Source organism: Sinomonas atrocyanea, from assembly GCF_030812675.1.
GTDB lineage: Bacteria > Actinomycetota > Actinomycetes > Actinomycetales > Micrococcaceae > Sinomonas > Sinomonas atrocyanea_B.
This window is the reverse complement of sequence record NZ_JAUSTE010000001.1, coordinates 511,196-734,953: the sequence shown is the minus strand read 5'-3', so window position 1 is coordinate 734,953 and position 223,758 is coordinate 511,196. Positions and strand designations below refer to the sequence as shown.

Genomic DNA, 223,758 nt, shown 5'->3' with positions numbered 1-223,758 from the left:
TTCACCTTCATCACCAAGACCCCGCCGGCCGCTGAGCTGATCAAGAAGGCCGCGGGCGTGCAGAAGGGCTCCGCGACCCCGCACACCGTGAAGGTCGCCAAGCTCTCCGACGCCCAGGTCGAGGAGATCGCCAAGACCAAGCTCGAGGACCTCAACGCCAACGACGTCGAGGCCGCGAAGAAGATCATCGCCGGCACCGCCCGCTCCATGGGCATCACCGTCGAGGGCTAGTACCTCACCCCCCCATTCATCAACGACGCACGGCGAGTCCCGCCGTCGTCCGTGGCAGGGCCGAGCGCGGCCCACAATGACCACACCTGCACAAGGAGATCGAGAGCAGCATGGCAAAGCGCAGCAAGGCATACAAGGCAGCGGCCGAGAAGATCGAGGCCGGCAAGGTCTACGCCCCGGCCGAGGGCGTGGCCCTGGCCAAGGAGATCAACCCGTCGAAGACGGACGCGACGGTTGAGGTCGCGTTCCGCCTCGGCGTCGACCCGCGCAAGGCGGACCAGATGGTCCGCGGCACGGTCATCCTCCCGCACGGCACGGGCAAGACCGCCCGCGTCGTCGTCTTCGCGACCGGCGACAAGGCGGCAGCCGCCGAGGCCGCCGGCGCCGACGTGGTGGGCTCGGACGACCTGATCGAGCGCATCCAGGGCGGCTGGACGGACTTTGACGCCGCCGTGGCGACCCCGGAGCTCATGGGCAAGGTCGGCCGCCTCGGCAAGATCCTCGGCCCGCGCAACCTCATGCCGAACCCGAAGACCGGCACGGTGACCCCGGACGTGGCGAAGGCCGTGAACGAGATCAAGGGCGGCAAGATCGACTTCCGCGTCGACAAGCACTCGAACCTGCACTTCATCATCGGCAAGACCTCGTTCGACGCGCGCCAGCTCGCCGAGAACTACGCGGCCGCGCTCGACGAGGTGCTCCGCCTCAAGCCGTCCGCCTCGAAGGGCCGCTACATCCAGAAGGCCACCGTCGCCACGACGTTCGGCCCCGGCGTCCAGGTCGACCCGAACGCCACCAAGGTGATCCTCGAGGGCTGATCCACCTCACTCGCACCGCTGGCGAGGGCCTCCTTCCACCTGTGGAAGGGGGCCCTCGTGCGTTCCGGCGGTGCCCGGAGGGGCGCGGCTAGACTGGCGCACATGAGCGCTGACTACCGCATCGAGCGGCTGCGCCTGCCCCCGAGCCTCGCGGGGCCGGGGGCCGAGGAGTTCCTGGAGTTCTCGCGCCTCACGGATGCCGTGCAGCGGCAGATCTGGGGCCACGAGGACCGCTGCTCGCCGCCGGAGTACCGCCTGCGGGTGTGGCGGGACTCGCCGTACGACGAGACGGTGCTGTTCTTCGCCCGCGCGGGCGGGAGGATGGCCGGCCGTGCCTGGTGCCGGGTGTCCCTCAAGGAGGACCTGGACCGCGCCACGGTGCGCGCCGAGGTCCTGGATGAGTTCTCGCGGCGGGGGCTGGGGCGTGCCCTGCTGGAGGCCGCCCTCGAGGAGGCACGACGCCGGGGCCGCACCGTGGTGGACGCGTTCACCGAGCACCCCGTCCGCGCCTCTGACCCGGACGGCTCCGGCGCGCCGACGGCAGGTGCCGAGGCCGTGGTGCCCTCGACCGGCACCGGGGTTCTCCCGGCGGGGGAGCGGCCGGTGCGGTTCGCCCGTGCGGCCGGGTTCTCGTTGAACCAGGTGGTGCGCTTCAGCGAGCTGGACCTCGCAGAGCACGACGGCGGGTGGCCGGCCCTCGCGGCGGCGGCCTCCTCGAAGGCCTGGGCGGAGTACGAGCTCATGATCTGGGAGGGCGTCCCGCCCGAGCACCGGGCAGGGATGGCCGAGCTGTTCGCCCGCATGTCGGTGGACGCGCCCCAGGGCGAGTCGCGCACGGATGCGGCGGTCTGGGACGCAGAGCGCGTCGCTGCGCTGGAGCGCATGCTCGCCGAGGCCGGGACGGTGCCGCTGTACGCGGCGGCGCGCCACCGGGCCACGGGCCGGTTCGCGGCCTACACCTCGCTGTGGGTCCGGCGGGGCAAGGAGGCCGTCGCCGACCAGGACGACACCCTCGTGGCCAGCGGCCACCGCGGCCGGTCGCTCGGGATGTGGGTCAAGCTCGCGAACCTGGCCCAGTACCGCTCCAAGTACCCGGCCGCGCGGAAGGTCGTGACCTTCAACGCCGAGGAGAACGCGCACATGCTCGCCATCAACGAGGCGATCGGCTTCCGGCCCGCGGGGCACGACGGCGAGTGGTACCGGAGCCTGCCGTGAGCCGCCGCGACGCCGAGCCGGCGCACAGCCCGTCGCGCGAACGGCCCTCGCCCGAGCCCACCGCGACCGCCGTGGAGGCGCGGGCCCTCGCCACCGGCCTCGTCGCCGCGCTGGCCGGCCTCGTGCTGGCGCTCGGCGCCTTCGTCGGGCGCCGGCCGGCCCTCTCGGGGGACCACGGGGTGGGGGACGTCGCCGCCCTCGTGGCCGGGGTCGCGGCCCTCGTCGCGTTCCCGGTCGCCTACCGGCGCTCGTATGGCGACCCGGACCGTCGCTGGCTTGCCGACCGGCCCCTGTGGCGGAGGCTGCTGGGCACCGTGGCGCTCGCGTTCGCGCACGCGGCGATCGCCTTCATGGTGGCGTGGGCCAGCTTCCAGATCTTCCAGCGCGCCTTCACCGGGCTGACGCTGGACGCCTTCGCGGCGTCCCTCCTGACCGCGGTGTCGGCGGCCCTCGCGGCCTACACCGCCTACCAGTCGGGCTCGCGCATGGACAGCTACGCGCTCTCGAACCTGCTCGCGACCTTCCTGGGCGCGGGCATCCTGACCTCGATGGTGACCACCACGCGCCCCAACTGGTGGCAGGTGAACTTCAGTGTGCTCGGCGCCGCGGACTACGGGGTGGCCCTGGCCTTCAACGCGACCCTCGTGACGGCCGGGGTCGTCATCGCGCTCCTGGCGGAGTACATGACGCGCGACCTGCGCGCCCTCGACGCCCATCGGAGCCGCGCCGGCCTGACTGCGGCCCGCACGCGCGAGCGGCCGCTGCTCACCTGCCTCGTGCTGATGGGCGCCCTGCTCGCGTGCACCGGCCTCGTCCCGGTGGACGTGTTCATCCCCGCCCACAACACCCTCGCGACGTCCATGGCGGCCACGTACACCCTGCTCCTCGTGCGCGCCCCCGCGTGGGTCCCCGGGCTGAGCCGGACCTTCTACGCCGCCGGCTACGCGATGCTCGGCGCCGCCGTGATCTCCGTGATGCTCTGGTGGCCGCTCGGCTACTACAACATGACCGCGATGGAACTCGTCGTCGCCGGCGTCGTGCTGGCCTGGCTCGTCCTCTTCACCCGCAACGTCGCGGCCGCGGTCGAGGACGTGCGGCGCCACGAGGACGCCGCCTGAATCACGCCTCGAATTAGCGCATATTTCCCTTCGCCAGCAGACAATCCCTTCACGGGCCGCTCCCGGCCTCCCTAGAGTGTGGCCCATGGCAGCCGGACCGATCCGACCAGGGCTCGATGGCAGCGCCTCCGACGCGATGCTCGCGATGGGGCGCTTCTTCACACGGTGGGAGGAGACGGACGACGCCCGGGCGGTGTTCCGCGACGGCGGCCGCGCGGGCGATGTCTTCTACCGCGACAGATGGAGCCACGACAAGGTGGTCCGCTCCACCCACGGCGTCAACTGCACCGGCTCCTGCTCGTGGAAGGTGTACGTCAAGGACGGCATCATCACGTGGGAGTCGCAGCAGACCGACTATCCCTCTGTAGGCCCCGACCGGCCCGAGTACGAGCCGAGGGGCTGCCCGCGCGGGGCCGCGTTCTCCTGGTACACCTACTCGCCGACCCGGGTCCGCTACCCCTATGTGCGCGGGCCCCTGCTCGAGATGTACCGCGAGGCCAAGCAGCGCCTGGGTGACCCGGTGGCCGCGTGGGCGGACATCGTCTCGGACCCCGAGCGGCGCCGCCGCTACCAGCAGGCCCGCGGCAAGGGCGGGCTCGTGCGGGCGAGCTGGTCCGAGGCCGTCGAGATCGCGGCCGCCGCCCACGTCCACACGATCAAGGCGTACGGGCCGGACCGCTGCTCCGGCTTCTCGCCCATCCCGGCGATGTCGATCGTGAGCCACTGCGTGGGCACGCGCTTCATCCAGCTCATCGGTGGGGTCATGACGAGCTTCTACGACTGGTACGCGGACCTGCCGGTGGCGAGCCCGCAGGTCTTCGGCGACCAGACGGACGTCCCCGAGTCCGGCGACTGGTGGGACGCGACGTACCTGATGATGTGGGGCTCCAATGTGCCGGTGACGCGCACCCCGGACGCGCACTGGATGGCCGAGGTCCGCTACCGGGGCACCAAGGTGGTCACGGTGAGCCCCGACTACGCCGACAACACGAAGTTCGCCGACGAGTGGATGGCCCCCCAGGCGGGCACGGATGCGGCCCTCGCGATGGCCATGGGCCATGTGATCCTCAAGGAGTTCTACGCGGACCGCGAGGTGCCGTTCTTCACGGACTTCGCCAAGCGCTACACCGACCTGCCGTTCCTCATCACGCTCGTCCCGTCGCCGGACGGGACCGGGCTCGTGCCCGGGAAGTTCCTCACCGCGGCCGACGTCCCGGGCCACGAGGGCGAGGCCGACGCCGCGTGGAAGACCGTCCTGCTGGACGCGGCCACGGGTGCGCCCGTGGTCCCGAACGGCTCGATCGGGTTCCGCTACAACACGGCCGACGAGGGCCGCTGGAACCTCGACCTCGGCGACGTGGACCCGCTGCTGAGCCTCCACCCCGGCGAGGGGGCCGACGGCGGCGGCCCCGCCTCGCCGTCGTCAGCCCCGGACGCGGCGGAGGTGATGCTGCCGTGCTTCGAGGCGGCCGACGGCGCCGGGTCGGTGCTGCGGCGCGGCGTCCCCGTGCGCACGGTCGCCGGGAAGACCGTCACCACGGTGTTCGACCTCATGCTCGCCCAGTACGGCGTGGGCCGGGCCGGGCTGCCGGGGGAGTGGCCCCATGGGTACGACGACGCGTCGGTGCCCTACACCCCGGCGTGGCAGGAGGGCATCACCAACGTCCCGATGGCGCAGTGCGAGCGGATCGCCCGCGAGTTCGCCCGCAACGCCGAGCAGTCGGGCGGCCGGTCCATGGTGATCATGGGCGCCGGCATCTGCCAGTGGTTCCACGGGGACGTGACCTACCGCGCCGTCCTCTCCCTCCTCCTCCTGACCGGCTCGATGGGGCGCAACGGCGGCGGCTGGGCGCACTACGTGGGCCAGGAGAAGACGAGGCCGCTCACGGGCTGGGTCTCCCTCGCGAACGCGCTCGACTGGTCACGGCCCCCGCGGACCATGACCGGCACGTCCTACTGGTACATGCACACCGGCCAGTGGCGCAACGACGGCTACTCGGCCGCCTCCCTCGCCTCCTCGCTCGCGGAGGGCAACCTCGAGGGCATGCACACCGCGGACGCCATCGCGCAGTCCGCGCGGCTCGGCTGGATGCCGTTCTACCCGCAGTTCGACCGCAACCCCCTCGACGTCGCGGACGAGGCGAGGGAGGCGGTCGTGGCCGGCGTCGCTGAGTCCGAGGCCTCCTACGTGGCGGCGCAGCTCAAGGGCGGCACGCTCCGGGCGGCGATCGAGGACGTCGACGCGCCCGAGAACTGGCCGCGCACCCTCGTGCTGTGGCGGTCCAACCTGCTGGGGTCCTCGGCGAAGGGCAACGAGTACTTCCTGAAGAACCTGCTCGGCACCCACCACAACGTCATGGGCACCCAGCTCGAGCCGGGCATGCCCCGCCCCCGCGACGTCGCGTGGCGCGAGACCACCCCGGAGGGCAAGCTCGACCTGCTGATGTCCGCGGACTTCCGCATGACCTCGACGACGCTCCTCTCCGACGTCGTCTTCCCGGCCGCGACCTGGTACGAGAAGCACGACCTCTCCTCGACGGACATGCACCCGTACGTGCACGCCTTCAGTCCCGCGATCGACCCCCCGTGGGAGACGAAGACCGACTTCGAGATGTTCCACCTCCTCGCCCAGGAGTTCTCCCGGCTGGCACGCACCCATCTGGGGGTGCGCCGCGACCTGGTCACGGTCCCCCTCCAGCACGACACCCCGGGCCAGCTCGCCCAGCCCGGCGGCGTGGTGCGCGACTGGCGGGATCCGGACGTCCCGGCGGTGCCCGGCGCCACGATGCCGCAGGTGAGCGTCGTGGAGCGCGACTACACCGCGATCGGGGAGAAGATTGCCGCGATCGGCCCGCTCGCGGCCGAGAAGGGGTTCACGGTCAAGGGCGTCACGTTCGAGCTCGACCACGCGCTCAACCGGCTGGCCCACGCCAACGGCGTCATGTCCCACGGCGCCGCGGCAGGGCTGCCGGCGATCGACACCGATGCGAAGCTCGCCGAGGCGATCCTCACCTTCTCCGGCACCACGAACGGCGAGCTCGCGGTCCAGGGGTTCAAGGAGCTCGAGCGGCGCACCGGGCGGCGGCTCGCGGACCTGGCCGAGGGGTCGGAGGAGAAGGCCATCCGCTTCGCCGACACCCAGGCCGCCCCGGTCCCCGTCATCACCTCGCCCGAGTGGTCGGGCTCGGAGACGGGAGGGCGCAGGTACGCCCCGTTCACGATCAACGTCGAGCGGCTCAAGCCCTGGCACACCCTCACGGGGCGCATGCACTTCTTCCTCGACCACGACTGGATACGAGACCTCGGGGAGGCGCTGCCGATCTACCGCCCCCCCGCTGGACATGCACCGGCTCTTCGGCGAGCCCCGGCTGGGCCAGGACGGCATGGAGGTCACCGTCCGGTTCCTCACCCCGCACAGCAAGTTGTCCATCCACTCGGAGTACCAGGACAACCTGTTCATGCTCTCGCTCTCCCGCGGCGGCCCCACCTGCTGGATGAGCGCAGAGGACGCCGCCGCGCTCGAGATCTCGGACAACGACTGGATCGAGTGCGTCAACGCGAACGGGGTGTTCGTGGGCCGGGCGATCGTGAGCCACCGCATGCCGGCCGGCGTCGTCTACGTCTACCACGCCCAGGAGCGCACCATCGACGTGCCGAAGTCGGAGGCGACGGGCCGCCGCGGCGGCATCCACAACTCGGCGACGCGGCTGCTCGTCAAGCCGACGCACCTCGTGGGCGGCTACGCCCACCTCGCCTACGCGTTCAACTACCTCGGCCCGACGGGCAACCAGCGCGACATGGTCAGCACGATCCGCAAGCGTTCGCAGGAGGTCACGTACTGATGGGAACTCCGATCCGGAAGGCGGCACCATGAGGGTCATGGCCCAGGTGGGCATGGTGATGAACCTGGACAAGTGCATCGGGTGCCACACCTGCTCGGTCACGTGCAAGCAGGCGTGGACCAACCGGGCCGGCACCGAGTACGTGTGGTTCAACAACGTCGAGACCCGCCCCGGGCAGGGCTACCCGCGCCAGTACGAGGACCAGGAGCGCTGGCGCGGCGGCTGGGAGCTCAACCGGCGCGGCCGGCTCCGCCTCAAGGGCGGCGGCCGCGTCAAGAAGCTCCTCGGGATCTTCGCGAGCCCGGTCCAGCCGGAACTCAAGGACTACTACGAGCCGTGGACCTACGACTACAAGACCCTCATCGAGGCCCCGCTCGGCGACGACTTCCCCGTGGCCCGGCCCAAGTCCCTCATCACCGGCGAGGACACCAAGGTCACGTGGAGCGCGAACTGGGACGACGACCTCGGCGGCGCCCCGCAGAAGGGCGAGCTCGACCCGATCGTGGCCAAGCTGCGCCGCAGCGCCGAACTGCGCGACGAGGCCAGCGAGAAGATCAAGTTCGAGTTCGAGAAGACGTTCATGTTCTACCTGCCGCGGATCTGCGAGCACTGCCTGAACCCCTCGTGCATGGCCTCGTGCCCCTCGGGCGCGATCTACAAGCGGGCCGAGGACGGGATCGTGCTCGTGGACCAGGACCGCTGCCGCGGCTGGCGCCAGTGCATCACCGGCTGCCCCTACAAGAAGATGTACTTCAACCACAAGAGCGGCAAGGCCGAGAAGTGCACCTTCTGCTATCCCCGCGTCGAGATCGGCCTCCCGACCGTGTGCTCGGAAACCTGCGTGGGGCGGCTGCGGTACCTCGGCATCTTCCTGTACGACGTCGACGCGGTCACCGCGGCGGCGTCGACCCCCGATCCGCAGGACCTCTACCGCGCCCAGCTCGACCTGCTCCTGGACCCCTCCGACCCCGAGGTCATCGCCGCCGCCCGGCGGGACGGGATCCCGGAGGACTGGCTGGACGCGGCCCGGCGCTCGCCGATCTACAAGCTCGCCAAGGTCTACCAGGTCGCCCTCCCGCTGCACCCCGAGTACCGCACCATGCCGATGGTCTGGTACGTCCCGCCGCTCTCGCCGATCGTGGACCTGCTCTCGAGCCAGGGCCACGACGCCGAGGACGCCGGCACCCTCTTCGGCGCCATCGGCGCCCTCCGGATCCCCTCCGAGTACCTCGCCGAGCTGTTCACCGCGGGGGACACCTCGATCATCGACGGCGTGCTCCGGCGGCTCGCCGCCATGCGCGCCTACATGCGGGGCATCTCCCTGGGCACGGGCGCGGACGAGTCCATCGCCGAGAGCGTCGGCATGGACGGCCGGACGGTCCAGGAGATGTACCGGCTCATGGCGATCGCCAAGTACGCCGAGCGCTACGTCATCCCGAACGCCCACGTCGAGCAGGCCCACAACCTCGAGGAGATGGGCTGCTCCCTCGACTTCGAGGACGGCCCGGGGATGTACCCCTCCGACTCCTTCGGCGAGGGCAGCGGCAAGCCGGTCCCCGTCGCCGTCGAGACGTTCTACGCCCTCAAGCAGCGCCAGACCACCGACGGGGAGGCCCAGCCCGGGGCCCTCCGGGGCCGGGTGAACCTGCTCAACTGGGACGGCCGGGGCGTCCCGGAGGGCATCTTCCCGCCGAAGGGGGATGGCCGTGCGGACCACTGAGGCGCGCGTCCTCTACGCCGCCGCCGCCGTGCTGCTGGACTACCCGGACGCCCGCGTCCGCGACGCGCTCCCCACCCTGAGGGCGGCGCTCGCAGAGCAGCCCGGCCCGCTGCCGCGCCTCCTCGAGGCCACCGCGGGCCGGCTCGCGGACGACGCCGAGCCGGTCGCCTGCAGCCGCTACGTGGACACCTTCGACCTCTCCCGCCGCCACGCCCTGCACCTGACGTACTGGACCGACGGGGACACGAGGCGCCGCGGCGAGACGCTGGGCCGCTTCAAGCAGACGTACCGGGACAGCGGCTGGCTCGTGGACCTCGACGGCGAGCTGCCCGACTTCCTGCCGCTAGTCCTCGAGTTCACCGCCCGGGTCGACTACGCCGTGGGCCGGTCCCTCCTGGCCGAGTACCGGGCCAGCCTCGAGCTCCTGCGGCTCGAGCTCGCCGCCGACGCGCCGGTGTACGCGCCCGTGCTCGAGGCTGTGTGCGCGACCCTGCCCGGCCCGTCGCCGGCGACCCGGGCCGAGGCGATGGCGCTCGCGGGGCCGCCGCCGGCCGAGCAGGTGGGCCTCGAGCCCTTCGACCCCCGGCTCCTGCCGCTCGCGCAGGGTACTGCGGGGACCCGACCCGCCGCCGCGGAAGGAGCCCGCTGATGGACGTCCTGCTCTGGGGAGTCGCCCCGTACCTCATGGTGCTGATCCTGGTCGGCGGCAGCATCTGGCGGTACCGGTACGACCAGTTCGGGTGGACCACCCGCTCGTCCCAGCTGTACGAGTCCAGGCTGCTGAGGATCGGCTCGCCGCTCTTCCACTACGGGCTCGTGTTCGTCATCGCGGGGCACTTCGTGGGCCTCGTGATCCCCAAGTCGTGGACCGAGGCGGTCGGCATGTCCGAGGCCCTCTACCACGGCATCGCCCTGTCCGTGGGCCTCATCGCGGGAGTCTCCACGCTGCTCGGCATCGTGCTGCTGATCGTGCGGCGGCGCCGGACCGGCCCGGTGTTCATGGCCACCACCCGCAACGACAAGGCCATGTACATCTTCCTCGTCGGGGCGATCGCGCTGGGGGTGTGGACCACCCTTGTGTCCGCCGCGCAGCCGGGCTCGGCCTCATTCGACTACCGCGAGACGGTGAGCCCCTGGTTCCGCTCGCTGTTCGTGTTCCAGCCGGATGTGGCGTCGATGGCCGCGGCGCCGGCGGAGTTCAAGTGGCACACGCTGGTGGGGATGGCCCTGTTCGCGCTGTGGCCGTTCACCCGGCTCGTCCATGCGCTCACGGCGCCGTTCCACTACCTCTTCCGCCCCTACATCGTCTACCGCACCCGCGACGAGGGCGCGGCGCCCGGGGCCCGCGGGACCCGGCGGGGCTGGGAGACCACCGGCACCCGCGACCGCGACCGCTGAGCCGACCACCAGGAGGAGCCGTGAGCACCGCACCCGACCCGTCCCGCCACCGCACCGCCGGCGCCGCGGCTCCTGATGCTCCCCGGACCGGAGCCGCCCGCAACCTGACCCTGGCCACCTTCGCCTCCGTGGTGGGGTTCTGGGGCTGGACCGTCATTGCTCCCCTCGGCACCCGCTACGCGCATGATCTGGGGCTCAACGCCGCCCAGACCGGCGCGCTCGTCGCGATGCCTGTGCTCGTCGGCGCGATCGGCCGCGTGCCGGTCGGCGTCCTGACCGACAAGTTCGGCGGCCGGCGCCTGCTGATCCTCATCCTCCTGCTGACCGCCCCTCTCGTCCTGCTCGTAGCGCTCGCCGGCAGCCTGAAGTCGTACGGGCTCCTGCTCGGCGTCGGGTTCTTCCTGGGCGTCGCGGGGACCGTGTTCACCGCCGGGATCCCGTTCTCGGCGGCCTGGTACCCGAAGAGCCGGCAGGGGTTCGCCACCGGCATCTTCGGGATGGGGATGGGGGGCACCGCCCTCTCGGCCTTCCTGACTCCGAGACTGGTCACGGCCTTCGGCTACTGGCCCACGCACGTCATCATCGCCGTCCTCCTCGTGGCCACGGCGGCGATCGTCTTCTTCTTCATGCGCGAGTCCCCGACGTGGGCCCCGGTCATGCACGGCAGCTTCGGCAAGCTGCTAGCCGCCGCCAGGATGCCCGTCACCTGGCAGCTCTGCTTCCTCTATGCGGTGGTCTTCGGCGGCTTCGTCTCGTTCAGCACGTACCTGCCCACGTACCTGAGGGACATCTACAGCTTCGACCTCACGGCGGCGGGGACCCGCACGGCAGGCTTCGCGCTCGCAGCGGTCATCGCGCGGCCGATCGGCGGCATCATCGCCGACCGCGTCGGGCCGAGGCCGGTGGTGCTCGTCTCGCTCGCCGGGGTCGCGGTCCTGGCCTTCGTCGTGAACATGCAGCCTCCCCCGGAAGTGCCCACGGGACTGACCTTCCTGGCCATGGCCGCGGCGCTCGGCTTCGGCACGGGCGGCGTCTTCGCATGGGTCGGCAGGCGGGCTCCTGCAGGGACCGTCGGCGCGGTCACGGGGGTCGTGAGTGCGGCGGGGGGCCTCGGCGGCTACTTCCCCCCGCTCGTCATGGGCGCCACGTACAACGCGCAGCAGCACTCGTACGCGATCGGGCTGCTGCTCCTCGTCGCCACGGCGCTCGTGGCCCTCGTGCTCGCGGCCTTGATGGGCCGCAGCCGCGCAGCCCAGCCCCGTTGAGGGGTCATGTCCCAGCGTTGAGGGGTCATGTCCCAGCGTTGAGGGGTCATGTCCCTGTGCCCCCAGTGCGAGACTGGGCCCATGCTGCTCGCCGAGCTCGTCTCCACCGCCGACGCGGTCGCTTCCACCCGCTCCCGGAACGCCAAGGTCGAGGCGCTCGCAGGACTCCTGCGCCGCCTCGGCACGGAGTCCCCGGACGAGCTCGCCATCGCGGTCGGCATGCTCGTCGCGAAGCCCCGCCAGGGGCGGGTCGGCGTCGGCTGGCGGGGGCTCGCCCGCACGCGGGGCGCGGTGCCGGCCTCCGAGGAGCCGTCGATCACGGTCGGAGAGTTCGATGCGCTACTCGAGGGCCTTGCCGCCACGTCCGGAACCGGCTCGCAGGCGGCGCGCACCGAGCTGCTGTCGGCCGCACTGCGGCGCGCCACGGAACGCGAGCAGCGGTTCATCGTCGGGGTGCTGCTCGGCGAGCTGCGCACTGGTGCGCTGGAAGGCGTGCTGGTTGACGCGCTCGCCGCTGCCGGCGGCCGGCCCGTGGCCCTCGTCCGGCGGGCAGCGATGCTCTCGGGGGATCTGGGCGAGACGGCCCGGATCGCCGTCACGGGAACGGAGGACGAGCTGTCCGGCGTGGGCCTCCTTGTCGGCAGGCCCGTGCTGCCCATGCTCGCGGCCTCCTCGGCGACGCCCACCGCGGCGCTGGCCACGACAGGGGAGGCCTCGGTCGAGTTCAAGCTCGACGGCGCACGGATCCAGGTGCACCGCACCGGCGAGGACGTCCGGGTCTTCACCCGGAGCCTGGCCGACGTCACCCATCGCGTGCCCGAGGTGGTCGAGGCGGTGCGGACGCTGCCCGTGCGGGACATCATCCTCGACGGCGAGACGCTCACCCTCGACGAGGGCGGGGCGCCCCGGCCCTTCCAGGAGACGATGTCCCGCTTCGGCGCCGAGCGGGCGCGGGAGGCCGTCCTGCGGCCCTGGTTCTTCGACGTGCTGCACGTCGACGGGCGGGACCTCCTCGACGAGCCCCTGGCCGTGCGCCGCGCGGAGCTGGCGAGGCTCGCGCCGGGGCTCCTCGTCCCGGGGGAGGTGACCGGCGACCCGGAGGCGGCCGAACGGATCTCCCGCGAGGCGCTCGCCGCCGGCCACGAGGGCGTGGTCGTGAAGGCCATCGGCTCCCCGTACGCCGCCGGGCGCCGCGGATCGAGCTGGATCAAGGTCAAGCCGGTGGCGACGTACGACCTCGTGGTGCTCGCCGCCGAGTGGGGCAGCGGCCGCCGCCAAGGGTGGCTGTCCAACCTGCATCTGGGCGCCTACGACCCGGACGGCGAGTTCGGCGATCCCGGCGGCCTGGTGATGGTCGGGAAGACCTTCAAGGGCCTCACCGACGAGCTCCTGCGCTGGCAGACCGAGCGGTTCCTCGACATCGAGGCGCGCCGGGACGGGCACACCGTCTTCGTCGAGCCCGTCACGGTCGTCGAGATCGCGATCGACGGCGTGCAGCGGTCGAGCCGCTACCCGGGCGGGGTGGCGCTGCGCTTCGCTCGGGTGAAGGGGTACCGGGACGACAAGGCGTCGGCAGCCGCCGACACCATCCAGACGCTGCGGGCCCTGCTGCGGTAGGGCTGCGGCAGGCGCGCCAGCAGCGCAGGCCGCCAGCGCGGCGTCGTCCGTCCCCGATTTGGCCCGGCCGAGCATCGTCCCGTACAGTTGAAGCACCAAAGACCGCCGGTCGTTGGATCGTGTGTGCCGAGAAGCGGCCCGCACCTCCACCGAAGGTCCCCGATTTCGTGGGGCGGCCTGCGCAGGTGAACTGAGCGAATGCTCGCGGCCCACGGCCGCGCAGACCACGCCCCGTGCACTTGCGCGGGGCGTTTGACGTTTCACGGGCCCGCCCCCACCGGCTTCTGTTCCCCGGAAGGAGGGTTATGGCAACGCCTACCAAGGTGGCAGCTGTCGAGGAGATCACCAAGGATTTCCAGGAGTCGACCGCTGCAGTCCTGACCGAATACCGTGGGCTCTCCGTCGCCCAGCTCAAGCAGCTGCGTCGTTCGCTCGGCACCGACAACAAGTTCTCGGTCGTCAAGAACTCCCTGACCGCCATCGCTGCCAAGGAAGCGGGTGTCGACGCGTTCGACGGCCAGCTCGCCGGCCCCACCGCGATCGCGTTCATCAAGGGTGACGCCGTTGCGGCCGCCAAGAGCCTGACCGACTTTGCCAAGGACAACAAGCAGCTGGTCATCAAGACCGGCTTCTTCGAGGGCAAGGCGCTCGACGCGAGCGAGGTCGCCGCACTGGCGGCCCTGGAGTCCCGCGAGCTGCAGCTCGCACGGGTTGCGGGTGTCCTCAAGGCGCCCATGGCCGCGGCTGCGCGCATCATCGATGCCCTGCGTCTCAAGCTCGAGGAGGAGAGCGGCGCTCCGGCTGCCGCCGAGGCTCCCGCTGCTGAGGTCGAGGCCCCCGCTGCTGAGGAGGCTGCGGCTGACGCCGAGGCCGCCCCGGCCGCTGCCGAAGAGAACTGATTCTCTTCCCCCACCCCCATACTCTCGGCGCCCCGCCCGCTGCGGGCGGACGCCACCCAAGTGAAAGGACGCCAACCATGGCGAAGCTCACCCAGGACGAGCTGATCGAGGCCTTCAAGGAGCTCTCCATCATCGAGCTCTCCGAGTTCGTGAAGAAGTTCGAGGAGGTCTTCGAGGTCACCGCTGCTGCGGTCGCCGTCGCGGGCCCCGCCGGCGGTGCCGAGGCTGCTGCCGAGGAGGAGAAGACCTCCTTCGACGTCATCCTCGAGGCTGCTGGCGACAAGAAGATCGCGGTCATCAAGGAGGTGCGCGCCCTGACCTCCCTCGGCCTGAAGGAGGCCAAGGACCTCGTCGACTCGGCCCCCAAGGCCGTCCTCGAGGGCGCCACCAAGGAGGCTGCCGACAAGGCCAAGGAGACCCTCGAGGCCGCCGGCGCCACGGTCACCCTCAAGTAGGTTCTCCCCGCTTGACCCGGAGCCCCGGCTCCGGGAGAAGGGCCCCGCAGTCCGTCACGGACTGCGGGGCCCTTCCGCGTCCTGGCCCCTCGCCCCCCCCCCGGGGGGAGCGGGGTCGCCCCGTCGGGCGTGGAGCGTGGGTCAGGCAGGTTCGCTGATGTCCGCCACGGTCGCGCCGAGCGCGGCGAACAGCTCCGCGGCGTCCACGAAAGCGCTCAGCCCGTGCGCCCCGGCCCCGAGGGAGACGCGGCCCGAGATCGACGCGTCGGCCCAGACCGGCCATGCGGTCGAGGACCCGAGGGGCGTGATCGTCCCGCGTTCGTAGCCGGTCGCCGCGAGGGCCACGTCGGCGGGCGGCATCGACCCCGAGGAGCCCCCGCAGCTTGGGCCAGGAGATCTGCCGGTCGCCCGGGATGAGCGCGAACAGGAACGACCCGTCGGGGTGCTTCACCACCAGCGACTTCACGATCGCCCGCGGCTCGATCCCGAGGTTCGCTGCGGCCTCCTCGAGGCTGCGGCGCGGCCCCGCTGGGCCACCTCGACCTCCAGCCCGTGGGCTGCGGCGCCGGCGAGGAACCGCGCATGCCCGTCCCCGGCCGCGGCCGACGCCGGCCCCTCGCCTGCCGCGGGGGGCGACTCCGCGCCGTCGTGCGTCACTGCAGCCCCCTCAGTCGCGGTAGAGGAGGAGGGCCTCGCCCTGGCCGCCGCCGCCGCACAGCGCCACGGCGGCCCTGCCGGAGCCGCGCCGGGCGAGCTCGAGGGCGGCGTGGCCGGCGAGCCGCGCGCCCGAGGCTCCGATCGGGTGGCCGAGGGCGATCGCGCCGCCGTGGATGTTGCACTTCTCGAGGGGGTAGTCGAGGTCCTTGAGCGACTGGACGGCGACCGAGCCGAAGGCCTCGTTGATCTCGATGAAGTCGAGGTCGGCGGTGGTCCACTGCGCGCGGGAGAGGGCCTGCGAGATCGCGTGCGAGGGCTGCGAGTGGAGCGAGTTGTCGGGGCCGGCCACCTGCCCGGGCCTGCCGACCACGGCGAGCCAGTCCAGCCCGTGCTCCTCGGCGTAGGCGCGGCTGGTCAGGACCAGGGCGGCCGCGCCGTCGGAGAGGGGCGAGGAGTTGCCGGCGGTGATCGTGCCGTCAGTGGCGAAGGCGGCGCGCAGCGGGGCGAGGGTCTCGCGGGAGGTGTTGGGCCGGACGCCCTCGTCGGCGGACAGGAGGATCGGGTCGCCCCTGCGCTGCTTGACCTCGATCGGGGCGATCTCGTCGTCGAACACGCCCTCCTTCTGCGCGACCGCGGCGCGCACGTGCGAGGCGGCCGCCACCTCGTCCTGGGCCTCGCGGCTGATCCCGAGGGTCAGGTTCCGCGTCTCGGTCGACAGGCCCATCGACTGCCCGTCGAAGGCGTCCGTCAGGCCGTCGTGCGCGGCGACGTCGAGGGCGCCGACCGTGCCGTAGGTCCAGCCCTGCCGCGATCCGGGGAGCACATGCGGGGCCCGGGACATCGACTCCTGGCCGCCGGCCACGACCACGGTGGCGTCCCCGGCGCGGATCATCCGGGCCGCGTCGATCACGGCCGTGAGGCCGGAGAGGCAGACCTTGTTGATGGTCACGCACGGCACGTCCCAGCCGACGCCGGCGGCGATCGCGCTCTGCCGCGCGGGGTTCTGCCCGGCGCCCGCCTGGAGCACCTGGCCCATGATCACCGCGTCCACGGCGTCGGCGCCGACGCCGGCGCGCCCGATCGCCGCCGCGATGGCGTGGGTGCCCAGCTCCACCGCGGTGAACGAGACGAGCTGGCCGTTGAGGCGGCCCAGCGGCGTGCGCGCGGCGGACAGGATCACAACGTCGTCGTTGCTCATGGCTTCGCTCCCGAATCTGACGTGCCTGCAGTGCCCGAGGCGGGCATCAGGTCCCTGTGGTGTCCATCAGGCTACCGCCACCTGCCCCCGGCAGCGCCAGAGGCCGCCCCGGGGACGCCGGGTGTACAGTGTGGTTCGCGACCTGTTCGTACGGCGGCCGGATCGACGGCGATTCCGGCCTACGCCACGGGGACACTTGACCCGACGCGCGGTGTGCGGTAGACACGTGCGCCCATCTGGGGTATGGTAAATCTTTGCGTTCTCCCTTTTAACAGCTGTTAACCGGTGGTGCCTTCATATAGCGGTGGGCTCTCGGGACGGTCATGCGGTCAACCATCAGGTTCTGCGGGCCAAGGCCCCGTCGGGGGAGGGTGCGGACAATCCTGAAGGTCTGTGGAAGGATCCCTCTTGGTCGCCTCGAGCACCTCTGAAACCCAAACCGCTACCACCGACGGTGCAAACCGCCGGCTCTCATTCGCCAAGATTCACGAACCGCTGGATGTTCCGAATCTCCTCGCCCTCCAGACCGAGAGCTTTGACTGGCTCGTCGGCAACGAGCGCTGGCAGGCCCGCGTGGCCGAGGCCCAGGCGAAGGGCGACGACAGTGTGGCGACGACGTCCGGCCTGTCGGACATCTTCGAGGAGATCTCCCCGATCGAGGACTTCCAGGGCACCATGTCCCTGAGCTTCTCGGATCCGGAGTTCGCCGATCCGAAGTTCACCATGGCGGAGTGCAAGGACCGCGATGCCACCTACTCGGCCCCGCTGTACGTCAAGGCCGAGTTCATGAACAACAACACGGGCGAGATCAAGCAGCAGACCGTGTTCATGGGCGACTTCCCGCTCATGACGGACAAGGGCACGTTCGTGGTCAACGGCACCGAGCGTGTCGTCGTCTCGCAGCTCGTCCGCTCCCCGGGCGCGTACTTCGAGCGCACCGCGGACAAGACGAGCGACAAGGACATCTTCACCGCGAAGATCATCCCGTCGCGCGGCGCCTGGTTCGAGCTCGAGATCGACAAGCGCGACCAGGTCGGCGTGCGCCTCGACCGCAAGCGCAAGCAGTCTGTGACTGTGCTGCTCAAGGCGCTCGGCTGGACCGAGGGCCAGATCCTCGAGGAGTTCGGCGAGTACGACTCGATCCGCGCGACCCTCGAGAAGGACACCACGGAGACCCGCGAGGACGCCCTCCTCGACATCTACCGCAAGCTGCGTCCGGGCGAGCCGCCGACGGTCGACGCCGCGCAGTCCCTCCTGGACAACCTGTACTTCAACGTCAAGCGCTACGACCTCGCGAAGGTCGGCCGCTACAAGATCAACCGCAAGCTCGGCATCGACCGCCCGCTCTCGGACCCGACGGCGTCCATCCTCCACATCGAGGACATCGTCGCCATGATCAAGTTCCTCGTGGCGCTCCACGCCGGCGAGAAGTCGATCAAGGGCACCCGCGACGGCGAGGAGATCGACGTCCGCGTCGAGGTCGACGACATCGACCACTTCGGCAACCGCCGCATCCGCGCGGTCGGCGAGCTCATCGAGAACCAGGTCCGCACCGGCCTGTCCCGTATGGAGCGCGTGGTCCGCGAGCGCATGACCACGCAGGACGTCGAGGCGATCACGCCGCAGACCCTGATCAACATCCGCCCGGTCGTGGCTGCGATCAAGGAGTTCTTCGGGACCTCCCAGCTCTCGCAGTTCATGGACCAGAACAACCCGCTCTCGGGCCTGACCCACAAGCGCCGCCTCTCGGCCCTCGGCCCGGGCGGCCTGTCCCGCGACCGCGCGGGCATGGAGGTGCGCGACGTGCACCCGTCGCACTACGGCCGCATGTGCCCCATCGAGACCCCTGAAGGCCCGAACATCGGCCTCATCGGCTCGCTGGCCTCCTACGGGCGCATCAACCCGTTCGGCTTCATCGAGACCCCGTACCGCAAGGTGTCCAACGGGATCGTGTCCGACCAGGTCGACTACCTCACGGCTGACGACGAGGCCGAGGTGCAGATCGCCCAGGCGAACTCGCCGCTGAACGAGGACGGCTCCTTCGCCGAGGAGATGGTCCTGGTCCGCCAGCGCGGCGGCGGCGGCGAGCCCACGCTCGTCCCGGCCGACGAGGTCGAGTACATGGACGTCTCCCCGCGCCAGATGGTGTCGGTCGCGACGGCCCTCATCCCGTTCCTCGAGCACGACGACGCCAACCGCGCCCTCATGGGTGCGAACATGCAGCGCCAGGCCGTGCCGCTCGTCCGCTCCGAGGCGCCGTTCGTCGGCACCGGCATGGAGCGCTCGGCCGCGGTGGACGCGGGCGACGTGGTCGTGGCCAAGAAGGCGGGCGTCGTCACCGAGGTCTCCGCGGACCTCGTGGTGATGCTGAACGACGACGGCACGGAGACGAACTACCGCATCGGCAAGTTCTCCCGCTCCAACCAGGGCAACTGCTACAACCACCGCGTGCTCGTCAACGAGGGCGACCGCCTCGAGCTCGGCGGCATCATCGCCGACGGGCCGGCCACCGACCAGGGCGAGCTCGCCCTCGGCCGGAACCTCCTCGTCGCGTTCATGTCGTGGGAGGGCCACAACTTCGAGGACGCGATCATCCTCAGCCAGCGGATCGTGGCCGAGGACGTCCTGTCCTCGATCCACATCGAGGAGCACGAGATCGACGCCCGCGACACCAAGCTGGGTGCCGAGGAGATCACGCGCGACATCCCCAACGTGTCCGAGGAGGTGCTTGCCCAGCTCGACGAGCGCGGCATCATCCACATCGGCGCCGAGGTCGAGGCCGGCGACATCCTGGTCGGCAAGGTCACCCCGAAGGGCGAGACCGAGCTGACCCCGGAGGAGCGCCTGCTGCGCGCGATCTTCGGCGAGAAGTCCCGCGAGGTGCGCGACACGTCCCTGAAGGTCCCGCACGGCGAGTCCGGCACCGTCATCGGCGTGCGCGTGTTCGACCGCGACAACGACGACGAGCTGCCCCCGGGCGTGAACCAGCTCGTGCGCGTCTACGTGGCCGCCAAGCGCAAGATCACGGACGGCGACAAGCTCGCCGGCCGCCATGGCAACAAGGGCGTCATCTCCAAGATCCTGCCGGTGGAGGACATGCCGTTCCTCGCCGACGGGACCCCGGTCGACGTCGTCCTGAACCCGCTCGGCGTGCCGGGCCGCATGAACGTCGGCCAGGTCCTCGAACTGCACCTGGGCTGGATCGCCAAGACCGGCTGGAAGGTCGAGGGCGAGCCGGAGTGGATCAAGAACCTGCCGAACATGCCGCGTGAGACGGGCCCCAACCAGAACCTGGCCACGCCGGTGTTCGACGGTGCCCGCGAGGAGGAGATCTCGGGCCTGCTCGACTCCACCAACGTCACCCGCGACGGCGAGCGGCTCATCGGTGCCTCCGGCAAGGCCCAGCTGTTCGACGGCCGCTCGGGCGAGCCGTTCCCGGACCCGGTCTCGGTCGGCTACATGTACATCCTGAAGCTGCACCACCTCGTGGACGACAAGATCCACGCCCGCTCCACTGGCCCGTACTCGATGATCACCCAGCAGCCGCTCGGTGGTAAGGCGCAGTTCGGCGGCCAGCGCTTCGGCGAGATGGAGGTGTGGGCCCTCGAGGCCTACGGTGCGGCGTACACGCTCCAGGAGCTCCTGACGATCAAGTCGGATGACATCCACGGCCGTGTGAAGGTCTACGAGGCGATCGTCAAGGGCGAGAACATCCCCGAGCCGGGCGTCCCCGAGTCCTTCAAGGTCCTCATCAAGGAAATGCAGTCGCTGTGCCTGAACGTGGAGGTCCTCTCCGCCGACGGCCAGACGATCGAGATGCGCGACGCCGATGATGCAGTCTTCACTGCTGCGGAGGAACTGGGCATCGACCTCTCCCGCGACGAGCCCAGCTCCGTCGAAGAGGTCTGACCCTCTCCACCGTCACCGGCAGCAGCAAGACTTTCCAGACACGAGAGATAAGGGACCACATTGTCCAACGAATCCTCCTTCGGCCTCATGCAGATCGGCCTGGCGACCGCGGATGACATCCGTACCTGGTCGCACGGCGAAGTGAAGAAGCCGGAAACCATCAACTACCGCACGCTCAAGCCCGAGAAGGACGGCCTCTTCTGCGAGAAGATCTTCGGCCCGTCGCGGGACTGGGAGTGCTACTGCGGCAAGTACAAGCGCGTCCGCTTCAAGGGCATCATCTGCGAGCGCTGCGGCGTCGAGGTCACCCGCGCCAAGGTCCGCCGCGAGCGCATGGGCCACATCGAGCTCGCTGCGCCCGTGACGCACATCTGGTACTTCAAGGGCGTCCCCTCGCGCCTCGGCTACCTGCTCGACCTGGCCCCGAAGGACCTTGAGAAGGTCATCTACTTCGCGGCCTACATGATCACCCGGGTCGACGAGGAGCGCCGCCACGAGCAGCTGCCCAACCTCCAGGCTGAGCACGACCTCGAGCGCAAGCGCCTCGTCGACAACCGCGACTCCGACATCGCCGCGGTCGCCCGCGACCTCGAGGAGGAGCTCGGCAAGCTCGAGTCCGAGGGCGCCAAGGCCGCGGACAAGAAGAAGGCCCGCGACCTCGCCGACAAGACGATGGCGACGATCCGCAAGCGCGCGGACGCCGACATCGAGCGCCTCGAGGCCGTGTGGGACCGCTTCAAGAACCTCAAGGTCGCCGACCTCGAGGGCGACGAGGCTCTCTACCGCGAGCTCCGCGACCGGTACGGGATGTACTTCGAGGGCTCGATGGGCGCCGAGGCGATCCAGAAGCGCCTGCAGTCCTTCGACCTGGAGGCCGAGGCCGACTCGCTCCGCGACATCATCCAGAACGGCAAGGGCCAGCGGAAGACCCGTGCGCTCAAGCGCCTCAAGGTCGTCAACGCGTTCCTCACCACGGAGAACAAGCCGACCGGCATGGTCCTGGACGCCGTTCCGGTGATCCCGCCGGAGCTGCGCCCGATGGTCCAGCTCGACGGCGGCCGCTTCGCGACCTCCGACCTGAATGACCTCTACCGCCGCGTGATCAACCGCAACAACCGCCTCAAGCGCCTGCTTGACCTCGGTGCGCCGGAGATCATCGTCAACAACGAGAAGCGCATGCTGCAGGAGGCTGTGGACTCGCTGTTCGACAACGGCCGCCGCGGCCGTCCGGTGACGGGTCCGGGCAACCGCCCGCTCAAGTCGCTCTCCGACATGCTCAAGGGCAAGCAGGGCCGGTTCCGCCAGAACCTGCTCGGCAAGCGCGTCGACTACTCGGGCCGTTCGGTCATCGTCGTCGGCCCGCAGCTGAAGCTGCACCAGTGCGGCCTGCCGAAGCAGATGGCGCTCGAGCTGTTCAAGCCGTTCGTCATGAAGCGGCTCGTGGACCTCAACCATGCGCAGAACATCAAGAGTGCCAAGCGCATGGTGGAGCGCTACCGCCCGCAGGTCTGGGACGTGCTCGAGGAGATCATCACCGAGCACCCGGTGCTGCTCAACCGCGCACCTACCCTGCACCGCCTCGGCATTCAGGCGTTCGAGCCGCAGCTCGTGGAGGGCAAGGCCATCCAGCTGCACCCGCTCGTCTGCGCGGCGTTCAACGCCGACTTCGACGGCGACCAGATGGCTGTGCACCTGCCGCTGAGCCCCGAGGCCCAGGCCGAGGCGCGCATCCTGATGCTCTCCTCGAACAACATCCTCAAGCCGTCGGACGGCCGTCCGGTCACCCTGCCCTCGCAGGACATGATCATCGGCCTGTACCACCTCACCACCAAGCGTGAGGGTGCCGTCGGCGAGGGCCGCGTGTTCTCCTCGGTCGCCGAGGCGATCATGGCGCACGACGCCCGTGAGCTGCACCTCAACGCGCAGGTGAAGATCCGGCTCGAGGGCTTCGTGCCCTCGAAGGACCGCCCCGCGCCCGAGGGCTGGGAGCCCGGCACGCCGGCGCTCGTGGACACGTCGCTGGGTCAGGTCGTGTTCAACCAGACCCTGCCCGAGGACTACCCGTGGGTCGAGTCCGTGGCGGACAAGGGCCAGCTCTCGAAGATCGTCAACGATCTCGCGGAGCGCTACCCGAAGGTCGTCGTGGCCCAGACCCTCGACAACCTGAAGGACGCCGGCTTCCACTGGGCCACGCGTTCGGGCGTCACGGTCGCGATCTCCGACATTGCCGTCCCCGAGGCCAAGCCGGAGATCCTGGCCGGCTACGAGGACCGCGCGGCGAAGATCCAGAGCCAGTACGACCGTGGTCTCATCGACGACGAGGAGCGCCGCTCCGAGCTCATCGAGATCTGGGACAAGGCGACCACCGAGATCGCGTCGGTCATGCGCGAGTCCATGCCCAAGATGAACACCATCAACCGCATGGTCTCCTCCGGCGCCCGAGGCAACTGGATGCAGGTCCGCCAGATCGCCGGTATCCGCGGCCTCGTGGCGAACCCGAAGGGCGAGATCATCCCGCGCCCGATCAAGTCCTCGTACCGCGAGGGCCTGTCGGTGCTCGAGTACTTCATCGCCACGCACGGCGCCCGCAAGGGTCTGGCGGACACGGCCCTCCGTACCGCCAACTCGGGCTACCTCACGCGTCGTCTCGTCGACGTCTCGCAGGACGTGATCGTGCGCGAGGAGGACTGCGGCACCGAGCGCGGCCTCATGGTCACGATCGCGGTCGCGGACCACAACGGCGAGCTCATGCGCGAGGAGAACGTCGAGAACACGGCGTACACCCGGACGCTCGCGGTGGACGTCACGGACTCCGAGGGCACTGTCCTCGCCGAGGCCGGGGCCGATCTGGGCGATGTGCTGATCAACCAGCTCATCAACGCGGGCATTACCGAGATCCGGGTCCGCTCGGTCCTCACGTGCGAGTCCGCGGTGGGCACCTGTGCGAAGTGCTACGGCCGCTCGCTGGCCTCCGGCAAGCTCGTGGACATCGGCGAGGCCGTCGGCATCATCGCCGCGCAGTCCATCGGCGAGCCCGGCACGCAGCTCACCATGCGTACGTTCCACACCGGTGGCGCCGTGTCGGCGGGCGGCGGCGAGGACATCACGCAGGGTCTGCCCCGTATCCAGGAGCTCTTCGAGGCCCGCACCCCGAAGGGCGTGGCCCCGATCTCCGAGGCCGCCGGCCGCGTGGCGATCGAGGACACCGAGAAGCAGCTGCGGATCGTCCTCACCCCGGACGACGGCACCGAGGAGATCGCCTACCCGGTCTCCCGCCGTGCGCGTCTCCTGGTCGAGGACGGCGACCGTGTCACCGTCGGGCAGAAGCTCGTCAACGGCCCGGTCGACCCGAAGCAGGTCCTGCGTATCCAGGGCCCGCGCGAGGCGCAGAAGTTCCTCGTCGACGAGGTCCAGGGCGTGTACCGCAGCCAGGGCATCGGCATCCACGACAAGCACGTGGAGGTCATCGTCCGCCAGATGCTGCGCCGCGTCACGGTCATCGAGTCCGGTGACACGGACCTGCTGCCCGGCGAGCTCGCGGAGGGCCGCCGCTACCGCGACGAGAACCGCCGCGTGGTGTCCGAGGGCAAGCGTCCGGCGTCTGGCCGGCCGGAGCTCATGGGCATCACCAAGGCGTCGCTCGCCACGGAGTCCTGGCTCTCGGCCGCGTCCTTCCAGGAGACCACCCGCGTCCTCACGCAGGCGGCCATGGAGGGCAGGAGCGACCCGCTGCTCGGCCTCAAGGAGAACGTCATCATCGGCAAGCTCATCCCGGCCGGTACGGGTCTTCCCCGCTACACGGACATCACGGTCGAGCCCACCGAGGAGGCCAAGGCGACGCTCTTCACCGGTCCGAGCGCGTTCAGCGACTTCGCCTACGATCCGCTGAACGGTGACGGGGTCCAGGAGTTCCACGCGATCCCGCTGGACGACTACGACCTCGGCGGCGACTACCGCTGATCCGCAGTACGCCAGAGACCGGACGGCCGGCACCCCTCGGGGTGCCGGCCGTCCGGCGTCCCGCCCGCCCCTCCTCCGCCGAGTGGCCGGGCGGGCGGGGGAGGGCAATTCGGTCCAGCAGCCGGCCCGTGATAGGCTTTCTTCGATTGTTTCTGTGTGGCAGTGGATGAAGGCCGTCGGGAAAGTCCCCCGGGACTCAGCGGCGACGGGGCCTGTTTCCGGGTTGCGGGGTTGGTGCGCAACGGATGCCACACTTTTGCACGCCTACGGTCGGTTGCCGCGGAAGTGCGAAGCAACCGACAGCGTCCACCGAATCCCTCCATCACGGGGCGACGTGGGCGGAAGTTCAACGACGTACGCAAGTACAAAGACGGAGCGATAGTGCCTACTATTCAGCAGCTGGTGCGGAAGGGCCGCACGCCGAAGGTCTCCAAGACCAAGGCCCCTGCCCTCAAGGGCAGCCCCATGCGTCGTGGCGTGTGCACCCGTGTGTACACCACGACCCCGAAGAAGCCGAACTCCGCGCTCCGCAAGGTTGCGCGCGTCCGCCTCAATGGCGGCGTCGAGGTCACGGCGTACATCCCCGGCGTCGGCCACAACCTCCAGGAGCACTCGATCGTGCTCGTGCGCGGCGGCCGCGTGAAGGACCTTCCCGGTGTCCGCTACAAGATCGTCCGCGGTGCCCTCGACACCCAGGGTGTCAAGAACCGCCAGCAGGCCCGCAGCCGCTACGGCGCCAAGAAGGAGAAGAAGTAATGCCTCGTAAGGGCCCTGCCCCGAAGCGTCCTCTCGTCGTCGACCCGGTCTACGGTTCGCCGCTCGTGACGCAGCTCATCAACAAGGTCCTCGTGGACGGCAAGAAGTCCACCGCCGAGCGCATCGTCTACGGTGCCCTCGAGGGCGCGCGCCAGAAGACGGGCAACGATCCCGTCGCGGCGCTCAAGAAGGCCATGGACAACGTCCGCCCGACCCTCGAGGTCCGCTCCCGCCGCGTCGGCGGCGCGACCTACCAGGTCCCGGTCGAGGTCAAGCCCGGCCGCGCCACCGCGCTGGCCCTCCGCTGGCTCGTCGGCTACTCGAAGGCCCGCCGCGAGAAGACGATGACCGAGCGTCTCCAGAACGAGATCCTCGATGCCTCGAACGGCCTCGGTGCCGCAGTGAAGCGCCGCGAGGACACGCACAAGATGGCCGAGTCCAACAAGGCCTTCGCCCACTACCGCTGGTAATGCCAGGGTTCGCCGCCGGCCCCACGAGGGCCGGCGGCGGACGTGCAGCCATTTAGGACAAACAGGGAGACACCGTGGCACTCGACGTGCTTACCGACCTCAGCAGGGTCCGCAACATCGGCATCATGGCGCACATCGATGCCGGCAAGACCACCACGACCGAGCGCATTCTCTTCTACACGGGCATGACGCACAAGATCGGCGAGACGCACGACGGCGCCTCGACGACCGACTGGATGGAGCAGGAGAAGGAGCGCGGCATCACCATCACGTCTGCCGCCGTGTCCTGCTTCTGGAACAACAACCAGATCAACATCATCGATACGCCCGGCCACGTGGACTTCACGGTCGAGGTCGAGCGCTCCCTGCGCGTGCTCGATGGCGCCGTCGCCGTCTTCGACGGCAAGGAAGGCGTCGAGCCGCAGTCCGAGACGGTGTGGCGCCAGGCCGACAAGTACGACGTGCCCCGCATCTGCTTCGTCAACAAGATGGACAAGCTCGGCGCCGACTTCTACTTCACCGTCGACACCATCGTGAAGCGCCTCGGTGCCAAGCCGCTCGTCATGCAGCTGCCCATCGGCTCCGAGAGCGACTTCATCGGCGTCGTCGACCTGCTCACCATGAAGGCCCTCGTGTGGCCTGGCGACGCCAAGGGCGACGTGACCATGGGTGCCTCCTACGAGACCCGCGAGATCCCCGCGGACCTGCAGGAGAAGGCCGAGCAGTACCGCCACGAGCTCGTCGAGGCCGTCGCCGAGGCGTCCGAGGAGCTCACGGAGAAGTACCTCGAGGGCGAGGAGCTCACCCTCGAGGAGCTCAAGGCCGGCATCCGCAAGCTCACGGTCAACTCGGAGATCTACCCCGTGTTCTGTGGCTCCGCGTTCAAGAACCGCGGTGTCCAGCCGATGCTCGACGCGGTCATCGACTACCTCCCGTCCCCGCTCGACGTGCCCGCCATGATCGGCCACGACCCGAAGGACGAGACGGTCGAGATGACCCGCAAGCCGAGCGAGGACGAGCCGTTCTCCGCTCTGGCGTTCAAGATTGCCGCGCACCCGTTCTTCGGCCAGCTCAACTTCATCCGCGTGTACTCGGGCAAGGCGACCTCGGGCATGCAGGTGCTGAACTCGACCAAGGGCAAGAAGGAGCGCCTCGGCAAGCTCTTCCAGATGCACGCCAACAAGGAGAACCCCGTCGAGGAGCTCCACGCTGGCCACATCTACGCGGTGATCGGCCTCAAGGACACCACGACCGGTGACACGCTGTGCGACATGGCGAACCCGATCGTCCTCGAGTCGATGACCTTCCCCGAGCCCGTGATCTTCGTGGCCATCGAGCCGAAGACCAAGGGCGACCAGGAGAAGCTCTCCACCGCCATCCAGAAGCTCTCCGCTGAGGACCCGACGTTCACCGTCTCCCTCAACGAGGAGACCGGCCAGACCGAGATCGGCGGCATGGGCGAGCTCCACCTGGACATCCTGGTGGACCGCATGCGCCGCGAGTTCAAGGTCGAGGCCAACGTGGGCAAGCCGCAGGTGGCCTACCGCGAGACCATCAAGAAGAAGGTCGAGAAGGTCGACTACACGCACAAGAAGCAGACTGGCGGTTCCGGCCAGTTCGCGAAGGTGCAGGTCACGTTCGAGCCGCTCGACACGGCCGAGGGCACGTTCTACGAGTTCGTGAACGCCGTCACCGGCGGTCGCGTCCCGCGCGAGTACATCCCGAGCGTGGACGCGGGCATCCAGGACGCCATGCAGTTCGGCATCCTGGCCGGCTACCCGATGGTGGGCGTGAAGGCGTCCCTCACGGATGGCGCCTACCACGACGTCGACTCCTCGGAGATGGCGTTCAAGATCGCTGGTTCGCAGGTGTTCAAGGAGGGTGCACGTCGCGCCAACCCTGTGCTCCTCGAGCCGCTCATGGCCGTCGAGGTGCGCACGCCCGAGGAGTACATGGGCGACGTCATCGGCGACCTGAACTCCCGCCGTGGCCAGATCCAGGCCATGGAGGACGCTGTCGGCGTCAAGGTCATCCGCGCCCTCGTGCCGCTGTCCGAGATGTTCGGCTACATCGGCGACCTTCGCTCGAAGACCCAGGGACGTGCTGTCTACTCGATGCAGTTCGACAGCTACTCCGAGGTCCCGAAGGCCGTCGCCGACGAGATCATCCAGAAGTCGCGCGGCGAGTAGTCCAGCGATCGCGGCCCGCCGCCGCCGGCACCGGTCCGAAGGGACCGGGACGCACGACGGCGGCGGGTCGCCCTCCGCGCGGGAGCCGGCTTCCGCGTGATTTCACGAAAAAAGACAGCCCACAGTAGACTTGCACAAGTTTCAGTTGCGAAAGGCGCGGCTGGAAGCAGTCTTCTGAATCCAGTTCTAGGAGGAACAAGTGGCGAAGGCAAAGTTCGAGCGGACTAAGCCGCACGTCAACATCGGCACCATCGGCCACGTTGACCACGGCAAGACGACGCTGACTGCTGCCATCTCGAAGGTGCTTGCTGACAAGTACCCCGACCTCAACGAGAAGCGCGACTTCGCGCAGATCGACTCCGCTCCTGAGGAGCGCCAGCGCGGCATCACCATCAACATCTCCCACATCGAGTACCAGACGGAGAAGCGTCACTACGCTCACGTCGATGCTCCGGGTCACGCTGACTACATCAAGAACATGATCACGGGTGCGGCGCAGATGGACGGCGCCATTCTCGTGGTCGCGGCGACTGATGGTCCGATGGCTCAGACCCGCGAGCACGTTCTGCTCGCCCGCCAGGTCGGCGTGCCGTACCTGCTGGTCGCGCTGAACAAGGCAGACATGGTCGACGACGAGGAGCTCCTCGATCTCGTCGAGATGGAGGTCCGTGAGCTCCTGTCTTCGCAGGGCTTCGACGGCGACAACGCTCCTGTCATCCGCGTCTCGGGCCTCAAGGCCCTTGAGGGTGACCCGAAGTGGGTCAAGTCGGTTGAGGACCTCATGGAGGCCGTCGACGAGAACATCCCGGACCCGGTCCGTGACCGCGACAAGCCGTTCCTCATGCCGATCGAGGACGTCTTCACCATCACCGGCCGCGGCACCGTCGTGACCGGCCGCGCCGAGCGTGGCACCCTCGCCCTCAACTCCGAGGTCGAGATCGTCGGCATCCGTCCGGTCCAGAAGACCACGGTCACCGGTATCGAGATGTTCCACAAGCAGCTCGACGAGGCTTGGGCCGGCGAGAACTGTGGCCTCCTGCTCCGCGGCATCAAGCGCGAGGACGTCGAGCGTGGCCAGGTCGTCGTGAAGCCGGGTTCGATCACCCCGCACACCGACTTCGAGGCGAACGTCTACATCCTCTCGAAGGACGAGGGCGGCCGTCACAACCCGTTCTACTCGAACTACCGCCCGCAGTTCTACTTCCGTACCACGGACGTGACCGGCGTCATCACCCTCCCCGAGGGCACCGAGATGGTCATGCCCGGCGACAACACTGAGATGACCGTCCAGCTCATCCAGCCCATCGCCATGGAAGAGGGCCTCGGCTTCGCCATCCGTGAGGGTGGCCGCACCGTTGGCTCGGGCCGCGTGACCAAGATCATCAAGTAGTTCCTCGCGGAACTGCTGGCCTGAGGGCCGGATCTGGAAGGACCCCGTCGCACCCAGTGCGGCGGGGTCCTTCCGTCTGTCAGGCGCTCACGGCGGGCCTGTGCCGGGCGCGTGCGAGCCGGCGCAGCCAGTAGTAGGACGCCTTGGGGGTCCGCTCGAGGGTGGCGAAGTCCGTGTGCACGAGGCCGAACCGCTGTGTGTAGCCGGCTGCCCACTCGAAGTTGTCCATGAGCGTCCACACGTACCAGCCCCGCAGGTCGACCCCCTCGGCAGGGCCGCCCGGCTCCACGGCGGCGAGCGCCGCCTCGAGGTGCGAGGCGAGGTAGGCGATCCGCTCGTCGTCGTACACCATGCCGTCCGCCTGGGCGGGCTCCGGGAAGCTCGCCCCGCTCTCCGTGATGTAGATCGGCGGCAGCGCGTCGCCATAGCGCTTCTTGAGCTCGGACAGGACCACCCCGCAGTACTTCGGGGAGATGGGCCACCCGAAGCCGGTGCTCGCATACTCGGGGAAGTCCGCAAGGTGGAACGGCACCTTGGTCATGGCCTTGGTCGGCTTCACGCCCTCGGGGGTGGGCCCGGGCCCGGAGCGGATGCGCGCGGGGTAGTAGTAGTTCACCCCGTAGAAGTCGAGCGGCTGGTGGATCGTGGCGAGGTCCTCCGGGCGCGGGTCGCGCAGCGCGTGGAAGAACCGCCGCGCGAGGAAGGGCGGCTTGGGGTACCGGCCCAGGAGGATCGGGTCTGCGTAGAGGCGGTTGACCATGAGGTCGACGACGCGGGCGTGGATCCAGTCCAGCGGATTGGCCCCTGCCGGGTGCACGGGGGCGTGCATGTTCGTGACCCCGATCGTGCCCTGGGCGCCCGAGGCGCGGAGGGCCTGGACGGACATGCCGTGGGCGAGGAGCTGGTGGTGTACCGCGGGCATGGCGTCGAACAGGAGCTGCTTGCCCGGTGCGTGGATGCCGACTGCGTAGCCGTTCAGGGTCACGGACACCGGCTCGTTGAGCGTCACCCACCGGTCCACGCGGTCGCCGAAGCGGCGCCCGGCCTCTGCGGCGAAGGCCCCGCACCGTTCGGCGGTCTCGCGGCTCAGCCACCCGCCGTCGTGCTCGAGGGGGAGGGGTGTGTCCCAGTGGTAGAGGGTGGCCATCGGGGACAGGCCGGCGGCGAGCATGTCGTCGATGAGGCGGTCGTAGAAGTCCCAGCCCTTCTCGTTCCAGGCCCCGCGCCCGTCCGGCTGCACGCGGGGCCACGCGATCGAGAAGCGGTAGGAGTCCACGCCGAGGTCGGTCAGGAGCTCGAGGTCCTCGTGGCTGCGGTGGTAGTGGTCGCACGCGACGGCGGGGGAGTCCCCGTGGGCGATCATGCCCGGCCGGGCCGCGAACTCGTCCCAGCCGGACGGGCCGCGGCCGTCCTCGTCGAGCGCGCCCTCGATCTGGAACGCCGCCGTGGCCACTCCGAGGGTGAAGCCGTCCGGGATGCGCCCGGCCAGGGCCTCGACGGCCGAGGCGGCAGGGCCGAGCGCAGCTGTGGGACCATGGTCGGGGCCGGGTGCCGGGGACTGGTCCGCTGGGAGCATGGGACTATGATCCTCAGCACAGTCCCCGAGGGCAATGGGGTGCCGCCCGCCGGGCGCGTGCGCTCGATTGGCGCATGGCGCAGATCTCTGGCAGACTAGATGAGTTGTTCAAGCGCTCCTTCGTGTCCCGATCCGGATAATGCCGGGTGCAGGGTCCAGGCTGGAGACCAAATATGACCCACCTTCGCGAAAGAGGCTAGGGGACCGTGCGCGCCAGTGGCGCGACACGCCCGACCGCGGGGGTCGGAGAGGCCGGCTGTCTGAGGAACCCGGGTCACCGGATTCAGGCAGTGCTGCCGGTGGTGGTCGTGACCTTGAATGCTTCGGCAGCCACAGCCAACAGAACAGTGCAGTGCTAAGACGACGAAAGCGAGTCAGGCGATATGGCGGGACAGAAGATCCGCATCCGGCTGAAGTCGTATGACCACGAGGTCATCGATACTTCGGCTCGGAAGATCGTTGAGACGGTCACGCGCGCAGGCGCAACGGTGGTGGGCCCCGTCCCGCTCCCCACGGAGAAGAACGTGTACTGCGTCATCCGCTCTCCGCACAAGTACAAGGACAGCCGCGAGCACTTTGAGATGCGCACGCACAAGCGGCTGATCGACATCATCGACCCGACGCCCAAGGCTGTCGACTCGCTCATGCGTCTCGACCTGCCGGCAGACGTCAACATCGAAATCAAGCTCTAAGAGGGAGGTGCTGAGAGAACTATGACCGCAACCCGCAATGTGAAGGGCCTGCTGGGCACGAAGCTCGGCATGACCCAGGTCTGGGACGAGAACAACAAGCTCATCCCCGTCACTGTCGTTAAGGCCGACGCCAACGTCGTCACCCAGCTCCGCAACGCCGAGACCGATGGCTACACCGCCGTCCAGATCGGCTACGGCCAGATTGACCCGCGCAAGGTCAACAAGCCGCTCACCGGCCACTTCGAGAAGGCCGGCGTGACCCCGCGCCGCCACCTCGTCGAGGTCCGCACCGCCGACGCCGAGTCCTACGAGCTGGGCCAGGAGCTCTCCGTGGAGACCTTCGAGGCCGGCCAGAAGATCGACATCGTCGGCACCACCAAGGGCAAGGGCTTCGCCGGTGTCATGAAGCGTCACGGCTTCTCCGGCGTCGGTGCCTCCCACGGTGCCCACAAGAACCACCGCAAGCCCGGTTCCATCGGTGCCTGCGCCACCCCGGGCCGCGTCTTCAAGGGCCTCCGCATGGCCGGTCGCATGGGCAACGTTCGCCAGACGACCATGAACCTCACCGTCCACGCCGTGGATGCCGAGAACTCGCTGCTCCTCATCAAGGGCGCCCTCCCCGGCGCCCGCGGCTCGGTCGTCCTCGTCCGCACCGCCGTGAAGGGAGCCTGAACTCATGGCTAACGCAACTGTCAAGGTCGATCTCCCCGCCGAGATCTTCGACGTCCAGACGAACGTCCCGCTGCTGCACCAGGTCGTCGTCGCCCAGCTGGCCGCTGCACGCCAGGGCACGCACAAGGTGAAGAGCCGCGGTGAGGTCTCCGGCGCCGGGCGCAAGCCGTTCAAGCAGAAGGGCACCGGCCGCGCCCGCCAGGGCTCGATCCGCGCCCCGCACATGACCGGCGGCGGTGTCGTCCACGGTCCCGTGCCGCGTGACTACAGCCAGCGCACCCCCAAGAAGATGAAGGCTGCTGCCCTCCGCGGCGCCCTCTCGGACCGGGCCCGCAACGGCCGCATCCACGTCGTCGAGTCCCTCGTCTCCGGTGAGAAGCCGAGCACGAAGGGCGCCATGGAGACCCTGCGCGCCCTCTCCGAGCGGAAGAACCTGCTCGTCGTCCTCGACCGCGCCGACGAGCTGGGGGCCCTCTCGGTCCGCAACCTCACCGAGGTGCACGCGATCTACGCCGACCAGCTGAACACGTACGACGTTCTCGTCTCCGACGACGTGGTCTTCACGAAGCCTGCGTTCGACGCGTTCGTGGCGTCCAAGTCCAAGAATGAGGAGGGCTCCAAGTGAGCGCATCCAGCTACAAGGACCCGCGCGACGTCATCTTCGCGCCGGTCGTCTCCGAGAAGAGCTACGGGCTGATCGACGAGGGCAAGTACACCTTCCTGGTGGACCCGCGCTCGAACAAGACCGAGATCAAGATCGCGATCGAGCGCATCTTCTCGGTCAAGGTCGACTCGATCAACACGCTCAACCGCCCGGGCAAGCGCAAGCGCACCAAGTTCGGCTGGGGCGAGCGCAAGAGCACCAAGCGTGCCATCGTCACTCTCAAGGACGGCAGCACGATCGACATCTTCGGCGGTCCGCTCGCCTGAGCGGAGACCACTTTAACGAGGAACAGGTAAATGGCAATCCGTAACTACAAGCCGACCACCCCGGGCCGTCGCGGCTCGAGCGTGGCCGACTTCGCAGAGATCACGCGCTCGACGCCGGAGAAGTCCCTGGTTCGTCCCCTCCCCAAGAAGGGCGGCCGCAACAACTCCGGCAAGATCACCACGCGCCACAAGGGTGGTGGGCACAAGCGCCAGTACCGTCTGATCGACTTCCGTCGTCACGACAAGGACGGCGTCAACGCCAAGGTCGCGCACATCGAGTACGACCCGAACCGCACCGCGCGCATCGCGCTGCTGCACTTCGTGGACGGCACCAAGCGCTACATCATCGCGCCGAACAAGCTCTCCCAGGGCGACATCGTCGAGTCCGGTCCGGACGCCGACATCAAGCCCGGCAACAACCTGCCGCTGCGGAACATCCCGGTGGGTACGGTCATCCACGCCGTCGAGCTCCGCCCCGGTGGCGGCGCGAAGATGGCCCGCTCGGCCGGTGCCTCCGTCCAGCTGGTGGCGAAGGAGGGCAAGTACGCCCAGCTCCGCCTCCCCTCGGGCGAGGTCCGCAACGTCGACGTCCGCTGCCGCGCGACGGTCGGCGAGGTCGGCAACGCCGAGCAGTCCAACATCAACTGGGGCAAGGCCGGCCGCATGCGCTGGAAGGGCGTCCGCCCGACCGTCCGCGGTGTCGCCATGAACCCGGTCGACCACCCGCACGGTGGTGGTGAGGGCAAGACCTCCGGTGGCCGTCACCCCGTCAACCCGAACGGCAAGCCCGAGGGCCGCACCCGCCGCCCCAACAAGGCGAGCGACAAGCTCATCGTCCGTCGTCGTCGTACTGGCAAGAACAAGCGATAGGAGCCTGGACACATGCCACGCAGCCTGAAGAAGGGTCCTTTCGTTGACCAGCACCTCTTTGTGAAGGTCGCCAGGGAAAACGAGAAGGGCACCAAGAACGTCATCAAGACCTGGTCCCGCCGCTCGATGATCGTCCCCGACATGCTCGGGCACACGATCGCCGTGCACGACGGACGCAAGCACATCCCGGTCTTCGTCACCGAGTCGATGGTCGGGCACAAGCTCGGCGAATTCGCCCCGACGCGGACTTTCCGCGGCCACGTGAAGGACGACAAGAAGGGCAAGCGCCGCTGATACCTGCCGCAAGGCAGCAGCAGCGCTGAGCTCTGAGAAAGAGAAGGAAAGCAATGGAAGCCAAGGCAATTGCGCGTCACATCCGCGTAACGCCGATGAAGGCCCGGCGCGTCGTCAACCTTGTTCGTGGCAAGCAGGCGAATGAGGCTCTGGCGATCCTGAAGTTCGCCCAGCAGGCGGCTTCGGAGCCGGTGTACAAGGTCCTCGCGTCCGCGGTGGCCAACGCCCGTGTCCTCGCCGACCGCGACGGCGTCGCGTTCGACGAGAGCGACCTCTACATCTCTGAGGCGTTCGTCGACGAGGGTCCGACCATGAAGCGGTTCCAGCCGCGTGCCCAGGGCCGCGCGTACCGCATCAAGAAGCGCACCAGCCACATCACCGTGGTCGTCGCGACGCCCGAGAACGAGGAGGTCCGGTAAATGGGACAGAAGGTCAACCCCCACGGGTTCCGACTCGGCATCACCACCGACCACGTCTCGCACTGGTTTGCCGACAGCAACAAGCCCGGTCAGCGCTACAAGGACTTCGTCCGTGAGGACGTCAAGATCCGCCAGCTCATGACCAACGGAATGGAGCGCGCCGGCATCGCCAAGGTCGAGATCGAGCGCACCCGTGACCGCGTCCGCGTGGACATCCACACGGCGCGTCCGGGCATCGTGATCGGCCGCCGCGGCGCCGAGGCCGACCGCATCCGCGGCGAGCTCGAGAAGCTCACCGGCAAGCAGGTCCAGCTGAACATCCTCGAGGTGAAGAACCCCGAGGTCGAGGCGCAGCTGGTGGCCCAGGGTGTCGCGGAGCAGCTCTCGAGCCGTGTCGCGTTCCGCCGTGCCATGAAGAAGGCCATGCAGTCGGCGCAGCGCGCCGGTGCCAAGGGCATCCGCATCGCCTGCTCGGGCCGTCTCGGCGGCGCCGAGATGTCCCGCTCGGAGTTCTACCGCGAGGGCCGTGTGCCGCTGCACACGCTCCGCGCGAACATCGACTACGGCTTCTACGAGGCCAAGACCACCTTCGGCCGCATCGGCGTGAAGGTCTGGATCTACAAGGGCGATGTGACCTCCAAGGAGCTGGCTGCCCAGGCTGCCGCCGCTCCGTCCCGTGGTCGTGGTGACCGCGGCGACCGTGCGGGCCGCCCCGGTGGCGAGCGCCGCCGTCGTCCGTCTGGCGACCGCCAGCCGCAGGCCGCCCCCGCGGCCGCCGAGGCACCTGCTGCCCCTGCAGCAGAAGCAGTCGCTGCTCCGGCAGCAGAAGGAGGAGAGGCTTAAATGCTTATCCCGCGTCGTGTGAAGCACCGCAAGCAGCACCACCCGGGTCGCTCGGGCGCTGCCACCGGTGGCACCAAGGTCACCTTCGGCGAGTACGGCATCCAGGCCCTCACGCCGGCGTACGTGACCAACCGTCAGATCGAGTCCGCTCGTATCGCCATGACCCGTCACATCAAGCGTGGCGGCAAGGTCTGGATCAACATCTACCCGGACCGCCCGCTGACCAAGAAGCCTGCCGAGACCCGCATGGGTTCCGGTAAGGGTTCGCCGGAGTGGTGGATCGCCAACGTCAAGCCCGGCCGCGTGCTCTTCGAGCTCTCCGGTGTCTCTGACGAGGTGGCGCGCGAGGCCCTGCGCCTCGCCATCCACAAGCTCCCGTTGAAGGCGCGCATCGTGCGCCGCGAAGGTGGTGAATGAGAATGGCAGTCGGTTCGAAGGACATGACGGCTGAGAAGCTCGACCAGCTGGACAACGAGCGCCTCTTCGAGGAGCTCAAGAAGGCCAAGGAAGAGCTGTTCAACCTGCGCTTCCAGTCGGCCACCGGCCAGCTCGAGAACCACGGCCGCCTCCGCGCGGTCAAGAAGGACATCGCCCGCATCTACACGATCCTGCGCGAGCGCGAGCTCGGCATCCGTGCCGAGGCCGCCCCCGTGGTCGCGGAGACGAAGGACACGAAGAAGGCGGCTAAGAAGGCTGCCAAGGCCGAGCCGGCCGAGGCTGCCGAGGAGGACGCCAAGTGAGCGAAGAGAAGAACCTGACGGAGAACACCGTCGAGCAGCGCGGCCACCGCAAGACGGCGCGCGGCTACGTCGTGTCCGACAAGATGGACAAGACGATCGTGGTCGAGGTCGAGGACCGCGTGAAGCACTCGCTGTACGGCAAGGTCATCCGCCGCACCGAGAAGCGCAAGGCCCACGACGAGAACAACACCGCCGGCATCGGCGACCTCGTTCTCATCGCGGAGACCCGTCCGCTGTCCGCCACCAAGCGGTGGCGCCTCGTCGAGATCCTCGAGAAGGCCAAGTAACCACCTGGTCCCTCGCGGTTCCCGCACCCGCACTGACGGCCCGTCCCCTTCCGAGGGGGCGGGCCGCCGCCGTTGGCGGGTTGGGCGGGACGCACGACGGCGGCCGGTCGCCGCGCGCTGCCAGGCCGCCGTTCGCGGCGGACGGGTCCGGCCCCAAGTGCCCCTTCGCACGGGGGTCCCCGACAGTTCCCCTCTCGCCGTACAGTCCTCCTTGCTCGGACTTGGAGGCGGGAAGCGCACTTCTCGCCGTGGTCATGGGCTGAGCGTGCACTTCCCGAGGGCGGAGCCTGCGCATCATGAGGACTTCACGGAGACCACTGGACTTCGGGAGCACGCGCTGGGTTCCCCACACGCGCCCAGCCCTCGTCCTCCACGGGGGGTAGGCACGGCGTGTCGCCCACATGGGCAGGGCCAGGCGCCGATAGGCCCAGGGCAGCAACCAGCATGGGTCCATGAGCGCACCCGGACAGGCCTCGGACACGGCCATCCTCGATCTGCTGGCCCGGGACTCGGATCCTCGGAGGGCCTTCGCCGTCGGTGATCTCGTGAGGGTTCGCCGGGGCTGCTACTACCCGACGGATGCCTGGCTGGCCCTGACCGATGGCGAACGCTTCCAGCTCGCCGTGGCAGCCCACGCCTGGACCCATCCAGACACGGTGTTCTGCGGCGAGACGGCGCTCTTCCTCAGGGGCCTCCCGGTCGTCAAGGTGCCTCCGACCATCGACGTCGCGACCCCGTCGACCACGCGCCTGGGGGTCAGGCCGCCGTCGTTCGCGGTCCGGGGGACGGCGGAACGCTCGGTTCGCGCCCTCGGATCGGCGCCTCCGCCTCTCCGGCGCCACTTCCACGCGACGGTCACACCGCAGGAGGTCCGCGGCTGCCTCGCGGTGCCCCTCGCGGAGGCACTCGTCGAGACGATGGTGCACGCCAAGTTCGCCCGCGCGCTCACGGTGGCCGACGGCGTGCTGCGCCTTGACGCTGCGGCGCCCCTGCTCGACCGCGAGCCTGTCCTCGAGGCCATCGCTGCACTGCGGTATGCCACCCATCGGCGGCGCTGCGAGGCCATTGCGTCGCTCGCGCGGGCTGGAGCCGAGTCGCCCGGCGAGTCGGTGAGCCGGGCGCTCATGCTGCGGTTCGGCTTTCCCGAGCCGGTGCTGCAGTGCGAGTACGCGGACGGCCAGGGGCGCCTCGGCAGGACGGACTTCACCTGGCGGTCCGGGCCGCAGGCCACCCCGACGCCCTCCGGCAAGGAGCGGGTAGGGGAGTTCGACGGCTGGGGCAAGTACTTCGACTCCGGGCTCACCGGTGGCGAAGACCCGGTCGCGGTGGTCAAGAGGGAGAAGAGGCGCGAGAACAGGCTCCTCGCGCTGGGCCATCCGGTGCTGCGCTGGACGTGGGCGGAGCTTGAGCAGCCGGCTAGGTTCCGCTCGATGCTCCTCAGCGCCGGGCTGCAGGCCTCCCGGAGTGCGGCTTTCGCGCTGTAGTCCACGCGACGCTGGCTCCGCAGCCCTCGAAGTTCCGATTCAGCCCCCGCCCAAGGCGAGAAGTGCACTTCTCGCCGTGAAGTCCGCGCAAGGTGGACTTCACGGCGAAACGTGGACTGCGGGACTGTGGGGACGGCCCGGGCCCGCGCCCACCCGGGGGATTCGGGCTGGACACCGGCGCCGTGCTACGATATTGAGCTTGTACGGCTGGCTTCGCCATGCCGTCAAGAACCTCGTGAACCACCGTGCCACCGCATAATGCCCTTCTGCCGAAGGGGAGCGCCCCGGCGCTGCCCTCGGGCGGGAAGGGGACACATGCGCGCGGCACGGCGATTCAGGCCCGTTCTGGCCACATCCAGGCGGGTCGAGAGACGCCCCATCAACCGTTCCGCAAGGCTCGTCCTGCAGCAGGACCGCAGGTGCGAGAACCAGCGAGACGTTAGGAGTAGAAGTGATTCAGCAGGAGTCGCGGCTCAAGGTCGCCGACAACACGGGTGCGAAGGAAATCCTCACCATCCGCGTTCTCGGTGGATCGGGTCGCCGCTACGCAGGCATCGGCGACGTCATCGTCGCCACCGTCAAGGACGCGATCCCTGGCGGCAACGTTAAGAAGGGCGACGTGGTCAAGGCCGTCATCGTCCGCACCAAGAAGGAGCGCCGCCGCGCGGACGGCTCCTACATCAAGTTCGATGAGAACGCGGCAGTCATCCTCAAGAACGACGGGGATCCCCGTGGCACCCGTATCTTCGGCCCGGTCGGCCGCGAGCTGCGCGACAAGAAGTTCATGAAGATCGTCTCGCTGGCTCCGGAGGTGCTCTGACTCATGGCCGCAAAGATCAAGAAGGGCGACCTCGTCCAGGTCATCACCGGCACCAAGCAGGACAAGGGCGGTGACAAGGGGAAGCAGGGCAAGGTCCTGAAGGTCTTCCGCGAGGACAACCGCGTCCTGGTTGAGGGCATCAACCGCGTGACCAAGCACACGAAGGTGGGCCAGTCCCAGCGCGGTACCAAGACCGGCGGCATCGAGCAGGTCGAGGCCCCGATCCACATCTCGAACGTGGCCCTCGTGGACCCCGAGACCAAGAAGCCCACCAGGGTCGGCTTCCGCCTCGAGACCGTGGAGAAGGACGGCGTGCAGAAGACCGTCCGCATCCGCTACTCCAAGGCCACCGGGAAGGACATCTGATGACTGAGACTGTCGAGACTCCGGTCAAGGTCGTTCCTCGCCTCAAGGCGAAGTACGCGGAGACCATCAAGCAGGCCCTCCTCGAGGAGTTCAAGTACGAGAACGTGAACCAGGTCCCGCGCCTGGTCAAGGTTGTCGTCAACATGGGCGTCGGCGACGCCGCGAAGGACTCCAAGCTCATCGAGGGCGCTGTGCGCGACCTGACCCTCATCACGGGCCAGAAGCCGCAGGTCACCAAGGCCCGCAAGTCGATCGCCCAGTTCAAGCTGCGTGAGGGCATGCCCATCGGCGCCTTCACGACGCTCCGCGGCGACCGCATGTGGGAATTCGTGGACCGCCTCGTCTCCCTCGCGCTGCCCCGTATCCGCGACTTCCGCGGCCTCTCGGGCAAGCAGTTCGACGGCAACGGCAACTACACGTTCGGCCTCACCGAGCAGGTCATGTTCCACGAGATCGATCAGGACAAGATCGACCGCCTCCGTGGCATGGACATCACGGTTGTCACCACCGCGAAGACCGATGACGAGGGCCGTGCGCTTCTGAAGCACCTCGGCTTCCCGTTCAAGACCGAAGACTGAATCGCTACGTGACAGGTCCGCATCGGGCGCAGCCCGGCACGGAAACCGGCACGAGGAAGGGCATGAGCCCACAATGACTATGACTGATCCCGTCGCAGACATGCTTACGCGTCTGCGCAACGCCAACGCGGCCTACCACGACGACGTCACGATGCCGTCGTCGAAGCTGAAGGTTCGCGTGGCCGACATCCTGAAGGCCGAGGGCTACATCGCCGGCTGGAAGGAAGAGGACGCCGAGGTCGGCAAGAAGCTGACCCTCACGCTCAAGTTCGGTCCGAACCGCGAGCGCTCCATCGCGGGTGTCCGCCGCATCTCCAAGCCGGGCCTCCGCGTGTACGCGAAGTCCACGAACCTCCCGCACGTCCTGGGCGGCCTCGGCATCGCCATCCTGTCTACCTCTTCTGGGCTCCTGACCGACCGTCAGGCCTCCAAGAAGGGCGTGGGCGGCGAAGTCCTCGCATACGTCTGGTAAGGGAAGGAAGAAGAAGATATGTCCCGCATTGGACGTCTCCCCATCACCGTCCCGTCCGGCGTTGAGGTCAAGATCGACGGACCCGTCGTGACCGTGAAGGGCGCCAAGGGCGAGCTGGTTCACACTGTGGCCAGCCCGATCGAGGTCGCTCTCGACGACACCACCCTCTCGGTGACCCGTCCGAACGACGAGCGCCTCTCGCGCTCGCTCCACGGCCTGACCCGCACGCTCCTGTTCAACATGATCGAGGGCGTGACCAAGGGCTACGAGAAGAAGCTCGAAATCGTCGGCACCGGCTACCGCGTGCAGGCCAAGGGCTCGGACCTCGAGTTCGCGCTCGGCTTCTCCCACCCGGTGAACATCACTGCCCCCGAGGGCATCACGTTCGCCGTCGAGGGGCCGACCAAGTTCTCGGTCTCCGGCATCGACAAGCAGCAGGTCGGTGAGGTGGCAGCCAACATCCGCAAGCTGCGCAAGCCCGACCCGTACAAGGGCAAGGGCATCCGCTACGCCGGCGAGGTTGTCCGCCGCAAGGTCGGAAAGGCTGGTAAGTAACCATGGCTCTGGGCATCAACAAGAAGCGCGCCGCCAAGTCCAAGCAGCAGGCTCGGTCCCGTCGCCACTTCCGCCTCCGCAAGAAGGTCGTCGGCTCTGCCGAGCGTCCCCGTCTGGTCGTGAACCGCTCCTCGCGGCACGTGTTCGTCCAGGTTGTCGACGACAGCAAGGGCGTCACCCTGGTCTCCGCCTCCACGCTCGAGGCCGACCTCCGCTCGTTCGAGGGTGACAAGACCGCCAAGGCCAAGCGCGTCGGCGAGCTCATCGCCGAGCGTGCGAAGGCTGCGGGCATCGAGGCCGTCGTGTTCGACCGTGGTGGCAACAAGTACCACGGCCGCGTGGCTGCGATCGCGGACGGCGCACGTGAAGGTGGGCTGGCCCTGTGACCGCTGAGAACAACGAGAAGGTTAACGTGACCGAGCAGAATGCAACCGAGGCTGCCGGCTCCGCTCCCGCCACCGAGGACCGCCGCGGCGGTCGTCGTGGCGAGGGCCGCGGCCAGGGTCGTGGCGATCGCGGTGGCCGTGGCGGCCGCGACAGCCGCGACGCCGAGAAGAGCCAGTTCATCGAGCGCGTGGTGACCATCAACCGCGTCGCCAAGGTCGTCAAGGGCGGCCGTCGCTTCAGCTTCACCGCCCTCGTGGTGGTGGGTGACGGCAACGGCATGGTCGGCGTCGGCTACGGCAAGGCCAAGGAGGTCCCCGCGGCCATCGCCAAGGGTGTGGAGGAGGCCAAGAAGTCCTTCTTCCGCGTCCCGCGCGTCGGCACCACCGTCCCGCACCTCGTGCAGGGCGAGGCCGCCGCTGGTGTGGTCATGCTCCGTCCGGCTGCCCCGGGTACCGGTGTGATCGCCGGTGGTCCGGTGCGCGCCGTGCTCGAGTGCGTCGGCATCCACGACGTGCTGTCGAAGTCCCTCGGGTCCTCGAACGCCATCAACATCGTCCACGCGACGGTGGAGGCGCTCAAGAGCCTCGAGGAGCCGCAGTCCGTGGCTGCCCGCCGTGGCCTGCCCCTGGACGAGGTTGCTCCGGCTGCACTCGTGCGGAACCTCCAGAACACGAAGGCAGGTGCATGAGTCATGGCGAAGAACCTGGCTCCCTCCGACGCCACGTTGGAGATCACTCAGATCAAGGGCGTCATCGGCGCCAAGCAGAACCACCGCGAGACGCTGCGTTCGCTCGGCCTCAAGCGGATCGGCCACACGGTCACCCGCAAGGCCGACGCCGTGACCGTGGGCATGATCAACACGGTTCCGCACCTCGTGAAGGTTGAGGAGGCGAAGTAATGGCAGAGAAGGCCACGGAGCAGAGCTCCGAGAAGAACACGGCCCTCAAGGTCCACCACCTGCGTCCGGCCATCGGCGCCAAGACCGCGAAGACCCGTGTGGGTCGCGGTGAGGGCTCCAAGGGCAAGACCGCCGGCCGTGGCACCAAGGGCACGAAGGCCCGCTACCAGGTCAAGGCCGGCTTCGCGGGCGGGCAGCTTCCGCTGCACATGCGCCTGCCGAAGCTCCGCGGCTTCAAGAACCCGTTCCGCGTCGAGTTCCAGGTCGTGAACCTGGACCGCATCTCGGAGCTGTTCCCCGAGGGCGGCAGCATCGCGGTCGAGGATCTGGTGGCCAAGGGCGCCGTTCGCAAGAACGAGCCGGTCAAGGTCCTCGGTTCCGGCGACATCACCGTCAAGGTCGATGTCACGGCGCACGCCTTCTCGGCTTCGGCCGAGGAGAAGATCGCCGCAGCCGGCGGCTCCACGACCGTTCTCTGAGACGTGACGGAGCGCGGCTGACGCCGTGAAGCGCAAGGCCCCGGCCGGCGTCGTGATTAACGCACGACGCCGGCCGGGGCCCCTCGCGTTAAGGCGCGGCGAGCGTGCGGGGGGACACGCGCGCCGGCCGGGGCCCCTCGCGTTAAGGCGCGGCCCACGTGCGGGGAGCCCGCACGACGCCGCCCGCACCCCGCGCGCCCACCGCACCGACGGTGCCGCTCGGCGCAGGGGAGCGCGGCCAATTATCGGCTCGGCGGCGGCTGCCGCTAGAATCAAGAGCTGGACCTCAGACTCCGGAGCACTGACCCGTGTCTCGGAGCGTCGACTCTACATTCCTCGACACGGGGGAGGAGAAGCGTGCTTTCTGCGATCGGCCGGGCCTTCCGGACGCCCGACCTGCGGCGCAAGCTGCTGTTCACGCTGGGCATCATCGCTATTTTCCGGCTCGGGGCGTTCATTCCGTCTCCGGGCGTGAACTACCAGAACGTCAAGGCCTGCCTCTCTCCGGGTGTGAGCGGCCAGCAGACGGGCATCTACCAGATGCTGAACCTGTTCAGCGGCGGTGCGCTGCTGCAGGTCTCGATCTTCGCCCTCGGCATCATGCCCTACATCACGGCGAGCATCATCGTGCAGCTGCTGCGCGTGGTCATCCCGCGGTTCCAGGAGCTCTACGACGAGGGCCAGGCCGGCCAGACCAAGCTCACCCAGTACACGCGGTACCTGACGATCGCGCTGGGCCTGCTGAACGCGACCACGCTCGTCTCGCTCGTGCGCTCCGGCCAGCTGTTCCCGAACTGCCAGCTGCAGATCATCCCGGACACGTCCATCATCGCGACGATCCTCGTGGTCATCACCCTGACCGCCGGCACCGGCCTCATCATGTGGCTCGGCGAGCTCGTGACCGAGAAGGGGATCGGCAACGGCATGTCGCTGCTGATCTTCACGTCCATCGCGGCGCAGTTCCCGGCCTCGCTGGGCGCGATCTGGACCTCGAAGGGCCCGGGCACATTCTTCATTGTCCTGGTGGTCGGCCTGATCACCATGGCGCTGGTCATCTTCGTCGAGCAGTCCCAGCGCCGGATCCCGGTCCAGTACGCCAAGCGCATGATCGGCCGCCGCACGGTGGGCGGCACGAGCACCTACATCCCGATCAAGGTCAACATGGCGGGCGTCATCCCGGTCATCTTCGCCTCGTCGATGCTGTACCTCCCCGCGCTCATCGCGCAGTTCAACACCCCGCACGACGGCTCGGCTCCGGCCGGCTGGGTCGAGTGGATCAACAACAACCTCACCCGCGGGGACCATCCGGTCTACATGGTCATCTACTTTGTGATGATCGTGTTCTTCACCTACTTCTACGTCGCGATCACCTTCAACCCTGAAGAGGTCTCCGACAACATGAAGAAGTACGGCGGGTTCATCCCCGGCATCCGTGCCGGACGGCCCACTGCGGACTACCTGCAGTACGTACTCTCGCGCATCACGCTGCCGGGCGCCCTGTACCTCGGCATCGTGGCTCTGATCCCGCTCATCGCCCTCGTGCTCGTCAATGCCAACCAGAACTTCCCGTTCGGTGGCACCTCGATCCTGATCGTGGTGGGCGTGGGCCTGGAGACGGTCAAGCAGATCGATGCGCAGCTCCAACAGCGACACTACGAAGGACTATTGCGATGACGAGAATGCTCCTTATTGGCCCTCCCGGTTCCGGCAAGGGTACCCAGGCGGAACGAATCTCGGACCGCCTCGGTATCGTCGCGATCTCCACGGGCGACATCTTCCGCTACAACGTCAAGGAGCAGACCCCGCTCGGCGTCGAGGCGAAGAAGTACATGGACGCCGGCGACTTCGTCCCCGACTCGGTGACGAACAAGATGGTCCGCGAGCGCCTCACCGAGGACGACGCGGCGAACGGATTCCTCCTGGACGGGTACCCGCGCACCGTCGCGCAGGTCGAGTACCTCGACGGCATCCTGGCGGAGAAGGGCCAGTCGCTCGACGTCGTGCTCCAGCTCACCGCGGACGACGACGAGCTGGTCGCCCGCCTCCTGAACCGCGCCAAGGAGACGGGCCGCAGCGACGACACCGAGGACGTGATCCGTCACCGCCTCGAGCTCTACCACACGCAGACCGAGGCCGTCGTGTCCCAGTACGCTGACCGCGGCACGTTGACCAAGGTCGACGGCATCGGGGCCATCGACGAGGTCACCGAGCGGGTCCTGGCGGCGATCGAGTCCGTCAAGTCCGCCTCGTAGGCGATTTCAGCAGTACGACGCGCGGCGCCGTCCGGTGGGCATCCTCCGGGCGGCGCCGCACGCACTTTGTGAGGAAGGGGCCCAGCGTGGGCAGCCAGCGGAAGATCGAGTACAAGAACAACGGGCAGCTGCGGGTGATGGCGGAGGCCGGGGTGCTGCTGAGCCGCGCGCTCGACGCCGCCGTGGCCGCCGTGGCGCCCGGAATGACGACTGACGAGCTCGACGCCGCGTTCGCCGAGGTGGTCGACGCGGCGGGCGCCCAGTACAACTTCCTCGGCTACTACGGCTATCCCAAGCACATCTGCGTCTCCGTCAACGACGAGGTGGTGCACGGGATCCCGGGACCGCGCCGGCTGGCGGAGGGGGACGTCCTCTCAATCGACGGCGGCTGCATTGTGCGCGGCTGGAACGCCGACTCGGCGCGCACGGTGATCGTGGGGGAGGGCGACCCCGAGGACGTGCGCCTGTCCGAGGTGACGCGGGCGGCCATGTGGGCGGGCATCGCGGCCTTCGCCCGGGCCTCCTACGTGGGCGAGATCGGCGACGCGATCGACGACTTCGTCTCCGCCCAGGAGGGCGCCCCGCTGGGCATCCTCGAGGACTACGTGGGCCACGGCATCGGCTCCGCGATGCACATGGCCCCGGACGTGCTCAACTACCGCACGGGCCACCGTGGGGCGAAGATCAAGGCGGGGATGGCCCTCGCCATCGAGCCCATGCTCGTGCGCGGCTCGATCGACACCAAGACGCTGGACGACGAGTGGACGGTCGTCACGACCGACGGCTCGCGCGCGTCGCAGTGGGAGCACTCCGTGGCCCGCCACAGTGCGGGCATCTGGGTGCTCACCGCCCCCGACGGCGGGGCCTCCGAGCTCGCTCCCCTCGGCGTCACGCCGGTGCCGATCCCGGCCTGACGCCCTCTGGCCCCCGGCGAGGACCCCGCTGGGCTCTGCTCCGGGACCGCGGCGCGAGGGAATACCGGCCGGTAGCCCCGCGTTGGCGCCGGGTATGAAGGCCATCGCATACGACCGTTTCGGATCCTCTGACGTCCTCGCGCTCCAAGAGCTCCCCGACCCGCACCCGGGCTCGGACTCCGTGCTCGTGCAGGTGAAGGCCGCGAGCCTGAACCCCGTGGACTACAAGGCCCGCGAGGGCTACCTGCAGGGAGTGATCGACACCGTCTTCCCGGCGGTCCCCGGCTGGGACGTGGCGGGCGTGATCGTCAAGGCCGGCCTCGACACCCCCGAGTTCGAGGTCGGGGACGAGATCCTCGCCTATGCCCGCAAGGACGTCATCTCGGGTGGCACCGTCGCGGAGCTCGTCGAGGTCCCCGTGCGGACCGCCGCGCGCAAGCCCGAGGGCCTCAGCTTCGAGGACGCGGCCGCGCTCCCGCTCGCGGGCCTCACCGCCCTGCAGACCGTGCGCCGGGCCGGGGTCTCCGCCGGCTCGACCGTGCTCATCCACGCGGCCGCCGGCGGCGTGGGGTCCTACGCGACCCAGCTGGCCGTCCTCGCCGGCGCCCGCGTGGTGGGGACCGCGTCGGAGGGCAACCACGAGTACCTGCGCTCGCTCGGCGCCGAGCCCGTCGCGTACGGCGACAGCCTGGTCGAGGCGGCGCGCGGCCTCGCCCCGGAGGGCTTCGACCACATCCTCGACTTCGTGGGGAACGGCGCCCTGGACACCGTCCCGCAGCTGCTGCGCGCGGGCGGGACCGTCGCCTCCATCACCGACCCCGCGGCCCGCGACGAGTACGGCGGCCACTACATCTGGGTCCGCCCGAACCCGGAGGACCTCGCCGAGCTGGCCCAGCTCGCCGCGGACGGCAGGCTCAAGGTCGAGGTCGCGGACGTCGTGGAGCTCGCCCAGGCTGCCGACGCCTACCGGACGCTCGAGGGCGGCCACGTGCGGGGCAAGCTCGTGGTCCGCCCCTGACGCAGCGCTGCCTGCCCGACGCACGGCGGCGCCGCTCACCGTGGAAGGCGAGCGGCGCCGTCGTGCGTCCTCCGGTGGCGTGGAGAGGCTTCGGAGCCGCTCCACGACTGCCCGGGTCAGGACTTGAGCTTGGGCTTCACGTCCTTGTCGTAGATGCCCTGCAGCGTCTTCTTGAGGTCGCCCATGGTGGACTTCACGTCGGCCTGCTGGGTGACGATCTTCGCGACCGCCTTGGCCATCTCCTGGTCCGCGCCCGGCAGGAACACGCGCGCGTTGTCCTGGACCTTGGTCACGGCGAGCTGGTCGATCGCGGTCTGGATCTGGGGCGTCTTGGCCAGCACGGCGGTCATGTCCGCCGACTTGTTGACCGGCATGTAGCCGGTGGCCCCGGAGAAGGCCGCGGCGTTCTCGGGCTGGCCCACGAACTTGATGAACATGGCCGCGGCGAGCTGCTGCTCCTTGGAGATCCCGGAGGGGATGCCCAGGCCAGCGCCGCCCGTGGGGCACACCGGCTTGGTCGCCTTCGGGCCGCCGGGGAGGAAGCCGACGCCCACGTTGAACTTGGCCGTCTTGAGCACGCCCACGAGGGAGCCCGTCGAGGAGATGGTGGCGGACGCGATGCCTCCGCCGAAGTCCGCCGAGGAGTCCTTCGAGGACACGCCCGCCCACTTGTCCTTGTACACCGAGTCCTGCACCCACTGCATCGCGGCGACGGCATCGTCCGAGTCGCAGGTGATGTCCCAGCCCTTGGACCAGCCCGAGCCCCAGCCCCAGAGGTTGTTCTGCAGGGTCCAGCCCGCGTAGTCGGCCAGCGCCGGGTACATGTACGCGTACTGGGCGCCCGAGGCCGCCTTGATCTTCGAGGCCCAGTCGCCGAACTCGGACCACGTGGCCGGGGCGCGGTCGGGCAGGCCGGCGGCCTTGAAGTGGTCCTTGTTGTAGTAGAACAGGGGGGTGGAGCGGGCGTACGGCATGGCCCACTGCTTGTTCGCGTACTGGTAGTCCTGCACGAGCGAGTCGCGGTAGTCGCTGAGCTTGATGTCCAGCTGCTTGATCGCGGAGTCCATGGGGATGATGTTGCCGTTGATGTAATAGCGGAACCACCACACGTCCGAGAGCAGCACGACGCCCGGCAGGCCCGAGTTGGCGGCCTGCGCGGTCTGGAACTTCTGGGCGATCTCCTCGTAGTTCGCCCCGGCCGTGACGAGGTTGACCTTGATGCCCGGGTTCGCTGCCTCGAACTTCGCCACGAGCTGCTTCTCGATGTCCTCGGACTTGCCCGGGTGGCTGGACCAGAAGTCGATCGAGGCCGCCGGCTTGACGTCCTTGAAGTCGATGTCCGCGACCGCGGAGGTCGCGCTGCTGCCGGAGGTGTCGGGGCCGCCGCACGCGGCGAGGGCCGCCACGGACGCGCTCGCGCCGGCGAGGCCGAGGAAGTGCCGACGGTCGAGTCGGAGTGCCATTGCTGTGCCTTTCGTAGGTGCTTGAGAGTGGTGGAGCTTCTGGCTAGCCGGTGACGGAGCCCTGGGTGAGGCCGGCCACGATGTAGCGCTGGAGCATGGCGAAGACGATCAGGACGGGCACGATCACGAGCACCGCGCCGGCCATGAGGATGCCCCACGACCCGGTGCCGCTCTCCGAGTTCTGCAGGAGCGTCAGGCCCACCGGCAGCGTCATGACCTCGGGCTTGTCCGTGATGATGAGCGGCCAGATGTAGTCGTTCCACTCCGAGACGATGGTCACGAGGGCCACCGTGGCGATCGAGGGGACCGAGACCGGCACCACGATGCTCCAGAGCCGCTTCCAGTGGCCCGCGCCGTCGATCTCGGCGGCCTCGAGGATCGAGGCGGGCAGGGTCATGAAGTGCTGGCGCAGGAGGAAGGTGCCGAACGCCGTGCCGAGGCCCGGCAGGATGATGCCCCAGAGGGTGTTCTTCCCGCCGATGCTCGCGATGAGCACGTAGTTGGGCAGGATCGAGACCTGCGAGGGCACCATGAGCGCCACCAGGATGAGGATGAACACGATGTTCTTGAACGGGAAGCGCACGAACACGAGCGCGTACGCCGTCATGATCGCCAGGGTCACCTTCACGACCGCGCCGACCGCCGTGACGATCGTGGAGTTGAGGAAGAACCGCGCGAACGGGACCGTGGTCATGGCCGTGTTGTAGTTGTCGAGGTTGATGGACTGGGGGAGGACCTTCAGGTCCGTCGTGACGATCTCGCCGGGGCTCTTGAACGAGCTCACGACCATCCACAGCAGGGGCAGCGCCACGATGAGCGTGGCGATGACCAGCGGAACGTAGCCGCCGGCGATCGTCCGGATGAGGTTCTGGGACGAGAACGGGCGCGGGCGCTCGGGCTGGCCGGCGGTCTCCGTGACGGTGACGGGTGCGGGGGCGGTCATGCGTAGTGCACCTTCCTCTCGACGAAGCGGATCTGCACGACCGTGATGACGAGCAGGATCACGAAGAGGATCACCGAGATCGCCGCCGAGTACCCGGCCCGGTTGTAGGAGCCGAACGCCTGCATGTAGGCCTCGTAGATGAGCGTGCTCGTGCCGTTGCCGAGCGGGGTCATGATGCGGATGAGGTCGAACGCCTGCAGGCTCGACAGGATCGTGGTGATGAGCAGGAAGAACGTGGTGGGGGAGAGCAGGGGCAGGCTGATGCTCAGGAAGCGGCGGGTGGCCCCGGCGCCGTCGATCGCGGCGGCCTCCATGACGTCGGCCGGGAGGGACTGCAGGCCCGCGAGGTACACGACCGCGCAGTAGCCGAGGTTCTTCCAGATGTACACGATGATCACCATGGTCAGCGCGAGCTGGGGGTCGTTGAACCACTGCGGGCTCGCGACGCCGAAGGTGCGGAGGAACCACGCGAGGGCGCCGTAGCCGGGATCGAAGATGAACATCCACACGAGGCCTACGCCCACGCCCGAGAGGACGTAGGGGGCGAAGACGGCCGAGCGGGCGAACGTGGTGCCGCGGACCTTCGCGTTCAGCGCGAGCGCCACGAGGAGGCCCAGCACCATGGACAGGCCCACGGTGAGGACGGTGAAGATCGCGGTGGTGCCGAGCACGCGCGGGGCGTCGTCGCTGCCGAAGAACGTCGCGTAGTTCTCGAAGCCGATGTTCCTCGCCGTCTTGGACCCGAGGGTCCAGTCGAGGAACGAGTACTGAAGGTTCGCGAACAGGGGCCGGTAGGTGAACACGGCGATGAGGATCAGGTTCGGCAGCGCGAACGCGAGGAAGACGAAGAAATCGCGGCGGCTGCGGCCGGAGAAGCGCGAGCGCTTGCGCTCGGGCCGGGAAGTGGAGGAGGCGCCCTGGTGACGCTCCAAGGTCGACTCGCTCATGGATGAATCCTGCAAGCGGGATGGGACATTGACAAGCATTCCTTCAAGATCTGGGGTATGGGCGTGAAACCCCCGCGTAGTAGTGGACCACGGGCCGGCGGCGGCTCCGGCCGGAATCCGCCCCGCCCCCGGGCGAATTCCGTCCCGCGTATCCAAGAGTTCACACTGCGTTAGCGTAATGAGTGGGACACACCACACCCAAGGGCCGCGCCGGGAGTGTGGCCCGCGCTGTTGAGCCGGGGCAGGGGCCAGCGTTGAATGGGGCCTATGGGTTCCCTTCTCGATGTTCCCGGCCTCCGGGTCGGCCATGCCCAGCGCTCGGAGGACGGGTGGCTGAGCGGAGTGACCGCCGTCGTGCTCCCTCCCGGCAGTGCCGGCGGGGTCGATGTCCGCGGCGGCGGCCCGGGCACGATCGAGACCGACGCCCTCGACCCGTCCACCCTCGTGCAGACCGTGGACGGGATCGCCCTGTGCGGCGGAAGCGCGTACGGCCTCGCCGCAGCGGGCGGCGTGCAGCTGTGGCTCGAGCAGCAGGGACAGGGGCACCCCGTGGTGGGCGGGGTGGTGCCGATCGTGGCCGGTGCGGTGATCTTCGACCTCGGCCGCGGCGGGGACTTCGGCGCCCGGCCGGACGCGGCGATGGGCTTCGAGGCGGCGGCCGCGTGCGTGGGCCTCGAGGACGCGCCCGACGGCGGGCTCCGCGGCTGCGTCGGCGCCGGGACCGGGGCGGCGGTGGGCCGCGCCATGTACAAGGGCGGGGTGGGGATGGCGTCGGTGAAGGTGCCCGGCGGGGCCGTGCCCGGGCCGCCCGGCGGCGCCCCGGTGGTCCTGCCCGAGGGGATCGTGGTCGGTGCGCTCGCCGTGGTCAACGCAGCCGGGGTGCCGGTCTTCCCAGGAGCCGCAGGGGCCGGCGAGCTCGGGGACACCGAGGGCGAGGCGGAGATAGCCCAGGAGGCGGCCGCGGCCGGAGAGGGCGGTGGCGCGCGGGGATCCGTCGCTCCGGACGCGCTCAACACGACCCTCGTGGTGGTGGCGACGAACGCGTCCCTCACTCCGGCCGAGTGCAAGCGCCTGGCCACCGCGGCGCACGCCGGGCTGGCCCGCGCCCTGGACCCGAGCCACACGCTCGTGGACGGGGACACCGTCTTCGGGCTGTCGACTCGGGCGGTCGAGTTCGACCGCTCCTCGGAGGCGGGGCGCGTCGTCGGCCTCATGTCGGTGCAGGTGGCGGCGGCCAACGCGGTCCGGGAGGCCATCCTCGACGGGGTCCGCTCGGCGACGCCGGTGACCACGCCGGCGGGGACGTGGGAGCGCTTCCCCGTGCCGTGAGGTGCACCTCTGGGCCGGCCGCGCCCCCGCCCGATTGACTGGGAGCAGGGATCCGGGCCGGGAGAGGGGATGGAAGCGATGGTCGAGAACCTCGTGAAGACGATGGAGATCAACGCGCCGGTGGACACGGTCTTCACCTTCCTCAGCGACCCGACGCGGTGGATGCTCGCGTTCCCCGGCGACAGCGAGGTCACGGACGTCCTTATCACCCCGGACGGAGTCGGCACGTCGGCGAAATGGGCGGCGAAGATCTTCGGCGTCCACATGTCCGTCACCCACGAGTACCGGGAGGTGGTCCACAACCAGCGGATCGTCTCGAAGGCCACGGCCGGCCCGGTCCTCACCTTCTCCCTCGCGCCCCAGGGCGCCGGAACCGTGCTGAGTGTCGAGCAGGGCTTGGACATCGAGACCCCGCTTGTACGGGTCCCGCTCCAGGCGCTCTTCACCCGGTGGGCCGAGGACGACATCGAGGGCCTCGTCGCCAACATCAAGAGCCTCGTGGAGACCGGCCAGAAGACGGTCCTCGAACCCGAGAAGAGGCTCGCCCACACGCTGACCTGGTCCGGCGCCGTCAGCATCCACGCCCCGGTGGAGCGCGTGTTCGACCTCGTCAAGGACCCGGCCGTGTGGCTGGGGCCGGATGTGCGGATCTCTGACCTCCGCGTCGCGCCGGAGGGCGTCGGAACAACCTTCGAGGCGTCGTGGCGTGTCCTGGGCATCCCGCTCCGGACCACCCACGAGTACACCGAGTTCGTCCCGCATGACCACTTCACCTCGAAGGCCGCGCTGGGTCCGGTCTTCGTGGTCGCCGTCGCTCCGGAGGACGGCGGCACCCGCCTGAGCATGCGCTCGGACGTGGTGCCCGCGAACTGGGCGGACGCCGCGGTCGACTCACTGGTCATCAAGATGTCGGAGGGCAGCCAGGAGGAGCTGCTGGCCGGCATCAAGGCCAAGGCAGAGGCCGGGGCCGGGCTGTAGGCGGCGCGTCAGTAGACGGGAAGGTTGCCCTGGGCCAAGCGGGCGGCGACGACCGCCCCGACGCGGGCCACCATCTGCTCCGTCCGATGGACCACCTCGCCGTAGCTCACCCGGAGTGTCGCGAAGCCGCGGGCCTGGGCGGCCCCGTCGCGCAGGTAGTCGCTGTACCGGCTCTCCGGCTGCTGGTGGGTCTTGCCGTCGACCTCGAGATCGAGGCAGCGCTCGACGATGTGGTCCATCGACCCCACGCCGTCCACCGCGACCTGCGGCTCGACCAGGAATCCAGCCCTCCGCAGGTGCTCCCGGGCCAGGGTCTCCGCGAGTGAGTCGGCGCCGCGGTCCACCATGGCCAGGACCGCGCGGGCCGGCCCGTTGCGCGGCCCGGTGAGCAGGCTCTCGAGCAGCTCGCGTGACAGCCCCTTCTGCAGGGCAGATTCGACAATGACCAGCGACTCCATCTCCGGCAGGCAGTGCAACGCGTGCATTGCGGTGTCGAGGATCGAGGTGGTCCGGCTCCGCGGGCTCGCAGGCGCCCACGAACCCCGGTGTACCACGGCCCGGTCTGAGGCCAGCCTGCCGTCCGGCCTCAGAAGGTGGACCTCTCTGTGGTCCTCGAGCACCCAGAGCCCCTGCCGCCGCGCCGCCGAGACGCACGTGAGCAGCGAGTTGGTGGCCAGGCAGCGGACCAGTAGCGGATCGGCGTCGTGCAGCGCGACGATGCCCCGCGCCGGGCGGAGCACGCTCCCGTCGCGGAACGCCGAGGCCAGGGCGCCACGGCTCACGCCCGCCGCGAGCAGCTCGGAGCGGCGCGCCACTCCCTCGTGGGCGCGGAGGGCATCGACGACTCGGTCCATGCTCGATCGTCGCCGGGCGGCCAAGGAAAGTGGCCCGGGCTCGGGCGGTATGTGGAAACAATGGCCCTCTGGCCGGCCCGAGCGTCTGAAGTCCTTCCCACCTTTGCTGCAGCCGTCCCCGGCTTTGGGGCTTGTGCCGGGCGGATCCGGCAGGAGAAGGCCGGTCTCTGCGGGCCTTCCCACCGTCGGTGCCGGCCAGCACGGCCAAAGCAGGGGAGGAGCGCTACCGAGGGTGGGGAGGAGTGCGCAGAAGGGCGGGGAGGGGGGCGGACAGCCGGACCAAGGGCAGGAAACGCGGACCCGTCCGGGGGCGGGGTGGGCACGGCGTGTACTATGGGCGGATTTAACTTCCGCGGCCACGTGGCGTACAGTTGTGTGTTGGCTGTCGGCCCTCCCATGCCCATTTGGAGCGTGCGGGCCCGCCAGTCGTCAAACCATACACGTCCGCCGGGGGCCCATTGCGCCCGGCGGCAGAGAAAGTTAGCGGAGGCTATGGCCAAGAAGGACGGTGTCATCGAGATCGAGGGCGTCGTGACTGAAGCGCTGCCCAACGCGATGTTCCGCGTTGAGCTGACGAACAAGCACGTCGTTCTCGCTCACATCTCTGGCAAGATGCGCCAGCACTACATCCGCATCCTCCCGGAGGATCGCGTCGTGGTGGAGCTCAGCCCGTACGACCTGACCCGCGGCCGGATCGTCTACCGCTACAAGTAAGCAGCCGCGCCCGGGGGCACCCGGGCGTCAATGCTGACCACCTGCAGAACACGCAAAGGACACAGCCATGAAGGTCAAGCCGAGCGTCAAGCAGATCTGCGACAAGTGCAAGGTGATCCGCCGCAATGGGCGGGTCATGGTGATCTGCGAGAACCCGCGCCACAAGCAGCGCCAGGGCTGATCCCCTCCCGCGAGGGAGAGGATCAGGCCGGGCAACGCCCACGCAATAACTAGAGAAGGCAGCACAAGCTGCGCTGGGACGAATGGGCCCGGACAGCTGACCCCCGGCCCGGAGGCTGGGGCCGCTCGAGAACGGAGCGGGTGTCCTGCCTACGACCTCCGGATAGCACAAGGAGAACCGCCGATATGGCTCGTCTCGCTGGCGTTGACATTCCCCGCGAAAAGCGGCTGGAAATCGCGCTCACTTACATCTACGGCGTGGGTCGCACCCGTGCGAAGGAAACGCTCGCTGCCACGGGCATCAGCGCGGATGTCCGGGTCAAGGACCTGACGGACGCTGAGCTGGTCCAGCTGCGTGACTACATCGAGGGCAACTACAAGGTTGAGGGTGACCTCCGCCGCGAGGTGGCCGCCGACATCCGCCGCAAGGTCGAGATCGGCAGCTACGAGGGTCTGCGCCACCGCCGGGGCCTGCCGGTCCGCGGCCAGCGCACCAAGACCAACGCTCGTACCCGCAAGGGCCCGAAGCGCACCGTCGCAGGCAAGAAGAAGGCCGGCCGCTGATAGCGGTCACCCAAAACTTTAGGTAGGAGAAGCTACATGCCCCCAAAGACTCGTGCGACGTCGGTCCGCAAGCCGCGCCGCAAGGACAAGAAGAACATCGCGCTCGGTCAGGCGCACATCAAGAGCACCTTCAACAACACCATCGTGTCCATCACGGACCCGTCCGGTGCTGTGATCTCCTGGGCTTCCGCCGGTGAGGTCGGCTTCAAGGGCTCGCGCAAGTCCACCCCGTACGCCGCGCAGCAGGCCGCCGAGTCCGCCGCGAAGCGTGCCCAGGAGCACGGCCTCCGCAAGGTCGACGTGTTCGTGAAGGGCCCGGGCTCGGGCCGCGAGACCGCCATCCGCGCGCTGCAGGCCGCTGGCCTCGAGGTCGGGTCCATCCAGGACGTGACCCCGAGCGCGCACAACGGCTGCCGCCCGCCGAAGCGCCGCCGCGTCTAACAGGTTGCCGGGGCCGGCGGGGCCGGTCCGCCCGAGGCGAGCCCACGGCGTCGTGCGTCACAGACAACGCACGACGGCGCGGCTCGCCTCCCGCGGCCTGCCCCGCCCGGCTTCATTACTTAGTTCAGACCTTTCCATCCATCTGTGTTGCGTCATATAGCGGATGCTTCCTGAAAGGAAAACCCAGTGCTCATTGCACAGCGCCCCACCCTGTCTGAAGAAGTAGTATCCGAGAACCGCTCCCGCTTCGTCATCGAGCCGCTGGAGCCGGGCTTCGGCTACACCCTCGGCAACTCGCTGCGCCGCACCCTGCTGTCCTCGATCCCGGGGGCTGCCGTCACCAGCATCCGGATTGACGGCGTGCTGCACGAATTCACCACGGTTGAGGGGGTCAAGGAGGATGTCACCGAGATCATCCTGAACCTCAAGAGCCTCTCGATCTCCTCCGACCAGGACGAGCCCGTCGTCGCGTACCTGCGCAAGCAGGGCCCCGGCGTCGTGACGGCCGCGGACATCGCCCCGCCGGCCGGCGTGGAGATCCACAACCCGGATCTGCACATCGCCACCCTGAACTCCAAGGGCAAGTTCGAGCTCGAGCTGACCATCGAGCGTGGCCGCGGGTACGTCTCCGCGGCGCAGAACAAGTCCGCGGACGCGGAGATCGGCCGGATCCCGGTCGACTCGATCTACTCCCCGGTGCTGAAGGTGACCTTCCGCGTCGAGGCGACCCGTGTCGAGCAGCGCACCGACTTCGACAAGCTCATCGTCGACGTGGAGACGAAGCCGGCCATCAAGCCGCGCGACGCCGTCGCGTCGGCCGGCACCACGCTCGTGGAGCTGTTCGGCCTCGCCCGCGAGCTGAACACCGCCGCCGAGGGCATCGAGATCGGCCCGTCCCCGACGGACGCCGCGCTCGCTGCGGACATGGCCCTGCCGATCGAGGACCTGGACCTCACCGTCCGTTCGTACAACTGCCTCAAGCGCGAGGGCATCCACACGGTGGGTGAGCTCGTGGCCCGTTCCGAGGCGGACCTGATGGACATCCGCAACTTCGGTGCCAAGTCGATCGACGAGGTCAAGGCCAAGCTCCTCGAGCTGGGCCTCTCGCTCAAGGATTCGCCGGTCGGGTTCGATCCCCTCGCTGCGCGCGCTGCCGCGGGCGACGAGGACGATGCCGCGTACAGCGACGACGAGCTCTAAGAAGAATTTGCCCGCCGCCGGTGAGAGCCGGCAGCGGTCCACAACAGGAGAAACGACATGCCTGCACCCACCAAGGGTCCGCGTCTGGGCGGTGGCCCGGCGCACGAGCGCCTCATGCTCAACAACCTCGCCGCTGCGCTCTTCGAGCACAAGCGCATCACCACGACCGTGACGAAGGCCAAGCGCCTCCGCCCGGTCGCCGAGCGTCTCATCACGTTCGCGAAGCGCGGCGACCTCGCCTCGCGCCGCCGTGTCCAGGCGGCCATCTCGGCTCGCACGAACACCAACAAGGGCATCATCCACGAGCTCTTCACCGAGATCGCCCCCCAGCTGTCGGAGCGCAACGGTGGCTACACCCGCATCACCAAGATCGGCAACCGCAAGGGCGACAACGCCCCCATGGCTGTCATCGAGCTCGTGCTCGAGCCGGTCTCGGCGAAGCAGGCTGTGGTGAAGGAGGCCGAGAAGGCCGCCGAGAAGAGCGCGCCGAAGGCCGACGCCACCGTCGAGGCCCCGGCCGAGGAGACCGCCGCCGAGGAGACCGCTGCTGAGGCTCCCGCCGAGGCAGAGGTCACCGAGGCTCCGGCCGAGGACGCCGCCGAGGCTCCCGCTGAGGAGAAGGCCGACGACGCCAAGTAGTCGCCTTCCAGCCGTCCCGCACCGCCGGGGCGTCTGATCCGCTCAGGGCCCCCGTTCCCCCTCCAGGGAACGGGGGCCCTGCTGCGTCCCGGGCCGGACGGCTGGGATGGTGAGGCGGGGACGGCGAGGCTGGGGAGGGGCCTAGCTGGGCCCGGCCATGGGGAGGACGAGCGAGAAGACGCTGCCGGAGCCGGGCTCGCTCTGGACCTCGAGCCGGCCGCCGTGGCGCTCGGCGACCATCCGTGTGAAGGACAGCCCGAGGCCCACCCCCGGGATGTCGAGGTCCCGGGCGGCGTCGGTGCGGAAGAACCGGTCGAAGATATGCGGGCGGTCGTCGGCGGAGATGCCGATGCCGGTGTCGGCGACCTCGACCGTGGCCCAGCCGCAGGCCGCGGCCGCGCGGAGGGTGACCACGCCGCCGTCGGGGGAGTATTTGACGGCGTTGGAGAGCAGGTTGTCGGCGGCCTGCCCGATGCGCAGCGGGTCCGCCTGCACCCACAGGTTCGGGGGGAGGTCGACGACGAGGCGCACCCGCGCGTCGTCGGCCGCCGTCTGCACGGCCTCGGCGCGGGCGGCGAGCACCGCGGAGAGATCGATCCGAGTGGGCCTGATCGGGAGGGTGACCTCGGAGGAGGCCATGAGGTCGCGGGCGAGCTCGATGAGACGCTCGGCGTTGCCCTGCGCAATCTCCAGCCGGCCCCGCGCCGCGGCGGGGAGCTCGGCCTCGAGCGCGAGGTCGAGGTTGCCGAGCACGGAGGTGAGGGGGGTGCGGAACTCGTGGGCCACCGTGCGCACGAGCTCGGCCTTGTCCTCGGCCGTCTGGGCCAGTTGGGTGACGTCGGTGTAGGAGACGACCGCGCCCCCACGGTCGCCGTCGACCGGCCGCGCGACGACTTGGAGGGCCCGGGCGCGGGGCCCCCAGCCGAGCCACACCATCTCGCCGTCGATCGCCTCGCCGCGGGCGGCGCGGTGGAGGACCCGGCGGTCGGGGTCGACGCGCGCGCGGCGGTCCTTCGTGAACACGGGGAAGGCGCGGTCGGCGATGTCGAAGTCGGCAGGGGACTCCCAGCCCACCCCTTCGAGCAGGGATCGGAAGGCTTCGTTCCAGCGCACCGGCCGTCCGCCGGCGTCCACGGCGACGATCCCCACGCTCGCGGCGTCGAGGATCGTGCCCAGGAGGGCCTCCTTCTCCATGGCGTCCTCGAGCAGCTGCTTGAGCTTGGCCTGGTGCGCGCGCAGCTGCCGCTCCTGCAGGCGCAGGCCCGCTCCGGCGGCGCGGATCGCAACCGCGACCGTGAGCATGAGGAGCGGCAGCAGGAGGGCATCGGTGAAGGCGGCGTGGCCGGCCGCGCCGGGCGCCAGCAGCGTGGGCAGCGTGATGAGGAGCGGGCCGAGGAGGGCCGTGGACAGGGCGATGCGCGCCGAGAGCGCCGAGCCGGCGATCCAGATCACCGGGAACACGGCGAGGGCGCCGGTGCCGGTGAGCGCCCCGTGCGGGCCGCCGTTGCGCAGCAGCCACACGGAGACGAGGTCGAGGGCCGGGATCCAGAGGGCCGCGCCGGCGCCCAGCTGCTCCCATGGCAGAACCAGGCACAGGACTGCCGCCACCATCTGCGCGAGGATGCCGGCGGCGAACAGCGGGGCGGCGGCGGCGTCGGCCCAGGCGCTGGGCGCGGCGAGGGCGATGACGGCCACGGCCACGGTGAGCGGCAGCTGGCACAGCAGCACGCGCGTGCGCGCCCCGATCCGGTCCACATAGCGGAGGACCTTGCTGGCAGTGGCCAGCTCCTTGACAGACACGATCCCTCCCGGATACGTGAGACGTCCCCCTTCACTTATTTATCACGCATGACGGATACTGTGACATCGGAGCATCGTGTCGATGACACTTTTGTCGCTTCCCGGTCGTATGGAGGGTCACTGTGAACGGTCTGGGTATTGCGCTGGTGGTGGAGGATGACGAGGATGTGCGCGGCCTCCTCGAGGATGTGCTGGGTCACGCGGGGTTCGACGTGCGGACGGCCTCGACGGGACGGGAGGGCGCCGAATTGGCCCGTACCGAGCACCCCACCGTGGTCACGCTCGACGTGGGGCTGCCGGACATCGACGGCTTCGAGGTCCTCCGGCGGATCCGCGGGGCGAGCGACGCCTACGTGGTGATGGTCTCCGGCCGCGACGAGGAGCCCGACGCCCTCTTCGCGCTCCAGTCCGGGGCGGACGACTACCTCACCAAGCCGTTCCGTCCGCGCGAGCTGCGCGCCCGCATCGGTGCGATGCTGCGCCGCCCCCGGGCGGGGCACTCAGGGCACGTTGCCGCGCCGTTCACGGACCCGCGGTCAGCCCAGACGGCCCACGCCCATGGGTGGGTGCCCCGGCCCGAGGCTGCGCCGAGGCAGCAGGACCCCGTCCGGCCCTACCCCGCGCCGACGCCGCCCCAGCCCGGCGACCGCCTGCTGCGCAACGGCGCCCTGGCCTTGGACCCGAACACCCGCACGGCCTCCGTGGCGGGGACGGAGCTCGAGCTCACGCGCAGCGAGTTCGACCTGCTGCACGTACTCTTGCGCGCCGGCGGCCGGGTGCTGACCCGGGCGGAGCTCGTCCGGGTGGCCCGCGGAGACAGGTTCCGCGACGACGCCTACGTCAGCGAGGCGGACGAGCGCGCGGTCGAGGTCCACATCGGGAACCTGCGCCGCAAGCTCGGCGACGACCCCCGAGCGCCGCGCTGGCTCCTGACCGTCCGGGGCGTGGGCTACCGGCTGCGGCCGGCCGGCTGAGTGCGCTGACCGCGCGCGGCGGCTGCGGCGGCCGGCTCGGTGGGGAGCCCGCGGGCCAGGACCACGGCGGTAACGTCCCCGCACGCAAGGGCCTGCGGCAGCAGTGGCCTCGCGGCCCGGGTACCGTCCGCCCGCACACGCCCCACGATGCGGTCCGCGGCGTCGGCGAGGCGCACCGCCCCGGCCATGGACGCCGCGGTGCGCAGGCTCAGGGCGGCGTCGACCGCGGCGGCGGTGTCCCCGAGGGTGAGGGCCGCGGCGAGCCGCGCGCGGCGCTGCGGCCACAGACGCACGACGCCGCGTGCGAACCTCGCGGCGGCGGGCTCGCCGATCTCGGCGGCGAGTCGCCGGAGGACAGTGGGGTCGATGAGAGGAAGGCTCAATGTGACCCCTGGAAGGTGGCGATGGCATTGATGACCGCGGGCCCGAGGATCGCGATGAACAGCACGGGGAAGATAAAGAACAGCAGGGGGAAGAGGACCTTCACGGGCAGCTTCATGGCCTGCTGCTCGGCGCGCTGGCGGCGCTTGACGCGCATGGCCTTGGCCTGGACCCGGAGCACCTGGGAGATGGCGATCCCGTAGGCGTCGGCCTGCACCACGGCCTGGACGAAACTGCGGACCTCGGGGACGGTGCTCCGCTCGGCGAGCCCGAGATACGCGGCGCGGCGGGTGCGGCCCACCTGCATGTCCTGCAGCGTGCGGGAGAGCTCCTGCGCGAACGGCCCACGGCCTGTGGCGGCGGCGCGGGACACGGCGGCCTCGAAGCCGAGGCCGGCCTCGACCGAGATGAGGAGCTGGTCGAGCGTATTCGGCAGCTCGCGCTGGATCGCCGTCTGCCTCTCGAGCCCGCGGCTGTAGAGAAGAAGGTCGGGGACTGCGTAGCCGAAGACGGGCAGGAACACCGCGACGAGCCGGATCATCGGCTGCGGGCTGCCGGAGAGCATGAGGACCGACACCGCGAGGCCCGCACCGGCCAGCGCAGGCTTCGCGGCGAGCAGCCGGCCCAGCGGGAGTGAAGAGGGGCGCCCGGCCCGTGCGAGCAGGGAGTCGAGCCGGCGGATGTAGGAGGCGGGGGTGATTCGGCGGCCGAGGGCCTCGAGTGCCCCCGAGAGCCCCGCCTTCTGTGCCGCCGCGGGGTCGGCGGCCAAGCCGCGGGAGAGGTTGGCCTGCACGGCGCGCATCTCGCCCCTGTCGGTGGAGAGCACGCTCCATAGCAGGGCAGCGACGGGGAGGGCCACGAGCGCCGCGGCCAGGAGCGGGACGGTCACAGGTCCTCCTAGAACTTGATATCGATGATCTTGCGTAGCCAGAGGCCGCCGATGGCCATGAGCACGACGGAGGCCCCGACCATGACCCAGCCGAGCACACTCGTGAACAGGGGCGTCATGTAACTCGGGTTGACGACCATGAGCATCGCCACGATGCCCACGGGCAGCGCCATGAGGATGTAGGCGGAGAACTTGCCCTCGGCGGCGAGCGCCGCGATGTGTCCCTTGATCTCCCCGCGCTCGCGGATGGTCTCGTTGACCTGGTCGAGGACCTCCGCGAGGTTCCCGCCGACCTCGCGGTTGATCTGGATCGCCTGGGCCACCCACACGAAGTCCTCGCTCGCCATCCGCACCGAGGTCTCCTCGAGCGAGGCGAGGAGATCCCGGCCCAGGGCGGTGTCCCGCACCACACGGCGCATCTCGTGCGCGGTGGGCTCGGGGCTCTCCGCCGCGGCGGCGTCGATCGCGCGCAGGATACTGTGCCCGGCGCGGAGACCGCCCGAGAGCAGATGGAGGGTGTCGCCGAGCTGGCCGTCGAACCGCTTCCGGCGCGCGGCGATCTTCGAGCGCACAACGACGCGCGGCAGCACGGGCGCGACGAGCGCCGCGAGGATGCCCAGCGGCAGCACTCCCGCGACGGCGCCGATCAGGAGTGCGGCCAGCATCGCGCCTCCGACAATGAGCACGAGGTCCGCCTGGCGGACGTTGAGGCCCGCCAGCTCGAGCTGCTCAGGGGAGACGAGGCGCACGCGGTGGCCGGTCAGCCACCCCTGGAGCGCATCGGCAGCCCCACGGCGGGCGCGGCCGAGCAGGGAGCCGCGCGACGCCGCCGTGGGCCGGCGGCGGCTGGCGGGCAGCGCGGGGCTGCCGGGCTGGAGGGCGATGATCGCGGCGGCGCCGCCCGCGCCGAGGATCAGGCCGCAACCGAGCATCAGCTCCACGGACCCTCCTTCGCGCCCGCTCCGGCGCCTGGTCCCATGACTTGGCCGAAGATGCCCGGCCGCACGTGCAGCCCGAGGTCCTCGAAGCGCTCGAGGAAGCGCGGCCGCACCCCGGTGGCGATGGGCCTTCCGAGGAACCGGCCGGAGGCGTCGACGCCGGCGGCGTAGTCGAACACGAAGGCGTCCTGGAGCGTCACGACGTCCCCCTCCATGCCCTGCACCTCGGTAACGTGAGTGATGCGGCGGGTGCCGTCGCGCAGACGGGAGATCTGCACGATGAGGTTGACCGCGGACGCGATCTGCTCCCGGATGGCGCGCAGGGGCAGGTCCATGCCGGCCATGAGCACGAGCGTCTCGAGTCGGGCAATTGCGTCCCGGGGCGAGTTGGAGTGCACGGTCGAGAGAGAGCCGTCGTGGCCGGTGTTCATGGCCTGGAGCATGTCCAGCGACTCGCCGCCGCGGACCTCGCCCACCACGATACGGTCGGGCCGCATACGCAGGGAGTTCCGGACGAGGTCGCGGATGGTCACCTCACCCTTGCCCTCGGTGTTGGGCGGCCGGCTCTCGAGCCGGACCACGTGCTCCTGCTGGATCTGCAGCTCCACGGCGTCCTCGATGGTCACGATCCGCTCCCCCTGGGGGATGAAGCCGGAGAGGACGTTGAGGAGCGTGGTTTTGCCGGTGCCGGTGCCGCCGGAAACGATCACGTTGAGCTTGGCCTCGACGCATGCTTGCAGCAGCTCAGCCATGTCCGGGGTGAGGGTGCCGAAGCCGATGAGGTCGCGCACAGTCAGCGGGGTCTTGCCGAACTTTCGGATGGTGAGCGAAGAGCCGCCCACCGCGAGCGGCGGGATGACGGCGTTCACGCGTGAGCCGTCGGCGAGACGAGCGTCCACGAGCGGCGAGGACTCGTCGATGCGCCGGCCCACGCGGGAGACGATCCGCTCGATCACCGCACGCAGCTGCTCCTCCGAGGTGAAGCGCAACTCGGAGAGGGTGAGGTGGCCCTTGCGCTCGATGTAGATCTGGTCGTGGCGGTTGACCATGATCTCGGTGACGGCGTCGTCGTCGAGGAGGCGCTGGAGCGGCCCGTAGCCCAGCACGTCATCCTCGACCTCGCGCAGGAGCCGCACACGCTCGGGGGCGCTGAGGGGCACAGGCTCCTCGTCGATGATGCGGGTGAGCTCCTCGCGGGCCGCGCTGCGGAGGTCGTCCTCGGTGGCCTCGGCGTCCCCGAAGCGCTGGCCCATGCGCTCGAACAAGGCCGTGGCGGCGCGCTGCTTGAGGCCGGTCAAGGCGTCCTGGGCCACGGTCGGGGCCGGGGCGGGGGCCGGGGAGCCTGAGGCCGCGGACGACGGCGCGGCGGCGGCGCGCGCGGACAGGCTCGCCCACGCGGACCCCGCCGCGACAGGGGCGGGCGGGGACGCGGCTACGGCAGTCTCCGTCGCGTCGGCGGGCGCCGAGTCCGCCGCGGGGATCTGGGCAAGGGCGAGGCCGGCGCCGTCGGCGAGGCTGATCCGCTCCGAGAGCTTCACGCGACCACCACCCGGCGGTGGGCCCGGCGGCGCGCGGCGGGCTTGGCCTTGGCAGAGGGGGAAATCCGCTCCACGACCTTTCCCAGCGCGGCGGTGGCGCCGTCCTTGCGGGTCGCCTGGAGCACGGGGATGCCGCGGTTGGTCGAGTAGGCCACGAGCTTGGAGCGCGGCACGCTCACGTCTACGGGCACGCCGACGGTGGCCTCGACGTCGCGGACGGTGAGCCCGGACTTCGCATCCGCCATGTTCAGCACGAGGTGGCGGACCTCCGGCAGGAGACCGAGGTGGCCGAGCACATCGAGGCTCGAGCGCAGCCCGCGCACGCCGGGGACGTCCATGCCGGTGACCCAGACGCCGTCGGTGCAGTGCTCAAGCGCGGAGAGGGTGCACTCGCCGAGGCCTGGGGCCGTGTCCACGATGACGTAGTCGAACTGGGCGGCGAGCTGACGCAGCAGGTGGCCGACCTTCTCCGGAGTGATCGCGTCCGCCTCGACCGGGCTCTTGGGCGCGCACAGCGCGTACAGCCCAGCGGGGTGGAGCGTGAGGAAGGCCTTGAGGACGAGTGCATCGCGGGCAGCGGCCGGGGAGACCGCGTCAGTGACGGTGTGCTCGGGGTCGAGGTCGAGGCCCGAGGCGACGTCGCCGAACTGCAGGTCGAGGTCCACGATCGCGACCCCCATCGGGGCGGCCTTGGCCAGGCCCACAGCGATGTTGGTCGCGAGGGTGGTCTTGCCCACCCCGCCCTTGGGGGAGAAGACGCCGATCACCCGGCCGCGCGGGCCGTCCCCGGGGTCGGGGGCACCGTCCGGGCCTGCGGGAGATACGGCGCGGCGGCGGCCCTCGGTGGCCTGGACCGAGCGCTGCAGCACGACGCGCAGCTGCTCGGGCCCGACCTCGGGGGAGACCACGTCGCGGATCCCGGCGCGCATCGCCTGGAGCATGAGCTCGGCGTCGGCGTCGGCGGCAAGGAGGACGGCAACTGCGGGGTAGCGGACATCGAACACGGTGGCGAGGCGCAGCGCGCCGTCGAGCGGGACGCCGGGGCCGAGCACGAGCGCGTCCGGCTGCGCGCCGCCGAGGCGCGCGAAGACCTGCTCCGGCTGCTCGGGGAGTTCCGCGGTAGCGACGGCGTGCACGGAGCCGGGGAGGGCGCCGTCGACCGCGGCACGCATCCGCTCGGCGAACTCGGGGCTCGGGGAGATCAGGACGAAGCCGCTCACTGGTAGACCTTTCCGCCGTCGATGGGCCCGGGCCCGGCTTGGGTGGCACCGGCGGGCTGCTTGCTGAGCCAGATCTTGCCGAACTCGCCCGCGAACACGATCCGCGATGCCTGGGCGGCGTTCGCGGCGACAGTGACGATGAGCGGAGTGGTCGGTGCGGACGTCGGCGACGCCGAGGAGTCCGAGGTCTTCCCCGCTTGCTGGACAGAGGTCACGAGCATCCCGGTCATCGACAGGTCCGTGCTCTGGGCTCCGGCGGACGTGCCGATCTTGTCGAAGGAGAGGAAGAGCCCCACGGTGTCCCCTGCGGCCAGGAGGCCGCCGACGGCGCGCTGCGGGTCAAGCTGGAAGGAGACCTCCTGGAGCCCGGCGGGGACGCGGACGGTTCCAGGCTTGACGAGGGACTGAGGGTCAGCGAGCCGCTCGGCAAGGAGCTGCTCGCCAGTCTGGAGGTCGGCCGTGGTGACCTTGCCCGCCGTCCCGTCGAGCGTGTGCAGCGCAGAGGGCGCGATCGCCTCGGCCGGGAGGGTGCGCGCCTGGATGAAGTCGGCGAGCTTGTCCGCTGCGGTGCCCGCCGGGACGGGCTTGACGACCACGAGCACCTGCGCCGGCTGCATACCCGCCATCGCGCGGGCATCGGCGCCCTGGGCGTAGGAGAGGACGAGGGCGATGCCGATGATGGCCGCGACGAGCGCGGCGGCGCCGGCGATGAGTCGTGACTTCATGCGGGGAGGGCTCCTGGGTTCTACTGTGCGAGGCGGACGATGGTGGCGCCGAAGGCGGTGGACGGGCCGACCTGGTAGGCGCTGTCGAGGTCGACGAAGGTGATGAACTGGCCGATGATGCCCTTGCAGTTGTTGCTGCAGCTGAGCGAGGCGTCGACGGCGGGAGGAGTGTTGTTGTAGTAGGACTGTCCGCCGAAGTTCCAGCCCTTGACGCTGAAGGCTGCGAATCCGGCGATCGTGTAGATCGCGTTCTTGCCGGTGCCGGTGACTGTCGTGAACACGGGCAGCAGGACGATGGCGCGTTGTCCGGCCTGCAGCGCGGAGATCCAGCTGGAATAGATCGCGTCGCAGTAGCTGGGACCGCTTGAGCCAGGCTGGCTCCCGCCGATGGAGGAGGCCACGTTGATGGACGCCCCGCACTGGTTCGAGTTCTGCTGGAGCCAGCCGAAGCCGCCCGGGACCACCTGACTCGGCTGGCCAGGGGTGCCGTAGGTGCAGCTGGGGTTCACCCCCGACCCGAAGGACTGGATGAGCTGGGTGGCGCCGTCGATGGCCGTGCCCTGGAGCTGGCACACGGAGAACGCGAGCGGGAAGGCCGCGATGCCGGTGCTGGGGCTGCCCCAGGCCGCCTGAGCCCTGGCGCCGACCGTTGCGCTCGTGATGCCGAGCGCGCGGGCGAAGAACAGCGACACAGAGCCCGGCTGGGAGCCCGGCTGGAGGGGCTGGGTCGTGGCCGTGACGGTGCGGGAGGTGGTGCTGATCGCGAGCGAGGCGATCCCCGCCTGGCTCGCCTGCGCGTTGGACTGCGCGAGCCCGCTGGCCAGAGTGGAGGTCGTCGAGCACTGCGGATCGGTGAGCGAAGCCGCGCACCGCTGTGCCACCGCGAGGACGGCAGCGTCGGCGCCGTTCTGCAGCTCGGCGCGCTTCGCGTAGAGCATCCCGCCATCGACTGCAAGCGCCGCGAAGCCGAGCAGGACGACCATGAGGATGGCGGTGAGGACGGCGACCGCCCCGCGCTCGCGGGGCGCTCTGCCGTCGAGCGCCTGTGCGGCGCGCGGCGGGAGGATTAGCCGCCGCACAGCATGACTCCCTTCCCCTGGAGGGCGAAGCTGCCGAAGAAACCGGTGCCCGCGAACGTGTAGTTCGCGGTGAAGGTGATGCTCGGCGGTACGGTGCCGGCCGGCGTCTGGCCAGGTGCCGGGCAGGCCGAGGGGGAGATGGTGAAGGCAGAGGCAGGGAGAGTGCCGAGAGTTGAGGCCCCGTTCTGGGCGGCCGTGATCGCCGCCGAGGTGCTGTTCTGCAGCACCATGGCGCGGGCTCCGGCGCGGGCCGCGAAGGTGAGGGTCTGCTGGGCGTTGAACACGCGGCCGAAGTCGACGATCCCGAGCACGATCAGGATGAGCACGGGCAGCACGAGCGCGAACTCGACGGCTGCCGCGCCGCGTTCGCTGTCGCTGGTGCGCATGGTGGCTCCTTGAGCGGTTGGCGGCACGATGACTGCACGGGCAGTCTCGGGCAGCAACCCAGCGGCTGCCCGAGACCATCCCGAGGTCACGCGGCCGGGACGAGCGAGTTCTTGACGTCGGTGAAGATGGTGTTGAGCTGGCCGCCGAGGAGCCCGACGACCGTGATGATGGCGACCGCGATGAGCGCGACCATGATGCCGTACTCGACGGCGGTGGCGCCCTTCTCGCCCGAGAGTGCGCGCTCCTTGAGCTTGAGGCCGAGGGTGTGGAGGGTTGCGACGATGGAAAGCATGGTTGCTCCTGGATCTTCGAGGGGTGACGGCCGGCCGTTTGCCTGCCTCACCATCGAAGGTACGGATCCGTCGGTGGCGCGGGTACGCATCTGGGGCGAAGCTCGCGGAAGCCTCGAGCTCGGGGTGATTCCTGCGTTTCCGCGGTGGTGTTGCTGCGCGAATCCTTAGACTGGCAGGCATGACTTCCGAGCCCTCCACGGTGCGTGTGCGCCTCGATCTGGCCTACGACGGCGGCCCGTTCAGCGGGTGGGCGGTGCAGCCCGGGCTCCGCACGGCGCAAGGGGCCCTCGAGGAGGCGCTCGCGCTGATCCTGCGCCGGCCGATCCGGGTGGTCGTGGCCGGCCGCACCGACGCCGGCGTGCACGCCCGCGGGCAGGTGGTGCACCTGGACCTCGCGCCCGCGGAGTGGGTCGGGCTCGCGCGGCGCTCTTCCGACGCCCCCGAGGAGGTCCTCGTCCGGCGGCTGCGCGGGGCGCTGAGCCGGGTGCTCGGCGAGGAGACGGGCGCGCTCGAGGTGCGCAGCGCCGTCGTGCCTCCCGCCGGGTTCGACGCGCGGTTCTCGGCGCTGTGGCGGCGCTACTCGTACCGGATCGCGGACCGGCCTGAGGACCGGGATCCGGTGCTGCGCGGGATCACGCTGTGGCACCGCACGGGGGTGGACGTGGGGCGGATGAACGCCGCGGCAGACCAGCTGCTCGGGCTTGGCGACTTCCTGGCGTTCTGCAAGCCGCGCGAGGGGTCCACCACCGTGCGCACGCTGCAGGAGTTCGCGTTCGAGCGGACGGACAGCGGCGTGGTTGTGGCCCGGGTGCGGGCCGATGCCTTCTGCCACAACATGGTGCGTGCCCTGATCGGCTCGGCGCTGCGCGTGGGGGAGGGGCTCGAGCCCGCGGGGTGGCTGCACGAGCGGATGCTCGCCCGGGTACGGGACGCGAAGACGCGGCTGGCGCCGGCCCACCCGCTCGTCCTCGAGGAGGTCGGGTACCCGGAGTCGGGGGCGGACATGGCAAAGCGGGCGGAGCTGACGCGGGCGCTGCGGGAGGAGATCCCCGGATCCGGTGGTTGAGCGGAGTCGAAACCCTACGCGATGAGGATCTGCATCCCGACGTTCAGGCCGAGGAACACCCAGCCCATCATCGCGAAGTGCTTCAGCCGCGGGGCGGGCCATTTCGCGGCCAGCCAGAGTCCGAGGAGCAGGCCGTTGATCGCCGTGCCGTAGGCGATGAGCGCGGTGATGACGGCCCTCATGGCAGCCGCCCCGTCATTGCGCCAGCAGAGGTCTGGGTGTCGCGGCCCATGTCTTCTCCATCCAGAAGAACGCGGCCTCGGGGTAGCCTGCCCAGATGTCCCAGAGGTGACCCCCAGCGTAAGCGCTGGCTCGGCCGGCGGGCAATGGCCGCGACCGCAGTGAGGAGTTCCCTCCCGACTCTGGGCATCGGGAGGGAACTCCGGCTTGGGGGACCTCGCCGGTCCGGCGGCCTACACGAGCAGCTCTTGGAGCGCCTCCTGCAGGCCGGGCATTCGCGCAGTACCGGCGAAGCCGTACGCGCACGTGTTGCCGATGCGCTCGAGGGCCGCGGAGGCCGTGAGCAGGTGGACGCCGTTCGGTGAGAGGCTTGTGCTCCCGCGAGCCACTCTGGCGCCGTGGACCAGGACGATGGGGATGACCTCGATCTCCGGCCCGAGGAGGCAGCGGAGCTCGTCGGCAGCCTCGTGCAGGGACTGGGGCCTCGGCTTGCTCCCGCGGAATGTGGGAATGGCAATGTCACGGGTGCCCGCCGCCCATTCCCACATTCCGCCCCCAAAATTGGCCGAGTCGACGAGGAACACGGCGTTACCGCACGCCACGGCGTGGTCGGCTGTACTGCCGCCAGGCGTGCCTATCCGGTGGAAGACTGACGGGCCGGGGACCGCGAGGAGCAGATCCAGGAGCGCCGCGGTGGTCCGGGCGGCCCGCAATGCTGGGATCGGGAAGCCTTGGCGGGAGCCCTGCGCGGCGGCCACGTACGGGATGCCGAAGATCCGGTCCGCCCGGGCGGCCCTGACGGCGGCTGCCACATTGCGGCGCCGCGCCGTCACGGCCCGGCGAGTCACGTCACGGGTGTAGAGCGCCATGCCGGCGGCACCGCAGAGGGCGATGAGGAGCACCGGGCGCCAGGAGATGTCCCCGCGGGCCCACAGCAGACCCGACCCGAGTGCGATCCCGCCGACGGCGGCGGCGAGCGCGCCGGCCTTGGCCAGCGCCCGGCGGGTGATCCGCCGGTTCCGGAGCCGGACGGCGGGAGGCACAGCGGCCATGCCGCCGAACTCGCGGTACCACGCCCAGTCGACTGGATGAACCTCGGGAATCTGGACGCCGATGTCGCTGCTCATGGGAACCTCCTGACACTTCGTTGAGGGTCCCCTCCCGATTCTGGGCATCGGGAGGGGACCCGGTTTGGGTGCCCCCGCGGGCCAGCTGCATGGCCCGCGGGGGCACGATCAGGAGAACATCTTGACGATGTTCATGACGGCAGGACCCATCACAACGATGAACAGTGCCGGAAGGATGGTGAGCATGAGCGGGAAGATAATCTTGACCGGAATCTTCATGGCTTGCTCTTCAGCGCGCTGACGCCTCTTGGTGCGCATCTCCTTGGCCTGAGCGCGGAGGACCTTCGCGATTGCGATGCCGTACTGGTCGGCCTGGACGACGGCCCTGATGAATGAGCCTAGGTCCGGGGATGACGCGCGCTCGCCGAGCGCAAGGTAGGCCTCACGTCTCGCTCGTCCAACTTGGATGTCCTGCAGGGTGCGGATGAACTCCTCGGCCAGCGGACCGGTGCTGTTCTCAGCTGCACGGGCCATAGCGGCCTCAAAACCGACCCCGGCCTCGACCGAGATGAGCATCTGGTCGAGCATATTGGGCATTGACCGCTGCATGCTCTCGCGGCGCTTCTGGCCGGCGCTCTGGAGCAGGAGGTCCGGAAGGAAGTAGCACAGGACGCAGGCCGCGATGGTGAAGAGCACGAGGAGCGGTGAGAAGCTGCTCTTGAGGATGAAGAGCCCGAATCCGAGCCCGACCAGAGCGAGAATGGGCTTGAGGACGAGGACCCGGTCGAGGGGCCATGACCCCGGGCGCCCGGCTGCCGCCAGGCGCTTGTCGAGGAATGCGGCGTAGCCCTTGGGCGTGATCCTTCGGGCGAGCTCCTGCAGCCGCTCGGGAATCGTCCACGTCGTTTGCTTGGATCCGGCCTGCGCCAGGCCGAGGTTGATCTCGATGGCCTTGCGGGTGGTCCGGTCCGTGGCGATCACGGACCAGACCAGATAGGCGGCTGGCAGCACGATGGCAAGGACCGCGGCCATGGCGATGGGTGACATGTGATCCTCCTCAGTACTTCGGCTTGATCATCCGGAAGAGCCACAGCGAGCCGACGCCGAGCAGGATGGCGCAGACGGCGAGCATGCCCCACCCGGGCAAGGTGGTGTAGAACACCGTGGCGTAGAGCGGATTGATGAATGACAGGATGATGAGGAAGGCGATCGGGAGCCCGATCAGGATGTAGGCGGAGAGCTTCCCCTCGGCGCTCAGGGCGGACACCTGCCGTGCCAGCTGGGCGCGGTCCCTGATGGTGTCGTTCACGTTCTCGAGGATCTCGGCCAAGTTGCCGCCGACTTCCCGTTGGGTCTCGATGGCCTGGGTCGTCCACAGGAAGTCTTGGCTCTTCATTCGACCGGCGAGGTCAACGAGGGACTCGGTGAGGTCACGGCCGATACGAGCCTCATTGAGCGCCCGGCTCAGCTCGGCCCCCATGGGCTCTTCGCATTCGTGGCTGGCTCCGTCGAGGGCCCGGAGGAGGCTGTGACCGGCCCGCATGCTGCCAGCGAGCATCTGCAGAGTGTCGGGGAGCTGGGTCGCGAACTTCGCCTGACGACGTGAGGCCTTGATGTTCAGCCACGCGAGCATGCCGGCCGGGACGAGCACGAGCAGCAGGATGCCCAACCCCGGCCCCGCGAGGACAAACCCCAGGATTGCGGCGAGAAGGGAGCCTCCGCCGCAGGTGAAGAGGAAGTCTCCTCGGCTCAGCTTGAGCCCGGCCTGCTGGAGCTTGTCGCTGCGGACGAGCCGGAGTTCGCGCCCGTGGAGGGAACGGTTGATTGCACCGACGGCTGCGTCGGTGAACCGGGCGAGCGCGGCGTTTGACTGATCCTTCCCTCCTGGGCGCCGCCGTTCGGGAGACACCGTGCGTCGGGGCTTGGTGAGCAGGACGATTAGCGCCGTCAGTCCTGCATAGACGGCACCCAGGCCGAGGGCGAGGACGATCGGAGAGTCCACAGCCGTCACGCCCTTCCAAATCGGGGGCCGAACAGGGACGGACTGACGTGGATGCCAAGGTCTGCGAACTTCTCCATGAATCGTGGCCGGACCCCGGTGGGGATCGGCTTCCCGAGGAATCTGCCGTTGACGTCGACGCCGGCGCTGAAATCGAAGATGAAGGCATCCTGGAGCGTGACCACGTCTCCCTCCATGCCTTGAACCTCGGTCACGTGGGTCACCCGGCGTGTGCCGTCACGGAGTCGGCTGAGGTGCACGATCAGATTCACCGCCGAGGACACTTGTTCTCGGATAGCGCGCAGAGGCAGGTCCATGCCGGCCATGAGCACGAGGGTCTCGAGACGGGCGATCGCATCCCGGGGGGAGTTCGCGTGCACGGTGGACAGCGAACCGTCGTGACCGGTGTTCATGGCCTGGAGCATGTCCAGCGTCTCACCGCCGCGGACCTCGCCGACCACGATGCGGTCAGGCCGCATGCGAAGTGAGTTGCGAACGAGGTCGCGGATGGTGATGGCGCCCTGTCCTTCGATGTTTGGAGGGCGGCTCTCGAGGCGGACCACGTGGTCCTGTTGAAGCTGGAGCTCCACGGCATCTTCGATGGTGATGATGCGCTCATCGCGGGGGATGAACGAGGACAGGACATTGAGCAGAGTTGTCTTGCCGGTGCCCGTGCCGCCCGAGACGATGACATTGAGCCGCGCTTGGACGCAGGCGTGCAGGAGCTCGGCCATCTCGGGGTTCATGGTCCCCAGCTCGATCAACCGTGCGACGCTGAGAGCCTCCCGGGAGAACTTGCGGATCGTCAGCGAGGAACCGCTCACGGCAAGAGGGGGGATGATCGCGTTGACGCGCGATCCGTCCAGCAGCCTCGCATCGACCAGCGGCGACGATTCGTCAATCCGGCGCCCGACCCTCGACACGATGCGCTCGATGACCCTGCGCAGCTGCTCCTCAGACTCGAAGGTCGTTTCGGTGAGGAAGAGCTGGCCGTTGCGCTCGACGTACACCTGGTCTGCACTGTTGACCATCACCTCGGTGACAGACGGATCGTCGATGTACCGCTGGATCGGCCCCAAACCGAGGACATCGTCGATGACCTCGTCAATGAGCCGGTCCCGTTCGCTCGATGTGAGGGGTACGGACTGTTCGGCGACGACTGACCGGAGCTCGTCACGCACGTAACGCTGAAGGTCCTCCTCGCTGAGGGTGGGATCGGAAATCCGCGTTCCCACCCGCTCATACAGGTCAGCGGTGACCTTGGACTTCAATTCGCGGATGGCGAGGCTTGCGCGGACATCCGTCGTAGTGACGATATCCCGACCGGAGTGCCGCGCCTCGGCATCGGCTGCCGCCTTTGCGAGAACGCGCGTGTTGAGCGTCGAGGATTCCCTCTGACCAGTCTGGTCCGGGTGTCTCTCGTCAAACCCTTCGGTGGGAAGCGTCGGGTCGCCGGCGCCCTCGTCGCGTCGGGCGTCCTCAAGCCGCTTGAAGAGGTTCACTGGAACACCGCCCGTCGATGGAGCTGCTTGCGTTCGCGCTCTTCCCACTGCGGCTTCAACCGTTCCACAAGCTGATTCAGGCCCTTCACAGCAGGATCGCGAAGGCGGTCCTGGAGCGCCGGAATGCCCCGGTTCGTCGCGAGAGGGAGGGCGCGGGACCTCGGCAGGACGACGTCGACAGGAACCCCAATCGTTGCCTCGATGTCCTGGACGGTGATGCCGGACTTGCGGTCCGCCATATTCAGGACGAGGGTGCGGCGCTCGGGCAGCATGCGCAGCTCCTGGAGGATGTCGAGTCCTGCTTTAAGGCCGCGGACGCTGGGAATGTCCATTCCGCAGACCCAGACGACGTCGGTAGCCTGGTCTAGGGTCGCGAGAACGTGCTCTCCGAGACCGGGCGACGTGTCGATGACGACGTACTGGAACTCAGCGGCAAGCTTCTCGATGATCTCCGAGATCTTGCTGGCCGAGATCCTGTCGGCATCGGCGGGATTGCGGGGTGCGCAGAGCGCATAGATGTTGGTGCTGTGGGCGGTCAGATAGGTCTTGAGGGACAACGCGTCGATCGGTCCCTCCGCCGCGTCGAGCACCGTGCGGTCGGGGGTCATCATGAGCCCACTGGCCACGTCGCCGAACTGGAGGTCGAGGTCGACGATGACCACGGACATCGGCGCGGCCTTGCCAAGCCCGACTGCGATGTTGGTGGCGATGGTCGTCTTCCCCACGCCTCCCTTGGGTGACATCACCGCAATGACTCGACCGCTCCGGTTGCCGACGGCAGCTTGGTCGGCCGACAGCGGAGGCATGGCCGCGAGGCGCGATCCCGCTGCAGTGGCTGCCTGATCGAGGTGGCCCCTCAACGTCTCGATGTCGGTCTCAGGGCCGATGAGGTCCCTCACACCGGCCCGCATCGCACGGAGAGCCACTTCAGGCGCTGCGGGGGCAGCGTACACGACGCTCACCTGGGGGTGGCAGACGTCAACCGCGGCAGAGAACGCGAACACCTCTTCGGCAGGGAGGTCCGGACCGAGGACGAGGACCTCAAGCGGCTCCCCCTCCAGTTGCCCGAAGACGTCGTCGATGTTCTTCGGCAGGAACCCCGCGTGGAAGGCCTGCAGGGCACCTGGCAGCATCACGGCGGCCAGACGGACCCGATCTTCAAAGCCGGCGTCCTCGGTGATAACTGCGAACCTGCTCACTGGAACACCTTCGTCCGGTCAAGGATGCCGCCGTCGCCATTCTGCGAGGCCGACGACTGCTTGGTCAGGTAGACCTTGCCGAATTCGGCCGCGTAGACGATGCGCACTGCATCGGCGGCGGGACGGGCCAAGGTGACGAGGTATTCGCCGTTGCTGGCGTTCTGGCTGGCCGAGCCAACACCACCACCGCCGTTCTGGGCAGGTGCTGTGGCGTTGTTCTGGGCCGTAGCGCCGGACGAGACCTGCAATCCGGTGACGAGGACCTTGTTGTAACTGAGCCGGGTCTGGGCAGGAGTTGCGTCTTCCTTGGGGAAGGACAGAGCGACGCCGACCAGGTCGCCTGCGGAGAGGGCGCCGCCGACAACCCGTTCGATGGGGAGACGGACAGTGACTTCCTGCATCCCGGCCGGCACATCCACGCGGCCGGGAGCGTGGAGTGTTGACGGGTCTGCGAAGCGTCCGGCAATCAGCTGCTCGCCCACCTCCAGATTGACCGAGGTGACCTTCCCCGAGAGGCTCGAGAGGTCGGCCACGGCATCGGAGGGAACCATGCCCTTCGGCATGGGCTTCTTCGCCACGCTGTCAGAGATGGCGGTTCCGGCAGTTCCGGCGGGAATCGGCTTCTGCACCACGTAGACCTCCTGGGTCTCCGTGCCGGCGTAGGCGCGCTGATCGGCGCTGTTGACGTAGGTGATGAGGAGCACGGCGCCGATGATTGCAACAATCAGAGCAGCCACGCCTCCCAGTAGGCGGGTCCTCATGGGAATCCCCTTTCCTGCTTTGCTTATTTGATGAGCTTCACGGAGGTAGATCCGTAGTCGGTTCCGCCGCTGCCGCCGATGTTGGGGTCGGTGATGTCGAACCTGATGAATCGGCCGATCACGCAGCGGTCAACGCCACCGCTGCAAGCGAGGTTCGTGCTCAGGCCCTGGGCCGCGAGGTCGCTGGCCTGATTGCGGAAGGCTCCGGGCGCACTGTTGTTTCCTTGCTGAAGCTTCCAGCCGTAGATCTGGAGCGTCGCGTAGCCGGAGATGGCGTAGGTCATGTTGTTGCCCGAACCGGTCGTCGAGGTGAAGACCGGGAACGTAACGTCTTGTTCGTTGCCGGCGGTAATCGTGTTGACCCAGCTCGTGAGGACCGGTGAGCAATATGTGGCGTTCGGAAAGTTGTTCCCTGGATCGGAGGCTCCCGTGACCACAGTGCCTGCGGTGGTGGTCGTCTGGCAGGTTCCGCTGTCTGGCACTAGCCATCCCCAGCCGCCGGGACCGCTTGAGCCTGAAGGGCTCGTACATGTCTGACCGGGCTTGTACTCGAAGGTCTGAACGACGCCCACCTTGGTTGTCGGGGTCAGGTCCCAGCAGTTTGCGGAGAGTGCGAGCGGGAAGCTCTTGCCGTAGCCGGGAGCGCCCCACCTCGCGGTGGCGCTGGCCGTGACTTGGACCGAAGGAGTGCCGAAGATCCCGCCGAGGATCAGTTTCAGTCCCGCGGGCGGGGTCGTCGTCGTCACGGCCACCTGGCCCGCTGACGGCCAGGTGATTCCTTGAACCTGAGCGGACCCGTCCAAGGAGCTGTCCTTTGTGTACAGGGGCGCCAAGGTCGCGTCGTAGGCAGTGCTGCAGCTCGTCGGAGCGTTCACGGAGCAGTACTGGGCGAGGGCAAGCGCCGAGGCGTCCGCTCCGTTTTGGAGCTGGGCCTTCGTCGAGACCATCAGGCCTGTGTCGACCGCGAAGGATGCCATGCCCACGAGGACGAACGCTAGGACGACGACCAGTATGGCTGCGGCCCCACGTTCGTCGTGGCCACGTTGCGAGCGCCGTATCAGCCGTTGCATCGCATGGCTCCTGTCCCGTTCACGTTGACCGGATTGGGCAGCCCGAACCATGTGCCGGATACTGTCTGGACATTGGTGGTGACTGTCGCTTGGACCTCGGTTCCCGGGGTACAGCTCGTCGGCACGGTCACGGAGATGGTGTAGCCGGGAGCGACGCTCTGGGCGTTGGTGATCGCCTGACTCTGGCTGTTCCCGATAGCCACCGTTCGGGCGGCTTCTCGGGCCGCGTTGGTCGCGAGGACCTGGGCGTTGTAGATGCGCCCAAACTCCACGATGCCTAGAACGAGGCCGAGGAGCAGGGGCAGGACGAGGGCGAACTCGACGGCCACGGCGCCTCGTTCACGGCGGTGAGAAGTCTCTTTCATCGTTCACAACCCGCTCACCACGGTCTGGAAGCCAGGAACGAGCGCTGGGCCGATCAGGGCCACGGCGCCGAAGATCGCCGAGGCGATTAGGAAGACCAGGAGGCTGTACTCGACTGACGTTGCGCCTCGCTGTCGGCTCTCGGCCATCGCTCCTCCTTGGGAAGGGTCGTGCGTCTTGGATTTCCCGGTTCGTGGACGCCGTGTCCGGCGTCCACGAACCGGGGAGGGCAACACCGATGGTGCTGAGTGCCGTCAGAGCTGACTGCTGATGGTGGTGAACGCCGAGTTGATCTGGCCCCCCAGAGTGACGACAGTCCCGATGATGACTGCGGCGATGAGCGCGACCAGGAGGCCGTACTCGACCGCGGTCGCACCCTTCTCTCGACCGTCTCGGGTCAGGTCGTTCCAGAGGACGAGCAGAGAAGTCACGAGCTGGTTCACGATGATCCGTGTCCTTTCGAGCGTCCGGCGCCGGCAGCGTCAGAGCTTGGTGGAGATGGTCTGGAAGGCGCTGTTGATCTGGCCGCCGAGCGTCACGACCGTGCCGATGATGACCGCGGCGATGAGAGCGACCAGAAGTCCGTATTCAACGGCCGTCGCTCCCTTTTCCTTCTCGTCGTTCACAATGCCGTTCCAGAAGGCGAGAACGGAGATGAAGACCTTTTCCATGGCGATGTCCTTTTCATGAGATGGAGCATTTTGTAAAAAGGGGTCTTTGTGTCGGGCCACCCCCGGTATTCCTGCCCGTGCCACAAATCTCCCACCTCCAGGAGGCCGGCACCATAAGGGTTGATACGTAAATACGAGTGTTTTGACAACGTCTGAATACCCCTGCTCCGCTCGGCGATGTACCTGCCGCCCACCCGCCGCACCCCGTGGGGAGTACTCAGTGGCGAACCTCCGGGCTACTTGCGCGATGGACACGTCCACTTCGGCGGGTGAGTACACCTCGGAAGGGCCCCTCCGGAGGCACCAGATGGCCCGCTTTGACCCGGCACGCCGCGCCGGGATAGTCTTGATAGTCGTTGTGCGTGTCCTGACTCGATGGAACGCGCCTCGGGAGTGTCCAGTTGCAGGACGCCAGCTTCCGGGCGCATTCGAGATGCAAGGGATAACTGGTCTGGGAGCCCTCACCTCTGGTCCGGTAGCGCACCGAAGCACGGGGTGTATCTCACCGGCATCCCACCAGACCAAGAAACGAAGGCAATAACTGTGCGTACGTACACTCCGAAGCCCGGCGACGCCGACCGTCAGTGGCACGTCATCGACGCCACCGACGTCGTTCTGGGTCGTCTTGCCAGCCAGACCGCAACGCTGCTGCGCGGGAAGCACAAGCCGACCTTTGCGTCCCACATGGACATGGGCGATTTCGTCATCATCATCAACGCGGACAAGGTGGCCCTCACCGGCGCCAAGCTCCAGCAGAAGCGCGCCTACCGCCACTCGGGCTTCCCGGGCGGCCTCACGAGCGTGACCTACGCCGAGCTGCTCGAGAAGAACCCGGTCCGCGCCGTGGAGAAGGCCGTCAAGGGCATGCTCCCGAAGAACAAGCTGGCCGCCCAGCAGCTGTCCAAGCTCAAGGTCTACGCGGGCCCGAACCACCCGCACGCTGCCCAGCAGCCCAAGACCTTCGAGATCAACCAGGTTGCCCAGTAGTCCTGGCCACTACTCAAGAATTCATCAAGGAGAACACTGTGGCTCAGAACGAAGAGCTGAACACCGCGGCTGAGGAGAACCTCACCAGCTACACCTCCGAGAGCGCCCCGGCCGCGGCCGAGACCGCCCAGCGCGAGCGCCCGGCCCTCACTGTCGCCGGTGCGGCCGTCGGCCGCCGCAAGGAGGCCGTGGCCCGCGTCCGCGTCGTCCCCGGCTCCGGCCAGTGGACCATCAACGGCCGCACGCTCGAGAACTACTTCCCGAACAAGCTGCACCAGCAGGAGGTGAACGACCCGTTCAAGCTCCTCGACCTCGAGGGTGCCTACGACGTGATCGTCCGCATCCACGGTGGTGGCCCCTCCGGCCAGGCCGGCGCTGTCCGCCTCGGTGTCTCGCGCGCGCTCAACGAGATCGACGTCGAGAACAACCGTCCGGCCCTGAAGAAGGCCGGCTTCCTGACCCGCGATGCCCGCGTGGTCGAGCGCAAGAAGGCCGGTCTCAAGAAGGCCCGCCGCGCTCCGCAGTACTCGAAGCGCTGATCCCAGCCCTTCCGGCGGCCCGTCCCACTACAGTGGGGCGGGCCTCGTCGTTTTGTTTGTGGGGAGGCTGGAGGTGGTAGACGCAGGCATGCCCTGCGGGTTCGCAACGGTACGCTGTCTTCACCCAGGCGAGGATCTTCGCGGACTCGCCTTGGCCGAGGCTCGCAGCCGGTGGAACGTTGCCAACGATGAGCAGGCCGACCTGACCAGCTTCCACTTTGCTCTGAAAGTCGCGGAGGGTCGGGAACGGGTCGGTTCCGTCAAACCCACCGATTGCGAGGACGCTTCGCTGGGTTGCGAGTTGATACCGGGCCGCACTAGCAGATCCGATGGTGGCGCCCGGCCATCTCTTACCTTCGGGCACGAGCCTGAGATCGCGCACTGCATCCGGCTCGACCCCGTCCCCAAAGATGGTTGCGGCGAACACTGGTGTGGTGTTTCCATGCATCAGGGGATCGGCAGGATCGTCGGTCCTATAGCCGTTGAGCGGCGGGCCGCCCGCAAGCGCCGCACCTTCGTGCGCACTGGCAACCGTGCTCGCGGACCACAGGAGCGGGCCCAAGAGGACCAGGCAGAGGCACATCGTCACACCCGCGGGAGCAAAGGCACGGATGGGCGGAAGGACGGCCCAAGCGATCGCAAGCGAGCCCACTAGCAGTGTGGCTATCGAGTACCACGGGAACGTCTCGGATGCGCGGAGAGCATTGGCATCGTCGAAGATCAGAGTGGCCGCCAACGAGACTCCAAGCAGGACGCGGAAGAGCCCGCGCCTCCGTAGCTCAATCAGGTGTTTCAAGGCAGTCGCCCCCAAACACGCCGCCGATGGGACGACGCTTAGGGCGTAGTAAGGGTGCATGATGCCGGACATGGACGCGAGTACAGCGCTTGAGCAGATGAACCACAGCACGTTGATGATGAGGAAGTTCCGCTCGCGCAGGCTCGCCCTCCTCCATAGCATGACTGCCATGACCACACCCGCGACTGCCAGCGGGAGCACCCAGAGGACCTGTGCAGCCAGCTGAGGGTAGATAAATCGAATGGGCCCAGCAGGAAGTGCCTCCCCTGAACCAGAAAAGCTGCCCAGCTGTGTGCGCTCCGCGTCAAGGCCTGTGAGACGGTCCATGCCGTTGTAGCCCAGCGTGAGCTCCCAGAAGCTGTTGTTCCGGGTCCCCCCGATGAACGGACGCGAGCTCGGGGGCGTCAGGGTAGCGACGGCGAGCCAGCTGCCCGCCGTCGCTACCGCGGCGCCGAGAGCTATGAAGACCCCGCGCAGCCTGATACGAAGAGACCAAGGCCCTAGCCACAGTACGGCCGTGAGCAAAGCCGGTGCCACAAGTGCCACTTGGAGCTGCTTAGTGAGAAACCCCGCGCCGATCATCACGCCAGCAAGGCCAAGGAGCCTCTGACGCTGAGTTCTGATAGCTGCCAGGGTGGCAGCGGCAGCCGAGGTCATGAGCAGCGTCAGCAATGCGTCCGGGTTGTTGTAGCGGAACACGGCGGTGGAGACAGGCATGAGTGCCATCAGCGCGCCAGCGAGAAGACCCCAGCGGTGCCCGAGGTGCTGAGCGGCCATCCTGTAGACGAGCCAGACGGTAGCGACTCCCATGAGGGCCTGAGGCACGAGAATGCTCCACGGGTTCAATCCGAAGATCTTCACGCTCAGGCTCATGACCCAGAGGGCGAGCGGCGGCTTGTCGACCGAAATCCCGTTGGAGGGGTCAGAGGAGCCGAAGAAGAATGCAGTGAGATTGTCCGCGCCCGCGAAGGCGGCAGCCGAGTAGAACGCGTTGGCCCATCCGTTGATGCTGAGGTTCCACAGGTACAGCACCGCAGTTCCACCAAGGAGCGCGGCGGTCTCCCACCTACTGCGCACTACGGCTCGCGGCGCCTTGAGGCTGGCTGCCAGCGTGCTCAGCGCACTCACACTGAATCCAGTGCGCGAGCTCCGAGGACATGCTTGCGAATGGGACTCCGCACGGTCTTGTGAGCGCGGAAGACCCAGTACTTCAGCAGCGCGAAGCGCAGAAGGGTGGCCAACGCGTTCGCCGACGTGAGGGTTGCGAGCTCAGCGGTCGGGCCGGGTGCCGTCGCGAAGCCGTGGAGGATCAGCAGCGACGACGATGTCAGGCCCCATGCGAGACCGAACACGATCAGGCCTTGGACCTGGTGGAGCGTGTAGTCCTTATGGCCCCGGATGCCGAACGTGAAGCGGCGGTTGGCGGCGGTGTTGAGCACAGCGGTGAGGAGGAGCGCGCCGAAGTTGGCTAATTGGGCACCGAAAGCAGGCTGCAGCATGAGGTACAGCATGGCGTAGGCGATCGTCGAAACGATACCCACGGCGGCGAACCTGAGAGCGTGTCCGAAGAACGACCGGGCACGCGGCGGCTGGAGAGGGCGGCGGCCCAGCTCTGCGTAGACCGCGGCAAGTGGAAGCCGGTGAAAAGCAAGCGACGTGGCGACCCGGATGATCCCACGCACGTCATCCACTGCCGTCTGCAAGATGTTGACGGTGCTGGACGCGTCATCGGTCCAGTCTACGGGGACCTCATAGATCCGGAGGCCAGCACGCTCAGCTAGGACCAGGAGCTCTGTGTCGAAGAACCACCCTGTATCTTCGACGTGCGGCAGGAGCGCTCGGGCGGCGTCCCTGCGCATGGCCTTGAATCCGCACTGGGCGTCCGAGAATTGGACGCCCAGGCTACTGCGGAGCATCGTGTTGTAGGTGCGGGAGATGAACTCGCGCTTGGGGCCACGCACCACGCGGGAGGTCCGGTCGAGTCGGGTGCCGATCGAAACGTCGGAGTGGCCCGAGAGGAGCGGGGCGATGAGCGGTGGTAGCGCTGCGAGGTCCGTGGAGAGGTCGACGTCGAGGTACACCACGACGTCCGCGTCCGACGCCAGCCATGCTTGCTTGAGCGCGCGGCCGCGGCCCTTCTGCTCGAGCCTCATGTAGGTGACGTCTTCGAGCTCCGCAGCCAGGGACTCTCCAATGAGCCGGGTTCCATCGGTGCTCGCGTTGTCGGCGATCGTGATCTGCCACGTGGCACGCACCTCCGCTGTCAGGTAGGCCGCAAGTTTCCTAACTGAGGAGGCAAGAGAAATTTCTTCATTGTACACCGGAATGACAACGTCGATTTCCGGTCCCCCGTGAGCGAATTCCATGCGAAGCAGATTAAGTCTGCTCCAGTGGTCGTCTCTACCCAGACCGATGAATTCACGTAGCCGTTTTCTTGACTACGTAGTTTCCAAGTACCGCACCGAGGCCACATTGAGTACTCGACCCCGAAAGACAAGTGGTGCCGAGGTCGCACTTCCTCGATAGCGTCGTCATGGGGGCAAGGATGCCCCTGACATCACGATGAAGGGGGTAATCATCGTGCGCCATCGCACCATGAACCGACCAACCACGTCTCGCCTGCGCGCCCTCTCGGCCGCCGTCCTCGTCCCGGGCATCACCTGCGCCCTCGTGGCCGTGGGCCTGCCGGCCGAGGCCGCGCCGCCGGCTGAAACGCCGGGGATCTGCAACGGCGTCGTCAATCAGCTCGCGCACCGCGGCACCGTCCAGGAGAACCTCCTCAAGGCGGCCACCAAGCGCAACGCGGACGCCATCGCGGCGCTCCAAACGCAGAAGGCGACGCTGCAGAGCCAGGCGGACGCGCTCACCACCGAGATGGCCGGCCTGAACGCGACCATCAAGCAGGCTGACGACGAGCTCGCAGCGCTCGACGGCCAGATCCAGACCGCCCAGGCGAACCTCGACTCGCTCACGGCCCAGCAGAGCAGCACGCAGCAGCAGATCGACAAGGCCACCTCTGCCCTCGCGGCGCTCCAGTCCCAGCAGGCCGACGTGACGGCCCAGCTGGCACCCCTGCAGGAGCAGCTCACCACGGCCCAGGCGGCAGCCGCCGACCTGAAGACCCAGGCCAGCACCACGCAGTCCGCGCTCGACGCCAAGAACGCCGAGATCACCGTCGCGAACACCGAGCTCGCGGCCCTGCAGAAGACCGCCGACGACGCCGCCTCAGCCCTCGCCGCGAAGCAGACCCAGATCGATACCGCGACGGGCGAGCTCGCGGACCTGGAGGCGGCGGCGCAGACCGCAGCCTCGAACGTGACGGCCGCCCAACAGGCCGTCGCGGCCGCCCAGGCCGAACTGACGCGGCTCCAGGGCGTCGCGGACACGGCCCAGGCGACGCTCGACGCGCAGCTCCAGGCCGTCTCAGACGCCAAGGCGGACCTCGCGGCGAAGCAGAAGGCCGCCGCCGACGCAGCGGCCGCCGTGGACGCCAAGAAGGCCGAGATCGCCCAGGCCCAGACGGACCTGACCTCGCTGCAGGCCACCGCGCAGCAGGCCGCGGACGCACTCGCCGGCAAGAAGTCCCAGATCGCGCAGGCCCAGACGGACCTCGCCGCGCTGCAGGCCGCCGCGCAGCGGGCTGCGGACGCCGTCGCCGCCAACACCAAGGCCATCGCCGATGCGCAGGCATCGATCGCGAACCTCCAGACCCAGCTCGCGGCCGCCCAGCAGGCGGTGACCGCCAAGCAGGCCGAGCTCAGCGCGGCCCAGGCCACCCTCGCCTCCCTGCAGCAGCAGAAGACCCAGCTGCAGAGCGACATCGCCGCCCAGCAGGCCATCATCGACTCCTACCCGTCGACCTCCAATGCCAAGAAGAAGCTGGACGCGCAGGCACAGCTCGCCAAGGATCAGACCCAGCTGGCCAGCCTGAACAACCAGATCACCACCACCAGCGGCCAGATCGCGGTGCTCCAGGGGGACCTCGCCACCCTGCAGGCGAACGTCTCCACGCTCAACTCCCAGCTGCTCACGGCCCAGCAGAACAGCAGCGCCCTCCAGCAGCAGGCCGCTCCGCTCCAGGCAGCCCTCGATTCCGCGAACACCGCGGTGGCCTCCAAGCAGGCCGATCTCGCCACCCTCCAGGGCCAGCTCCCCGCCCTGCAGTCCTCCCTCGACTCCGCGAACGCGGCCGTGGCGTCGAAGCAGACCGAGCTCGCGGGCCTCGAGACGGACCTGGGGACGCTTCAGGACGCCGCGGCCGCCGCGCAGGCCGCGGTGGACGCGCAAGCCACGGTGGTCGCGAACCTGGAGGCGGCGCTGCCGGGCCTGATCGAGAACCGGGACGCGGCCCTGACGGACCTCGCGGCGCAGCAGGGCGTGCTCACGCAGAAGCAGTCCGACCTGGCCGCCGCCAACCACGCCCTGGCAGCGGCACAGCAGGCCGTGACTGACAAGCAGGCCGAGCTCGCCACGCTGCAGGGCCAGCTTCCGGCGCTCCAGGCTGCGGTGGACCAAGCCAACGCGGCCGTGGCCTCGAAGCAGAGCGAGCTCGCCCAGCTCAACGCGGCCAGCGACGCGCTCGTGGCCCAGCTCAAGGACCTGAACGCGCGGATCGCCACCGCCGAGCAGGGCGTGCTGACCCTGCAGAGCCAGGTGGCCCCGCTCCTGACCCAGCTGGACGGGCTGAACCAGCAGATCTCGGACACGGAGCAGCAGATCGCATCCCTCCAGCAGCAGTCCGTCAGCCTGGACTCCCAGGTCACGGCGGCGCAGGCGACCCTGCGGGACCTCCAATCCCAGAAGGGCAGCAAGGCCGGCGCGATCGCCCTCCAGAAGACCGTGGTGGCCGGCCTCCAGTCGCAGCTCGCGGCCGTCCAGTCCCAGATCGCCTCGATCGACGGGACCATCGCCAACGGCGGCTGCCTCGCCTGACGCTGGGCCCGGCGGGGCGTGACGCACGACGGCGGGAGGGCGCCTCAGGCCCCTCCCGCCGCCGCATGCCGGGGCTACGTCGCGTCCACAGCCGGCGGCGCGGCCGGCGCGTGGAGCACGTGGCGCAGCTTCCCGCCCTTGGGATTCAGGCGGATCGGCTCGGGATCGAGCGCCACGCCGACGCCCGGGAGTCCCTGGTCATCGAGGTGGGAGCGCAGTCGCGCAAGCACCTCCGCCTCCACCGAGTGCTGCTCGTGCCCGGGCAGGACCTCGACGCGGACGGCCAGGGCGTCCGGACCCGTCTGCAGCACCTGGAACCGGTGCACGCCGGGGGTCTCCTCCACGACCGTGCCCAGGGCCATGGGCAGCAGGGCCACGGTGCCCGCGGGTCCCTCGAACCGGAGGACCTCGTCGGTGCGGCCCTCGATGCGGACGGTGGGCAGGGGGCTCCCGCAGCGGCACTGCTGCGCACCGAGGCGCACGGAGTCGCCGAGCTCGTAGCGGATGATCGGCTGGACGAAGTTGGCCAGGTTGGTCAGCAGCACCGAGTGCGAGAGCGCCCCCCCCGGGCACGGGCCTGCCGGCGCTGTCGATCGGCTCGAGGATGAACCAGTCCGCGTTCACGTGCTGCTCGCCGTAGCGGCAGGGGAGGGCGAGAGGGCTCGCCTCCGAGGCGCTGTACAGCTCGAGCAGCGGGCAGCCGAACACCTCCTCGATCCGACGGCGCACGGCCGGCAGCAGCTGCTCTCCGCCGCAGGCCACGAGGGCCGGGGCGACGCGCAGCCGCCCCGCGGCCTGCTCCTCGGCCAGCACCTCCAGCCCGCTCGCGTACGACTCGAGCATCGCCGGCCGGTAGGCGTTCAGCTCCTCGACCAGCTGCGCGACCGGCTCCAGCACGGAGAAGAAGCGCACGTACCGGCGCCGGAGCGGCACCGAGCGAATCCGGCGCGTGTACATGACGGCGGTGAGGAAGTGGCCGCCGGAGGCGAAGACCGCGGCCCCGCGGATCCCCTTGGCCAGCATGCGGAGCAGCACCTGCCGGCTGATGTACGGCGGCCGGCCGTAGGCCAGTCCATTCATGACGGCCAGGGCGCGGGCATCCTGCACGAGGAGCGTCGGCTCGCCGGTCGAGCCCGAGGTGGTGAAGACGACGTAGCGGCCCAGGAAGTCGGTCCCGATCGTGTCCTGCCGCGCGGTGAAGCGCAGGAGCGCGTCCTTGGTGACCTCGGGATCGGTCACCCACGCGTCGAAGTGGCCCATCAGCTGGGCCTTGGTCACCGGCGGCAGCGACCCCAGATCGGGGTGCTGCGGGAGCCCGGCGTACAGCTCCGCGTAGAAGGCCGAGTGGGCGCGGGCGTGCTGCAGCAGGGCCGCGAGGCGCTCCCGCTGCCGCGCCTCGACGGCGGCGCGCCCGCCCCGAAGCGCCCGCCGCGCGTCCCGCAGGACCCCGAACGCGGTCAGGCGGGCAGATCTGCGCATGAGGCCATTGTGGGCGGGGCACATGGCGCGCGATAGGGCCGGTTGGAGTGAGGGTTCCGGCTCCGCCCGACCATCGGGTTTCCCGCGCCCAGTAAACTAGGGCGGGTGACTAGGCTCTTCGGTACTGACGGCGTGCGCGGGCTGGCCAATGGCCTCCTCGACGCCGAGCTCGCCCTCAAGCTCTCCCAGGCGGCCGCCGTCGTCCTCGGCCACCAGCAGGTGCCGGACGGCACCCGGCCGCGCGCCGTCGTCGCCCGCGATCCCCGAGCCTCCGGCGAGTTCCTCGGTGCGGCCGTCGAGGCCGGCCTCGCGAGCGCGGGCGTGGACGTGTACGACGCCGGCGTCCTCCCGACCCCCGCCGCCGCCTACCTCGTGGCGGACCTCGGCGCCGACTTCGGCGTGATGATCTCCGCGAGCCACAACCCGGCCCCGGACAACGGCATCAAGTTCTTCGCCCGCGGCGGCCAGAAGCTCCCCGACGAGGTCGAGGACCAGATCGAGGCGCTCCTCGCCAGCGAGCCGCACCGCCCCACCGGCCCCGGCGTGGGCCGCATCCAGCGCTTCTCCGACGCGGAGGACCGCTACATCGTCCACCTGCTCACCACCCTCCCCCACCGCCTCGACGGGCTCACCGTGGTGCTCGACTGCGCCAACGGCGCCGCATCCGGCTGCTCGCCGCAGGTGTTCAAGGACGCCGGCGCCGAGGTCGTGGTGATCGGCGCCGACCCGGACGGGCTCAACATCAACGAGGGCGTGGGCTCCACCCACCTCGAGAAGCTCCAGGCCGCGGTCGTGGAGCACGGCGCCGACCTGGGCGTGGCCCACGACGGCGACGCCGACCGCTGCCTCGCCGTGGACCACGAGGGCACCGTGGTGGACGGCGACCAGATCATGGCCATCCTCGGCCTCGCCCTCAAGGACGCCGGCAAGCTCCGCGACGACGTGCTCGTTGCCACCGTGATGAGCAACCTCGGCCTCAAGATCGCCCTGCGCGAGGCGGGCATCACCATCCGCGAGACCGCCGTGGGGGACCGCTACGTGCTCGAGGAGATGCGCGCCGGCGGCTACTCGCTCGGCGGCGAGCAGTCCGGGCACGTGATCTTCTCCGACTTCGCGACCACCGGCGACGGCGTGCTCACGGGCCTGCAGATCGCGGCCCAGGTGGCGCGGACGGGCAAGACGCTCAAGGAGCTCTCGGCCGTGATGACCCGCCTCCCGCAGGTCCTCATCAACGTCAAGGGCGTGGACAAGGCCCGCGTCTCCGCGGACCCGGGCGTGGCGGCCGCCGTGGCCGACGCCGAGGCCCAGCTCGGGGAGACCGGCCGCGTGCTCCTGCGCCCCTCGGGCACCGAGCCCGTGGTCCGGGTCATGGTCGAGGCCGCCGACGAGGAGACCGCCCAGGCCATCGCCGCGCGCCTCGCCGCCGTGGTACAAAGTCAGTTGGCCCTCGCCTAGCGATGAAAGCGAGGCGTGGCCTCGAGATGGATGGGGGATCTCATGGCCTTTACTGCGCCCGACCGGGGGCACCGATTCGGCCCGTTCAGTGAGTACGCTGCGCAGTACCCGGTCATCGGACGTATGGCCGGGTTCCTCATCTGGCCCATGGGCTTGGCAACCCTCTTCCCGGTCTATCGTTTCCTAGTCGAGGAGCGGCAGCCGGTGGGAACGGATTCCCACGCATACTGGCTAGCACTGCAGGGGCCGCTGAGCTACACGAGGGTTCCGGGCGAGATCGACGCGTATCTCTACTCACCCGCCTTCCTCTCCGCCATCAGGCCGCTTGGAGTGCTTCCGTGGCCGGTCTTCGAGGTTCTCTGGATCCTGCTGGAGTCCGCTGTGCTCTTCTGGCTCCTCCGCCCCCTCAGGCCAACGTGGGCAATACCGCTGTTTGTCGCAGCCATCCCGGAGCTGATCGGAAGCAATATCTTCCTCTTCTTGGCCGCTGCTGCCGTAGTAGCGGCGCGGGCGCCCGGAGTGTGGGCATTCGGGGCGCTCACCAAGGTCGCCACGGGGGTTGGGCTGCTGTGGCCGCTGGCTCGGGGCGACTGGAAGTCCTTTGGCGTTGGGGCGGGTACGACCGTGGCGATCTTCGTTGCGGGTTACGCTATCGATCCCGGGGCGTGGAACGCCTGGTTCGAGTTTCTCCTCTCGCACCGTAGTGGAACCCCGGACAGCACAACGAACTACGTCATTCGCACCCTCCTCGCTGTGGGGCTCGTGGTCCTGGGAGCGCGGCTCAACTGGTCGTTCCTACTCGCCCCCGCGATGTTCTTGGCCACGCCGGTCCTCGCAGGGATGGGGCCGCTCGCGCTCTTCCTGATGATTCCAAGACTGCTGATGGCTGATGGCGCTGCCGCTCCACTGGCACCGCACGTGGCCGAATCAACGCAGGAGCCGACGCCGCAGCCGAACTTGGTCTAGCTCGAGCTCCGGCATCTACTGGTTTGGGGAAACATATGGGTAATGGTGGTGTCCGGCTCAGCCAACGATAGGGCGCCTTCAGCGATTTCGCGGATCACCAGGCACTCGCGGATGGCGCCGCGACCATCCTGATCTGGCCTCTGAGCCTGTCACTCCTTTACGGGTTCGGTTACTTCCTAACGGGGCGCCTGCCGGTGGGCATTGACTCGCACGCATACTGGCTGGCCGCTCAAGGGCCGCTCGACTACAGCAGGATGCCCGGCGAAGCGGATGCCTACCTCTACTCACCGGCCTTCGTCGCCTTGGTCAAGCCTCTCGGGCTGCTACCGTGGCCGGCCTTCCGTCTTCTGTGGATGCTCTTCCAAGCCATTGCGCTGTTCTGGCTCCTGTGGCCTCTCCCCGTCAAGTGGTCCGCGCCGTAGTCCCTCTTTGCGTTGCACGAGATGCTTGTCGGCAACATCTATCTCTTCCTCGCCGTCGTTCTGGTCCTCCCCGCGCGAATGCCTGCCCTGTGGTCTTTTGCAGCTCTGGTCAAGGTGGCCAGCGGGGTGGGGCTCCTCTGGCCTTTCGCGAGGAGTGACTATGCAGCTTGATTCAGGACCGGTGTGACGGCTTGATTCAGGACCACCTGCCTGCGGACCGGCGTGTTGTGACGGTTTGATTCAGGACCACCTTTGACGGTGGGATGCCCGAGGGGTTTGCCTACGTGAGGTGGTTCGGATGGGAAGTCGTGTGGAGCTGTTCGCCCGGATCCGGCGGGATGTCCGGGTCGAGGGCCTCGGTATCCGGGCCCTGGCCCGTCGGCACGGGGTGGGCCGGGACACGGTCCGCACGGCCCTCTCGCGCGCGGAGCCACCGCCGCGGAAGACCCCGGTGCGGGCTTCGTCCACGCTTGGCCCGTTCAAGGACGCGATCGACGCGATGCTCCGCGAGGACCTCGAGGCGCCGAGGAAGCAGCGGCATACCGCCACGAGGATCCTGGCCCGGCTCGCCGACGAGTACGGGGCCAGGGACCTGTCGTATTCGACGGTGCGGGACTACGTCCGCCTCCGCCGGGCGCAGATCGATCTCGCCGCGGGGAGGAGGGTGGAGGTGTTCGTCCCGCAGGAGCACGCCCTGGGGGCGGAGGCCGAGGTGGACTTCGGCGAGCTCTGGGTGGTGCTGGGCGGGGTGAAGACGAAGTGTCACATGTTCGTCATGCGCCTAAGCCACAGCGGTCGCGCCGTGCACCGGATCTGCCTCTCGCAGGCACAGGAGGCCTTCCTCGAGGGCCATCGGGGCGTTCGAGGAGTTCGGCGGCGTCCCGGCCCGGAACATCCGCCACGACTCGCCACCTGATCCGTCGCGATCGACCCGTCCGCGGCGCTCCGCGAGGCCGTGAGTCGCTCAGCCAGCGGCCCGACGCTCGGTCCAGCAGAGAAAATTCCGCAGAAATGTAGAGAGCTTCTCGAACGCGAGTTCGAGAATCAACGGCGGACGAACAATTCTGCTGTCGTTTCGGAGGACTTGAGATCCCAATCGGGACTTGTGTGTAGCCAGCGGGCCAGGCCTGTCGTCGGAGGAACCAAGACGCAGTCTGCACCGGCCAGCCCTTTGTTCAGATCGCCTTGAGCGTCAACTGTACGCAAGGATTGTGCAACCCGATCTGCGCCATACAGGTCGTTTCGCGAATCAATGGATACCAGCACATCGGGCCTCTCCAAGATCACCAGTCCGCCAAGCTGATAATCATTGAACAGCTTGCATCCAGCGGGAATGACCCTAATGGATGAGCTAGGGAAATGCGTCGGATCCGGGCGACCAAAGAAAGGAAGATTGAAAACTGCCAGCCCCCCTGCGACCACGAAGATGCCGGCGGCAGCTTGGGCAAACATGCGACGACGACTAGCAAGGTAGCGCAGAACCACCTCGTGGGATGCAAGAGCCGCCAAGACCGGCAACGCGAGCAAGACGAGGACGGGAAGGATGCGCATTGCAGCCACAGATCCGCCAGCTGCGACCCCTATGGCGGCCGTGAAGACCGGATCCCCGCGTCGTGCCGCTGTGCCGAGGCCAAGAAGACCGAGGGTGAACATGATGAGCTGTAGGGGGTCGGCCGGGTTGAATGGCTGCCATTCGGCTATGACGGCCGATTCACGCCTAACTTGGAGCGTCTGGGTGAGCAGCCCCGTGCCGTAAGGATTCAGAAGTGAGCAGACCGCTGTTATCAATAGTGCAGCCAGAAGCCAGCCGGCACGCCCACGCGTGCCTCGCCTCAAGAAGACCAAAAGGCCACTGGCAGCTACTATGGCCACACCTAGCAAAGCTCCTGCGTGCAAGTTGACCCACAGCACAGTAATGATGGCGATAGCGAGCAGCCGCGGAGTCCGCTGACGCGCCTCTACAAGTCGCCGTAGGACCACCACGAGTGCCAGAACAGCGATGTAGTCAACAAGCTGGGGCCGCGCCGACAGGAATAGTGTCAATAAGGGCGCCCCGATCACGAGCATCCACCCGGACGCCACCGGGGATGCTCCGAGCTGCCGGGCGAGAACCAGCACCAGTGCGCCGATTCCGGCGATAAGACATGCGCATACAAGAGCAACGCCGACCAAGCCGGCTGCATCGTAGAACAAGCCCAGGATGACGTCGAACGCCCAAGAGTTTAGGGTCCATGGTTTTCCACTGACGGTCCACGAGAACGGATCGACAGAGGGAATTCGGCCTTGGGAGACCGTAAAGAGCCCTGTGCGAACCTCCCAGAACGTATCGGATTCGGCTAGATTCTCGGACCGAATCAAGACGAAGGGTAGGAATGCCAACCATGTCAGAATCCAGAACTTTTTCCGCGCCTTCGTCCTTGGGTGAAAGGCAGCGTGGCTGCCTTGTCCAACAAGTTCCCTCCCTTCATCCCCCATGAGCTAGCTATACCACAGCGGACACTCCGGCCGCTTGGATTGACGGCTCTTCGCCTTTCGTCGGGACCCGCGTGTCGGTCGCGGGGATAAGTGGCACGTCTTGCGTAGCACTAGATGGTCGGATTCAACCTTCTGCGACCAGCCCGAAGCCTTCACTATCGGCGGCCGACCAACGCGCCCTGCCGCACGCCCCACTGTTCGTGACAGGCTCGGGCGGATCGGAGGAGCGTTTGCCCGGCGCGATGAGATGCACGGTGAGCGCACGACGAGCGCAACATCCCAGTCACCGGCACAGCACCCCGGACTGGTCCCGAATCAAGCCGTCACCCTGGTCCTCGTTCGGGTTGACATAGCCAGAGGAGGGACTGGCGTGCCCGGCTCCTCGGTATCGGAGCCACCCTCCTCGTTGTGCTGGTGGGTTATGCGACTGACCCCGGCGCATGGAACGCTCGGTTCGCATGCCTGGTCACTAGTCGTGGCCGAGCCACTGACGGCCCGATCAGCTATGCGGTGCGGGCCGTCCTCGCGGCGGTCCTCGTGGTCTTCGGAGCACGGACCAACGCTTCATGGCTGCTTGCTCCGGCTCTGTTGCTGGCGTCCCCGGTGTTCGGCGGAGTCTCGCCATTAGCGGCCCTTCTCGCCATACCGCGTCTATCGCTCGACGACGGTGCCGCTTCACCGCTCGCACGTTGTGATCCGGGGTTCGCCCCCAGCAGGAATCACGACGTCGTCCTCGTCTAGGGGCTACGAGCCAAAGGTGGGCAGCAAGGTACGCTCGCCTCATGCGCACGCCCCCGCCTGCCGCCGTCCGGGCCGTCCAGCGCCTCAGCAGGGCCCTCACCCGGGCCGGCGCCGCCCTCCAGCCACCGCAGGCGCGCTTCCTCGAGGTCTCCGGGGGAGTCGCGGCCATCGCGCTCATGCGGGCGGCCGTCCGCACCCGGCTCGTCGAGCCCCTCGCCGCGGGACGCCGCACCGCCGCGCAGGTGGCCCACGAGCTCGGCCTGCACGCCGACACCGCCCACCGGATCCTCCGCGGCCTCGCCGTCTACGGCCTCGTCACCCTGGATCGCCGCGGCGCGTTCGCCCTCACCGCCACCGGCAGGCTCCTGCTCGAGGAGCACCCGCGGTCGATGGCCGGCTGGGTGCGGTACGCGACCTCGGACGCCGTGCTGGCCGGCTGGCTCCGCCTGCCCGAGACCCTGGCCGACGGGAGGCCGGCCTTCAATGCCGCCGCGGGCAAGAGCCTCTGGGACCACCTCGCCGAGCACCCGGACGAGGAGGCCGGCTTCGCCCGCACCATGCACGAGCTCACCCTCCTCGCGGCCCCGCTGATCGTCGCCGCCTACCCGTGGCCAGAGCGGGGGACGGTGTGCGACGTGGGCGGAGGCGTGGGCGCCATGCTCGCCTCGGTCCTCGCCGCCCGTCCCGCGCTCGACGGCGTGCTGGTGGACCTGGCGGGTCCCCTCGCCGCGTCGCGGGAGTACCTCGCCGGCCGGGGCGTGGGCGGCCGGGTGCGCACGGTCGAGGGGGACATCTTCGCCGGCTTCGTGGCGGCCGCGGACGTGTACCTGCTCAAGGACGTGCTCCACGACTGGGACGACGCCCAGTGCGAGCAGATCCTGCGCACCGTCCGGGCGGCCGCCGGCCCCGGCGCCCGGGTGCTGGTCCTCGAGTGGCTCCAGGAGCCCAACACCGCCGAGTTCCCCGTCTCGATCTCGGACGTCATGATGCTCGCCCAGACCGAGGGCCGCCAGCGTTCCGCGGCCGAGCACCTCGCGCTCGGGGACGCGGCGGGCTTCCGGCCGGGGCGGGTCCTGGACACGGGCGCCTACGGGATCGTCGAGCTCGTGGTCCCCTGAGGCGAGGACGACGCCGGCCCCCCACCTCCGCGAGGTGAGGGGCCGGCGTCGCGCGCGGGGAGAACCGGGTCAGAGCTCGCGCTCGGGCGACTTGAGGGCGTCTCGGATCTCCGTGAGGAGGGCGATCTGCGGGTCGACCGGCGTCTCCGCCGACTTCTCCTTGATGCCGAGCTTGCGGTTGCGGTGCTCGATCATCTTGTTCATCGGGACGATGATCACGAAGTAGATCGACGCCGCGATGAGCAGGAAGTTCACGATCGCTGTCAGCAGGACCCCGAACTTCACCGGGCCGACCACGAGGAAGTTGTTGAAGTCGTGCTGGCCGATCAGCACCGAGATGGCGGGCATGAGGACGCTCTTGACGAGGGCATCCACCACCCCGCCGAACGCGGCGCCCATGATCACGGCGACGGCAAGGTCAATGACGTTGCCCTTCATGATGAAGGTTCTGAATCCACTGAGCATGGGGACCACCTTAGACGGGTCTACGGGTGGAGCAGCACCTTGGTGTAGCCGTCCTCGCGCGCGTCGAACTTGGCGTAGGCGTCCACCGCGTCGTCGAGGGCCACCTCGTGGGAGACGATCCAGGACGGCGCCGCGCGGTCGGCGGTGATGAGGTCGCGCAGTTCGCGGTTGTACCTCTTCACCGGGCACTGGCCGCCCGCCAGGCTGATGCCCTTGGTGAAGGCCTGCCCGTACTCGAAGGGGAGCCGGCCCTGCTTCGCGAGGCCGTACGCCGCGCCGGGATCCTCGGGGACGTAGACGCCCACCACCCCGATGTGGCCGGTGGCCCGGACCACCTCGATGAGGTTGTCCAGCACCATCTCGGGATGCTCCTCGCCGGCCGGATCGTGGGCCTGGTAGCCCACGGCCTCCACGCCGCAGTCCACCCCGAAGCCGTCCGTGGCGTCCATGATGGCCAGGCCCGGGTCCACGTCGGCGAAGTTGACGGCGGTCGCGCCGATGCGCGTGGCGAGGTCGAGGCGGTCCGGCTCCTTGTCCACCACGAAGACCCGCGCGGCGCCCTTGAGCAGGGAGCTGTAGGCGGCCATGAGGCCTACGGGGCCGGCACCGAACACGGCGACGGTCTTCCCGGGGGAGACCTGGGCCATCGTGGCGCCGTGGTAGCCGGTGGGGAAGATGTCCGAGAGCATCGTGTAGTCGTTCTCGTGCTCGTTGCCCGCCGGGAGCCTGAGCAGGTTGAAGTCCGCCCACGGGACCCTCAGGAGCTCCGCCTGGCCGCCCCAGTAGGGCCCCATCTTCGGGTAGCCGTAGCCGGCGCCCGGGTCCCCCGAGGGGTTGGCCCGCAGGCACGCCGACGTCCAGCCGTCGTTGCAGTTGCGGCACGTGCCGCAGGCGAGGTTGAACGGGACGGACACGCGGTCGCCGACCTTGATCCGGTTGACCCCGGGCCCCACCTCCTCGACGATGCCCATGTTCTCGTGGCCGAGGACCATCCCTGAATCGAGCTGGGCGCGCCCCTCGTAGGGGTGCAGGTCCGAGCCGCAGATGTTCGCGGTGGTGATCCGGATGACCGCGTCGAGCGGCTCCTCGATCCTCGGATCATCGACCTGCTCCACGGCCAGTTCCCGCGGTCCCTTGTACACGACTGCCTTCATGAGGACTCCTCCTGCCTGTCGGTGCGGTTGTCCTCAGGGCACCATCCCCGGCGTGGGCCGGGCCAAACATGGCCGGCGGGTCAGCCGTTGCCGTTCCCGTTCCCGTTTCCGTTGCCGTTTCCGTTTCCGGGTCCGGTGGTGCCGGTGTCGGTGCCGTTGGCCGGGCTGGGGGTGCCGGAGCCGCCGTCGGTCGTTCCGGTGCTGGGCTGGGTGCCGGTGCCGCCGTCGGCGGTCCCGGCATCGCCGGTGATCAGGCTCTGCGGCGGGGTGTCGAAGTCGCCGTGGTCGTAGTACTGGGCCACCTGCTGCATGTAGGTGGCCCACTGCGGACCGGCGATGTACGCGCCGTCGACCACCGGGTAGAACTTCCCGTTGACGGTGACGTCGCGGCCCATCCGGGCGCTCGGGCCGTTGAGGGCCTCGCCGAAGTACGACGCCGTCGCGAGCCCCCGCGTGTAGCCCACCACCCAGGTCTGGCTGTTCTCGTTGTTGGTGCCGGTCTTCATGGCGTCCGGGACATCCAGCTTCTGGGGGATGAGCAGGCCCGAGCCCTTGGTCGCCACGTCCTGGAGGACGTTCGTGGCCGCGGCCGCCACGTCCTTGCTCAGGGCACCCGGCTGGCACTGGCTAGTCTGGCCGCCGATCTTCTGGCCCTTGACGTCGTCCACCTCCGTGATGGACATCGGGGCGCAGTAGGTGCCGCCGCTGGCGAAGGTCGCGAACGCGTTGGCCATGGTCATCGGGGCGACGTTGGTGCCGCCGAGGAGGTTGCCGAGGGTGGAGAGGTCGAGCTTCTTGCCCGACCCCGCGCCGTCGTGCATCCCCATGGCGTCCGCGGCGCGCTGGATGTCGCAGAAGTCGTTCAGGTCCGCGGCCGAGGCGAAGGTGGCCGTGTTGATCGAGTTGTAGATGCCGGCCCGGACGGTCATGGGGCGGTAGTAGCCCTCGGAGTCGTTCTGCAGGTCGGTGGAGCCGGGGACGGTGCTGTCGAAGACGCCGTGGACCGGGCCGCACGTGGACTTCCACGGGAAGTCGGCGCCGTAGCGCCGCTGCGAGGCATCCACGACCTGGTTGGTGGGCTTGCCCTCGTTCAGCCAGGCCGCGAGCGTCACCGGCTTCATCGTTGAACCTGGCTGGTAGCCGCCGGCGCCGCCGAGGTCGCTGCCACCCGGGTCCGTCGAGTCGACGTTGAAGTTGTAGGAAGTGACGAACCCGGAGCCCTGGCCGTCCACCATGCGGCTGTTCTGCGCCATCGCCAGGACCTGCCCGGTGCCCGGCTGGACGGTGACGAGCGAGGCGCCCCACTGGTCCGGGTTGGAGCCCGCCGTGGCGTCCACCTGCGCCTGGGCGGGGCCCTGGAGGCGGGGGTCGAGGGTCGTCTTGATGGTCAGTCCGCCGAGCATGACCTTCTGCAGCCGGGCGGTGGTGTCCTTGCCGTAGGCGGGGTCGTTGAGGATCTGGTGCAGGACGTAGTCGCAGAAGTACGGGGCCGTGGAGTAGGGGCAGCCCTGCCTGGGCGGGTTCAGCTTGAGCTGGATCGGGGACTTGACCGCGTCGTCGTGCTGGCTCTTGGTGATGTAGCCGTGCTGGAGCATGGCGTCGAGCACGAGGTTGCGCCGGTCCTTGGCCCGGTCCGGGTGCTGGGAGGGGTCGAAGTACGCGGGCCCGTTGACGAGGCCGGCGAGGAGCGCGCCCTGGGGCAGGGTGAGGTCCTTCGCGTCCTCGGAGAAGAAGTACTGGCTCGCGGCCTGGATCCCGTAGGCGTTGGCGTTGAACGGGACGATGTTGAGGTAGCCGGCCAGGATCTGGTCCTTCGAGAACTTCTGCTCGAGGCCGATCGAGAGCTCCATCTCGCGCAGCTTGTCGCTGACGCTCTTCTGCCCGTTGAGCACGATGTCCGCGCTCTGCCCCTGGGCGATGAGCTGCTCGTTGAGGGCGTTGGTGACGTACTGCTGGGTGAGCGTGGAGGCGCCCTGCCGCCCGCCGCCGGCGTCGGTGACGAGGGCGCGGAGGATGCCCAGCGGGTCCACGCCGCCGTGCTGGTAGAAGCGGTAGTCCTCGATGGCGACGATCGCGTTCTTGATGTTCGGCGACATCTTGTCCAGTGGCACGTCGGTGCGGTTCTCGCTGAAGAGCGTGGCGATCACTGACCCGTCCGCCGCGACGATCTTCGACGCCTGGCCTGGCTGCGCCTCGGTCAGGTTCGACGGCACCGCGGTGCTCAACGTCTCCGTGGCCCCGCTCGCCGCGTTCCCCGTGAGGGCGACGGCGGGGGTCATGAGCCCGGCCACGAGGACGCCGCACAGCCCGCTCACGGCGAGGAACGCGAGGATCCTGCCGAGGGTTGTGGTCGTGTCGAAGTACTTCTTGCTGCCAGAGGACATGCGGTGTAGCGTATGCGGCCCGCCTAAATGCAAGCTGTGAGGGCCGGGCTCACACCTTGCGCAGCAGCATCCTCCGGATGGAGTGGTCCGCGTCCTTGGTCAGCACGAGCTGGGCGCGGCCGCGGGTGGGCAGGACGTTCTGGATGAGGTTCGGCTCGTTGATGCGCTTCCAGATGCTCCGCGCCGTGGTGACTGCCTCGTCGTCGGACAGCGAGGCGTAGCGGTGGAAGTAGCTCTCCGGCTGCGCGAACGCGCCCGAGCGCAGCTTGAGGAACCGCTCCACGTACCAGTGCTCGATGTAGCTCGTCTTCGCGTCGACATAGAGCGAGAAGTCGAAGAAGTCGCTCAGCGCCAGCCCGGTGGTCCCGTCTCCGCGGGGCCTTGCGGGCGCCAGGACGTTCAGGCCCTCCACGATCAGCACGTCGGGCCGGCGGACCACGACCTCACGGCCGGGCACGATGTCGTACGTCAGGTGCGAGTACCAGGGCGCCCGCACCTCCTCGGCGCCGGACTTGATCTCGGCGACGAAGCGGAGGAGCGCGCGCCGGTCGTAGGACTCCGGGAAGCCCTTGCGTTCGAGGATGCCCCGCCGGGTCAGCTCGGCGAGGGGGTACAGGAAGCCGTCGGTGGTGACGAGCTGCACGTTCGGGGTGGACGGCCAGCGCTGGAGCATCTCCCGCAGCACACGGGCAATGGTGGACTTGCCCACGGCCACGGACCCGGCCACGCCGATCACGAACGGGGTGCGCTGCGTCGACTCGCCGAGGAACGTCTGGGTGGCCGTGTGCAGCTCGCCCGAGGCCTCGACGTAGAGGGAGAGGAGCCTGCTCAGCGGCAGGTAGACGTCTCGGATCTCCCGCAGGTCGAGGGGATCGCCGAGCCCGCGGATGCGGTCGATGTCGTCCTGGTTGAGGGGCTGCTCCATGCGGTCCGCGAGGCGGGCCCACGTGGCGCGGTCGAGCTCGACGAACGGGGACGCGCCATCGCCGGCGGACTCGCTTCTCTGCAGACTCACCCGTGCATTCTGCCAACTGAGGCGGCACTGCGCGAACTGCAGGGGTGGGTGGGCGCGCCGGTAGGATGTGACGCATGTGTGGAATCGTCGGCTATGTCGGTACCGCCCGCGCGCTCGCAGCCGCGGACGGGAACAGCAGTCACAGTGCCCTTGACGTCGTGATCGAGGGCCTGCGGCGCCTCGAGTACCGCGGCTATGACTCCGCGGGCGTGGCCGTCGTCGCGGACGGGGCCATCGAGTCCCGGAAGAAGGCCGGGAAGCTGAAGAACCTCGAGAAGGAGCTCGCCGAGCGTCCCCTCCCGGAGAGCGTCACCGGGATCGGGCACACCCGCTGGGCCACCCACGGCGGTCCCACCGATGCGAACGCGCACCCGCACCTCGCGGACGGCGGCCGCCTGGCCGTCATCCACAACGGCATCATCGAGAACTACGCCTCCCTCAAGGCCGAGCTGACGGCCAAGGGCGTCCCGTTCCTGTCCGAGACGGACACCGAGGTCGCCGCCGCCCTGATCGGCGACTACTACCGCGGCGAGGCCGACGGCGACATCACCCGCGCGATGCAGCTCGCCTGCCAGCGGCTCGAGGGGGCCTTCACCCTGCTGGCCGTGCACGCGGAGCAGCCCGGCGTCGTGGTGGCGGCCCGGCGGAACTCGCCGCTCGTCGTCGGCCTCGGCGACGGGGAGAACTTCCTCGGGTCCGACGTCTCCGGCTTCATCGACTACACCCGCCGCGCCGTGGAGCTCGGCCAGGACCAGATCGTCACGATCACCCCGGACTCCTTCGAGGTGACCGACTTCTTCGGCGCCCCGGCGTCCGGCAAGGAGTTCGAGGTCTCGTGGGACGCCGCCTCGGCCGAGAAGGGCGGGTTCAACTCCTTCATGGAGAAGGAGATCAACGACCAGCCCGCCGCCGTGCACGACACGCTCCTGGGCCGCTCCGACGCCTCCGGCCGCCTCGTCCTCGACGAGCTGCGCATCGACCCGGAGGAGCTCAAGCAGGTCAACAAGATCATCGTCCTCGCGTGCGGCACCGCCGCCTACGCGGGCCTCGTGGCCAAGTACGCGATCGAGAAGTGGTGCCGGATCCCCACCGAGGTCGAGCTCGCGCACGAGTTCCGCTACCGCGAGCCGATCGTGGACGCCCACACCCTGGTCGTCTCCATCAGCCAGTCCGGCGAGACCATGGACACCCTGATGGCCGTGCGCTACGCCCGCGAGCAGGGCGCCAAGACGGTCTCGATCTGCAACACGAACGGCTCCACGATCCCGCGCGAGTCCGACGCCGTCCTGTACACGCACGCCGGCCCCGAGATCGCCGTCGCCTCCACCAAGGCGTTCCTGGCCCAGATCACCGCCGCGTACCTGCTGGGCCTGTACCTCGCCCAGCTGCGCGGGAACATCTTCTCCGGCCAGATCCGGGACGTCCTCGCGGACCTGAACAAGATCCCCGAGAAGATCCAGACCGTGCTCGACGCCGCCGGGCCGCTCCGCGAGCTCGCCCGCAGCATGAAGGACGAGAAGTCCGTGCTGTTCCTCGGCCGCCACGTGGGCTACCCGGTGGCGCTCGAGGGCGCGCTCAAGCTCAAGGAGATCGCGTACATCCACGCCGAGGGCTTCGCGGCCGGCGAGCTCAAGCACGGCCCGATCGCCCTGATCGACGAGGGCCAGCCCGTTTTCGTGGTGGTCCCGTCCCCGCAGGGCCGCGACTCGCTGCACGCCAAGGTGGTCTCCAACATCCAGGAGGTCCGCGCCCGCGGCGCCCGCACGCTCGTGATCGCGGAGGAGGGCGACGAGGCCGTGCGCGCCTACGCCGAGTACGTCTTCTACGTCCCGCAGACCCCGCCGCTGCTCATGCCGCTGCTGACCACGGTCCCGCTGCAGATCTTCGCCGCCGAGCTCGCATCCGCCAAGGGCTACGACGTGGACCAGCCGCGCAACCTCGCCAAGTCCGTCACGGTCGAGTAGCCACCTCCATCTCGGGTACGCATCTCGTCGCCCTTTCGGGCTTCCGGGTACGCAGGCCCCGAAGTACGACGACGGCCGGTCACCTCCCGCTGGGAGGCGGCCGGCCGTCGTCGTCCGCAGGGCGGCCGCCCGAGGTGCGCCGGCGCGGTCAGATCAGGGCGTCGAGGGTGACGAAGGTGAAGCCCTCCGTGCGCATCTGGTCGATGATGCCCGGGAGGGCGGCGGCGTCGAGGGTCGAGCCGTCGTCGGGGTTGGAGCCGACGTGCATGAGCACGATCTCGCCGGGCTGGATCGCGTTCATGACCCGCTGGATCACCGACGGCGCCCCCCGCGTGCCGCCCACCGTGCCCTGCCAGCCCAGGGAGTCGACGGTCCAGCGGATCGCCGCGTACCCGCTCGCGTTGACCGCGGCGATGGTGCGGGCGTTGCGGGCGCCGGAGGGGAAGCGGAAGAACGGGCGCGGGTCCACACCGTCGGCCCGGATGGCCGCCTGGGCCGCGGACAGCTCGGCCGCGATCTGCGCGTCGGTCAGGGTGGTCATGTCCGGGTGGGTCATCGAGTGGTTGCCGACCCGGTGGCCGCCCGCCGCGATCTTCGCGACGTCGGCCGGATGCGCCTTCGCCCACGCGCCCGTGAGGAAGAAGGTCGCGGGCACGTGCTCGGCCGCGAGGGTCGAGAGGATGGACGCGAGCCCGGCGTCGTTGGCGCCCGCGTCGAAGGTCAGGGCCACCACCTTCTCCTGGGTGGGGATCCGCTCGATGTCCTGCCCGCGCAGGTTCGGCGGCAGCGCCAGCGGGGGCAGGGGCGGCCCCGCAGTGGCGGTGGGCTTGGACGGCGGCCTCGAGGGGGTGCCGGCTGTGGACGGCCCGCTGCCGGTGGGGGTGGGAGTCGGCGGGGCGGACCCCGTGGCGGTGGGGGACGCGGTGGGCGAGCCGGAGGCGGTGGGCGGCGCGGCCGGCGTCGGCTGCGAGGTGGAGCGGGTCAGGGTGATCACGAGCGCGGTGGCGGCGAGGACGAGCACGACCGCGGCCACGATGATGACCGTGAGCCGTCGCCTGCCGAGTGCCGCCATGTGCAACCCCCTCGGTCACGACGGTACGCCCGCGGCGGCGGGGGCGCGAGGGACTTTGGTCGGCTCAGCCGAGGACCAGGCCGCGGACGTAGGCGGCCTGGCCCACGTGCTGGGTCGCGTCGTTGAGCAGGCTCACGAGGCGGACCGCCGCGGTGACCGGCGGGGACCAGCGCTCGTCGACGATGCGTCCGAGGTCCTCGGGGGCCAGGCCCTTGACGACCTCCGTGACGCGGGCGTGGACCGCGTCGTGGTAGCCGCGCAGAACCTCGGCGTCCACGGCGGGGAAGGCCCCGACCTCGTCGCTGGACTGCCCGTAGCCGGTGGCCCAGTCGCCGTAGGGCAGGGCGAACCGCTCGCGCCACTGGGGCCAGAGCTGGCCGGGCGGAACCTCGCGGGCGCGGGTCTTGGGCGGGTCATTGCGCTCGAGGACGTGGGCGAGGGCGGCGATGTGGTCGTCCTCGACGCGGGTGAGATGCCACACGAGCCAGGCGACGTGGTTGGCGTGGGGGCCGGGGCGCTGCAGCAGCTGCTCGGGGGAGAGGCCCAGGAGCGCGTGCTCCACCGACTCCTGTACCCTGCCGAAGCCGTCCAGCAGGAGGTCCGTGGCCCAGTTCTGGTCTGCACTCATGCTGCCCACACTATTCCCCGGCGCCCGTGGGCCGGGAGGGGCGCGGGCGCATGGGGGCTGTGTTTTCCTGCCCACTTTGGCGCGCTGGCGGTCTTGCTGGGGCGGCGCGCCGCGGTCGCCACGCCGGAGGTCCACGGCCAAAGTGGGCAGGAGCGGACGGCCGGCCGACCTAAGGGCGGAAAGGGAGACGACCCCAGCTCCTGAGCAGTTCCTCCACATCGCGCAGGAGCCGATCGGGGTCGCGCCAGACAACCTCCGGGGGATACCGCAGCGTCGGGTAGCCCTGCCGCAGGGCCTCGTTCTGCCGGCGCCGGTCCTCGACGAAGGCTGCTCGGTCCGCATGGAAGGCGTGCCCGTCGATCTCCACGATCACCAGACCCTCGATGAGGAGGTCGACTCTGCCGACGCCCGGGATGCGTGCCTGCGCTTCAACCCGCCAGCCCCTGGCCACGAACAGCAGCCTCGCTTCCACTTCGGGCTGCGACTCGGCAGCGGCCGTGACGAGGGAGAGGGCATGGCGTGCCCGTGCGCTGCGGGGCGCGTGGACCATGTCCTCGAGCAGGGCTCGATGGACCTTTCCAGCCCTGATGGCCGACTCTGCCATGGACACGGCCTCGGACAGGGGGAGGCAGTTCAGCGCGTGGAGAACGGTGTCCTCGATCGAGGCGATGGGCAGGACATCGTGGGTGGGGAACCTGAGGATGCGGTGCGCCGTGAACGCGGTGACGCGCGAGTGGGCCACCGCCAGATGCCTGCGGGGAGGGGCTTCCCTGATCCAGAGCCCGTGCGATGTGGCGGCCGACCCGCAGGTGAGCACCCCGTTGTGGACGAGTGCGAAGAGGTAGTCCGGGTTGCAGCCCGGAAGGGCGACGATTCCCCGGGCCGGCCTGGTGCCCAGCCCGGCGAGCGCTGCGACCTCGCGTTTTGTCGCTCCGGCCCGGAGGAGGGTGGCTGTACGGGCAACACCGCCCAGCGATCTGAGGTAGTTGAGAGCATCCATGGTGCTATGCCAGCCGTGCGGGGCCGATCCGGGCAGTGAGTCCCGCTCCCATGTGGACGACTCGCCGAGGGCGGCGCCTGTTGGGGGCGAATGGCCCCGTTCCTTCCTGCCCACTTTCACCGGACCCCGCCCGCGCGTCGGCCGCGACACGCTGGCTCCTCGCGAGCCTGCGGGCGCAAAGTGGGCAGGAGCGGACGGGGGAGAGATCGCCCCGGATTTTTACTTGAAGTATCAACTAAACGGTCTTACGCTGGATGCATGACCGCAGCCCAGCCCCCCGTCCTGTTCCTCAGCCACGGCGCGCCGCCGCTCGCCGACGACGCCACATGGACCCGCCAGCTCCACGAGTGGTCCGGCACGTTCGCCAAGCCCAAGGACATCCTCATGGTCTCGGCGCACTGGGAGAACGCGCCGGTGACCCTGAGCGCCACCGAGCGCCCGCAGGAGCTCGTCTACGACTTCTGGGGCTTCCCGCAGAAGTACTACGACGTGCGCTACGAGGCCCCCCTCGCCCCCGAGCTCGCGAACGAGGTGGCCCGGCTGACCTCCCAGCACGGCCACCATGTGGAACGCGATGAGACCCGCGGCCTCGACCACGGCGCGTACGTCCCGCTCAAGGAGCTCTTCCCGGGAGCGGACGTCCCCGTGGTGCAGATGTCGATGCCGACCCTGGACCCGCGGGGCCTGTTCGAGCTGGGCCGGACCCTGGCACCCCTGCGCGACCGCGGGACGCTGATCGTGGGCTCGGGCTTCACCACCCACAACCTGCGCTGGTTCAACCCGCACGCCGGTGCCGACGCCGCCCCGCCCGCGGCGTCCTCCGAGTTCGACCACTGGGCAGAAGAAGCCATGTCCCGCGGGGACGTGGACTCCATCCTCGACTTCATCCACAAGGCCCCGGCCGCCCGCGAGGCGCACCCGCGCTCGGAGCACTGGGCCCCGCTGTACGTGGCCCTCGGCGCGGCCTCGGCGTCGGGCGGGATCGACGCGAAGACCGCGATCGAGGGCTTCTGGTTCGGGCTGTCCAAGAGGTCCTGGACCCTCACCTAGGTCAGCCCAGAAGGAGCGCCGCAACCCGCGACCCGCCCACCGCGCTCCGGAGCAGCCGCACCCTAGACGCGGCCGTCGGGGTAGATGCTGCGGGTCTCGGCGCGCTGGTACCGGCGCCGCCAGGGCAGGCGGGGTCGGGGGAGCACCCGGGCCACCGCGAGCGCCGCGTACATGAGGGTGTTGAGGGCCACGAACGTCGCGAGCACGTTGATGAACGGACTCTGCAGGATCGATTCGTCGAACAGGAGGCCGAGCGGCACACGCACGGGACTCACCGCGCCGCCTCCTCGGCAGCGGCAGCAGGGGCAGCGGCGGCAGGGGCAGCAGCCACACCAGGGCCGCCGGGAGCGGCCCTCACGCTGGCAGCGCCAGAAGCGGCCTCGACCCCCGGCGGCCGCACGAGGTGCTTCCACGCGGCCTTGCGCCCCGCGGTGATGTCCGCGATCCCCTTGAGGTAGACCACGTTCAGGAACATGTCGAAGACGAGCTCGGGGAACAGGCAGGCGGCAAGGAGCCGGGCGCGCCAGCCCCCGCCCCAGGCGGTGACGAGCCGCTCGAGGGTGAACCAGAACCCCAGCCCGAGCCAGAACGGGAACCAGATCCACGTATCCATGGACAGGGCCATCAGGGCGATGAGGGACAGGTAGGTCCCGAGCGCGATCACGCTGTAGCCGATCCCGAGCTGCTGGAACCAGTACCGCGCGGTCTGCGGCGTGACGCCGTAGGCGCCGAGGTTCTCGAGCGCCCCGCGCTGCCAGCGAAGCCGCTGCGCCCAGAGCATCCGCCACGTGGGCATGAGCTCGGTCTCCACGGTGCACTCGGGCGGCGACACCATGAGCGCCCCGAGGGACTTGAGCGCAATCGTCAGCTCGTTGTCCTCGGTGAGCGCGGCCGTGTCGTACACGTCGCCGCGCCGGCCGGGAAGCTGGGTGCCTCGGGCGTCGGCGACGGCCCGCAGGGCCACCGGCCGGAACACGGATGCGGTCCCTGTCAGGACGAACACGCGCCCGCGCCGCCGGCGGATCTCGCGCGAGTAGCGGATGTACTCGTTGCGCTGGAACTGGCCGATGAGCCCGTGCCCCTCCTCGCCGTAGAAGAGGCCGCCCACGGCCACGAGCGCACGGTCGTCGGTGAACCGCCGCACCGCCTCGGCGAGGTACTGGCCGCCGAGCTTGGTGTCCGCGTCCATCACCATGACCACGTCGTTGTCGGCGAGCCCGGGCAGCAGGGTGCGCAGCGCCTGGTTGAGCGCGCCGCCCTTCTTGTCCGTGTTGCCCTCGGTGGCGAACACCTCGGCGCCGGCGGCCCGCGCGATCTCGGCGGTGCGATCGGTGCAGTTGTCCGCGACCACGATCACCCGGTCCGGACGGAGGGCCTGCGCGTCGAGCGAGGCCAGCGTCGCGGGCAGCGATGCCTCTTCGTTGTGCGCGGGGATGAGCACGGTGACGGTCACCGGCCCGGCGAAGACGCCGCGGGTGGCGGCCATGATGGTCTTCGGCGCCAGCGGCTTCGCCTGCACGTGCGCCGAGGCCCGGCGCGAGCGGGTGGCAATGGCCCGGTCGAGGAGTGCAACGCCTGCCCCGAGCAGGATCGCGGCGGCCACGGAGACGAGGACGACGCGCCAGTGCGGCGCGTGGGCGTCGTAGAAGACGCTCCACACACCGCCGATCGAGACCTTGGCGGGCTGCCAGAGCGGCGGCGGCTGGCTCGCGGCCACCCCCCACCACAGCAGCAGCGCGGCGCCGGTCACGGCCGCGACGATCAGGAGGCCCACGAGCCTCTGGAACCATCTCCCCATGGGGGCATGCTACCGGGCGGAGGCGACTGTCCAGTACGCCGGGACGCGGAGGTGGCTGCCGTCCGCGGGCAGCGCGAGCGCCAGCGCCGTGGACCCGTCCGCCTCGAGCCGCCACTGGTCCTCGGGGAAGGCCCGCGCCCGCTCGGCGGGGCCGAAGTGGCCCGGCTGCGGCAGCGTGCGGATCGCCTGCGCGAGCGGGGCGGGGATGGACTCCCCGCTCGCCCCGAGTGCGCGCAGGTAGCCGAGTCCGCCGCCGGGCACGTTGGTCTCGACGAGGTACACCCGTCCCCGCGTCCCCACGAGCGTGCGGAGCCCCGCGGCGAGGGCGCGCTGCTTGGCCGGGGTGAGGACGTGGAGCACCCCGCGCACGACGGCGTTCGCGTCCCCGAGCTCCCCGTGGAGCCGCTCGCTGGTCTCGGGATCAGTCGCGTCGGCGGCCAGGAAGTCGACGCGCCCCGGCTCCCCGTGGTGCTGCGCGGCGAGGTCGACGGCGGCGGCGGAGGCGTCGAGGCCGAGCACGCGGGGGAACGCCCGGGCGAGGGCGGCGGAGAGCCACCCGGACCCGCAGCCCACGTCGACCACGGGCAGGGAGGGATCGAGATGGTCGATCCCGCGGGTCACATGCTCGCCGGCCTCGGAGTGCGGGTCACCTTCCCAGAGCACGTCCTCCGGGAGCGTGCCCTCGGCGATGCCCGCCCAGAACCGCTCCCACGCCGCGGAGGGGCTGCGGGGGACCCGTCCGGAGAGGATCGCCACGCGGGAGGCGAGCCGGATGCTGTCACCGAGCGGCATGCTGGTCTCCTTCCTGCACGGCCCGCAGGAGCCGGCCCAGCTCGGCGGCCGGCATGGGCCGGGCGAACAGGTAGCCCTGGCCGTACTCGCAGCCCAGCTCGCGCAGGAGCCCGGCCTGGGCCTCGTCCTCGATGCCCTCGGCCACCACGGTCAGCCCGGCGGCGTGGATGAGCCGCACGATGGCGTCGACGAACGCGACCTGGGTCGGGTCGCTGGCGATGGTGTCGACGAGCGACTTGTCGATCTTGGCCCGGACCGCGGGGAGGGTCCGGAGGTAGCTGATGGAGGAGTAGCCGGTGCCGAAGTCGTCGATCTCGATGGGGACCCCGAGTTCCCCGAGGGAGCGGAGGGTCTGCCGGCTGTCGGGGCCGCCGGTCATGATGGCCGACTCGGTGATCTCCACGGTCAGGCGCGGCCCGGGCAGCCCGGCGTCGTCCAGCAGCCTGCGGATGTGGGCGGTGAGGTCGCCGTGGGCGAGCTCGGCGGGGGAGATGTTCACGTGCAGGCTGAAGTGCTCGGGCAGGCCGGGGTCGTGGGCCCACTCGCCGGCCGTCTCGACCACCTGGGTCAGGACGCACCGGCCGAGCTCGACCATGAGCCCGGCGTCCTCGGCGATGTCGAGGAACGTGGACGGGGGCAGCAGGCCCCGGACGGGGTGGCGCCAGCGCACGAGCGCCTCGGCGCCGGCAAGCGTGGCGTCGGCGAGCCCGATGATCGGCTGGTAGAAGACCTCGATCTCGCCCTTGGGGAACGCAGCCCGCAGCTCTGACGCGACGCGGACGCGCTGGGCGACGACCTCGTGCATGGCGGGGTTGAACACGCTGATGCTGCCGTGGCCCTTGGCCTTGCTGGCCTCGAGCGCGGCGTCGGCGTCGCGGAGCATCTCCTCGACCGCCAGCTGCCGCTCGGCGTACCGGATGCCGACGTTGCCGCGCAGGCTGATCTGGATGCCGTTGACCACGACCCGCTGCCTGAGCGTGTCCAGGACGGTCCGCGCGGTCCAGAGCACGCCTTCGGGGTCCTGCCCGGTCACGAGCACCGCGAACTCGTCGCCGCCGAGCCGGCCCACGAGGTGGCCGCCGCTCCCGGCATCGCCCATCGCGGCCCGGAGCCGCTGAGCCACTTCGACGAGCACGGCGTCGCCCGCCGAGTGGCCGAAGGTGTCGTTGATGAGGCGGAACCCGCGCAGGGCGAGGATCACGACGGCGGCCAGCCCGCCGTCGTCGGCCGTCTGCAGGCCGGCGTCGATCCGCTCGCGCACGAGCCGGCGGCTCGCGAGGCCCGTCAGCTCGTCGGTGTCGACGAGGCGGCGCAGCTCGTTCTGGGCGCGCTCGAGCAGCTCGGTGCGGTGGGCGATGCGCGCCTCGAGCTGGTCGTAGAGGGTCTCGAGCTCCTCGGCGAGGAGGTTGATGCCCGTCGTGACGGCGTCGATCGAGTCGCGCGCGGGGGAGGTCTCCATCCGCTGGGAGAGGTCTCCGGCCGAGAGCCGCACGATCAGGTCGATGAGCTTCTCGAGCCTGTCATCCGTCGGCTCAGCTGCCATCGGCGGCCTCCGCGAGCCAGGCGACGGCGCGGGCCTCGTCGGTGAAGAACTTGGTGGGGCAGGGCGCCTTGTAGACGCCGAGGAAGAAGTTGGCGAGCACGCGGTCCACGGCGGAGGCGCCGAGGAGGGCGATCGCGGCCGCTGCGCAGGGGCGTGCGAACACGGCCCGGGCCGAGCGGCTCACGGAGGAGGTGGTGGCCATGTCGATCAGGAGCGGGACGCGGTCCTGGCCGGCGGCGGCGTTGACGTGGGCCATGGCGGCCTCGGCCTGGGGCGCGTCGATGTCCACGCCGCGCTCCCACACGAGGCGGAGCACGCCGGCGTCATCGAAGGAGAGCGAGCTGATGCCCGAGTCGGTCCCCTGGGGGCTCTGCTGGGGATCCACGCCGCTCCTCTCTGCCGCACTGGCGCCACGGCGGCGCCACGTTGGGAGCATACCCCGGGGCCTGCCCGGCGGCCGGTACGCTGGGCCCACGGGAGGTGCCCGCTGACGGGCCCGGGGAGGAACACTGTGGGGGGCGCTCTGGACCTGGGCACGCTCACCGTCGTGATGGCGGTCGTCTCGCTGTGCGTGCTCGTGCTGTTCTACTTCGACGCCTACCGCGCGAATCCCACGGGTCCCGCCCGCTGGTGGTGCCTCGCGCTCGCGACGCTGTGCGCCGCCGGCATCCTCAATGACGGGGGCGTGGCGATCGTCAGCCTCGTCGGCCAGGGCCTCATGGTGGTGGGCGTGGCCTCGATGTGGGCCGGCGTGCGTCGGCTCCGTGACCCGGACACCCCCGCCGTGTACCTCGTTCTCGGAGTGCTCGCCGCCGGGTTCGTGGGATTCGCTGCCCGCTTCATCGATCCCTATCAGTGGGGAGCCGTGGTGCTCCTGCTGCTCTCCGGCGGGTTCTGCGCAGCGATCTTCGTCGAGCTGCGGCGCCAGCGCACGGTGCCGTGGCGGACGGCGCGGAACTTTGCGGTGATCGCCGTGATCACGGGGGTGTACGACCTGGTGCGCGCCCTCGCCCTCGCGGCCCTGGGCGGCAACAGCCCCGCCTTCCGGGCGGTGTTCGGCCAGGGCTTCTCGCTGCTCGCGGCGATCGTGCTCATCGTGGCGGCCGCGACGAGCCTGGCCGCGCTCACGAGCGCTACCCGCACGGCGCACTTCCAGCAGCTCGCCACGAAGGATGCCCTCACCGGCCTGCTGAACCGCACCGAGTTCATGCGCCGGGCGGGCGAGATGCTCAGCAGGGCGCACGAGCAGGGCACCGTGGTCACCGTGATCATGGCGGACCTGGACAAGTTCAAGTCGATCAACGACGACTTCGGCCATCTCACCGGGGACGAGGTGATCCGCGCCTTCGGCGTGGCCTGCCGGCAGTCGGTGCGCTCGCGGGACCTCGTGGGCCGGTTCGGGGGCGAGGAGTTCATCATGGCGCTCGCCGACTCCTCCGCTGCCGACGGCGTGGCGGTCGCCGAGCGCATCCAGTTCGTCCTCTCGGCCCAGCGCATCCTCCTCGACGGGCACACCGTGCCCACCGCGAGCTTCGGGGTGGCGGACAGCCTGGTACACGGGGACGACCTCGGCGCGCTCATCGCGAGCGCGGACACGGCCCTGTACGGCGCGAAGTCGGCCGGGCGGAACTGCGTCATGGTCAGCGGCGCGGCCCCGTTAGAGTAGCCGCATGGCTATCATCGGCATCGGCGTGGACGTTGTGGACATCGCACGGTTCGAGCGTCAGCTCGAGCGGACCCCGGGCCTGCGGGACCGGCTGTTCGTCCCCGCAGAGCGCGAGCTGCACGTGCGCTCCCTGGCCGCGCGGTTCGCCGCGAAGGAGGCGGTGGCCAAGGTCCTCGGCGCCCCGGCGGGCATGAACTGGCAGGACTGCTGGATCGGCCTGGGCCCGGCCGGCCCCGAGATCCAGGTCAAGGGCACCGTGCTGGCCGTCGCCGAGGAGCGCGGGGTGCGGTCCTGGCACCTGAGCATGAGCCACGACGGCGGGATCGCCACCGCGATGGTCGTCGCCGAGCGCTGACCTCGCGGCCCGGAGGGAAGCCTCAGGCCGAGGCCGGCTGGGCGACGACGCCCGAGTGGCCCGCCGAGGTCGGGAAGCCGCCGGCGAGGCGGCTGCCGGGGGCGGGTGCTGGCTGCGTGGGAGCCGAAGGGGCTGCGTCCGAGACCGCCTCGGCGAGCACCTGCTCCGCGGCGGCGACGGCCTGCGCCGAGGCGTCGACGGCGACGGCCGCGGTGGGGGCGACTGCGGGGGTGGCGGCGCGTGCCCGAGAGGACCGCCTGACGGACCACACCACGGAGAATCCGTAGACGAGGCCGAGGACCCCGCTGGCAGCCCAGACGACGATGCCGGTCTCCTCGGACAGGGCTGCTGCCACTGCCGAGGCCAGGATGACGGCCGCCGCGACGACTGCAGAGACCCGAGCCCTGCGGTCCAGAAATTCCCCCATCAATGCCCCCCATTGATTTGCCCCGCGTGAACAGGGCGTGTCGTGACTTGCGTTACTAGAGTGAAAGCAGTAACACCTCGTCAATTCTACATTCACATGAGTGGACCGCCACTCCCACTTTGTCTCATTACAATCGCCCCATGACCGAGGCCTTCACCGGAACCCAGGTCCGCGCGGCGGAGACGCCGCTCCTCAAGGCTGGCCGCGGCCCCGAGCTCATGGCGCGGGCCGCGCACGGGCTCGCGCTCGCCGTCGTCCGCCTGATCCAGCGGGAGGGCGGCAGGGTGGCAGGAGCCCGGGTGGCGGCGCTCGTGGGGAAGGGCAACAACGGCGGCGACGCGCTGTTCGCCCTCGCCGAGCTGGCACGCCGCGGGGCGCGGACCACCGCGGTGCTCACAGGCGGTCGGGCGCACCCGGCCGGGCTCGAAGCGTTCGCCCGCGCCGGCGGCCGCACCACGGAACGGCTCGAGGCCGCGGACCTCGTGGTCGACGCGGTGCTCGGCACCGGCTTCTCGGGCGAGTACGCGCCCCCGTTCCCGCGCCCGGACGCGCTCGTGGTGGCCTGCGACCTCCCCTCCGGCCTCGACGCGGACACCGGCGCGGCCGGCCCCGGCGTGTGGCGGGCCGACCTCACCGTGACCTTCGGGGCGCTCAAGGCCGGACTCCTCGCGGGCCGCGGCAGGGCGCTGGCCGGGCGGGTGGAGGTCGTGGACATCGGCCTCGGGCCGCACCTGCCGGACCCGGACGTGCGCTCCCTCGACGTCGCGGCGGCGGCCTCGCTGCTCCCGGCGCCGCGCGACGACTGGCACAAGTACTCCCGCGGCGTGCTGGGCCTCGTGGCGGGCTCGGAGCCGTACCCGGGCGCCGCGGTGCTCGCCACGGCTGGTGCGCTCGCCACGGGCGTCGGCATGGTCCGGATCGTTGCGCCCGACGCCGTGCGCCGGCTCGTGCTCTCGGCCCACCCGGAGGTGGTGGGCTCCTCGGAGCCGTCGGGGCGGGTGCAGGCCTGGGCGGCCGGCCCCGGCATCGCGGACGACGCCGCGCAGCGCCGCGCGCTCGCCGTGGCCCTCGAGTCCGGGCTGCCCACGGTGGTGGACGCCTCCGCCCTCGACGTGCTGCCGGAGCTTCTGGGCCGGGTGGCCGGAGAGCATGTGGTGGTCACCCCGCACGCGGGGGAGCTCGAGCGGCTCCTCGGTGGTCCGTCGCGAGAGGCGATCGAGGCGCAGCCGGTGCGGTGGGCCCGCGAGGCTGCGGGCCGGCTGGCCGTGACGGTGCTGCTGAAGGGCCCGGCCACCGTCTGCGCGGCGCCCGACGGCGCCGCGTTGGTGCAGGGGGAGGGCCACCCCTACCTCGCCACCGCCGGCAGCGGGGACACGCTCACCGGGATCCTCGGAGCGCTGCTGGCAACCGCCCAAGGGCTGCGGCCGGTGGAGGCGGCGGCGCTTGCGGCGTTCGTCCACGGGATGGCCGGCCGCGTCGCGGCCGAGTCGGGCCCGTTCGGCGCCGGTGCGCTCGCCCCTGCGGTGCGGGAGGCGGTCGCGCGGCTGCGGCCCGCGGCGGCTCCGGCCGTCCCGTGGCCGGCCCCGAAACGCTGAGGGCAGGGGTCGTTGAGGGTCCGGGGCGTCCGGGGGACAGGGGCCCCGAGGAGTGAGGCGCCCGGGCCGTCAGAGTCCCGGCGGGTCCGGGCTGCTGGCCGCAAGTTCGCCGTCGGGCGAGGGCTGCAGCACCGCAGCCGCGAGGTCCTTGGCGCGGGCCGCGGCATGCTGGTCGCCCTCCGCGGCCGCCACGAAGGTGCCGCAGATCAGGGTCTGCAGGGTGCGCGCCACCGAACCGGGGTCCTCGACCCCGGCCTCCGCCGCGAACTCCTCGAGGTGGGCCAGGCTCGGGTCGAGCTGCTCCGCGGCCGCCAGGCTGAGGGGGTGCTCGGCACCCATCTCCACGATCACCCGCTCGAGGGGGCCCGGCGGATCCCCGCGGAGGATCAGGTCGTCGAGGTCGTCGAACACTCCGAGCAGGCCCTCCCGCCCGCTGCCGTGGCTGTCCCTGGCTGTCCGCACCAGCCCCGCGCGCGCGCGGCCCCAGGCCTCGAGGCAGGCCATGATCAGCTTGTCCTTGCTCCGGAACTGCCGGTAGAACGTGGACTTCGCCACCCCTGACCGGGCGATCAGCTCGTCCACCCCGACAGCCCGGATGCCCCGGGTCGCGAAGAGGCCCTGGGCGGCCGAGAGGATGCGCGCCCTCGAGGACTGCCGGGGGCGCCGCGGGGCGGCGAGCCCCAGACCCATTGCCGCGACTGCGACCGGTAGATGCATGCCCGCCCCCTCCCACTGCCAACTTCCTGACATCGTGGACAGTAGGTTTCCCGGCGCCGTGGCAACCGAAACTGCGCCCAGGCCGGGGGCCTGGGCGCAGGGGGTCGGGTGCAGGACAGAGAGCCGGGGAACGGCAGGGCCGGCCCGGGGCGGAGCCTAGTTCTGGTTCGCCTTCTCGCGACGGCGGAGCTCGATCTGGCGCTTGTCGTCCTCACGGGCCTGTGCACGACGGCCGGGGGCGGCCGGCCGGTGCAGGTCGATGAGGGCCCGTGCCAGTTTGCGGGCGCGGGCCGCGGCCCGCTGGTCCCCTTCGATGGAGGCGACCATCGCGCCCTTGGTGAGGATGTGGAAGGACCAGGCGAAGCCCACCGGATCCTCGAGCCCCGCCGCCTCTGCGAGGGCGCACAGGCGCTCGCGGATGTCGGTAAGGTGCCTCATCGCCGCCCGGCCGACAAGGTGGCCCGGCCCGAACTCGATCACCACGTGGAGGAACGTGTTGACCTCGGCCGCGCCTCGGCTGAACCAGTCGTCCAGCACCGTGAACGCCGCCAGGATCGCGTCGTCGGGATTGTGCGCGTGGGCGATGGCCTCCTCGATCGCGTCTTCGCGCACTTGGTACCAGCGGTCCATGTAGGCGAGCACGAGGGCTTCCTTCGAGGGGAAGTGCCGGTAGAACGTCGCCTTGGCGACCCCGGAATGGGCGATGATCTCGTCGACGCCGACGTCTCGTATGCCGCGTCTGGCGAAGAGCCCGTAGGCGGTCTCAAGGATCCGTTCTCGGGCAGGTTTGCGTGCCGCGGCCTCGGGGGCCCGGCCGTCAGTAGGACCGACCATGATCAGGATCGTAGCACGGTAGACAGACTGGTCTGTCTCATATATATACGTCTCAGACGGAACAGACAGGTCTGTCTCGTAAGGACTTCGAGGTAGCCAGCATCATCATCGGGAGCCGCCGTGGGGCGGTGAGAGAGGGTAGGTCGCTGTGGGCGAGTCAGCTGTGATGGAGCGGGAGAGCCGGTTGGCGGTCGTCGCCGGGGAGCCTGGTGTGGAGGCCGACGGCGGTGCTGCCGCCGGCGCTTCTGCTGGCGGTGCCGGTTCTGCTGCGGGTGCCGCCGTGGATGCCAGGGCGGGGGCTCTGGTGGTGGAGCATCTGGGGCTGGCGGATGCTTTGGCGCGTCGGTTCCGGGTGCCGGGGCATGATTTCGAGGATCTGCGGCAGGTGGCGCGGCTGGGGCTGGTGATGGCGGCGCAGCGGTACCGGGAGGGTGCCGGGCACGGGTTCGTGCAGTTCGCGGTGCCGACGATCTCGGGGACGATCAAGCGGTACCTGCGGGACCAGTCGTGGGTGGTGCGTCCGCCGCGGTCGCTGCAGGAGCTGCGGCTGGGGGTGAAGGAGGCCCGGGGGCGGCTGGTGCAGGAGCTGGGCCGGGAGCCGTCGCTGGGAGAGCTGGCCGAGGCGACCGGCGCCACGGCCGAGCAGGTCGCGGAGGCGCGGTCGGTGGAGTCGGCGATGACGGCGGTGGCGATCGAGCCGCTGGATGCGTCCTCGGATGCGGAGGGGGAGCGGACGGCGCATCTGGTGCCGGTGGTCGATGCGGGGTTCGAGCAGGTGGAGCTGCGGCAGATGGTCGCGTGCGCGCTGGAGGGGGCGAGCGAGCAGGAGCGGCGGCTGGTGCGGCTCCGGTTCGTGGAGGAGATGAGCCAGTCGGAGATCGCCGCGGAGCTGGGGGTGTCCCAGATGCAGGTCTCGCGCCTGCTGCGCCGGCTCCTGGACCGCATGCGCCGCAAGATGGCCGCCTGACACCCCAACAGCCATCACCCGCGGCCGACAGGCACCCGAGGACCCGACCGGGAGCGCTGGACCCCACACAGCGGGGCAGCCCGCCCGACCACGGCACCCCGCCACGGCCGGGAAGACACACAGCGTTGCTCCCATGAGACGCCGCTAGCATGGCGCCCATGGCTTCTGGCAGGAAAGTGCTCCGCTCCACCTCGATCGGCGTGGGGAGGATCCTGTCCTTCCTGGCGGTGAGCCTCCTCTGCGGAGTCCTGACTGCCGGCCTGATGTCGCCCGCCGTGGCTCTCGCAGGCGGGGCGGCGGAGGGATCGGTTCAGTTCTTCGACAGCCTTCCGAGCGAACTCGAGGTCACACCGCCGGCGCAGGTGACGAGGATCCTTGCCGCGGACGGCTCCCTGATCGGCAACGTCTTCAGCGAGAACCGCACCAGTGTGCCCCTCGACCAGGTCTCGCAGAGCATGCGCGACGCGATCGTCGCCATCGAGGACTACCGGTTCTACCAGCACGGCGGGATCGACCCGATGGGGATCCTGCGCGCGTTGGCGAGCGACGTCGGGGGAGGCCATCAGGGAGCGTCGACGCTCACACAGCAGTACGTCACGAACGTGCTCAACGAAGACCTCGTGGCGCAGGGCCAGGGTTCCGACGTCGTCCTGAACGGCCAGAAGGGCGTGGGCGACAAGCTGCGCGAGATGAAGCTCGCCATCTCGCTGGAGAAGAAGGAATCGAAGGACAAAATCCTCCAGGGCTACCTGAACATCGTCTCCTTCAGCAGCAGCGCCTACGGCGTCCAGGCTGCCAGCCGGTACTTCTTCTCCGAGGACGCCAAGGACCTCACCCTGCCCCAGTCGGCCCTTCTCGCCGGGCTGGTGAACGGTCCCGGGTACTACGACCCGGTGGCCTACCCGGACCGGGCCGCGGGCAGGCGGAACCTCGTCCTCGACGCGATGCTCCAGCATGGGTACATAGACAAGGCCCAGCACGACTCCGCAGTCAAGGCGCCCTTGAAGCTCAAGCTGAGCCCGCCGCAGCAGGGTTGTGCCTACGCGGCGCAGGCCCCCTACTTCTGCGACTACGTGCTCCATCAGGTCCTCAATGACCCCGCCTACGGCGCCACCGCCGAGGACCGCAGGCAGAAGGTCGAGCGCGGGGGCCTCACGATCCGGACCACCCTCGATCCCCGCCTGCAGGGGCCGGCGCAGGCCCAGGCTGATGCGACCGCGGGGGCGAACCCGGACAAGTGGGGGGCCTCCCTCGTCACCGTGCAGCCGGGCACCGGCAAGGTCTTGGCCATGGCGCAGAATTCGCGGGTGCTCGCCGGCCAGGGCACCGGATTCGTCACGGCCTACAACTTCAACGTGGACCGCACGGACCCCTCCGGCGGCCCGCTCGGGGGCGTGGGCGGGATGCAGCCGGGCTCGACCATGAAGCCCGCCACGCTCGCGGCATGGCTCGACGAGGGCAAGCCCACGGACCAGATCGTCAATGCGGCCCAGCGCCGGTACCCGCCAGGGTACCCGTGGAAGACCACCTGCGGGCACGTGAGCGGATCCTTCGATTCCGCGGTGCCCGGGTCGGTCGACCTCCAGAACGACGAGCCCGGCTGGTACCGCCCCATGACCGTCCGCGAGGGCATCTACCAGTCGATCAACACCGCCACCTTCGCCTCCGCCGCGGCGCTTGACGACTTCTGCGACATCCAGCGCGCGGCGGACGCCATGGGCCTGCACGACGGTGCGGGCGGCGGGAAGAAGCTGGACCTGTCCACGCTCGGCAACATCCTGGGGGCCTCCAATGTCGCGCCCCTGACGATGGCGGACGCGTTCGCGACCTTCGCTGCGGACGGCACCTACTGCGCGCCGCTGTCCGTCACCGAGGTCGACGACGCCAAGGGCACCAGGATCGGCGGCCGGGACCCGTCCTGCCAGCCCGGCGCGCTGAAGCCCGACGCCGCGAAGGCGGCCACCAACGTGCTCCAGGACGTCATCAAGAAGGGCTCAGGGCTACTGATCCCCCAGAAGCTCGGCGTCCCGGACGCGGCGAAGACCGGTACCAACCAGTACAACAACCAGACCTGGGTTGTCGGCTACACCAAGGGCCTCGCGACGGCGTCGTTCTTCGGCGACCCCTTCAACGGAAGCGCCGCCCGCCTCGGGCGGAACGTGACGGTCAACGGCAAGTACTACCCCGTCGTCGACGGGGCGTACATCGCCGGCCCCCAGTGGGCGGTCTACATGAAGAAGGTCCTCGGGTTCTACGACCACGGCGACTTCGATGCTCCACCGCAGAGCCTGATCAAGCCGGGCTCGCACTGACCGCTGTCCGAGAGGTTGGTCAGGATACCCCACTGGGTATTATCCTGTGAAAGGCGCCGGGCTGTCCGGCGCCGCACGGGAAGGGGAACCACCATGAAGGGCGTCTCGGTCGACGGGCCTGCTGCGCAGGATCTGCCCCAGTCCGTCGAGCTGCATCGGCTCGCTAACCGGCTCAAGCGTGCCCATGGGCAGCTCCGGGCCGTCATCGACGCGGTCGAGTCGGGGGCGAACTGCCGGGCCGTCGTCACGCAGCTCGCCGCGGTGCGCGGCGCCCTGGACAAGGCCGGCTTCGAGCTGATCTCCGGGGCGATGCGCGAGTGCGCGAGGACCCCGGGTAGCCCGGACGGCACCGCCCTGAGCATGGAGGAGCTGCGCCGGCTGTTCCTCACCCTTGCCTGAGCTGCACCAGTCATCGGCGCCCGGCTGGGCAGCAGGATCACCTCACTCCACCCGCGTGCCGTTTGACTTCGAAATACCCCCCTAGGTATTTTGGGTATAGGCCGGAAACGGCCCCACGGACTTCAGGGAGGAACGAACCATGGACGTCATCGTCATCGACACCCCGCAGCTCGGCGACCGCAGCTACCTCGTGCACGACGGCAAGAGCGCCCTCGTGATCGACGCCCAGCGGGACATCGACCGCGTCGAGGCCGCCGCCGCCGAGGCCGGCGTCGAGGTCACGCACGTTGCCGAGACCCACATGCACAACGACTACCTCACGGGCGGACTGGTCTACGCGCGCAAGCACGGCGTCGCCTACCTGGTGAACGCCGCCGACGAGGTCTCCTTCGAGCGCACCCCCATCGCGGATGGCGAGACGGTCGCGGTCGGCGAGCTGACGGTCAAGGCCGTGGCGACCCCGGGCCACACCCACAACCACCTCTCCTTCGTCGTCTCGCACGGCGACCAGCAGGCCGTCTTCTCGGGCGGCAGCGTCCTCTACGGCTCGGTGGGCCGGACGGACCTCCTGGGCCGCGAGCACATGGTGGGGCTGACGCACGACCAGTACGCGTCCGCCCGGCGCCTGGCCGACGAGGCGGATGCCAAGGCTGAGCTGTACCCGACGCATGGCTTCGGCTCGTTCTGCTCCTCCGGTCCGGCGACCGGGGCCGGCGGTTCGACCCTCGGCGAGCAGTTCCAGACCAACCACGTCTACACGGACTCCGACGAGGAGCACTTCGTCAGCGACCTCATTGCCAATCTGACCGCCTACCCCAGCTACTACGTGCACATGGGCCCCGGCAACTCCGCCGGGCCGGGCGAGCCGGACCTGAGCGTGCCCGAGTCCCTCGATCCCGAGGAACTGCGCGCGCGGCTGGAGGCCGGCGAGTGGGTGGTCGACCTGCGCAACCGGGTCGCCTACGCCTCCGAGCACCTCAAGGGCACCATCAGCTTCGAGTACGGCACGGGCGGCAGCTTCAGCACCTACCTCGGCTGGCTCTTCCCCTACGACAGGAAGCTCACCCTCGTGGGCTCCCGCGAGGACGTGGAGAACGCCATCCGCGACCTGTCCAGGATCGGCATCGACTCCCCGGACGCGGCCCTCGGCGAGGACCCGCGGGCCCTCGCCCCGGACGCGGCGGTGTCCTCGTACCCCCGCGTGGACTGGGAGGGCATGCTGGCCGAGCGCCAGCCGGACGAGGTGATCCTCGACGTACGCCGCGCCGACGAGCACAAGGCTTCCCGCATCGAGGGCGCCGTCAACATCCCGCTGCACGAGCTCCTCACCCGCCTCGACGAGGTCCCGTCCGGGCGCCTCTGGGTCCACTGCGGCTCGGGCTACCGCTCCGGCGTGGCGGCCAGCCTGCTCGAGCGCGCCGGCCACGATGTCGTCCAGATCGACGACGCCTTCGACCGAGCGGCCGCCGCGGGCCTCCCCGTCGCGGCCTAGCCCCCTGACCGCGAGGACGAGAACCGAGAGGAAGACCATGCCGACTCCTGCACAGCGCACGAGCGGGCACCGGGCGCCTCTGGCCCGGATGGGCCTGGCAGTCCTCGCCCTGCACGTGGCCGGGTGGGGGCTCCTCGCCGCGATCGCGCTGCCCGCCCTCCGGAGCGGGGGCGGCAGCGCGGCCCTCGTTGCAGGGCTCGGGGCGGGCGCCTACGCGCTCGGGATCCGGCACGCGTTCGACGCCGACCACATCGCCGCGATCGACAACGCCACCCGGCGTCTGGTCGCTTCGGGACGGGCTCCCGTCTCGGCCGGCTTCTGGTTCGCGCTGGGCCATTCGACGGTCGTCGTCGGCGTCGTGGCGCTCGTCCTGGCCGGGGTCGGTGCCTTCTCCGACGGGCTCTCCGACGAGGGGTCCCCGCTGCGCCAGGGCGCCTCGCTGTGGGGCGCGGCCGTCTCCGGGGGATTCCTGCTCCTGGCAGGCGCGCTCAACATCCCCGCCCTCCGGGGTCTGGGTGCACTCCTGCGCAGGGCGCGCCGCGGGGCGGTGGACGCCGCCGAGCTGGAGCGCCAGCTCGACTCCCGCGGCGTCGTCTTCCGCGTCCTGGGCCCGCTGGCCCGCCTTGTGGACGCCCCGTGGAAGATGTACCCGACCGGGCTGCTGTTCGGCCTCGGACTGGACACCGCGGCCTCGGTGGGGCTGCTCGCGGCGGGCTCCCTCGGCCCCGGCGTGCCGCCGGCTGCGGCCCTGGCCCTGCCGCTGCTCTTCACCGCCGGCATGACGCTCTTCGACAGCGCCGACGGCATCGCCATGAGCCGGATCTACCGCTGGGCGGCGGGGGACGCGGTCCGCAAGGCCGCCTACAACCTGGCCGTGACGGCAGTGTCCGTCGCAGTCGCCTTCGTGGTCGGCGCCGCCGGCATCGCCTCGGTCGCCGCGCAGCTGCTCGAGGTCCACAGCGGGCCGCTGGCCGTGCTGGCCGGCCTGGACACCGGGCTCGTCGGCGTGGGGCTCGTCGCGGTCTTCGCGGCGTTCGGCCTCTACGCACTGACCCTCCGCGCCCCGCGCGCGGCCTCCCAACCCTGCCGCTGACACACACCTTCCCCTTCGAGAGGACAGACCCATGGACATCACCCCCCAGCAGACCGCCGAGAAGCTCGACGGCGACACCCAGATCCTCGACGTGCGCGAGGCAGCAGAGCTCGCCGACGGCATGATCCCGGGCGCCCGGCACATCCCGCTCGGCGACCTGGGCGCGCGCCTGGACGAGCTCGACCGCTCCCGGCCCGTGATCGCCGTCTGCCGCAGCGGCCGGCGCAGCGCCGCCGCGGCCGACCAGCTCACAGCAGCCGGCTACTCCGCGCAGACGATGGTCGGCGGCATGCTCGCCTGGCAGTCGGCCGGCCTGCCCACCACCTGATCCACCCCCCCGGCACACCGCCTCGAGCCGAGGCGCCCAGCACACCAGAACGAAAGTAGACATGACCGACAGCACCACCGCCATGCCCGCCACCGTCGCACCCGCCACCCTGAAGGAGTGGGCCGCCCGCCATGACGACCTCATGGTCGTGGACGTCCGCAGCGGCGCCGAGTTCGACTCGCTCCACATCCGGGGCTCCTACCACGTGCCGCTGCCCCTCCTGAGCGAGCACACCGAGGAGTTCGCCAGCCGGATGGGCACGCGCGTCGTCCTGGTCTGCCAGTCCGGGGCACGGGCCGAGCAGGCCCGCAAGCGGCTCGCCGCCGTCGGCCTCTCCGGAGCCAGCGTCCTCGAGGGCGGTGTCCCGGCCTTCGCCGCGGCCGGAGGCGACGTCGTCCGCGGAACCCAGACGTGGGCGCTCGAGCGGCAGGTGCGGATGACCGCCGGCTCGCTCGTGCTGGCCAGCATCCTCGGCGGCCGGTTCGTCTCGCCCAAGCTCCGGCTCGTGGCCGGCGGCATCGGCGCCGGCCTCACCTTCTCCGCGGCAACCAACAGCTGCGCGATGGGCGCGATGCTCTCGAAGATGCCGTGGAACCGCTCCGCGAGCGAGCCCACGGCACACCAGGCGCTCCAGCGGCTCGGAGACAGCCGGTGATCCTGACCGCGCTCGCGTTCGGCGCCGTCGTCGGCGGGCTCCTCGGGCTCGTCGGCGGCGGCGGGTCGATCCTCGCCGTGCCCGCCCTCGTGTACGGGGTCGGCGTGCCGCTCGCGGCCGCGATCCCCGGCTCCCTCGTGGTGGTCGGCGCGTCCTCCGCCGTAGCCGTCCTGCCGAGGGTCCGCCGCGGCGTCAACTGGCGGCTGGCCCTGATCATCGGGGCAGCCGGCACCGCCACCGCCTACCTCGGCGCGGCCGTGAACCGGATCATGGACCAGAAGGTCCTCCTGCTCGCGTTCTCCGTGATCATGATCGTGGCGGGCCTGAGGATGCTCCGCAAGACCGAGGCCGTGGGCGGATCCTGCGCACTTCCCACGGGCGGGGTGAACTGGCGGTCCTGCCTGCCCAAGGCGATCGCGACCGGCGCCGTGGTGGGGTTCCTCACGGGGCTCCTCGGGGTGGGCGGCGGCTTCCTCATCGTCCCCGCCCTGGCCCTCGTGCTCGGGCTCCCCATGGCGATGACCGTGGGCACCTCGCTCGTCATCATCGTCATCAACTCGCTCGCGGGCCTCGCCGCCCACCTCGGCGAGATGCACTTCGACTGGGCGGTGATCGGCGCCTTCGCCGTCGCCGCCATGGCCGCCTCGCTCGTGGCCGGCCGCTTCGGCCGGAGGCTGCCGGAGCACGTCCTCAAGCGCGGCTTCGCGGGCCTGGTCCTGCTCGTGGCCGTCTATGTCGCCATCCAGGCCATCACCAAGTAGTCCCCCTGCTACGGCAGGAACCCTAGAGAAGGAGAACACCCCATGTGCCGTCAGGTCACCTGCAGGAAATGCGGAAAAGTCACCTGGGCCGGCTGCGGCCAGCACGTCCAGCAGGTGATGCGCGGAGTCCCGAACTCCCAGCGCTGCCAGGGCCACGAGAACGAGCCCAGCGCCGTCTCGGCGTTCTTCTCCCGCATCTTCGGACGCTGAGCCCCGAAGCACCCTGACCACGGCCGCGGGCCGACGGCGCCACCCGCCGTCGGCCCGCGGCCGTGCTGCGTCCGCACCACGCGCTCAGGACCGGGCCCCGCGCCCGCCCTCCTTCTCCCGAACCACGAGCACCGGACACGGAGCGTGGTGGACGAGCTGCGCCGACACCGAGCCCAGCAGCAGCCCGGCGAAGCCGCCGTGGCCGCGTGACCCGACGACCAGCAGGTCCGCCTCCCGCGCCGCGTCGAGGAGGACCGTGACCGCGCTGCCCTCGATCACCTCCCCGCGGAGCCCGCTGCCCTCGCCGCCTGCCGCCGAGAGCAGCGCGGCCTGGTCATCCGCCGCGCTCTGCCGGAACACCTCTGCGTCAGGGGCGGCGCCGGCGGCGTCGCCGAGGACCGGATAGTGCCATGCCGTGATGACGCGAAGGCTTCCCCCGCGGAGCCGGGCCTCCTCGATCGCCCACTCGAGTGCCTTCCCCGAGGCGGGGGAACCGTCCACCCCGACCACGATCCTGTACTCGCTCATGGAACTGTTCCTTCCGCCGGGATCCTTGACGTGCCGCGCTGCGTCCTCGCGGCCCTGCCCGCGGGCAGCAGGTCCGGTCGCTGGGGCGAGCACGAGGACGATGCCGCCGAGGCTAGGCCGGTCCGGGACCTTCCGCTAGGGGCTTCCGGCATCGCGCGCCGCACGGGTGGCCCACGCGCTCGTGTCCCCTGAGCGGATGCGGGTAGCTACTGCGAGGGGCGCCCCGCGTGGGACTGCCCGTCGCCAGAAGGAGGACGACGATGTGGAGCCAGGGTCTCGAGCTACGGTCTGGCCAGTGCGGTCGCCGCCGGGTCCGTGGTGGGGCGTGCTGCCCTCGGCTACACTCCCGACCTGGCAGGGGGGCGCCCTGGCCCTCGTGACGCGTTCCTCATGCACGCGCTCGTATCGCGGACCCGGCCGACGTCGCCTGCGTGGTCCTCGAGCCCACCGGGGAGATCAGCGTCCTGAGGAAGGGCGCCCGCTTCGATCGCAGGGCCTTCGAAGACGTACGTGGAGCGGAGCACCTCGATTCCCTCTTCGGTGCGGCAGGGTAGCCCGGGGCGGGCCACCCTCCGGGCCGGCCCCGCCGTTTCTGTTCGGTAGCGCCGCGGATGGGTAGGGAAACCAGCAAGGGACGTGGTCCATATCAACTGGCTGACACGAGGGGGAGCCCATGGCCGATCTGCCGAGGAGGTACGCGCGGTACCTGGACGGGAAGGATCCTGCGGTCGTCGAGGCCGTTCGGCCGGTGATGGAGCAGTCCGCGGCGGAAGGGCGCCACGGGGTGCGGATCCGGTCCATCCCGGACGGCGTCCAGGCCGTCATCGACGAGGCGACGGCGTACGGGCGGATCAGCGAAGGATCGGACTGACCGACCAGGAGACACTCGGCGCGCGATGGGACTAGACGGACATGGCTTGGCTCACGGATGTGGACTGGAAGGACCTCCTCGTCCCGCACACCGCACTGCTGGAGATCTTCCTCCGTGGCAGTCTGGTCTACCTCTGCCTCTACATCCTCCTGCGGCTGGTGCTCCGGCGTCAGAGGGGCGGGGTAGGGGTCACCGACCTGCTGGTGATCGTCCTCATCGCGGACGCGGCCCAGAACGCGATGGCCGGGCAGTACACCTCGCTCCCAGATGGGCTGCTCCTCGTCGCGGTCATCGTCGGCTGGGCGGCGTTCCTCGACTGGCTCGGCTACCGGTTCCCGCTGGTACAGAGGTTCCTCTCTCCGCCGCCCCTGATGCTCTACAGCAAGGGGAAGCTGAACCGACGGGCCATGCGCTCCGAGAACATCACCTTCGAGGAGATCATGCAGGAGGTCCGCCTCCAGGGGATGACGAGCCTGGAGGAAGTGGAGCTCGTGGCGCTCGAAGGCGATGGGCAGATGAGCATCATCCTGAAGGACCAGCGGGCGCGCCGTCAGGGCAAAGACCTGGCCTGAGCGGCGCACATCCCACCAACGAGGAGGAGCGTGGATGGACTTCAAGGCAGCGATCGAGGCCGCGGGCCAATGGGTGGACCTGGCCGGGGTGGCAACGGTGGTCATCGGGGCGCTGATCTCCATTCCCCTGGCCCTGCGCCGCCGTGGGGACGGCAGCGCGACCCTCTACCGGTCCTACCGGCAGCTCCTGGGCCGCTCGATCCTCCTCGGGCTCGAGCTCCTCGTCGCCGCGGACATCATCCGGACCGTTGCGGTCACGCCCACGCTGCAGAGCGTCGCCGTGCTGGCGGTCATCGTGGTGATCCGGACCTTCCTCAGCTTCTCCCTGGAACTGGAGATCACGGGCCGGTGGCCGTGGCAGAAGGAGCGCCAGCAGACCCCGACGGCGGGCTGAGGGTGCAGCTGGAATGTCAGCGGCCCGCGGACTGGGCCCAGATGGCCATGGCCCCGGCGACTGCCATGATCACGGCCGTGGCCCAGCCGACGGTGTTGGAGAGGGCGCGGTTGGCCCGTTCGCCCATGATGGTCCGGTTCCCGGCAATCAGGAGCACGACGATCAGGAACGGCGCGGCAGCGATGGCGTTGATCATGGCAGAGAGCACCAGGAGGGCGATCGCGTCCGTGAACAGTGCCGACAGGAGGGTCCCGACGACGAGCCCTAGGACGAGCAGTCCGTAGAAGAGGGGTGCCCTGCGGGGGCTGCGGTCGAAGCCCCAGTTCTTGCCCGTCAGGCCGCTGAAACCGATGCACGCTGCCGAGGCCAGGACGGGGACGCCCAGCAGCCCCGTGCCGATGAACCCGAGCGCGAACACCGCCCCGGCGAGGGGCCCGGCGAGTGGCTTGAGGGCCTGGGCCGCATCGGCGGCCGAATTGATGTCCGTGGGGTGCCGGCCGATGGTGGCGCCGGTGCCCACGATGATCGCGAACATCACCACCACCGAGACCGTCATTCCGGTCACCACGTCGATGCGCTGCTGGCGGCGGCGCCGGATGGCCTTGTAGTCGGGGATGTCCGTGTCGGCGGCCGGGCGGCCGCCCTTCTCCGGGCGGTCCCGCATCTCCTCGATGCGCTGGCCGCTCTCCCAGAAGAAGAGGTAGGGGGAGATCGAGGTGCCGAAGACCGCGGCGACGAGGCCCCAGAACTGCAGGCTGAGGTCGAGGCGTTGGAAGGTGAGCCCGGCGAGGACCTCGCCCCACTGGACTCCGGCGAGGAACAGGACGAAGACGTAGGCGAACAGGGCGAGGCAGAGCCAGATGAAGATCTTGGAGACGAGCTTGTAGGAGCCGGTCATCAGCAGCACTCCCAGGCCTAGTCCTGCGATGGGGGCCCAGACCTGGGACGGGCCGGCCCCGAGCAGTTCCATGCCCTTTCCCACGGCCATGAGGTCGGCGCCCACATTGACGATGTTCGCCACGAGCAGGCACAGCAGCAGGAGCCCGACCACGATCGTCCCCGCCCTGCCGAACCGGCGCCGGGCGAGCTTCCCGAGCGTGTCACCGGTGGCGGTGGCGGTGCGGTCGCACATCTCCTGGACCGCGATCATCATCGGCAGCACGACCGGGGCAGTCCATACCGCCGCGTAGCCGTACTGGGCGCCGGCCTGGGCATAGGTCGCGACGCCGGAGGGGTCGTCGTCGGCCGAACCGGTCACCAGGCCCGGCCCGAGGGCCTTGAGCCAGCCCCGCCACCCGAGCCGCGTCGGCATCTTCCGGGCCCGCTCCCGCGCGTTTGCCACGAACGGCCTCCTGCCTCCTCTTGTACGCAGCTGTCAGAGCGCACAGCTGTCGGATCTGTCGAAGTGGTACCCCGGATGCCACTTTTCAAAAGGAGCACTCCATCCACGCCCGGGAGGCGAGCGCCAGCACGCCCCCCGGAACGCGCGGATTAGGGCCGCTCGGCTCTGGCGCCGGAGGCACCGATTCAGCGACTCTGGTCCCCAAAGGTCGGCGTTGAGACAGCAGCGCAGTGGCGAGGCAGCGGACTGTTGCGGGCAGGAGGCGTCGAATGAACCCTCCGATGACGGGGCCAGGAACCGGGTGCGATGCCGCCCGGGTGTTCCTCCTCAGTGGCCATGCGCTCATCAGGCAGGCGCTGTCGGAGTTGCTGAGCGACGAGGGCTTCGACGTCGTGGGGGAGGCGGACCGGATCGCGTCCGCGCTCGGGAGGGTGTCTGAGCTCGCTCCGGACGTGGCGCTCGTGGAGAACCGCTTGCCCGATGGGACGGCAATCGAGGCCTGCCGGGCGCTGCGCGGGACAGCCCCGCGGACCCGGTGCGTCATCCTGACGACCTACGAGGAGCACAAGGCCCTGCGCAGCCTGGTCCTGTCCGGTGCCGCGGGGTTCGTGCTGCACAGCGCCCGCGCCGCCGGGCTGCCTGAGGCCATCAGGCGAGCGGCCACGGGTGCCGAGCTGCACTCATCGGATGCGGCACGCGCAGCCCGGTCTGCCCTGGCCGCCGAGGCCGTCCTGGGCGCCACTGCCCTCGAGAACACGATCCTGGCCCTGATTCTGCACGGCAGGACCAACGTGCAGATCTGCCAGGAGCTGGGCCTGCAGCAGGGCGCCCTCGCCGGTCACCTCTCCTCCCTGCTGGCCAAGCTCGGGTACCGGCCCACGCCCACGGCAACCGGGGCAGCGGCGCCGGCGCTCACTCGACCACCACGCGGATGGTCTTGAACGCCGGGTCGGCGGGATCGGGGAGGTTCATTCCGGCTTCCACGCCGCTGCGGAGGTATTCGAGGATGGCGGCGGTGACCCGTTCCCCGGGGAGCAGGGCGGGAATCCCCGGCGGATAGGGCGTGACCTGCTCGGCGGCGATCCGCCCCACGGCGTCCGCGATGGGGACGGAGTCAACGGGGCCGAAGAAGGCATCGCGCGGCTGCAGGGCCATTTCGGGCTGGAAGTCGCTCCCCCGCGGGAGGCTGAGCGGCGGCGGAGTGGGGAAGTCCTCGGCTGCGCGGCCCAGCGCTTCGAGGGCCCGGAGCAGCCGCTGCGCGGTCCCGTCGTCGTCCGCAGTGCTCAGCGTCGCCTCGACCCGCCGGTGGTCCACCAGCCCCATGTCGATGCGCTGCTCCGCGCGGAGCCAGTCGGAGGCCTGGTAGCCGCTGATCCCCAGCCCCGAGACGTCGATGAGGACGTGCAGCGGGTCGAGGTCGTGGGAGGCCTCCGCGCCGAGCAGCTCGTCGCGGGGGACATGGAAGCCGGGGAGAGCACCGATGTCGGCGCGGACCCGGTCCGCGAGCTTCAGGGCCGCATCGAGCAGCTCGTGGCCCTGGGCGGCCATCTGCCGGCGCCAGCCGTCGATGCCGGCGTACAGGATCACGTTCGAGCTCGTGCTGGCGAGCAAGTCGGCGCACTGCTGGAGCCGCACGGGATCCACCAAGGGGCCCCGCAGGTGGTAGACCGAACCCTGCTCGAAGCCGAGGCCCATCTTGTGGATGCTCACCACGCAGATGTCCGCCCCGGCGTCCATCGCCCAGGTGGGCAGGCCGTCGTGGAAGGGCAGGTGCGCGCCCCACGCCTCGTCGACGATGAGGGGCTTGCCGCGGCTGTGGCAGATCTGCGCGATGGACTCGAGGTCTGCGCAGGTCCCGTAGGGGGTTGGGCTGACGACGACGGCGGCCATCGCGTCGGGGTGCCGCTGCCACATCTCCTCCACACTCTCCGGCGACGGCGGATGCGCGATGTGCAGGTCCTCGTCGTAGCGGACAGGGATCCAGCACGGCTGCAGCCCGGAGAACAGCAGGCCGGCCGTGACGGACTTGTGGGCGTCCCGAGAAATGAGGATCTCGCCCCGGCCCCGGGTGACCGCCAGGATGGCCGCCTTGACGGAGAGCGAGCTCCCGCACGTGGAGAAGAAGGCCTTGTCCGCCCCGACGGCCTGGGCCATGAGGTCTTCGGCACGGCTGAGGACGCCGCCACGGGAGAGCCTGTCGTCCAGCCCCGCCGTGGCGAGGAGGTCGGACCGGAACGTGTCGAGGCCCAGGGCGTCGAGGGTCCGGCGGTCCACCCCGCGGCCCTGACGGTGTCCGGGCGGGGTGAAGCCGTAGCGGTCGAGCCGGTGGTACTCCTCGATGGCCTCGAGTATCGGGGCACTGCTCTGGTCGGACTTCTTGTGCTCCATGGGCGGTTTCCCTTCCCTAGTGCTGCGTCATCCCGTCAGCCCGGAAGTTGGCCGCCGTTGCAGAGCGGAGGATTTCGGAGAGGGTGCTGATCTGGTGCAGTGCGCGGTCGTGCAGCTGCTCCAGGCGTGCCGCGTCGACGCCCAGCCCCTCGTCCGCGAGGAGGAGCAGCGCCTTCCACAGGAGGGACTTCCCGGCCACGGCGGTGAGGAGCGACTCGAGTTCGAGCTGGGCCGCCCGTCCAGGCGCAGCGTGCGCCGGATTGAGGGGATCGAGCTTCGCGGTCTGCTCCGCGGCCCACGCCATGGCCTTCCGGTGGGCAGGGGGCTCCAGCCCGAGGGCCTGGACGATTCGCTCGAGCTCGTCGGCGTCCTCGCCGACTTCTCGTGCGAGCCTGCTCAGGGCAGAGGCGTAGAAGGTTCCCTCCCAGGCCTTCGCCGCCTCCTCGAAGAGCCTCTTGCCCGAGTTCCCGGCGATCAGGTGACTGTGCAGGTACTTCGCGAGCGCGTCGTCGTCGAGCCGCGGCGTCCGCGGGGTGTCGGTCATGGGTCCTCCTGACGGGATGGGATGGCGACCCACCCTTACCCGCGCAGGCAGGGCCCAAGCAGTGACGGCCTGTGTTCAGCCGCTCCAGATGTCTCCGGCCAGGAGCCGGTCCGCCTCGGCCTGGGCCTCGGCGTCCCCGAGGCCGACCTGCCTCAGTTCCCGCAGCAGGCGCGGGCGCTGGTCGTGCGGGGCCGGAGCGAAGCGCGCCGGGGGTTCTGGGAGGTCGTGCTCGTGTTCGGGCCACGCCGTGGCGTTGCTGATGTGGAGGGTGGTGCGGGACTGTCTGCTTCGGGGAAGCATGGTCGTCTTCCTTGGTCCGCGGGCGTTGCCCAGGGTGTCTGCTCACTGCGCGGGGAGGTCCCGGATGCTCGAGGCCATTGCGCTCATCCCATTCTCCCTCCGAACCACGCCTTTGGCATAGGAGTTTTCGGGCGGCGGTGGAGGGGACGTTTGGCTCTGACTGGTATCCGGCGACGGGGGCAGGCTGTGGTGTGGGGGTCGGGGCACGCGCTTCTGCAGAGTGAGACGGAGAGCCGTATGGGCCCGCAACATGATCGGCCAGAGGGGGCCCGGCTGAAGGTTTTCATCGTCGAGGACCACGCCCTGACACGGGACACCCTCAGGGACGTGCTCGAGGACGCCGGCTTCGAGGTGGTCGGCCGGTGCCCGGCTGCGGCGGCGACGGTGCGGACCGTCGCCGCCGCGGCCCCGGATGTGTGCCTGCTCTCCTTGGGCCTTGTGGGGGAGAGCATGATCGACATCTGCAGGGCGGTCACCGAGGCCGCGCCCATGATCGCGTGCGTCATGCTCTCGCTTCGCGACCGCCCTGGTGAGATCACGGCCTCCTTCCGGGCCGGGGCGTCCGGCTATGTCCTGGCCAGCATCACGGGCGACCGCCTTGCGAGGGCGCTGAGGGACGCCGTCCGGTGGCGGCGCAGCTCGAGGATGTCGGAGCTCTCCTGAGCCGCGCCGCCCGCCGGCTCAGCCGCCGGCGTTCACCCTCCCGGTGGAGGCGCTCCACGTCAGGCTTCCGCTCTCGAAGTCCTCGGCCCGGCCCACGGGGACGGAGTACTCGTCGGAGGTCGGGTAGCCGAGCCAGCCGCGCTCCCAGCCCATCGAGGCCCACGTGGCCCGGATCGCGCCGAGCACCGAATGCGCGCCCGTCCACGGAGTCCAGTAGATCGACGCACCCTTGGAGAAGTGGTTGTACCGGCCCGAGCCGTCCGGCGTGCCCATCTCGTCCGTGGTCGGGTAGCCCAGGGGCCCCTTCTCCCACCCGGACGCGGCCCACTTGACCCGGATCGCGCCGCGGATCGAGTGCGCGCCCGTCGACGGGGACCAGAAGATCGAGGCGCCGCTGGAGCCGGAGAAGTGGTTGTAGCGGCCCACGCCGTCGGCCGTCTTGCTCTCGTCCGTGGTCGGGTAGCCCAGCGGGCCCCGCTCCCAGCCCTTCTGGGCCCACTTGGCCCGGATCGCGCCCTGGATCGAGTGGGCGCCGGTCTTCGGCGACGAGTAGATCGAGGCGCCGCCGGAGCCGTTGAAGTGGTTGTAGCGGCCGACGCCGTCCGGGGTGCCCAGCTCGTCCGTGGTCGGGTAGCCCAGGGGTCCCTTCTCCCAGCCCGATGCCGCCCACCGGGCGCGGATCGAGCCGTGCACCTCGTGCGCGCCGAGCGTCGAGGTCCAGTAGATCGAACCCCCTCCGGAGCCGGAGAAGTGGTTGTAGGCGCCGATGCCGTCCGGGGTCTTGGTCTCGTCCGTGGTCGGGAACCCGAGGAAGCCCCTGGGGCCGCCGGCCGCCGCGTAGCGCGAATAGATGGACCCGTGGACTTCGTGCACCCCGGTGGTCGGGGACCAGCAGATGATGCCGGAGGTGTAGTCCTGGCATTTGCCGGTGCCCACCGTGTACTGGGTCGACAGGGACTGCCCCAGCGGGGAGGCCCACCGGCCCGCGCCGATCTTCGCCGCATATGCCGCGATCGGATCGTCGATGCCGTTGCCGGTGAGCATGACCTGCTGGGCGCCGGAGCCGTCGTCGGCCGTGATCAGGTAGTACGTGTCCGCGGTGCCGGCCTGCCCGAACGCCGTGGGCGTGAACGTCACGCTCTGGAACACGGAGTCACCCGGTGGGACGGTCAGCCCTTCGGACACCGGGGTCGTGGTGGTGAACACGCCCTGGGGGGCCTTCGCCTTGGTGATCGTCATCGGGATGTTGCCGGTGTTCTGGATCTGGAACGAGCGGGTCGAGGAGGTCCCGACCGCCACGTCGCCGAAGTCGAGCGTCTTGGGCATCTGCAGGTGGGATGCGCCCGAGATGGCTGTCGCTGTCACCGGGACGGTCACGCCGCCGAGGTTGCTCGTCACCGTGATCGAGTCCGTGATCGAGGAGGCCACGGTCGGCTTGAAGGCGATCGAGACCGGGACCGAGGCCAGCGGCTGGATGGTGGTTCCCAGCGCCGGCACGGTGGTCGGATCGGTGACGAGGCTCGGGTCGGCGGGCAGCGTCACCGCGGTGACCGTGACCGCCGTCGTGCCGGTGTTGACGATGTTCACCGTCTGCTGGCTGACCGTCCCGGTCGGGACGTTGGCGAAGGCGAGCGACGTCGGGGTGGCGCCGAGGCCGTCCTTCGTGCCGACGCCGTGGACGCCCAGCAGGACGGTCTCACCGTCGGAGGTCTTCACGGTCAATGTGCCGTCCGACTCGCCGGCCTCCGTGGGGGCGAAGGTGACGGGGACGCCGAGGCTCGCGCCGGAGGCCAGGGCCTTGGGGAGGGCCATTGAGCCGATCCCGAACGGGGCGCTCGTGGTGATCGAGCTGATCGTCACCGCGCGGGTGGCCTTGATGGTCACGGTCGTGGTGGAGCTCGTGCCGACCGCCGTCTGGCCCAGGTCACCGCTGGTCGAGCCCACCGCGGCCGTCGTCGGGATGCCGAAGCCGAGGATGTGTCCGTCCCGGGTGCCCACGTACACCTTGCCGCCGTTGGTCGCCGGCGAGGTGAACTTCGAGGCGGTGCCGATCGGGGCGCTGAAGACCTGGGCGAGCTTGCCCGTGCTGTCCGGGATGGCGCGGTAAGCGCGCAGCTGCCCGTTGGCGCCGGTGTTGTTGTCGGTGTAGATGACCCAGACCAGAGCGGAGGAGGCGTCGGTGCCGGAGGAGGTGACCACCGGAGACCCGGACGTGTAGCCGAAGGTGCCGGGGGAGGTGCCCACGGAGGCGAGCTTGACCCCGCCCGAGCTGTTGGGGACGAGCTTGGATGCCCTCAGATAGCCCTTGTTCTCGACCTGGTAGACGTACCCGCCCTGGGTGGTGCCGAGGAACGCGGAGCGCCCCCAGACCCCGTTGTAGGGGCCGGCAGTGTCGACCACGGCGTCCGTGCCGCCGGCGCCCTGCGCCATGCCGCCCAGGGCATCGCGGTCGAGGAGGTAGATGTGGCCGTCCTTGCCGGTCTGCACCATCAGGTGCGGATGCGCCGAGGTGCCGTACCCGTCGGGGATGGCGATCGGTGCGCCGGAGCCGAGGTCGGCGTCGTCCTGGTTCATCTTGACGTTGGCGGCCGGGCTGAAGAAGTCCTTCGCCGTCAGGCTGCCGTCCGAACCGACCTGCAGCCGGACCACGGACTCGGCCAGGGTCGTCGGCGGGGAGGTGCCGGGGGACTTCTGCGGGGCGATGCCGTTGCCGGTGGCGAAGAGGATGCGGCCGGGGCCGTCGGAGACGAGGCCGCCGCCGGACTGCCAGATGCCGCCCTCTGCGTTGCTGACCCCGGTCTCGGTGGCCCACATGGTGGTCTGCTTCCCGGCGGTCGAGACGCCGACGACGTAGCCCACGAAGGGGCTGTGGTCGCAGTGGCTCGCGAACCCGGCGTAGACGACACCGCCCATGAGCAGCAGTCCCGGCCGTTGCATCGCCGTGAACGCGTTGAAGGGCCTCGTCGGGTCGTTGGTCGGGGCCCCGTCGATCAGCACCGGGAACCCGGCGCGCTCGGCGCCGGTCGCGACGTCGATCGAGTGCATGTACCAATGCGGCACCTGCGTGTTCCCGCCGTCGTTCTTCTTCGCAGTGAGGAAGACGCTGTTCGTCGCTGCGTCATAGACCGGGGTGGAGGTGATGCCGATGTTGGGGACGAGGTCCCCGCACCCGATGGCGGACGCCGGCCACGCCGGGCCCACGGAGCGGCTCCACTTCACCGCGCCGGTCGTCGCGTCCAGGCCGTAGACCGCGTTGTTCTCCGTGGCCGCGATGACGGTCTGGCCCACCACGAGCGGCTGCGCGTACACCTGCCCGTCGACTGCGGTGGAGAACAGCTTGCCGAAGCTGGGTGAGGCCACCCCGGCCGGGGAGAGGGCGCTCTCGTTGCTGTCCCACCCGGTCCGCAGGGTGTCGTGGGCGATGGTCCCGACGTCGGCCGTGGCGGTCGGTCCGGCGAGCAGTGCCGCGCCGGCGAGGGCTCCTGCCAGGACCACGGCCAGCGCCCGGGGCGGCCTCCGGAGCACGTCACGCAGGGCGCCGCGCGCACCGCGAATACTCGGTCTTCCACTGGGCTCCATGAGCAGGTCCCCCCTACCCTCGCCGCCGCTGGCCGGGTGCCGGCAGCGTGGTAGTAGGAGCGTAAAAATTGGGGCCCATGAGGCGCCCGAGTAATCCATACCCGTCTTTTCAGGAGCTTCTCAGGCTCTCTTACCGGAAATCCCAGAAGGGGTACTCAGAGCGTCGACGGGGCGACACTGGCGGTGTACGCAGGCCGGGCGGGCGGCGGGGGCTGTGGCGCGTCTCTCAATCCTGGGCGGTCGGCCGGCCCCCCGATTGCTCACCGGCCATGGCCGCAGGGGCGCCAGAAGGCTTAGAATCAAAGAAGCGATCGGCAATCTTGCCCCTGGCTTTCCGCTTTCTGGTAGCGCCTTCACGGGCGCCAGCAGCCGATCGAACGGTTTCCCATCACCGTAGCCCCCAGCCTCCGCATCGCGCCGACAGCCGGCCGGCCATGATCTGGTCGGGCGAGCCGGTGGCACAGGCACGTCCGGTTCGCGTCCCCGAGGGCGTTTTCGTCCTCGATGACCACGAGCTGGTCCGTACCGGGTTGCAGGGCCTCCTGCGTTCGGCGGGCATCGACGTCGCAGGGTCATCTGGTTCAGCGCGGGAGGCAGCCCGGCGGATTCCCGCGCTGATGCCGGCGCTCGCTGTGCTCGACGATCAGCTGCCCGACGGAACAGGCGCCGAGGTGTGCCGGGCGGTGCTGGCCGTCGACCCGCGGATACGGTGCGTGATCATCACGGACGAGCATGACGAGGGCGCCCTGATCGGGGCTGTCATGTCGGGGGCCTGGGGATGCCTGTCCAAGCAGGACGACGGGATCGAGACCGTCCGACTGGTGCGCCGCGTGCTGGGGGGGCAGACCGCCTACAGCCAATCGTTCCGGGCCATGCTGCTTGAGCCGCCGCAGGCGCCCTTTCTGGAGCAGGAGCTTCCGGGGCTGGCGCCCCAGGAGCTCAAGGTGCTGCTGCTGATCGGGCGCGGGCTCGCCGGCCGCGAGATCGCCGCCACGACCGGCCTTGCGGAGAAGACCATCAAGAACATGACATCGGTCCTGCTGCAGAAGCTCGGTGTCAGCAATCGGACCCAGGCCGCCCTGCTGGTCACCAGGGAGCTCGACCGGTCTGCCGAGATCCATCGCCGACTCCGGCCTGGCCAACCGGAGGGCTCCACCGAGGCGGTGACCATGGTCCTGCTGGACTGCGTGGACGAAACCGACGGCCCTCTCTCGGAGGGCAGCGAGGGCGCAGAGCTCACGCGGAGACTGGGCCGCGCCCTGGATGACGCCCGCACTGTGCCTCACACCAGCATCAGCCAGCACGCCTCAGGAGGGCCTCAAACATGAACACCAACTACGTCCGCGGCGCTTCGATCACTGCTGCGGAATCCCAGTCGGAGATCCAGCAGATGCTCATGGCCTCCGGAGCCACCGGCTTGAGGTGGAGCCGGGAGGACGGCAGGGCGGCGATCTCCTTCAGAGCGGGACCGCGCCGGTTCCGGATCATCCTAGCCCTGCCGCATACGGCGGCGGGTCTGCCTCCCCGCAGCACGCCGTACGCGTTCCCCAAGAGCCCTCAGGACCTAGCCCGCCAGCGTTGGCGGCAGCTCTCGCTTCTGATTCGCGCAAAGCTGGACGCCGTGGACTCGGGCATCACCACGTTCGACCAGGAATTCCTGGGCTACATGCTCGGTCCGGAGGACGGCGCCTATCATCTGGTGCCGTCGACGTCCTGGACGCGCCCATGAACGAGCTCGAAGCGTCGCTGATCATCCGGGCGGGCGCCCAACTGCTCATGGGCGCATCCTCGGACCCGCGGTCGGACCAGGGCTACGCCGCGGTCAAGGAGAACCTCGCGGCCGCCCTGAATGCCCTCGCGGCTGCCCTCGTCAACTTCGAGGCCGGGTCGGCCGAGCCCAACCGTTCGCTCGGCTGGGCGCAGGACCTGCGTAGAGTGGCCGACTCTCTCGACGAGGACTAGGGGTGTCCCCCAACCTTGTTGGGCCGGATGATGCGTCTGGGGACGGCTGCTGCGCGCGAAGACACCGCTGCAGGCAACGCGGCAGCACGCCTGAGCGGGACTCTTGTCCCTAGCCGAGGGTTGCCAGTGTCTGGCGCCGGGATTCGACGAGCACGGGTGTGCCGGTTCCGACTGTCATGACCTCGCCGTCGATCTGGAGCGGGATCGGGTCGGTGCTGGTGAACCTGTAGCTCGGCACGCTGGCCTGGACCCCGAGTCCGACGGTGACGGCCTGCAGGGCCATGAGTGCGATGCGCCACTTGGCTCCGTGGGGCAGGATGACGACTTCGAGCATCCCGTCGTCCGGGAAGCCTGCCGCGCTGATGCGGCCGTACTTGGCGATCCGGGTGATGTTGGCCAGGATCAGGCTGTCCAGCACGGCCCGCGCGCCGTCCGCGCGGGTGATCTCCAGGGGTGTGAGGCCGCGCAGGGCGCGGGCCACGGAGAGCAGTTCGGTGAAGCGTCCCTTGACGCCTGCTTCGATGCCGATGGCCATCAGGGGCGTGAGCCCGAACCCGACGTAGGAATGGGCGTAGCGGGACCACTGACCGGGCCCTTCCCCGACGGTGAGTCGGAGGAGGTCGATGCGGCGGACGTCGCCGCGGACGATCGCGTCGATGATGGGCAGGGTGCGGGTGCTTCGCCGGTGGTCGTTGGCGTTGCCGGCGCCCATGACAGCGCAGACGGCTTGGCCGCCGGCGTCCATGGCGCCATTGACGACGTCGTTGTACCCGCCGTCGCCGCTGATGGAGACCAGCAGCGGGCGTCCGCCCTCGGCAGCCGCCAGGGCGCGTCCATGGCCGGGGAAGGCTGTGGGGCGCAGGCTCAGCGGCGTGCCGGGCAGGCGGGCGCCCAGCTCGGCCCGCAGCTCCTCGGCCAGGAGGGCCGGGGCCGGGCCGGACGGGTTGTAGATCAGGAGGATCCTGTCGAAGGGTGCCCCGTCACCCCGAGCCCTCATCGCGCTCCGAGGTGGCCGCCGTCGTCGTCCCAGACCTCGTTCTCGGCTTCTTCCTCGGCCTCCGCGTGGGGGACCCGAGCGGGCGGCGGGTCGTGGCGGGTCCTGTAGATGTCACTCACGGTGGCCTCCTCACGGGCCGAAGTCGATGGCGGCCGCTGTCTCGGCGACGCGCAGGAAGCGTTCGTGCTCTGCCTCGTCCAGGTCGGCGCGGGCCTGGCGCGCGAGGTCCTTCTGCGCCAGCGCCTTCAGGGTGGCAGTGCGCACGATGGCTCCCACGACCTGCGCGAGGCCGTCCCTCAGCTCCTGGAGGCTGGTGTCGCTGATCAGGAGCCGCCGGTCCGCGATCTGCAGGCCCGCGTGGCCGAAGCCGGCCTCCTCCAGTTTCCTGCGGGTGGATTCCGCGTGGACGGCTTCGATCTCGAGCGGGTCCGGGCGCCGCGAGAGGGATGCTGTGACGGTGTACCGCTGCGGCCCCTCGGAGGTGAGGGTGTCGGCGGGCAGCGAGCTGAGGACGATCCCGGTCACCCGGAGGGGATCCTCCGGCCCGGTGAGGTCACCTGCCTTGGCGGAGAGGTCCTCGGTGCGTTGTGGAGTGCTGTTCATGGTCTCTCCTCGGGCGTGGTTCCGGTTGCGGCAGGATCACGCCCTGGCGCCGGCCTTGCGGGTCCTGCGGGCATTGGATCGGAGCTGGACGATGCGCGCAGCGCCCGCCGCGGCGACGAGGATGCCGCCGCCGACTGCCGCCATGAGAAGCGCCATGCCCAGGGTGACGGTGCCTTCCAGCCCGAGGAACAGTACCTTGGCAGGCTGCTGGTTCTGCAGGATGAAGATGATCAGCAGCACCAGGGCCAGCAGTGCGACGACGACGGCGGCCCACACCATGCCGGCCCTGGTGGTCCTGGGCTTCTTGGCGGTCGAGGAGGGGCTCTGGAGAGCCCCGGGAACTGTGCGGTCCTCTGGGGGTGGGCCTTCTCGTCCTGCGGGGCTCTGGGGGTTGACCGGTAGAGAGGTCATGGCATTCAGCCCTTCTGAGGGGCCGGGACCCGGGCCGGTCTGCGGCTCCTGGGGTCCCGATCCGCTGTCTTTCAGGCTACGCCGGCAGCGCGGCCGCCGGCAGGGTAGAAAGGACCTGGTCCGTCAGGGCTGCGCGGGGCCGTGACACGGGTGCTGGGCCGCCGTACCCTGAAAGGAGGGCAGGCGTCCGGTGCAGGAGTCTCGATCGGGGCGGTGCCCCCAGCGGATCCGAGGAACCATGGCCCAGAACAGCGATCCAGACGCCCGGGCCATTCGCCCGAACCGCGTGGTCAACAGCTATGCGGCCCTCCAGAGGCAAGTGCGGGACGCTGGCCTGCTCAACCGGCGACGCCGGTACTACATTGCGCTCTTCACGATCCTGGCGACCGCCTGGGCCGGCGGCTGGACCGGATTCGCGCTCATCGGAGCCTCGTGGTACCAGCTGCTGATCGCGGCTGGACTCGGGATCCTGATGACCCAGTTCGGATTCCTCGCCCACGAGGCCGCGCACAGCCAGGTCTTCGCCTCCTGGGCGGCCAACGAATGGTCCGCCCGCCTCATCGGCAACGGGCTCACGGGAATCAGCTATGCCATGTGGCAGCAGAAGCACTCGCGGCACCACTCCAACCCGAACGTGATCGGCAAGGATCCGGACATCAAGCCCGGGACGATCGCCTTCCACGACGCGGCTGCCGCCGCGCGGCCCCGCTGGCTCGGATTCATCACCCGGCACCAGGGCTACCTGCTCTTCCCGATCCTGCCGTTCCTCGGCTTCGCCCTGCAGGTCGACTCGTTCAGGTTCCTGCTCCGACGGGCCCCCGTGCAGCGCAGGGCGGTCGAGCTGGCGATCCTCACCGGCCGGGTGCTGGCGGTGCCTGCCCTGGCATTCTGGCTCCTCCCCCCGGGCATCGCCGCGGCGTTCGTCGGAGTGCAGCAGGGCGTCTTCGGCTTCTACATGGGCGCCACCTTCGCCCCCAACCACAAGGGCATGAAGATCTTCTCGGCGTCGGCACGGGCGGACTTCCTCACCCGGCAGGTCATGTCCTCGCGCAACATCCGGGGCGGGCGCATCATGGACGTCCTCATGGGCGGCCTCAACCACCAGATCGAGCACCACCTCTTCCCGACCATGCCCCGCCCGGCCCTGGCCCACGCCGAGAGCCTGATCCGGGCCCAGTGCGCCCAGCAGGGCATCCCCTACACCGCGACGAGCCTCGTGGCCTCCTACGGGATCATCATCAGATACCTCAACGCCGTCGGCTACGGCCTCGGCACCGTCTTCGAATGCCCCCTCGCCACCCAGCACCGCCCCAACTGACCGCCCTGTGCCTCCGGTTCCGCGCCGGGGAGGGGGAGAGGGCTGCGACGGATGCCGGGGTCCTCTCCAGGGGTCTGTTGGGGCGGTCCGCAGGCTCTCCGCAGAGGGCGCCCAGTTTCAGCAGGTGAATCGGACCTCTGCGGCGAGGGCCTCCACGGCCTCCCTGCGGTCCCGTTCGAGCAGTACCAGGGCTTCGAGCTCGGCGCGCCGCTGGCCGTGCTGTGCCAGGGCTGCGATCGAGACGTCCCGGAACAGGCGGGCAAGCTCGCCCGCCAGGCCTGACCTGAGCTGTTCGAGGTTGGTGTGCTCCACGAGCAGGCGCCGGCCAGCGATGGCGACGCTGACGCCTTCGTAGCCGGCGTCGCGCAGCCGCCGCACGCTGGAGGGATCCTGGATCAGGTCGATCTCGTACGGCTCGGCCCGCCTGCTCAATGCGACCATGACGGTGTACTTCGAAGGGCCGCGGGCGGTGCCCAGATTCCAGGGCAGGGCACTGGCGACGATCGCGTTCAGGCCAATGGCCTGCTCGGGCAGGCGGGGGGCACGCTCGGTGATGGATTCCCTGGTGGTGTCCATGATTGTTCAATGTCCTTCAGTCGTTCTCGGGATGCCCGCACGGGAGCGCGGGGCGGTCGCTCGCGGCAGGGGTGCCGGAGGATTCACGGCTGGAGGTTTCGCTGGAGACGTGTCGTCGGGCGCCTGCCGGCGCCCCCGGAAGAGGTGGAGGCAGAAGGACGGCGGGCTCCCGTATCCCAGTCTACGCGCTTTCCGCATCACGGAAGGGCAGGATCGGAGGCCCGCTTCAGGCAGCAGCGGTCAGGCCCGGGGAGGGTGCGCCGCGGGTCCGGCAGTACGCTGGGGGCATGGACTACACCGGTTCGCCCCGGGCGCCCAGGGGCGGGGGCCGGGCGCTTCCCCTCACCGCGCTGGGCGATGTGTTCGGGGAGGATTTCTACAGCCACCCCGAGGAGTACGGATTCGGGGAGTGCGACGAGGAGACCATGGAGCAGCTGCGCCGCGTGCGCCAGGATCCGCAGGCCAAGGTGCGCATCTACCGGGCCCTGCCGCCCGGGCTCGGCCAGATCAACCGCGGGGACTGGGTAACCCTCTCCAAGGACTACGCCCGCCAGCACGCAATGCGAGATGACGTCGCCGCCCGGGACTGGCCCATCGTCCAGGCTGAGGTCAGCGCCCGCACCGTCTTCACCGACGGAAAGGACCTGGACCAGTACGGCTACGACGGGCCTTCCCTCACCGGCCTCCTTGACCAGGGCCCCCAAGCGGACCCAGGCCCCCAGCGCCCGCAAGGGCGGGAGGAAGACTGGCCCGACGGGCGCTAGCGGCCCGCGGTCCGGCGACCCTCGGCTGCGGCCTCCTGGGCCTGCAGGCCCTAAGGAGAGGGCAGCGCGGTGGGCGCATCCGGACGCCTGTGGATCGTGCCGCCCTTCATGACGAAGTCCACCGATTCCGTCGCGGCGATGTCAGCCAGGGGGTCCCCGGGCATGGCGACGATGTCCGCGGCCCTGTCGGGTTCGAGGACCCCGAGGTCGTCTCGCCCCAGGAGTTCGGCCGCCACCGACGTGGCTGCCCGCAGGGCGCGGGCGGGGGCCAGCCCGGCGGCGACGAGCGCCTGGAACTCCAGGACTCCGTGCTCGAACGGGAACATCCCGCAGTCCGTGCCGAAGGCGACCTTCGCCTCGCTTTCGGCGATGAGCCGCTGGGAGGACAGGATCCGCCCGCTGTCGCGGCGGAACTTCCAGACCGCCTGGTCGGGCAGGGCACCGGCCTCGAGCGCGGCGAGGTCCTCCTGGGTCATCTGCATGGTCGGGACGATGAAGGCGCCCCGCTCCACCGCCATTGCGATGCCCTCCTCGTCGATTAGGTAGGCGTGCTCGAGGCTGCGGGCGCCGGCCCTCAGGGCCTGTCGGCAGGCGTCGGCGGCGCCCGTGTGCACGGCGACGGGCATCCCCAGCAGGGCCGCGGCGGAGGTGAGGGCTTCGAACTCTTCGTCGAACCAGGTGCACCGGGCCGGATCGTCCCCGGGGCTGAAGTAGCCGCCCGCGTTCGTTGCCTTGATCCAGTCCGACCCGTAGGCGTGCTCCCGGCGCACGAGCTGGCGGATCTCTCCCACGCTGTCCGCCGCCGCGGCCAGCGGCAGGTCCCAGCGCGGGGCGTAGAAAGGGCGGATGTCGGCATGGCCTCCGGTGGAGCTGATCAGGTGCGCGGCGACCACGAGACGCGGGCCCTCGACCAGGCCGGCGTCGATCGCGTTGCGCAGGTCCACCGTGGGGAAGTCGGGGTCCATCGTCCCCAGGTCCCGCAGCGTCGTGAAACCCCGGAGCAGGTACTGCCGCGCGGTGCTCAGGGCTGTGAGCGCCTTGGCGGCGGAGGACGTCAGGGTCTGGGTCGGAAGGGCCGAGGCATCCATGGTCAGGTGCACGTGGCAGTCGATGAAGCCGGGGGAGACCGCCCGATCGGACAGGTCGACGACTTCCGCACCGTCCGGCCTGTGGACCTTCCGCGTCATCTCGGTGATCTTCCCGTCCTCGACGAGGATCTCGCAGGGTCCGCCCAGCTCTTCCCCCACGCCGTCGAACACGGACCCGCAGACCAGCACCGTTGCGCCCACCACGGGGCCCAGCGTAGACCCCGGTGCCCCGCAGCGGAACGGCCGGCGGGGCATCCCGCCGGCCGCAGCGCCTGCACCCCTCGCGCCTACTCCTCGCGGCCGGGCCTGAGCGCCCGGCGGACCAAGAACGCCCCCAGCGCGACCACGAGGAGGACGGCCACGCCGATCCCGATCCACACGCCGATCCCGCCGCCGGAAGAGCCCGACGTCGAGGAGGCCTGCGCGGGGGCGGCCTGCGCGGGAGCGGACTGGGCGGCGGCCGGGACGCCGGCTGTGCTCTGGGCACCGGAGGCGGCGGCGGTGCCGCTCCCCGGGGCCTTGGCCGTGAAGGTGAACGTGCCCTCGATTGGGTGCGAGTCCGCCGAGACGACCCGCCACACGACCGTGTACTTCCCGGCCGGCGCGCCGGGCTTGAGGGCCTGGGTGACGTTGGTGTCCACGATCTTGGCGGGGCCGTCGGCCTGGTTGGTGCCGGTGGGGTCCTTGACCAGGATCTCGGTGCCCACCTCGATGGGGGTGTGGTCGAAGGTCAGGACCACCGATGCCGGCACGGTCGCCACCGTGGACCCGTCCGCCGGACTGGCGGACTCGATGACGTCGTGCGCCTGGGCCGCGGCGCCCGGGAGGAGGGCGGCCGCGGTCACGAGGACACTGGCGGCGGCGCGCAGGAGACGGCTCCGCGCAGAGGTGCGCATGGCTTGTCCCCTCACTTCGCGGCCCGGCGGCGGCCGGCCAGGACGAGGCCGAGGGCGGTGGCACCGAGGACCGCCCCAAGCGCGCCGAGCCCGAGGCCCCAGGCCCCCGTGGCGTCCGTGGTCTGGGAGGCCGGGGCCGCGGTCTGGGGCGATGCGGACGGGCTCGGGGCGGCGTCGTCGGCCGCGGTGGTGACGAACGACGGCGCGGGGTGCTCCGGTTCTTCCTGGCCCGCCTCCGCCTTCTGGTCCCAGCTGACCACCTTTCCGTCGGTGTACGTCTGGGTTGCGGGCAGCACCACCGTGGTGCCGGCGGCGGGGAGCCGGCCCACCGAGAGCGAGAACGCCTGGTACTGGTTGGGGCCGATCTCGTGGGCGGCGTCGGCCGTCCAGACCACCTCGGTGGGGGCCTTGGTCACGGTCGCGCCGGCCACGGTGACCGGCTTCGGCAGGGCCGCGGTGACGACCTGGGCGGTCCAGCCCTCGACCGGCTTGACGGAAACCGAGGTGAACGGGGTGTCGGTGGGGAGCCTGACCTCGACCTTCTTGGTCTTCGCAGTGGGGGACTCATTGGGGATGTTGAAGGTGAGGTGCGAGAAGCCGTTGGCGCCGGTGTCGTCCGGGTTGACGGAGACGTGGGCGCTGGCGGCGGCGGCGCCGGTGGCGATCAGGGCGGTGGTCGCTGCGGTGGTGGCCGCGGCCTTGAGGGTACAGCGGAGGGAGGTCTTCATGGGTGGTCTTGGCCTTCGTCTGGTCCCGCCCGGGCGCGCTCGCGCCGGGCGGAGGCGGGCAGGGGATAGCTGCCCGCCGGGTGTGCGGGTGTCCGGAGGCCGCCTCAGCAGGCGGCGGAGGGCACCGGCGGGCCGCGGAGGGCTGGCAGCCGCAGGGCGCGCCAGACCTTCGGGAACGCCCGCGGGGCGTAGGCCGGAAGGCTGGGCGCGGGCGGCATCGCCGGGAGGAGGAACAGCCGGGCGAGCGGGCCCAGCCACGCCAGCAGCGCCCACAGGGCGGCCTCGCCCCTGGCGATCAGGAGGCCGACCGCGAGGGTCGCGAGCGCGTGGGCAACGAACATCGCCGGGCTGTACCCGTGGACGTGGCCGGCCGGGGCGCCCTGCGAGGCTGCTCCGAGGACGTGGACGTGGCCGGCCGCGGGGGAGAGCTGCAGGGACGCCGCGGACTCCGAGAGCCCGTCGAACGCGGTGTGCAGGACGAACTGGCCGGTGCCCAGGAGCCCGAGCACCGTGGTGGGCGTGAGCCGCTTGCCGGACAGCCACGCGGTGGGCAGCAGCGTCAGGGCCAGCAGCCCGAGCAGGATCAGCGGGTCCGGCAGCGCCCCGCCGGCGGCGGTGTGCGCGGCGACGGCGAGCAGCACGGTGGCCGTGGTGACCACCGCGGCGCGGGAGAGCCTGAACGCTGCGCGCACGCTCCCACCCGCCTTTCCTCGCTCGCTCGGGGACCGTCTCCCATCCTACGGCGTGCGGGAGGGGGCAATTCCCCCCGCGTTCAACAGAACATCACAGTCGATTTACAGGACCGTAAAGCGAGGAGTGAAGGCTGTGGAGGCAGCGTTCTGGGCCAACAAGAGGAGAACCGCCATGGCCGCACCGTCACCGTCCGCCTCACGACCGCCGCACCCGGCGCCGCCGCGTGCGGGCGCCCTGCGTCGGCTCTCGAGGTGCGTCCGCAGCCGGACGCCGCTCTCGATCGCGGCCGCCAGCTGCGCGCTCGTCCTCGTGGGCGGCGGAATCGCCGCAGCCTCGACCCTCGAGTTCGGGCAGCATCAGGTCGGCTCCCAGTACGAGAACGGCGAGCAGATCGCGTCGAACCAGGTCATCAAGCCCATCGGCGACCGTCTGATGACGCCCTTCGGCAAGATCATGGGCTCGACGGTCAGCCCCGACGGCCGCTACCTGGTCGGCACGAGCGCCGACCGGTCCGTCGCCCTGCAGGTCTTCGACCTCAAGGCCTACAAGCCCGTGGCCGCCGCGGGAACGCTCGCCGCCACCTCGTTCGCCGCAGCGGCCGCCGACGCGGGCTACGGGGGGATGGCCTACCAGCAGATCACAGACGGTTCAGTGGGGCAGGAGGGCCCCGTGTTCTCGCCCGACGGCAAGTTCCTCTACGCTCCCGTCGCCACGGGGCTGGTCCGGTACCCATTCAACGCGGACGGCTCGCTCGGGGCCGGCACGAAGATCAGCATCCCCACGGTGGGCGGCAAGCAGGCGCTGACGGCTGGCATGGCCTTCTCGCCCGACGGCGCCACGCTGTACGCCGCCGTGAACGGCCAGAACACGGTCGTGGCCATCGACCCCGCCAGCGGTACCGTCAAGCAGACCTTCCCCACCGGCATCGCCCCGCGCCAGCTGGCCTTCGCAGGCACCAAGCTGTACGTCTCCAACGAGGGAGGCCGCCAGGCGGCCGCCGGCGAGGCCACCATGGGCTCCTACGGCACACAGGTCCCGGCGGACACGACGCTCGGCACCTCCACCACCGGAACGCTCAGCGTCATCGACACCGCCAACGCCGCAGCCGCGCCGTCCTCGGTCGACGTCCAGCTCCACCCCACCGCGATGCACCTGGACGGCTCCACCCTGTACGTCGCGAACACCAACAGCGACACGGTCTCGGTCGTGGACACGGCGGGCAACAAGGTCGTGCAGACCATTGCGACCCAGCCGTGGGCCTCCTCGCAGGCCGGCTACGAGCCCACCGGCATCACCATGCAGGGGGACCACCTGCTGGTTTCGCTGGGCCGCGCGAACGCGGTCGCCGTCTACAAGGTCAACCGGAAGGACCCGCGGGACCCGGCCAGTTACATCGGCCTCCTGCCCACCGACTACTACCCGGGCAACGTCACGGCGGTGGGCGGCCAGATCGTCGTCACCAACATCCGCGGCATCGACGCCCGCGGCCCGGAGCTGAGCTTCAGCAAGGGCCCGGGCACATCGCCGGCCACCGGCCACGGGACCCACTCCACGACCGCGTCGCTGACCAGGTTCGCGCTCCCGGGCGATGACCAGATCCGCAAGTACACGGAGACCGTGTTCCAGCAGAACGGCTGGGACGCCGCCTCGGTCAAGCAGTCGGTCGCCGCGGATGCGGCCAAGGTCCCCGCGGTGGCGGTGCCCCGGCGGATCGGGGACCCCTCGGCCATCAAGCACGTCTTCCTGATCGTCAAGGAGAACCGCACCTACGACCAGGTCTACGGCGACATGAAGCAGGGCAACGGAGACCCGTCGCTGGCGCAGTTCGGCGCTAAGGTGACCCCGAACCAGCACGCCCTCGCCACGCAGTTCGGCCTCTACGACAACACCTATGACATCGGCACCAACTCCGCCGAGGGGCACAACTGGATGATGCAGGGCGACAACCCTGCCTACAGCGAGACCAGCGCCGGCGAGTACAAGCGCTCCTACGACACCGAGGAGGACGTCCTGGGCCACCAGCGCACCGGATTCCTCTGGACCTCGATCCAGGCGGCAGGGAATACCGCCCGCAACTACGGCGAGTTCGAGTACGGCGAAGGCAAGCCCGCCGGGGCGACCTGGCAGGACTACTACTGCGCGGCGACGAGCACCATGGCCGGCGGCGATCCGGCGCAGCTGTTCACGCCGGCACTCCAGATGCACGCCAGCTCGGCCATTCCCTCGCTGAACGCGATCGCCGACCCCAACGCGGCACCGTTCGACACCGCCGTGCCGGACATCTACCGGTACGCGACCTGGAAGCAGGACTTCGAGAAGAACGGCCCGAAGAACTTCCAGATGACCTGGCTCTCCAGCGACCACACGGGCGGCACGGTCGACCCCGAGGCCCAGGTCGCGGACAACGACCTCGCGGTGGGCAAGATCGTCGACGAGATCTCGCACTCGCAGTACTGGAAGGACTCCGCGATCTTCATCGCCGAGGACGACAGCCAGGACGGCGCCGACCACGTGGACGGCCACCGCGCCCCGGTCCAGGTCATCAGCCCGTACGCCGTCCACGGCAAGACCGTCAGCACGTTCTACTCGCAGATCAACATGGTCCGCACCATCCAGCAGATCCTCGGGGCCCAGCCGCTGAACCAGAAGGTCGCGGCCGCCACGCCGATGTTCGACGCCTTCACCGACAAGCCGGACCTGACCCCGTACAGCGCGGTCCCCAACCAGGTGCCCCTGACCGAGGGCGTCAAGACCGCCCCGGCCTGCGGCACGGACACCCTGGGCAAGACCGGCGCCGCAGCCGCTGGGGTGAACAGCGCCGCGGCCCAGGCGGCGGCCGTCCCGCCGTCGATGCAGGACATCGCGGAGCAGTGGGACACGTGGGGGGAGCAGCAGCACCTGACCGGCAACGGTGCGAAGGAGGACTTCGCGAACCCGTACCTGTTCAACCGCTGGACCTGGTACCAGGCCCACCACTGGACGAGCCCGTACCCGGGCGACGCCAAGGTCTACGGTCCGAACGACGTGCCGGGCATCCCCGCCGGCTCGACGAGCCACGAGGACGGCTGAGCGCCAGAGCCGGCGACCGTCCACGACGCCGGGAATGCTGAAGGCCGCCCCCGCCTGGGGGCGGCCTTCGCCGCACGAGGTGCCACGCGCCGTCGTGCGTCCAGCGCAAACGGTGCGTCCAGCGCAAACGGTGCGCTCAGCGGAACAGGGCGGAGCGCACCCCCATGATGATCCGGTCACCGCTGCGGGCCTTCTGCAGCCAGTCGACCAGGTTCCAGTCGGGCAGGGCGATGCAGCCGGCGGTCGGGGAAGTGTTCTCGTGGAGGAAGATCGCGAACCCCGCGTCCTGCACGATGCCCGCATCGGGCGGCCGGTTGTAGTTGAGGACCGCGCCCTGGCGGTAGTCGTGCGTGGACCGGGTGGCGAAGTACCACATGTTCTCGTCGTACCCCACCCAGCTCGAGGACTCGAAGTACTGGTTGTAGGTACCGCTCCACGGGTTGCCGCCCCAGCGTGAGTTGGGATTGAGCGTCTGGTACGGCAGCTCCGTGCCCGGGTTGCCGAGGCCGAAGGCCTGCGTGACCGAGTAGTCCCCGGTGGGCGAGTACTCGTAGCGGGTCGGGCCCGACGCCACGCCCGGCGGCTTGAACCCGGACCGGCCGACCGTGGCGCCCGCGCTCCAGTCCGGCCAGTACACCCCGGCCGTGTTCTGGCAGCGGACGAACGTGGCCCGGTAGGACCCGTAGGACTCGGCGATCGCGAACGAGACGGCGGACGCGCCGTAGCTGGGGTAGTTCGAGCGGCCGTTGTTGAGGGACTCGCACTCGTTGTAGGGGTGCACGCCGGTGGCGCCGGCGATCCACGTGATGGTCCCGCCCTGGAACTTCTGGATGCAGGACGACCCCGAGCAGAGCTCGTTGGTGACCGGGTAGCCCAGCGACCCGTTCTCGTACCCGGTGCCCGCCCAGACCGCGCGGATCCCGCCGCGGGAGGCGCGGGCGCCCGTGCCGGGGGACCAGTACATGGCCCCGCCCTGGTAGAGCTGGTAGACGCCGCCGCTGCGGATCGGGAGCTCGTCCGTGGTCGGGTAGCCGAGGGGCCCGTTCTCGTACCCGGTGGCCGCCCACGCGCCGCGGATGGCGCCGCCGGAAGTGTGGGCGCCGCTCGCCGGGGACCACAGGATCGCCCCGCCCTGGTAGAGCTGGTAGACGCCCCCGCTGCGGATGGGCACCTCGTCCGTGGTCGGGTACCCGAGGAACCCGTTCTCCCAGCCCGCCGCGGCGTACTCGGCGCGGATCGCCCCGCGGGAGGTGTGGGCCCCGGTGGCCGGGGACCAGTAGATGGCCCCGCCCTGGTAGAGCTGGTAGACGCCGCCGCTGCGGATGGGCACCTCGTCCGTGGTCGGGTAGCCGAGGAGGCCGCCGGCTGCCCCGGCCGCCGCCCACCGGGCACGGATGGCGCCCCCAACCGTGTGGGCTCCCGACGCCGCCGACCAGTAGACCGCCCCGTTCCTGAAGGCCGCGGCGCATCCGCCGGCCGGAGGTGCGGCGCAGTCCTCCGCGGAGACGGACGCGCCGAGCCAGCCGGCCGCCCCGCCCAGCGCGGCGTACTTGGCCTGGATCGGGGAGAGCGGCGCGGGTGCAGTGTCGGTCGCGGTGGGCGGGTCGGTGGGCGGGGCGCTCGCTGGCGGGGCGCCGGTGGGCGCGGCGCTCGCGGTGCCGGCCTGCGCCGGGTCCGTGGGGGACGGCGTCGCGGACGGCGATGCCGTGGCCGCCGCGCTCGGGGTATCGGTCGACGTCGGCGCGGGGCTCGCGGAGTCGGTCGGGGACGGGGCGGGACCGGCCTGGGACGGGCCGGCTGCCGCGAGCAGCGCGGCCAGGGCCAGGGCCGCCGCCCACCCGCCTCGGCGGAGGGGCCTCATTCGGCACTCTCCTTGGAGACGGCGGCGCCGCAGTCGGTCCCCGCGGAGGGAGCGTCCTTGCCGAAGCCCGTGGCGGAGATGTCAGCGCTCTCGCCGGGCCCGAGGGTCTTCTGCACCATCGCGTGGTCGAGGACTGCGGTGGCCCGCGTGAGGCCGATGGCCACCGTGAAGGCCGCCCGCCCCGAGCCGTGGTTGGTGAGCCGGGCCGCGTAGCTCCAGGTCCCGTCGGGAGACTTCTGGCAGCGCTCCTGGCCCAGCGCGCCGTCCGCCATCGCGGAGGCGACCGGTGGTGCCACGGAGGCCTGCGGCGCCGCGGCGGTCGAGGCCGCGCCGATCGGGGACGGGCTGGTCGAGGCCGGGCCCGCTCCAGGCACTGCGGCGAACGACGCCGGGCCGGTCGCCACGGCGCCGCCCGTCGCCGAGCATCCGGCGAGGCCGGCGAACAGCAGGAGCCCGGCCGCGGGCAGGGTCCATGGCCCGGGTGTGGTTCTCACGATGGTGTCCCCCCAAGAAGATGAGCGTTGTACATGTACAACTTAGCCTGTGGGGAGGGCGGCAGCCCGGCAGGCGTGGGGTGGCAGGAGGGGCGCGTACCTTCCTGCTCTCTTTGCCGGGCAGCCGGCGGCGTGTCGCGCGGCGACACGCCGCGCCCACGCGCCTCGCGGCGGCCAAAGTGAGCAGGAACGCACGAGGTCCCCACACCCCTGGGGAAGCGCGCGGCCCGTCCCGCCCCAGCGCAGCATCTCCTCGGGTGCGCGCGGTAGTCTGGCCTGCGGCCCCGGCCAGCCCCATACCCTTGCCCCAAGGAGATCCCCCATGGCGAACGGCAGCCCCGCGGCGCAGGAGCGCTCGCCCCTGCTGCGTCCCTGGCACTTCATCCTCGCCTTCGGCATCGTCAGCCTGCTGGCGGACATGGTCTACGAGGGCGCCCGCAGCATCATCGGCCCCTACCTCGGCACGCTCGGGGCGAGCGCCACCGTGGTGGGGCTGGTGGCGGGGGCGGGGGAGTTCATCGGCTACGGCCTGCGCGTGCTCTCCGGTCTCGCGGTGCGCCGCACCCAGCACTACTGGGCCTGGACCATCACCGGCTACGCCCTCACCGTGCTGAGCGTGCCCCTCATCGGCGCCACCGGCCTGATCGCCCCGGCGCTGCTGCTCTACGGCACCGAGCGGCTCGGCAAGGCCGTCCGCTCACCGGCCAAGGACACCCTCCTCTCCCGCGCCTCGACGAGGACCGGCCGCGGCAGCGCGTTCGGCGTCCACCAGGCGCTCGACCAGACCGGGGCCATGCTCGGACCGCTGCTCCTGGCGGCCGTCCTGGCCTGGAGCGAGGGCGACTACCGGCTCGCCTTCGCCGTGCTCGCCGTCCCCGGCGTGCTCGTCCTGGGCCTGCTGGCGTGGCTGCGCACCCGGGTGCCGGATCCCGCCGTCTACGAGCACGACGGCGGTGCTCCCGCCCCCGCCCGCGGCCCGGACGCGAAGGGCATGGCACGGGCGCACCTGCCGGCCCGGTTCTGGCAGTACACGGCCGCGGTGGCCGTGCTGTCCTGCGGCGTGGCGCCGTTCCCGCTCATGGCCTTCCACGCCCAGAGCACCGGGCTCCTCGGCGATGCCCTCGTCCCGGTGGTCTTCGCCGTGGCGATGGCCGTGGACGGGCTCAGCGGGTTCGTGGTCGGACGGCTCTACGACCGCCGCGGCCCACTCGTGCTCCTCGCGGTGCCGGTGGCCGCCGCGGTCGCCGCGATCTCCTTCGGCGGCAGCGTGGCGCTCGTCTGGACAGGCGCGGCGGTGTGGGGGATCGTCAACGGCGTGCTGGACTCCACCGTCAAGGCCGTGGTCACCGAGCTCGTCCCCTCGCACTCGCGCGCGGTGGCCTTCGGCTGGCTCGCCCTCGTCCGCGGCGTCGGGCTGCTCGCCGCCGGCGGCATCCTCGGCGCGGCCTACGCGGCCAGCCCGGCCGCGGCCGTCACGGTGATCCTGGCCGCCAACGCCCTGGCCTTCGCGGGCCTGGCCCTCGTGCTGCGCCGCCTCCGGCGCGCCTAGCCGAGACCCCTCCCGCCGGTCAGGCCTCCGACCCGGTCTCGTGATGGTTGGACTCGCGCCGGGACCAGTCCTCGGGGATCGCGGCCTCGAGAGCGTCGTCGACCGTGATGACCCCGAGGATGCGCCGGTCCTCGGCCAGTACCGGCATGGCCAGGAGGTTGAAGTCGGCCATGCGGGTGGTGACGTCGATGACGTCGTCCCCCGGCGCAGCAGAGACCACGTCACGGTCGGCGACCTCGGACAGCGGCCGGGCCGGGTCGGCCTGGACGGCGTGGACAAGGCTGAGCGCCCCCTCCAGCGCCCCATCCGGGGCGAGGGTGTAGATCACGCTGAGCGACTGGGGCTGGAGGAGTACCGCGCCGCGGACGGCCGTGAGGGCGTCGGCAATGGTGGAGGTGGCGGGCAGGGCGAGGAAGTCGGTGCCCATGAGGCCGCCGGCGGTGAGGTCGTGGTAGCCCAGGAGCCGGTGGACGCGGGACCGCTGGGGTTCGGGCAGGAGGCCCAGGACGGGGGCGCGCCGCTCCTGGGGCAGGTCCATGAGGGCGTCGGCGGCGTCGTCGGCCTGCATCCGCCCGAGCACCTCGGCGACCTCCGCGTCGGTGCGGTCCCGGAAGAGCTCCGACTGGCGGTCCTCGTCCAGCTCCTCGAAGACGTCCGCCTCGAGCTCGGGGTCCTCGTGCACCTGGGCGAGCAGCTCGTGCTGCTCGCGCTCGGTGGCCTCTTCGATGATGTCCGCGATCTGCGCCGGCTTCAGCTCGGGGATACGGGCGCTGACGGCCCGGACGTCAGCCGAGGCGGCGTGGCCGATCAGCGGTTCGAAGTCCTTCCAGTCCCGCGGCGCGTGCGCGGCGTGGCGGGCGCCGAGGCTGAGCCACCGGCGCCGGTGGACGTCCAGGCCGGTGGCGGCCCAGCCGTCCAGGACAGGGGAGAGCTGGACGTCGTAGGCCCGCACGAATGCGGCGCGCGTGACGTCGATGAGCCGGTGGCCCAGCACGTCCTCGGACAGGAGCACCTCGCCCTCCCGGCGGCGGAACTCGCGCAGGTCCACCGTGCTCACGGCGAGCTGGACGCGTCCGGGCTCGAGGGCGGCGAGGTCGGCCGCCGTGACGAACGCCCGGGTGCCGCCCACGGCGACGACGAGCCCGGTCACGAGCGGGTAGTCGCCGTGGCGGAGCCGGACGATGAGGTCGGCGAGCACGCCCATGCGGTGCCCTTCGGAGTCCGTGACGGGCTGGCGCAGGAGGGTGAAGAGGGAGAGGGAGGCTGCCGGGGCGGCGGTGGTCATCGGGGGCCTTTCGGTGCGCAGGGCATCGGCGTCTCGGGGCGACTGTACGTCACCCCCGGGGGGTGGGGGAGAGGGGACGGGTCAGGCGCCGGCGAGGGCGAGCTGGACCACGCGGACGATCACGAGGATCATCGCCACGAGCAGGTACAGGCGCAGCACGCCCAGCCCCGCCCGCCGGGCCGCGGAGAGCTGCGGCCGCTGCAGCAGCGCCAGCGGCGGCATTCGCCACGTGGCCCGCTGGGAGCGGTCCACGGGCGCGGCGGAGGCCGCCTTCCCGCTCGCCGCGGTGCGGAGGCGCACGACGGCGAGCCCTGCCGCCGCGAGCAGGGCAACGAGTGCCCCGCCGCCGAGGATCGCCAGGATCGCGGTGCCGCTGATGTCCGGGAACAGCACGGCGGCGGTGAGCACCACGGAGAGGATCACGAGGACGGCGATGACCGCGGAGGTGAAGATGTTCATCCCGCGCCCGTTGACCCAGGGACCCATGACCTCCTTGTCGTTGCAGAGCAGGAGCAGGAACACCGTGGCCGAGGGCAGCAGCACCCCGGCAAGGACCTGCACGCCCACCGTGAGCAGGCCCAGCGGGCTTCCCGGGATGATGACGATCACGGCCGAGAGGGCGATGATCCCGGCGAAGGCGGCGTAGAAGCCCTTCGCGTCGGAGACCTTGCGGTGCAGGGAGTGCTTGAGGCCGAGGACGTCGCCGAGCGCGTAGGAGGTGGAGAGGCCCACGGCGGCCGCGCCGATGATCGAGGCGTCGATGAGGGCGAGCGCGAACAGGATCCCGGCAAGGTGGCCCACGTGCGTGCCCAGGCCCTCCGCCACGCCGCCGGCGTCGGTGAAGTGGCCGAACTCGGGCCGGTGAGCGAACGTGGCGGCGGTGAAGCCGATGATCGCTGCGGCGCCGAGCACCACGATCACGATCCCGAGCCAGAGGTCCACCCGCTCGTACTTCATGTAGCGCGGGGTGATGCGCTTGTCGATCACGTAGGACTGCTGGAAGAACAGCTGCCACGGGGCGATGGTGGTGCCCACGATCGCGATGACGAGCAGCGTGACGTCGGCGATGTCGGAGCCGGCCGGGATGCCGGGCACCACGAAGTCGTGCGCCATCTGCCCGTAGTCCGGGCCGGCCAGGAAGAAGACCGGCACGAGCAGGAGCGAGCCGGCCACGAGGGCCATGCAGACCCGCTCGAAGCGCTGGAACGAGCCCGTGCTGGCCGCGCCGATCACGAACAGCGCGGAGATCAGCACGCCCGGGATCTTGGGCACGCCGAGGTAGTCGAGGCCGATCGAGATGCCGATGAACTCGGTGACGATGGTGAGGGCGTTGAGGATGAACAGGTCGATCGCGCTGAAGGCGCCCCAGAACTTCCCGAACCGCTCGAGGATGAGGCGGGCGTGCCCCACGCCGGTGACCACGCCGAGGCGCAGCACCATCTCCTGGTTCACGTACAGGACCGGGACCAGCAGCAGGAGGGTCCACAGGAGGGACGTGCCGTAGTTCTGGCCGGCCTGGGTGTAGGTGCCGAACGCGCCGGCGTCGTTGTCGCCGACCATCACGATCAGGCCGGGTCCCACGATGGCCAGCAGCGTCTTCAGGCGCCGCTTCCAACTCGACTGCGACGAGGAATCGCCCAGGCGGATGGTGCCGAAGGCGCCCTGGATGTCGCCGACGTGGGCGGAGTCGAGGACCGCCGAGTCCTTGGACGAGGGGACGCCCGGCGTGGGGACCTCGGGCGTGGGGGCGGTGGGCATGGGGGTCTTGGGCATGGGAGGACCTGCTTCCTCCCGGCGGTGGCCGGGGATCGTGAAGCGGGCGCGTCCGGGCACGCCGGGCCGGGCTGGGGTCAGCGCGGCCGCGGCGTGGGCGCGCGGCGTTGGCGGAGGGGCTGAGCGCGGCTCAGCAGGTATGCGGGGAGGGACTACTGTCACCGCTGGACACGGCGGGCCACCTCCTCCGGACGCAGTTCGCGTGCCTTCAGACGGCCGGCCAGAGAGGCCGGGCCCTTCCTCGTAAGACCTTTGGCACTTCGCGTCGTGACCCCGGGGAGGACCCGGGGAGCCAATCGGGGTTGCCCCTTAGCCCGGGGCAGCCTGTCCTGACCTGTGGCGTCTCTCGACGTTGGGGGTCGCTGGCTTGTGTCCGCGAAGGAGCCTCAGCTAACGAACGGCACCTTGCGCGGTCATGATACATGCCGAACCTTGGGTTGCCGTTCAGGTCAGCGAGGCCTCCCAGGAGGGGTGAGCCCTCAGTCTCGGCCGCGCTTCCGAAGGACCTCGACCTCGTCGTCTTCTTCCTGCTGTGATTGCGGTCGCCCGGGCGTGTCGGGGCGGTGGAGGTCGATGAGGGCCCGCGCGAGGGCCCGGGCGCGGAGGGCGGCGCGCTGGTCCCCTTCGATGGAGGCGACCATGGCGCCCTTGGTGAGGATGTGGAAGGACCAGGCGAAGCCGTCGGGGTCGCTCAGGCCCGCACCCTCGGCCAGTGCGGCGAGGCGCCCGCGGATGTTCGCCAGGTGCGCCATGGCGGCCTGACCGAGGGGATGGTCCGGACCGAACTCGATCACCACGTGGAGGAAGGTGTTGACCTCGGCCGCGCCGCGGCTGAACCAGTCGTCGAGGACGTTGAAGGCCGCCAGAAGTGCGTCATCGGGGGCGTGGGCGTGCGCGATCGCGTCCTCAATGGCGTCGTGGCGCACCTGGTACCAGCGGTCCATGTAGGCCAGCACGAGGGCGTCCTTCGAGGGGAAGTTCCGGTAGAACGTCGCCTTGGCGACCCCGGAATGGGCGATGATCTCGTCGACCCCCACGGCGCGGACGCCACCCCTCGCGAAGAGGCCGTAGGCGGTCTCCAGGATCCGCTCCTTGGCCGGCTTCCGCACGGCACCCCTGCCCGCCTGCCCCTCATCTCCACCCATCATGGGCCCATCCTAGCCCTCTGGACAGACAGGTCTGTCTCGGTGCATACTCCTCATGACGGAACAGACAGGTCTGTCTCGTTGAAGACTTCGAGGTAGCCGGCATCAACACCGGGCACCGCCTGGCGGTGCAGGGAGGGTAGGTCGCTGTGAGTGAGTCAGCTGTGATGGAGCGGGAGAGCCGGTTGGCGGTCGTGGCCGGGGGCCGGGCCGGGGAGCCGGGCGTGGAGGCCGACGGCGGTGCTGCCGCCGGCGCTCCTGCTGGCGCTGCAGGTTCTGCTGGGGGCGCCGCGGGTGCCGCTGTGGATGCTGGGGCGGGGGCTCTGGTGGTGGAGCATCTGGGGCTGGCGGATGCTTTGGCGCGTCGGTATCGGGTGCCGGGGCATGATTTCGAGGATCTGCGGCAGGTGGCGCGGCTGGGGCTGGTGATGGCGGCGCAGCGGTACCGGGAGGGTGCCGGGCACGGGTTCGTGCAGTTCGCGGTGCCGACGATCTCGGGGACGATCAAGCGGTACCTGCGGGATCAGTCGTGGGTGGTGCGTCCGCCGCGGTCGCTGCAGGAGCTGCGGCTGGGGGTGAAGGAGGCCCGGGGGCGTCTGGTGCAGGAGCTGGGCCGGGAGCCGTCGCTGGCGGAGCTGGGCGAGGCGGCCGGGTGCAGCCCGGAGCAGGCCGCGGAGGCGCGCACCCTCGGTGCTGCGATGGCGGCTGCGCCGATCGAGTCCCTGGACTCCTCTGCGGAGGACGACGAGGCGCGGTCGGTGCACGTCCTGCCCGTGGTCGACCCAGGGTTCGAGCAGGTCGAGGAACGCCAGATGGTCGCCGCCGCCCTCGAGGGCGCGACGGACTACGAGCGGCGCCTGGTCAAGATGCGGTTCTTCGACGAGATGAGCCAGAGCGAGATCGCCGCGGAGCTGGGGGTGTCGCAGATGCAGGTCTCGCGCCTGCTGCGCCGGCTCCTGGACCGCATGCGCCGCACCATGGCCGCCTGACCCCACCGAACGGACCACATCCAGACCACGATCGGAGACGCTGGACCCCATACAGCGGGGCAGCACAGGTGAATGGATACGCCGTCGCAGGGTATGAGGAGCAAGCGGTAGTGGAGGTCAGAATGCGACAGCGTGACAGGGACATCGATTCCAGAGCCGGCCACGTGCCGGGCGGCGGGCAGAAGGTTATTGTCCACGACGGCAGCCGGGAAGTGCACGGCTACGCGGTCGGGGAAACGGACGGATCCATCGAGGTCGTCTGGGCCGTTGCGTCCGGGCGGCACCGTAGGAGGGCCTTCCCTGCCGAGGACGTGTTCATCCCGGCCCATGCACAGCAGTGGGCAGGAGTGCCGATCAGCGACGACGGGCTCCGACTCGCGGCCCGCGCCGCCCGGACGCATGCAGTCCAGACCCATGCTGCCCATACCCATGCCGCCCAGGCGCAGTCCGCCCAAGCCCATGCGATGACGCAGGAGAAGCGCGCCCCGGGCCATTCGCCCTGGGCAGCCAGCTCCGACCACGCAGCCTGAATCCCGTGGGCGGGACACCTACGTCGCCGGAGCCAGAAGAGGCCGCGACGGCCTCCCGCCCCGGCTTCCTGCGCCGGATCGCAGACATCGCGGTCGCCTCGGACCCGGGGCTCGGAAGGCTCCACCTCGGTCTGGCCGGCGCCGGCAACGTGGCGGTGTGCATGGCCGTGGGCTACGGGCTCGCGCGGCTGCTCCACGCGAATGCCCAGGGCACCTTCGTGTTCATGCTGCTCAGCAGCGTGGTGGCGATGATCGGCACCAACGCGCTGGTCGACCACCGCATCAAGTCCAACGCGATCACGGCTGCGTACTTCCCGCTGGCCATGGGCGCGGGCATCACGGCGGGCACGCTGCTCGCCCCGAATCAACCGGCCTCCCTGGTCGGCTTCGTCGTGGTGATGTTCCTGGCCGTGTGGATGCGCCGGTTCGGGCTCGGCTACTTCTTCTACGGCTTCATGCTGTGGAACGGCTACTTCTTCGCGTCCTTCCTCAAGACCACGCTCCCCGCCATCCCCGCGATGCTCGTGGCCATCGTCGTCGCGACGGCGGTGGTGCTGCTGCTGAGCTGCACGGTGTTCCGCCGGCATCCGCGCCGCACCCTCGCCGCCGTCTTCCGGAGCATGGGCGCCCGGCAGCGCGGCCTCGCCCGGGCCTGCATCGCGCTGCTCGAGTCCGATCCGGGCAGCCCTGCCGCCGACCGCGCCTCGCTGGCGATCTTCCGCGCCCGCGCTCTGGCCACCGAGGCGGCCCTGATGAGCGACGGCTGGGCCGCCCACGCTCCGGCGCTCCCCGAGGGCTGGACTGCGTCCACGCTGCGCGCGCGCCTGCTCGAACTGCAGCTCGGCCTCGACCGCCTCACCCTCGGAACCCGGCAGCTCGCCGCGAGCGACGCCGGCCCGGCCCTCCGCAGCGCCGCCGCTGAGGCCCTGGGCGCACTCGCCGCCGCGAACCCGGCCCGCGCCCGCGAGGCCGCAGCGGCACTCCCCGAGCTGGCCTCAGCGGCGCCCCGCAGCGTCCAGGCCGCGGCCGCCGACCTGCACCGGGGCATCAGCATCGTCGCGTCCGTGCCCAACCGGCCGGTGCTGAGCCGCACCGTGCAGGAGAACGAGCCCGAGTTCGTGCCCGCGGCCGGCCTCGTCCTGGGCCAGCTGCCGGGAATCCCCAGCGTCGCGTCCGAGGTCGATCCCCGCGGCGCCTCGTGGAATCCGCTCACCCGCCTGCAGTTCGCCACCCGGCAGGCGGTGCAGGTCGCGGTCGCCGGAACCCTGGCGATCGTCGTCGGAAGCCTCATCAGCGGGCAGCGCTACTACTGGGCGGTCATCGCCGCGTTCGTCTCCTTCGCAGGGACCGGCACCCGTTTCGACACCACCCGCAAGTCGCTGCTGCGGGTGGCGGGAACCCTGGGCGGCCTCGTCGCCGGAGTCGTCGTCGCCCGCCTCACCAACGGGAACCTCTTCGCCGCCCTCGCCGTGATCGTGGCGAGCATCTTCTGCGGCAACTACCTCATGCGCATCTCCTACGCGTACATGATCTTCTTCCTCACGATCATGCTCAGCGAGCTGTATGCCATCCTCGGCCAGTTCTCGGACGAGCTCCTGCTGCTGCGCCTCGACGAGACGGCCGCCGGAGCGGCGGTCGGCATCGCCGTCGCCCTTCTCGTCACCCCGGTGAGCACCCGCGACACGATCAGGCTCGTCCAGGGCTCCGTGCTCGCGGCAGTCGCCGATCTGCTCGGCACGCTGCGCGAGCGCGCCCTCGACCCGGGCTCGGTGAGCGCCGACGCGCTCGACGAGCGGGTCATCGCCGCGGACAACCAGCTGCGCCGGCTCGTCCTCGTCGGCGAGCCGCTCACCCGGTACCAGATCTGGGAGAACCGGCCCCGCGCCATCCGTCGCCGCCTCACCCTCGTGGCGAACATCGTCGCGACGGCGCGGTCGCTGAGCGACGCCGCGTGCAGGCTGGACGAGGCCGACGCCGAGCTCGCCGCCGAGGTCGCGAAGGTGGCCGACCTGGCGCGCACCGCGGCCGGCACCGACCGGGACGAGGCAGGATCCGCGGCCGTGCCGGTGCTCGCGGGAGAGCCGCTCGACCCCAGTGCCCGCGCCATCACCCAGAACCTGCCCCTGCGGGCCCATGCCGCGCTCGACCGCCTGCAGGCCCTGATCCGGGAGATCGCCTAGGACCTCGCGGCCAGATGCTCGGCGATGGCCCGCGCCACCTCATCGGGGGAGTCCTCCGTCGGGATGTGCTTGCCCTCGACCACGACCAGGTCGGAGCCGGGGATCTCGGCCACGTACCGGCGGGCGTACTCGATCTTCTGGAAGTCGTCGTCCCGGCCCCAGACGAGCCGCGTGGGGATGGCGGCCTCCTGGAGGGCGGGGACCAGGTCCAGGGTGTAGCGGGCGTCCGCTGCCGCCGCCATGGCCATCCAGGACCGGACCCGCGCCGGGTCCTGCCAGGGGCTGAGGTAGTCGGCGAGCTCGTCCTCGCCCAGCGTCCGGTGGGTGCTGCCACGGGTCGAGGTCGCGCGCGCCGTGAGCAGCTCGTCCTGGCTCGTGGCCTCACGCACCTGCGGGTCGCGGAAGCGTTCGACGGCGGGCACCGGCCAGGAGTCGAACATCACCGAGTTCATCAGCGCCATCCTCCGCACCGAGCCGGTGGTGGCGGCCAGTTGCTGGGCGATGCCGCCGCCGATGTCATGCGCAGCCACGTCGAAGGTGTCGAGGCCCAGTGCCCGGGCGGCGTGCAGGACCGTCTCGGCCAGGGCGGGGACGGTGGCCTGCTCCGGGCTGAGCTCGCCTGCGCTGGCGCCGAAGCCGGGGAGGTCCAGCGCTATGCAACGGGTGGTCTGGGCCAGCTGGGGCAGGACGGGAGCCCAGACCCGGCTCCAGAAGGTTCCGTGCAGGAGCAGCAACGGCGGGCTGTCGCCTTCGCCGGCGGTGAGGTAGGACAGCTCTGTGCCGTCGACCTCCACGGTGCGGCGGGTGACGGGATGTGCCATGGGAAGCTCCTGTCCAGGGCCGGGAGGTCCGGCCCGTCGGTAGGCAGAGCTACCCGGTGCTCGGTGGGGACAAACGGCCGGCCGCCTACGCCGCCCTGCCCGCCACGGGGTCAGGGTCCTCTTCCTCTGGTCGGTCCACCCGGCATTGCCTCAACCTGATGCGTGTTCGGTGCAACCGCTCGGAAGAGGAGGGCGAAGATGGAGGACGCATACGCTGCGCCCAGACCGGACTGGGGGAGCGGCGCAGCCGCCGCGGGCGCGGAGGAAGCTGAAATGCTCTTCGGTCGGGCGCTGGAGCGGGTCCGGGCCTTCCGGGCTGTGCACGGAAGGCTCCCGGAGGCCGCAGGCGGGGACGAGCCGGACGAGCCCATCCTCGGCGCATGGCTGGAACACCAGCGGCACCGGCGCACCGAGGAAAAGCTGCCGCCGTGGAAGGACAACGAGCTCTCCCGCGCTCTGGGATCCATGTGGTGGAACGGGCAGGACGGCGGCAGGCCGCCTCTGCCGTACCACTGAGGACGCTCGCCTCCACACGCCGCCCGGGTCCCCCAGCTTCTTGTGTGACCGCACCGCTGGCGGGGAATCAACTACCCCACACAAGGGGGTGGGAGCGTGATCGACAGGCATTCGGCACAGCTGCAGAGGGCACGCATCGAGGCAATGGCGGCGGAGCTCGGCCCGGACGAGCCGCTGTGGTTCGAGGTCCGGAGCGCCCGGCAGGCGCCAGGTTCGCGGTGGAAGGCGGCCGTCGGCAGGCGGGGGCAGACCGGCACGGCGTTCTCAGGGGAGGGCGGCGCGTGCGTCCTGTTCGAGTTGGACTACCCGAGTCAGCTGCCCGAATGGCTCGACGCCGTCGGCATCAGGCCCGAGCAGCCCATCCCCCTCAATTGGCGCAATCTGGTGTCCTTCGACTGTCCCGTCGAGTGCACCCGCCGGCAGGACGGGAACACGCCCGGCTGAGGAGAACCCGTCCGGCCGGACACGGGGATGGGGAGGACGAATCCGTCCTCCCCATCCCCTGTGCCGCGTGGGCTCTGCGGGTCAGGGCCGGCGGCCGCCCTCGGTCCCCTCGGTGTCGATGTGCTCCTTGGAGACCTCCTCGTTCACGGTCTCCTCATCGGTGCGCGTCTCGGTCCCGAGACGGACGCGTTCAACGGGCACGGTCTCCTTGTCGACGACGGGGCGCTCCTCGTGGAGGGTGACCTCGTGCTCGTCCTCGGTGAGGTTGGGGCCGTCCAGGGCGGAGCCGCGGTTCTCGTCCGTGATCGGCTCGCGCTCCACGCGGACCTCCTCCCGCTGGACCGGGACGGTCTTGGTGACGTTCTCCGTGGTGACGTACTTGCGCAGCCTGGCGCGGCCGACCTCCTGCTTCTCGGTGCCGACGTTGAGCCGCTCCTCGGAGCGGGTCATCGCGTCGTCCGCCGCGGTGCCCGAGTCCCTCCTGCGGGGCGTGCCCGAGACCTCGCTGGCGGTCTCGGTCTGCTCGGTGTCGGTGCCGGCCAGGCCAGCGGACTCCCCGGTGCCGCCGTAGGCCGAGCCGCCCGCGCCGTAGACGGTGCCGGTGTCGCCGGCGCCGGGCTCCGAGGCGGCGTCCCGGAGGCCAGAGGTTCCTCCCACGTTCCGGGCTGCCCCGTCGGAGCGGCCGTAGTGCTTGTAGAGGCGGTCTTCCTCGCCGGGCTCGAGATGCCCGTCGGGGTCGACGCGGGGGGCGTCCTTGACCTGGTCCTTCGTGTACGGGACCACGAGGTCGTCGCCCCGGAGGTCCGCCCCGTCGAGGGGGACGAAGGTCTCCTTCGTGCCGAACAGGCCGGTCTTGACGGTCACCCAGGTGGGCTGGTTGGTGTCGTCGTCGACGTAGAGTTCACCGATGCCGCCGATCTTCTCCCCGTCCTGTCCGACGACGTTTCCGCCGTTGCGTCCGAGTGTCTCGATCTTCTCGCGTCCGATCATCGTGTCTCTTCTCCTCAGGTTGTGGATCCGCATACTGCTCGCCCCGCTTTCTTGAGGGATGTGCGGTTCCTTGCCCGCCCCGGCGCCGGGCAAACATGACCGTCCGCCGGCCGTGCCGTTCATCCGGCCATCAAGATTCCGTCAAGGCTTGCCCGGGCCGCGTCAGCGTCCCCTCGGACAGGCAGGGCTGGACCGTCCAGGCTGGCGCGGGCGCCAGCTCCTGTGCGGGGCTCCTTGCCGTCGACGAGCAGATGGCCCACCCCACCGGAGCGCTGGTCGTGGCGGACCCCTTCGGCCACCGCTACGTGCCGCACGTCCCGACCGACCGCGCCCTCGCCAGGCGCCTCGGGGGCAGGCCGCTCTACATCGAGATCGGAACGCGGTTGGCTGAGCCAGACACCCGTGCCTGGCCCAGCCGATGATGATGATGTGTCTACCGTCTGCCTACCGGCACAGCCACACCGTCCCCGAGGACTTTGTCGTCCTGTAGCGGTAGATCGTGGTTCCGTTCCGAGTGTGGCCGACCGGTCCGAGGTTCGTGCCGCTGTGATGCCTCCCCGCGAGGTCGTTGTAGCTGTCGACCGTCGTGCGGTAAGAGGCGCAGCCGCGAGTCAGGCTCCCTCGAGCGGTGTTCCAGCCGTTGTTGTAGACCCAGCCCCCGCCCCGGTAGGACCAACCCCACCACTCTCGCTTCTCGATCTTCATATAGTTCGCGCATCCGTAGGTGCCGTGGCAGTTGCGGCTGAGGTAGGCCCACCCCTCGGCGGTGGTCGGGCCGATCTTATGCGGTGCGTACACCGAGTACGTGAGTGCCTCGGCTTGCGCCGGAGCGGCGGCAGTGACCGCTCCTCCGGTGACGATGAGGGCAACCAGGCCGAAGGTGGTGCCTATTTTCCGAAGGAGTGTGGAGAGCCAACCTTTTCTGGTTCTCGGCCGTTCGCGCCGTTCTTCCTCGGCGGCGTTCGCGCTCGTGTTTTGGGCGGAATGATCGATCATGTTTGCCATGACAACTCCTCAGTTGTTGTGACGCATCGCGTGTGGTCGATTCTGGACCGAATATTCAAGGAGTGACGGGCTGCAGTGCACGAATCCACAAAGCCGTCCCGCGGCAGCGGCAACGAAATTCTGTGAATGGGTCAGGGCAGGAGGGGTCGACGTTCATGCCGCGTGTCGTCGGCCTTCAGGGACAGGGATCGAGGGCGGCCCTTTCTGGCGCCAGAAGGAATCCCTGATGCTCCACTCGTGCTCAATGGACTATTCCTGCAGGCGGCATCGCGGAGTGGGGCTGCCGGTGAGTTGGAGGAGAGGATCAAAAGTTAGGTGGGCGGGTCCGGCAGATATGATTTGACCACCGGGTTATGGTCGGGTCAAGGGCATTTTGCCGCCGTTTATCGACTTTCCGCCGAGGTCGGAGTTTCCTGGTCGGTAACGTGACGGGATGAGGCAAATCCAGAAAGGGCGGCGTCTCGGTTCAGAGGACTTGGGGCCCTTGCTTCATGTACGCGGCACCCACTCCCATTGTTCCGCGCGGGCGCGAGGACATGGGCCGGGCCCCAGCCGCCCCGCTGGGAATCAGGCTAGATTTTCGCCTATGGATCCTCAGACGTGGACGCCGCGGGTTCCGTACCGTTGCGTTGCGGTGCTGTCCGGAACCGGAGTGCTGTGATGCAGGCGCCCCCGTGAACGGCTTCCTGGCCTGGGTCGCGGGTTCCGGCGTGGTGCAGGGGCTGATCATGGGTCTGACCTTCGCGTACCTGACCACCGTCCTGGTCCTGAACGCCGTGGCGAGGTCCGAGACGGAGACCGTCAACGGCTGGAGCGCGATTCGCAGAGCCGGCCAGCCCGGCAATGGGCTGCTGGTCCGTGCGGCCCTGCAGAAGGCGCTCCCGGTGGTCAACGTGTTCGAAGAGGCCGCCTACTGGACGGCGACCACAGATGACCAGGGGAACCGCCTCAGTGGCGAGCATGCGTACCGCCTGCACTTCCCGGCAGGCCAGCTCCCACCGAATGATGCCTTCTGGTCGCTGACCGCGACCGACGCCGTCGGCTACATGGCCGATGCCCCCACCGGGCGGGCCAGCGTGAACGACCACTCTGGTCTCGTGGCGAACGCCGATGGCTCAGTCGACATCCTGCTCCAGCCGCATCGGCCATCCGGCGCTGCGCAGAACTGGGTGGCGACGCCTTCTGGTCGGTTCAAGCTCATGCTCCGCGCCTATCTCCCCGGGGCGGCCATCGTGGAGGGGCGGTACGAGGTCCCGCCGGTCGTACGGGTGCAGCCATGAATCGCCTGATCCTGAAGTACGGCACGCCCGTGACGATCGCCATCCTCGCGGTCTTCGCGTGGGTGACCACCAGGCGGATCGCGGCCGGCGGCCTGGGCTCCATCGATCTGCTCGCAGGAACAGCTGTGGCCGTCTGGGTGATCGGTACGGTCGTCTTCATCTGCTTCTGGCCGCGGATCACGGTGGGCGGCTTCAAGCGGACCTTTGTCCGGCGGGGGCTGGGTGGAGGACCGATCCCTGTGAACACCATCTATGCGGTGCCGGAGAGCCCGTCGCAGTCCGCTCTGTCCGGCAGCGTCATTGCGACCGGGACCGACGATGTCCTCTACTTCGGCGGCTGGCTGGATGTCGGCGCCGGCCCACGCGTGCTGCACGTGCCCGAGATGCACCGGCGCTACTACAGCGTGCAGTTCACCGACCCGAGCAGCGGCGCCAACTTCGCCTACGTGGGGAAACGGACCACCGGAACCGCCGCCGGCGACTTCTTCCTCTGTGAACCCGCCTGGCGCGGCGCGACGCCTGCCGGCATGACCCGGATCGATGTGCCCCACAAGGCGGCCCTGCTGATCGGCCGCGCCTTCGTCGCCGACGACGCTGACCGCCGCACGGCCTATGAACTCGCGAAGCTGGTGCAGCTCACGCCAGCACCCGAGGAGCACGATCATGAGTGAGAATTCGACCGCGTCGCCGCTCGACGACGGGCCGTTCTTCCACGGCACGGTCGCCGACCTGAAGGTGGGCGACCTGCTGACGGCCGGCCGCCCATCGAACTACCGCCCCGACGTCGTGATGAACCACATCTACTTCACGGCACGCCCCGACGGGGCAGGCCTGGCGGCCGAGATCGCCGCGGAACTGGCGGGGGGAGCAGCGACTCCGCGGGTGTACATCGTCGAGCCCATCGGAGCGTTCGAGGACGACCCCAACGTGACGGACAAGAAGTTCCCCGGCAACCCCACCCGGTCGTACCGGAGCAGCGACCCGCTGCGGATCGTCGGCGAGATCACCGAGTGGGCGCGGCTGACACCGGAGCAGCTGCAGGCATGGCGGGAACGGCTGTCGGTGCTCCGCACGAGCGGGCGAGGCGACATCATCAACTGAGAACGGCTGCCTAGCAGCTGATGTCCGCGAGGACGTTGTTGAACGCGGCCTGGACGGTGCCTGCCACCTGGTTGAGAGAACCGAGCGCCGGCGCCAGCATGTCGTCGTTGGCAATGCCTTTCACGGCCGTGTCGAGACGGGTCGCAGCGGCCTGGAGCGCGTCGAGGTGGGCGGGGGAGACATCGCCGGGCGTTGCATTCAGGGCGGTGAGGGCCTTGACGATCTGGTCACGGGCGGCGCGGACATCCTCTACCGCCGCACCGGTCTGGAGGTCGTCTTTGAAGCTGGCGAGGGCGTCGCCGAAGGCGCTGGCGGCGGTGCAGGCGGCGGTCGACGACGGGCTGGGCGTGGGCGTCTCCGACGGGCTCTCGGTGCCTGCCGACGCAGTGGGCGTGGTGGTCGCCGACTGGCTCGAGGCGCCTCCCGACGGGCTGGACGTGGTGGTCGCCGACGGGCCGGGCGTGCTGCTGCACCCTGCCACCAGCATGAGCGCCGCGCCGAGCGCGGCCAACCGGGCGCCGAGTCGATGGTTCCGCGACATAGGAGGCCCTTTCAGGTGGCTGATGGCCTGGATCTGCAGAGAAAGGCGGGCTGTCTCACAGGCAATGATGACGGCGCGTACAGGCCCTGAAAGGAGCCAAAAGGCCCGAACCCGCGTCGGACAAAGCAGTGCCCCGGTCCATGGGGGATGGCCGGGGCACTGCGTTCTTGAGTCTAGGGCGCCCGCCTGAGTGTCAGCTCAAAAGGGAAGGCACAGCTCAGCCGCTGACCGAGGAGTCCCGTTCGGCGTGGCTGGCCTGCGCCTCGCCGGATTCGGCGGGCTGGGCGCGCAGGTGGTGCGGCGTGGCGAAGAAGAGCGCGCACACCGCGGCGACCAGCACCACGGACGCGGGCAGGATGAGCGTCTGGCTCATGGCGTGCGTGAACGCGTCGTGGAGGAACGGGGGCAGGACGGTGGAGTTCGACTTGCCCAGCTGGCCGCCCGCGCCCTTGCTCCCCGGCGGCAGGGCGGCCGTGATCTCGGCGCTGATGCGGCCGGTCATGAGTGCTGCGAGGGCTGCCGAGCCGATCACGGCCCCGACCTGCCGGGTCGTGTTGAACACGCCCGAGCCGGCGCCGGCGGCGCGCAGCGGCAGGTTCCGGTTCGCGGTGGTCGCGGTGGGGCCCCACATGAACGCGCTGCCCAGGCCCATCACGAAGGAAGGGATGAGCAGCAGGGGCCACGCGATGGTCGGGGAGATCATCACCGAGTAGAGCCACATGCCCGCGCCGACCAGGAGGGCGCCGGGCACCACGAGGTAGCGGGGGTGCACCCTGTCGGTGAGGCGGCCGGCCAGCGGGGCGAGCACCATCGTCAGGACCGCCGAGGGCGTTCCCATCAGGGCCGACTCGAGCGGGGTCATCCCCCGCACGGCCTGGAAGAAGTACACGACCGGGATGAACATCGCGGTGATGGAGAAGCCCACGGCGGAGATCGCGGCGTTCGCGAGGGAGAAGTTCCTGTCCTTGAACAGCCCGAGCGGAAGCAGCGGCTCCTTCTTGTTCAGGGCCTGCCAGATGACGAACAGCACGAGGAAGGCGACGCCGGCGGCCACGGAGGCCCACACCCAGCCGTTCCAGTTGTAGGTGTTGGACTCCTGCAGGCCGAAGACGAGGAAGAACATGCCGGCGGCCGAGAGCAGCACCCCGAGCCAGTCGAAGGTGTGGCTGTGCGTCTCGAGCTGGGGGACCAGGGCCGCCGCCATCACGAAGGCCACCACCCCGATCGGGACGTTGATGAAGAAGATCCACTCCCACCCGAGGGTGTCCACGATCAGGCCGCCCAGGACCGGGCCCACGAGCGTGGCGAAGCCCGCCGTCGCACCCCACAGGGCCATGGCGGTGCCGCGCTTCTCGGGGGCGAAGGTGCGGGTGATGACGGCCATGGTCTGCGGGGTCATGAGCGCGGCGCCGAGGCCCTGCACGGCCCGGGCGATGATCAGGTTCGCGATGCCGCTGCCCGGCAGGAGGTCGGACAGGCCGCACCACAGCGAGGCCAGCGTGAAGACCACGAGGCCGATCAGGTAGATGTTCTTCGGCCCGAACCGGTCGCCGAGCCGCCCGGTCACGAGCAGCGGGACGGCGTAGGTGAGCAGGTAGGCGCTCGTGACCCAGATGACGTTGTCCGTGGTCGTGGAGAGCCCCGCCTGGATGGACGGGTTCGCCACCGAGACGATGGTCGTGTCGATGAGGATCATGAAGAAGCCGATGACCAGCGCCCAGAGGGCCGGCCAGGGCCGGACCTCCTTGGGGCTGGTCCCGTGAGGGGGTGTCATTGCGTGTGTCCTTCCATGCGGACCGGAGTTAAGGGGACGGCCTGGACCGCTGCTGCCCGGGGCACTGCTCGTCTTACCCGGTAGCGGCCGTTGTCGATCCCGCCTGGTCCCATCATCCCAAGGGACGGGCATTACGCGCACTCCAGGGCGCTCGCCGGCGGCAACGGGGCGCTGCTAGGCCCCCGGGTCCTCCCGGAGCGCCGCACGGACCCGCGCGTTCCGGCGCAGCCCGAGCGCCGAGGCGGCCGTGAGGAGCAGGCCGAGGCCCAGCAGGAGGTACGGGCCCGGGAGGCCGGAGCCGTCGGGGGAGGGCCCCGCTGCGCCGCCGCCCGCCCGAAGCGCCGCCACCGGGGACACCGTGGACTCGGGGTAGCCCGCCGTGCTCGGGCTGGCGCTCGGCACGGACGACGGCGGTGCTGCCGCCGGCGATGCTGGCCCGCCGCGTCCCGCCCCAGACGGCGTGGTGCCCGATCCCGCTGGCCCGGAAGCCGCCGCCCCGGAACCCGCCGACGCGGGCGCGCTGGGCGCAGGGGACCCGGGGGCGGGGGCGGGGGCCGCGGGCGCCGGTGCCTGTGGCGGGGGCGCCGGGTTCGGGGCGGCGCCGCCTCCCGTTCCGCCGCCCGTGCCAGGGCTCGGTGCCGGCGTCCCTCCGGTCCCGGGCTGGGGAGCCGTGGAGGGGGTCGGCGAGGGCGAGGGGCGGCTGGGAGGGCAGAAGAGCGTGAGCAGGCACCCGGCGGGCACGGCCAGCGGCCGGCCCAGCGAGCTCGGCGCGGCCGACGCCCCCGCAGCCGGAGCCGCCAGGAACACGGCGAGGACGGCCGCCAGGGCTGCGAGCATCGCCGCTGCCGGTGCCCGGCCCCGCAGACGTGATGTGCCCATGGACAGCAGATCCTACCGGGGCAGCGTTACGTCCCGGGCTGCGGCTCCGCAGTGATCACCGTGTTCGTCCCCCACGGGTCGGCGAAGTCGCAGGTGATGAGCACCACCCTCCCGGGCACGGCGTCCCACACGCGGGAGGTGCTCAGGGCGGCCTTGCCGTAGTCGGCCACGGCGGTGACGCGGTAGCTGAGCGTGCCGGCGGCCGTGGCGAGAGTGAAGGCGTCCCCGGCCCTGGCGCGCTCGCCGACCCGGTTGAAGGGCGCGTCCGCCCCGACCCAGCGGTGGGCCACGATGTACGTGGTGTCCGCGGAGCCGGCGCCGGGCCTGCCGTAGTTGGTGAGCCAGTAGGCGTCCATGGTGTCCGGCGGCGTGAGGGAGCGGGCGGCGAGGTCGGCCGCCGTCGGCGTCAGGGGGAGGACCGCCACGCTCGCCTGCGCGCCCGGGTAGTCGAGCCGCCGCGGCGCCGCGGCTGCGGGAGTCGCCCGGGCCGGCGCGGAGGCCTTTGTCGACGTGGTGCGGGAGGCAGACGGGGCGGGGGAGGCGGAGGCGGACGACGTCGGCCCGGTCGCCGGGGCGGCCGCGCTCGCCGTCGCTGCCGGTGCCAGCGGCAGCCCCGGGCGCATATCGGCCACGGCGGCCGCGGAGAGGAGCGCGCCGGCGGCCACGGCCACGGCGAGGGCGCCGAGCGTGCCGCGGGGGGCCCTCTCGGCCTGGCGCTCGTGCCGCGCTCCGATGCGTGCGGGTCTCACAGTCTTCCTCGTGGGCTGCTCTATCTGGTGAACCGGGGTCCCGGCGGCCCCGGACAGGCGCGTCCCCCACCCGACGTTTTCGGGCCATCGGGTGGGGGACGCGGGCTGGGCTCCGCCTAGGACTCGCGCCTCGCGCGGCGGAAGAGGGCCACGAAGGCGGCGGCGCAGCCAAGGCCAAGGATGCCCGTGGCGGCGCTCCACAGGGTCAGGGCTGCCTGGGTTCCTGCCTCACCGGACCGGGCGTCGACCGCTGTCTGCACGGCGAGGCCGCGGCCGGGACCGCCCGACTCGGGCAGCGGCGCCGCCTCGGACTCGCTCGGAGCCGGCGCGGCCTCGGACTCGCTCGGCGAGGGAGCCGGCGTGCACCCGCACCACTCCTCCTCCGGGGCGTTCTCGGTCGGCGTGGGCGTGGGCGTGCCCGTGCAGCCGCACGACTCGTCCCACGGGGTGCTTTCGGTGGGAGTCGGCGTGGGCGTGCCGGTGCAGCCGCCGCAGCCCGCGTCGCCCCCAGGATCGCCGGTGGGCGAGGGCGTCGCCGTCTCAGTGCTGATGGGACCGGTCTCGGCGATGACCGTGAGCGGTGCGCTCTGCGCGGGCGCCGTGACGGCCGCGTTCGCGGCGCCGACCCCCGTGAAGATGCTCGTGCTGAGAAGGGCCGCTCCGAAGGCGGCCGACGCCCACAGGCGCAGGGGCGCAGACTTCTTCCGTGTATTCACTTTTCCCCCAATATTGATATTCACAGGTGCGTCAGGATGGCTTTTCGAGAAATGGCCTGACAGGGGCGACCATATTCACCGCCATCGCGCCCGGACAAGGGGCTGGAGGGCCTTATCGGCGCGCTGCGACCGTGTGACAATGCGCTGTCACGTGCTCCCCGCTCCCGCCGGCGCGGGCAGCGCAGGGCAGCGTCGGGAAGGCGGCCGGGGAATTGCGCCGTGCGTGACACGCTCCGGGAAGGGAATTGTCAATTGGCCCCGCGGGTTGCGTCAGGACTTCCCGAGCAGGCCGGGGAGTTGGTCCCGCACGGCGAGGGCCATGAGGGCGCCGCCGGCCTCGTTGGCGTGCACGCCGTCGCTCGAGAGGCCCGGCAGCCAGGTGCCGTCCGGGGCGGTGACCGGGCTCGTGACGTCGAGCCACGGCACCCCGTGCACGCGCGCCCAGGAACGCAGGATTGTGTTCAGCTGCGCGGTGGAGGTCCCGTGGACGGCGGAGGGCGGCACCGAGACCAGCACGGCCCGGACGTGCCGGGCCAGCACGTCCCGGACCAGGAGCTCCACGCCGGCCGCGGCCCCGGCCGGCGGGGCGCCGTCGCGCAGGATGTCGTTGGTGCCGGCCTGGACGAGGACCACGCCGCCGCGGGCGGTGGCCTCACCGACCCACGCCCGCAGCTCCAGCGAGGTGCGCCCGGCGTGGGAGGACAGGACGCCGGGGGAGGCCCCGGGCACGAGGGAGTCGGCCACCGAGAGCCGGTACCAGGAGTCGGGGGCGCCCGAGTGGGAGTCGCCCAGGACGCTCACCACGGTCGGGGCCGCGGGCACCGTCGCCGCGGCCGGGGTGCCGGCGCTGGCCGAGGCCCCCGGGCTCGCCGGCGCGGAGGGCACCGACTGCGTCGCCTCCCCGCCGGGCGCCCCGGCGCCGGGGGAGGCGGCGGCGTGCGGCGAGGGGCCGGCGTCGTGCGTCCCCAGCACCGAGCAGGCGGCGAGCAGCAGGACGGCGGGGAGCACCGCGAGGGACCGCGCGAGGGCGGTCCTCATTCGGGGCCTTCCACGCCCTCGTCGTCGATGTGGATCTGGCGGCCCTGGGAGTCGTAGAGGGGCTTGGCCGGGGGCTTGCGTCCGGTCTCGTGCTCCCAGACGCCGAGCTGGCGGGTGAGGGCCGCGGCGAGCTCGAACACCTGCTCCGGGGGGATGCGGATGCGGCTCACCACGCGGCCGGGGATCACCTCGGCGTGGCCGCCGTCCTCGGTCTCGCCCACCTGCGGGGGCTGGGTGAGGGCCACGAAGTCCAGCACGAACACGTTGGGCGTGTGCCAGAGGTTGGCGAAGTCGGCGAAGCGGCCCTCGATGTTCTCCTCGGGGAGGGAGATCTGGAAGACCTTGGGCATCTCGGGCTCGGGGATCTCTGGCTCTGGCAGGGTCATGACCCCCATCATTGCGCGACGAACGGGGCCCGCGAAGTGTTCGCGGACCCCGTTCGTTGCTGGCGTACCCCTGTTTGGAGGGGCCTGCCGGGCTTCAGGTATCAGCTGTTCCAGTGGTAGTGGCCGTTGGCGTCCCGGCCCTTGCTGCCGCAGGTGTACCAGCGGCCGTTGCTGGCCAGGCCCTTCATCCACACCTGGCTGTTGGCGCAGAACCCGCCGGGGATGACGCGCCCGTTGACCACGGCCGCGGTGCCGCCGCGCGGGGACCAGGTGATGTAGCCGTTCTGGAAGTTCTGGGCGCGGCCGCCCTGGTAGTTGTACTCGTCCGTGGTCGGGTAGCCGAGGTACCCGCGCTCCCAGCCCTTCGAGGCGTAGACGGCCCGGATGGCGCCCGCGTTCGGGTGCGCCCCGGTCCGCGAGGACCAGTAGATGGCGCCGCGGGCGTAGTCGCGGTGCGCGCCGGTGCTGGTGCGGACCTCGGGGCCGCGCGCCGCGCCGAGGAGGCGGGAGCCGCCCACGGCCTGGTACTTGGCGTCTATCGCGGAGTAGCCGCCGGCGGTGGCGGCCTGCGGCGCGAGGCCGGTGGTGGTGAGTGCGAGCAGCAGGCCGAGCACGAGTGCGGCGATGCCGCCCTTGCCGAGGAGCCTGCTCCCCGTGGTCTGCCGAAGCGACGATGCTTCCATGGAGCCCCCAGTGTTCATCGAGAAGGTGCGAAGTGGAGGCCCGGTCGGCTGGCCGCGTAGAGGGCCAGCGGACCGGGCTACCGAGATTTTACATGTCCAACAGAGTGCTCCGGCCGCGTGCGGCGGCCCGTCTCACTCCGCGGACGACGGCGTGGGGCGGCGCCGCGCTGCCGCCTTGCCGGCGGCGGTGACGAGGGTGTCACGGAGCCAGGGATGGCGCAGCTGGTTGCTGATCCGGTTCATGAGCCGGGAGCCGGCCACGGCGCGCTGGGAGGGGCGGCGCCGGGCGGCGTCGTACCGCGCGAGGCCCTCGGCGACGCTGGGGGCGGCGACCAGGGCGTCGGCGAGGGCGAGCCCGTCCATGAGGGACTCGCCGCCGCCGCGGCCCAGGTGCGGGGCCATGGCGTGGGCGGCGTCGCCCACGAGGGCGAGGTTCCCGGCCACGTAGCTCTTCAGCGGGGCGAGGTCCTCGATGCGGCGCCGGTCCACCGCCTCGGGGGCAAGGGTGGTGAGCACCTCGTGGACCCGCGGGGTCCAGCCCCGGTAGAGGGCGCCGAGGAGCCCGAGCGGATCGTCCTCGCGGGTGCCGGCGAGGTCTGTGCGGACGCCGGCGTACCAGTTGGTTCCGCCGCCGGGGAACGGGGCCCGGCCGAAGATCAGCCCGGCGCCCCAGGCCTCGAACCCGTCCCGGGTCTCGAGCGGGGCCACGCCGCGGAACGCCACCACCTTGGCGTCGCGGAGCCGCGCGGCCGGGAAGGCGTGGGCGCGCAGGGCGGAGTGGACGCCGTCCGCCGCGACCACCACGTCCGCGTCCGGCAGCTGCGCGGGGGAGGCGACGGGGGAGCCCCAGCGGACGGTGCCCTCGGGCAGCCCGGCGAGGAGGGTCTCGAGCAGGTCCATCCGGCCCACGCCGCGGGAGGTCTCGGGCAGGGACAGGCGGCCCAGCACGCGCCCGTCGGGGCGGAGGAGCTCGCCCGAGGCGATGCTCACGGTCTCCAGCCCTGCGGCGGCGCCGAGGCGCTCGAGCGCGGACCACGCAGCGGGCCACAGGCCCAGCAGCGTGCCGGCGGTGGAGAGCTGCGGGTGGCGCTCGTGGACCTCTACCTCCCAGCCGCCCTCGGCGAGCGAGCGGGCCGCGGCGAGCCCCGCGATCCCGGCCCCGACGATCACAGCGGTGCCCTTCATGGGCTCAGGCTAACGGTGTTGAGCGGAGCGCAGAGGGGTCGAAACCCTCGGTGGTTGGGCGGAGTCGAAACCCCGTGCCCCACTAGTGCCCCAAGTCCCGGATTTCCGCCGGAAATCGCCTCTTCCGCCCGCATGAGGCCATGTGACTTGCACCTTTTTGGACTTCGTGCCTGCCTCTGCCATGGTGGGGGTGCACAGAGGCAGCCGCGGCGTTCCGTTGCCGCGCTCGGTGATGCGATGGGGGCTACTCATGGGCTGGAAGAGCAAGTATCGGCGCCGGCAGTGGTGGCTGAGGAACGAGCGGCTCGTCAGCAGGGCGCAGACCGCGCTCCTGGCGGTCGCGGCCGTGGCCACCGTGCTGTTCATCGCGCTCAACCTCCACCGGTAGCCGGGCCTGCGGGAGTCACACAGGCCACACCGGCGCACCCGGCGTGCCGCCACCGGGCCGTGCCGCGGCGCCCCTAGCCTTGGATCCAGACACTACGTACGGGCAAGGAGCATGGGGGATATGACGGCCAGGCATGTCATCGCCGCGGGCATCCGGCGCGGGAACGGGGAGGGCCTGCTGGCCTCGGTCGCGGAGGGCCTCTCCGCGCTCGGCGAGGACGTCCTCGTGGTCGGGCCGCCGGCCCGCAGCCCCCTCATGGCCCGCGCCGCCGCGCTCGGCCTCCCCGTCCACACGCTGGCCTCGGCCCACCCTGCGCAGTACGCGCTCGATCTGCTCCGGTGGCGCCGGGCGAACCCGGACGGCGTGCTGTGGTGCGAGGGGACGCTGCCCGCCCTCGCGACGGCCGGGATGCAGCGGCGGGTCCTCGCCTTCGACACCGCGGCGCCCGGCCCCCTGAAGAGCGTCCGGAGGGCCGCGGCGCGTGCCCGCGCGCTCGCCACCATCGTCCCCTCCGCGGCCGACGCCGGACGGCTGAGGAACGCGCACGTGCTCGCCCCCTCGGTCCCCGCCCTCGAGCTCGTCCGCCACGGGCGCGGCGCCGGCCCGCTGCGGATCGGCTTCATGGGCCCGGTCTCGGAGCGGGACGGGGTGCTGGTCCTCGCGGACACCCTCAGGGAACTCAGGCGCTGGGCACCCGAAGGGTACCGGCTCCGCATCACGGGGCCCACCCGCTACGCCGACGCCCGCGAGCGGGTGGTGGTGGAGGGTCGGCTCCGCTCCCTGGGCGCGATGGTCCAGAGCGTGCACAGCATGCCGGCGGACGAGTTCCTCGGGTCCGTGGACCTGCTGGTCTGCCCGGCCGTCGCGCCCCGGGGCTTCTGCTTCCCGGCCGTGACGGCGATGGCCTCGGGAGTGCCCGTGGTGGTCAGCGACGCCGGGGCGCTGCCAGAGGTGGTGGGCCCGGACCACCCGTGGGTGGCGAGGGCGGGCGATCCCGGCCACCTCGCCGAGATGATCACGGCCGCGGCCGCGGCGCTGCCGGCGTACGACGCCGTGGCTGCCGCCCGCCACCGCTGGGAGGCCGCCTACTCGCCGGAGGCGGGCCGGAGGTCGCTCACCGCGCTGCTCGAGGAGCTCGGGCTCGGGCCAACGCGCAGCGGCGCCGGGGAGCCTGCGGCGGCCGCGGGAGCCTAGTAGGCTCCGGTCTTGCCGAGCACGGCCCGTGCGGTACGGAGCAGGATCACCAGGTCCTGGGCCAGGGACCAGTTCTCCACGTAGGAGAGGTCCAGCCGGATGGCTTCCTCCCAGCTCAGGTCGCTGCGGCCGGAGACCTGCCACAGGCCGGTGACACCGGGCTTGACGAGGAGGCGGCGGTGGGCGAAGTCGTCGTACCCGGCCACCTCGGCGGGCAGCGGCGGGCGGGGGCCCACGAGGCTCATCTCGCCGCGGAGCACATTGATGAGCTGCGGGAGCTCGTCGATGGAGAACCTGCGCAGGATCCGGCCGAGCCGGGTCACGCGCGGATCGTGCTTCATCTTGAACAGCAGGCCGGCGCCCTCGTTGAGGCTGCGGAGCGTGGAGAGCCGGGCCTCGGCGTCCACCACCATGGAGCGGAACTTGAGCATCTTGAAGGAGATGCCCGCGCGGCCGATCCGGGTCTGCCTGAAGAGCGCCGTTCCGGGGCTGTCCAGCTTCACGGCGGCGGCGACGATGAGCATCGGAATGCCGAGGAGCGCCAGGAGCACGAGCGATGCCACGATGTCCAGGCCGCGCTTGAGCGCGGCCTTGCCGCCCTCGAGCTTGGGGGTGGTGACGTGGATGAGGGGCAGGCCGCCGACGGGCTGCATGTGGATGCGTGGGCCGGCCACGTCCGTCAGCGCCGGCGCCATGATCATCCCCACGTTGCGGGCGGCGAGGTCCCAGCCGAGTCTGCGGAGGTCATCGGGTGCCAGGGCCGATCCGGAGATCGCGACGGTGTCCACGCCGGATTCGGCGACAGCGCTGAGGATGTCGGAGACGTCATCGAGGTGCCCCAGGACAGGGATCTCATGGCCCACACCGGTGACGACCACTCCTGGGTATCCCGGCAGGTAGGCCGCGGCGGCCCGGTATCCCGCCCCCGGGTTGTTGGCGAGCTGTCGGGCCAGGTGGCGAGCGCTGCTCGGGGCTCCGAGCACCAGGACGCGGCGGAGGTTGCGGCCGTCGCTGCGGGACTGGACCAGGACGCTCCGCAGGACCCAGCGGGAGATCAGCAGGGAGATGACGCCGAGGGGGAGCGCCACGGCCACGTAGCCGCGGGCGGTGTCGAGGCCGAAGACGTAGGAGAGGATGGCGATCGCCCCGAAGAGCCACAGCGACGAGGTGACGACGCGCTTGTACTCCTCCGGGCCGTGGCCCTGGATTGTGGCTTCCCTTGCGCCTCCCGCTGCCAGGACGAACCACCAGGCCACAATCACTACGACCGTCACCAGGGCGTACGGGGCATGCCACCGGTGGCTCACCTGGATCGAGGTGTCATCGGACCCGAAGCGGAGCATCTGCGCCCCGGCGGTGGCCCACACGATGCAGACGAGATCGGCCAACCCGACCAGACTGAGGTGCTTCGTCGGGCGCGGAACAGCGGCAGAGGTCATCCGGGGGGCAGTGTCCCGGGCAGTCATTCCGCGAAGGCCTCGGCCAGATCACCGGCGGGAATGAAGCGCTTGCCCAAGGCCGCGAAGTCCCAGCCCGCGTCCTCCCACTCCGCCGTGTCCAAGACGTTGCGGCCGTCGATGATCCGGCGCCCCTCGGTGAGGTGCACGATGTCCGCCGGCTTGAGCCGGCGGAACTCGCTCCACTCGGTCAGGAGGAGCACGAGGTCCGCATCGGTAACGGCTGTCTCGAGGGAGTCGACGTAGCCCAGTCGCGGGAAGCGCTTTGCGGCGTTGGCGTTGCCCTGGGGGTCGTAGACGGCCACGTCGGCTCCGCTGTTGAAGAGGCGCACCGCAATGTCGAGGGCGGGGGAGTCGCGCACGTCGTCGCTGTCAGGTTTGAAGGCGACGCCCAGCACGGCGACCTTCTTCCCCAGCAGGGGGCCGAGCATGGTCTCGGCGAGGTGCACCACCCGGTCGCGGCGCCGCAGGTTGATCAGGTCCATCTCGGACAGGAACCGCATGGTGCGGTCGAGCCCGAGTTCGCTGGCCCGCGCCTGGAGCGCCCGGATGTCCTTCGGCAGGCAGCCGCCGCCGAAGCCCACGCCGGCATTGAGGAAGCGCCGGCCGATCCGCGCGTCGTAGCCGATCGCGTCGGCGAGCGTTCGGATGTCGCCGCCCACCGTCTCGGTGATCTCGGAGAAGGCGTTGATGAAGGAGATCTTGGTGGCCAGGAAGGCGTTCGCGGCCACCTTCACGAGCTCGGCCGTCTCGAAGTCGGTGACGATGAGCGGAGTATCCGCGGCGAGGGCGTCGGCGTAGACGGCGCGCAGCAGGTCCTCATCCTCGGCGCTGTCCACCCCGAAGACGAGCCTGTCAGGGGAGAGAGTGTCGCGGACGGCGAAGCCCTCGCGGAGAAACTCGGGGTTCCAGGCGAGGCCGACGCGCAGCGACGGATCCGCATGCCGGTCGATCAGTTCACGCAGGCGCCGCGCCGTCCCCACGGGGACGGTCGACTTGCCGACGATGAGCGCATCCTTGGTGATGCTCTCGGCGAGCGAGCGCACGGCCGCGTCGACGAAGCTGAGGTCGGCCGCGTGCTCGCCGGCCCGCTGCGGCGTGCCGACGCCGATGAAGTGGAGGTCAGCCCACGCGCCCGCCTCCTCCAAGGAGGTGGTGAAGCGCAGCCGTCCTGAGGCCACGTGCTTGCGGAGCAGCTCCGGGAGTCCCGGTTCGTGGAACGGAAGCACCCCGTTCGCGAGTGCCTCGATCTTGCCCGGATCGATGTCCACCCCGAGCACCTCGAAGCCAAGCTCGGCCATGCACGCCGCGTGCGTAGCTCCGAGGTAGCCGGTCCCGATGACGCTGATCCTCATGTTCCCCCCTGAATCGGACCTGCGGTGCGTAGCCGCCCATTACTTGCGGAAGTCGTCCTGGTGTTCGCGGAACCACTCGACGGTGCTCCGGATGCCCTCGTCGAGGCCGATGCTGGCCTTCCAGCCCAGGGCGGTGAGCTTGCTGACATCCATGAGTTTCCGGGGCGTTCCGTCAGGCTTCGTGGTCTCCCACTCGATCGCGCCCCGATAGCCGACCGCGTCGGCGACGGTCTGGGCGAGCTCCCTGATGGTGACGTCGGTTCCCACCCCCACGTTGACCTGCTCCGGACCGTCGTAGTTCTCAAGGAGGTAGAGGCAGGCCTCGGCCATGTCGTCCACGTGCAGGAACTCCCGCAGCGGCGATCCCGTGCCCCAGTTGGTGACGCTCTCCGCGCCGCTGAGGCGCGCCTCCTCGTACCGGCGGATCAGCGCGGGCAACACGTGCGAGCCCGTGGGCGAGAAGTTGTCGCCCGGGCCGTAGAGGTTCGTGGGCATGGCAGAGATCCACGGCAGGCCGTACTGGCGGCGCACGGCCTGGACCTGGAGGATCCCGGCAATCTTGGCAATCGCGTAGGCGTCGTTCGTAGGCTCCAGATGCCCAGTGAGGAGGTACTCCTCCTTCAGTGGCTGCGGCGCGAGCTTCGGGTAGATGCAGGACGAGCCGAGGAACAGCAGGCGCTCCACACCGTGCTCGAGCGCCGCGTCCATGACGTTGGTCTGGATGCGCAGGTTTTCGCTCAGGAAATCGACCGGGTAGGTGTTGTTGGCGAGGATCCCGCCCACCTTCGCTGCGGCGAGGGCGACGTAGCGGGGCTTCTCGGCCGCGAAGAACTCGAAGACCGCCCCGCGGTCCTTGAGGTCGAGCTCGGACGAAGCCCGCCCCACGAGGTTGCCGAACCCCTCGTCCTCGAGCCGTCGCCAGATCGCGGAGCCGACGAGGCCTCGATGGCCGGCAACGTAGAAGGTTGCGGAGCGGTCGAGAGCACCTGGAGTGAAGGAAGTCTCCGACATCAGACGAGGGCCTTCCAGCTGTCGAGCTCGACGCTGTCGATCCACTTACCCCCGGCGTGCTTGAGGGCCTCGACATCGGCGTCCACCATGAGGCGCGCGAGTTCCGGCGTCTTGACCGTGGGAGTCCAGCCGAGCTTCTGCTCTGCCTTGGAGTAGTCGCCGATGAGGGCATCGACCTCGGTGGGGCGCAGGTAGCGCTCGTCGAAGCGGACGTGGTCCTCCCAATTGAGGCCAGCGTGCTCGAACGCGTACTGGAGGAAGTCCCGGACAGTGTAGCCGGCGCCGGTGGCGAGGACGAAGTCCTCGGGCTCGTCCGCCTGGAGCATGCGCCACATGCCTTCGACGTACTCGGCGGCATAGCCCCAGTCGCGGACCGCGTCGAGGTTGCCCATGTACAGCTCCGACTGGACGCCGGCCTTGATCGCGGCGACCGCGCGGGTGATCTTGCGGGTGACGAAGGTCTCACCGCGGCGCGGGGACTCGTGGTTGAAGAGGATGCCGTTCACCGCGTACATGCCATAGGCCTCGCGGTAGTTCCGCGTCACCCAATAGCTGTAGACCTTGGCCGCGCCGTAGGGCGAGCGGGGGTAGAACGGGGTGGCCTCGTCCTGCGGCGGCGGAGTTGCGCCGAACATCTCGGACGAGGACGCCTGGTAGAAGCGGGTCTGGATGCCGGCCATGCGCACAGCCTCGAGCAGCCGGATCGAGCCCATGCCCGTGGTGTCGCCGGTGTGCTCGGGCTCGTCGAAGGAGACGCGGACGTGCGACTGCGCGGCTAGGTTGTACACCTCGTCGGGGCGGATGTCCGCCAGCAGTGTCACGAGCCGGGCGCCGTCAGAAAGGTCTCCATAGTGGAGGAAGAGGCGGGCCTCGGGATCATGCGGGTCGACGTAGAGGTGGTCCACTCGAGCGGTGTTGAAGGTCGAGGCCCTGCGGATTAGTCCGTGGACCTCGTAGCCCTTGGCCAGGAGGAGTTCGGCGAGGTACGAGCCGTCCTGTCCCGTGATGCCAGTGATAAGCGCCTTCTTAGGCATGTGTCCCCCCATGTGGTCCCCTATAGTGCAGCCGCGAACGGCCAAGCAGAGTTTAGCGTGTCGCGCCAGAGCCTGCAGTGGCGGGCGGCCCAATCGCGTCTTATGAGACGCGTTCAGGGGTGCGAAAGGAGGACACGCTCATGTGCTGTGATCGCGGCCTCGGCCGAGAGCATGCGCAATGCGTACCTCTGGCCGTTCGCGCCGAGCTCCCTGGCGCGCTCTTGGTCGGCACCGAGCGTTTCGACGGCCCGGAGGAGTACAGAGGGCCGCTCCGGGTCGACTCGGACTCCGCCCTCAGAGAGCCGGATCTCGTCGGAGGTCGCGCTCTCCTTATGCGTAGCGGCCACGACCGGGAGCCCGGTCGCGAAGTATGACGTCAGCTTGCTGGGCACAGACATCTCTCTCACATCTGCCAGCTCGTTCACCAAGAGCACATCAGCTGCGCGGAGCGCCGCCGAGTAGGCGGCGTCATCCATCGGGCGGATGAAGGTGAGGTTTGGGATGCCAGCACCTGCTTCTTCGAGGGCCGCCCTGCGGTTGCCATCTCCTAGCAACACGAACTTCACCGGGCTACCCAGCGCGCTCGCCAGTCTCGCTGCCTCGACCACGTTCTCGAGGCCTTGCTTCACCCCCATATTGCCTGCATGGAGAGCGATGAGCTCGCCCTCAGCCCAGTCGAGCTTGCGGCGCGTCAGCGCTCGGTCGAACTGGGACGGCAGTTGGACGTGCGACCAGTTGCGAACGACATGGACCTTGGACCTGGGGACCTTCAACTCGTCCACCACATATGCCTGGAACCTGTCGTGGATAACGGTGACGCTCCCGCAGGAGGAGAGGATCGCGGATTCGACCCTGCGCATTGCCCGAGACATGATGCTCCGCTTGCCTGCCGTCTCCTCGAGGCCCCGGCTGTAGAGGTCTTGAACCCAGATCGCTACGCGTTTACCCCGCAACCGGGCCTTCAGCACGGCAAGGCCTGAAGAGAAGAGAGCGGGGCTGACCACGAGAACGGTGTCGGGCTCGCCCCAGCGGACGAAGACCGCATGCAGGCCGAACGTCAACTCCATGAGCAGTCTCGAAAGCGTCTTTGGTGCTGCTGGAACCGTGTGGCGGACACGCCGTACCGGGACGCTGTTTACCAGCTCTGTTCGAGACAGGCCGGTGTAGCCATCCTGGACCCGCCACCAGGGGTAGTGGGGGTAGCCCGTGAGCACTCGCACGTCGTGGCCCTGACTACGAAGTCCTTCCACCAACTTCGTAGTGTAGGGAGCGTTGCCGGTCGGCTCGGGCGCGTAGTTCAGAGCGACGACAAGCACCGTCGAGAGTGGTTCTGTCACCTGTGGGATACTACCCGAGGCTACTGTCTGGCATGACGAGGGGATGTGCGCAGTGGGGGAAAAGTCTGCGGGAACGTCGGCAAGAGACCATGTACCGGTCATTAATCTTGCTGAAGCCCCCGGCGAAAAGCAGGCATGGGGACGACCGAGCTGGGTTGTTTACCTCTGGGGCCTGGCTGAGCTCGCCTTCGTGACGAATCCGCTTCAGATTTCCTCTAAGCTCCGGATCACCGTTCTCCGCCTATTTGGGGCGAAGATTGGACAGGGCGTGATATTCCGTCCTCGAACTCGAGTGCGGTTTCCGTGGAAGCTTTCAATCGGTGACAGGTGCTGGATCGGTGAAGGGGCTTGGATACACAATCAAGATGATGTGAGGCTCGGCTCCGACGTGGTGGTATCTCAGGAGGTCTTCCTCACCACTGGAAGCCATGCGCACCGGCGGGACATGGCACTAATCACCAGCCCAGTGGTCATCGAGGATGGGGTCTGGCTGTCGACGCGCTCGATCATTTTGGGCGGTACGACCGTAGCGGCCTCTGCGCTGGTCGGCCCCAACTGCGTTGCTGGCCCCAATGCGCGGATTGAAACCAACACTGTGATCTCTCAGGCACCCCCGCTGATCAAAGGTCAGCGGTTTCGTGGGGCATCGCCGGATCCACGATATTAGTGCCCGGTCCTCTGCACACTGACCATCCGATCGATGCATTGCGCTGAAAGCTTTAGAAGAGGAAGCACTGGCCGGCCATGAAGATTGTACAAGTCATCGACACGCTATCCGTTGCCTCAGGCGGACCGGCCCGTAATTCGTTTGAGTTGAATGTTACGCTCAACCAGCTTCAGTCAGTCGAAGCTAGGTTGTTCTATCTCCAAGGTGCCGTCAAGGACTCCGTTCTGTCGGGCTATGGCGGTGAGGCAGGCCCGCTTCCTGCGCGACCTCCAAAACGCGTGAGTCTTCGGCGAGGAGACGATGCCGTCGATCTTCGTTGTGCATTGCGGGAGATAGCGGACGCTGATGTTGTAGTCGTCCATCAGTACTTTCTCTGGTGGATAGCGCCGATCGTGCTTCTTTCTACGATTCTTCGCACTCCCGTTGTGGTGACTCCTCACGGCTCTCTTACCTCACATCAGCAGAAGTTTTCCGTAATCAAAAAGCGGATATTCGAGTCAGTGCTTGGGTGGTGGGTCCGCAGCAACTTGGCTGGTTGGGTTACCGGATCGCAAATTGAGAAAGACGACTTGGTTCAGCTGTATCCAGAGAAGCCAGTCGCTGTAGGCGGGGTCGGAACAGCGTTGCCTGAGGAACACGTTCCTGAAGAAGGCTGGAACACGCCGCTGAGACTTCTTGCCTTGTCGAGAATCGCACCGAAAAAGCGTCACGACTTGATGATCGGCGCCCTGCGACGTTTGATTGATTATGGTGTGGACGCTGAACTGGACATTGTGGGGACGGGACCGTCGGGGCTAGTCGACGAACTGAGAAGCCATGTGTTCGAGCTTGGTCTCAGTGACAGGGTGCACTTTCGGGGCCAAAAGGCGGGTCCGGGAAAGGCCAGCTCATTCCGAGCGGCCGATATCTATCTTCTTCCAAGCGACGACGAAAACTTCGGTATTAGTTTGGCAGAGGCCCTCGCATATGGTGTTCCGGCTGTAGTGAGCTCTGGTGTTGCATCTTCAAAATTCATGGACAGCCGTGCCGGGAGGGTCCTAACAGCGCCCACACCCGACTCGATTGCACGAGCCGTTATCGGAATGGTGTCAGGCAGTAGGCGACAGGCGTCCGCTAGTGCCCGTGCCTGTGCCGAGAGTAGTTTTTCCTGGCGTGCAGTCGCACTTTGCTGGGTAGAAAGCTTGGTCGAGCTTACGCGAGATGTTCCTGTCCACAGGTCTTAGCTACCTTTTGCCGGAGTTGTGACGGCGGTCGGGCAATGGGTGGCCGCATCTGCCGCGATATGCAGCAAGTCACGCGGGGCTAACGCGGGTAACGCCGCCCGAGCCGAACTGCGAATATCGCCCGCATAGGGCTAGTCTCATGAGAAATTTACCGTAAGACCAGGTGGATACAGTTGGCAACTAAAGTGGATCGCTTGACTCCCAAACGCAGGGTCTCCGGCGCACTAGCGGGGCGTTTAGGACGCGGACTCTTTGCGAAAGTTGCTGTGCTTCCGGTCACCGCTGCTTCAACACTCGCACTAACCGCACTCATCATCGGTGCGACAGACGCTAGAACCTATGGTCTTGTGATGTTGATCGCATCCATGTTCTTGGTCATCCCATTCGCCGATCTTGGACTAGGTGCAAGTATTGTGAATGCAGTAGCGGTGCGCCACGTGTCGCGGAGTGCGAGCCGAGATGCAACTGTCCTAATTTGTCGTGCATTTCGGGTGCTCTCACTATCCGGAGCGGTTTTGATCGCGCTGTCAGCGTCCTTATCGATCGCTGGACTCTGGGGCAGAATACTCAATATACAGCTCGACGAGTTCACAACGTGGATTCCCACAGCAGCACTCGTTCCGTTCGCCGTGTCGTTGCCGCTCGGAGTGGGCCAGAGAATTCTGGTGGGTCTAGGAAAGAATGCTCTGGCCACACTTCTTGGCGGAATCGGCCCAGTGACCGGAGTCCTTGTGGCAGCATTTATCTCACTCCTGCGCGTTGAACCATTACTGTTTGCCGTCGCTCCACCGACGGGAATACTTGCGACGAGCGTCCTCACATATGCGGTGGCGCGGAACCAGCTTCCATTGCCCTGGGCCGAAGTATTCAGAATGCACAACAGGCGCGTCCGCTTGTGGGGCTCAGCCGCCCCCATGATTGTTATCACGATTGTGGTTCCTCTGGGAATACAACTCCAGCGCTATTTCGTTGCCTATCTTTCGCCAAATGAACTTGCCCAATATTCTATTTTGGCCCAGCTCTACATGCCCTGTTACAGCATCATATCGAGTGCTGGTATCGGCCTTTGGCCTATGTTCGCTGCCTCCCGGTCCAATGCTTGGCCTATATGGGTGAAATCTCTTGGCGTGATGGCATCTGTCGGGCTGATGGCGTTTCTTGGGTTCGCCCTGTTTGCCGGTCCGATATCGTTACTCGTTTCTCACGGGCTCATCAAAGTTCCAATCGGTACTGTGCTGGCGTTTGGCGGTCTTCTGCTGGTCATGGCCGTGCATCAACCCAGCGCAATGCTGCTCACGACGGAAAGAGAACTGTGGTTGCAGGCTCTCCTAGCCGCGATGATGCTTTTCGCATCGGTGACGGTGAGCATCATGCTGACAAGTGGTGTGGGCTCTTCCGGTCCGGTCCTAGGTAGTGTGGTCGGCATTTTCTTGTTCCAGGTGCTCGGGTGCGGCGGCTACGTCGTGATGACCCGCAAGAGGAGGATCCTTTGAGACTCGCCGTAACCATCTACGACCCAAATCACGTGAATCCGTATGGCGTTGAACTGGCACGATTGTTGAGCAGACTCGGCTGGAAGGCTAATTTGGTTTGTTCTGAAGCGAGACAGAACTTGCCTGACGGGTCAGAGTCGTCCCCTTCAGCGCTGTTGGCAGGGCCTCGCCCGAGGGCAAATATCATGAAATGGCTTTTAATGAGGCTGTGGGGGCCAGTATCAGTCGCGATGTCTCCGCGCAGCGAAGCTTTGATAGTTGTGTGGACCCGGGATTTCTGGGATGCGCTCGTTTTCGCAGTAAGAACATTGGTGGGCGGCAAGACCTTCTTTATTCGTCACAACCCGCCATCGGTGCGTCGGCGACGCGGACTCGGTGGTTTTGGAGAAGGTATCCTCGCACGCACCGCGGTAGTCATCGTGCATAGTCAATGGCTCGCGGAACAAACGGAATCGAGCGCTCGGAAGGTTCGAGTGGCGGATCACCCGCCCTATTCGGTCTCTAGAGACTTGGTCCAATCGGGTAAACGTGATGAGCCACCTGGGTCATGTGCAGTCGTAGGTTTTGTCGGATCATTGCGCCCAGACAAAGGAGTTGCCGATCTGAAGCTTATCTCGGAGGCATCGAGTTCTGAGTGGATACTGATGTACATGGGTCCCGCAGATGAATCGGGCTTGAGTAAGCTTCGAGCTGAACTGAGTCCAAGGGAGGTTCGCGCGCTGAATGCAGGTTCCACCCCAACAGATGGGGAGCTCGCGCAAGGCCTCAAGTCATGTTCACTGGTGGTGGCGCCGTACCGAGGGGTCACTGTAAGCGGTTCGATTAATCTGGCCTTTGCTGTGGGATGTCCGGTCGTCGGGTACGACTCACGGGGCGTCCGCGATATTCTTGCGCATTCAAGCCGGCTAAGCGGGCCAAAGGAGCTAGGGGAGGCTATCGATTCCTTCCTCCGTGAGCCTTGGGACGCGTTCACGCGAACCTACGAGGAGGGGAGCCTTGCGGCCGAAGAGTCCTGGGCTCGGGTTTTAGGGGAATTAGCATGACGACCATCAGTATGATCACGGTTACCTATAACGCAGAGGATTTCTTGCCCTCAACTTTGAAGTCAGTTGAAGCGCTATTCCATTGCATGAGCGAATACGATCGTAGTGACTTCGAATACCTCGTCATCGATGGTGGGTCCCGAGACTCTACTCTCTCACTGTTGGCCAATTCCGGGCTTCCATGCCGGGTCATCAGTGAGCCCGATCGCGGAATCTACGATGCGATGAATAAAGGCGCCGCCCTATCCAGCGGTCGTTGGGTCCAGTTCCTGAATGCCGGAGACGTAATTCAAGACCCCGCCGGGTATGTCGATCTTTATCATACGCTGCAGGCGCTTCCTACTCCGACGGACGAACTATGGGCTATCTCGGGCGCGATTCATATGGGTGCGGGCGTCCACAACGCGCGGACCATTGGCAACATCCCCCACTCGTGGGTAGGGCACTTGGCTGGGCTACAATCTCATTGTCACCAAGCATGCTGGTTTCGCCGCGACGCATTGGGGGCGTTTGGGGGTTACCGACTTGATGTCGGGACGGCTGCCGATTACGCATCGATTGTGCAGTTCGGTTTCGTGCGCCCGCCGATGGTTTTTGATCGGCCGATTATCGGGTATTTGGGTGGCGGTGTTTCTGACAGTTCGCAGCGCGAAGTTCAACATTTATTGCATAAGACACGTCGTAGGGTGCTTCGGCTAAACGGGGTCGGCAGGGTCTTGTCATCTCTTCTCGCGGTAGCCGTGTATTCCGTGAATTCGTTCAGGATCCTTCTCGGGCGCAGTCGGAGAAAGCTTGTGCGCGGCAGGGCTTGATGGAAGTCGGTCGGCGGGGTTCTCTGAGGTCCAACGTCCGTATTGGGGCTCGTTGCGTGGTGCTACCCCCAGCGCGAGTCGAGCCGCGCGGCGACATTGCGGACCGCTCCAGCTCACGCACCAAGCCTCGCTAGCTATACGCACCCTAGGCTAGCCATCCGCACCCTAGGCTAGCCATACGCACCCTAGGGGTGGCGACTTGGCCTGGTGGGATCAGATCACGGTGCAGCGGGAAAATGACGCCTCGACGCAGCGTGAGGTTCGCCAAAGTCCTGCAGGGTCAGTGTCCGGTCAATTCAGATCGCACCGCCAATCGCGGTCGCGTGTGGCCGCCCATCCTCGGGTGGGCGCACCTGGTGCATGGTCAGCACCATAATCGCAGGAGCCCGCGCATGGTCGTACTACAACGCGATCGGCGAGTGACTCGGCAATGCGTCCCTGTCCAGCTGCACGGTGGCTGGAAGCGCGTGCTCCTCGCGTCGAGGCATTAGCGAGCCACTGAGCATGACAGCTAGAGGAACCCAGACGACCCAGGTGAGCGTACCGAGCGTGAACAAGTCTGATGGGACCTCGAGCCAGCCGTCCGCGATGAACACGATGCCCCACACCGCCAGCCCAATGGCGTACGGGCCGAGCTTCCAGGATCGCATTAGAAGTACCCCGTACAGGATGGTCAGCACAGCGGCGCCGAGAATGCCTGACGTTGTGAGGGCGTTCACGTACATGTTGTGTCCATGGAATGCCCCGATTCCAACTTGGTTCGCAACCTTCGCCAGGTCCGAGTAAACCTGTGCTCCGTTGCCGATCCACGGGTGCTCAGCCCACTGCTCGAGACTGCCTGCCCAAATCTCACCACGGCCCGAGAAGCTGTAGGCGTCATCCAGCCCACTGGACACGAGCACGGGGCCGACGACCACAACCCCGCTGTAGATCGTGAATTGCACGAGGGGCGAGAAGTATGCCCTCGTCCCGTAAGTCCTGATCAGCATCCAGCACAACGCCACCACAATTCCCAGCCCAACCGCTAGCATTGCTGTGCGCGAGCCACACCAGAACAGCGCGAACAGTGTCACTCCGTAGCCAACGAACCGGGCTGGCCTGCCTCTGATCAAGGAGATGAATGGGAAGCCCATCGCGAGCGTTTCGCCGAGCGTATTCGGATGTGTCAGCGGGCCAACGAGCAACTGGTCCCCGATGAAGCTCTTCTCATTGTCCGCATTGATGGGAAACATGCCGGACTCGGGCATGACCGTGCCTAGGACAATGCTGAATCCGGCGAGAAGCGCCGTGAGGATGCCGATAGTACGGAGAGCGGTGCGCGGCTCCTTGAGCGTGCCGGCGACGAGACCGATCAGCGGGTACAGAATGCTCGTGTAGCTGAAACGGTGCTCGACGGCTAGGGTCGCGAGGGAGATGACCGCCCAAGGGGCGACGAAGACCCAGAACCAGAGTCCCAGACGGACCATGGGAAGACTGCGGATGGCTAGAAGCGCGACAATTCCGATGACGCCCCACTGCAGCCCGCTGGTGAGCGAGGCAGCTAGTGGTGACTGTTCGGTCTCTACGTTCGTCCACACCGACACTGTGCGCCCTGCCAAGATGTTCTGCGCCGCTGCTGGAAGAACAGCGTAGGCGAACAGGACCGCTACCAGCAGAGACCCGCTATTGACCCTCTGACGATAGCCTGATGCCATTGTTCTTCCCCGTCCCCCAACCAGCGCCACAGGCGCTCCCGGGCGCGCTCCAATGCTGGATTCTACCCGGCCTCACTGCGTTGCGGGGACGTCTCTAGCGAGTGCCTTGCGCCGGAACAGTGGCGGGCGGCGCCCGCATGGTCTCGGACCCTTGTACCAACCGCTGTCTGGACCTGATACCCGGGACGTCATGAGTATGGGCCGTGCACGAGGCGTGGGAACTCATGCATGCATTCGCGGGGCCCCTTGAACATGATCGCCGCATGAAGGCGCCAGCTCTTGTGCATGGTTCCCTCGTCGGACCGAGGCATGCCTTTCCACGCTCCGGTGAGCGGCGTCCGACCGGGCCGGCCATCGTGGAGTTGCCCAGGCCGGCAATAGATACAAGGAAGCCTCGGCTCTCAGTTCTGTTCAGCGCCGAGCTTCTGACGAGTGCTCCTCGGAACCGGGGGGTCTCGTGCACGCCCATGAACTGACATCTGTGGTGAACGCTAATCGGATCCCCAAGCAAGACAGGACAAGGAATCTTTCAGCGAGACGCCTCAGGCATCACGAGGCGGTTTGTCGCCCGTCGCCTGCTACCGTGGCCCCTGCACGGCATACCGCTGCCCTACAGGGGACTACGGGCGGAATTAGTTGCGGTGCCCCAGGCCGCCTTCCGCACCTCACCCGTGCTCGGAGGTGGCCTGGTGCAGTTCCGGCCAGGGGCGCCCGTTCACCGTGGCGATCTGCACCGGCGTCCAGTCGCCGAAGGCCAGGATGGACTGGGTGGCCGGCACGTCGCCGTCGCGCAGCGAGGCCCGCTCGGTGAAGAACCGGTGCAGCCGGTGGTGGGCCTGCGAGGCGATGCGGATCCCGGCGCCGGTGGTGCCGTCCGTCCCGCGCATCCCCTGGTGCCAGTCGATCATCGTGTACTCGGCCGAGTCCCCGTGCCCCACGGGCCGGGAGAGGATCACCACGCTGCCGTCCGGGGAGACCGCGCGGACGTTGAACGGCTTGCGCCCCGTGTCATGGAACGTCACCTTGTCGCCGAGGGCAAGGATCCTGGAACCCATCGCCCGGCCTCCCGTCGCCAGTGGTTCGCCTCGGAACAAGGCTAGGCCGCGACAGGGCACGGCCAACAGGGGAGAACGGACTGGCCGAAGTGTGACGCTGCCGGTCAGCGGCACTGACCGGGCGGGACGGCGACGCCCTGCACGGTGGCCGCGGCGCACAGCTGCGTCCGCGCCTCGAGGGAGAGCCGCCCCCACGCGACGTTCGCGGAGACGTCCACGATCCTCGGCGTGACCGGGGCGGCCGGCGGCGAGGGGGCCGGCGCCGGCGCTGCGGGAACGGTCGGTATGGAGGTCGCGGCCGGCGGGGGAGCGGCGGGCACCGGCGCCGCGGGGGCGGCAGGCCTCGCCGGTGGCACGAGGGGCACCAGCGGCTCGCGCTGGGGAGCGCGCGGCGCGGTCCTGGCCTGCTGCGGCGGGGGAGCGGTGGCGGCGTGCGGGCGGGGGCGGGTGCCGACGGCGGCGCGGTCGCCCGGCGGGGCGGTCGCGGGCTTGGTGCGGGCGGTCACGGTGTCCTGCGTGCGCCCGGCCCCGTGCGACTCGACCGCCAGCGCCACGGCGGAGCCGCCGAGGGCCACGAGGGCCACGGCGCCCGCGGCGGCGAGCGGCGCCGTCGTGCGCTTCGTCCCGGCCAGCACGGCGAGCGGGATCGCCGAGAGCAGGATGAGCCCGGCCACTGCGGCGGCGGCCGGGGCGACCAGGAAGAGCACCAGCAGGAGCGTGCCCACGCCCGCCACGCCCAGCCAGAGCCAGGTGCGCCGGGGCGGCGGCTGATCGACCTCGTCGAAGGCCAAGTCCATGCGTGCGCCTCCTCCCAGACGGACGGCCCACAGGGCTCCCACTGTAGCCGTGTGCCGGGGGCAGGCCGTGGAGGGCGGACCATCCGTCCGCGTGTGCCGTTTCTCCGCTACCCTCGGCCCATGGAGCCAAACACCCAGGACGCCTACTGGGGCGCCCGGCCCACCGCCGCCGGCACCGACTTCGCCCTCGCCACCGCCCCGGAGGCCGAGCGGGTGGAGGTCTGCCTCGTGGACCACGAGACGTGGGAGCAGCGCTGCTTCGACCTCGCCAGGGTGGGCGACCCCGCCTCCGGGCAGGCCGTGCGGTGGGAGGGCACCGTGCCCGCCTGCGCCGCCGGCCAGCACTACGGCTACCGCGTCCACGGGCCCTGGGACCCGGCCCGCGGGCTGCGGTTCAACCCCTCCAAGCTGCTCCTGGACCCGCACTCCCTCGCCGTCTCCGGCCGCAACGAGTGGGGCCAGCAGATGCACGCCTACGTCCTCGGCGACCCCGCCACCATGGACACCTCCGACTCCCTCGGCCACAGCATGCTCTCCGTGGTGGTGGACCACGGAGAGTACGACTGGGAGCGGGACACGCACCCGCGCACCCCGTACAGCGAGACGGTCATCTACGAGGCGCACCTCAAGGGCCTCACCCAGCTCCACCCCGAGGTTCCCGAAGCGCTCCGCGGGACGTACGCGGGAGCCGCTCACCCCGCCGTCGTGCGCCACCTCGCCGAGCTCGGCGTCACCGCGGTGGAGCTCATGCCGATCCACCAGTTCGTCAACGACTCGACCCTGCTGGACAAGGGCCTGAGCAACTACTGGGGCTACAACACGATCGGCTTCTTCGCCCCGCACTCCTTCTACTCCTCCTCCGGGGACCACGGGCAGCAGATCTACGAATTCAAGGAGCTCGTCAAGGCCTACCACCGCGCCGGGATCGAGGTGATCCTCGACGTGGTCTACAACCACACCGCCGAGGGCAACCACCTGGGCCCCCAGCTCTCCTACCGCGGGATCGACAACGCCGCCTACTACCACCTCGTGCCCGGCAACGAGTTCTACTACATGGACTACACGGGCACGGGGAACTCCCTGAACGTGGGCCACCCGCTCACCCTCCAGCTGGTCCTGGACTCGCTGCGGTACTGGGTCACCGAGATGCACGTGGACGGGTTCCGGTTCGACCTCGCCGCCACCCTGGCCCGCGAGGAGGGGGACGTGGACATGGTCTCGCCCTTCTTCGAGCTCGCGGCCGCGGACCCGGTCCTCTCCCGAGCCAAGCTCATCGCCGAGCCGTGGGACGTGGGCCCGGGCGGCTACCAGGTGGGCAACTTCCCGCCCCAGTGGACCGAGTGGAACGGCAAGTTCCGCGACTGCGTGCGCGACTTCTGGCGCGGCGAGCCCGGGACGCTGCGCGAGCTGTCCATGCGCGTGGCCGGGTCCGCGGACCTGTACGCCGAGCACGGGCGCCGGCCCAGCGCCTCGATCAACTTCGTCACCGCCCACGACGGGTTCACGCTGCGCGACCTGGTCTCCTACAACGGCAAGCACAACGAGGCCAACGGCGAGGGCGGCCGCGACGGCGCCGACGACAACCGCTCGTGGAACTGCGGCGTGGAGGGCCCCACCGACGATCCCGCGGTGCTCGAGCTCCGCGCCCGCCAGCAGCGCAACCTGCTGCTCACCCTCGTCCTCTCCCAGGGCGTGCCCATGCTCTCCCACGGCGACGAGCTGGGCCGGACCCAGGGCGGGAACAACAACGCCTACTGCCAGGACAACGCCACCACGTGGATCGACTGGGAGCACGCCGACACCGAGCTGGCCGACTTCACCAGGCGCCTGCTGCGGCTGCGCGCCGACCACCCCGTGTTCCGCCGCCGGCACTTCTTCGACGGCTGCCCGGTGGACCCCGCCGAGGGCGACCCCCTGCCGGACATCGCCTGGATCGACGCCGACGGGTCCTCCATGGGCCAGGACGACTGGGACGAGGACTGGGCCAAGTCGCTCGCGTTCTTCCTCAACGGCAACGCCGTCCCCGCCGTGGGCCGGCACGGCGCCCCCGGCGACTCCGACTTCCTCGTGATCCTCAACGCCGCGGACAACGACGTGGACTACCACATCCCCGGCGGCCTCTTCCCGCCCAAGTGGACCACCGTGCTCACCACCTGCGCCGACCACCTCGTGGGGGAGACCGCCGCCGCCAACGAGGTCTACACCGTGCCCGCGCGCAGCGCCGTGGTGCTCGAGGCGGTGCCGGAGCGGGCCGACGCGGAGGACTGAGTCAGCCCGCGCTCGGCAGCCCCACGAGGGACGCCGGCTCCGCGGGCGGCGCCGGGTCCGTCACCTGCACTTCCGGGAGAAGCACGATGGCGGCGGCCGCCTCGGCGGGGGAGCCCACCTCGCGCGCCTCCCGGCGCACCACGAGCAGGTCCATGACGACGCCGGCCAGGTCCCGCAGGGCCGCGGCGTGGACACGGGAGAGGGTGCGCGGCACCCGGTCCAGGACGGACAGGGTGCCGATGTTCGCCCCGGCCGGGGTCTTCAGCGGCACCGCGGCGTAGAACCGCACGCCCAGGTCCCCGCATACCAGCGGGTTCCCGGCCGCGCTCGGGTCCGCGGCGGCGTCGGGGAGGACCCAGAGGTCGTCCTGCAGCACCGCGGTGGCGCACAGCCCCGGGTCCCGGGCCACATGGTCCGCGTCGATGCCGTGGGCGGCGAGGAACCAGATCCTGTCCTCGTCCACGATGCTCACCGTGGACATCGGGACGCCGAGGAGCCGGGAGGCCAGGCGGGCAATCCGGTCGAAGGCCCCGGACTCGGCCGTGCCGGGCGCGGCGTAGCTGCGCACCTCGGCCAGGCGCAGCTCCTCCGCCGCGCCCACCGGCTCGGCGAGCGGGCCGCCCAGGGTGCCGAGGGCGGCCATCCGGTACAGGGCGGCCGCCGCCTCCGCGGCGCTGGGGCGGCTGGCCGGGTCCATGGCCGTCATCCGGGCCAGGAGCTCACGCCACAGGGGATCGACGTCGTCCGGGATGGGCGGCGGGAGGGTGAGCCGCCGGATGGCGCTCTCCAGCGGCGGCCCGGGGAAGGCCAGCGTCCCGGTGAGGCACTGGAGCAGCACCAGGCCCAGCGAGTAGATGTCGCTGGCCGGGCCCACGGTCTCGCCGCGGACCTGCTCCGGGCTGAGGAAGGCGGGGGTGCCGGAGACGGCGTTCTCGAGCGTGAGCTCGGAGTCGACGGCCCAGGCGATGCCGAAGTCGGTGAGCTTGGCGTGGAATCGCGCCGCCGCGTCCGGGTGGTCCAGCAGCATCACGTTGGCGGGCTTGATGTCCCGGTGGACCACGCCGCGGCCGTGGACGTAGGCGAGGGCCTCGCACAGGTCGTGGCCGATCTCGGCGACGGCGGAGGGGTCCAGCGGGCCCTCGCGGAGGCGTTCGCGCAGGTCCGCGCCGTCCACCAGCTCCATGACGAGGAAGACGCGCGGGGAGCCCCCGGGGGCGCGGTCGGTGCCGGCATCGAGCAGGGTGACAAGGCCCGGGTGGTTGAGTCGGGCCAGGACCTTGACCTCCATGTCGCTGCGGCGCAGCTCGGTCTCGTCCCTCGCCCCGGACTGGGTCAGCTTCACGGCGACCTCGCGGTCCAGGAACTCGTCCAGCGCCCGGTGCACCACCGCCGTCGACCCCCGCCCGACCACCTCGAGTAGCCGGTACCGGCCCCCCACCAGGTCCTGCTCCCCGCAGTCGCGGCGCTGCTCGGCCATCCCATCTCGCTTCCCACGAACGGAGGGCGGACGGCAGCCTGAAGGTGGCGCCAGCGAGCCCGATTACGGTGCGTTTACCCGACTGGCGGGTAGGCGAAACCTCGGGGCGGGACGGGCGGCTGGGTGGGCCGGGACCACCCGGCGTCGACCTCCGGCCGCCCCTCGTCCGACGGCTCGCACGTTCGCGCCGAATCGATACCACACCCTCGGTAAGTAGTCGGAGGTGCTCGTCGCCGCCCCGTTGCGTACAGGCACCGTGGGCCGCCCGCGGCCCTCCGCGTATCCGTCCCCTCGGCGTCCAGTAACGCAACAGTAACGCCTCGCCAATAATGAGTAAGAGCTACTGGTGAATCGCCCCGATTGCGCAGCTTAGAGTCAAGCAACGGTCTCGAAAGTCAAGAAATGGCATCGCCTCCAGGCGTTTCTATCCCCATTCCGTCCTGCCTGGAGGGCCGTTGGTCCGCGCTCACAATCTGGGGGATCCATTGGCCTCGCTCTCCGACGAAATTCTCTCTGGAGTAGGAATATTCCTGTTCGCCGCCGTGTCGTTTATCGGCTGGCGGATGCTCTCATATTGGCGAAGCTTCCTCTTCCATACGGGGAAGTACCGCCGGGTCGAGCCCGTCACCACGGAGAGGCTCCGCTCCCTGCCGGTGCCCTTCATGAAGATCCAGATCACCACCCGTGGGTCCGCGGGAAGCTCGGCGGTGATCATGCGGGGCATCGAGAACGTCATCGAGCTCGCGAACGAGGCGCCCGAGTTCTACGGCCGGCTGCTTTCGGTGGAGGTCGTCACGGACTCCGAGCCCCAGCGCCAGATCCTTCTCCAGGCCTTCTCCCACGCTCCCATCGGAGTCCACGTCCTCGTCGTCCCCTCCGACTACAGGACTCCGGCGGGCACGCAGATGAAGGCCCGCGGGCTCCACTACGCGGTCGAGCAGCGGCGCGCGCTCTGGAACAGGAAGCCGGGCAGGACTTTCATAGTCCATTACGACGAGGAGAGCGTGATGGTGCCCGGGGAACTGCGCAAGCTCATAGCGTGCCTTGCCGAAACTCCACGCAGGATTCTCGAGGGCCCTATTTTCTATCCGCTCGATTACCTGCAGGCTTCACCGCTGTGCCGTTCTATGGAGGCCAACCGGCCCATCGGCTGCTACGAATGCCGTCATGTGATGGAGGCGGGAACTCCCCTCCATCTCCACGGGTCCAATCTGGTGATCGAGGAATCCCTGGAGAATGACATCGGCTGGGATATCGGCTGCCTCGATGGCGAGCCCTTCATCGCAGAGGACTACGTCTTCGGCATGAAGGCGTTCACCCAGCACGGAGGCGAGATCTTCGGCTGGCATGGCTGTGTGATGCTCGAGCAGCCCCCATTCTCGGTGCGCAGCGCCTTCAGGCAGCGGTACCGCTGGGTCTTCGGAGTGCTGCAGGGGCTCGCTGACCTCAAGCGCAGCGGCCGGTTCGGCGCGCTCTCGACCACCACGAAATTCGGCCTCCTGTGGGGTACGCGGTATCGGATCGCGGCCTTCGCGACGGGGTGCATCGTCTCCGTCCTGTCCTTCGCCGTCCTTCCGGCGTTCCTCGCCAAGACGATCGCATCCGTGTACCTGAACCAGGAGGCGCCCCTGCCCGGGCCGGCGAGTGCGTGGCTCTCGCTGGTCGGAATGATGTGGATCGGCTCGGTCTTCATCGGAGCGTGGCACAACGTCGCCGACTCCGGCCTGGACGGCCCCGCTCGAAGGGCGGAGATCGCCAGAGCCGTCGTGGCCGCCCCCGTCGCGGGACTGATCGAGAGCTCAGCAGCGCTCTGGGCCGTCCTGGCCTGGGCGCGCGGGGCCCGGCACGTGAGCTGGACCCCGACCCCCAAGACCCTAGAGGCGGACGCCGCCGAGATCAGGAAAGGCTAGGCCATGAACGCACCGACCCTCATCGATACCACGACCTCTCCGGAGACCCTCGCCTCTGCGCCCGTAGCCGACGCCCCCGGCGCCCGGATCGGTTCCCTGGTCCGTGCCGACAGGCTGGCGCCCGTCGCCGCCCGGGTCCGGCTCACTGCCGTGATGGGCCGGCTCCTCATGGTCCTTGGAGCGCTGGCAGTCGTCACCGCGTACATCCTGCTGCCCTTGGTTGCCGCCCTGCGCGCCGGCGCCGTGCTGGGCGGCGTGGCGCTGGCGCTCGCCGCGGTCATCGTCGTGGAAACCGCGCTGGCGGTCGTCCTCACGGTTCTGAAGACCCAAGGGAGGCACTAGCATGCAGCTGAGCCTGCCCGTCCGGCTCAGGCTGGCGATGGTGGCGCTCGCCCTCGCCGCCGGGGGCATCGCGATGGCCGCACCCGGACAGGGCGCCCCCGGACAGGGCGCCCCGGCGCCGCGGCCGAGCAGCCCCCAGACCTACTTCGGGGTCCAGCTCGACAGCGGACGTGACACCGTGGACGGCTACGCGGCGCGGCTGGGCCAGGCGCCAGCGCTCTATGGGTTCTACGTGGGCTTCCCCTTCCAGCCGGCGGATCTGTCCTTCCTCGACGCCCGGGCCCACGAGCTCGCCCAGCGCCGGTCGTCGCTGATGCTCACGCTCGAGCCGCGGGGCGGGCTCAGTGCGGTGAACCCGCCGGCGCTGGCGGAGCTCACGCGGTCGCTCCAGACGTGGAACAGCCTCGGCGTGCCCGTCTTGGTCCGGTTCGGCCAGGAGATGAACGGGTCGTGGTACGTGTGGGGGCAGAAGCCGGCGCAGTACATCGAGAAGTTCCGGGAGGTCGCGGCCGCCGTCCACAGCTCCCCGGGGTCGGGGACGGTGTGGGCGCCGAATGAGGGCGGCGGCTACCCCTTTGACGGCGGAGACTACGAGGCTGAACCCGGGACTGCCGACTTCGCGGCGCTGGACACCGACAAGGACGGGCGGCTCACCCAGAAGGACGATCCGTACAGCCCGTACTGGCCCGGAGACGACGCCGTGGACTGGGTCGGCCTCTCCGTCTACCACTTCGGCGCCGCCTACCCGTGGGGCAAGAACACGATGCCCGAGCCCGGGAAGCTCATCGGCAAGATCACCGGCACCTTCCGGAGCGCCTCAGTCGACGAGACGGCGGTGCCCGACTTCTACACCGACTACGCCGAGGGGCACAACAAGCCCTTCGCGATCTGCGAGACGGGCGCCTTCTACAACCTTTCGCGCCCGGGCGGCGCCTCGGCACTGAGCATCAAGAAGGCCTGGTGGGACCAGCTCTTCGACCCGCAGCTGATGGCGCGCTTCCCCCGACTGAGACTGGCCGTCTGGTTCGAGTGGGTCAAGCAGGAGAACCAGCCTGGAACTCCGACAGTGGACTGGGTGGCCAACAGCGAGGGCCCAGTCGGGGACGCCTTCCGCAGGGCACTGCCGAGCAGCTTCGGGATGGCGCCGCTGGAGTCCGCCTCGAGCGCGGCATTCGCCAAGCCGGGGCCATAGTGCGGCACCCGCGAGGCCCGCGCTCAGGCGGCCGCTGCGCTCGTCACCGGCACAGTCCTTGACGCAGACGGCAGCGCGCAGGTCAGCTTAAGCCCCGACCCTTCCACAGCCCCCACACGTCTCCCGGGAGGACCACCATGGACATCGCAGTTCTCGGCACCGGCATCGTGGGGCGCACCCTCGCCGCGCGCCTCGCCGAGCTCGGCCACACCGTCGCCATCGGCACCCGGGACCCGCGGGCCACGCTCGCCCGCGCCGGCGAAGGCGAGTTCGGCGACTGGGCGGCGCGCAACCGCGCCGTCGGCGTCGCCGCGTTCGACGACGCCGCTGCCGCCGCCGAGCTGGTGGTCAACGCCAGCAACGGAGCCGCCTCGCTCGAGGTCCTAGAGCTCGCCGGGGCGCACCAGCTCGCAGGCAAGGTCCTCGTCGACGTGGCCAACCCCCTCGACTTCAGCCACGGCATGCCGCCCACCCTGTTCGTCAAGGACACCGACTCGCTCGGCGAGCAGATCCAGCGCGCCTACCCCAAGGCCCGGGTGGTGAAGACCCTCAACACCGTCAACGCCATGCTCATGGCCCACCCGGAGCAGCTGCCCGACCCCGGCACCGTCTTCGTGGCCGGCAACGACGATGACGCCAAGGCCACCGTCACGGGCCTCCTGGCCGAGCTGGGCCACCGCGACGTGATCGACCTCGGCGACATCACGGCTGCCCGCGGCACCGAGATGATGCTCCCGGTGTGGCTGCGGCTCTGGGGTGCCCTGGGCGGGCCGGCGTTCAACTTCAAGATCGTCCGCTGAAAGTTGACTCGAGCCCGGAACGGCCGGCGCGTCGGCCCGTCGCGAGTACGAGCGCCGCAAGGCGAGGGACGAGCAGCGGCTCCGCGCGAAGTGGGGCCGGCTCGGCGGCCTCGCCGTCGCCCTCTCCGACGAGCGGCAGAGCACCAAGGCCTGGGAGACCGGCGCATCCCGCGCTCGACGGCCAACATCGACCACATCGCGGTCACCCCCAGCGGGATCTGGGTGATCGACGCCAAGCGCTACAAGGGCCGCCCCGAGCTCAAGGTCGAGGGCGGCCTCCTGCGGCCGCGCACCGAGACGCTCGTCGTGGGCCGCCGCGACTGCACGAAGCTCGTGGACGGGGTCCTCAAGCAGATCCAGGTCCTGCGCACCCACGTCCCTGGCCTGCCCATCACCGGCGCGCTCTGCTTCGTCGAGGCCGACTGGCCGCTGATCGGGGGCTTCTTCTCGACCCGCGGCATCCACGTCATCTCACCGAAGCGGTTTACCAAGCTGCTCGCGCAGGAGACCGCCGGCGGGGTCGACGTCGCCCGGGTGCGTGACGCCGTCGCCAAGGTCTTCAAGCCCGCGTGACAGCGGAAGGCGGGAATATCGGCACCCAGCCCACCGCGGCATTGAGCTGGGCTTCCGCCTCAGGCACTGGAGCGCCGGCGCTGCCTAGTTGAAGGCGGTGGTGGGCCCTGCAGGGTCGAAGCGGCAGACGATCTGCTCGGCGACGTCGCGGAGCTTGGTGTTGCGGCTGATGGAGGCGCTCTTGAGCAGGTCGACGGCCTGGGACTGGGTGCAGCGGGACTGGGCCATGATGACCCCGGCGGCGAGGTCGATCGCTGTGCGTGACTCCATGGCGGCGGCCAGGTCTGCTGCCCGGTCCCACGCCTCGGCGAGCCGAAGCGCCAGTGCCAGCGGGCGGGAGATTTTGCCGGCCACGCGTGCGACCGCGCCCGCGCGGGCGCCGGTGAGGGCGTCCGGTTCCGCCGTGTAGGCACCGAGTGCGGCGGCGGCTCCGAGCGGCGCCGGCAGGGGGATGGGCACGGCGAGGGTGCAGCGGAAGCCCGCGGCGGTCATGCGCGCCAGATAGTCGGCGTCTTCGTCGCGGAGAGGAGGGCCGCCGACGCGGACCCGTTCTTCGCGGAGCGCCGCCTCTCTGCACGGTCCGCCGGCGGTCCAGGCCTGGGCCTCGTCCAGCGCCATCACCCCCTCGACGCTGCCAGCGAAGAGGTCCTTGGCCCGCTCCCGCACCACCAGGATGCCGCAGTGGACCGGCTCTCCCTCGGCCGAGAGGCGTGCGGCGGCTACCTCGGCTGCTCCCCCGAGGAAGCCGGGCAGGGTGTCGCTCGTGATCAGCAGGTCAAGGAAGTCCACCCGCTCCGGAGGGCCGACCCTGTACGTCCTCATTGCCCCCCGTTGCCCTTAACCCGCATATTGACTGCATGATATTCGCCGGCGGCCGGGCGTCAAGGCGGGGCACGGAGGGCGGTACTCAAGCGGACACCCCGCCGGTGGTGGGGGGAACCAGGACGGGGTGCCGCATGCCGGCTTCCCATCCCTTCAAGGCGGCAGGCCAGCACACTTACGACGTTAGGGCTCGCCCAGGGCTCCGGCCAGAGGATTTCGGCCTCCGGGAGCTGCCCTCGTTACTGCAGCACCTCGACGGTGCCGCGCTCGCCGTCGACGCGGAGGCGGTCGCCGTCGTGAATCAGCATGGTCGCGTTGCCGGTGCCGACCACGGCCGGGATGCCGAGCTCGCGGGCCACGATCGAGGCGTGCGAGAGCGGCGCCCCAAGGTCGGTGACCACGGCGGCGGCGCGCGGGAACAGGGGCGTCCAGCCCACGTTGGTCAGGGTGGTCACGAGGATCTCGCCGGCGTTGAGCCGGGCGCCGTCCTCGGGCCGTGCGATCACCCGGGCGGTGCCCTCCACCACGCCGGGCGCGCCCGGGAAGCCGGTGACGGCCTCCTCGACGGGCACGGTGGCGCCGCGGGAGTCGTAGAGGTCGGTGCGCCGGTGCGGGTCCGCGGCCCAGCGCACCGGGTCGAACCGGCCCACGATCAGCCTGGGGTAGGTCGGCAGCGCGGCGTACCGGTGGTAGGCGGCGCGCCGGGCGGGCACCCGCGCGAGCGCCGCCGGCCTCCCCTCGAGCACGTCGAGCAGCTCCTCGAGGTAGAGGTACCAGAGGTCGTCGCGGCCGGTGAGCTCGCCGGCGCGCAGCACGAACTCGCGCACCACCCAGAACGTCCGCACCGACTCCGAGCGCGTGTCCTGGCGGTCGCGGACAATCCCGTTCCAACGGCGCACCTGCTCGCGCATCGCGGCCTCCCGGCGCGGGTAGCGGGCGGCGAAGCGTCCCCAGGCCGCCTCCCGGGCCTGCCGCTGGCGGGCGAGCAGGGCCTCCGTGCCGAGCTGGAGGTCGTGGAGGCCGGCGAGCTGGGCATCGATCCAGCCGGGGTCCTCGCCGGGCCGCGGCGCGGAGAGCTCGCACTCGTGCGGGCCGCGGTGGCCGTACTCGCGGGCGAACCCGTCCCGGGTGATCTCGCCGCGGGCCAGCCGGCTCAGGCCCACCAGCAGGCCGAGGCTGGCCAGCCCGCCCTCGTCGTTCACCCCGGTGAGCATCGCCTCGGCGTCGGTGCTGCCCATGAGCCTGCGCAGCTTCTCCCGGGTGTACAGCAGCGTCCCGCCGCCCTGCCGGCCCGCGGCCTCGAGCATGCGGGCGGCCGTGACGAAGAGCGGCCCGATCTCCTGCCGGTAGAGCGCCGCGAGCTCCGCGGGCGAGCCGGCGGCCGCGATGCGGGCGCGGAGGTCGGCGCAGCGGCCGCGGGACTCGGCCAGGAACGGGCGCATCTGGGCCAGGTTCGCCCGGGCGCGCCGCCGCACCTGGACCGCCCCGGGCACCATGCGCTTGAGCGTGGGCCAGTCGAGGACCTTCACGGTCGGCACGTCGAGGCCCTGCGGGATGCGGCCGAACACGTTGGCGACAGTGCTGGCCCAGCCCTTCACGTGGAGGGACCTGACCATGGAGTAGATGGGGGTGAGGTTGAGGTAGAAGCGGCCGCCGATGTTGCCCACGAGGTCGAAGCCGGGGATGGCCGAGGCGGACATGGCCTCGTGGATGAACAGCTTCACGAAGGACCACGTGATCGGGGTCATCACGTCCGGGATGGCCTCCCCGAGGTTCCCGCTGGTCCACAGGTACACGCCCTTGGCGGTGTCGTTCCATTCCCCGAGCTCCGGTCCGAGCACGGTGATCGGCCGCGCCTGCACAATGGCGAACCGCCCCCGGCGCCGAGCCCACTCGATGTCCATCGGCACCCCGTACAGGTCCCGCACCCGCGCGCCGAGCGCGGCCAGCTCGAGCGCCTCCGCGGGAGCGAGGACGGGCTCGCGGCGGCGCTCCCCGGGCACGGGCCGCTCCTCGGTCCCGTCCGCGGTGCGGACGGTCATGACCGCCTTGTCGCCCACGGTGGTGCTCGCCACGGCGCCGCGGCGGACGACGACGCTATCCGGGATCACGCGCCCGCCGACCACGGACTCGCCCAGCCCCCACGAGGCGTTGATGACCGTCTCGTCCTGGCTGCCGGTCACCGGGTCCGCGGTGAACAGGACCCCGGACGCGTCGGCGTCGACGAGCTCCTGCACCACGACGGCCAGTGCCGCCGACTCGTGCGGCACCCCGTGCTGGTCCCGGTAGGCGACCGCGCGCGGGTTCCACAGGGAGGCCCAGCAGCGCCGCACCGCCTCGAGCAGGCCGCTGCCGCGGACGTTGAGGTAGGAGTCCTGCTGCCCGGCGAAGGACATCCCCGGGAGGTCCTCGGCGGTGGCGGAGGAGCGCACGGCGACCGGGACGTCCTCCCCGAGCCCGGCGTAGGCGGCCAGGATCTCGTCGGCGAGCCCGGCGGGCAGCCCGTGCCCGGCGAACAGCGCGGCCGTGCGGCCGGGGTCTCGGGGGTCGATCTGGTCGCGGAACCCGGCGACGAACGCCCGGTACGCCGCCGTGGTCACGCAGAAGCCGCTCGGCACCGGGAGCCCGGCCCTGACCATCCGGGCCAGCGAGGCGCCCTTCCCGCCGGCCGCCGCGAGGTCGGCGGCCGCGTCGCCGAGCGGCAGCACCCACGCCACGGGTCCCCCTACGCGGGCTCGAAGCCGATCAGCCAGTGGAGCCCGAACCGGTCCACGACCTGCCCGTCCGAGGCGCCCCACGGCCGCTCCTCCAGCGCCTCGACCACGCATCCACCGTCGGCCAGGCCGTCGAACCAGGCCCGCAGCGTCGGCTCGTCCGCCGTCCCGAGGAGCGAGAGCATGAGCCCCTCGGTCCGCACACCCGGGACCCCCGCATCGGCGTCGGCACCGCGGAGGTGGACGACGCCCGTCAGCTCGCCGTGGGCGATCGCGTCCCCGGGCCCATCGGTGCGTCCGAACTGCGCGCGCGTGTAGAGCGCGAGGTCCCCGCCGAAGACGCCGTGGTAGAAGCCGAGGGCCTCGCGGGCGTTGCCCGGGAACAGGACGTAGGGCACGGGAGGTGCAGACATATGCCACAGGCTAGGCCCCGCGCGGCCGGCGGGACAGCCCCGGCGCGGCGGGGCGGCGGAGGAGGCCCGCGGCGAGGCGGCGCGCGAGGCCGAGCTGCTGGGCCGGACTCGGGTGGGGCAGGTAGGCGTGGGTGAGCGCGGTCGCGATGGCCGGCAGCGCCGCGGGGTCCGGGTAGGCCAGGTGCAGGGCTTCCCAGCGCGGGTGGAATCTGGCCTTGAAGGCGTGCAGCGTGCGGAAGCCGTAGGCAGGCTCGAGGAGGCTCCCGAGCCAGCGGAGCACGCCGTCGAGGGCGGAGCCCGGTGCGGGGACGGTGCCGCTGCGGGCCAGCGGCGCGCCGGAGAGGCTGAGGGTGTGGAAGCCCTGCTCCTTCAGGTCCAGCGCCGCGGAGGCGATGAGGAACTCGATGGCGGGCCGGAAGCCGGTGCTGCGGCGGCGCATGAGGTCCAAGGTCCAGCCGGTGACCGTCCCGCCGGCGTGGATGGGCAGCCAGGAGGAGACGGCGTGGACCGTGCCGGCGGCGTCGAGGGCGAGCAGGAGGCGGACGGCGGGATCCTTCATCTCCTCGGCGCCACCGAGGGTGAACCCCATCTCGGGCAGGCCCTTCTCCGCGATCCATGCGGCGGAGATCGCCTCGATCTGCTCGCGCTCGTCCGGGGTGGCGTCCGCGTAGGTGGTCCAGTGGGCGCGGATGCCCTCGCGGTGGGCACGGTTCAGGGCGGTGCGGGTGTTCTGGTGCCTCCGGCCGGTGAAGTCGAGGGCGTCCAGGTCCAGGACCGCGTCCTCGGCGATCTGCACCGTGGCCCAGCCCAGGGCGGCGGCAGTGCCCCTGGTGTGCTCCGGGACCGCGTAGAGGCAGGGCGTCCAGCCGTTGGCCGCGGCGTACACCGCGAAGGCCGCGAGCTCCTCCTGCTCCTTCCCGGCCGGGCACACCGGAGGGCCGAGGGCGAGGGCAACACCGGCGTAGGGGCGGTAGGCGATGTACCCGGTCCCGTCCGAGGTGAACCAGTACCGGTTCCCGGCCCACGTGGTCATCCACTGCAGGCTGCACGTCCCGCCGGCCGCCGCCAGCAGGAGGGCGGCGCGCTCCCGGTCGCCGGCCGGGGCGCGGACGGCGGACCTGAGGAAGGTGCCCAGGGCGAGCGCGCCGGCGGTGGCCCAGAAGAGGATCCCGACTCCCTCGTAGAGCACCGTGGCCGGGAGGGTCTCGGGGACGAACGCCGGCGGGGTGTCCGTGAGGTAGCCCAGCGGGAGGAACCGGTCGGGCAGGTCCGCCAGGAGATCAAGCGGCCGCGGCGGGTCGGAGAAGTCGCTGGCCAGGGCCAGGCCGGCGCCGACGTAGAGCAGAGCCAGGGCTGCTGCGGTCCCGGCGAGCCGGGCGGCGAGCCTCCGGTAGGTCCCGCGCGGCGCACGGACCGCGAACTGGGCCCGCGTCGCCACGAGGAGCCCGGCGAGGGCGGCGGGGGTGAGCAGGGGCAGCACCAGGGCGAGCTTGTTGCGGAACGTCCCCACGTGCACCGCGCCGAGGCCCTGCGCCGCAGCGCTGCCCGAACCGGCAGGCGCCAGGGCGGCGACGATGTCCACGACTGCGACGGCGGCCAGGGCGCACTCGACGGCCAGGGCCACGGCCCAGGCCGCGCGCCGGCCGCGGCGGATCCCCTCGGCGAGGAGGAGCAGCAGGACGGTGGGCAGCACGGCCATGAACACCGCCCCGGCGCCCGCGCGCTGCTGCAGGAGGGCCGCGGCGCAGCGTCTGGCCGCGGCGGGATCCGAGCACAGGGCCTGCACCGCGTCCGGGTCCACCGGCTGGAGCCCGGTGAACACCAGGTGCAGGACCGCGAGCGGGCCGGCGGCATGCGGCTGCATCCCGGCGATGACCGGGCCGACCGCGGCAGCGCCCACCGCGACCGCGATCAGGGTGCGCGACTCCCGGCGCGAGACCGCCGCAGGCCACAGCCGGGGCCTGCGACGGTGCAGGGCCGGTCCGAGGACCAGCCCGGCAACGGCGGCGAGGAACCTGATGAGGTCTGCCAGGGAGCCGCCGTAGAGCAGGAGCAGAGCCGTGAGCACCAGCACCGCCAGCCGGATCCTGCGCCGCCACAGCGGCCCCATGCCCGCGGTGGCGGCCATCAGCGCTCCGAGCGCCATCGCGCTGGGGCCCGCGAAGGAGTGCCTGAGCAGCTGCGAGGACCAGGCTCCGCCGGCGGCCCGCAGCCCGTGGGCCAGGGCTGCGCCGGCGAGCACCGCCGCCACATGGGTGCCGAGGGCGGCGGCTGCGAAGCGCCGCGGCCCCAGACGACGCTCGGCGAGGGCGCCGGCGGCCAGCAGGAGCACTGCGCCGAGGAGGACCACAGGCACGGTCTGCGGCCACAGGGCACTGGCAAGCACCGCCCACCACCGATCCGGGAACGAGTGCGGCGTCACGGCGATCCCGTGCGCGTCGACCCACCCCAGCGCCCGGGCTCCTCCCGCGGCCAGGAAGACGGCGGTCAGGAGCACCGTGACCGGGGCCCCCCGCAGCGCCGATCCGAGGCGCGACAGCGGCAGCGGGAGCGAACGGCGCATGGCGGCCTTCTCCCCTCTGACCCGGGACTCCTAGGGGCAGTAGAGCGGGCGCCCCGTTGCCCCTGCGTTACCGTCCCTCCTCCGCCGGGGGCGGAACGGTCCCGGTAACGGCCGCGCAACGTGCCTTCGGCTTCACTCGTGCCCACCGACGCGCCCACGACGGAAGGGCAGCCATGGGACCGCTCACTGCGTTGGACCTCGTCCAGGGCCCCCTGGCGACGACGGCCGCCCTGCTCGCCCTTCCCGCTGCGGCCTTCCTGCTGATCGGCAGGTGGCGCCGGGGCGCGCTGTTCCCGCTTGTCGCTGCTGCGCTCGCGGCGGGGATCGCCTACGGAGCAGGGGAGTGGGCCATGTCCTCGGGCCTGAGCACGCACCCGCTGCCCCTGCCGGTCCTGGGCTGGATCGCCGCGGCGGCCGGCGCCCTCCTCCTCGCGGCCGGCGGGATCTACCGCGGCCGGTGGCTCCGGCGCGTCCTCGGCCCGGTCGCCGCGGTCCTCGTCGTGGCCGCGGCTGCGCTCCAGATCAACGCCTACTACGGCTTCTACCGCACCGTGGGGGACCTCGCCGGGGCAAGTACGGCCGACATCGCCCCCCTGACCGCCGCCTCCGGGGACGCCCGTGCCGCCGCGCCGCAGCCCGTGCCCCTGTCCAGCTGGGCGCCGCCGGCGGACATGCCCGACCACGGGCAGGTGCGGTCTGCCCGCATCCCGGGCACGGCCTCCGGCTTCACCGCGCGCCGCGCCTACGTCTACCTCCCGCCGGCGCACGCCGTCCGGCGGCACCCGGCGCTGCCCGTCCTCGTCCTGGTGGCCGGCCAGCCGGGGTCGCCGGCCGACTGGCTCACCGCAGGCCGCCTCGAGCACGTGCTCGACGCCTTCGCGGCGGCGCACCGGGGCCTGGCCCCCATCACGGTGGTCGTCGACCCCAACGGCGCGCTCACGGCCAACACCATGTGCATGGACTCGCGCATCGCCCGCGCCGACACCTACCTCGCCACCGACGTGCCCGCCTGGATCGCCGCCACGCTCGATCCCGCGACCGACCACACCAGGTGGGCGATCGGAGGCTTCTCCTTCGGCGGCACGTGCGCCATGCAGATGGCAGCCCTCCACCCGGGCACCTTCCGCAATGCCCTCGTCTTCAGCGGGGAGGCCGAGCCCGCCCTCGGCCGCAGCCGGGCCGCCACCATCCAGCAGTCCTTCGGCGGGGACACCGCGGCCTTCGAGGCCCTCACGCCCCTCCACCAGTTCAAGAAGCGGCACTACCACCACTCCTGGGCCTACTTCGCCGCGGGCGCCGAGGATGCCGAGTTCACGGCGTGCATGCACACCGTAGCCTCAGCGGCGGCCCATGCGGGGATGACGGTCCGGGCAGAGGGGATCCCCGCCGTGGGCCATTCGTGGAGGGTGCCCGCCGCCGCGCTGGGCCCGGCCCTCGACTGGCTCAGCGGCCGACTCGCGCTCGCGCCCTGACGCCGGTCGCCTACCGGACCGCTGCGCCCGCGTGCTCGAGCAGCAGGCGGGCCACCTCGTCGGCATCCCGGTACATGAGCGAGTGCGGGGCGCCCTTGATCACTGCGGTGCGGGCGCGCGGGGCGGCGTGCTCGAGCAGGCGCGACCACGAGGGCGGGGAAGTGGGGTCCTTCTCGCCGGCGATGAGGAGCAGGTCCGCCTCGACGTGGCGGATGCGCTCCTCCATGCGGTGGTCCATCATCTCTCCCAGGGTCAGGGCCCACCACCGCGGGCCGCAGAGGGCGTAGTCCCGGGCGAGGATCGCCTTGAGGCCCCACGGCTCGATGAGCCCGTCCTGCAGGAGGCGCAGCGCCTGGCGGGGGACCGTGCGCTCGCGTTCGTTGACGGTGGGGGCCAGGAGGGCTGCCCTGCTGACGCTGGGCCGCTGGAGCGCCATCTCCACGACCACCTGGGTGCCCATCGAGTGGCCCACGAGCATGGGGCTCTCGCCGCACACGCTCTCGAGGACCCTCCACGTGGCGCGGGCGAACTCGCCCATGGACAGGGGCCGCTTGGGCTCGAGCTTCTTGCCGTGGCCGGGCAGCTCGATCACGTGGACCCTGCCGGCGGCGGAGAGCCGCTCCGCCAGCGGCCGGAAGTAGGCGGCGGAGGCGCCGATGCCGTGGACCAGGACGAACTCGCCGGGGCCCTTGCCCGCGCCGCGGATGCGGAAGGCGCCGGGGCCGGCGAATTCGAACAGCTCGCCGAACGGCTTGGGCACGGGCACTCCTTCTCGGATCAGGGCCCCGTCATAGTACAGGCCCCGGCTGGGGGACGCGCCCAGCCCGGCCCCGGGCCGGAATCACCCCAGATGTGCGGCCTTCACCGCGGGCGGCGTGGCGCCCTGGAGGACCCAGCGGTTGCCGTCCGGATCGGCCACGTGGGCGAACAGCACCCCGCCCAGGTCCTGGGCCTCGCTGACCTCCGCCCCGCGCCGGAGGAGCTCCTCGCGGACGGCGGGCAGGTCCGGCACCACGAGCTGCAGGCCCTCGAGGCAGCCCGGGGCCATGCCGGTCAGGCCCGTGCCGATCACGATCGAGGCCGCCGAGCCGGGCGGCGTCAGCTGCACGACCCGCATCCCCGGGATGTGCTCCACATCGTGGTCGAGGACGAAGCCCAGCTTCTCCGTGTAGAACGCCTTGGCCCGCTCCACGTCCGCCACCGGTACCTGCACGACTTCGAGGCGCATCTCCATGGAGCCAACCGTAGCCTCACCCGCCGTCGGACGGCCCCGCCACGAGGGCGTACTTCACCACGTCCCCGCGGCCGCATCCCGGTCAGGACGCTAGTGGGGCATGGTGCTCCAGATGACCCTCGTTCCGCGGCCGCGGGCGCTCTCGATGCTGCTGGTGCCGCCCAAGGAGGCTGCCCTGCGGCGGATGTTGGCGAGTCCGCTGGTCCGCTCCGGGCTGTCGAAGCCCTGCCCGTCGTCCTCGACCACCACCCTCACCCCGGCGTCGGCCACCGTGATCGCCACGGTGACGTGCTCGCCGCCGGAGTGCTTCGCGGCGTTGCTCACCGCTTCGGTCACCACGGCCAGCACCTGCCGCGCAATGGGGGAGGGGAGGGTGCTCAGGCGGCCCTCGACGTTGACGGTCGGGGTCATGGAGCTGTCCCGGAGGGGCTCGTGGACGGCTTTGAACAGCGCCTGGCCGAGGTCCTCCCGGCCGGTGTGCTGCGCCTGGAGCGAGTAGATCGTGGAGCGGAGCTCGCGGATGCTGTCGTCCAGCTCCTCGGTCAGCCGGTCGATGCGGGCCTCGGCCGCGGGGCCCGTGGTGAAGTGGCGCAGGCTCTGCACGCTCAGGCCCGCCGCGAACAGCCGCTGGATGACCAGGTCGTGCAGGTCCTGGGCGATCCGGTCCCGGTCGACCGAGAGCAGCGCCTCCTCGCGCTGGCGGTGGGCGACGTTCAGCTCGAGGGCCAGCCCCACGTGGGAGCCGAAGGCCGCCCCGTAGTGGTGGTCCGCCTGCGAGAAGGCCCTCCCGCCTGCCTGGTGAGCGAGCAGGAGCAGCAGGTTCTCCTCGGCCGAGCGGCGGCCCAGCGGGATCGCCAGGACCTGCCCGAGCTTCTCCGCGGCACCGGGGCCGAAGACCTCCTCCGGCTCCCGCAGGACCGCGGGCCGGCCCTCTTCCGCCGCCGCGCGGAGGCTCTCGGAGAAGCGGAGGCCCTCCCCGGCCGCCAGGGCCACGGCTCCGACGGCGGCCCGGACCTCGAGGGCTCCATCTTCGGAACGGGCGACGACGGCGAGGAGGCAGTCGGAGGCTGCGAGGGCATGCTCGGCGACGAGGGCGAGGTCGTCCGTGGAGCTGGGGGAGTTCTCCATCATGAGGGACTCGGAGGTCTCGATGCCTGCCTCCAGCCAGCGCTGGCTCCGACGGCTCTCCTCGTAGAGGCGCGCGTTCTGGATCGCGACGCCGGCCGCGGCCGCGAGGGTGGACGCCAGCTCCTCGTCCTCGTCGGTGAACTCCTCCCCGTCCTCCTTCTCGATGAGGTACAGGTTCCCGAGCGCCGAGTCCCGCATCCTGATCGGGACGCCGAGGAAGCGCAGCGGCGGGCCGTCCTCGGACATGCCGTCCGCGAGCGGGTGCCGCCCCAGGTCCCGCAGCCGCGGCAGCTCGGCGTCTTCGACCGGCTCGCCCAGCGCGCCGTGCCCGATCAGGCGCGCGGCGTCCTCGTCGGGGCCTACGGTGATGAAGTCGCTGAGCAGGCCCTTGTCATCGATCACGCCGATCGCCGCCGAGCGCGCCCCCACGATGTCCGCCGCGGACTGCGCCACGCTCTCGAGCACGTACGGCAGGCTCAGGTCCTCCGTCATCGACACGATCGCGCCCATGAGGTTGTTCATGTGGCCCTGGACCCGCAGCAGCTCCTGGGCGCGCTCGATGAAGTCGCTCAGCAGCTCTTGGGCCTTCCGCGGCCATCGCTGGGGCATCGACGCATCCTCCTCGACATGTCGGAAAGCTCAGACAGGGCGCGCTGCTTGACCCGGACGGCCCCAGACTGTCCAGTCCGGGCCGCACCCCTGAGTCTGGTCGACGCACTGCCGCTACGCCAGCCGTCCCGTCACAATGCTTTCCGGGCGGGGCCGCGGCCACCGCGGGAGGCGAGGGGCGGTCGCACGGCGACGGGCCGGCGTCGTGCGCCGGCGTCCCCCGCGTCAGGCGTGCTTGGCGGGCTCGATCTGGTCCACGGCGGACCGGATGCCCTCGAGGAAGCCGATCACCGTCTCCGCCTCGTCCTCGCTCAGGGCGCCGGCGGCGGCGATCATCCGCTCGTGCATCGCGCCGAGCGTCTTGCGGACCTCCTCGTCCGAGCCCGGGGTGGGCCGGAGCACGAGGGCTCGGCGGTCCGTGGGGTGGGGCTCGCGGCGCACGTGGCCGCTGCGGACCAGACGGTCGATGAGGCTCGTCATCGAGGCGGAGGTGATGCCCAGGCGCACCGCTAGGTCCTTGGGGCTGAGCTGCTGCCCGCGGGAGTCCGCCTCGAGGAGGTAGCGGAGGGCTAGGAGGTCCGTCTCGCCCATGGACATCGAGTCGCGGGTGCGGCGGCGCATCGCGGATTCGGCGGCCTTGTAGTCGCGCAGCGCGTTGAGCACGCGGACTGCCCGCGCCTTCTGCGCCGTGTCCTGCTCGTACCAATAGCCCGCGGCGTGGCGCGTCTGCATGCCAACCCTCCTCCGATAGCTAGACGATCTAGCAATTCATCATAACCTCAATCTCCGCTTTCCCCGCCGGCTCGACGTGAAGCATGTCATGGCATATAACTAGCTAGGCTAGCTACTAATCAACGAGCCTAGCTTCCAAAGGAGACCGGCATGCTGCTCGATCCGATTGCCCCCGCTGAGACGGCCAACCCGTCCGGCGCCCCCGTCCACTGCCAGGAGCCCATGCGGCTCGCTCCCTCGGCCGGCGCCTCCCCGATGCATGGGGAGGGGACCCCGCTCGAGTGGGGCTGCCGCTGCGGCTTCCGCCTCGACGCCGGCCTCGTGCCGCTCCCGTTCGCCGGACCGCACGACGCGCGGGCGGTGGCCCCGTGACCCCGGCCCGCCTCGTGCTCGAGCACCTCTCCGTGGCCGACGCCGTCGCGGCCCGCCACCGCTACCCAGGCCACGACCCCGAGGACATCCGGCAGGTGGCCCGCATGGGGCTCGTCATGGCCGCCAACCGGTACGAGGAGAGCCACGGCAGCGGGTTCGCCGCCTTCGCGGTGCCCACCATCACCGGCGTCATCAAGCACCACGTCCGGGACACCTCCTGGGCCGTGCGCCCCCCGCGCCAGGTGCAGGAGCTGCGCCTCGAGGTCAACGCCGCCCGCCGCCGGCTCTCGCAGGAGCTCGGCCACGAGCCCACCGCACAGGAGCTGGCCCGCGAGACCGGTGCCAGCGCCGAGCGGGTCGCCGAGGCCCAGACCGCCAACGCCGCCCTCGCCGCCGTGCCGATCCAGCCCACGGACCCGGACGACGGCCAGCCGGTCCACGCCTGGTCGGTCCTCTCCGCGGTCGAGGAGGGCTACGAGCAGGTCGAGACGCGCGAGGAGCTGCGCGGCCTGCTCGCGGTCCTCAGCGACGAGGAGCGGCGCCTCCTCGTGCTGCGCTTCGTGGACGAGATGAGCCAGAGCGAGATCGCCAAAGTGATCGGGGTCAGCCAGATGCAGGTCTCCCGGCTCCTGCGCCGGATCCTCGACCGAGTGTGGCGCCGGGCCGCCGAGGAGGCCCTCAGCGGGGACGCCGCCTGAAGATGTGTCACAGGCGCCCCGCTTGGATAAAGGTCACCTAGACTTCGCGGGGGATGCCCCCACCCGGCCCGCACGGGCCGCACAGCAAGGAGCTTGCACCATGGAGAAGGACATCTGGCCAGGTACGGCCTACCCGCTCGGCGCCACGTTCGACGGCACCGGCACGAACTTCGCGATCTTCAGCGAAGCCGCCGAGAAGGTCGAGCTGTGCCTCTTCGACGAGGAGCGCAACGAGCAGCGCTTCGAGCTGACCGAGGTGGACGGGTTCGTGTGGCACTGCTACCTGCCGCACGTCCAGCCCGGCCAGCTCTACGGCTACCGCGTCCACGGCGGCTACGACCCCGCCACCGGGCAGCGCTGCAACCCCAGCAAGCTGCTCCTGGACCCCTACGCCAAGGCCGTCATGGGCCAGCCGGACTGGGCCCAGCCCCTCTTCTCCTACAACTTCGGCGACCCGAGCAGCCGCAACGACGAGGACTCTGCCCCGCACATGATGCTCGGCGTGGTCACGAGCCCCTTCTTCGACTGGCAGGGCGACTCCCAGCTGCGGGTGCCGTACCACCGCACCGTGGTCTACGAGGCGCACGTCAAGGGGCTCACCGAGCAGCATCCCGAGGTTCCCGAGGAGCTGCGGGGAACGTACGCAGGCGTGGCGCATCCCGCCGTCGTCAATCACCTCACGAAGCTCGGCGTGACCGCACTCGAGCTCATGCCCGTGCACCAGTTCGTGGACGACTCCACGCTGCAGGACAAGGGCCTGCACAACTACTGGGGCTACAACACCATCGGCTTCTTCGCCCCGCACGCCGGGTACGCCTCGAGCGGCGACACCGGCCAGCAGGTGCAGGAGTTCAAGGCCATGGTGCGAACCCTGCACCGCGCGGGCATCGAGGTGATCCTCGACGTGGTCTACAACCACACCGCCGAGGGCAACCACCTGGGCCCCACCCTCTCCTTCCGCGGCATCGACAACGGCGCCTACTACCGCCTCGTCGAGGACGACCTGCAGTACTACATGGACTACACGGGCACCGGCAACTCCCTCAACGTCCGCCACCCCCACTCGCTGCAGCTCATCATGGACTCGCTGCGCTACTGGGTCACCGAGATGCACGTCGACGGGTTCCGGTTCGACCTCGCCGCGACGCTGGCCCGCGAGTTCTACGACGTGGACAAGCTCTCGACCTTCTTCGAACTCATCCAGCAGGACCCGGTCGTCTCCCAGGTCAAGCTGATCGCCGAGCCGTGGGACGTGGGCCCCGGCGGCTACCAGGTGGGCAACTTCCCGCCGCAGTGGACGGAGTGGAACGGCAAGTACCGCGACACGGTCCGCGACTTCTGGCGCGGCGAGCCCTCCACCCTGGGCGAGTTCGCCTCCCGGCTCACCGGCTCCGCGGACCTGTACGAGAACAGCGGCCGGCGCCCTGTCGCCTCGGTCAACTTCGTCACGGCGCACGACGGCTTCACCCTGCGCGACCTCGTCTCCTACAACGAGAAGCACAACGACGCCAACGGCGAGGACAACAACGACGGCGAGAGCCACAACCGCTCGTGGAACTGCGGCGCCGAGGGCCCCACGGACGATCCGGCGGTGCTCGAGATGCGCGCCCGCCAGCAGCGCAACTTCATCGCCACGCTCCTGCTCTCCCAGGGCGTGCCGATGATCGCCCACGGCGACGAGCTGGGCCGCACCCAGCAGGGCAACAACAACGTCTACTGCCAGGACAACGAGCTCTCCTGGATCGACTGGGCCAGTGCGGACAACCCCCTCGTGGAGTTCACCGCCGCCGTGACCCGCCTGCGCGCCGAGCACCCCACGTTCCGCCGCAGCCGCTTCTTCGACGGCCGGCCGGTGCGCCGCGGCGAGGGGCAGCCCCTGCCGGACATCGAGTGGCTCGGGACCGAGGGCGCGCCCATGGTCCCCGAGGACTGGGACGAGGCCCTGGGCCGCAGCGTGGGCGTGTTCCTCAACGGGCACGGCATCCACGGCCAGGACATGTACGGACAGCCGATCACTGATGCGCACTTCCTCCTGTACTTCAACGCGGACGACTCCGACGTGGACTTCTGCCTCCCCGGGGAGGAGTACGCGCCCGGCTGGGACGTGCTGCTGGACACGTCGGGCCAGTCCGCGGGGGAGAAGGAGATCAAGGCCGAGGAGATCCTCACGGTGCCTGCGAAGAGCCTGGCCGTGCTCCGGGCGCACGAGAACCACGGCGAGGAAGTGGACCACTCGGTGGCGGCATCCCTGGCCGCCCAGGCCGGCTCCGCGACCACGAACCAGCCGTCCATCAGCACCGCCGGCCAGTAGTCTCCGGCCCAGCGAAGGAGCCCTGTGAAGACCCCCGCCTCGACCTACCGCCTCCAGATCCGCCCCGAGTTCACGCTGGACGACGCCGCGCGGCTCGTGCCGTACCTGTCCTCCCTCGGCGTGGACTGGCTCTACCTCTCCCCGCTGCTGGAGTCGGTGGGGGCCTCCGAGCACGGCTACGACGTCTCGGACCCCTCCCGGGTGGACCGGGAGCGGGGCGGGCGCGAGGCCCTCGAGCGGGTCGCGGCCGCCGCGCACGGGGCGGGGATGGGGATCCTCGTGGACATCGTGCCGAACCACCTCGGCGTGGAGGTCCCCGAGGAGACCCCCTGGTGGTGGGACCTCCTGCGGGAGGGCCGCGGCTCCCGCTACGCCGAGGCGTTCGACGTCGACTGGGACGCCGGGGACGGGAAGGTCCTCCTGCCCGTCCTCGGCTCGGCCGAGGACCTCGGGCTGCTCAAGGTCGAGGGCGAGAGGCTCTGGTACTACGAGCACTCGTACCCCCTCGCGCCCGGAACCTACGCCGACGGCGACTCGGCGGAGGCCGTGCACGAGCGCCAGCACTACCGGCTCGTCCCCTGGCGCGAGGCCGACGACCGCCTGAACTACCGCCGCTTCTTCGCCGTCAACACCCTCGCGGGCGTGCGGGTCGAGGTGCCGTGGGTGTTCGAGGAGAGCCACGCCGAGGTGCGCCGCTGGGTGGAGGCCGGGCTCGTGGACGGGCTCCGGATCGACCACCCGGACGGGCTGCGCGACCCGGCCGGGTACCTCGAGCGGCTCCGGGAGCTCTCGGGCGGGGCCTACACGCTCGTGGAGAAGATCCTCGAGCCCGGCGAGGCGCTCCCCGCCGACTTCCCGTGCGAGGGCACCACCGGCTACGACGCCCTGGGGCTCGTGGACCGCGTCCTCGTCGACCCGGCGGGGGAGGAGCCCCTCACGGCGCTCGACACCCGGCTGAGGGGCGAGGAGGCCGACTACGCGGAGATGATCCACGGGACCAAGCGCTGGATGGCGGACGGGCTGCTGCACGCCGAGATCCTCCGCCTGGCCCGCATCGCCGCCGCGGGCACGGTGGGTGAGCGCAGCGGAGCGGAGGGGAGCCGAGACGCAGAAGCGGAGTCGAAGCCCCTCGATGTCCTCGCCGACGCCCTCGCCGAGATCGCCGCGCACTTCCCGGTCTACCGCACCTACTTCAGGGACATGACCCCTCAACGCGGGGACATGACCCCTCAACATAGGGACATGACCCCTCAACAGGAGGGAGGCGGGGAGCACGACTCCGCCGTCCTCGCCGAGGCATGCCGGGCCGCCGCCGCCCAGCGCCCCGACCTGGCCGCGGCCATCGAGGCCCTCGCGCCCCGCCTCGCGGACCCGGCCGAGGAGCTGTGCCGCCGGTTCCAGCAGACCACCGGCATGATCATGGCCAAGGCGGTCGAGGACACGGCCTTCTACCGCTACACCCGCCTCGGCACCCTCACCGAGGTCGGCGGCGACCCCACGGCCTTCGCCCTGGCCCCCGCCGAGTTCCATGCCGAGCTCGCCGAGCGGGAGCGCCACCTCGCGCACTCCATGACCACGCTCACCACGCACGACACCAAGCGCAGCGAGGACACCCGTGCCCGCATCACGGTGCTCTCGGAGCTCGCCGACGAGTGGGCCGAGACGCTCCCGCGCCTGCTCGAGGCCGCCCCGCTCGAGGACGGTCCGCTCGCGAACCTGCTCTGGCAGGCCATCCTGGGCGCCTGGCCGGCGGAGGAGGACCGCCTCGTCCAGTACGCGGAGAAGGCTGCCCGCGAGGCCGGCGTCCACACGCTCTGGACGGATCAGGACGAGGCCTTCGAGGACGCGGTCCGCCGGCTCGTGCACGCCGCCGTGGATCCGGCCAGCCCCGCCCACAGCATCATCTCCGCCTTCGCCGCCAAGGTTGCGCCCTTCGGCGCCTCCAACGCCCTGGCCGCGAAGCTGCTCCAGCTGGCCATGCCCGGCGTCCCGGACGTGTACCAGGGCACCGAGTTCTGGGACCGCTCCCTGTGCGATCCGGACAACCGCCGCGAGGTGGACTTCACCGCCCGGGCCGAGGCCCTCGCGGCACTCGACTCCGGCATGCCGGTCCTCGGCCCGCTCGCCGAGGAGGCCAAGCTCCTCGTGGTCTCCCGGACCCTGCGCCTGCGCCGCGACCGGCCCGAGCTCTTCGCCGGCTACGCCCCGATCGAGGCGGACGGGCCCGCGGCCGCCCACCTCGTGGGCTTCCGGCGCGGGGAGCGCGGCGCCGCCGTTCTCGCTACCAGGCTCCCCGCCGGGCTCGAGCGCGCCGGCGGCTGGGGCACCACGACGGTCCGGCTCGCCCGGGCGGCCCGCGACGCCTTCACCGGCCGGTCCTTCGAGGCCGGCGACGTACTGGTGGGCGAGGTCCTCGGCACGCTGCCGGTGGCACTCCTCGTCCCTGAGGAGGAGGCAGCATGAACCGCCCTGACCCCGGCCCCGGCAACGCCGCATCAGGACATGCCGCAAAGAGTGGGACATTACGGCATGTCCTGATGCGGCGTTCGCAGCCGGCCCCCGGGTCCGTCTGGGCCCCCACCCCGTCCCGGGTCGAGCTGGTCCTGGGCGGCGAGCGGCTGGCTCTGGAGGCCGCAGGCGGCGGGTGGTGGGCGCCGTCGTCCGCCGACTCCGAGAGGGTGGCCTCCGCGCTCGCCGCGGGGGAGCGCTACGGCTACGTCCTGGACGGCGAGGGTCCGTTCCCGGACCCGCGCTCGCGCCGCCAGCCCGACGGCGTCCACGAGCTCTCCGCCGGCTTCGACCCCTCCCGCCACGCGTGGGGCGACGACGGGTGGGCCGGCCGCGAGCTCGCCGGCTCCGTGGTCTACGAGCTGCACCTCGGCACGTTCACCCCCGAGGGGACGCTGGACGCCGCCGCAGCCCGCCTGCCCTACCTCGCCGAGCTCGGCGTCGCCTTCGTGGAGCCCCTGCCCGTCAACGCGTTCAACGGCCCCTACAACTGGGGCTACGACGGCGTGCTCTGGTACGCCGTCCAGGAGCAGTACGGCGGGCCCGAGGCCTACCAGCGCTTCGTCGACGCCGCGCACGCGGCCGGGATCGGCGTGATCCAGGACGTGGTCTACAACCACCTCGGCCCCAGCGGCAACTACCTGCCCCAGTTCGGCCCGTACATGCTCTCCGGCGCGGCGACCGGCTGGGGCGACGCGGTCAACCTCGACGGCCCCGGCTCGGACGAGGTCCGCGCGTTCATCCTCGGCAATGCCCGCATGTGGCTCGAGGACTACCGCGTGGACGGGCTCCGGCTCGACGCCGTGCATGCCTTCCAGGACCACCGCGCCCTGACCCTGCTCGAGGAGCTCGAGGACCTGGCCGAGGAGGTGGGCCGCGAGACGGGGCGCCGGAAGGTGCTGGTGGCCGAGTCGGACCTCAACGACCCGCGCCTGGTCAACCCGCGCCGCGCCGGCGGCTACGGCCTCGGCGGCCAGTGGGACGACGACGTGCACCACGCCCTCCACGTGGCCCTCACCGGCGAGTCGGACGGCTACTACGAGGACTTCGCCGACCCGGACGCCCTCGCAAAGGTGATCCTGGGCGGCTTCTACCACGACGGGAGCTACTCGAGCTTCCGCGGCAGGCACCACGGCAGGCCCCTCGACCCCGACCTCGTGCACCCCTCCCAGCTCGTGGTCTGCACCCAGAACCACGACCAGGTGGGCAACCGCGCCGTGGGCGACCGCCCCACCGCCGCCCTCGGCTGGGACGCGAAGGCCGTCGAGGCCGTGCTCGCCCTGACCACACCCTTCACCCCCATGCTCTTCATGGGCCAGGAGTACGGCGCCACCACGCCGTGGCAGTTCTTCACCTCCCACCCCGAGCCGGAGCTCGCCGAGGCCACCGCGAAGGGCCGGCTCTCCGAGTTCGAGCGCATGGGCTGGGACCCCGACCAGGTGCCGGACCCGCAGGACCCCGCGACGCGGGAGCGGTCCATGCTGGACTGGTCCGAGGCGGAGACGCACGACGGCGCCCGCCTCCTCGCGCTCTACCGGCGCCTCATCGAGGTCCGCGCCGAGCTGCCCGGGCTGTGGTCCGGCCGGCTCGACGAGACCGAGGTGCTCGCCGGCGGCCGGAACGGCTCCGGCGAGGACGGCTCCGGCGACGGGGGCCCGCGCTGGATCACCTGGCGCCGGCCCGGGGCCATCGTGTGCGTCGGCTTCGGCCCGGGCCCGGTCGACGTGCCGCTGCCCGAGGGCTTCGCCGGCGCCGCGGCCGTGGCCACCGACCCGGCCTGCGCCGTGGTGAGCACCGGCTCCGGCGACGCCGTGCGCCTGCCGGGCCTCGCCGCCGTCGTCCTCTCCGCCTGAACCCGTTGCGCCGGGGCGCCAGTGGGTGAGGACCGTGCACACAGTCCACTGACCTTTCAGGAGGAACGGCCATGATCACACGCGACGAGCTCGAGAGGCTCCAGCGCGGCAGCGGGGACGTGCTCGGGCAGGACGGGGAGAAGATCGGGCGGATCGGCGAGCTGTACGTCGACGACGACACGGACAGCCGCACGTGGGTCACGGTCAAGACCGGCCTGTTCGGCCTGAAGGAGTCGCTCGTCCCCCTGCAGGGGGCGAGCGTGCGCGGCGACGACCTCGTGGTGGCCTCCACCAAGGACCAGGTCAAGGATGCGCCGCGGATCGACCCGCACGGCCACCTCGAGCCCGGCGAGGAGGACCGCCTCTACCGGCACTACGGCGTCGCGGGCTCCCAGCCCCGGGCGGGCTCCGAGGGCGGGAGGGTCGTGACCGCGGACGAGAACCTGGACCCCGTCAAGGGGGACACCGGCTCTGTCTTCGACGAGGGCGGCTCGGCGTACGGCGCGGGCGGCGGATCCGCGGGCCTCGCGGGCGTCGACGACGAGCCGAGCGAGGGTGCCAGCGAGGTCTCCGCGGGGCGGGGCGCCCCCGGGGCCGAACGCCAGGGCAACGAGGGGCCGAAGGAGACCAGCGACATCCCCGGGGTCCACGACAAGCGCCGGGCCTGAGCCGCGCGCCGGCCCCGGCGGCGCCGATCAGGTGCCGAAGATGAAGGACTCGGCGTGCGCCACCGCCTTGTGGAACGAGTCGTTCCGCAGGGCGGCGGCGTCCTGGCTCGTGGCGGTGCCGTTGCCCACGGCCTCGATGTAGCTCGACAGGCCCGGCGGCCGCAGGACCCAGATGCCCCCGGCCGGCGGGAGGTAGAACACGGCGAACGAGCGCGCCGTCGGATCGTCCTCCCACACGGGCACGACGGCGACCGCCGCGCCCGTGTCCACGTTGATCCACTGGGCGCGGGGCCGCGGCTGGTCGTTCTCGAACACGCTGGGGTCCAGGAACGGGGCCGTCCCCTCGCCCCACTTCTCCTCGAACCTCTCGTGGAACACGGGGAACAGCGTGGTGTCGTAGCGGCGCCAGCCGCTGTGCTCTGGGCTCACGGCCCCTCCTTCACGGGCAACAGTTCAACGGGCTCCGCTTCGGCAGGTCAGCGGAACCACCGGAAGAGGAACCACAGCAGGTCCTCCTCCCTCAGCGGCTCGTCCATCGGCGTCCGCGGCGCGAGCCACACGGGGCGGCGCGGCGGCGGCTGCGCCCACAGGACGGTCTCGGCACGGGCCAGCGCGGCGTCATAGGCGGCGCGGCGGTCGTCGCGGCCGAGCACGGCGTACGCGTCCATCACCTCCTTGAGCCGTTCGCGGTCGGGATCGGAGAGGGCGCTGCGCCCGTCCGGGGCGGGGCCGTTGCCGTGCGGGCCGGTTCCGTCCGGGGCCGTTCCGTCCTGGCCGCCGCCGTCCGGGTGCAGCGCGCGGACGAGCCGCCGGTACGCCGCGCGGATCTCCTGCCGGCTCGCCGTCCGGTCCACTCCGAGCACCTCGTAGAAGTCCCTCGCGCGCATGGCAGCCTCCGCACGGTGGAGGCCGGGGCCCCGGCCGGGCTGCGGTCCGGCCGGGGCCGGCGGTCCCTCAGGCCGCGATCTCCCTCTTCGACGACGTCGTGGAGACCTCGATCTTGCGCGGCTTCGCCTCCTCGGCCACGGGGATGCGCAGCGTCAGCACGCCGTCGGCGTAGCTCGCGGTCACCTTCCCGGTGTCGAGGGCATCGCCCAGGATCAGCTCGCGGCCGAACATGCCCGTGGGGCGTTCCGCCGCGACGGCCTCGGCGCCGTCCGGCCGGTGCGACTTCCGCTCCGCCCGCACGGCGAGGACGTTGCGCTCGACGTCCACGTCGATCGTCTCCGGGTCCACGCCCGGCAGGTCGAACTCGACCACGAATTCGCTATCCTCGCGCCACGCCTCCATCGGCATGGTCGTGGGCCGGGATGCGGTACCGAAGACCTGCTCCGTCAGACGGTCGAGCTCACGGAAGGGGTCGGTTCGCATCAGCATCTCTGCCACCTCCAGATGTTCGATATCGGATTGCCAAAGAATTCCTCTGTAGGACGATCCACCATGGATCTGTCTCTACAGACACAGATATAGTATTCGGCAAGGAAGAGATCAAGACCTTGGCGGAAGGAAATCGGATGGCCCGTGAGCGGCATCCCTCGGAGGGGGTCTACGCGATCTCGGTGGCCGCCGAGCTCTCCGGCATGGCCCTCTCGAGCCTGCGCCTGTACGAGCGCAAGGGCCTCCTGACGCCCTCCCGCACGGACGGCGGCACGCGCCGGTACAGCGAGGACGACGTCGAGCGGCTGGGCCGCATTGCGGGCCTCGTCGAGGCGGGGCTCACCATCGAGGGCATCCGGCTCGTGCTCGAGCTCGAGGACGAGAACGCGCGGCTGCGGCGCGAGCTGGACAGCCTCAGGTCCGCCGGGCGCCCGGGGAGGGCGGCGCGGGGCTGAGGCTCGCCGCGGGACGCTGGGCGGGTTGCGCCGAGCGGGCGGCGTCCTGCAGGCGGCGCCGGGCGGGCGCGACTGTGCGGGCGCCCCGGCCTAGGGGGACGAGGGGCTGACGGCCGGCTGGGTGATGTCCAGGGACGGCGAGGGCCTGCCGGTATCGGACGCCGTCGCGGTCGAGGTGGGCGTGGCCGAGCCGGAGGGCTGGGAGGCCGGCCCCGTGGGGCGGCCGGAGGCCGGCCCCGGGGTGGCGCTACCCGTGGCCGACGGCGAGGGCAGGAGCGTGCGGTACTGGGCGAGGGTGCCGTCCACCACCGGGACCTTGAGTTGCAGGGCCGAGCCCCCGGCGCTGATCGTCACCGTGGTCATCCCGCCCGGGATCCCGCCGGTGTGCTCGATCGGCGGCAGTGCCTGGTCGGCACCGAGCATCACCTCCCCGTTGCGGGGGACCGTGACCCGGACCGTGCTGGACGCGGAGGTGGAGAACTCGGCGGACACCGGGGAGGTGGAGCCGTTGAAGATGGTGCCCGCCAGACGGCCGGGGGCGTCGGGGCTCAGGGTGCCCGATCCGCTGCCGCCTCCCGAGACGATGACCAGATCCTCGACCCGGAGCGGGCCGATCTCTCCCCGGACGCCGGGGACCGCCGCCACGATGGACTTGGTCTCCTGAGGATTGATGGCACTGCATCCGGTCAGGGCCAGCGTCCCGGCGGCGGCCGCGGCGAGGGCAAGGAGGGCGGGCTGGGCGGGCCTGTGGTGCATGGTTCCTCTTCTCGGCCTGGGGGAGGGCTGCTCCCGGGAGGTCACTGCTGCTGGGCCAGGTCGCCGAGGCTGACCTGGAGCTTCTGGTCGGTGCTGCCGCGCCGGACCGTCACCTCGACGGTCTTGCCGGGCTCCTGCTGGCGCAGGGCCGCCAGCAGGTCGGTGACGCTGGTGACCTTGGTGCCGGCGAGCCCGGTGATGATGTCTCCCGGCTTCATGCCGGCCCGGTCGGCCGGCCCCTGGGGGGTCACGTCGACCACGAGTGCCCCCTCCGAGGAGCTGAGGCCGAAGCGCTGGGCGATCTGTGCGGTGATGTCCTCGGGGACGACGCCCAGCGCCGCGTGCTTGACGGTGCCGTTCGCCAGGAGCTGGTCGGCGACGGAGGTCACCGTCGAGGCGGGAGTGACGAAGCCGATGGCCACCGCCCCGGAGCTCGGCGGCAGGTACGCCTCCGAGAGCCCGATCACTTCGCCGCTGGCATCTGCCACGGCACCCCCGGAGTTCCCGGGGGAGATCGGAGCGTCCGTCTGGAGCAGGTCGATCGCGCCGTGGGGGGACTCTTTGCTGGGGGGCATGTTGCGGTGGAGGCCGGAGACGATGCCGGCCGTGACCGTCTCGTCGAGTCCGAGGGGACTGCCGATCACCACGGTCAGGGACCCGATCTCGGGCGCGGAGCCGGCGTACTTGGGCGCGGGGAGCCCGGTGCGGCCGGCCTTGAGCACGGCGACGTCGGTGACGTCGTCCACCCCGACCACGTTCGCCTGGTCCTGGGAGCCGTCCGCGAACTGGACCTGCACGGTCTTGTAGGGGTGCTTCTGCTGGTCCTCGACCACGTGCGCATCCGTGACGAGCGTGCCGTCGCCGTGGTAGACTACCCCGCTCCCGAGCCCTATGGGGGTGCGGACCGTGACCACCGAGGGCTCGAGCTCCTTCACCACGTTGGGCACGGCGCCCAGCCCGGCGCCCGAGGGAGCCTGGGCGCTGACGGCACCGGTCGAGGTCGAGGCTCCGGGCGACGGCGAGGGGGGAGCGGATGCCGAGCCGGTGCCCGAGGGCGTGGCCCCCGGCCCCGTGCAGCCGGCCAGGGCCGCGGCCGCTGCGGCAAGGACGAGACCTCGGGCAATCCTCATGCTGGCTCCTCCTCGGGACTGGGGGGTCCTCCACCCCAATAGCCAGCGTAAAGCGACTATTGCGCCAGCGCAACGAATTCGGCCGCCCCACCGAGCCGCGCACGTGGCCGAGGAAATGGCCCAGGACCCGGGCGGAACGCGCGAGGGGCGGAGCCGGACTGGTCCGGCCCCGCCCCCGCTGCGGCCTCCTGCGGGCCGCCGGCCTCACGCGCGGCGCTTGGCGAGCGCCCCCCAGATGAGCAGGACGATGAGCGATCCGACGATCGCGGTCACCCACGTGCGGATCTCGAAGAAGCTGCCGAGCGTGTTGCCGCCGAAGATCAGCCCGCCGATCCATCCGCCGAGGATGGCGCCCACGACGCCGAGGACGAGGGTGATGAGCCACCCGCCGCCCTGCTTGCCCGGAAGGATGGCCTTGGCGATGGCCCCAGCGATGAGTCCGAGGATGAGGAACCCGAAAAATCCCATGTCAACTCCTTGTGTGGTGCGACCATGTTCGATTTCTTCGCTTGCGGTGGAAGCCAAGCTGCCTCTGTAGTAGCACGCCCGCCGCGCGGGGTCACGGCGCGCGGGCGTGCCGTTGCCGCATCTTTACCGAGGAACGGTTCGGTAACGTTGGCCCTCAGGCAACGTAGAGGATGAGGGGGCCCCGTGGAGGCGCTGATCGTGAATCCCGTCAAGCAGGGCGCGGAGGCGGTCGTGGAATCCTTCCGTGCCCGCTGCGCCGGGCGGGGAGCGGAACCGCTCGTGCTCGAGACCACCGTGGAGGACCCGGGCGCCGGCATGGCGCGCGAGGCCCTCGAGAAGGGCGCCGAGCTCGTGGTGGTGGCCGGCGGGGACGGCACCGTGCGCGCCGCCGCCGGGGCGCTCGCCGGCACGGGCACCCCGCTCGGGGTGGTGCCGCTGGGCACCGGCAACCTCCTGGCCCGCAACCTCGCGCTGCCCATCGACGATCCCGAGGCGGCGCTGGACACCGCCATGGGCGGGGCGGAGCGGCGCATCGACGTGGCCTGGGCCCGGATGGACGACGGTGACGAGCTCGCCTTCGTGGTCATGGCCGGCCTGGGCCTCGACGCCACCGTCATGGCCAACACCGACGACGACCTCAAGGCCAAGGCCGGCTGGTTCGCCTACGTGGTCTCCGCCGCGCAGAACATCGTGGGGGAGTCCCACCGCATCCGGGTCGACGTGGACGGCCGCCTCGCCATGGAGCGGCGCCAGCGGGGGGTCATGATCGGCAACTGCGGCCGGATCCAGGGCAACGTCGAGGTCTTCCCCGGGGCCAAGGTGGACGACGGCATCCTCAACGTCCTCGCCGTGGCGCCCAGCGGCTTCCGCGGCTGGTTCAGGGTGGTGGGCGCGCTGCTGAGCCGGTTCCGCCGCCACTCGCCTCCGGACCTCGGGCACTTCGAAGGAAAGCGCGTCCGGCTCACCAGCGCCCACGCGCATGACATCCAGCTCGACGGCGACCACCTCGGCCAGGGCACGGTCTTCACCGCCCGCGTCGACCAGGGCGCGCTCACCGTGCGGGCGCCGCAGGGGGCCTGACCGCCCCGGGCGCACAGGCGACGCCGGGAGCGCGAGGTGCGCTCCCGGCGTCGTGCGTTGGCCGCGGGCGGCGCGTCAGCCGATCTTCTTGCCGATCGAGACCCCCATCGAGGTCTTCAGGCCCGAGGACGCCGCGCTCGTCCCGGAGCCCTTGGCCGCCGGCGCCGGGCTGTGCTTGCGGCCCAGGAGGAAGTACGCGATCGGGCCGATGGTGTTGATGAAGCTCGCCGCGACCCACGCGCCCTTCGGACCGTTGACCTGGTCCTTCGGCCGCTTGGCGAGGTCCCGCAGTGCGGCGCCCTGGAGCGCGAACTGCACGAGGGCGCCCAGGACCACGCCGAAGCGCTGGCCGCCGCTGAGCTCTGACCACTTCTTCTTGTTCTTCTTGCGTCCCATTCCGCCAGTCTAGGGACCGGGCCGCGGGCGGGGGAGTGCCACGCGGATAGGATGAGCCGAGCAGCGGAGCCCGTGGACCGGTTCCGCCGTTCTACGCGATGAGGAGTACCGTGCCAGAGAAGAAGATCCGAGTAGCCATCGTGGGCGTGGGCAACTGCGCCGCCTCCCTCGTCCAGGGGGTGCACTACTACCGCGACGCCGACGCCGCGGACACCGTCCCCGGCCTCATGCACGTCACGTTCGGCGACTACCACGTCAGCGACCTCGAGTTCGTGGCGGCGTTCGACGTGGACGGCAAGAAGGTCGGGTTCGACCTCGCCGACGCGATCGGCGCGAGCGAGAACAACACCATCAAGATCGCCGAGGTCCCCCCGACGGGTGTGACCGTCCAGCGCGGCCACACCCTCGACGGCCTCGGCAAGTACTACCTCGAGACGATCGAGGAATCCCACGAGGAGCCGGTCGACGTGGTCGCCGCCCTGCGCGAGGCCCAGGTCGACGTCATGGTCTGCTACCTGCCCGTGGGCTCCGAGAAGGCCGCGAAGTTCTACGCCCAGTGCGCCATCGACGCCGGCGTGGCCTTCGTCAACGCCCTGCCCGTCTTCATCGCCGGCACCCCCGAGTGGGCCGAGAAGTTCCGCGCGGCGGGCGTGCCGATCGTGGGCGACGACATCAAGAGCCAGATCGGCGCCACCATCACCCACCGCGTCCTCGCCAAGCTGTTCGAGGACCGCGGCGTCACCGTGGACCGCACGTACCAGCTCAACGTGGGCGGCAACATGGACTTCAAGAACATGCTCGAGCGCGAGCGGCTCCAGTCCAAGAAGATCTCCAAGACCCAGGCCGTGACCTCCAATGTCGAGGCCGAGCTCGCCGAGCGCGACGTGCACATCGGCCCGTCCGACTACGTCCAGTGGCTCGACGACCGCAAGTGGGCCTTCGTGCGCCTCGAGGGCCGCAACTTCGGCGACGCCCCCGTCTCGCTCGAGTACAAGCTCGAGGTGTGGGACTCGCCCAACTCCGCCGGCGTGATCATCGACGCCGTCCGCGCGGCGAAGATCGCCCTCGACCGGGGCATCGGCGG

Annotated in this window: 219 protein-coding genes, 3 pseudogenes and 1 riboswitch (2 of these 223 only partly in view); of the genes and pseudogenes, 115 read left to right on the top strand and 107 right to left on the bottom strand. The window is 70.1% G+C overall.

Annotated features, from left to right (window positions below; all coding sequences use genetic code 11):
* From rplK to rplL, 12 genes and pseudogenes are all read left to right on the top strand, one after another.
* On the top strand, positions 1-231 hold the 3' portion of the coding sequence (gene rplK / locus J2W20_RS03425; protein ID WP_066499596.1) for a 50S ribosomal protein L11. The gene continues 201 nt to the left of window position 1, outside the view; the window shows 231 of its 432 coding nt (coding positions 202-432); its start codon lies off the left edge, out of view; its stop codon occupies positions 229-231.
* A gap of 110 nt (positions 232-341) precedes the next feature.
* Positions 342-1,049, top strand: coding sequence for a 50S ribosomal protein L1 (gene rplA, locus J2W20_RS03420; protein ID WP_307004545.1), 708 nt, complete (start codon positions 342-344; stop codon positions 1,047-1,049).
* A gap of 102 nt (positions 1,050-1,151) precedes the next feature.
* Positions 1,152-2,264, top strand: a complete 1,113-nt coding sequence (locus J2W20_RS03415) for a GNAT family N-acetyltransferase (RefSeq protein ID WP_307004543.1) — start codon at positions 1,152-1,154, stop codon at positions 2,262-2,264.
* Positions 2,261-3,382, top strand: coding sequence for a hypothetical protein (locus tag J2W20_RS03410; RefSeq protein WP_307004542.1), 1,122 nt, complete (start codon positions 2,261-2,263; stop codon positions 3,380-3,382). Before J2W20_RS03415 ends, J2W20_RS03410 begins: the two co-directional genes overlap by 4 nt.
* An 85-nt stretch (positions 3,383-3,467) precedes the next feature.
* A pseudogene (locus J2W20_RS03405) lies at positions 3,468-7,224 on the top strand (nitrate reductase subunit alpha).
* A gap of 28 nt (positions 7,225-7,252) precedes the next feature.
* Complete coding sequence (gene narH / locus J2W20_RS03400) at positions 7,253-8,944, top strand: nitrate reductase subunit beta (protein ID WP_307004541.1); 1,692 nt, start codon at positions 7,253-7,255, stop codon at positions 8,942-8,944.
* The gene (gene narJ / locus J2W20_RS03395) at positions 8,925-9,593 is read left to right on the top strand and encodes a nitrate reductase molybdenum cofactor assembly chaperone (protein WP_373457949.1); all 669 of its coding nucleotides are present in this window, start codon (positions 8,925-8,927) and stop codon (positions 9,591-9,593) included. The genes narH and narJ overlap by 20 nt, the downstream gene beginning before the upstream one ends.
* On the top strand, positions 9,593-10,342 hold the full coding sequence (gene narI / locus J2W20_RS03390) for a respiratory nitrate reductase subunit gamma (protein ID WP_307004537.1): 750 nt from the start codon (positions 9,593-9,595) through the stop codon (positions 10,340-10,342). The genes narJ and narI overlap by 1 nt, the downstream gene beginning before the upstream one ends.
* A gap of 20 nt (positions 10,343-10,362) precedes the next feature.
* Positions 10,363-11,607, top strand: a complete 1,245-nt coding sequence (locus J2W20_RS03385; RefSeq protein WP_373457948.1) for an MFS transporter — start codon at positions 10,363-10,365, stop codon at positions 11,605-11,607.
* Positions 11,608-11,688: 81 nt separating this feature from the next.
* The gene (locus J2W20_RS03380; RefSeq protein WP_307004535.1) at positions 11,689-13,224 is read left to right on the top strand and encodes an ATP-dependent DNA ligase; all 1,536 of its coding nucleotides are present in this window, start codon (positions 11,689-11,691) and stop codon (positions 13,222-13,224) included.
* Positions 13,225-13,529: 305 nt separating this feature from the next.
* Positions 13,530-14,123 carry a 50S ribosomal protein L10 gene (gene rplJ, locus J2W20_RS03375; protein WP_307004533.1) on the top strand — a complete coding sequence of 198 codons (594 nt, stop codon included), beginning with the start codon at positions 13,530-13,532 and terminating at the stop codon, positions 14,121-14,123.
* A gap of 77 nt (positions 14,124-14,200) precedes the next feature.
* Positions 14,201-14,578: a 50S ribosomal protein L7/L12 gene (gene rplL, locus J2W20_RS03370; RefSeq protein ID WP_307004531.1), complete on the top strand. Its 378-nt coding sequence runs from the start codon at positions 14,201-14,203 to the stop codon at positions 14,576-14,578.
* A 141-nt stretch (positions 14,579-14,719) separates the two neighbouring features.
* Here rplL and J2W20_RS03365 read toward each other — a convergent pair.
* Positions 14,720-15,127: pseudogene (locus tag J2W20_RS03365) on the bottom strand (aminoacyl-tRNA deacylase).
* A 118-nt stretch (positions 15,128-15,245) separates the two neighbouring features.
* On the bottom strand, positions 15,246-16,433 hold the full coding sequence (locus J2W20_RS03360; RefSeq protein ID WP_307004529.1) for an acetyl-CoA C-acetyltransferase: 1,188 nt from the start codon (positions 16,431-16,433) through the stop codon (positions 15,246-15,248).
* A gap of 408 nt (positions 16,434-16,841) precedes the next feature.
* Here J2W20_RS03360 and rpoB point away from each other — a divergent pair, with 408 nt between their 5' ends.
* The 6 genes from rpoB to tuf all read left to right on the top strand — a co-directional run bounded on the left by rpoB (position 16,842) and on the right by tuf (position 29,107).
* Positions 16,842-20,342: a DNA-directed RNA polymerase subunit beta gene (rpoB, locus tag J2W20_RS03355; RefSeq protein WP_066499558.1), complete on the top strand. Its 3,501-nt coding sequence runs from the start codon at positions 16,842-16,844 to the stop codon at positions 20,340-20,342.
* Positions 20,343-20,402: 60 nt separating this feature from the next.
* On the top strand, positions 20,403-24,302 hold the full coding sequence (locus J2W20_RS03350) for a DNA-directed RNA polymerase subunit beta' (protein WP_307004527.1): 3,900 nt from the start codon (positions 20,403-20,405) through the stop codon (positions 24,300-24,302).
* Positions 24,303-24,683: 381 nt separating this feature from the next.
* Complete coding sequence (gene rpsL / locus J2W20_RS03345; protein WP_043119407.1) at positions 24,684-25,058, top strand: 30S ribosomal protein S12; 375 nt, start codon at positions 24,684-24,686, stop codon at positions 25,056-25,058.
* Positions 25,058-25,528 (top strand): 30S ribosomal protein S7, encoded by a 471-nt coding sequence (gene rpsG / locus J2W20_RS03340; RefSeq protein WP_066499554.1) that lies wholly within the window; start codon positions 25,058-25,060, stop codon positions 25,526-25,528. The genes rpsL and rpsG overlap by 1 nt, the downstream gene beginning before the upstream one ends.
* Positions 25,529-25,602: 74 nt before the next feature.
* Positions 25,603-27,717: an elongation factor G gene (gene fusA, locus J2W20_RS03335; RefSeq protein WP_307004524.1), complete on the top strand. Its 2,115-nt coding sequence runs from the start codon at positions 25,603-25,605 to the stop codon at positions 27,715-27,717.
* A 199-nt stretch (positions 27,718-27,916) separates the two neighbouring features.
* Complete coding sequence (gene tuf / locus J2W20_RS03330) at positions 27,917-29,107, top strand: elongation factor Tu (protein WP_066499550.1); 1,191 nt, start codon at positions 27,917-27,919, stop codon at positions 29,105-29,107.
* A gap of 79 nt (positions 29,108-29,186) precedes the next feature.
* Here the strand turns inward: tuf and J2W20_RS03325 are convergent, their stop codons facing one another.
* Positions 29,187-30,683 (bottom strand): GH1 family beta-glucosidase, encoded by a 1,497-nt coding sequence (locus J2W20_RS03325; RefSeq protein WP_307004521.1) that lies wholly within the window; start codon positions 30,681-30,683, stop codon positions 29,187-29,189.
* A 383-nt stretch (positions 30,684-31,066) separates the two neighbouring features.
* Here J2W20_RS03325 and rpsJ point away from each other — a divergent pair, with 383 nt between their 5' ends.
* From rpsJ to J2W20_RS03200, 25 genes are all read left to right on the top strand, one after another.
* The gene (gene rpsJ, locus J2W20_RS03320; protein ID WP_043119398.1) at positions 31,067-31,375 is read left to right on the top strand and encodes a 30S ribosomal protein S10; all 309 of its coding nucleotides are present in this window, start codon (positions 31,067-31,069) and stop codon (positions 31,373-31,375) included.
* Between the two features lie 21 nt (positions 31,376-31,396).
* Entirely contained in the window at positions 31,397-32,047 is a 651-nt protein-coding gene (gene rplC, locus J2W20_RS03315) for a 50S ribosomal protein L3 (RefSeq protein ID WP_307004519.1), read from the top strand.
* Between the two features lie 4 nt (positions 32,048-32,051).
* Positions 32,052-32,672 (top strand): 50S ribosomal protein L4, encoded by a 621-nt coding sequence (rplD, locus tag J2W20_RS03310; protein WP_307004517.1) that lies wholly within the window; start codon positions 32,052-32,054, stop codon positions 32,670-32,672.
* Positions 32,669-32,977 carry a 50S ribosomal protein L23 gene (gene rplW / locus J2W20_RS03305; protein WP_066499543.1) on the top strand — a complete coding sequence of 103 codons (309 nt, stop codon included), beginning with the start codon at positions 32,669-32,671 and terminating at the stop codon, positions 32,975-32,977. Before rplD ends, rplW begins: the two co-directional genes overlap by 4 nt.
* A 30-nt stretch (positions 32,978-33,007) precedes the next feature.
* On the top strand, positions 33,008-33,847 hold the full coding sequence (rplB, locus tag J2W20_RS03300; RefSeq protein ID WP_307004514.1) for a 50S ribosomal protein L2: 840 nt from the start codon (positions 33,008-33,010) through the stop codon (positions 33,845-33,847).
* Between the two features lie 12 nt (positions 33,848-33,859).
* Positions 33,860-34,141, top strand: a complete 282-nt coding sequence (rpsS, locus tag J2W20_RS03295) for a 30S ribosomal protein S19 (RefSeq protein ID WP_066499535.1) — start codon at positions 33,860-33,862, stop codon at positions 34,139-34,141.
* A gap of 53 nt (positions 34,142-34,194) precedes the next feature.
* The gene (gene rplV, locus J2W20_RS03290; protein WP_066499533.1) at positions 34,195-34,560 is read left to right on the top strand and encodes a 50S ribosomal protein L22; all 366 of its coding nucleotides are present in this window, start codon (positions 34,195-34,197) and stop codon (positions 34,558-34,560) included.
* A complete protein-coding gene (gene rpsC, locus J2W20_RS03285; RefSeq protein WP_307004511.1) occupies positions 34,561-35,403 on the top strand; it encodes a 30S ribosomal protein S3 in 843 nt (280 codons plus the stop codon).
* Positions 35,404-35,820 (top strand): 50S ribosomal protein L16, encoded by a 417-nt coding sequence (gene rplP / locus J2W20_RS03280; RefSeq protein WP_189693031.1) that lies wholly within the window; start codon positions 35,404-35,406, stop codon positions 35,818-35,820.
* A 2-nt stretch (positions 35,821-35,822) separates the two neighbouring features.
* Positions 35,823-36,143 carry a 50S ribosomal protein L29 gene (gene rpmC, locus J2W20_RS03275; protein WP_066499519.1) on the top strand — a complete coding sequence of 107 codons (321 nt, stop codon included), beginning with the start codon at positions 35,823-35,825 and terminating at the stop codon, positions 36,141-36,143.
* On the top strand, positions 36,140-36,430 hold the full coding sequence (gene rpsQ, locus J2W20_RS03270; RefSeq protein ID WP_307004509.1) for a 30S ribosomal protein S17: 291 nt from the start codon (positions 36,140-36,142) through the stop codon (positions 36,428-36,430). The genes rpmC and rpsQ overlap by 4 nt, the downstream gene beginning before the upstream one ends.
* A gap of 452 nt (positions 36,431-36,882) precedes the next feature.
* Entirely contained in the window at positions 36,883-37,914 is a 1,032-nt protein-coding gene (locus tag J2W20_RS03265; RefSeq protein ID WP_307004507.1) for a hypothetical protein, read from the top strand.
* Positions 37,915-38,365: 451 nt separating this feature from the next.
* Positions 38,366-38,734, top strand: coding sequence for a 50S ribosomal protein L14 (rplN, locus tag J2W20_RS03260; RefSeq protein WP_003803789.1), 369 nt, complete (start codon positions 38,366-38,368; stop codon positions 38,732-38,734).
* 3 nt (positions 38,735-38,737) lie between these two features.
* Positions 38,738-39,100, top strand: a complete 363-nt coding sequence (gene rplX, locus J2W20_RS03255) for a 50S ribosomal protein L24 (protein ID WP_307004505.1) — start codon at positions 38,738-38,740, stop codon at positions 39,098-39,100.
* Positions 39,100-39,678 (top strand): 50S ribosomal protein L5, encoded by a 579-nt coding sequence (rplE, locus tag J2W20_RS03250; RefSeq protein WP_307004503.1) that lies wholly within the window; start codon positions 39,100-39,102, stop codon positions 39,676-39,678. Before rplX ends, rplE begins: the two co-directional genes overlap by 1 nt.
* 73 nt (positions 39,679-39,751) lie before the next feature.
* On the top strand, positions 39,752-40,150 hold the full coding sequence (gene rpsH / locus J2W20_RS03245; protein ID WP_066499502.1) for a 30S ribosomal protein S8: 399 nt from the start codon (positions 39,752-39,754) through the stop codon (positions 40,148-40,150).
* An 18-nt stretch (positions 40,151-40,168) separates the two neighbouring features.
* Entirely contained in the window at positions 40,169-40,705 is a 537-nt protein-coding gene (gene rplF / locus J2W20_RS03240; RefSeq protein WP_307004501.1) for a 50S ribosomal protein L6, read from the top strand.
* 2 nt (positions 40,706-40,707) lie between these two features.
* Positions 40,708-41,091, top strand: coding sequence for a 50S ribosomal protein L18 (rplR, locus tag J2W20_RS03235; protein ID WP_066499495.1), 384 nt, complete (start codon positions 40,708-40,710; stop codon positions 41,089-41,091).
* A gap of 26 nt (positions 41,092-41,117) precedes the next feature.
* A complete protein-coding gene (rpsE, locus tag J2W20_RS03230) occupies positions 41,118-41,780 on the top strand; it encodes a 30S ribosomal protein S5 (RefSeq protein ID WP_307004499.1) in 663 nt (220 codons plus the stop codon).
* Positions 41,781-41,783: 3 nt separating this feature from the next.
* The gene (gene rpmD / locus J2W20_RS03225) at positions 41,784-41,990 is read left to right on the top strand and encodes a 50S ribosomal protein L30 (protein ID WP_189693040.1); all 207 of its coding nucleotides are present in this window, start codon (positions 41,784-41,786) and stop codon (positions 41,988-41,990) included.
* Positions 41,990-42,469 carry a 50S ribosomal protein L15 gene (gene rplO / locus J2W20_RS03220; RefSeq protein WP_307004498.1) on the top strand — a complete coding sequence of 160 codons (480 nt, stop codon included), beginning with the start codon at positions 41,990-41,992 and terminating at the stop codon, positions 42,467-42,469. The genes rpmD and rplO overlap by 1 nt, the downstream gene beginning before the upstream one ends.
* Positions 42,470-42,826: 357 nt before the next feature.
* Complete coding sequence (gene secY, locus J2W20_RS03215; protein WP_307004495.1) at positions 42,827-44,143, top strand: preprotein translocase subunit SecY; 1,317 nt, start codon at positions 42,827-42,829, stop codon at positions 44,141-44,143.
* Between the two features lie 5 nt (positions 44,144-44,148).
* Positions 44,149-44,721 carry an adenylate kinase gene (locus tag J2W20_RS03210; RefSeq protein ID WP_307004725.1) on the top strand — a complete coding sequence of 191 codons (573 nt, stop codon included), beginning with the start codon at positions 44,149-44,151 and terminating at the stop codon, positions 44,719-44,721.
* A gap of 86 nt (positions 44,722-44,807) precedes the next feature.
* A complete protein-coding gene (gene map / locus J2W20_RS03205; RefSeq protein ID WP_307004494.1) occupies positions 44,808-45,635 on the top strand; it encodes a type I methionyl aminopeptidase in 828 nt (275 codons plus the stop codon).
* 94 nt (positions 45,636-45,729) lie between these two features.
* A complete protein-coding gene (locus J2W20_RS03200) occupies positions 45,730-46,653 on the top strand; it encodes an NADP-dependent oxidoreductase (protein ID WP_307004492.1) in 924 nt (307 codons plus the stop codon).
* Positions 46,654-46,769: 116 nt separating this feature from the next.
* On the opposite strand, the gene J2W20_RS03195 is transcribed toward J2W20_RS03200, so the two are convergent.
* Genes J2W20_RS03195 through J2W20_RS03185 form a run of 3 tightly spaced genes read right to left on the bottom strand, consistent with a single transcriptional unit; the run spans position 46,770 to position 50,006 of the window.
* Positions 46,770-48,116 carry an ABC transporter substrate-binding protein gene (locus J2W20_RS03195; RefSeq protein ID WP_307004491.1) on the bottom strand — a complete coding sequence of 449 codons (1,347 nt, stop codon included), beginning with the start codon at positions 48,114-48,116 and terminating at the stop codon, positions 46,770-46,772.
* Between the two features lie 43 nt (positions 48,117-48,159).
* Positions 48,160-49,059, bottom strand: a complete 900-nt coding sequence (locus tag J2W20_RS03190) for a carbohydrate ABC transporter permease (RefSeq protein WP_307004488.1) — start codon at positions 49,057-49,059, stop codon at positions 48,160-48,162.
* Entirely contained in the window at positions 49,056-50,006 is a 951-nt protein-coding gene (locus tag J2W20_RS03185; RefSeq protein WP_307004486.1) for a carbohydrate ABC transporter permease, read from the bottom strand. The genes J2W20_RS03190 and J2W20_RS03185 overlap by 4 nt, the downstream gene beginning before the upstream one ends.
* A gap of 267 nt (positions 50,007-50,273) precedes the next feature.
* Between J2W20_RS03185 and J2W20_RS03180 the strand changes: the two genes are divergently transcribed.
* Positions 50,274-51,335, top strand: a complete 1,062-nt coding sequence (locus J2W20_RS03180) for a P1 family peptidase (protein ID WP_307004485.1) — start codon at positions 50,274-50,276, stop codon at positions 51,333-51,335.
* A gap of 69 nt (positions 51,336-51,404) precedes the next feature.
* Complete coding sequence (locus tag J2W20_RS03175) at positions 51,405-52,313, top strand: SRPBCC family protein (protein WP_307004483.1); 909 nt, start codon at positions 51,405-51,407, stop codon at positions 52,311-52,313.
* An 8-nt stretch (positions 52,314-52,321) separates the two neighbouring features.
* Here J2W20_RS03175 and J2W20_RS03170 read toward each other — a convergent pair whose 3' ends face one another.
* Entirely contained in the window at positions 52,322-53,167 is an 846-nt protein-coding gene (locus J2W20_RS03170) for a type IV toxin-antitoxin system AbiEi family antitoxin domain-containing protein (RefSeq protein ID WP_307004481.1), read from the bottom strand.
* Positions 53,168-53,659: 492 nt separating this feature from the next.
* Here J2W20_RS03170 and infA point away from each other — a divergent pair, with 492 nt between their 5' ends.
* From infA to rplQ, 6 genes are all read left to right on the top strand, one after another.
* Entirely contained in the window at positions 53,660-53,881 is a 222-nt protein-coding gene (gene infA, locus J2W20_RS03165; RefSeq protein WP_011775571.1) for a translation initiation factor IF-1, read from the top strand.
* Between the two features lie 67 nt (positions 53,882-53,948).
* Positions 53,949-54,062 carry a 50S ribosomal protein L36 gene (gene rpmJ, locus J2W20_RS03160; RefSeq protein ID WP_011775570.1) on the top strand — a complete coding sequence of 38 codons (114 nt, stop codon included), beginning with the start codon at positions 53,949-53,951 and terminating at the stop codon, positions 54,060-54,062.
* Positions 54,063-54,247: 185 nt separating this feature from the next.
* On the top strand, positions 54,248-54,625 hold the full coding sequence (gene rpsM, locus J2W20_RS03155) for a 30S ribosomal protein S13 (RefSeq protein WP_066499470.1): 378 nt from the start codon (positions 54,248-54,250) through the stop codon (positions 54,623-54,625).
* A 36-nt stretch (positions 54,626-54,661) separates the two neighbouring features.
* Positions 54,662-55,066 carry a 30S ribosomal protein S11 gene (gene rpsK, locus J2W20_RS03150; RefSeq protein WP_043120112.1) on the top strand — a complete coding sequence of 135 codons (405 nt, stop codon included), beginning with the start codon at positions 54,662-54,664 and terminating at the stop codon, positions 55,064-55,066.
* Positions 55,067-55,252: 186 nt separating this feature from the next.
* Entirely contained in the window at positions 55,253-56,266 is a 1,014-nt protein-coding gene (locus J2W20_RS03145; protein ID WP_307004479.1) for a DNA-directed RNA polymerase subunit alpha, read from the top strand.
* A 57-nt stretch (positions 56,267-56,323) separates the two neighbouring features.
* The gene (gene rplQ / locus J2W20_RS03140; protein ID WP_307004477.1) at positions 56,324-56,905 is read left to right on the top strand and encodes a 50S ribosomal protein L17; all 582 of its coding nucleotides are present in this window, start codon (positions 56,324-56,326) and stop codon (positions 56,903-56,905) included.
* 141 nt (positions 56,906-57,046) lie between these two features.
* On the opposite strand, the gene J2W20_RS03135 is transcribed toward rplQ, so the two are convergent.
* Positions 57,047-58,705 carry a sensor histidine kinase gene (locus J2W20_RS03135; RefSeq protein ID WP_307004475.1) on the bottom strand — a complete coding sequence of 553 codons (1,659 nt, stop codon included), beginning with the start codon at positions 58,703-58,705 and terminating at the stop codon, positions 57,047-57,049.
* Between the two features lie 122 nt (positions 58,706-58,827).
* Between J2W20_RS03135 and J2W20_RS03130 the strand changes: the two genes are divergently transcribed.
* The gene (locus J2W20_RS03130) at positions 58,828-59,679 is read left to right on the top strand and encodes a response regulator transcription factor (protein WP_307004473.1); all 852 of its coding nucleotides are present in this window, start codon (positions 58,828-58,830) and stop codon (positions 59,677-59,679) included.
* On the opposite strand, the gene J2W20_RS03125 is transcribed toward J2W20_RS03130, so the two are convergent.
* From J2W20_RS03125 to J2W20_RS03085, 9 genes are all read right to left on the bottom strand, one after another.
* Positions 59,655-60,062 carry a hypothetical protein gene (locus tag J2W20_RS03125; protein ID WP_307004471.1) on the bottom strand — a complete coding sequence of 136 codons (408 nt, stop codon included), beginning with the start codon at positions 60,060-60,062 and terminating at the stop codon, positions 59,655-59,657. The genes J2W20_RS03130 and J2W20_RS03125 overlap by 25 nt on opposite strands.
* The gene (locus J2W20_RS03120) at positions 60,059-60,949 is read right to left on the bottom strand and encodes a type II secretion system F family protein (protein ID WP_307004469.1); all 891 of its coding nucleotides are present in this window, start codon (positions 60,947-60,949) and stop codon (positions 60,059-60,061) included. The genes J2W20_RS03125 and J2W20_RS03120 overlap by 4 nt, the downstream gene beginning before the upstream one ends.
* Positions 60,950-60,957: 8 nt before the next feature.
* Positions 60,958-61,881 carry a type II secretion system F family protein gene (locus J2W20_RS03115; RefSeq protein WP_307004723.1) on the bottom strand — a complete coding sequence of 308 codons (924 nt, stop codon included), beginning with the start codon at positions 61,879-61,881 and terminating at the stop codon, positions 60,958-60,960.
* The gene (locus J2W20_RS03110) at positions 61,881-63,425 is read right to left on the bottom strand and encodes a CpaF family protein (protein ID WP_373457947.1); all 1,545 of its coding nucleotides are present in this window, start codon (positions 63,423-63,425) and stop codon (positions 61,881-61,883) included. The genes J2W20_RS03115 and J2W20_RS03110 overlap by 1 nt, the downstream gene beginning before the upstream one ends.
* A complete protein-coding gene (locus J2W20_RS03105; protein ID WP_307004468.1) occupies positions 63,422-64,645 on the bottom strand; it encodes an AAA family ATPase in 1,224 nt (407 codons plus the stop codon). The genes J2W20_RS03110 and J2W20_RS03105 overlap by 4 nt, the downstream gene beginning before the upstream one ends.
* Positions 64,642-65,370 carry a Flp pilus assembly protein CpaB gene (gene cpaB, locus J2W20_RS03100; RefSeq protein WP_307004466.1) on the bottom strand — a complete coding sequence of 243 codons (729 nt, stop codon included), beginning with the start codon at positions 65,368-65,370 and terminating at the stop codon, positions 64,642-64,644. Before cpaB (J2W20_RS03100) ends, J2W20_RS03105 begins: the two co-directional genes overlap by 4 nt.
* A gap of 20 nt (positions 65,371-65,390) precedes the next feature.
* On the bottom strand, positions 65,391-66,449 hold the full coding sequence (locus tag J2W20_RS03095) for a pilus assembly protein TadG-related protein (RefSeq protein ID WP_307004464.1): 1,059 nt from the start codon (positions 66,447-66,449) through the stop codon (positions 65,391-65,393).
* The gene (locus J2W20_RS03090) at positions 66,437-66,835 is read right to left on the bottom strand and encodes a TadE/TadG family type IV pilus assembly protein (RefSeq protein ID WP_307004463.1); all 399 of its coding nucleotides are present in this window, start codon (positions 66,833-66,835) and stop codon (positions 66,437-66,439) included. The genes J2W20_RS03095 and J2W20_RS03090 overlap by 13 nt, the downstream gene beginning before the upstream one ends.
* Positions 66,836-66,921: 86 nt before the next feature.
* Positions 66,922-67,128, bottom strand: coding sequence for a Flp family type IVb pilin (locus J2W20_RS03085; protein ID WP_307004461.1), 207 nt, complete (start codon positions 67,126-67,128; stop codon positions 66,922-66,924).
* Positions 67,129-67,307: 179 nt separating this feature from the next.
* Between J2W20_RS03085 and J2W20_RS03080 the strand changes: the two genes are divergently transcribed.
* Positions 67,308-68,195: a tRNA pseudouridine synthase A gene (locus J2W20_RS03080; RefSeq protein WP_307004460.1), complete on the top strand. Its 888-nt coding sequence runs from the start codon at positions 67,308-67,310 to the stop codon at positions 68,193-68,195.
* 14 nt (positions 68,196-68,209) lie between these two features.
* Here the strand turns inward: J2W20_RS03080 and J2W20_RS03075 are convergent, their stop codons facing one another.
* The 12 genes from J2W20_RS03075 to J2W20_RS03020 form a co-directional block, all read right to left on the bottom strand.
* Positions 68,210-68,377 carry a hypothetical protein gene (locus J2W20_RS03075; RefSeq protein ID WP_307004459.1) on the bottom strand — a complete coding sequence of 56 codons (168 nt, stop codon included), beginning with the start codon at positions 68,375-68,377 and terminating at the stop codon, positions 68,210-68,212.
* A 231-nt stretch (positions 68,378-68,608) separates the two neighbouring features.
* Positions 68,609-69,502 (bottom strand): hypothetical protein, encoded by an 894-nt coding sequence (locus tag J2W20_RS03070; protein WP_307004457.1) that lies wholly within the window; start codon positions 69,500-69,502, stop codon positions 68,609-68,611.
* A gap of 108 nt (positions 69,503-69,610) precedes the next feature.
* Positions 69,611-70,489, bottom strand: a complete 879-nt coding sequence (locus J2W20_RS03065) for a type II secretion system F family protein (protein ID WP_307004456.1) — start codon at positions 70,487-70,489, stop codon at positions 69,611-69,613.
* A 10-nt stretch (positions 70,490-70,499) separates the two neighbouring features.
* Entirely contained in the window at positions 70,500-71,453 is a 954-nt protein-coding gene (locus J2W20_RS03060; RefSeq protein ID WP_307004455.1) for a type II secretion system F family protein, read from the bottom strand.
* A complete protein-coding gene (locus tag J2W20_RS03055) occupies positions 71,450-72,943 on the bottom strand; it encodes a CpaF family protein (protein ID WP_307004454.1) in 1,494 nt (497 codons plus the stop codon). Before J2W20_RS03055 ends, J2W20_RS03060 begins: the two co-directional genes overlap by 4 nt.
* Entirely contained in the window at positions 72,940-74,142 is a 1,203-nt protein-coding gene (locus J2W20_RS03050; RefSeq protein ID WP_307004453.1) for an AAA family ATPase, read from the bottom strand. The genes J2W20_RS03055 and J2W20_RS03050 overlap by 4 nt, the downstream gene beginning before the upstream one ends.
* Positions 74,139-74,879, bottom strand: a complete 741-nt coding sequence (cpaB, locus tag J2W20_RS03045; protein ID WP_307004452.1) for a Flp pilus assembly protein CpaB — start codon at positions 74,877-74,879, stop codon at positions 74,139-74,141. The genes J2W20_RS03050 and cpaB (J2W20_RS03045) overlap by 4 nt, the downstream gene beginning before the upstream one ends.
* A 47-nt stretch (positions 74,880-74,926) precedes the next feature.
* Complete coding sequence (locus tag J2W20_RS03040; RefSeq protein WP_307004451.1) at positions 74,927-75,973, bottom strand: TadE/TadG family type IV pilus assembly protein; 1,047 nt, start codon at positions 75,971-75,973, stop codon at positions 74,927-74,929.
* Positions 75,961-76,338, bottom strand: a complete 378-nt coding sequence (locus J2W20_RS03035) for a TadE/TadG family type IV pilus assembly protein (protein WP_307004450.1) — start codon at positions 76,336-76,338, stop codon at positions 75,961-75,963. Before J2W20_RS03035 ends, J2W20_RS03040 begins: the two co-directional genes overlap by 13 nt.
* A 3-nt stretch (positions 76,339-76,341) precedes the next feature.
* A complete protein-coding gene (locus J2W20_RS03030; RefSeq protein WP_307004448.1) occupies positions 76,342-76,485 on the bottom strand; it encodes a Flp family type IVb pilin in 144 nt (47 codons plus the stop codon).
* Positions 76,486-76,590: 105 nt separating this feature from the next.
* Entirely contained in the window at positions 76,591-76,779 is a 189-nt protein-coding gene (locus J2W20_RS03025; RefSeq protein WP_307004447.1) for a Flp family type IVb pilin, read from the bottom strand.
* Positions 76,780-76,818: 39 nt separating this feature from the next.
* Positions 76,819-77,007 carry a Flp family type IVb pilin gene (locus J2W20_RS03020; RefSeq protein WP_307004446.1) on the bottom strand — a complete coding sequence of 63 codons (189 nt, stop codon included), beginning with the start codon at positions 77,005-77,007 and terminating at the stop codon, positions 76,819-76,821.
* A gap of 543 nt (positions 77,008-77,550) precedes the next feature.
* Here J2W20_RS03020 and rplM point away from each other — a divergent pair.
* Together rplM and rpsI are read left to right on the top strand one after the other, a co-directional pair.
* Positions 77,551-77,994: a 50S ribosomal protein L13 gene (rplM, locus tag J2W20_RS03015; RefSeq protein ID WP_066499416.1), complete on the top strand. Its 444-nt coding sequence runs from the start codon at positions 77,551-77,553 to the stop codon at positions 77,992-77,994.
* 38 nt (positions 77,995-78,032) lie between these two features.
* The gene (gene rpsI, locus J2W20_RS03010; RefSeq protein WP_307004443.1) at positions 78,033-78,533 is read left to right on the top strand and encodes a 30S ribosomal protein S9; all 501 of its coding nucleotides are present in this window, start codon (positions 78,033-78,035) and stop codon (positions 78,531-78,533) included.
* Here rpsI and J2W20_RS03005 read toward each other — a convergent pair.
* Positions 78,493-80,457: an ArnT family glycosyltransferase gene (locus tag J2W20_RS03005; protein WP_307004440.1), complete on the bottom strand. Its 1,965-nt coding sequence runs from the start codon at positions 80,455-80,457 to the stop codon at positions 78,493-78,495. The genes rpsI and J2W20_RS03005 overlap by 41 nt on opposite strands.
* A complete protein-coding gene (locus J2W20_RS03000) occupies positions 80,454-81,695 on the bottom strand; it encodes a bifunctional glycosyltransferase family 2/GtrA family protein (RefSeq protein WP_307004438.1) in 1,242 nt (413 codons plus the stop codon). The genes J2W20_RS03005 and J2W20_RS03000 overlap by 4 nt, the downstream gene beginning before the upstream one ends.
* Positions 81,696-81,924: 229 nt before the next feature.
* On the opposite strand from J2W20_RS03000, the gene J2W20_RS02995 reads away from it, so the two are divergent.
* Positions 81,925-84,261, top strand: a complete 2,337-nt coding sequence (locus J2W20_RS02995; RefSeq protein WP_307004436.1) for a chromosome segregation ATPase — start codon at positions 81,925-81,927, stop codon at positions 84,259-84,261.
* Positions 84,262-84,335: 74 nt separating this feature from the next.
* Here J2W20_RS02995 and J2W20_RS02990 read toward each other — a convergent pair whose 3' ends face one another.
* Together J2W20_RS02990 and J2W20_RS02985 are read right to left on the bottom strand one after the other, a co-directional pair.
* Positions 84,336-84,491 (bottom strand): hypothetical protein, encoded by a 156-nt coding sequence (locus J2W20_RS02990; protein WP_307004434.1) that lies wholly within the window; start codon positions 84,489-84,491, stop codon positions 84,336-84,338.
* Complete coding sequence (locus tag J2W20_RS02985; protein ID WP_307004432.1) at positions 84,460-85,740, bottom strand: AMP-binding protein; 1,281 nt, start codon at positions 85,738-85,740, stop codon at positions 84,460-84,462. Before J2W20_RS02985 ends, J2W20_RS02990 begins: the two co-directional genes overlap by 32 nt.
* A gap of 105 nt (positions 85,741-85,845) precedes the next feature.
* Here J2W20_RS02985 and glmM point away from each other — a divergent pair, with 105 nt between their 5' ends.
* From glmM to istA, 3 genes and pseudogenes are all read left to right on the top strand, one after another.
* Positions 85,846-87,195 (top strand): phosphoglucosamine mutase, encoded by a 1,350-nt coding sequence (gene glmM, locus J2W20_RS02980; RefSeq protein WP_307004430.1) that lies wholly within the window; start codon positions 85,846-85,848, stop codon positions 87,193-87,195.
* Between the two features lie 42 nt (positions 87,196-87,237).
* On the top strand, positions 87,238-88,161 hold the full coding sequence (locus J2W20_RS02975; protein WP_307004429.1) for a glycosyltransferase family 87 protein: 924 nt from the start codon (positions 87,238-87,240) through the stop codon (positions 88,159-88,161).
* Positions 88,162-88,881: 720 nt separating this feature from the next.
* Positions 88,882-89,491: pseudogene (istA, locus tag J2W20_RS02970) on the top strand (IS21 family transposase); the annotation flags it as partial.
* A gap of 136 nt (positions 89,492-89,627) precedes the next feature.
* Here istA and J2W20_RS02965 read toward each other — a convergent pair.
* Positions 89,628-91,058 carry a hypothetical protein gene (locus J2W20_RS02965; protein WP_307004427.1) on the bottom strand — a complete coding sequence of 477 codons (1,431 nt, stop codon included), beginning with the start codon at positions 91,056-91,058 and terminating at the stop codon, positions 89,628-89,630.
* 782 nt (positions 91,059-91,840) lie between these two features.
* On the opposite strand from J2W20_RS02965, the gene J2W20_RS02960 reads away from it, so the two are divergent.
* Positions 91,841-92,917 (top strand): methyltransferase, encoded by a 1,077-nt coding sequence (locus J2W20_RS02960; RefSeq protein ID WP_307004426.1) that lies wholly within the window; start codon positions 91,841-91,843, stop codon positions 92,915-92,917.
* 69 nt (positions 92,918-92,986) lie between these two features.
* Here the strand turns inward: J2W20_RS02960 and mscL are convergent, their stop codons facing one another.
* The 4 genes from mscL to coaA form a co-directional block, all read right to left on the bottom strand.
* Positions 92,987-93,382, bottom strand: coding sequence for a large conductance mechanosensitive channel protein MscL (gene mscL, locus J2W20_RS02955; RefSeq protein ID WP_307004425.1), 396 nt, complete (start codon positions 93,380-93,382; stop codon positions 92,987-92,989).
* A gap of 20 nt (positions 93,383-93,402) precedes the next feature.
* Positions 93,403-94,536 carry a glutathione-independent formaldehyde dehydrogenase gene (locus J2W20_RS02950; protein WP_307004423.1) on the bottom strand — a complete coding sequence of 378 codons (1,134 nt, stop codon included), beginning with the start codon at positions 94,534-94,536 and terminating at the stop codon, positions 93,403-93,405.
* Between the two features lie 80 nt (positions 94,537-94,616).
* Entirely contained in the window at positions 94,617-96,920 is a 2,304-nt protein-coding gene (locus J2W20_RS02945; protein ID WP_307004421.1) for a transglycosylase domain-containing protein, read from the bottom strand.
* Positions 96,921-96,969: 49 nt separating this feature from the next.
* Positions 96,970-97,935: a type I pantothenate kinase gene (coaA, locus tag J2W20_RS02940; RefSeq protein WP_307004418.1), complete on the bottom strand. Its 966-nt coding sequence runs from the start codon at positions 97,933-97,935 to the stop codon at positions 96,970-96,972.
* 74 nt (positions 97,936-98,009) lie between these two features.
* Here coaA and glmS point away from each other — a divergent pair, with 74 nt between their 5' ends.
* On the top strand, positions 98,010-99,899 hold the full coding sequence (gene glmS, locus J2W20_RS02935) for a glutamine--fructose-6-phosphate transaminase (isomerizing) (RefSeq protein WP_307004415.1): 1,890 nt from the start codon (positions 98,010-98,012) through the stop codon (positions 99,897-99,899).
* A gap of 148 nt (positions 99,900-100,047) precedes the next feature.
* On the opposite strand, the gene J2W20_RS02930 is transcribed toward glmS, so the two are convergent.
* The 3 genes from J2W20_RS02930 to J2W20_RS02920 all read right to left on the bottom strand — a co-directional run bounded on the left by J2W20_RS02930 (position 100,048) and on the right by J2W20_RS02920 (position 102,599).
* Positions 100,048-100,971 (bottom strand): polysaccharide deacetylase family protein, encoded by a 924-nt coding sequence (locus tag J2W20_RS02930; RefSeq protein ID WP_307004414.1) that lies wholly within the window; start codon positions 100,969-100,971, stop codon positions 100,048-100,050.
* A 64-nt stretch (positions 100,972-101,035) separates the two neighbouring features.
* The gene (locus J2W20_RS02925) at positions 101,036-101,599 is read right to left on the bottom strand and encodes a mycothiol transferase (RefSeq protein WP_307004412.1); all 564 of its coding nucleotides are present in this window, start codon (positions 101,597-101,599) and stop codon (positions 101,036-101,038) included.
* A gap of 169 nt (positions 101,600-101,768) precedes the next feature.
* On the bottom strand, positions 101,769-102,599 hold the full coding sequence (locus J2W20_RS02920; RefSeq protein ID WP_307004410.1) for an endonuclease domain-containing protein: 831 nt from the start codon (positions 102,597-102,599) through the stop codon (positions 101,769-101,771).
* Between the two features lie 258 nt (positions 102,600-102,857).
* On the opposite strand from J2W20_RS02920, the gene J2W20_RS02915 reads away from it, so the two are divergent.
* Positions 102,858-103,649, top strand: coding sequence for a dioxygenase family protein (locus J2W20_RS02915; protein WP_307004408.1), 792 nt, complete (start codon positions 102,858-102,860; stop codon positions 103,647-103,649).
* Positions 103,650-103,711: 62 nt separating this feature from the next.
* Here J2W20_RS02915 and J2W20_RS02910 read toward each other — a convergent pair whose 3' ends face one another.
* The 5 genes from J2W20_RS02910 to J2W20_RS02890 are packed head-to-tail and all read right to left on the bottom strand — an operon-like array spanning position 103,712 to position 108,167.
* Positions 103,712-103,924 carry a hypothetical protein gene (locus J2W20_RS02910; RefSeq protein WP_307004406.1) on the bottom strand — a complete coding sequence of 71 codons (213 nt, stop codon included), beginning with the start codon at positions 103,922-103,924 and terminating at the stop codon, positions 103,712-103,714.
* Positions 103,921-105,447, bottom strand: a complete 1,527-nt coding sequence (locus J2W20_RS02905) for a glycosyltransferase family 2 protein (RefSeq protein ID WP_307004403.1) — start codon at positions 105,445-105,447, stop codon at positions 103,921-103,923. Before J2W20_RS02905 ends, J2W20_RS02910 begins: the two co-directional genes overlap by 4 nt.
* A gap of 9 nt (positions 105,448-105,456) precedes the next feature.
* A complete protein-coding gene (locus tag J2W20_RS02900) occupies positions 105,457-106,239 on the bottom strand; it encodes a class I SAM-dependent methyltransferase (RefSeq protein ID WP_307004401.1) in 783 nt (260 codons plus the stop codon).
* Entirely contained in the window at positions 106,226-107,782 is a 1,557-nt protein-coding gene (locus J2W20_RS02895) for a putative bifunctional diguanylate cyclase/phosphodiesterase (protein WP_307004400.1), read from the bottom strand. Before J2W20_RS02895 ends, J2W20_RS02900 begins: the two co-directional genes overlap by 14 nt.
* On the bottom strand, positions 107,772-108,167 hold the full coding sequence (locus J2W20_RS02890) for a DUF7793 family protein (RefSeq protein ID WP_307004399.1): 396 nt from the start codon (positions 108,165-108,167) through the stop codon (positions 107,772-107,774). The genes J2W20_RS02895 and J2W20_RS02890 overlap by 11 nt, the downstream gene beginning before the upstream one ends.
* Positions 108,168-108,293: 126 nt before the next feature.
* Between J2W20_RS02890 and J2W20_RS02885 the strand changes: the two genes are divergently transcribed.
* Both J2W20_RS02885 and J2W20_RS02880 read left to right on the top strand, forming a co-directional pair.
* Positions 108,294-109,448: a GGDEF domain-containing protein gene (locus J2W20_RS02885; protein WP_307004397.1), complete on the top strand. Its 1,155-nt coding sequence runs from the start codon at positions 108,294-108,296 to the stop codon at positions 109,446-109,448.
* A 4-nt stretch (positions 109,449-109,452) separates the two neighbouring features.
* The gene (locus J2W20_RS02880; protein WP_307004395.1) at positions 109,453-109,803 is read left to right on the top strand and encodes a holo-ACP synthase; all 351 of its coding nucleotides are present in this window, start codon (positions 109,453-109,455) and stop codon (positions 109,801-109,803) included.
* Between the two features lie 22 nt (positions 109,804-109,825).
* On the opposite strand, the gene J2W20_RS02875 is transcribed toward J2W20_RS02880, so the two are convergent.
* Positions 109,826-110,230 carry a hypothetical protein gene (locus J2W20_RS02875; RefSeq protein ID WP_307004393.1) on the bottom strand — a complete coding sequence of 135 codons (405 nt, stop codon included), beginning with the start codon at positions 110,228-110,230 and terminating at the stop codon, positions 109,826-109,828.
* 140 nt (positions 110,231-110,370) lie between these two features.
* Here J2W20_RS02875 and J2W20_RS02870 point away from each other — a divergent pair, with 140 nt between their 5' ends.
* Positions 110,371-111,825, top strand: a complete 1,455-nt coding sequence (locus J2W20_RS02870) for an NAD(P)H-hydrate dehydratase (RefSeq protein WP_307004391.1) — start codon at positions 110,371-110,373, stop codon at positions 111,823-111,825.
* A gap of 69 nt (positions 111,826-111,894) precedes the next feature.
* On the opposite strand, the gene J2W20_RS02865 is transcribed toward J2W20_RS02870, so the two are convergent.
* Positions 111,895-112,542 (bottom strand): TetR/AcrR family transcriptional regulator, encoded by a 648-nt coding sequence (locus J2W20_RS02865; RefSeq protein WP_307004389.1) that lies wholly within the window; start codon positions 112,540-112,542, stop codon positions 111,895-111,897.
* A 156-nt stretch (positions 112,543-112,698) separates the two neighbouring features.
* Positions 112,699-113,376, bottom strand: a complete 678-nt coding sequence (locus tag J2W20_RS02860; protein ID WP_307004387.1) for a TetR/AcrR family transcriptional regulator — start codon at positions 113,374-113,376, stop codon at positions 112,699-112,701.
* Between the two features lie 166 nt (positions 113,377-113,542).
* On the opposite strand from J2W20_RS02860, the gene J2W20_RS02855 reads away from it, so the two are divergent.
* The 8 genes from J2W20_RS02855 to J2W20_RS02820 all read left to right on the top strand — a co-directional run bounded on the left by J2W20_RS02855 (position 113,543) and on the right by J2W20_RS02820 (position 121,383).
* On the top strand, positions 113,543-114,343 hold the full coding sequence (locus J2W20_RS02855) for a sigma-70 family RNA polymerase sigma factor (protein ID WP_307004385.1): 801 nt from the start codon (positions 113,543-113,545) through the stop codon (positions 114,341-114,343).
* A gap of 158 nt (positions 114,344-114,501) precedes the next feature.
* On the top strand, positions 114,502-116,655 hold the full coding sequence (locus J2W20_RS02850) for a transglycosylase domain-containing protein (protein WP_307004384.1): 2,154 nt from the start codon (positions 114,502-114,504) through the stop codon (positions 116,653-116,655).
* Positions 116,656-116,748: 93 nt separating this feature from the next.
* Positions 116,749-117,054 (top strand): metal-sensitive transcriptional regulator, encoded by a 306-nt coding sequence (locus J2W20_RS02845; protein ID WP_307004383.1) that lies wholly within the window; start codon positions 116,749-116,751, stop codon positions 117,052-117,054.
* 139 nt (positions 117,055-117,193) lie between these two features.
* The gene (locus J2W20_RS02840) at positions 117,194-118,546 is read left to right on the top strand and encodes an MBL fold metallo-hydrolase (protein WP_307004382.1); all 1,353 of its coding nucleotides are present in this window, start codon (positions 117,194-117,196) and stop codon (positions 118,544-118,546) included.
* Between the two features lie 37 nt (positions 118,547-118,583).
* Positions 118,584-119,639 (top strand): HoxN/HupN/NixA family nickel/cobalt transporter, encoded by a 1,056-nt coding sequence (locus J2W20_RS02835; RefSeq protein ID WP_307004380.1) that lies wholly within the window; start codon positions 118,584-118,586, stop codon positions 119,637-119,639.
* 31 nt (positions 119,640-119,670) lie between these two features.
* Positions 119,671-119,967, top strand: coding sequence for a rhodanese-like domain-containing protein (locus J2W20_RS02830; RefSeq protein ID WP_307004378.1), 297 nt, complete (start codon positions 119,671-119,673; stop codon positions 119,965-119,967).
* 61 nt (positions 119,968-120,028) lie between these two features.
* A complete protein-coding gene (locus J2W20_RS02825) occupies positions 120,029-120,622 on the top strand; it encodes a rhodanese-like domain-containing protein (RefSeq protein WP_307004376.1) in 594 nt (197 codons plus the stop codon).
* On the top strand, positions 120,619-121,383 hold the full coding sequence (locus J2W20_RS02820; protein WP_307004375.1) for a sulfite exporter TauE/SafE family protein: 765 nt from the start codon (positions 120,619-120,621) through the stop codon (positions 121,381-121,383). Before J2W20_RS02825 ends, J2W20_RS02820 begins: the two co-directional genes overlap by 4 nt.
* Positions 121,384-121,433: 50 nt before the next feature.
* On the opposite strand, the gene J2W20_RS02815 is transcribed toward J2W20_RS02820, so the two are convergent.
* Positions 121,434-121,580 (bottom strand): hypothetical protein, encoded by a 147-nt coding sequence (locus J2W20_RS02815; protein ID WP_307004735.1) that lies wholly within the window; start codon positions 121,578-121,580, stop codon positions 121,434-121,436.
* Positions 121,581-121,677: 97 nt separating this feature from the next.
* On the bottom strand, positions 121,678-122,121 hold the full coding sequence (locus J2W20_RS02810; RefSeq protein WP_307004374.1) for a universal stress protein: 444 nt from the start codon (positions 122,119-122,121) through the stop codon (positions 121,678-121,680).
* Positions 122,122-122,794: 673 nt separating this feature from the next.
* Between J2W20_RS02810 and J2W20_RS02805 the strand changes: the two genes are divergently transcribed.
* From J2W20_RS02805 to J2W20_RS02795, 3 genes are read left to right on the top strand one after another with little or no spacing between them, the layout of a single operon-like run.
* Positions 122,795-122,992, top strand: coding sequence for a hypothetical protein (locus J2W20_RS02805; protein WP_307004373.1), 198 nt, complete (start codon positions 122,795-122,797; stop codon positions 122,990-122,992).
* A 41-nt stretch (positions 122,993-123,033) separates the two neighbouring features.
* Positions 123,034-123,564, top strand: coding sequence for a DUF421 domain-containing protein (locus J2W20_RS02800; RefSeq protein ID WP_307004372.1), 531 nt, complete (start codon positions 123,034-123,036; stop codon positions 123,562-123,564).
* 34 nt (positions 123,565-123,598) lie between these two features.
* Complete coding sequence (locus J2W20_RS02795; RefSeq protein WP_307004371.1) at positions 123,599-123,958, top strand: DUF1622 domain-containing protein; 360 nt, start codon at positions 123,599-123,601, stop codon at positions 123,956-123,958.
* 16 nt (positions 123,959-123,974) lie between these two features.
* On the opposite strand, the gene J2W20_RS02790 is transcribed toward J2W20_RS02795, so the two are convergent.
* Positions 123,975-125,300, bottom strand: coding sequence for an Nramp family divalent metal transporter (locus tag J2W20_RS02790; protein WP_307004370.1), 1,326 nt, complete (start codon positions 125,298-125,300; stop codon positions 123,975-123,977).
* 281 nt (positions 125,301-125,581) lie between these two features.
* On the opposite strand from J2W20_RS02790, the gene J2W20_RS02785 reads away from it, so the two are divergent.
* Positions 125,582-126,241 carry a response regulator transcription factor gene (locus tag J2W20_RS02785; protein ID WP_307004369.1) on the top strand — a complete coding sequence of 220 codons (660 nt, stop codon included), beginning with the start codon at positions 125,582-125,584 and terminating at the stop codon, positions 126,239-126,241.
* Here J2W20_RS02785 and J2W20_RS02780 read toward each other — a convergent pair.
* From J2W20_RS02780 to J2W20_RS02770, 3 genes are all read right to left on the bottom strand, one after another.
* A complete protein-coding gene (locus J2W20_RS02780) occupies positions 126,213-127,688 on the bottom strand; it encodes an aminotransferase class I/II-fold pyridoxal phosphate-dependent enzyme (protein ID WP_307004367.1) in 1,476 nt (491 codons plus the stop codon). The genes J2W20_RS02785 and J2W20_RS02780 overlap by 29 nt on opposite strands.
* A gap of 16 nt (positions 127,689-127,704) precedes the next feature.
* The gene (locus J2W20_RS02775; protein WP_307004365.1) at positions 127,705-128,232 is read right to left on the bottom strand and encodes a hypothetical protein; all 528 of its coding nucleotides are present in this window, start codon (positions 128,230-128,232) and stop codon (positions 127,705-127,707) included.
* A gap of 75 nt (positions 128,233-128,307) precedes the next feature.
* Complete coding sequence (locus J2W20_RS02770) at positions 128,308-128,532, bottom strand: hypothetical protein (protein ID WP_307004364.1); 225 nt, start codon at positions 128,530-128,532, stop codon at positions 128,308-128,310.
* 237 nt (positions 128,533-128,769) lie between these two features.
* Between J2W20_RS02770 and J2W20_RS02765 the strand changes: the two genes are divergently transcribed.
* Entirely contained in the window at positions 128,770-129,195 is a 426-nt protein-coding gene (locus J2W20_RS02765) for a response regulator (RefSeq protein ID WP_307004361.1), read from the top strand.
* Between the two features lie 18 nt (positions 129,196-129,213).
* Here J2W20_RS02765 and J2W20_RS02760 read toward each other — a convergent pair whose 3' ends face one another.
* Positions 129,214-132,690: a choice-of-anchor D domain-containing protein gene (locus tag J2W20_RS02760; RefSeq protein WP_307004360.1), complete on the bottom strand. Its 3,477-nt coding sequence runs from the start codon at positions 132,688-132,690 to the stop codon at positions 129,214-129,216.
* A gap of 518 nt (positions 132,691-133,208) precedes the next feature.
* Here J2W20_RS02760 and J2W20_RS02755 point away from each other — a divergent pair.
* Genes J2W20_RS02755 through J2W20_RS02745 form a run of 3 tightly spaced genes read left to right on the top strand, consistent with a single transcriptional unit; the run spans position 133,209 to position 134,736 of the window.
* Positions 133,209-134,102, top strand: a complete 894-nt coding sequence (locus J2W20_RS02755) for a response regulator transcription factor (RefSeq protein WP_307004358.1) — start codon at positions 133,209-133,211, stop codon at positions 134,100-134,102.
* Positions 134,099-134,503, top strand: coding sequence for a hypothetical protein (locus tag J2W20_RS02750; protein WP_307004356.1), 405 nt, complete (start codon positions 134,099-134,101; stop codon positions 134,501-134,503). The genes J2W20_RS02755 and J2W20_RS02750 overlap by 4 nt, the downstream gene beginning before the upstream one ends.
* A complete protein-coding gene (locus J2W20_RS02745; RefSeq protein WP_307004354.1) occupies positions 134,500-134,736 on the top strand; it encodes a hypothetical protein in 237 nt (78 codons plus the stop codon). Before J2W20_RS02750 ends, J2W20_RS02745 begins: the two co-directional genes overlap by 4 nt.
* A gap of 109 nt (positions 134,737-134,845) precedes the next feature.
* Here the strand turns inward: J2W20_RS02745 and J2W20_RS02740 are convergent, their stop codons facing one another.
* From J2W20_RS02740 to J2W20_RS02725, 4 genes are read right to left on the bottom strand one after another with little or no spacing between them, the layout of a single operon-like run.
* Positions 134,846-135,733, bottom strand: a complete 888-nt coding sequence (locus J2W20_RS02740) for a diacylglycerol/lipid kinase family protein (RefSeq protein WP_307004352.1) — start codon at positions 135,731-135,733, stop codon at positions 134,846-134,848.
* On the bottom strand, positions 135,730-135,852 hold the full coding sequence (locus J2W20_RS02735) for a hypothetical protein (RefSeq protein ID WP_307004350.1): 123 nt from the start codon (positions 135,850-135,852) through the stop codon (positions 135,730-135,732). The genes J2W20_RS02740 and J2W20_RS02735 overlap by 4 nt, the downstream gene beginning before the upstream one ends.
* Before the next feature lie 10 nt (positions 135,853-135,862).
* Positions 135,863-136,336, bottom strand: coding sequence for a hypothetical protein (locus J2W20_RS02730; protein WP_307004348.1), 474 nt, complete (start codon positions 136,334-136,336; stop codon positions 135,863-135,865).
* 36 nt (positions 136,337-136,372) lie between these two features.
* Positions 136,373-136,615: a LapA family protein gene (locus tag J2W20_RS02725; protein ID WP_307004347.1), complete on the bottom strand. Its 243-nt coding sequence runs from the start codon at positions 136,613-136,615 to the stop codon at positions 136,373-136,375.
* A gap of 370 nt (positions 136,616-136,985) precedes the next feature.
* Between J2W20_RS02725 and J2W20_RS02720 the strand changes: the two genes are divergently transcribed.
* On the top strand, positions 136,986-138,065 hold the full coding sequence (locus tag J2W20_RS02720) for a fatty acid desaturase family protein (RefSeq protein ID WP_307004345.1): 1,080 nt from the start codon (positions 136,986-136,988) through the stop codon (positions 138,063-138,065).
* Positions 138,066-138,182: 117 nt separating this feature from the next.
* On the opposite strand, the gene J2W20_RS02715 is transcribed toward J2W20_RS02720, so the two are convergent.
* Complete coding sequence (locus J2W20_RS02715) at positions 138,183-138,641, bottom strand: hypothetical protein (RefSeq protein WP_307004344.1); 459 nt, start codon at positions 138,639-138,641, stop codon at positions 138,183-138,185.
* A gap of 287 nt (positions 138,642-138,928) precedes the next feature.
* Here J2W20_RS02715 and J2W20_RS02710 point away from each other — a divergent pair, with 287 nt between their 5' ends.
* Entirely contained in the window at positions 138,929-139,405 is a 477-nt protein-coding gene (locus J2W20_RS02710) for a hypothetical protein (RefSeq protein ID WP_307004342.1), read from the top strand.
* 50 nt (positions 139,406-139,455) lie between these two features.
* On the opposite strand, the gene J2W20_RS02705 is transcribed toward J2W20_RS02710, so the two are convergent.
* The 4 genes from J2W20_RS02705 to J2W20_RS02690 form a co-directional block, all read right to left on the bottom strand.
* Positions 139,456-140,697 (bottom strand): metal-dependent hydrolase family protein, encoded by a 1,242-nt coding sequence (locus tag J2W20_RS02705; RefSeq protein WP_307004341.1) that lies wholly within the window; start codon positions 140,695-140,697, stop codon positions 139,456-139,458.
* An 83-nt stretch (positions 140,698-140,780) separates the two neighbouring features.
* Positions 140,781-141,389, bottom strand: coding sequence for a copper resistance CopC family protein (locus J2W20_RS02700; RefSeq protein WP_307004339.1), 609 nt, complete (start codon positions 141,387-141,389; stop codon positions 140,781-140,783).
* An 11-nt stretch (positions 141,390-141,400) separates the two neighbouring features.
* Complete coding sequence (locus J2W20_RS02695; protein ID WP_307004337.1) at positions 141,401-142,117, bottom strand: YcnI family copper-binding membrane protein; 717 nt, start codon at positions 142,115-142,117, stop codon at positions 141,401-141,403.
* Positions 142,118-142,221: 104 nt separating this feature from the next.
* Positions 142,222-142,809: a hypothetical protein gene (locus tag J2W20_RS02690; protein ID WP_307004335.1), complete on the bottom strand. Its 588-nt coding sequence runs from the start codon at positions 142,807-142,809 to the stop codon at positions 142,222-142,224.
* Between the two features lie 172 nt (positions 142,810-142,981).
* Here J2W20_RS02690 and J2W20_RS02685 point away from each other — a divergent pair, with 172 nt between their 5' ends.
* The gene (locus J2W20_RS02685) at positions 142,982-145,879 is read left to right on the top strand and encodes an alkaline phosphatase family protein (RefSeq protein ID WP_307004334.1); all 2,898 of its coding nucleotides are present in this window, start codon (positions 142,982-142,984) and stop codon (positions 145,877-145,879) included.
* Positions 145,880-146,015: 136 nt separating this feature from the next.
* Here J2W20_RS02685 and J2W20_RS02680 read toward each other — a convergent pair whose 3' ends face one another.
* Positions 146,016-147,740: a hypothetical protein gene (locus tag J2W20_RS02680; RefSeq protein WP_307004333.1), complete on the bottom strand. Its 1,725-nt coding sequence runs from the start codon at positions 147,738-147,740 to the stop codon at positions 146,016-146,018.
* Entirely contained in the window at positions 147,737-148,234 is a 498-nt protein-coding gene (locus J2W20_RS02675) for a hypothetical protein (protein ID WP_307004331.1), read from the bottom strand. Before J2W20_RS02675 ends, J2W20_RS02680 begins: the two co-directional genes overlap by 4 nt.
* Before the next feature lie 322 nt (positions 148,235-148,556).
* Between J2W20_RS02675 and J2W20_RS02670 the strand changes: the two genes are divergently transcribed.
* Complete coding sequence (locus J2W20_RS02670) at positions 148,557-149,783, top strand: MFS transporter (RefSeq protein ID WP_307004329.1); 1,227 nt, start codon at positions 148,557-148,559, stop codon at positions 149,781-149,783.
* Positions 149,784-149,802: 19 nt separating this feature from the next.
* Here J2W20_RS02670 and J2W20_RS02665 read toward each other — a convergent pair whose 3' ends face one another.
* The 3 genes from J2W20_RS02665 to J2W20_RS02655 all read right to left on the bottom strand — a co-directional run bounded on the left by J2W20_RS02665 (position 149,803) and on the right by J2W20_RS02655 (position 153,989).
* Positions 149,803-151,068, bottom strand: a complete 1,266-nt coding sequence (locus J2W20_RS02665; RefSeq protein ID WP_307004327.1) for a magnesium transporter MgtE N-terminal domain-containing protein — start codon at positions 151,066-151,068, stop codon at positions 149,803-149,805.
* Between the two features lie 81 nt (positions 151,069-151,149).
* A complete protein-coding gene (locus tag J2W20_RS02660) occupies positions 151,150-152,841 on the bottom strand; it encodes an NRAMP family divalent metal transporter (protein WP_307004325.1) in 1,692 nt (563 codons plus the stop codon).
* A 230-nt stretch (positions 152,842-153,071) separates the two neighbouring features.
* A riboswitch (M-box (ykoK) riboswitch) is annotated at positions 153,072-153,246 on the bottom strand.
* A gap of 74 nt (positions 153,247-153,320) precedes the next feature.
* A complete protein-coding gene (locus tag J2W20_RS02655) occupies positions 153,321-153,989 on the bottom strand; it encodes a TetR/AcrR family transcriptional regulator (protein WP_307004323.1) in 669 nt (222 codons plus the stop codon).
* Between the two features lie 164 nt (positions 153,990-154,153).
* Between J2W20_RS02655 and J2W20_RS02650 the strand changes: the two genes are divergently transcribed.
* From J2W20_RS02650 to J2W20_RS02640, 3 genes are all read left to right on the top strand, one after another.
* Positions 154,154-154,975 carry a sigma-70 family RNA polymerase sigma factor gene (locus J2W20_RS02650; protein ID WP_307004718.1) on the top strand — a complete coding sequence of 274 codons (822 nt, stop codon included), beginning with the start codon at positions 154,154-154,156 and terminating at the stop codon, positions 154,973-154,975.
* 122 nt (positions 154,976-155,097) lie between these two features.
* Positions 155,098-155,505 carry a hypothetical protein gene (locus J2W20_RS02645; RefSeq protein WP_307004321.1) on the top strand — a complete coding sequence of 136 codons (408 nt, stop codon included), beginning with the start codon at positions 155,098-155,100 and terminating at the stop codon, positions 155,503-155,505.
* A 5-nt stretch (positions 155,506-155,510) separates the two neighbouring features.
* Positions 155,511-157,685, top strand: coding sequence for an FUSC family protein (locus J2W20_RS02640; RefSeq protein ID WP_307004319.1), 2,175 nt, complete (start codon positions 155,511-155,513; stop codon positions 157,683-157,685).
* On the opposite strand, the gene J2W20_RS02635 is transcribed toward J2W20_RS02640, so the two are convergent.
* Positions 157,682-158,506, bottom strand: coding sequence for an alpha/beta fold hydrolase (locus tag J2W20_RS02635; protein ID WP_307004317.1), 825 nt, complete (start codon positions 158,504-158,506; stop codon positions 157,682-157,684). The two genes, J2W20_RS02640 and J2W20_RS02635, sit on opposite strands and share 4 nt — an antisense overlap.
* 198 nt (positions 158,507-158,704) lie before the next feature.
* On the opposite strand from J2W20_RS02635, the gene J2W20_RS02630 reads away from it, so the two are divergent.
* Positions 158,705-159,022, top strand: a complete 318-nt coding sequence (locus J2W20_RS02630; protein WP_307004315.1) for a helicase associated domain-containing protein — start codon at positions 158,705-158,707, stop codon at positions 159,020-159,022.
* Positions 159,023-159,118: 96 nt separating this feature from the next.
* Positions 159,119-159,466, top strand: coding sequence for a hypothetical protein (locus J2W20_RS02625; RefSeq protein WP_307004313.1), 348 nt, complete (start codon positions 159,119-159,121; stop codon positions 159,464-159,466).
* 81 nt (positions 159,467-159,547) lie between these two features.
* On the opposite strand, the gene J2W20_RS02620 is transcribed toward J2W20_RS02625, so the two are convergent.
* The gene (locus J2W20_RS02620) at positions 159,548-160,456 is read right to left on the bottom strand and encodes a PRC and DUF2382 domain-containing protein (RefSeq protein ID WP_307004311.1); all 909 of its coding nucleotides are present in this window, start codon (positions 160,454-160,456) and stop codon (positions 159,548-159,550) included.
* Positions 160,457-160,900: 444 nt separating this feature from the next.
* Entirely contained in the window at positions 160,901-161,461 is a 561-nt protein-coding gene (locus J2W20_RS02615; RefSeq protein WP_307004309.1) for a hypothetical protein, read from the bottom strand.
* 674 nt (positions 161,462-162,135) lie between these two features.
* On the opposite strand from J2W20_RS02615, the gene J2W20_RS02610 reads away from it, so the two are divergent.
* Genes J2W20_RS02610 through arr form a run of 3 tightly spaced genes read left to right on the top strand, consistent with a single transcriptional unit; the run spans position 162,136 to position 163,842 of the window.
* Positions 162,136-162,741 carry a DUF1214 domain-containing protein gene (locus J2W20_RS02610; RefSeq protein WP_307004307.1) on the top strand — a complete coding sequence of 202 codons (606 nt, stop codon included), beginning with the start codon at positions 162,136-162,138 and terminating at the stop codon, positions 162,739-162,741.
* On the top strand, positions 162,738-163,412 hold the full coding sequence (locus J2W20_RS02605; protein ID WP_307004306.1) for a DUF1254 domain-containing protein: 675 nt from the start codon (positions 162,738-162,740) through the stop codon (positions 163,410-163,412). Before J2W20_RS02610 ends, J2W20_RS02605 begins: the two co-directional genes overlap by 4 nt.
* The gene (gene arr, locus J2W20_RS02600) at positions 163,405-163,842 is read left to right on the top strand and encodes an NAD(+)--rifampin ADP-ribosyltransferase (RefSeq protein WP_307004305.1); all 438 of its coding nucleotides are present in this window, start codon (positions 163,405-163,407) and stop codon (positions 163,840-163,842) included. Before J2W20_RS02605 ends, arr begins: the two co-directional genes overlap by 8 nt.
* A gap of 10 nt (positions 163,843-163,852) precedes the next feature.
* Here the strand turns inward: arr and J2W20_RS02595 are convergent, their stop codons facing one another.
* The 9 genes from J2W20_RS02595 to J2W20_RS02555 form a co-directional block, all read right to left on the bottom strand.
* The gene (locus J2W20_RS02595; RefSeq protein ID WP_307004303.1) at positions 163,853-164,383 is read right to left on the bottom strand and encodes a hypothetical protein; all 531 of its coding nucleotides are present in this window, start codon (positions 164,381-164,383) and stop codon (positions 163,853-163,855) included.
* 217 nt (positions 164,384-164,600) lie between these two features.
* Positions 164,601-166,157, bottom strand: a complete 1,557-nt coding sequence (locus J2W20_RS02590; protein WP_307004301.1) for an MFS transporter — start codon at positions 166,155-166,157, stop codon at positions 164,601-164,603.
* A gap of 174 nt (positions 166,158-166,331) precedes the next feature.
* Entirely contained in the window at positions 166,332-167,036 is a 705-nt protein-coding gene (locus tag J2W20_RS02585; RefSeq protein WP_307004299.1) for a hypothetical protein, read from the bottom strand.
* Positions 167,037-167,062: 26 nt separating this feature from the next.
* Positions 167,063-167,785, bottom strand: a complete 723-nt coding sequence (locus J2W20_RS02580; protein WP_307004298.1) for a class F sortase — start codon at positions 167,783-167,785, stop codon at positions 167,063-167,065.
* Positions 167,786-167,901: 116 nt separating this feature from the next.
* The gene (locus J2W20_RS02575) at positions 167,902-168,501 is read right to left on the bottom strand and encodes a hypothetical protein (RefSeq protein WP_307004296.1); all 600 of its coding nucleotides are present in this window, start codon (positions 168,499-168,501) and stop codon (positions 167,902-167,904) included.
* Positions 168,502-168,771: 270 nt separating this feature from the next.
* A complete protein-coding gene (locus J2W20_RS02570; protein WP_307004294.1) occupies positions 168,772-169,539 on the bottom strand; it encodes an SGNH/GDSL hydrolase family protein in 768 nt (255 codons plus the stop codon).
* Entirely contained in the window at positions 169,536-169,925 is a 390-nt protein-coding gene (locus tag J2W20_RS02565) for a DUF3467 domain-containing protein (RefSeq protein ID WP_307004292.1), read from the bottom strand. The genes J2W20_RS02570 and J2W20_RS02565 overlap by 4 nt, the downstream gene beginning before the upstream one ends.
* Before the next feature lie 101 nt (positions 169,926-170,026).
* Entirely contained in the window at positions 170,027-170,608 is a 582-nt protein-coding gene (locus tag J2W20_RS02560; protein ID WP_307004290.1) for an LGFP repeat-containing protein, read from the bottom strand.
* Positions 170,609-170,740: 132 nt separating this feature from the next.
* Positions 170,741-171,793 carry an FAD-dependent monooxygenase gene (locus J2W20_RS02555; RefSeq protein ID WP_307004288.1) on the bottom strand — a complete coding sequence of 351 codons (1,053 nt, stop codon included), beginning with the start codon at positions 171,791-171,793 and terminating at the stop codon, positions 170,741-170,743.
* Positions 171,794-172,043: 250 nt separating this feature from the next.
* Here J2W20_RS02555 and J2W20_RS02550 point away from each other — a divergent pair, with 250 nt between their 5' ends.
* Together J2W20_RS02550 and J2W20_RS02545 are read left to right on the top strand one after the other, a co-directional pair.
* Positions 172,044-172,181 carry a hypothetical protein gene (locus J2W20_RS02550; RefSeq protein WP_307004286.1) on the top strand — a complete coding sequence of 46 codons (138 nt, stop codon included), beginning with the start codon at positions 172,044-172,046 and terminating at the stop codon, positions 172,179-172,181.
* 120 nt (positions 172,182-172,301) lie between these two features.
* The gene (locus J2W20_RS02545) at positions 172,302-173,375 is read left to right on the top strand and encodes a glycosyltransferase (RefSeq protein ID WP_307004284.1); all 1,074 of its coding nucleotides are present in this window, start codon (positions 172,302-172,304) and stop codon (positions 173,373-173,375) included.
* Here the strand turns inward: J2W20_RS02545 and J2W20_RS02540 are convergent.
* From J2W20_RS02540 to J2W20_RS02515, 6 genes are all read right to left on the bottom strand, one after another.
* Positions 173,372-174,763, bottom strand: coding sequence for a sugar transferase (locus tag J2W20_RS02540; protein WP_307004281.1), 1,392 nt, complete (start codon positions 174,761-174,763; stop codon positions 173,372-173,374). The two genes, J2W20_RS02545 and J2W20_RS02540, sit on opposite strands and share 4 nt — an antisense overlap.
* 74 nt (positions 174,764-174,837) lie before the next feature.
* A complete protein-coding gene (locus J2W20_RS02535) occupies positions 174,838-176,187 on the bottom strand; it encodes a UDP-glucose dehydrogenase family protein (protein WP_307004279.1) in 1,350 nt (449 codons plus the stop codon).
* 39 nt (positions 176,188-176,226) lie between these two features.
* On the bottom strand, positions 176,227-177,198 hold the full coding sequence (locus tag J2W20_RS02530) for a GDP-L-fucose synthase family protein (RefSeq protein ID WP_307004277.1): 972 nt from the start codon (positions 177,196-177,198) through the stop codon (positions 176,227-176,229).
* Positions 177,198-178,232, bottom strand: a complete 1,035-nt coding sequence (gmd, locus tag J2W20_RS02525) for a GDP-mannose 4,6-dehydratase (protein ID WP_307004275.1) — start codon at positions 178,230-178,232, stop codon at positions 177,198-177,200. Before gmd ends, J2W20_RS02530 begins: the two co-directional genes overlap by 1 nt.
* 113 nt (positions 178,233-178,345) lie before the next feature.
* Positions 178,346-179,569 carry a glycosyltransferase family 4 protein gene (locus J2W20_RS02520; RefSeq protein WP_307004273.1) on the bottom strand — a complete coding sequence of 408 codons (1,224 nt, stop codon included), beginning with the start codon at positions 179,567-179,569 and terminating at the stop codon, positions 178,346-178,348.
* 840 nt (positions 179,570-180,409) lie between these two features.
* Positions 180,410-180,598, bottom strand: a complete 189-nt coding sequence (locus J2W20_RS02515) for a hypothetical protein (protein WP_307004272.1) — start codon at positions 180,596-180,598, stop codon at positions 180,410-180,412.
* On the opposite strand from J2W20_RS02515, the gene J2W20_RS19185 reads away from it, so the two are divergent.
* The 4 genes from J2W20_RS19185 (at position 180,515) to J2W20_RS02505 (ending at position 184,807) form a co-directional block, all read left to right on the top strand.
* Positions 180,515-181,459, top strand: a complete 945-nt coding sequence (locus J2W20_RS19185; protein WP_373457954.1) for a glycosyltransferase — start codon at positions 180,515-180,517, stop codon at positions 181,457-181,459. The two genes, J2W20_RS02515 and J2W20_RS19185, sit on opposite strands and share 84 nt — an antisense overlap.
* Positions 181,460-181,809: 350 nt before the next feature.
* Positions 181,810-182,952, top strand: a complete 1,143-nt coding sequence (locus J2W20_RS02510) for a hypothetical protein (RefSeq protein WP_307004270.1) — start codon at positions 181,810-181,812, stop codon at positions 182,950-182,952.
* A 185-nt stretch (positions 182,953-183,137) separates the two neighbouring features.
* Positions 183,138-183,995 (top strand): glycosyltransferase, encoded by an 858-nt coding sequence (locus J2W20_RS19180; RefSeq protein WP_373457946.1) that lies wholly within the window; start codon positions 183,138-183,140, stop codon positions 183,993-183,995.
* The gene (locus tag J2W20_RS02505) at positions 183,992-184,807 is read left to right on the top strand and encodes a glycosyltransferase (protein ID WP_307004267.1); all 816 of its coding nucleotides are present in this window, start codon (positions 183,992-183,994) and stop codon (positions 184,805-184,807) included. Before J2W20_RS19180 ends, J2W20_RS02505 begins: the two co-directional genes overlap by 4 nt.
* Positions 184,808-185,208: 401 nt before the next feature.
* Here J2W20_RS02505 and J2W20_RS02500 read toward each other — a convergent pair whose 3' ends face one another.
* The 3 genes from J2W20_RS02500 to J2W20_RS02490 form a co-directional block, all read right to left on the bottom strand.
* A complete protein-coding gene (locus tag J2W20_RS02500) occupies positions 185,209-186,501 on the bottom strand; it encodes an O-antigen ligase family protein (protein WP_307004265.1) in 1,293 nt (430 codons plus the stop codon).
* Positions 186,502-187,166: 665 nt separating this feature from the next.
* Positions 187,167-187,556, bottom strand: coding sequence for a hypothetical protein (locus J2W20_RS02495; RefSeq protein WP_307004263.1), 390 nt, complete (start codon positions 187,554-187,556; stop codon positions 187,167-187,169).
* Positions 187,557-187,660: 104 nt separating this feature from the next.
* Positions 187,661-188,353, bottom strand: a complete 693-nt coding sequence (locus J2W20_RS02490) for a hypothetical protein (RefSeq protein ID WP_307004261.1) — start codon at positions 188,351-188,353, stop codon at positions 187,661-187,663.
* Between the two features lie 120 nt (positions 188,354-188,473).
* Here J2W20_RS02490 and glgX (J2W20_RS02485) point away from each other — a divergent pair, with 120 nt between their 5' ends.
* Positions 188,474-190,621, top strand: coding sequence for a glycogen debranching protein GlgX (gene glgX, locus J2W20_RS02485; RefSeq protein ID WP_307004260.1), 2,148 nt, complete (start codon positions 188,474-188,476; stop codon positions 190,619-190,621).
* 1 nt (position 190,622) lies between these two features.
* On the opposite strand, the gene J2W20_RS02480 is transcribed toward glgX (J2W20_RS02485), so the two are convergent.
* Positions 190,623-192,098 (bottom strand): serine/threonine-protein kinase, encoded by a 1,476-nt coding sequence (locus tag J2W20_RS02480; RefSeq protein ID WP_307004258.1) that lies wholly within the window; start codon positions 192,096-192,098, stop codon positions 190,623-190,625.
* 542 nt (positions 192,099-192,640) lie between these two features.
* Between J2W20_RS02480 and J2W20_RS02475 the strand changes: the two genes are divergently transcribed.
* From J2W20_RS02475 to J2W20_RS02455, 5 genes are all read left to right on the top strand, one after another.
* A complete protein-coding gene (locus J2W20_RS02475) occupies positions 192,641-194,008 on the top strand; it encodes a glycosyltransferase family 2 protein (protein WP_307004256.1) in 1,368 nt (455 codons plus the stop codon).
* Between the two features lie 3 nt (positions 194,009-194,011).
* On the top strand, positions 194,012-194,350 hold the full coding sequence (locus J2W20_RS02470; protein WP_307004254.1) for a hypothetical protein: 339 nt from the start codon (positions 194,012-194,014) through the stop codon (positions 194,348-194,350).
* A 1-nt stretch (position 194,351) separates the two neighbouring features.
* On the top strand, positions 194,352-195,542 hold the full coding sequence (locus J2W20_RS02465) for a glycoside hydrolase family 26 protein (protein ID WP_307004252.1): 1,191 nt from the start codon (positions 194,352-194,354) through the stop codon (positions 195,540-195,542).
* Positions 195,543-195,679: 137 nt separating this feature from the next.
* Positions 195,680-196,342, top strand: coding sequence for an NADPH-dependent F420 reductase (locus J2W20_RS02460; RefSeq protein WP_307004250.1), 663 nt, complete (start codon positions 195,680-195,682; stop codon positions 196,340-196,342).
* 90 nt (positions 196,343-196,432) lie between these two features.
* Positions 196,433-196,915 (top strand): nuclease-related domain-containing protein, encoded by a 483-nt coding sequence (locus J2W20_RS02455; RefSeq protein ID WP_307004248.1) that lies wholly within the window; start codon positions 196,433-196,435, stop codon positions 196,913-196,915.
* An 84-nt stretch (positions 196,916-196,999) separates the two neighbouring features.
* On the opposite strand, the gene J2W20_RS02450 is transcribed toward J2W20_RS02455, so the two are convergent.
* From J2W20_RS02450 to J2W20_RS02435, 4 genes are all read right to left on the bottom strand, one after another.
* The gene (locus J2W20_RS02450; RefSeq protein ID WP_307004247.1) at positions 197,000-197,737 is read right to left on the bottom strand and encodes an ANTAR domain-containing protein; all 738 of its coding nucleotides are present in this window, start codon (positions 197,735-197,737) and stop codon (positions 197,000-197,002) included.
* A gap of 239 nt (positions 197,738-197,976) precedes the next feature.
* Positions 197,977-200,454: a PEP/pyruvate-binding domain-containing protein gene (locus J2W20_RS02445; RefSeq protein ID WP_307004245.1), complete on the bottom strand. Its 2,478-nt coding sequence runs from the start codon at positions 200,452-200,454 to the stop codon at positions 197,977-197,979.
* An 8-nt stretch (positions 200,455-200,462) separates the two neighbouring features.
* A complete protein-coding gene (locus tag J2W20_RS02440) occupies positions 200,463-200,864 on the bottom strand; it encodes a VOC family protein (protein WP_307004243.1) in 402 nt (133 codons plus the stop codon).
* Positions 200,865-200,874: 10 nt separating this feature from the next.
* Positions 200,875-203,427 (bottom strand): bifunctional lysylphosphatidylglycerol flippase/synthetase MprF, encoded by a 2,553-nt coding sequence (locus J2W20_RS02435; RefSeq protein WP_307004241.1) that lies wholly within the window; start codon positions 203,425-203,427, stop codon positions 200,875-200,877.
* Positions 203,428-203,600: 173 nt separating this feature from the next.
* Between J2W20_RS02435 and J2W20_RS02430 the strand changes: the two genes are divergently transcribed.
* Positions 203,601-204,899 (top strand): alpha/beta hydrolase, encoded by a 1,299-nt coding sequence (locus tag J2W20_RS02430; protein ID WP_307004239.1) that lies wholly within the window; start codon positions 203,601-203,603, stop codon positions 204,897-204,899.
* Positions 204,900-204,909: 10 nt separating this feature from the next.
* Here J2W20_RS02430 and J2W20_RS02425 read toward each other — a convergent pair whose 3' ends face one another.
* The 4 genes from J2W20_RS02425 to J2W20_RS02410 form a co-directional block, all read right to left on the bottom strand.
* Entirely contained in the window at positions 204,910-205,659 is a 750-nt protein-coding gene (locus tag J2W20_RS02425; protein ID WP_307004237.1) for an alpha/beta fold hydrolase, read from the bottom strand.
* Positions 205,660-205,740: 81 nt separating this feature from the next.
* Positions 205,741-206,133 (bottom strand): VOC family protein, encoded by a 393-nt coding sequence (locus tag J2W20_RS02420; protein WP_307004234.1) that lies wholly within the window; start codon positions 206,131-206,133, stop codon positions 205,741-205,743.
* Positions 206,134-206,223: 90 nt separating this feature from the next.
* On the bottom strand, positions 206,224-207,870 hold the full coding sequence (locus tag J2W20_RS02415; protein ID WP_307004232.1) for a GAF domain-containing sensor histidine kinase: 1,647 nt from the start codon (positions 207,868-207,870) through the stop codon (positions 206,224-206,226).
* Between the two features lie 225 nt (positions 207,871-208,095).
* Positions 208,096-208,602 carry a MarR family winged helix-turn-helix transcriptional regulator gene (locus tag J2W20_RS02410; RefSeq protein ID WP_307004230.1) on the bottom strand — a complete coding sequence of 169 codons (507 nt, stop codon included), beginning with the start codon at positions 208,600-208,602 and terminating at the stop codon, positions 208,096-208,098.
* Positions 208,603-208,752: 150 nt separating this feature from the next.
* Here J2W20_RS02410 and J2W20_RS02405 point away from each other — a divergent pair, with 150 nt between their 5' ends.
* From J2W20_RS02405 to J2W20_RS02380, 6 genes are all read left to right on the top strand, one after another.
* The gene (locus J2W20_RS02405; RefSeq protein ID WP_307004228.1) at positions 208,753-208,974 is read left to right on the top strand and encodes a hypothetical protein; all 222 of its coding nucleotides are present in this window, start codon (positions 208,753-208,755) and stop codon (positions 208,972-208,974) included.
* Positions 208,971-209,672: a sigma-70 family RNA polymerase sigma factor gene (locus tag J2W20_RS02400; RefSeq protein WP_307004226.1), complete on the top strand. Its 702-nt coding sequence runs from the start codon at positions 208,971-208,973 to the stop codon at positions 209,670-209,672. Before J2W20_RS02405 ends, J2W20_RS02400 begins: the two co-directional genes overlap by 4 nt.
* Positions 209,673-209,772: 100 nt before the next feature.
* Positions 209,773-211,983, top strand: a complete 2,211-nt coding sequence (glgX, locus tag J2W20_RS02395) for a glycogen debranching protein GlgX (RefSeq protein ID WP_307004223.1) — start codon at positions 209,773-209,775, stop codon at positions 211,981-211,983.
* 24 nt (positions 211,984-212,007) lie between these two features.
* Positions 212,008-214,446 (top strand): malto-oligosyltrehalose synthase, encoded by a 2,439-nt coding sequence (treY, locus tag J2W20_RS02390; RefSeq protein WP_307004222.1) that lies wholly within the window; start codon positions 212,008-212,010, stop codon positions 214,444-214,446.
* 74 nt (positions 214,447-214,520) lie between these two features.
* Positions 214,521-216,344, top strand: a complete 1,824-nt coding sequence (treZ, locus tag J2W20_RS02385) for a malto-oligosyltrehalose trehalohydrolase (RefSeq protein ID WP_307004220.1) — start codon at positions 214,521-214,523, stop codon at positions 216,342-216,344.
* Between the two features lie 71 nt (positions 216,345-216,415).
* Positions 216,416-217,012 (top strand): PRC-barrel domain-containing protein, encoded by a 597-nt coding sequence (locus J2W20_RS02380; protein WP_307004219.1) that lies wholly within the window; start codon positions 216,416-216,418, stop codon positions 217,010-217,012.
* 27 nt (positions 217,013-217,039) lie between these two features.
* Here the strand turns inward: J2W20_RS02380 and J2W20_RS02375 are convergent, their stop codons facing one another.
* The 3 genes from J2W20_RS02375 to J2W20_RS02365 all read right to left on the bottom strand — a co-directional run bounded on the left by J2W20_RS02375 (position 217,040) and on the right by J2W20_RS02365 (position 218,389).
* Positions 217,040-217,441: a hypothetical protein gene (locus J2W20_RS02375; protein ID WP_307004218.1), complete on the bottom strand. Its 402-nt coding sequence runs from the start codon at positions 217,439-217,441 to the stop codon at positions 217,040-217,042.
* Between the two features lie 47 nt (positions 217,442-217,488).
* A complete protein-coding gene (locus tag J2W20_RS02370) occupies positions 217,489-217,899 on the bottom strand; it encodes a DnaJ domain-containing protein (RefSeq protein ID WP_307004216.1) in 411 nt (136 codons plus the stop codon).
* 67 nt (positions 217,900-217,966) lie between these two features.
* Positions 217,967-218,389 carry an Hsp20/alpha crystallin family protein gene (locus J2W20_RS02365; protein ID WP_307004215.1) on the bottom strand — a complete coding sequence of 141 codons (423 nt, stop codon included), beginning with the start codon at positions 218,387-218,389 and terminating at the stop codon, positions 217,967-217,969.
* A gap of 137 nt (positions 218,390-218,526) precedes the next feature.
* On the opposite strand from J2W20_RS02365, the gene J2W20_RS02360 reads away from it, so the two are divergent.
* Complete coding sequence (locus J2W20_RS02360) at positions 218,527-218,844, top strand: MerR family transcriptional regulator (protein WP_307004213.1); 318 nt, start codon at positions 218,527-218,529, stop codon at positions 218,842-218,844.
* 90 nt (positions 218,845-218,934) lie between these two features.
* On the opposite strand, the gene J2W20_RS02355 is transcribed toward J2W20_RS02360, so the two are convergent.
* The 3 genes from J2W20_RS02355 to J2W20_RS02345 form a co-directional block, all read right to left on the bottom strand.
* Positions 218,935-219,600 (bottom strand): hypothetical protein, encoded by a 666-nt coding sequence (locus J2W20_RS02355; RefSeq protein ID WP_307004211.1) that lies wholly within the window; start codon positions 219,598-219,600, stop codon positions 218,935-218,937.
* Between the two features lie 41 nt (positions 219,601-219,641).
* Entirely contained in the window at positions 219,642-220,730 is a 1,089-nt protein-coding gene (locus J2W20_RS02350; protein ID WP_307004210.1) for a S1C family serine protease, read from the bottom strand.
* Between the two features lie 204 nt (positions 220,731-220,934).
* The gene (locus J2W20_RS02345) at positions 220,935-221,198 is read right to left on the bottom strand and encodes a GlsB/YeaQ/YmgE family stress response membrane protein (protein WP_307004209.1); all 264 of its coding nucleotides are present in this window, start codon (positions 221,196-221,198) and stop codon (positions 220,935-220,937) included.
* A gap of 183 nt (positions 221,199-221,381) precedes the next feature.
* On the opposite strand from J2W20_RS02345, the gene J2W20_RS02340 reads away from it, so the two are divergent.
* Complete coding sequence (locus J2W20_RS02340; protein ID WP_307004207.1) at positions 221,382-222,278, top strand: diacylglycerol/lipid kinase family protein; 897 nt, start codon at positions 221,382-221,384, stop codon at positions 222,276-222,278.
* Positions 222,279-222,353: 75 nt separating this feature from the next.
* Here J2W20_RS02340 and J2W20_RS02335 read toward each other — a convergent pair whose 3' ends face one another.
* Positions 222,354-222,674, bottom strand: a complete 321-nt coding sequence (locus tag J2W20_RS02335; RefSeq protein WP_307004205.1) for a PLD nuclease N-terminal domain-containing protein — start codon at positions 222,672-222,674, stop codon at positions 222,354-222,356.
* 110 nt (positions 222,675-222,784) lie between these two features.
* Between J2W20_RS02335 and J2W20_RS02330 the strand changes: the two genes are divergently transcribed.
* Positions 222,785-223,758, top strand: partial view of an inositol-3-phosphate synthase gene (locus J2W20_RS02330; protein WP_307004203.1) — the 5' portion only. The gene runs 112 nt beyond the window's last position; the window shows 974 of its 1,086 coding nt (coding positions 1-974); the start codon lies at positions 222,785-222,787; the stop codon falls past the right edge of the window.

Excerpts from the sequence above, each read along its gene's own strand:
- J2W20_RS02615 (WP_307004309.1), bottom strand. The coding sequence starts at position 161,461 with ATGGCAAACATGATCGATCATTCCGCCCAAAACACGAGCGCGAACGCC.
- J2W20_RS02650 (WP_307004718.1), top strand. The coding sequence starts at position 154,154 with ATGGAGCGGGAGAGCCGGTTGGCGGTCGTGGCCGGGGGCCGGGCCGGG.
- J2W20_RS03190 (WP_307004488.1), bottom strand. The coding sequence starts at position 49,059 with ATGACCGCCCCCGCACCCGTCACCGTCACGGAGACCGCCGGCCAGCCC.
- J2W20_RS02465 (WP_307004252.1), top strand. The coding sequence starts at position 194,352 with ATGCAGCTGAGCCTGCCCGTCCGGCTCAGGCTGGCGATGGTGGCGCTC.
- J2W20_RS02590 (WP_307004301.1), bottom strand. The coding sequence starts at position 166,157 with ATGACACCCCCTCACGGGACCAGCCCCAAGGAGGTCCGGCCCTGGCCG.
- J2W20_RS02960 (WP_307004426.1), top strand. The coding sequence starts at position 91,841 with ATGCGCACGCCCCCGCCTGCCGCCGTCCGGGCCGTCCAGCGCCTCAGC.
- J2W20_RS03180 (WP_307004485.1), top strand. The coding sequence starts at position 50,274 with ATGGGTTCCCTTCTCGATGTTCCCGGCCTCCGGGTCGGCCATGCCCAG.
- mscL (WP_307004425.1), bottom strand. The coding sequence starts at position 93,382 with ATGCTCAGTGGATTCAGAACCTTCATCATGAAGGGCAACGTCATTGAC.
- rplQ (WP_307004477.1), top strand. The coding sequence starts at position 56,324 with ATGCCTGCACCCACCAAGGGTCCGCGTCTGGGCGGTGGCCCGGCGCAC.
- J2W20_RS02850 (WP_307004384.1), top strand. The coding sequence starts at position 114,502 with ATGGCTTCTGGCAGGAAAGTGCTCCGCTCCACCTCGATCGGCGTGGGG.
- J2W20_RS02715 (WP_307004344.1), bottom strand. The coding sequence starts at position 138,641 with ATGGACACCACCAGGGAATCCATCACCGAGCGTGCCCCCCGCCTGCCC.
- J2W20_RS02345 (WP_307004209.1), bottom strand. The coding sequence starts at position 221,198 with ATGGGATTTTTCGGGTTCCTCATCCTCGGACTCATCGCTGGGGCCATC.
- J2W20_RS02880 (WP_307004395.1), top strand. The coding sequence starts at position 109,453 with ATGGCTATCATCGGCATCGGCGTGGACGTTGTGGACATCGCACGGTTC.
- J2W20_RS02415 (WP_307004232.1), bottom strand. The coding sequence starts at position 207,870 with ATGCCCCAGCGATGGCCGCGGAAGGCCCAAGAGCTGCTGAGCGACTTC.
- J2W20_RS02860 (WP_307004387.1), bottom strand. The coding sequence starts at position 113,376 with ATGGTCGGTCCTACTGACGGCCGGGCCCCCGAGGCCGCGGCACGCAAA.
- J2W20_RS03080 (WP_307004460.1), top strand. The coding sequence starts at position 67,308 with ATGACTTCCGAGCCCTCCACGGTGCGTGTGCGCCTCGATCTGGCCTAC.
- rpmD (WP_189693040.1), top strand. The coding sequence starts at position 41,784 with ATGGCGAAGAACCTGGCTCCCTCCGACGCCACGTTGGAGATCACTCAG.
- J2W20_RS02810 (WP_307004374.1), bottom strand. The coding sequence starts at position 122,121 with ATGAGCGAGTACAGGATCGTGGTCGGGGTGGACGGTTCCCCCGCCTCG.
- J2W20_RS03185 (WP_307004486.1), bottom strand. The coding sequence starts at position 50,006 with ATGAGCGAGTCGACCTTGGAGCGTCACCAGGGCGCCTCCTCCACTTCC.
- J2W20_RS02710 (WP_307004342.1), top strand. The coding sequence starts at position 138,929 with ATGGACTACACCGGTTCGCCCCGGGCGCCCAGGGGCGGGGGCCGGGCG.
- J2W20_RS02570 (WP_307004294.1), bottom strand. The coding sequence starts at position 169,539 with ATGAGGACCGCCCTCGCGCGGTCCCTCGCGGTGCTCCCCGCCGTCCTG.
- J2W20_RS02365 (WP_307004215.1), bottom strand. The coding sequence starts at position 218,389 with ATGCTGATGCGAACCGACCCCTTCCGTGAGCTCGACCGTCTGACGGAG.
- J2W20_RS02380 (WP_307004219.1), top strand. The coding sequence starts at position 216,416 with ATGATCACACGCGACGAGCTCGAGAGGCTCCAGCGCGGCAGCGGGGAC.
- J2W20_RS02450 (WP_307004247.1), bottom strand. The coding sequence starts at position 197,737 with ATGAGGACGTACAGGGTCGGCCCTCCGGAGCGGGTGGACTTCCTTGAC.
- J2W20_RS02965 (WP_307004427.1), bottom strand. The coding sequence starts at position 91,058 with ATGGGGGATGAAGGGAGGGAACTTGTTGGACAAGGCAGCCACGCTGCC.
- J2W20_RS02635 (WP_307004317.1), bottom strand. The coding sequence starts at position 158,506 with ATGGCACATCCCGTCACCCGCCGCACCGTGGAGGTCGACGGCACAGAG.
- J2W20_RS02405 (WP_307004228.1), top strand. The coding sequence starts at position 208,753 with ATGCTGCTCGATCCGATTGCCCCCGCTGAGACGGCCAACCCGTCCGGC.
- J2W20_RS02835 (WP_307004380.1), top strand. The coding sequence starts at position 118,584 with ATGCCGACTCCTGCACAGCGCACGAGCGGGCACCGGGCGCCTCTGGCC.
- J2W20_RS02780 (WP_307004367.1), bottom strand. The coding sequence starts at position 127,688 with ATGGAGCACAAGAAGTCCGACCAGAGCAGTGCCCCGATACTCGAGGCC.
- glgX (WP_307004223.1), top strand. The coding sequence starts at position 209,773 with ATGGAGAAGGACATCTGGCCAGGTACGGCCTACCCGCTCGGCGCCACG.
- J2W20_RS02535 (WP_307004279.1), bottom strand. The coding sequence starts at position 176,187 with ATGAGGATCAGCGTCATCGGGACCGGCTACCTCGGAGCTACGCACGCG.
- J2W20_RS02545 (WP_307004284.1), top strand. The coding sequence starts at position 172,302 with ATGACGGCCAGGCATGTCATCGCCGCGGGCATCCGGCGCGGGAACGGG.
- rplR (WP_066499495.1), top strand. The coding sequence starts at position 40,708 with ATGGCTCTGGGCATCAACAAGAAGCGCGCCGCCAAGTCCAAGCAGCAG.
- J2W20_RS02685 (WP_307004334.1), top strand. The coding sequence starts at position 142,982 with ATGGCCGCACCGTCACCGTCCGCCTCACGACCGCCGCACCCGGCGCCG.
- J2W20_RS02700 (WP_307004339.1), bottom strand. The coding sequence starts at position 141,389 with ATGCGCACCTCTGCGCGGAGCCGTCTCCTGCGCGCCGCCGCCAGTGTC.
- J2W20_RS02840 (WP_307004382.1), top strand. The coding sequence starts at position 117,194 with ATGGACGTCATCGTCATCGACACCCCGCAGCTCGGCGACCGCAGCTAC.
- J2W20_RS02945 (WP_307004421.1), bottom strand. The coding sequence starts at position 96,920 with ATGTCCTCTGGCAGCAAGAAGTACTTCGACACGACCACAACCCTCGGC.
- J2W20_RS02645 (WP_307004321.1), top strand. The coding sequence starts at position 155,098 with ATGCGACAGCGTGACAGGGACATCGATTCCAGAGCCGGCCACGTGCCG.
- J2W20_RS02930 (WP_307004414.1), bottom strand. The coding sequence starts at position 100,971 with ATGGCGGCACTCGGCAGGCGACGGCTCACGGTCATCATCGTGGCCGCG.
- J2W20_RS03040 (WP_307004451.1), bottom strand. The coding sequence starts at position 75,973 with ATGCAACGGCTGATACGGCGCTCGCAACGTGGCCACGACGAACGTGGG.
- J2W20_RS02335 (WP_307004205.1), bottom strand. The coding sequence starts at position 222,674 with ATGGGACGCAAGAAGAACAAGAAGAAGTGGTCAGAGCTCAGCGGCGGC.
- J2W20_RS02670 (WP_307004329.1), top strand. The coding sequence starts at position 148,557 with ATGGCGAACGGCAGCCCCGCGGCGCAGGAGCGCTCGCCCCTGCTGCGT.
- narJ (WP_373457949.1), top strand. The coding sequence starts at position 8,925 with ATGGCCGTGCGGACCACTGAGGCGCGCGTCCTCTACGCCGCCGCCGCC.
- J2W20_RS02515 (WP_307004272.1), bottom strand. The coding sequence starts at position 180,598 with ATGGACGACTACAACATCAGCGTCCGCTATCTCCCGCAATGCACAACG.
- J2W20_RS02370 (WP_307004216.1), bottom strand. The coding sequence starts at position 217,899 with ATGCGCGCGAGGGACTTCTACGAGGTGCTCGGAGTGGACCGGACGGCG.
- J2W20_RS02480 (WP_307004258.1), bottom strand. The coding sequence starts at position 192,098 with ATGGCCGAGCAGCGCCGCGACTGCGGGGAGCAGGACCTGGTGGGGGGC.
- J2W20_RS02720 (WP_307004345.1), top strand. The coding sequence starts at position 136,986 with ATGGCCCAGAACAGCGATCCAGACGCCCGGGCCATTCGCCCGAACCGC.
- J2W20_RS02585 (WP_307004299.1), bottom strand. The coding sequence starts at position 167,036 with ATGGGCACATCACGTCTGCGGGGCCGGGCACCGGCAGCGGCGATGCTC.
- cpaB (WP_307004466.1), bottom strand. The coding sequence starts at position 65,370 with ATGAAGTCACGACTCATCGCCGGCGCCGCCGCGCTCGTCGCGGCCATC.
- J2W20_RS03415 (WP_307004543.1), top strand. The coding sequence starts at position 1,152 with ATGAGCGCTGACTACCGCATCGAGCGGCTGCGCCTGCCCCCGAGCCTC.
- J2W20_RS02905 (WP_307004403.1), bottom strand. The coding sequence starts at position 105,447 with ATGGGGAGATGGTTCCAGAGGCTCGTGGGCCTCCTGATCGTCGCGGCC.
- J2W20_RS02490 (WP_307004261.1), bottom strand. The coding sequence starts at position 188,353 with ATGGACTTGGCCTTCGACGAGGTCGATCAGCCGCCGCCCCGGCGCACC.
- J2W20_RS02800 (WP_307004372.1), top strand. The coding sequence starts at position 123,034 with ATGGCTTGGCTCACGGATGTGGACTGGAAGGACCTCCTCGTCCCGCAC.
- J2W20_RS02630 (WP_307004315.1), top strand. The coding sequence starts at position 158,705 with ATGGAGGACGCATACGCTGCGCCCAGACCGGACTGGGGGAGCGGCGCA.
- J2W20_RS03360 (WP_307004529.1), bottom strand. The coding sequence starts at position 16,433 with ATGAGCAACGACGACGTTGTGATCCTGTCCGCCGCGCGCACGCCGCTG.
- J2W20_RS02865 (WP_307004389.1), bottom strand. The coding sequence starts at position 112,542 with ATGCATCTACCGGTCGCAGTCGCGGCAATGGGTCTGGGGCTCGCCGCC.
- rpsS (WP_066499535.1), top strand. The coding sequence starts at position 33,860 with ATGCCACGCAGCCTGAAGAAGGGTCCTTTCGTTGACCAGCACCTCTTT.
- J2W20_RS02815 (WP_307004735.1), bottom strand. The coding sequence starts at position 121,580 with ATGCGGGAGAAGAACGCCGAGACGGCGCTGGGCTCGTTCTCGTGGCCC.
- J2W20_RS02680 (WP_307004333.1), bottom strand. The coding sequence starts at position 147,740 with ATGAGGCCCCTCCGCCGAGGCGGGTGGGCGGCGGCCCTGGCCCTGGCC.
- rplC (WP_307004519.1), top strand. The coding sequence starts at position 31,397 with ATGACCGCAACCCGCAATGTGAAGGGCCTGCTGGGCACGAAGCTCGGC.
- gmd (WP_307004275.1), bottom strand. The coding sequence starts at position 178,232 with ATGCCTAAGAAGGCGCTTATCACTGGCATCACGGGACAGGACGGCTCG.
- J2W20_RS03090 (WP_307004463.1), bottom strand. The coding sequence starts at position 66,835 with ATGCGCACCAGCGACAGCGAACGCGGCGCGGCAGCCGTCGAGTTCGCG.
- rplO (WP_307004498.1), top strand. The coding sequence starts at position 41,990 with ATGGCAGAGAAGGCCACGGAGCAGAGCTCCGAGAAGAACACGGCCCTC.
- rplE (WP_307004503.1), top strand. The coding sequence starts at position 39,100 with ATGACTGAGACTGTCGAGACTCCGGTCAAGGTCGTTCCTCGCCTCAAG.
- J2W20_RS03030 (WP_307004448.1), bottom strand. The coding sequence starts at position 76,485 with ATGGCCGAGAGCCGACAGCGAGGCGCAACGTCAGTCGAGTACAGCCTC.
- J2W20_RS02550 (WP_307004286.1), top strand. The coding sequence starts at position 172,044 with ATGGGCTGGAAGAGCAAGTATCGGCGCCGGCAGTGGTGGCTGAGGAAC.
- rplF (WP_307004501.1), top strand. The coding sequence starts at position 40,169 with ATGTCCCGCATTGGACGTCTCCCCATCACCGTCCCGTCCGGCGTTGAG.
- J2W20_RS02350 (WP_307004210.1), bottom strand. The coding sequence starts at position 220,730 with ATGAGGATTGCCCGAGGTCTCGTCCTTGCCGCAGCGGCCGCGGCCCTG.
- J2W20_RS02975 (WP_307004429.1), top strand. The coding sequence starts at position 87,238 with ATGGCCTTTACTGCGCCCGACCGGGGGCACCGATTCGGCCCGTTCAGT.
- J2W20_RS02775 (WP_307004365.1), bottom strand. The coding sequence starts at position 128,232 with ATGACCGACACCCCGCGGACGCCGCGGCTCGACGACGACGCGCTCGCG.
- infA (WP_011775571.1), top strand. The coding sequence starts at position 53,660 with ATGGCCAAGAAGGACGGTGTCATCGAGATCGAGGGCGTCGTGACTGAA.
- J2W20_RS02870 (WP_307004391.1), top strand. The coding sequence starts at position 110,371 with ATGACCGAGGCCTTCACCGGAACCCAGGTCCGCGCGGCGGAGACGCCG.
- J2W20_RS02410 (WP_307004230.1), bottom strand. The coding sequence starts at position 208,602 with ATGCAGACGCGCCACGCCGCGGGCTATTGGTACGAGCAGGACACGGCG.
- J2W20_RS02785 (WP_307004369.1), top strand. The coding sequence starts at position 125,582 with ATGACGGGGCCAGGAACCGGGTGCGATGCCGCCCGGGTGTTCCTCCTC.
- J2W20_RS02875 (WP_307004393.1), bottom strand. The coding sequence starts at position 110,230 with ATGGGGGAATTTCTGGACCGCAGGGCTCGGGTCTCTGCAGTCGTCGCG.
- rplP (WP_189693031.1), top strand. The coding sequence starts at position 35,404 with ATGCTTATCCCGCGTCGTGTGAAGCACCGCAAGCAGCACCACCCGGGT.
- rplV (WP_066499533.1), top strand. The coding sequence starts at position 34,195 with ATGGAAGCCAAGGCAATTGCGCGTCACATCCGCGTAACGCCGATGAAG.
- J2W20_RS02430 (WP_307004239.1), top strand. The coding sequence starts at position 203,601 with ATGGGACCGCTCACTGCGTTGGACCTCGTCCAGGGCCCCCTGGCGACG.
- J2W20_RS02620 (WP_307004311.1), bottom strand. The coding sequence starts at position 160,456 with ATGATCGGACGCGAGAAGATCGAGACACTCGGACGCAACGGCGGAAAC.
- J2W20_RS03195 (WP_307004491.1), bottom strand. The coding sequence starts at position 48,116 with ATGGCACTCCGACTCGACCGTCGGCACTTCCTCGGCCTCGCCGGCGCG.
- rplX (WP_307004505.1), top strand. The coding sequence starts at position 38,738 with ATGGCCGCAAAGATCAAGAAGGGCGACCTCGTCCAGGTCATCACCGGC.
- J2W20_RS02530 (WP_307004277.1), bottom strand. The coding sequence starts at position 177,198 with ATGTCGGAGACTTCCTTCACTCCAGGTGCTCTCGACCGCTCCGCAACC.
- J2W20_RS02995 (WP_307004436.1), top strand. The coding sequence starts at position 81,925 with ATGAACCGACCAACCACGTCTCGCCTGCGCGCCCTCTCGGCCGCCGTC.
- glmS (WP_307004415.1), top strand. The coding sequence starts at position 98,010 with ATGTGTGGAATCGTCGGCTATGTCGGTACCGCCCGCGCGCTCGCAGCC.
- rpsM (WP_066499470.1), top strand. The coding sequence starts at position 54,248 with ATGGCTCGTCTCGCTGGCGTTGACATTCCCCGCGAAAAGCGGCTGGAA.
- J2W20_RS02655 (WP_307004323.1), bottom strand. The coding sequence starts at position 153,989 with ATGATGGGTGGAGATGAGGGGCAGGCGGGCAGGGGTGCCGTGCGGAAG.
- rpsC (WP_307004511.1), top strand. The coding sequence starts at position 34,561 with ATGGGACAGAAGGTCAACCCCCACGGGTTCCGACTCGGCATCACCACC.
- J2W20_RS02360 (WP_307004213.1), top strand. The coding sequence starts at position 218,527 with ATGGCCCGTGAGCGGCATCCCTCGGAGGGGGTCTACGCGATCTCGGTG.
- J2W20_RS02740 (WP_307004352.1), bottom strand. The coding sequence starts at position 135,733 with ATGAGGGCTCGGGGTGACGGGGCACCCTTCGACAGGATCCTCCTGATC.
- J2W20_RS03325 (WP_307004521.1), bottom strand. The coding sequence starts at position 30,683 with ATGCTCCCAGCGGACCAGTCCCCGGCACCCGGCCCCGACCATGGTCCC.
- rpmJ (WP_011775570.1), top strand. The coding sequence starts at position 53,949 with ATGAAGGTCAAGCCGAGCGTCAAGCAGATCTGCGACAAGTGCAAGGTG.
- arr (WP_307004305.1), top strand. The coding sequence starts at position 163,405 with ATGAGTGAGAATTCGACCGCGTCGCCGCTCGACGACGGGCCGTTCTTC.
- J2W20_RS03035 (WP_307004450.1), bottom strand. The coding sequence starts at position 76,338 with ATGAAAGAGACTTCTCACCGCCGTGAACGAGGCGCCGTGGCCGTCGAG.
- J2W20_RS02420 (WP_307004234.1), bottom strand. The coding sequence starts at position 206,133 with ATGGAGATGCGCCTCGAAGTCGTGCAGGTACCGGTGGCGGACGTGGAG.
- J2W20_RS02565 (WP_307004292.1), bottom strand. The coding sequence starts at position 169,925 with ATGACCCTGCCAGAGCCAGAGATCCCCGAGCCCGAGATGCCCAAGGTC.
- J2W20_RS02765 (WP_307004361.1), top strand. The coding sequence starts at position 128,770 with ATGGGCCCGCAACATGATCGGCCAGAGGGGGCCCGGCTGAAGGTTTTC.
- rpsJ (WP_043119398.1), top strand. The coding sequence starts at position 31,067 with ATGGCGGGACAGAAGATCCGCATCCGGCTGAAGTCGTATGACCACGAG.
- J2W20_RS02770 (WP_307004364.1), bottom strand. The coding sequence starts at position 128,532 with ATGCTTCCCCGAAGCAGACAGTCCCGCACCACCCTCCACATCAGCAAC.
- J2W20_RS03200 (WP_307004492.1), top strand. The coding sequence starts at position 45,730 with ATGAAGGCCATCGCATACGACCGTTTCGGATCCTCTGACGTCCTCGCG.
- J2W20_RS02470 (WP_307004254.1), top strand. The coding sequence starts at position 194,012 with ATGAACGCACCGACCCTCATCGATACCACGACCTCTCCGGAGACCCTC.
- J2W20_RS02555 (WP_307004288.1), bottom strand. The coding sequence starts at position 171,793 with ATGAAGGGCACCGCTGTGATCGTCGGGGCCGGGATCGCGGGGCTCGCC.
- J2W20_RS02795 (WP_307004371.1), top strand. The coding sequence starts at position 123,599 with ATGGACTTCAAGGCAGCGATCGAGGCCGCGGGCCAATGGGTGGACCTG.
- glgX (WP_307004260.1), top strand. The coding sequence starts at position 188,474 with ATGGAGCCAAACACCCAGGACGCCTACTGGGGCGCCCGGCCCACCGCC.
- rpmC (WP_066499519.1), top strand. The coding sequence starts at position 35,823 with ATGGCAGTCGGTTCGAAGGACATGACGGCTGAGAAGCTCGACCAGCTG.
- J2W20_RS02925 (WP_307004412.1), bottom strand. The coding sequence starts at position 101,599 with ATGAGTGCAGACCAGAACTGGGCCACGGACCTCCTGCTGGACGGCTTC.
- narH (WP_307004541.1), top strand. The coding sequence starts at position 7,253 with ATGAGGGTCATGGCCCAGGTGGGCATGGTGATGAACCTGGACAAGTGC.
- J2W20_RS02440 (WP_307004243.1), bottom strand. The coding sequence starts at position 200,864 with ATGTCTGCACCTCCCGTGCCCTACGTCCTGTTCCCGGGCAACGCCCGC.
- J2W20_RS03065 (WP_307004456.1), bottom strand. The coding sequence starts at position 70,489 with ATGTCACCCATCGCCATGGCCGCGGTCCTTGCCATCGTGCTGCCAGCC.
- rplD (WP_307004517.1), top strand. The coding sequence starts at position 32,052 with ATGGCTAACGCAACTGTCAAGGTCGATCTCCCCGCCGAGATCTTCGAC.
- J2W20_RS02900 (WP_307004401.1), bottom strand. The coding sequence starts at position 106,239 with ATGCCGCTCGGTGACAGCATCCGGCTCGCCTCCCGCGTGGCGATCCTC.
- J2W20_RS03075 (WP_307004459.1), bottom strand. The coding sequence starts at position 68,377 with ATGAGGGCCGTCATCACCGCGCTCATCGCCTACGGCACGGCGATCAAC.
- J2W20_RS03175 (WP_307004483.1), top strand. The coding sequence starts at position 51,405 with ATGGAAGCGATGGTCGAGAACCTCGTGAAGACGATGGAGATCAACGCG.
- J2W20_RS02985 (WP_307004432.1), bottom strand. The coding sequence starts at position 85,740 with ATGCGCAGATCTGCCCGCCTGACCGCGTTCGGGGTCCTGCGGGACGCG.
- rpsH (WP_066499502.1), top strand. The coding sequence starts at position 39,752 with ATGACTATGACTGATCCCGTCGCAGACATGCTTACGCGTCTGCGCAAC.
- J2W20_RS03000 (WP_307004438.1), bottom strand. The coding sequence starts at position 81,695 with ATGGAATTCGCTCACGGGGGACCGGAAATCGACGTTGTCATTCCGGTG.
- J2W20_RS19180 (WP_373457946.1), top strand. The coding sequence starts at position 183,138 with ATGAAATGGCTTTTAATGAGGCTGTGGGGGCCAGTATCAGTCGCGATG.
- J2W20_RS03085 (WP_307004461.1), bottom strand. The coding sequence starts at position 67,128 with ATGCTTTCCATCGTCGCAACCCTCCACACCCTCGGCCTCAAGCTCAAG.
- J2W20_RS02825 (WP_307004376.1), top strand. The coding sequence starts at position 120,029 with ATGACCGACAGCACCACCGCCATGCCCGCCACCGTCGCACCCGCCACC.
- J2W20_RS02745 (WP_307004354.1), top strand. The coding sequence starts at position 134,500 with ATGAACGAGCTCGAAGCGTCGCTGATCATCCGGGCGGGCGCCCAACTG.
- J2W20_RS02750 (WP_307004356.1), top strand. The coding sequence starts at position 134,099 with ATGAACACCAACTACGTCCGCGGCGCTTCGATCACTGCTGCGGAATCC.
- rplL (WP_307004531.1), top strand. The coding sequence starts at position 14,201 with ATGGCGAAGCTCACCCAGGACGAGCTGATCGAGGCCTTCAAGGAGCTC.
- J2W20_RS02510 (WP_307004270.1), top strand. The coding sequence starts at position 181,810 with ATGTTGATCGCATCCATGTTCTTGGTCATCCCATTCGCCGATCTTGGA.
- rpsK (WP_043120112.1), top strand. The coding sequence starts at position 54,662 with ATGCCCCCAAAGACTCGTGCGACGTCGGTCCGCAAGCCGCGCCGCAAG.
- J2W20_RS02915 (WP_307004408.1), top strand. The coding sequence starts at position 102,858 with ATGACCGCAGCCCAGCCCCCCGTCCTGTTCCTCAGCCACGGCGCGCCG.
- J2W20_RS02950 (WP_307004423.1), bottom strand. The coding sequence starts at position 94,536 with ATGAAGGCAGTCGTGTACAAGGGACCGCGGGAACTGGCCGTGGAGCAG.
- J2W20_RS02505 (WP_307004267.1), top strand. The coding sequence starts at position 183,992 with ATGACGACCATCAGTATGATCACGGTTACCTATAACGCAGAGGATTTC.
- J2W20_RS02830 (WP_307004378.1), top strand. The coding sequence starts at position 119,671 with ATGGACATCACCCCCCAGCAGACCGCCGAGAAGCTCGACGGCGACACC.
- treZ (WP_307004220.1), top strand. The coding sequence starts at position 214,521 with ATGCGGCGTTCGCAGCCGGCCCCCGGGTCCGTCTGGGCCCCCACCCCG.
- J2W20_RS02595 (WP_307004303.1), bottom strand. The coding sequence starts at position 164,383 with ATGTCGCGGAACCATCGACTCGGCGCCCGGTTGGCCGCGCTCGGCGCG.
- J2W20_RS02495 (WP_307004263.1), bottom strand. The coding sequence starts at position 187,556 with ATGGGTTCCAGGATCCTTGCCCTCGGCGACAAGGTGACGTTCCATGAC.
- J2W20_RS02845 (WP_307004383.1), top strand. The coding sequence starts at position 116,749 with ATGAAGGGCGTCTCGGTCGACGGGCCTGCTGCGCAGGATCTGCCCCAG.
- J2W20_RS02665 (WP_307004327.1), bottom strand. The coding sequence starts at position 151,068 with ATGACCACCGCCGCCCCGGCAGCCTCCCTCTCCCTCTTCACCCTCCTG.
- J2W20_RS02920 (WP_307004410.1), bottom strand. The coding sequence starts at position 102,599 with ATGGATGCTCTCAACTACCTCAGATCGCTGGGCGGTGTTGCCCGTACA.
- J2W20_RS02730 (WP_307004348.1), bottom strand. The coding sequence starts at position 136,336 with ATGAACAGCACTCCACAACGCACCGAGGACCTCTCCGCCAAGGCAGGT.
- J2W20_RS02605 (WP_307004306.1), top strand. The coding sequence starts at position 162,738 with ATGAATCGCCTGATCCTGAAGTACGGCACGCCCGTGACGATCGCCATC.
- J2W20_RS02695 (WP_307004337.1), bottom strand. The coding sequence starts at position 142,117 with ATGAAGACCTCCCTCCGCTGTACCCTCAAGGCCGCGGCCACCACCGCA.
- narI (WP_307004537.1), top strand. The coding sequence starts at position 9,593 with ATGGACGTCCTGCTCTGGGGAGTCGCCCCGTACCTCATGGTGCTGATC.
- rplA (WP_307004545.1), top strand. The coding sequence starts at position 342 with ATGGCAAAGCGCAGCAAGGCATACAAGGCAGCGGCCGAGAAGATCGAG.
- J2W20_RS02725 (WP_307004347.1), bottom strand. The coding sequence starts at position 136,615 with ATGGTGTGGGCCGCCGTCGTCGTCGCACTGCTGGCCCTGGTGCTGCTG.
- J2W20_RS02355 (WP_307004211.1), bottom strand. The coding sequence starts at position 219,600 with ATGCACCACAGGCCCGCCCAGCCCGCCCTCCTTGCCCTCGCCGCGGCC.
- J2W20_RS02460 (WP_307004250.1), top strand. The coding sequence starts at position 195,680 with ATGGACATCGCAGTTCTCGGCACCGGCATCGTGGGGCGCACCCTCGCC.
- J2W20_RS03170 (WP_307004481.1), bottom strand. The coding sequence starts at position 53,167 with ATGGACCGAGTCGTCGATGCCCTCCGCGCCCACGAGGGAGTGGCGCGC.
- rplJ (WP_307004533.1), top strand. The coding sequence starts at position 13,530 with ATGGCAACGCCTACCAAGGTGGCAGCTGTCGAGGAGATCACCAAGGAT.
- J2W20_RS03070 (WP_307004457.1), bottom strand. The coding sequence starts at position 69,502 with ATGAGCAGCGACATCGGCGTCCAGATTCCCGAGGTTCATCCAGTCGAC.
- rplB (WP_307004514.1), top strand. The coding sequence starts at position 33,008 with ATGGCAATCCGTAACTACAAGCCGACCACCCCGGGCCGTCGCGGCTCG.
- J2W20_RS02435 (WP_307004241.1), bottom strand. The coding sequence starts at position 203,427 with ATGCGCCGTTCGCTCCCGCTGCCGCTGTCGCGCCTCGGATCGGCGCTG.
- J2W20_RS03020 (WP_307004446.1), bottom strand. The coding sequence starts at position 77,007 with ATGGAAAAGGTCTTCATCTCCGTTCTCGCCTTCTGGAACGGCATTGTG.
- J2W20_RS03210 (WP_307004725.1), top strand. The coding sequence starts at position 44,149 with ATGCTCCTTATTGGCCCTCCCGGTTCCGGCAAGGGTACCCAGGCGGAA.
- J2W20_RS02855 (WP_307004385.1), top strand. The coding sequence starts at position 113,543 with ATGGAGCGGGAGAGCCGGTTGGCGGTCGTCGCCGGGGAGCCTGGTGTG.
- J2W20_RS03115 (WP_307004723.1), bottom strand. The coding sequence starts at position 61,881 with ATGCTCGGTTGCGGCCTGATCCTCGGCGCGGGCGGCGCCGCCGCGATC.
- J2W20_RS02805 (WP_307004373.1), top strand. The coding sequence starts at position 122,795 with ATGGCCGATCTGCCGAGGAGGTACGCGCGGTACCTGGACGGGAAGGAT.
- J2W20_RS02560 (WP_307004290.1), bottom strand. The coding sequence starts at position 170,608 with ATGGAAGCATCGTCGCTTCGGCAGACCACGGGGAGCAGGCTCCTCGGC.
- J2W20_RS02660 (WP_307004325.1), bottom strand. The coding sequence starts at position 152,841 with ATGCCCAAGACCCCCATGCCCACCGCCCCCACGCCCGAGGTCCCCACG.
- rpsG (WP_066499554.1), top strand. The coding sequence starts at position 25,058 with ATGCCTCGTAAGGGCCCTGCCCCGAAGCGTCCTCTCGTCGTCGACCCG.
- J2W20_RS03380 (WP_307004535.1), top strand. The coding sequence starts at position 11,689 with ATGCTGCTCGCCGAGCTCGTCTCCACCGCCGACGCGGTCGCTTCCACC.
- J2W20_RS02755 (WP_307004358.1), top strand. The coding sequence starts at position 133,209 with ATGATCTGGTCGGGCGAGCCGGTGGCACAGGCACGTCCGGTTCGCGTC.
- J2W20_RS03265 (WP_307004507.1), top strand. The coding sequence starts at position 36,883 with ATGAGCGCACCCGGACAGGCCTCGGACACGGCCATCCTCGATCTGCTG.
- J2W20_RS02895 (WP_307004400.1), bottom strand. The coding sequence starts at position 107,782 with ATGGCAGCTGAGCCGACGGATGACAGGCTCGAGAAGCTCATCGACCTG.
- J2W20_RS02500 (WP_307004265.1), bottom strand. The coding sequence starts at position 186,501 with ATGGCATCAGGCTATCGTCAGAGGGTCAATAGCGGGTCTCTGCTGGTA.